The following is a 230686-nucleotide window of genomic DNA, read 5'->3' as shown; positions in this document are numbered from 1 at the left end:
GATCTGGACCATCTTGGATACGGTATCGGCCAGGCGCGGCGCGGGTGGCTCACGCGACAGGACGTGCTCAACACGCGCACGCTCACGCAACTGCGGCCGCTGCTGGCACGCACGATGGGTGCTAGTGGTGCTAGTGGTGCGAGTGGCACAAGCATCGCGTCGAAGCGCGGCCGCCCGACGCGCGCGTGACGGCGCACGTGCGCGCCGTCACGCATGCCGAAGTCAGGCCAGCACGTCTTCCGCCGGTACGTACGGCAGCCCGAGCGCCAGCGCGACGGCCTCGTACGTAATGTGGCCGTCGCACACGTTCAGGCCCGCGCGCAGATGCGGGTCGTCGGCCATCGCGCGTTTCCAGCCCTTGTCGGCGAGCGCGAGCGCATGGCCGAGCGTCGCGTTGTTCAACGCGAACGTCGATGTGCGCGCGACCGCGCCAGGCATGTTCGCGACGCAGTAATGCACGACGCCGTCGACGACGAAGGTCGGCTGCGCATGCGTCGTTGCATGCGAGGTCTCGAAGCAGCCGCCCTGGTCGATCGCGACGTCGACGACGACGGCGCCCGTGCGCATCGTCGCGATCATGTCGCGCGTGACGAGCCGCGGCGCCGACGCGCCCGGCACGAGCACCGCGCCGATCACGACGTCGGCGTCGCGCACGGCTTCGTCGATCGTATGCGCGTTCGAGCAGACGGTCGCGATCCGGTTCGCGAAGACCAGATCGAGCTGGCGCAACCGGCCCACGTTCGTGTCGAGCACGGTGACGCGCGCGCCGAGGCCGACCGCCATCTGCAGCGCACCGGTGCCCACCACGCCCGCGCCGAGCACCACGACGTGCGCGGCCGGCACGCCGGGCACGCCGGCCATCAGCACCCCGCGGCCGCCGCGCGGGCTTTCGAGGTGCGTCGCCGCGACCTGGATCGACATTCGCCCCGCGACCTCGCTCATCGGCGCGAGCAGCGGCAGTCCGCCGCCCGGGCCCGTCACGGTTTCGTACGCGATGCAGACCGCGCCGGACTTCACGAGCGCGGCCGCCTGCTCGGGATCGGGCGCGAGATGCAGATACGTATAAAGAATCTGTCCGCGCCGCAGCATCGCGCACTCGGCCGCCTGCGGCTCCTTGACCTTGATGATCATGTCGGCGCGCGCGAAGAGGTCGCGCGCGTCGTCGCACAGTGCGGCGCCGGCGGCCGTGTAGTCGTCGTCGAGCAGACCGATTGCCGTGCCCGCGCCGCGCTGCACGAGCACGCGATGGCCGTGTCGCGTGAGCTCACGTGCGCCGGCCGGCGTGAGGCCGACGCGGTATTCGTGATTCTTGATCTCCTTCGGCACACCGATGAGCATGAGTTGTCTCCATGGGTATTTGTCATGGTTGTCGTGCCCGGGCGCGCCGCGATCGTCCGATCGTGCGTGCCGGCGAACGGCACGTGTGCGACGGTTGCGCATGCACGGTTCGCGTGCCGTACTGGAATAAGAGGGTAGCGGTGCCCGGAGGGAAGTCAAGCGGCGGCCCGATGCGACGGCGCGCGCACTGCACCGCAACACGCGGCATGGCGTATTGCGACCGGACGTCGCACTGCATGCGGCACGCGGTTTGGGTATCGTCTCGTGTGGCGCGAAGCGGGGCCGCGCGCCGGATTCCTTCCGGCTGGATCACGACACGACGACACGATGAGACAAGGAAGCTTACCGACATGACGGGCGCGTATTTCAGCGTGCCGACGCTTTGTGCGATCGCACTCGTTCACGTCTATTGGGCGTTCGGCGGACGGCTCGGCAAGCATGCGGCCATTCCGGAACAGGACGGCGTACCGTTGCTGCGGCCGACCGTGCCCGGCACGCTCGCCGTCGCGGCGGCGTTGCTGGCCGGCGCGAGCGCGGTGGCGTCGCGCGCGGGCTGGCTGTGGCAGAACCTGTATCCCGGCGCGATCACGTTCGCGATCGTTGCGCTCGCACTGATCTTCGCGGTGCGCGCCGTCGGCGATTTCCGCTACGTCGGCTTCTTCAAGCGGGTTCGCGGGTCGCGTTTCGCGCGCATGGACAGCCTCTGTTACTCGCCGCTGTGTTTGGCACTTTCGTTGTCGATCGCGTCGATGCTGTGGCCGTGGTGAGCACTGCGGCGAGCGGGACGGCCGTTTCGCCGCGAGCCAAGCGGTAACGCGCGTCGCGGGCGCCGCATCGGAAAGCACCGAGCGGCGCGAGCACGGCAACCCTGAAAAACGACGGGCGCCGGTCGGGCGACGTCGCGCGTGCGTCCGGCCCTGCGATCGACGCCGCGGCAGCGCCACGGCTCTTGCGTATTCCGGAAAACGATTTCCTCATTATTGCGATTTTCGATGTAATGAATTGCACCGAACCCTTTGGAAATGGAACCGGTTCCATCTATAATTCGCGGCATTTGTCGCCGGGCCCGAATTGAGGGTCGTGCACGTTGCGCTTGCCGTCGGCCGGCGCGGCGTCTAAGTTGAATAGGCCATGGCGATGAGGGGCAGATGCGGGCGGCAAGCCCGTATTTGTCCGACGATAAGACCCGCGAAGAGGTCGACCCCGCGCGGCTGCCGGAACCGGCGCGCCGCGCGGCTGCATGACGGGCGCCACCGCGCAGTGCGCGGCCGGCGCCTGCATCGAGCTTGCTCGCAACATCGCAAGAAAGGACGGCCGGCCGCGCGCGGCATGGCTGCCGTGTCGGGCATGCCGCATCCGGAATGCGGTTCCCGAATCACGCTCCCCAACGATCAACATCCGACCATGTCCACGCCACCCGACAAACCCAACTCGCGTCGCCGCTTCCTGCGCACGTCGGTCGCGCTCGTGCCGATCGCGTCGGTCGCCGGTTGCGACCTGCGCTCGTCGTCGTCCTCGACCGCGGCCGGCAATGCCTCCACTGCGTCGGCCGGCGCCGAACGCGCGCCGTACAAGCCGACCTTCTTCGATGCGAAGGAGTGGGCGTTCGTCCAGGCCGCCGTCGACCGGCTGATCCCGGCCGATGCCGAAGGCCCCGGCGCGCTCGAATCGGGCGTGCCCGAATTCATCGACCGCCAGATGGAAACCCCGTATGCGCACGGCGCGACGTGGTACATGCAGGGGCCGTTCCAGCAGGGCGTGCCCGAGCTCGGCTACCAGCTCAAGCTCGTGCCGCGCGACATCTACCGGCTCGGCATCGCGGCGGTCAATCGCTATTGCGAAAAGGCCCACGGCAAGGCGTTCGCCGACCTCGACTCGCCGACCCGCGACACCGTGCTCGGCGAACTGGAAAAAGGCGGCGCGCAGATCGACGACGTGCCGTCCGCGGTGTTCTTCGGCCTGTTGCTGCAGAACACGCGCGAAGGCTACTTCTGCGATCCGGTGCACGGCGGCAATCACGACATGGCCGCGTGGAAGATGATCGGTTTTCCGGGCGCGCGCGCCGACTTCATGGATTTCGTCAATCAGAACGGCAAGCCTTATCCGTACGGCCCCGTCTCGATCAACGGGGAGCGCACCTGATGGCCGCAGAAAAGAAGCCGCACGTCGATGCGGTGATCGTCGGCTTCGGCTGGACCGGCGCGATTCTCGCGAAGGAACTGACCGAAGCGGGCCTGAACGTCGTCGCGCTCGAGCGGGGCGAGTATCGCGACACCTATCCGGACGGCGCGTATCCGAACACGATCGACGAGCTGACCTACAACGTCCGCAAGAAGCTGTTCCTCGACCTGTCGAAGACCACCGTGTCGATCCGCCACGGCGTGCAGGACACCGCGCTGCCGTACCGGCAGCTCGCCGCGTTCCTGCCGGGCGAGGGCGTCGGCGGCGCGGGGCTGCACTGGTCGGGCGTGCATTTCCGGATCACGCCCGAAGAATTGCGCCTGCGCAGCCACTACGAAGAGCGCTACGGCAAGAAGTTCATCCCCGAAGGGATGACGATCCAGGACACGGGCGTCACCTACGACGAACTCGAGCCGTATTTCGACTTCGCCGAGAAGGTGTTCGGCACGTCGGGGCAGGCGTACAAGGTCGGCGGCAAGGTGGTCGGCGACGGCAACGTGTTCGAGGCAAACCGCAGCGACAACTTCCCGCTGCCCGCGCAGCTCAATACGTATTCGGCGCAGCGCTTCTCCGACGCCGCGAAGTCGCTCGGGCTGCATCCGTACCGGCTGCCGTCGGCGAACACGTCGGGTCCGTACACGAACCCGTACGGCGTGCAGATGGGGCCGTGCAACTTCTGCGGCTACTGCAGCGGCTACGCGTGCTACATGTACTCGAAGGCATCGCCGAACCTGAACATCCTCCCGGCGCTGAAGCAGGTGCCGAACTTCGAGCTGCGCTCGAAGTGCCACGTGCTGCGCGTGGACCTCGACGACACGAAGAAGCGCGCGACGGGCGTCACCTACGTCGACCCGACCGGCCGTGAAGTGCACCAGCCGGCCGATCTCGTGATCGTCGCCGCGTTCCAGTATCACAACGTGCACCTGCTGCTGCTGTCGGGCATCGGCAAGCCGTACGACCCGATCTCGGGCGAAGGCGTGGTGGGCCGCAATTTCGCGTACCAGAACCTGTCGACGATCAAGGCGTTCTTCGACAAGGACACCTACACGAACCCGTTCATCGGCGCGGGCGGCAACGGCGTCGCGGTGGACGACTTCAACGCGGACAACTTCGACCACGGCCCGCTCGGCTTCGTCGGCGGCTCGCCGCTGTGGGTGAACCAGGCCGGCGTGAAGCCGATCAGCGGCATCGCGACGCCGCCCGGCACACCGCAATGGGGCTCGGCGTGGAAGAAGGCCGTGAAGGACAACTACGCGCACACGATCTCGATGGACGCGCACGGCACCAACATGTCGTATCGCGACGTGTACCTCGACCTCGATCCGACCTATCGCGATTCGTACGGCCAGCCGCTGCTGCGGATGACGTTCGACTGGAAGGACAACGACATCAGGATGGCGCAATACGTGACCGGACAGATGAAGAAGATCGCGGAGGCGATGGGGCCGAAGGCGATCGGCGTGTCGACGCGCGAGTTCGGCAAGCACTTCGATTCGCGCGCGTACCAGACGACCCACCTGGTCGGCGGCGCGATCATGGGCACCGACCCGAAGACGAGCGTGCTGAACCGCTACCTGCAGTGCTGGGACGTGCACAACGTGTTCGTGATGGGCGCGTCGGCGCTGCCGCAGGGCATCGGCTACAACCCGACCGGGATCATCGCGGCGCTGGCCTACTGGTCGGCACGTGCGATCCGCGAGCAATACCTGAAAAATCCCGCCCCGCTGGTGACCGTATGAAGAGGACAGTGAACCACCACAACGCCGCGCGCCGGATTTCCCCGCTGCGGCGCGCACTGGCGATCGGCACGGCATGGGCGGCGTTCGGTCTCGCGGGCGGCGCCGCGTTCGCGCAGCCGGCATCCGCGCCCGCCGCGGCTTCGGGCCCGGCCGCCGCACCGGTCGCGCAGTCTGCCGACGCCAACCTCGTCAAGCGCGGCGAATATCTGGCCCGCGCGGGCGACTGCATCGCGTGCCACACCGCGAGCGGCGGCAAGCCGTTCGCGGGCGGGCTGAAGTTCGACACGCCGATCGGCGGCATCTACTCGACGAACATCACGCCGGACCCGAAGACGGGCCTCGGCGGCTGGACGTATGAGGACTTCACCCGCGCGGTGCGCGAGGGCGTGCGCAAGAACGGCGACACGATGTACCCGGCGATGCCGTACCCGTCCTATGCGCGCCTGACCGACGACGACATGAAGGCGCTGTACGCGTACTTCATGCACGGCGTCGCGCCGGTCGAGCACGAGAACCGCGCGGTCGACATCGTGTGGCCGCTGTCGATGCGCTGGCCGCTGACGTTCTGGCGCAAGATGTTCGCGCCGGCGCCGAAGCCGTTCGATGCGGCGCCGTACACCGATCCGGTGGTCGCGCGCGGCGCGTATCTCGTGCAGGGGCTCGGCCATTGCGGCGCGTGCCACACGCCGCGCGCGGCGACGATGCAGGAACGCGCGCTGACCGACGCGGGCGGCCTCGACTTCCTGGCCGGCGGCGCGGCGATCGACGGCTGGGTGCCGACGAGCCTGCGCGGCGAGCCGCGCACCGGGCTCGGCACGTGGAACGAAACGGAGATCGTGCAGTTCCTGAAGACCGGCCGCACGCTGCGCACGGCCGCGTTCGGCGGGATGACGGACGTGGTCGGCCACAGCATGCAGCACATGAGCGACGGCGACCTGACCGCGATCGCGCGCTACCTGAAGACGCTGCCGCCGCGCGTGCAGGGCGAGCAGCCGCACGTGTACGACGCGGCCGCGGCGAAGGCGCTGCAGACCGGCGACGCTAGCAAGCCGGGCGCCGCCGTCTATCGCGACAACTGCATGGCGTGCCACCGCAGCGACGGCCACGGCTACACGCGCGTGTTCCCGGCGCTCGCCGGCAACCCGGTCGTGCAGGGCGACGATCCGACGTCGCTCATCCACGTCGTGCTGGAAGGCAGCGCGCTGCAGGGCACCCATACGGCGCCGTCGACCTTCACGATGCCGCCGTTCGGCTGGCGCCTGTCGGACCAGGAAGTCGCGGACGTGTCGAACTTCGTGCGCACGAGCTGGGGCAATACGGGCGCGCCGATCACCGCCGCGCAGGTCGCGAAGGTGCGCAAGGGCACGCCGTCGACGCGGCCCGAGCCGCCGCCGGGCGCGCGGTTCCCGCAGGCGTCGCGCTGATGCACGCGGCGGGGCATCCGGCCCCGCCCGATCGATCCGCCTCGCGGCGCCCACCGGCCCGCGGGGCGTGTTCCGCCCGCCCGGGGTTGTACCCCGCAATGGCGTGCCGACGCGTGAATTTTTCGGCGTGGCGCGCCAATTTTTCGCCTCATCCCTTATCCTTCCATTCCTGAACCTTACTAAATCGTTACAAGAACTCGGGAGGGGGGATGCCTCATGACATCAGCCTGATTGCGTTGCTCGCGGCCGGTTTCGGTCTCGCGATGATCTTCGGTTACCTCGCGTCGCTGCTGAAAATGCCGCCGCTCGTCGGCTATCTGCTCGCCGGGATCGTGATCGGCCCCGGCACGCCCGGTTTCGTCGGCGACCTGTCGCTCGCGCAGCAGCTCGCGGAAGTCGGCGTGATGCTGCTGATGTTCGGCGTCGGCCTCCATTTTTCGCTCGGCGACCTGCTTGCGGTGAGGAAGATCGCGCTGCCGGGGGCCGTCGTCCAGATTACCGTCGCGACGCTGCTTGGCGGCGGGCTCGCGCTCACCTGGGGCTGGAGCCTCGGCGCGGCGCTCGTGTTCGGGCTCGCGCTGTCGGTCGCGAGCACGGTCGTGCTGTTGCGGGCGCTCGAGGGGCGCGGGCTCGTCGAGACGGTCAACGGACGCATCGCGGTCGGCTGGCTCGTCGTCGAGGATCTCGTGATGGTGCTCGTGCTCGTGCTGCTGCCGCCCGTCGCGGGGCTGCTCGGCGGCACGCCGCCCGGCGATGCGCACGCGGCCGGCGGCAGCGTGTGGGGCACGCTCGGCGTCACGATGCTGAAGGTCGCCGCGTTCATCGCGCTGATGCTCGTGGTCGGCAAGCGCGTGTTCCCGCGCATCCTGTGGCTCGTCGCCCGTACCGGTTCGCGCGAACTGTTCACGCTGTGCATGATCGCCGCGGCGGTCGGCATCGCGTTCGGCGCGGCAAAGCTGTTCGACGTGTCGTTCGCGCTCGGCGCGTTCTTCGCCGGGATGATGATGCGCGAGTCGGAGTTCAGCCGGCGTGCGGCCGACGAGACGCTGCCGCTGCGCGACGCGTTCTCGGTGCTGTTCTTCATTTCGGTCGGGATGCTGTTCGACCCGAAGGTGCTGCTCGCCGAGCCGCTGCATGTGATCGAGGTCGCGGCGATCGTGCTGATCGGCAAGACGCTCGCGGCGGTCGCGCTCGTGATCGCGTTCCGCTATCCGCTGAACACCGCGCTGACGGTCGGCGCCGGCCTCGCCCAGATCGGCGAGTTCTCGTTCATCCTCGCGGGGCTCGGCCGTGCGCTCGGGCTGTTGTCGGCCGAGGGGCAAAGCCTGATTCTCGCGGTCGCGCTGATCTCGATCGCGATGAACACGCTGCTGTTCGCGATGATCGATCCGGCGCTCGTATGGATCCGCAAGCATTCGGCGTTCGCGCGCAAGCTCGAGGCACGCGACGATCCGCTCGCCGCGCTGCCGATGTCGACGCCGCAGACGCACCTGACCGGCCAGGTCGTGATCGTCGGCTACGGCAAAGTCGGCACGCGGATCGCGCATGCGCTGGACGAGCGCGGGATCGCCTATGTCGTCGTCGAGCAGAATCGCGAGCTCGTCGAGAAGCTGCGCGCGGACGGCGTCGCGGCCGTGTCGGGCGACGCGATCGAGCCGATCGTGCTCGTGCAGGCGCATATCGCGCGCGCCGGGATGCTGGTCGTCACGCTGCCGGACGTATTCGACGTGCGGCAGATCGTCGAGATCTCGCGCACGCTCAATCCGGCGCTGGAGGTCGTGCTGTGCACGAACAGCAGCGACGAGGCCGACCTGCTGTCGAGCGAGGGCATCGGCATCGTGTTCATGGGGGAGAGCGAACTCGCGCGCGGGATGACCGAGCACGTGCTCGGCAGGATGGCGAAGCCGGTGGCGGCCGCGCATTGATGGTTAGCGGCCGGGATCGCTCGGATCGACAGGATCGCCGCGACTGCGCGGATCGCCGGGATTACAGGATTGCGCCGGCCTTTCGGAACGGCGCGTGCGGCGGGTTCTACGTAGCGAACGGCCGATCTCGATCGGTCAGGCGACCTGTTCGCCGCCGCGCCACGCCCCGGCGACTCCACCAGCACCCAGGCGGCTTCAGCCCGCCGCCTTCGTCTGTACGGCGGTGCCGGCTTGCGCGGCCGTTTTCACAGGTGCCGACGCCTGTTGCCCGGCTGCCGTCTTCGGTTGCACGGCGGCCTTCGGCGCCGCGACCGTCTTTTGCGGCACGGCAGCCTTGAGCGGCGCATTCGGCGTCGGCTCGACCGGCGCGTCCGGCGGCACGCCGAGCAGCTGCAGCGAGCCGCTCGTGACCGACGAGAACACCGGGCCGGCCACCGTGCCGCCGTAATAACCCTTGCCGCGCGGCTCGTCGATCATCACCGCGACGATCAGGCGGGGGTTGCTCATCGGCGCCATCCCCGCGAACAGGGCGCGGTACTTGCCCTTCGCATAGGTTGCGCCGACCTGCTTGCGCGCCGTGCCCGTCTTGCCTCCGATCCGGTAGCCGTCGACGCGCGCGCGGCGCCCCGTGCCGCCTTCGCCGACGGCCGACTCGAGCATCGAACGGATCGCCGCCGCGGTCTGCGGCGACGTCACGCGATGGCCGCGATGGGCCTCGATCGTCTGCGGGTCTGAACCGTTCCTCAGCAGCGACACCGGGTGCAGCGTGCCGTCGCCCGCATAGGCGGTGTAGGTCTGCGCGATCTGCAGCAGCGACATCGACAGCCCGTAGCCGTATGCCATCGTCGCCTGCTCGATCGGCCGCCAGCGCTTGTAGCCGCGCAGGCGGCCCGATGCGACGCCCGGGAACGTCAGTTCCGGCGCGCGGCCGATCCCGTATTCCTGGTACTTGTTCCAGATCGTTTCGGCGGGCAGGTTCAGCGCAAGCTTCGCGAGCGCGACGTTGCTCGACTTCTGCAGTGCCTGCGAGACGGTCAGCGAGCCGTGGTTCGACGTGTCGTGGATCACGGCCGGGCCGATCTTGTAGGTGCCCGGCGACGTGTTGATGATCGTGTTCGGCGTGACCTTGCGCTCGTCGATCGACAGCGCGACGACGAGCGGCTTGATCGTCGAGCCAGGCTCGAACGTGTCGATCACCGCGCGGTTGCGCAACTGCTGGCCCGTGAGGCGTGCACGGTCGTTCGGGTCGAAGGTCGGATAGTTCGCGAGCGCGAGGATTTCGCCGTTCTGCGCGTCGAGCACGACGACGCTGCCGGCCACCGCGTTGTTCTCGAGCACCGCGGCCTTGAGCTGGCTGAACGCGAGTTGCTGGATCCGCCGGTCGATCGTCAGTTCGATCGTCGCGCCGTGCTGCGCGGGCACGAGCGGGCGCGTGTCGGACACGATGCGGCCGAGCCGGTCGCGGATCACCTCGCGCTGCCCGGACGTACCCGACAGCCGCCCGTTCGCCGCGAGTTCGACGCCTTCCTGGCCCTTGTCCTCGACGTTGGTGAAGCCGACCACGTGCGCGGCCGATTCGCCCTCCGGATAGAAGCGCTTCGAATCGGCAACCTGCGTGATGCCGTCGATTTCGAGCTTGCCGAGCCGGCTTGCGGTCTCGGCGTCGATCTGCCGCTTGAGCAGCACGAACGTACGGTCGTTGCGCAGGCGGCGCTTCACCTCCGCGAGCGGCATGTCGAGCAGCTTCGCGATCTGCGGATAGTCGATTTCGGCGACCTGTTTCGGGTTCGCCCAGATTTCATAGGTCGACAGGCTGACCGCGAGCATCGCGCCGTTGCGGTCGACGATGCGCCCGCGCATCGCGTCGAGCTCGATCGTGCGCTGGTAGCGCTTCTGGCCTTCCCCGACATAGAAATCCTGGTTCGCGACCTGCACCCAGAACGCGCGTCCGATCAGCGCGGCGAAACCGAGGGACACCATGATCACGACCAGCTTCGAGCGCCACATCGGCAGGCGCGACGCGAGCATCGGGTGCTTGGTCGCGGCGGCGTACGGATCGGCGGGGTGGGTCTTCTTTTTCACGCGCATGCAAGGGCCGGGTCGGGCCGCCGGATGGCGGCAAGTCAGTCGGAATAATGCGATTGTAATAAATGAGTAAACGTCGTGTGGGGAAACTGTGCTTCGGCCCCGTAAAAGATGCGCATCGGCGGCCGGGCTTCGGGCGGAAAAGGCGGGATGAAGGCGGGAACGGCGGCGCGGGCATTGCCCGATGTCGCCGACGAATCGGAATGGCGCGGCGGGTCGTGACCGCGGATGCGAACCCGGCCCCGATTATTTTCGGGACGGAAAAATAAAAACGCCTCGAAGAGAGGCGCCGTTATTTCTGAATATCGAAATGAATATCACGGAAATCGGAATAAACCCGAAAACCGCAGAGGATTGCCGTCAAAAATACCTATCGCGCGACGGAAATGAATTCATGGTATTCCGGCTCCGCCGTGGAGCGATCGACCGCCTGCAGGCGCCACGCGCCGTCGGGGTGCTCGCCGGCGAGCACCGCGGGACCTTGTTCGCGCTGCATCGCGCTGAACGACAGGCCCTTCAACTGGCACACGGCATTCCCACTGTCGGCGGCGCAGAGGGCCATCGCGCCTTCCACGTCCCGAACCTTGCCCCAGGCCGGTAGATCGATGCCCTGGTGTGCCTCGCGCGACCACAGCCGCTCGTCGGTATCGACCCACAACACCGCGTACGAGTGCCGGGTTGCCGATTCGCTGCCATTAATCCGGATAGTGAGGCGCATTGGAACGTCTCCTGGAAAGTAGAAAATGACACATTCGACCGATTTGGTTTGGATAGTCTAGATAGACTGCAGTGAAACGCAAGCGATAATCCTCAATAAATCCGCATTGTGTCTATTGGTGTCTCGGATGAAAGGACGTCTGACGATACGCGCGGATTCCGGCCCCGCGCGCAATCGCAGACGACACCGCGATCTGCGCGCCGCGGCCTCGCTCCGGGTCTGCCGGGGATATGCGATGACTAGGCCGGGGCGCGTCGATGTGTCGCGCCGAAGCGCTGGCCCGCAGCACGCTGGCGAACCCTCCGTCGAAAGCTGCCCGACCGGGCGTTTCACCGAGTTGACGACCCGGCCGGCACGACACACCCCGACATTCGTGCACAAATCCACACACTTTCACGAAACTTTCAGGACAGACTTGCGGACGATCCGGCCCCACACTTGGATTTTCCCGATCCTGCGCCGCGGACGCCCGTCCGTGGCGGGCCGCCGCCTCGTGTCAGAGACGCGATCGACGCGATCGCGGGCCGCAGCCGGTCGGGACTGCCGGGGCGAGCGTCGGCCCCGGCCCGGCCGACCGCCGTGCGCAGCTCCGCGATCCGGGGCTGCCGCGCCGTCCGGCCGATTCTTCGAAGGAGACTATCGTGCTGATCTGGAAAACCGCGTTGTCGCTCAACTGGCGCACGAGCCTCGTGTCGCCGGCCAGCGCACCGGTCGCGGCGGCCAACGTCGGGCGGCTGGTGCTCACCGGCGCCACCGGCTTCATCGGCAGTACCGTGCTGACGGCGCTCGTCAACGCAGGCTTGCTCGAGCGCATCGTGTGTGTCGTGCGCGCCGGGAATCGCGGCCACGCGGTCGCGCGTTTGCGTGAAGCGGCGCTGCGCGCGGGGCTCGCGCCGTACTGGGCATCGCGTCTCGGCGACGCGAACGTGGTCGTCGGTACACTCGGCGACGTGTGGCAGGGCGCCGACGCGCCGCGTCTCGCCGGCGCGACGCACGTGATTCACTGCGCGGGCCACGCGTCGCCGGCCGACGGTACGCATCTGCGGGCTGACCTCGCCGATTCGCTGCGCTTTGCCGAGCGGTTCGCGCACGCACCGCAACTGCAGCGTTTCGTGTACGTCGGCACCGCTTATGCGCATGCGGGCCGCGGCGGGATCGTTTACGAGGAAATGGCGGGTGCGGCGGCGAGCGACGCGGCGCAGGGCAGCGACGGGCTGCACGGCGCGGTGCTCGCGGCCGGCTACCTGCAGGCGAAGGCGGAAACGGAGCAGCGCCTGCGCGCGCTCGGGCTGCCGCTCGTCGTCGTGCGTCCGTCGCACGTCGTCGGTCACACGGTGCTCGGCACGCGGCCCGCGCCGAACTCGTTCTGGATGTTCCGCGTCGCTCACGCGGCGCGCCGCTTCACGGCACGGCCGATGACGCGCATCGACATCGTGTCGGTCGACGACGTCGCACGCGCGACGATGCTGCTGGCCGTGAAGCCGACGCTGATGCACGACGTGTACCACGTGTCGGCCGGCGACGAGGCGCCGCAGGTCGCGCAGATCGTGCGTGCGATGGACGAGGCGGCCGGCATGACGGGCGCGCCGCGTTACGCCGCGTGTGCGCCGGCCGACCTGCCGTTCGTGGTGCGCGACGTGCTCGGGCGGTCCGATCCGGCGCTCGAGCGCGTGATCGGCCGGGCGTTGCAGCGTGGCGCGGAGTTCGCGACGGTCGATCGCGTGTTCGACAACCGCCGCGTGCGCGACGAAATCGATTTCGAGCCGCTGCCGTTCATCGATTACGTCGAGGAATGCATGCGCACGTCCCGCGGCGTCGCGGTGACCGAACTGATGCGCGGGGCGCTGCACTGACGGCCCGCGCGATCCGCGGCTTGCCGGTTCCCGGGTTCGGGTTCGCCCGCCGCCGCTCGCCGCGGTCCGGCCGCGGCGGGCCCTACGACGCGTTGCCGAGTTCGATCAGCCGGTCGAGCGCGCGGTAGATGTCGTCCAGGCCGTCCTGGCCGAAACGCGCTTCGAGCTGGCGATACTGCTCGTCGATGCGCGGGCCGATTTCGGTCACCAGCTTCCTGCTTTGCGGCGTCAGGCTCACCAGCAGCCGGCGCTGATCTTCCTGCGCGCGCGTGCGCGTAATCAGGCCGTCGCGCTCCATCCGTTCCAGCACGCCGGTGAGGCTCGGGCTGAGGATGCAGCAGCGGCGCGCGATCTGTCCCGCTTCGAGCGCATTCGCCGGCTCGCCGTCGAGCACGCGGATGATCCTCCATTGCTGTTCGGTCAGCGCGAATTCCTTGAGAATGGGGCGGAACAGGCCCATCAGCGTTTCGCGGGCCTCGAGCAGCAGCATGGCCAGGTTGCGATGGTCGAGCGTACGGTTCATCGGGGGTGGGGAATGGACGGGGACGCATCAATCTTAACAGCCGACGGTGCTGAATTTCATGTATCAGGGTAATCGCGGTTGCCAGCGTCCGATTGTTTACTTAAGATGTTAACTATTGACGATGCGCCGCGACGCGCGGCAGGGGAATGACGCATGGAGCTGTCTTGCAGGACCGCCGCGGCGCCGCCGCTGCCGGTCGCCATCGGTACCGTCTACGGTGCGCTGCTCAACGAGCGCGCCGCACTCGACGCGCTCGGCGATGCCGTGCACGCACCGCCTTACGGTCGTCCGCCGCAGGCGCCGATCCTTTACATCAAACCGGCCAACACGCATGCGGCCGATGGCGCGGCCGTCGTGGTGCCCGCGGGCGTCGACGCGCTGGAGATCGGCGCGTCGCTGGCCGTCGTGTTCTCGCGGCGCGCGACGCGCGTGCCGGCCGCGCAGGCGCTCGATTACGTGCACGGCTTCACGCTCGCGAGCGACGTGTCGGTCCCGCATCCCGATTACTACCGTCCGGCCGTGCGCTTCAAGTGTCGCGACGGCTTCTGCCCGCTGGGCCCGGCGATCGTGCCGGCGGCCGCGCTCGGCGATGTCGACGCGATCGGCCTGACCGTGCGGATCGACGGCGACGCCGTGGTGTCCGCGTCGACCGCCACGCTGATCCGCCCGGTGCGGGAACTGATCGCCGACGTGACGGCGTTCATGTCGTTCGACGCGGGCGACGTGCTGCTGCTCGGCGTCGCGGGTCGCGCACCGCGTGCCCGCGCGGGCAGCACGATCGAGATTACCGCCGCCGGCATCGGCACGTTGCGGCATACGCTGATTGCGGAGGAAGCACGATGAAGACGGCGCGCGTGATCTACAACGGCGCACTGCATGCGGCCGAACCGGCCGGCGACGGCGCGATCCGCCTCGACACGGGCCGCGTGGTCGCCGAGGACGTGGTGACGTGGCTGCCGCCCGTCGCGCCGCGCACGACGTTCGCGCTCGGCCTCAACTACGCGGACCACGCGAAGGAACTCGCGTTCAAGGCGCCGAGCGAGCCGCTGATCTTCCTGAAGGGGCCGAACACGTTCATCGGCCACCGCTCGCGCACCGTGCGCCCGGCGGACGCGACGCACATGCACTACGAGTGCGAACTGGCCGTCGTGATCAGCCGCCCGGCGCGCAACGTGAGCCGCGCGCAGGCGCTCGACCACGTCGCGGGCTACACGGTCGCGAACGACTACGCGATCCGCGATTACCTCGAAAACTACTACCGCCCGAACCTGCGCGTGAAGAACCGCGATACCTGCACGCCGCTCGGGCCGTGGTTCGTCAGCCGCGACGAGATCGGCGACGCGGGCGACCTGACGCTGCGCACGACGGTGAACGGCCGGGAGACGCAGCGCGGCAGCACGCGCGACATGATCTTCGACGTGCCCGCGCTGATCGAGCACATCAGCAGCTTCATGACGCTCTCGCCGGGCGACCTGATCCTGACCGGCACGCCGGAAGGGCTGGCCGACACGAAGCCCGGCGACGAGGTGGTGACCGAAATCGAAGGAATCGGCCGGCTCGTGAACACGATCGTCGGCGAAGCAGACTACTATCGCGCCGGCTGAGCCCGTCGCCCAAGGAGAGCACATGACCATCAAGCACTGGATCGGCGGCCGTGAGGTCGAGAGCCGCGAGACCTTCACGACGCTGAATCCGGCGACGGGCGACGCGATCACCGACGTCGCGTCGGCCGGCGAGGCCGAAGTCGACGCGGCCGTGCGCGCGGCGAAGGACGCATTCCCGAAGTGGGCGAACACGCCCGCGAAGGAGCGCGCGAAGCTGATGCGCAAGCTTGGCGAGCTGATCGAGAAGAACGTGCCGATGCTCGCCGCGCTCGAGACGCAGGACACCGGCCTGCCGATCGCGCAGACGAGCAAGCAGCTGATTCCGCGCGCGTCCGAGAACTTCAATTTCTTCGCGGAAGTGTGCGTGCAGATGAACGGCCGCACCTATCCGGTCGACGACCAGATGCTGAACTACACGCTGTACCAGCCGGTCGGCGTGTGCGCGCTGGTGTCGCCGTGGAACGTGCCGTTCATGACCGCGACGTGGAAGACGGCGCCGTGTCTCGCGCTCGGCAACACGGCCGTGCTGAAGATGTCGGAGCTGTCGCCGCTGACGGCCGACCAGCTCGGCCGGCTCGCGCTCGAAGCCGGCATTCCGCCAGGCGTGCTGAACGTCGTGCAGGGATACGGCGCGACGGCCGGCGACGCGCTGGTGCGCCATCCGGACGTGCGCGCGGTGTCGTTCACGGGCGGCACGGTCACGGGCAAGCGGATCATGGAGCGCGCGGGCCTGAAGAAATACTCGATGGAGCTCGGCGGCAAGTCGCCCGTGCTGATTTTCGACGATGCCGATTTCGACCGCGCGCTCGACGCGTCGCTGTTCACGATCTTCTCGATCAACGGCGAGCGCTGTACCGCGGGCTCGCGGATCTTCGTGCAGCGCACGATCTACGACCGCTTCGTGCAGGAATTCGCGCGCCGTGCGAACAACCTGGTGGTCGGCGATCCGTCCGATCAGGCGACGCAACTCGGCGCGATGATCACGCGCCAGCACTGGGAGAAGGTGACCGGCTATATCCGGATCGGCGAGCAGGAAGGCGCGCGCGTGGTGGCAGGCGGCGCGGACAAGCCGGCCGGCCTCGCCGACCATCTGCGCAACGGCAATTTCGTGCGCCCGACCGTGTTCGCCGACGTCGACAACCGGATGCGCATCGCGCAGGAAGAGATCTTCGGGCCGGTCGCGTGCCTGATTCCGTTCGAGAACGAGGAGGAAGGGCTGCGGCTTGCGAACGACACGTCCTACGGGCTCGCGTCGTACATCTGGACGCAGGACGTCGGCAAGGTGCATCGCCTCGCGCGCGGCATCGAGGCCGGGATGGTGTTCGTGAACAGCCAGAACGTGCGCGACCTGCGCCAGCCGTTCGGCGGCGTGAAGGAGTCGGGCACCGGGCGCGAAGGCGGCGAGTACAGCTTCGAGGTGTTCGCGGAGATCAAGAACGTGTGCATCTCGATGGGTTCGCATCACATTCCCCGCTGGGGCGTGTGACGGGCGCGGGTCGTGGCGCCGCCAGCAAGAACGAACGATACGGAGACTTGAACGATGGGCAAACTGTCCCTCGCCGCGAAGATCACGCACGTGCCGTCGATGTACCTGTCGGAGTTGCCCGGCAGGCATCACGGCTGCCGCGAAGCGGCGATCCGCGGCCACCAGCTGATCGGCGAGCGCTGCCGCGCGCTCGGCGTCGATACGATCGTCGTGTCGGACGTGCACTGGCTCGTCAACGCCGGCTATCACGTGAACTGCAATGCGCGGTTCGCGGGTACGTATACCAGCAACGAGCTGCCGCACTTCATCCGCGACATGCAGTACGCGTATCCGGGCAACCCCGAACTCGGCCGCCTGATCGCGGAGACGGCCAGCGCACGCGGCATCGCGACGCGCGCACACGAGATCGACAGCCTCGAACTCGAATACGGCACGCTCGTGCCGATGCGCTACATGAACGCCGACCAGCACTTCAAGGTCGTGTCGATCGCGGGCTGGTGCATGTGGCATACGCTCGACGAAAGCCGGCGCTTCGGCGAGGCGCTGCTCGAGGCGATCGAAAAGAGCGATTCGAACGTCGCGTTCCTCGCGAGCGGCTCGCTGTCGCATCGCTTCAACGACAACGGCAGCCCGGAGGAATCGATTCACGAGATCAGCCGCGAGTTCTTCCGGCAGGTCGACCTGCGCGTAGTCGAGCTGTGGAAGCAGGGCGATTTCAAGACCTTCTGCGCGATGCTGCCCGAGTACAACACGCATTGTCACGGCGAAGGCGGCATGCACGACACGGCGATGCTGCTCGGCCTGCTCGGCTGGGATCGTTACGACAAGCCCGTCGAGATCGTCACCGACTATTTCGCGAGCTCGGGCACCGGGCAGATCAACGCGATCTTCCCGCTCGCCTGAGCGCCGCATCAACTATCCGGAGCGTTGCCATGCCACACATCGTCGTCGAATACACCGCGAACATCCGCGACGACGCGCGCATTCCCGCGCTGCTGCGCACGATCAACGCGACGCTGATCGCGCAGGGCGGCGTGTTTCCGACCGGCGGCATCCGCTCGCGCGCGATCGAGCTGCAGGATTACTGCGTCGCCGACGGCACGGAGGACGACGCGTTCGTCCACGTGACGCTGAAGATCGGCTCGGGCCGCAGCGACGAGACCAAGCAGGCCGCGTGCGACGCGCTGTTCGATGCGATCAAGGCGCATTTCGCGGAGCTGTATGCGAAGCGCTATCTCGCGCTGTCGATGGAGCTGACCGAGTTCAGCGAAAGCGGCTCGTACAAGCACAACAACATTCACGCCCGCTACAAGCGGGCCGGCTGAACCCCATTCCCGATCCGACCATGCTCGAACCCGCCATCATCGACCAGCTCGCGCAGCGTCTGCACGACGCCGAGCGCGAGCGCAAGCAGATCCGCCAGATCTCGCTCGACCATCCCGACATCACGATCGACGACGCGTATGCGATCCAGCGCGCGTGGGTCGCCCTCAAGCTCGCGGAAGGCCGCACGCTCAAGGGGCACAAGATCGGCCTCACGTCGAAGGCGATGCAGAACACGTCGCAGATCGACGAGCCCGATTACGGCGCGCTGCTCGACGACATGTTCTTCGACGACGGCGGCACGATCCCGGCCGGGCGCTTCATCGTGCCGCGCGTCGAGGTCGAACTCGCGTTCGTGCTCGGCAAGCGGCTCACCGGCCCGAACTGCACGATCTTCGACGTGTACGACGCGGTCGATTACGTGGTGCCCGCGCTCGAGATCATCGACGCGCGCAGCCAGTCGATCGACCCCGATACGAAGCGGCCGCGCAAGGTGTTCGACACGATCGCCGACAACGCGGCGAACGCGGGCGTCGTGATCGGCGGGCGGCCGGTGCGGCCGCAGGACGTCGACCTGCGCTGGGTCGCGGCGATCATGTCGCGCAACGGCGTGGTCGAGGAAACGGGCGTCGCGGCCGGCGTGCTGAACCATCCGGCCAATGGCGTCGCTTGGCTGGCGAATCGGCTGTCGCGCTTCGACGTCGCGCTGGAGCCGGGGCAGGTCGTGCTCGGCGGCTCGTTCACGCGGCCGTGCGCGGCGCGCTCGGGCGACACGTTCAGCGTCGACTACGGCCCGCTCGGGACGATCCAGTGCTATTTCGCGTGAGGTGAGCGAGCGATGCAGATTCCGTCGAATGTCTTCAAGGCCGCGCTCGCGCGTGGCGACGCGCAGGTCGGGTTGTGGCTCGGCCTCGCGAATCCGTACAGCGCCGAAGTCGTCGCGGGCGCCGGGTTCGACTGGCTGCTGATCGACGGCGAACATGCGCCGAACACGGTGCCGACGATCCTCGCGCAGTTGCAGGCGATCGCGCCGTATCCGTCGCAGCCGGTCGTACGCGTGCCGTGGAACGATCCGGTGATCGTCAAGCAGGTGCTCGATCTCGGCGCGCAGACGCTGCTCGTGCCGATGGTGCAGAGCGCCGACGAAGCGCGCGCGGCGGTGGCCGCGACGCGTTATCCGCCGCACGGGATCCGCGGCGTCGGCAGTGCGCTCGCGCGCGCGTCGCGGTGGAACCGCGGCGGCGACTATCTGCATCGCGCGAACGACGAAATGGCCGTGCTCGTGCAGGTCGAGACGCGTGCCGGGCTCGACGCGATCGATGCGATTGCGCGGGTGGAGGGCGTCGATGGCGTGTTCATCGGGCCGGCCGATCTGGCGGCCGATCTCGGGCACCTCGGCAATCCGGGGCATCCGGACGTGCAGGCGGCGATCGACGGCGCGATCCGGGCGATCAAGGCGGCAGGCAAGGCGCCGGGCATTCTCAGCGCGGATGAGGCGGCGGCGCGGCGGTATCTGGAAGCGGGGGCGTTGTTCGTTGCGGTGGGGGTCGATACGACGCTGCTGGCGCGGAGTGCGGAGCGGTTGGCGGCGCTGTTCAAGGGGGGCTGTGGGGAGGTGGTGAAGAAGGGGGATGGGACGTATTGAGCGGAGCGGACGGGATAAGGAATCTGCTGGGCAACCGGGCAGACCCGGCCGCTGCGCAACTCGACCGGACAGCTGCCCGGTTGGATCGGGCGATGATTTGAATCGTACGGGATACGGGAATCGGTTTGCGTCATCGCCGCGCATCGCGCCGACCTTATCGTCCCGCTTCCATATACCTTCCGGGCGTCGTCCCCGTCGCCCGCCGGAACATGTCGATGAACGCGCTCACGTTGTCGTATCCGAGATCGAGCGCGATCGTCGTGACCGGCACGCCGTCGGCGATTGTCTCCAGCGCCCGCAGCAGCCGTGCCTGCTGACGCCACTGCGCGAACGTCAGCCCTGTCTCGGCGACGAAGCGGCGGCTCATCGTCCGGGCACCGATGCCGGCCCATGCTGCCCATTCCTCCAGTCGCCGGTTGTTCGCGAGGTTCGTGGCGAGCGCATCGGTGATCTTCATGAGCCGCGGATCCTGCGGCCGCACCAGCCCCAGTGCTTCGACCTCCGACGACGCGATCTCGTCGAGGATCACGTCGGCAATGCGCGCCTGCGCGGCATCGAGTTCCGCATCGCCCCAGCTTGCCGCGCGCTGCACGGCTTCGCGAAGCAGCGGCGTGGTGCGGATCGCGCGCGGCGCGTCAGGCAACCCCGCGCACCGCGCTTCGGCGACGAACGCCGACCATCCGGAAATCGGCCCGAACGAGCGCAGCGAATGCCGGCAATGCGGCGGAATCCAGATCGCATGAATCGCCGGTACGACCCAATCCTGATCGTCGAGGCCGATCGACACCACGCCGCTCAGTGCGCCGACGAGCTGGCCGCGCGCGTGCGCATGCGGCGGCGTGATGCGCGGGTCGCGCTGCGACAGCACGGCGGCGACGACGAACGGGCCGTCGTCGGACGTGACGAATCGGGCGGGCAGGAGTGGATCGGTCATGGCCGGATTTCAGTATCGAATGACTGTTATACCGGAGATCGGCCGGCTGCGCACGCCTAAACTGCGTCCATCGATGACAACCGGAGTACGACGCGATGCGAGCCGAACAGATGCTTCCCGACCATGCCGACCGGATCGAGGCCGGCGGAACGACGATCCGCAAGGGCACCGTCGGCGCGTTCCTGGTCAATGCGCGCGTGCTGACCGATCCGGATGCGGCGCCCGCCGAGCGCGCCCGTGCCGAAGCCGACGCGCTCGACGCATTGCCCGCGCTGCGTGCGCTCGGCCTGTTCGACGTGCTGGAAGTGCGCGATCCAGCACTGCGCGCGTGGCTCGACGCACGCTGATACACGACGGAACCGTCGATCGAGATCCATCAATCAAGGAGTCGGCATGAAAGCAGCAGTCGTGACGGGCGCCGGCGAGCGCCCCGTTCATATGGAGTTCGAAGCGCCGCATGCGATACCCGGCCACCGTCTGATCGACGTGACGGCGTCCGCGTTGAGCCGTCTTGCGCAGGCGCGCGCGGCGGGCACGCACTATTCGTCCGGCGGCGGCTATCCGTTCGTCGTCGGCGTCGACGGCGTGGGGCGCGGCGACGACGGCCGGCGCGTCTATTTCTTCGGCGCGCCCGCGCCGTTCGGTGCGATGGCCGAATGCACGATCGTGCCCGACGCGCAGTGCGTGCCGCTGCCGGATGGGCTCGACGATGTCACGGCCGCGGCGATCGCGATCCCCGGCATGTCGTCGTGGGCGGCGCTGACCGAGCGTGCGCGGCTGGTCGCGGGCGAAACGGTGCTTGTCAACGGCGCGACGGGCGCCTCGGGCGGGCTCGCGGTGCGGATCGCGAGGCATCTGGGCGCCGCGAAGGTGATCGCGACGGGCCGCAACGCGGCCGCGCTGGACGCGTTGCTGAACGCCGGCGCGGACGCCGTCGTGTCGCTGCAGCAGGACGACGCGCATTTGGCCCGCGCGCTCGAACCGCATTTCCGCGCGGGTGTGGACGTCGTGCTCGACTATCTTTGGGGGGCGAGCGCGCTCGCACTGCTGATTTCCGCCGCGAAGGCGACACCCTACGGCCGTCGGTTGCGCTTCGTGCAGATCGGCTCGATCGGCGGCGCGGACGTGCTGCTGCCGGGCGCCGTATTGCGTGCCACAGCGATCGAACTGCTGGGCAGCGGTATTGGCAGCGTGTCGCTGCCGGGGTTGCTGGCTTCGGTGCGCGGCGTATTCGACGCGGCAGGCCCGGCGGGGCTGACGCTCGAAACGCGTACGGTGCCGCTGTCGGCGGTCAGCGAGCACTGGGGCGATGCGAACAGTCGGGTGCGCCCGGTATTCACGATGCGCGGCGATTGACCGGCCGCAGGCCGTGGACATGACGCGATCGGTGCGCGCACCGGCGGCAGACTGGCATCCACCGTCGCGTCGAGCCGTTAGACGATTGCGAACGCGCGGTGCGAAGCAGGGCGGTGGTGTGTACCGACAACGGGCGGCGCGACATGAAAGTCACCCGCCGCCCGCGTCGTCACACTCAGAACCGCTGCTGAATCCCCGCGGTCACGCCGACCTGCGTGGTGCCATATCCGGCGAAATCGCGCGACACGCCGACCTTCTGGTCGTGCTTCGCGATCGCGAACGCGCCGGCCGCATACAGCACCGTGCGCTTCGACAGCGCGTATTGCGCCCGAACCGATACCAGCGTCGGGTCGGCATCCGTGCCGCCCTTGATGTTCTGGTGATAGACGGCCGCGATCAGCGAGAACGTCGGCGTGAACTGGTACGACCCGCCGAGCCAGTACATATCGCTCAGCTGGTTCGCCGCCGCGGTGCGAAACGTGCGCTTGTAGTTGCGATAGCCGGCCATCGTCTTCAGGTTGCCGAAGTCGTAGCTCAGGCCCGCGTGAATCCCCTGGATGTAGTTGACGGTATCGGCCGGCGTGACGCTGTCGGCCGCACCGTTCTGCCGGTCGAACGTGAGCACCGCCGCGAACGGGCCGGTGTCGTAGCCGAGCGCGAAGTCGTATTTCGAGCTGGTCTTCACGCTGCCCGGCACGTTGCCGAAGCCATACAGCGCGCCGAACTTGAAGCCGCTGAATTCACCGTCGTAACGCACTGCATTCGACGAGCGCGTGAACATGCCGTCCTTGCGCCCGCCGGTCGCCATCGACGACGACGCCCACGAATAGTTTTGCGAGTAACCCATCGGGTCGAACGGCATCATGTAGTCGTACGTGACGGTGAAGTTGCGGCCAAGCGTCAGCTCGCCCCATTTGCCTTTCAGGCCCACCGTCGCACGGCGCGCGAAGATCGAGTCGGGGCCGTCGTCGGACGCGCCATTCGCGAGATCGATGCCGCTTTCGAGGCGAAACACGGCCTTCAACCCGCCGCCGAGATCCTCGACGCCGCGCAAGCCCCAGCGCGACGTGTTCTTGTTGCCCGACTTCAGCTTGAACGAATTGCCGCCATCCGGTGCCGCATGGTTCGTGTATTCGATGCCGGCGTCCATGATCCCGTAGATCGTGACCGACGACTGCGCGTGCGCGGCCGGCGCGGCGAGACAGGCTGCCGCGGCCGAACCGGTGAGGACTACTGTTCGAATAGAACGTTCTGCGCGTGACTTCATTTTGACGGTGTCTCCTTGGTTGTTGTGGGTTGGTCGAAACGGAAAACGCGTACTCGGTGCGCCATCGGCGGACGCCATGAGGCGTCCGCCGATTCGAGTCGCAAAAGCATGTTGAATGCACGCGCGGCGGCACATGAGCCGCCGCGAAGCGGGTCAGCCGGCTTTCGCGAACGCCCAGCAGTCGTTGGTTGGGAATTCGATCCAGTGCTTGCCGGCCGCGCGCGGCACGTGGCCGAACGCGCGCAGGCGCATCTCGCCGCAATGGAACAGGTATTCCCAGCGGTCGCCGAGATACATCGACGTGACGAGGTCGGCCTGCAGCCGGTTCGCGCCCGGGCCGTCGGCGACCTGCACGCGTTCGAGGCGGATCACGGCCTGCGCGTCCTGGCCCGGCGCGAACGTGTCGCGGGCGAGCGCCTGCAGCTCCCAGCCGTCGCCGGCGAGCGTCACGCGTTCGCCGTCGACGGCCGAGACGCGCGCATCGATGCGGTTGTTGCTGCCCATGAATTCGGCCGTGTACAGCGAGCGCGGCGCGCCGTACAGCTCGGCCGGCGTGCCTTCCTGTTCGATGCGGCCGTTGCGCAGCAGCAGGATGCGGTCGGACATCGCCATCGCTTCGGTCTGGTCGTGCGTCACGCAGAGCGCCGACAGCCCGAGCGACACGATCAGCTCGCGCAGCCACGCACGCGCTTCCTCGCGCAGCTTCGCGTCGAGGTTCGACAGCGGCTCGTCGAGCAGGATCACCGGCGGGTTGTAGACGAGCGCACGCGCGATCGCGACACGCTGCTGCTGGCCGCCCGACAGCTGATGCGGAAAGCGCTCGGCGAGGTGGCCGAGGCCGAGCTGGTCGAGCGCGGTCTGCACGCGGCGCTTCTGTTCGGCCGGCGCCACGCGGCGCAGCTTGAGCCCGTAGCCGACGTTGTCGGCGACGGTGCGGTGCGGCCACAGCGCGTAGGACTGGAACACGAGGCCGAGCGAACGCTGTTCGACCGGCAGGTCGACGTGCCGCGCGCCGTCGAAGAACACGCGGTCGTCGAGCTGGATGCGCCCGTCGGACGGCTGTTCGAGGCCGGCCACCGCGCGCAGCAGCGTGGTCTTGCCGCTGCCCGACGCGCCGAGCAGGCACACGACTTCGCCGGCCTTCAGTTCGAACGACACGCCCTTGAGGATCGGGTTGGCGCCGTAGCTGAGATGCAGGTCGTCGACGATGAGCTTATCCATGAAGTTTCACTCCGAAGCGCAGGGCCACGCCGAGACCGGCGCCGACCATCGCGATGTTGATGACAGAGAGCGCGGCAACCTGGTCGACGGCACCGGTCGCCCACAGCGACACGAGCAGCGCGCCGATCACTTCGGTGCCGGGCGACAGCAGATAGACGGCGGTCGAGTATTCGCGCTCGAAGATCATGAAGATCAGCAGCCACGCGGCGAGCAGGCCGAAGCGCACGAGCGGCAGCGTCACGTCGAGCGACACGCGGCTGCGCGTCGCGCCGACGCTGCGGCCGGCTTCCTCGAGTTCCGGGCCGACCTGCAGCAGCGCGCTCTGGATGAGCCGCATCCCGTATGCGAGCCACACGACCGTGTATGCGATCCAGATGCTCCACATCGAGTTCTTCAGCTCGCGCAGGCCCGGGACGAACAGGAAGATCCACAGGAACGCGAGACCGGCGAGCAGGCCCGGCACCGCGCGCGGCAGCAGCACGAGGTAGTCGAGCAGTTTCGTCGCCCAGTCGTTGCGGCGATGGCCGGCGAAGGCGACGAGCGAGTAGAAGCCGATCGCGAGCGCACCGCCGATCACGCCGATGCCGAGCGTGTTGACGATCGCGCGCACGAGGTTGTCCTGCTCGAACAGCTCGATGAAGTTCTGCAGCGTCAGCGCTTCGGCGAGCGCGACGCCTTCGCCCCAGTTGGTCACGAACGCGCGCAGCACGATGCCCGAGATCGGCACGATCACCGTCAGCATCAGCCACAGCGCGACGATCGCGAGCGCGACCCAGCGCCATACGCCGAGCGGCAGCACCGTCGCACGGCCGGCCTTGCCCTTCACCGTGACGAAGCGGTTCGCGCTCTTCAGCAGGCGGCGCTGCAGCAGCACGAGCGGGAACGTGATCGCGACGATGCACACCGCGACCGCGGCCATCAGGTGATACGACGGCACGCCGAGCTTGTTGGTCAGCTTGTACAGGTAGGTCGCGAGCACGAGGTGGCCTTCAGGATCGCCGAGCACGAGCGGCAGCCCGAACACCTCGAAGCCGAGGAAGAACACGAGCACGCCGGCGAACAGCAGCGCGGGCATCGTCATCGGCAGGCTCACGTCGAGCGCGACGCGGAACGGCCGCGCCCCCGTCACGCGCGCCGCTTCCTCGACGTCCGAGCCGAGGTTGCGCAGCGCGGCCGACGAGTACAGGTACACGTGCGGCACGTGCGTGAGGCCGACGATCATCGTGATCGCGAAGATCGAGTACACGTTCCAGGGTACGTTCTGCACCCCGAACAGTTCCTTGAACCACACGGAATAGAAGCCGACCGGGCCGGCCGCGACCACGTAGCCGAACGCGAGCACCATCGGCGACACGAACACGGGCGTAAGCAGCAGCGGCTCGAGCCAGCGGCGGCCGGGCAGGTCGGTGCGCACCATCAGGAACGCGAGGATGCCGCCGAGCGGGATCGAGATGAACAGCATCCCGCCGGCGATGATGAACGAGTTCTTCACGGCCGACCAGAAGTCCGGGTCGGTGAAGATGAAGCGGAAGCCTTCGACGCCGAGCGTCTTGTTCGCGTCGAAGAACGGCGCGGACAGCAGGCTCTGGAACAGGATGAAGCCGAGCGGCAGCGCGACCGCGACGGTGAGCGCCGCGACGACGATCCAGCGCAGCATGCCGGCGAGCGGCTGCAGGTTGCTGACCTGCAGCGCGGGAATCGCGCCACCCTGGCCGGTGGTGGGCGGAACGGCCGGCGCCGCTCCGCGTGTGCTGGTTGAAAGCATGAGTTTGCCCCTGCGGCCATCCGGATGGCCGCCTCTAGGAAGTCGGTAAGGGGAAGGGGCCGCCCGCGCGGCGTGCGGCGTGCGGCGGGCGGCCGTCGGTCGGCCGAGGCCGATCAGTGGATCAGCTCTTGATCGCCTGCTGCCATTGCTTGAGGAACGCGAGCCGCTTCGACTGGTCCAGATAGACGAGCAGGCCGGTGCCGATCGGGATCGGCTTCAGCGAATCGCCGAGTTCCTTCGTGAGGCTCGCGGCCGACGTTTCGCCGGTCACGTCCGTGCGAATCGCGTACAGGTTCGCCTGGTTCGCGATCAGCGTCTGGCCGCGCTTCGACAGCAGGTAGTCGACCCACAGCTTCGCGGCGTTCGGGTTCTTCGCCTTCTTCGAGATCGTGGCCAGGCGGCTCACGACTTGTGTGTAGTCCTTCGGGAATACGTAGCCGATCGACTTGTCCTTCTTCGCTTTTGCGTACGCATACGAGCCGATGATGTTGTAGCCGATCAGGTTCTCGCCCGACGAGATGCGCTCCATCATCGCGCCGGTGCTCGACTGCAGCTTCGGACCGGTCGCGCCGATCGCCTTCACGAGCTCCCACGTGACCTTCTCGTTCAGGTGCGCGTCCTGCGTCAGCGCGTTGAAGCCGACGCCGGATTTCTCGACGTCGTACGTCGTCAGCTTGCCTTTGAACTTGTCGGGTTGCGACGTGAGCAGCTTGATCAGGTCGGTGCGCGTTTTCGGCACCTCGTTCTCGGGAATCAGCCGCTTGTTGTAGACGATCGCGAGCGGCTCGAACGTCGTGCCGTACGCCTGCTTCTGGTATTGCGCCCATTGCGGCACGTTCGCGCTTTCCGGCGAATCGTACGACGTCATCAGGCCGTCGTTGACGAGCTTGACCTGCAGGTCCATCGCCGAGCTCCACAGCACGTCGGCGCTGGTGCTGCTCGCGGCGTTCTCGCTGATGTAGCGGTTGTACAGCTCGGTGCTGTTCATGTCGTTGTACTCGACCTTCACGCCATACAGGCTTTCGAAGTCCTTGATCAGCGGGCGCACGAGGCCCGTGTCGGTCGTCGAGTAGACGATCAGCTTGCCTTCCTTCTTCGCGGCGTCGACGACACCTTGGTAGTTACCCGGATACCCGGCCGGGACCTGCGCGGTGGCGGCGCCGGCGGCGGTGCCCAGGACGATCGCCAGCGCGGCGGCGAGCTGCTTCGGTGCAAACGGCATGTCTTCCTCCAGTTACGCGTGTGTGTTGTTCGAGTGACGCGGATGTTAATTGCGAGGCACTTTCAGCCTGCTTTCATTTCGGTTCACAATAGTGTCCTTTGTGTCATGGATTTCCCGAGGTCCCCATGCGTGTGCTGCTCGTCGAAGACAACCCGAACCTTGCGCAGTCGTTGAACGACGCGCTGAGTGCCGCGCGCTTCGCGGTCGATCACATGGCGGACGGGGAGGCGGCGGATCACGTGCTGCGCACGCAGGACTACGCGCTGGTGATACTCGATCTCGGGCTGCCGAAGCTCGACGGGCTCGAGGTGCTGCGGCGGCTGCGCGCGCGCCGCAATCCGGTGCCGGTGCTGATCCTCACCGCTCACGGCTCGGTCGAGGACCGCGTGAAGGGGCTCGATCTCGGCGCCGACGATTACCTCGCGAAGCCGTTCGAGCTGACCGAGCTGGAGGCGCGCGCCCGCGCGCTGATCCGGCGCAGCCTCGGCCACGAGCATTCGCGGGTCGAGTGCGGGCCGCTTTCGTATGACAGTATCGACCGCAGCTTCCACCTCGCCGGCGAACCGCTGCCGCTCACGCCGCGCGAGCGCTCGGTGCTGGAGGTGCTGATCCTGCGCAACGGCCGCGCGATCAACAAGGAGACGCTGTCGGAGAAGATCTTCGGGCTCGACGAGTCGGTCAACGCGGATGCGATCGAGATCTACGTGTACCGGCTGCGCAAGAAACTGGAGAACACCGGTGTCGCGATCGTCACGCTGCGCGGCCTCGGATACTTGCTCGAAGCGAAGGCGGCCGGATGAATCACCGCCGGGCTTGCCTTCTTTGCATGGGGCCGCGGTACGCGCCAAAGCGCTGCGCGGGATCGGCACGTTCGCTGCTTGCCGCGGGCGCGCCAGCCATCCGCGGCCGGCCTGGCAAAGCCGGCCGGCTGCACGGGCGCGGAGCGAGGCCGCACGCGTTTTCCGCCACGCTGGTCGGTGCAGCCCGGCGGGAAGCATGGTGACACGCCCGAACCTGCGCGCACAGGTCGCGCTGTGGCTGCTGCTGCCGCTGCTCGGACTGCTCGCGCTCGACTCGTGGCTCACGTACCAGCGCGCGATGAGCGCCGCGCACGTCGCGTTCGACCGCACGCTGTCGTCGTCGCTGAAGTCGATCCGCGAAGGCGTGCGGTTCAACGAGGGCGAGATCGAGGTCGACCTGCCGTATCTCGCGCTCGAGATGTTCGAGTCGGGCGACGGCGGCAAGATCTATTACCTGATCCGCGAGGACAACGGCCGCACGATCACCGGCTATCCGGACCTGCCGCTGCCGCAGGGCGACGGCACGCTGTTCGTCACGCGCTACTACAACGTCGTCTATCGCGGCGAGCAGTTGCGCATGGCCGCGCTGCGCGTGCCGGTGCACGACGTGCCGACCGCGCAGACGCGCGTCGTGTGGGTGATGGTCGGCGAGACGATCGAGGCGCGCCAGGCGCTCGCGCGCGAGATCCTGATGGGCTCGCTGCTGCAGGAGGGGCTGCTCGTCGTGCTCGCGCTCGGGATCGTGTGGCTCGGCGTCGGGCGCGGGCTGCGGCCGCTGAACCGGCTGTCGGCGACGGTCGCCGCGCGCAGCGACGGCGATCCGACGCCGCTCGATACCGGCGGCATGCCGAGCGAACTCGCGCCGCTCGTCGAGTCGATCAACCAGTACATCGGCCGCACGCAGCGGATGCAGGTCGCGCGGCGGCGTTTCTTCGCGGACGCGGCCCATCAGCTGAAGACCCCGCTCGCGGCGGTGCAGGCCGGCGTCGAGCTGGCGTTGCGGCCGGACGAGCAGCCGCGCGTGAACGTGCATCTGCGGCGCGTGAACGGCGCGGTGCGGCAGGCCGTGAAGATCGTCCAGCAGCTGCTGTCGCTGTCGCGGCTCGATTCGGACAGCGGCCAGGCGGTCGCGCACCAGCCGGTCGCGCTGCACCGGCTCGCGCGCAGCGTGACGCTCGACTGGTCGCCGGTCGCGCGCGCGCGCGACATCGATCTCGGCTTCGAGCACGAGGCGGATGTCGACGTGCTCGGCCAACCGGACCTGCTCGGCGAATTGATCGGCAACCTGATCGACAACGCGATTCGTTATTCGGGCGACCGCGCGGTGATCACGGTGCGCGTGTCGCGCGATGGCGACCATGCGCGGCTCGACGTGATCGACAACGGGCCGGGCATTCCGGCCGGCGAACGCGACGCGGTGTTCGAGCGTTTCCATCGCGGCAGCAAGACGCAGACGGTCGAAGGCACGGGGCTCGGGCTGTCGATCGTGCGCGAGATCGCGCGCGTGCATCAGGGCAGCGTGACGCTGGCCGATGCGGCGGGAGGCGGGTTGATCGTGACGGTGATGTTGCCGACGGTGCCGGCGGCGGCGCAGTAGAAGGGCTGGTTCGCTTGGTCGCGGAGAATCGCGGCGAATGTGAGCGAATGGCGGCGAGCGGCATCTCCGAGGGGGGGAGGGAGGTGGGCGCGCCGGCAACGTCGCGGCGGATGTCTTCGACGCATCGCCCTCGGCGGCGATGCATACGACGCGCCGTCCGCCGCCCCGCTCAGTCGCTCAATCGCCGAATCCGATCTCCGCCTCGAGCGATTGCCCGACCTCCAGCCAGGCTCCCGCGCCTTCGACCACGATCGCATTGATGCCGAAGGTCAGCGCGTCGTCGTAGTTCGGATTCGCGCGATACGTCTGCATCGTGTCGGTCGGCTCGTGCGGCCACGCCGGGTTCGGCGCGCCGGTCACCTGGTCGATCGTCGGCATCGGGCAACGCGTGCACAGCTTCACGAGGCGCAGCCGCACGGGTGTGTCGCCTTCGGCGTCGAGATGCTCGACGAAATCCTCTTCGTACGCATCGAGATCCGACACGACGATGTTCGGGCGGAAGCGGTTCATCGGAATCGCCGGCGCGCCTTTCGCGACGAGCTTCGCGTTCAGGTCGTCGAGCGACGACTGGCCGATCACGAGCAGCGGATAGCCGTCCGCGAACTGCGTGTGCGTGTCGATGTCGCCGGTCCATTTGCGGTTGCAGCCGCGGCGCGCATCCGCGCCGAAGCGCGCGAGCTTCAGCGGCGTGCCGAGGAATTCGGTGAGCCATGCGGCTGTCGCGGCGCCCGTGTCGATCGCGTCGACGGTGTCGCGCCAGACGGTCGCGGCCATCTTCGGCGTGGCCGGCGTCGCGTCGCCGTCGAGCGGCGTGCGGATCTCGGGCATGCCCGGCGCGTTCAGCACGAGCGCGTCGTGCTCGAGCGCGGTGCGGATCAGCGCGAGGCGCGGGTGCGTGCGCTGCGTGATCATCATCCCGTCCGGGGTGGTGATCAGCCAGTGGCGATCGTACGCGAGGCCCGTTTCGAGCAGTTGCGCGCGCGACAGCGCGATGCCGGCACAGGATTTGATCGGGTAGACGAAGAGTTCGGAGATGGCTGGCATGACGCTGGCTGACATGGGCAGGATGGTCGAATCGCGATTGTGCCAGATCGTGCGAAAGCCGTTTGGGCGGTTGCCGGCCGCCGCACGGCCGCGACCGGTTACGCCAGCGGAAAGCCGAGGTCGAAGGTCGTGCGCACGTCGAGCGGCTGGCGCAGCAGCCCGGCCTTCAGGTAGAAGTCGGCAGTGCGCTGCTGCCCGGCGATCACCGTCGCGTCGATCGGCTGCCAGCGCGTGTTGCGGCGCTCGAACTGCAGCTTCGCGGCCGCCGGCGGGATGCCGATGATGCGCGCGAGTGCCGCGGAATACGCGTCGACGTGCCGGTACGACCAGACCTGCGCGCGCACCACCCGTTGCAGGAAGTCGTGCAGTACCTCTCGCTTCGACGCGATCGCCGCGTCGGTCGCCGCGATGTAGCTGAAGCCCGACCACAGGCCGCGGCCGTTGACGAGCACGCGCGCGCGGCCGCTCGTTTCCGCGAGGGCCGTATAGGGTTCCCACGTCGCCCACGCATCGATCGAACCGGTTGCGAGCGCAAGCATCGTGTCGGCCGGCGGCAAGAAGCGGAACGAGACGGCGTCGGACGGCAGGCCGGCCGCGTCGAGCGCCTTCAACGTGACGAAATGGCCGATCGAGCCGCGCGTGGTGCCGATGCGCTTGCCTTTCAGGTCTGCGGCGTCCTTCAGCGTCGCGTCGGGCCGCACGAGCACGGCGGTGCCGTACGGGTCGGACCGGTTCGCGCCGATCACCTTGATGCGGGCGCCCGAGGCGAGCGCGAAGATCACCGGCGCGTCGCCGATCGGCCCGCAGTCGACGGCCGCCGCGTTCAGCGCTTCGGCCAGGGGGGCGGCGGCCGGGAATTCGGTCCATGCGATGTCGTACGCGAGGCCGTTCAGTTCGCCGGCCGCTTCGAGCAGCGCGCGCAGGCCGCCTTTCTGGTCGCCGGCACGGAGCAGCGGCCGCGTGTCCGATTGCGCATGCAGCGTGGCCGGCGCGGCGGCGAGGGTGGCGGCGGCGAGGGCGCTCGCTTGCGCGAGGAAGTGGCGTCGGGTCGGATTCATCGTGAAGTTCGGTTCGTCGGGAAAACGGTTCAGGGATTCAATGCGGGAGCCCGGCCTGCACGTCGCGTACGGGTTCAGCGTCCACGCGCAGCAGCAGCGCGGTCAGCGGATCGACGTTCGCGGCGTCGGCCGGCGCTCGCGCCGCGGCATCCGAGCGGCACAGCAAGTCGTCGGCCGACCAGCCCGCGCTGCCCGGCAACGCGCGCGCCCGCAGCCAGCCGCGCCGGTCGGCAAGCAGTTGCGTGCCGCCGAACGCAGCGGGCGGCACGCCGGCAATCGTCGCGAACGCTTGCCATGCATCGGGCGTCGATGCGACGCAGTTCGCGCGCGTGCCGACCGGCGGTGGCGGCGTGGACGGATCGCCGGCGGCGACGAGCAGCGTCTGCCAGCGCGGGTCTTCCCGAGGCGGCGTGCCGCCCGGCGCGAGCGCGACGATGCGCACACGCTGGCCTTCGCGCCAGCGCTCGAGCGGTTGCGGCGCGGCGCTGCCGCAGCGCACGTCGAGCGCCGGCAGCGGAACGGGCACGGGCCACGCCCCTTCCGCCTGCGCGCCGCTGCCGGCCGACAGCGCTTTCAGGTAATCGAGCACGGCCCAGGTGTCGGCCGGGCCGAGCGTCGCGGCAAAGCCCGGCATCGACGCCGCGCCGCGCGCGTCGCGCGTACCGTGGCGCATGCGCCAATACAGTTCGCCGTCGAGCCGGCGGGCAAGCAGTGCGCCCGCGAAGGTCGGCGGCCAATGCGCGAGGCTCGCCGCGAGCGGGCCTTCGCCGCGGCCGTCCGCGCCGTGACAGGCTGCGCAATGCTGCGCATACAGATGCGCGCCGCGCATCAGGTTCACGACGGAAAACGCGGCGGGACTGCGCTGGAAACTCGTGGGCACCGCCGGCGCGAGCCACAGCGACGCCGGCGGCCACGGCGCGAACCACGCGACGGCCAGCGCAGCGATCGCCGCTGCCGCCCGCCATTTGCGCGACACGAGTGCGATGCAGCCGAGCGCCGCGGCGAGCGTGGTCATCGCGACGGCGAATGCAAGCTGTCGCGTGAGCCCCGCGTCGATGCGCAGCGTTTCGAGCGCGATGCGGTGTGCCCAGGGCCACGCGGCCTGTCCGTCGGCATCGCCGGTCAGGCCGATCGCATGCAGCACCCGGGCCAACGCGATCTGTGCGCGATACAGCAGTTGCAGGAACAGGAGTGCCCAGTCGGCGAACGGCGGCGCGTTCATCGGCGCGGCCCTTGCCGCGCACCGGCCATCCTGCGAAAGGCACTGCGCATCTACCAGCTCGCATCGAGTCCGAGATGCCGCAGCGCTTCGTGACGCAGTTCGGCGAGACGCGGGTCGCCGCGATGGCGCGGATACGGCAGGTCGACACGCAGTTCCGCGACGATGCGTGCGGGCCGCGGCCCGAACACGATCACGCGCTGCGCGAGAAACAGCGCTTCCTCGACATCGTGCGTGACGAGCAGCGCGGAGAACCCGTCGCGTTGCCACAGCGCGGTCAACTCGGCCTGCATCGTCAGCCGCGTCAATGAATCGAGCTTGCCGAGCGGTTCGTCGAGGATCAGCAGGCGTGGATCGTTGACGAGCGCGCGGGCGAGCGCGACACGCTGCGCCATCCCGCCCGACAGCTGATGCGGAAACACGTTCGAGAATTCCTGCAACCCGACGCGCGCGAGCGCATCGTCGACGCGATGCTGCGACGTGCGGGCCACGCCGCGCGCCTCGAGGCCGAGCGCGACGTTCGCGCGCACGCGGCGCCACGGGTAGAGCGTCGGATCCTGGAACACGACGATGCGCGACGGATCGGGCCGCTCGATCGGCGTGCCGTCCTGCGCGATCGTGCCTTGCCGTGCGGCGTCGAGGCCCGCGACGAGCCGCAGCAGCGTCGATTTTCCGCAGCCGCTCGGGCCGAGCAGCGCGACGAATTCGCCGGCCGCGACCGACAGCGTGACGTCGTCGAGCACCGGCAGCGGGCCGCCGGGGCCGTCGAACGCATGGCTCACGCGGCGGATGTCGATGCGCGCGCCGCGCGGCGCCGTGGCGTCGAGCGCGGCGGGCGGCGTGGCAACGGACGATTCGAGAACGGCGGCGCTTACCATTTGACGGTTCCTTTCTGCCACGCGAGCACACGGTCGCGCACCGCGAACAGCAGCGCGATCAGCCCGGAAAACAGCAGCGCCATCACGATCAGCGCCGCATACATGTTCACGTACGATGCCCAGCCCTGCGCCCAGCTCAGGTACCAGCCGAGCCCCGACTTGACGCCCATCATCTCGGCGACGACCAGCACCGTGAACGACGCGCTCAGCCCCATGAAGATGCCGACGAACACGTGCGGCAGCGCGGCCGGAATCGCGACGCGCAACACGAGGAAGCGCGCGTTCGCGCCGAGCGTGCGCGCGACGTCGTAGTACTGCCGGTTCACGCTCGCGACGCCCGACCACGTCAGCACCGCGACCGGGAAGCCGGTCGACAGCGCGATCAGGAACGCGGCGGCCGAATAGCTCGTCGGGAAGAAGTAGAACGTGAGCGGCAGCAGCGCGGTGGCCGGCACGGGGCCGAGCACGCGCAGCACCGGATGCACCCAGTAGCCGATGCGGCGCGACCAGCCGATCGATACGCCGACCGCGAACCCGACCGCGACGCCGTACGCAAACCCGAGGGAAAGCAGCTTCAGCGTGTTGCCGGCGCTGCCGGCAAGGCGCGGCCAGTCGTCGGCGTAGACCTCGATCAGCGCCTGCGGCGGCGCGAAGAACGGCGTCGGCAGCCAGCCGGTCTTGGCCGTGACGACTTCCCACACGGCGAGCACGAGCGGCAGCGCCACGAGCCACGGGCCGGCCGGGTGCACGCGGGCGAGCCGCGCGCGCGTGGCCGGCACGCGATGGCCGAGCGTCGCGGCGGCCAGCAGCAGCGCGCCGATCGCCCACGCGGCGATGCCGAACGTGTCGGTGTACGCCCAGTCGGTGAAACCGACGACGCGGTTCGGCCACACGTAGGTCACCGCGCCGAGCGCGGCCCACGCGAGCGCCGCGACGACGCCGGTCGGCCAGGTGCGTGCCCGGCGGGCTTCGGCCGCGAGCGTCGCGTCGCAGGCCGTGCACGCGGGACGGGTCGTGGCAGTCGCAGGCGGCGTCACGGGGGCGGCATTGCCCGAGGTGGACGCGGTGCGTGCGGCGGACGCGTGTTCGATCGTCGACATCGCGTCACCCCAGCACGTTCGCATAGACCTGCTGCGCGAAGCGCTGCGGGTCGGTGCTCTTCTTCAGCACGCTGATGCGGCGGAAATCGTCCGCGTAGAACGCGATTTCCTGCTGCAGGTCGACGTTGGTCGGATGGTGCGTGTAGGTCAGCGTCGCGTACAGCTTGCGCAGGTCGTCGGGGTTGATCTTCGGCGAATACTTCGCGAATGCCTTCGCGGCTTCGTTCGGGTTGTCGTGCGTGTACTCGGTGGCCTGCACGATCGAGCGCGCGAGTGCGGCGGCCGCCGGCCGGTCGTTGCGCACGAGGTCGCCGCGCGCGCCGATCACACAGCACACCTTGCGCGCATATTCGCCGGACAGGTTCGTCGCGAGTTCGGTGTACGCGCCGTTGCTGCGCTTCTCGAGCAGATAGAGGTTCGGGTCGCCGTCGGCGATGGCCTGGATCTCGCCCTTGTCGACCGCGACGCCGAGCAGGTCGGCCGGATACTGCCGCCACGTGATGTCGCGTTCGGGATCGATGCCGTTCTTCGCGAGCAGGATCGAGAAGAAATGCTTGCCGGGCGCCGCGAGATCGCTGACGCCGACCGTCTTGCCCTTCAGCGCCTGCAGGGTCGTCACGCCCGCCGTCTTCGACCCGAGCAGCCGCACGCAGCCGCCGTGCGAGCTGCCGATGATCTTCACGTCGAAGCCGGCTTCGAGCGGCTTCAGCCAGCGGTGGATCATCCCGACCGCGGCATCGGCCTTGCCGGTCGCTATCGATTCGAGCAGCTGGTCGGTCGATCCGCTGTAGTTGATCAGTTCGACCTTCAGCCCGTTCTTCTCGAAGAAGCCGTTCTCCTGCGCGACGACGATCGGCGTCAGGCAGAACGCGTTCTGGTTCCACGCGAACGTGAGCTTCTTCAGCGGCGGCGCCGACCAGGCCTTGCGGCCGAGCGTGATCGCCGGTGCGGCGAGCGCGGCGGCCCCGGCCGCGCGCAGCAGCCGGCGGCGCTTGTCGTCATGGGCGCCGGTCGGCGCGGGTGCGGTGGTTTTGGTCATGGTGTGGTCTCCGGTTCCGGTCGTGCGGCGGGCGCTCAGTCGAGCAGGTCGGGTTCGTCGGCGACGACGCGCGCGAACAGGCTGTCGAACGCGTGCAATGCGCCGTCGGGGCCGCCGATCTGGCCGTGCGTGTGTCGCGCGGTCGCATGATCGATCGGTTGCGGCGTGCCGGCCGCTTCGGCCAGCAGCTGCGTGTGCGCGGCGTTGTCGAGCGCGATGTACCACCACGCGGCGGCCTCGACCGTCGGGCCGGCCGTCAGGATGCCGTGGTTCTTCAGGATCACGCCCTTGTGCGTGGTGCCGTCGGGCTTCGCGAGCGCATCCGCGATCCGCGCGCCTTCGCTCGTATCGACGACCATCCCGGTGAAGTCGTCGAACAGCGCGTGGTCCTCGTAGAACACGCACGCGTCCTGCGTCAGCGGGTCGAGCGGGCGGCCGAGCGTCGACCACGCCTTGCCGTAGGTCGAATGCGTATGCGCGGCCGCGACGAGGTGCGGATGCGCGTCGTGAATCGCCGCATGGATCGCGAACGCGGCCTTGTTCAGCGGCCGGTTGCCGATCGCGGTTTCGCCGCGCGAATTGACGAGCAGCAGGTCCGACACCTTGATCTGCGAGAAATGCACGCCGAGCGGATTCACCCAGAAGTGGTCGGGCAGTTCCGGGTCGCGCGCGGTGATGTGGCCGGCGAGGCCCGACGCGAAGCCGAAGCGCGCGAACAGGCGGAACGCGGCCGCCAGCCGCTCCTGCCGGTGGCGGCGCTCGGCGGCGACGTCGAAGCGCGGCGCGGGCGGATCGAACCAGAAATGCTGGCGCGGCGTGTCGGCGAGGACGAGGCCCGACGCGGTGCGCACGGGCGAGGACGAAGACAGGACGGCGGACATGGTCGGCATCTCCCCGTGCGTCAGGCCGCGCGGCGCGCCGCGTCGCGTGCCGCGACGGCGCTGCGCACGCGCGGAATCAGTTCGCGGCCGTAGTCGATCGCGTCTTCGAGCGGATCGAAGCCGCGAATCAGGAACGTCGTCACGCCGAGGTCGTAGTAGTCGAGCAGCGCGTCGGCGACCTGTTCGGGCGTGCCGACCAGCGCGGTCGAATTCGAGCGCGCGCCGGTGAGCTTCGCGATCTCGGTCCACAGCCGCTTGTCGACGCGCGCGCCGCGTTCGGCCGCGGCGAGCAGGCGCCGCGCGCCTTCGCTCTGCTGCGGGCCGCCGGTGGCGAGGCCGGCCGCTTCGCGCAGCCGGCGGGTTTCGTCGAGGATCCGGTGTGCGCGCGCCCACGCTTCGTCTTCGGTCGCCGCGAGGATCGGCCGGAACGACACGGAGAAGCGCACCTGCCGGCCGTGCTTCGCGGCTTCGGCACGCACGCGCGTCGTCAGGTCGCGCACCTGGTCGAGCGATTCGCCCCACAGCGCATAGACGTCCGCGTGCTTGCCGGCGACTTCCAGCGCCGCTTCCGAGGCGCCGCCGAAGTAGATCGGCACGTGCGGCTTCTGAAACGGCTTCACTTCCGAAAAACCCTGCGTGAAGCGGTAGTGCGCGCCGTCGTGATCGAACGGCTGCGTGTCGGTCCAGATGCGGCGCAGGATGCCGAGGTATTCGTCGGTGCGCGCGTAGCGTGCGTCGTGGTCGAGGAAATCGCCGTCGCGCTGCTGCTCGCTGTCCGAGCCGCCGGAGATGAAGTGCACGGCGAGCCGGCCGCGGCTGAACTGGTCGAGCGTCGCGATCTGCCGCGCGGCGAGCGTCGGCGCGGTGAAGCCGGGGCGATGCGCGAGCATGAAGTGGATGCGTTCGGTCGCCGCGGCGGCGAACGCGATCGTCAGCGTCGCCGAGGGGCCGGTCGAGTGGTGCGGGACGAGGATCCGGTCGAAGCCGGCCGTTTCGTGGGCGCGGGCGAAGTCGCGCACGTAGTCGGGGTCGACGACGGGGCCGGCAGGCGGATGGATTTCCGACTGCTTCTGGCTCTGGATCATGCCGATGAATTCGACGCTCATCTGGGTCTCCGATGCAAGGACGGCCCGGCGCGGCCAGCGATGGCCGGCCGGGCGGGAATGGAGCGCAGATTACCGCCGGGATCATGCGGAACGGAAATAATCAATCCCGAATTGAATATCAGATTTGCATGGTTTGGGCGCGTGTGCGTTGCGCATACGCTATGGGCTCACGATCGGGCCGAACGGGGCGCCGGCTGCGTGTCGAGCGGGGCTTGCGCGCCGGATCCACACGACGGGAGCCGGATCGGCATCGGGTTCGGAAGCAGCGGCTCGGGTCGAAGGCAGAGGTGTGCGGCGGATGCGTGCGCGAGCGCCCCGGATCCACGCCACGCGCCCCCGGCGAATCCAGCGCCGATCGCCGCCGTCTCCACGAGCCACCGCCGCCATTCGCCGAGCGATCTTCGCCACGACGTTTTATCCCGTTACCCAGTCACCGAGGGAATCCGTACCGATGTCCGCCAGCCTTGCCGCTTCCTCGCCGCTATCGCCGCAGTCGTCCCAGTCGTCGCTGCGCCACCTGCCTGCCGACGATGCGCGCGTTACCGCGCTGCTCGCGCGTCTCGCGCCCGAACTCGCGGCTGACGCCGCCCGCAACGACGTCGACGGCCGTTTCCCGCACGAGAATTTCGCGCGGCTGCATCGCGCCGGGCTGATCGCGCAGGTCGTGCCGCGCGAGCACGGCGGCGCGGGCGCGACGCTCGCGCAGGCGAGCCGGATCGTGGCCGCGGTCGCGCGCGCCGATCCGGCGACCGCACTGGTGCTGACGATGACCTATCTGCAGCATCGCGCGCTCGGCCGCGCGGACAACCGCTGGCCCGCGCGCCTGCGGCGTGCGGTGTTCGACAGCGCGGTTGCCGACGGCGCGCTGATCAACGCGCTGCGCGTCGAGCCGGCGCTCGGTTCGCCGTCGCGCGGCGGCCTGCCCGAAACGATCGCGCGTCGCGACGGCGACGGCTGGCGGCTGTCCGGCCACAAGCTGTACAGCACCGGCATTCCGGCGCTGCGCTGGCTGGCCGTGTGGGCCCGCACGGACGAACCCGAGCCGCGCGTCGGCGTGTTCCTCGTGCGGCGCGAGCGCGACACGGAAGTCGATGCGCGCATCCGCGTGATCGAAAGCTGGAATCACCTGGGCCTGCGCGCATCGGGCAGTCACGAGGTGGTGTTCGACGACGTGCGGCTGCCCGCGGATCATGCGGTGGACGTGCGTGCGCCCGATGCGTGGGCCGTGTCGGCCGCGAGTCATGCGGATGTCGATGCGCAGGCCGACCAGCAGGCCTGGATGGTCGCGCTGCTCGGCAGCCTCTACGACGCGGTCGCCCGCGCGTCGCGCGACTGGCTGCTCGATTTCGCGACGACGCGCGCGCCGAGCGGGCTCGGTGCGCCGCTCGCGACGCTGCCGCGCGTGCAGGAGGCCGTCGGCGAGATCGAAGGGTGGCTGCATGCGAACCGCGTGCTGCTCGACGAGCACATCGCGCGCACCGATGCGGGCGACCCGCCGACGGTGACGACGAGCGGCCTCGTCAAGCGGACCGTGACGGAACAGGCGATCCGCACGGTCGAGCATGCGTTGAAGCTGTCGGGCAATCACGGGCTGAGCCGCCACAATCCGCTCGAACGCCACTATCGCGACGTGCTGTGCAGCCGCGTGCATACGCCGCAGGACGATGCGATCGCGGTGGCCGCCGGACGGGCCGTGCTCGACGCGGCGGCCCGACGCGCTGCCACGAACGCGGAAGCGGGCGGAACGTCACGCGACGCGCCGGCATCCGGTCGCGACAGCGATGCGTGAGCGGGGCGGCGGGATGGTGGGCGCAAAGGCCAACGCAAAGGCCAACGCAAAGGCCAACGCAAAGGCCAACGCAAACGCAAACGCAACGCCGCCGCGCAGGCGCCGTCGCGCGTGGTCAAGCAGCTTCGTCGTGCCCGGCCGCATCCGCCGGCAGCGCGAACGCGGTGCGCGCATGCGCGGCCACGGCCAGGAGCGGCGCCTTGAAGCGCGCGGCGTCCTGCCGGTGCAGCAGCCACAGATCGATCTGCGGCTTGAAATCGGCGAGCGGGACGATGTCGACCGCGTCGCGCAGCGGGCTGCCTTCGACGAGCGGCAGCGGCATCAGCCCGATCCCGAAGCCGTTCGCGACGCTCTGCAATTGCAGGTCGCGGCCGTAGGCGTCGAGCGTGACCGGCATCGGCAGCCCCTGCGCGTCGAGCGCGCGGCGCAGCCCCGCACGAAAGCCGCAGCCGTCGGGATTGAGCACCCAGCCGCGCGCATGGCAGTCGGCGAGCCGGTAGCTGCGGCGCGGCCAGTCGCCCTTGCGGCCGACCGCGACGAGCCGCGTGGCCAGCAGCCGCTGGCCTTCGACCTGCGGCGGCAGCACCATCTCGCGGGCCAGAAACACCAGCGCGGCGTCGAGTTCGCGGTGCGCGACGCGTTCGACGAGCATGCCGCCCCACGCGGTCGTGACCTGCGTGGCGAGCGCCGGCCATTGCGCGGCGAGCTGCGCGATCAGGCCGGGCAGCATCAGCTCGCCGAGCCCTTGCGTGAGGCCGACGCGGAATTCGCCGGCGGGCGGCCGCTGGCCGGCCGTCAGTTCGCGCAGCGCGTCGACTTCGCGCAGGATCGCGCGGCACTGCTCGAACACCTGCAGGCCGATGTCGGTCGGGCGCGGCGGCTTCGTGTTGCGGTCGAGCAGCGTGACGCCGAGCGCCTCCTCGAGGTTCTGCACGCGCCGCGTGATCGCGGGCTGCGTCATGCCGAGCTCGGCCGCGGCCTGGCTCAGCGTCTGGCCGCGAACGACCGCTGCAAAAGCATCGATATCGCTAATTTTCATGTTTGTTCTGCATGGTATTTCGGGTGCATCATGACGATCCATCATATTCGGCATCATATTCGAGGAGGCAGCCGATGAGTACGCTTTCGTTGCAGCAGACGCCGCTGCGTCCGTTCGTCGACGGGCTGGGCGCGCTGCTCGCGTCCGGCGCGAACGAGGCGCGCATCCTCGACGAGGGCGGCGCGCTGCTGGCCGCGCTCGTCGCGCACGACGACTGGCTGCCCGACGCGTTCGCGCAGCCCGATCCCGAGCGTTACCGCCAGTACCTGCTGCATCTCGATCCCGACGCGCGGTTTTCCGTCGTCAGCTTCGTGTGGGGGCCCGGCCAGACGACGCCGATCCACAACCACACGGTGTGGGGACTGATCGGGATGCTGCGCGGCGGCGAGTTTTCGCAACCGTACCGGTTCGACGCGGCCGGCAGGCCGGTGCCGGCGGGCGACGCGGTACGGCTGCAGCCGGGCGACGTCGAGGCCGTGTCGCCGCGCATCGGCGACGTCCATCGCGTGACCAACGCGTTCGACGACCAGGTGTCGATCAGCATCCACGTGTACGGCGCGAACATCGGCCAGGTCGAACGTGCGGTGTTCCTGGACGACGGCACCGTGAAGCCGTTCGTGTCCGGCTATTCGAACGCGTGACCGGACGCGTGACGCCGCAAGTCGCGGGCGCCCCGTTGCGACGGCCTGCCCGCGGGCATCGAGCTGCATCCGTTTTCCGTGTGCTTTCTTCACCGACTCCAACAGAATCCGACAGAGACATCGTGACGCAATCCGTTGATTCCACTTTCCGTTTCCCCGTCGCGTCGTACCAGGACGTACGCGCGCGCCTGCTGGCCCGCGACGAAATCGCGCTGATCGACGTGCGCGAGGAAGATCCCTACGCGCAGGGCCACCCGCTGTGGGCCGCCAACTTTCCGCTGTCGAAGCTCGAACTCGACGCATGGACGCGCATTCCGCGCCGCGACACGCCGATCGTCGTGTTCGGCGAAGCCGGCGGCGAGGATCTCGCGCCGCGCGCGGCCAAGAAACTCGCGCAGCTCGGCTATACCGACGTGCGGCTGCTCGACGGCGGCCTCGCGGGCTGGCTCGCCGCGGGCGGCGAACTGTTCATCGACGTGAACGTGCCGAGCAAGTCGTTCGGCGAATGGGTCGAGGCCGAGCGCCATACGCCGTCGCTGTCCGCGCAGGAGGTGCAGGCGCTGATCGATGAAAAGGCCGACGTCGTGATCGTCGACGCGCGCCGCTTCGACGAATACCAGACGATGAACATCCCGACGTCGACGAGCGTGCCGGGCGCGGAACTCGTGCTGCGCGTGCGCGCGCTCGCGCCGAATCCGGCAACGCAGGTGGTGGTGAACTGCGCGGGCCGCACGCGCAGCATCATCGGCACGCAGTCGCTCGTCAACGCGGGGTTGCCGAACCCGGTCGCGGCACTGCGCAACGGCACGATCGGCTGGACGCTCGCCGGCCAGACGCTCGAGCACGGCGCCGCCCGACGCTTTCCGGACGAGATCGCACCCGCGCAGCGTGAGGAAGCACGCCGCGCCGCGCGCGCGGTGGCCGAGCGCGCGGGCGTGCCGCGCATCGCGCTCGCGGAGCTCGCCGCGCTCGACGAACCGGGCCGCACGCTGTACCGCTTCGACGTGCGCACGCCGGAAGAATACGAGGCCGGCCATCTGCCGGGCTTCCTGGGCACGCCGGGCGGCCAGCTCGTGCAGGAGACCGACCATCACGCGGCCGTGCGCGGCGCGCGGATCGTGCTCGCCGACGACGACGGCGTGCGCGCGGACATGACCGCGTCGTGGCTCGCGCAGATGGGCTGGGACGTGCGGGTGCTCGAGCCGGCCGGCACGGCGGCGTTCACCGAGCGCGGCCAGCCGCCGCGCGACGTGCCCGCGACGCCGCAGGTGAGCGAGGTGTCGCCCGCGACGCTCGCGGGCTGGCTGAAGGAGGCGGCCGCGGGCGAGCTCGCGATCGTCGACGTGACGGCCAGCGCGAACTACGTGAAGCGCCATATCCCCGGCGCGTGGTTCGTCGTGCGCGCGCAATTGCGCGACGCGCTCGCCGCGATTCCGCCGGCGCGGCGCTATGTGTTCACGTGCGGATCGAGCCTGCTCGCGCGGTTCGCGGCGGACGACGCGCGCGCCTTGCTGCCGGCTTCCGCGGCGATCTCGGTGCTGACCGGCGGCACGGCCGCATGGATCGACGCGGGGTTGCCGCTCGAGCACGGCGAGACACGCCTCGCGTCGCCGCGCGTCGATCGCTACCGGCGCCCGTACGAAGGCACCGACAACGCGGCCGCCGCGATGCAGGCGTATCTCGACTGGGAATACGGGCTGGTCGACCAGCTGAAGCGGGACGGCACGCACCACTTCCGCGTGATCTGACCACGGCGCGGCAACCGGCGTGCGGCATGCGATGCGCCGCGCCCGGTTGCCGCATGTTCAGCGGCTCATCGTATGCGGCACGTTCAGCGCGCTCAACGCTTGAACGTATCGACGGCCGTGCGGCCGACGGCCGGATCGTCGGTGAAGAAGCCGTCGATGCCCGCGCGCAGGTAAGCCTGGATCTCGCGCACCGAGCCCGCGGTGTTGCGCGTGGCCGGTGTACCGCCGTCCTTCAGCGACGCGGGCAGGAAGTTGTTCTCCGGACGGAACGTATACGGATGCACGACGAGGCCGGCTGCGTGCGCGTCACGCACGTACGACGTCGGCTGCTGCAGCGTGCCGTCCGCGGCCACCGCGATGATCGACGTCTTGTACGGGCCGACGCCGTTCGCATAGGACGCGATCTCGCGCATCCCGTCGCGCGTCGACAGGTCGCCGTAGGTGCGCTTGTCGTTCGCCTTCACGAAGTCGTACGGACGCTGGCCGGCTTCGTCCATCAACTGCACGAGCTTCCAGTTCGGCTGGCTCGACTTGATCCGGTTGCGGATCGCCTTCAGGTTCGCGACCTCGAACGACTGGATGTAGACGGTCGCCGTGCGCGCCGTGTACGGATCCTTCTGCAGCGCGTCGACGAGACGGTCCTCGAGCGGCAGGCCGATCGACTGGAAGTAGGTCGGGTGCTTGGTTTCCGGATACAGGTGGATCGTGCGGCCGGTCTGCGCGGACATCTGTTTCGCGAGCGCGACGATCTCGTCGAAGGTCGGAATCTCGAACTGGTCGTTGTACGCGGTGTTCGCCGGGCGCACCTGCGGAATGCGCTCGCGGGCACGCAGCGTCTTGAGCTCGGCGAGCGTGAAGTCCTCGGTGAACCAGCCGGTCAGCTGCGTGCCGTCGATCGTCCTGGTCGCCTTGCGGCTCGCGAACTGCGGCAGCGTCGACACGTTCGTCGTGCCGGAGATCTCGTTCTCGTGGCGCGCGACGAGCACGCCGTCGCGGGTCGCGACGAGGTCGGGCTCGATCACGTCCGCGCCGTCCTCGATCGCCTTGCGGTACGACGCGAGCGTGTGCTCGGGGCGCAGCGCGCTCGCGCCGCGATGGCCGACCACCTGGACCTTCGCGGAGATCGGCCGAGTGGAATCGGACGCCGAGACATCATCGCCGCCGCAGGCGGCAAGCAGGACGGCGGCGGCACAGGCGAACGGGATGCAGCGCAGGGCGGTCGGGCGCGGGAAGAGCATGTCGATGAACCTTCGGAACGGAAGTCGGTGAAAGGGCAAGCGGTCCGGCGATGCGAGGCCGCGTGAGCGAACGGGACGCGATCGTCGCACCGGATAATTACATATGTATTACTTTCGCCTTTCTGTTTTGTTGTCGCGTCAGGCGCGAGAATTGCGGGAACACGTCGCGGTCGAGACGGTGCGATCCGCCCGTCGCCGCCAGCCGGCGCCGAGATCGTCGCGCCGACGCGGTTCGGCGGTCACGCGCCCACTTCGTCGGACGGATCGCGAGCGTGGTCGCCGGATGCACTAAACTTGCGGGACTTTTGCATCGCCGCGCCGGGCCGACACCCGCCCGCGCACGGCGATGCGGCGACTCGCGGGCCGGCGCGGGCGCCCGGCGCCCGCGTGCGTCCGGGGCCCGCGCCGGCCGATTTTTACCGACCCATGACGACGCATACCGATCCCGCCTACCTGCTCGGCGACCTGCTGAAGAACGTTTCCCGCTCCTTCTACCTGACGCTGCGCGTGCTGCCCGACGGCATGCGCGACCCGGTCGGCCTGGCCTACCTGCTCGCGCGCGCGGCCGACACGATCGCCGACACGGCGCTGGTCGCGCCCGATCGCCGCGCGGCGCTGCTGACCGACCTGCGGAACGAAGTCGAGCGGCTCGGCGACGGCGCGGCGCTGTCGCGCTCGCTCGAGGACGTGACGCGGATGCAGACGGATTCGCACGAACACGTGCTGCTCGGCTCGATGCAGCCGATGCTCGCGCTACTGCGCGCGCAGCCGGATGCGGACTGCGCATCGATCCGCAAGGTCGTCGCGACGCTGACGTCGGGGATGGAATTCGACCTGCGCACGTTCCCCGACGAACAGTCGGGCCGCGTCGCGTCGCTGCCGAACCGTGCCGAGCTCGATCGCTACACGTACCTGGTCGCCGGCTGCGTCGGCGAATTCTGGACCGACATGACCGGCGCGCACACGCGCGCCGCGCGCGGCTGGGACGTGCCGGACATGCGCGAGAAGGGCATCCGTTTCGGCAAGGCGCTGCAGATGACCAACATCCTGCGCGACTGCGCGAAGGATCTGCGGATCGGCCGCTGCTATCTGCCGGAGGACGTGCTGGCCGCATACGGCGTCGGCGTCGCCGACCTGATGACACCCGATGCGTCGGCGCGCGCGCGCGGCGTGCTGGTCGACCTGCTGCGCGTGACGCTCGACCAGTATCGCGACGCGTGCCGCTACACGCTCGCGATTCCGCGCCGCTTCGTGCGGCTGCGGCTCGCGTGCCTGTGGCCGATCATGATCGGCCTCGAAACGCTCGAACTGCTGGCCGGCCACGATGCGTGGCTCGATCCGGCGACGCCGGCGAAGGTGCCGCGCAAGCGGATCTACCGGATCATGGCGTCGTCGCTCGCGCTCGTCGGTTCGAACGCCGCGATCCGTGCGCGGATCACCGCGCTCGTCGACGCGGTGAACGCGCGGATCGCGCAGCCGTCCGCGCGCTGAATCGCGCTGAACGATGCCGGCGCGTGGCGCGACCTGCATCGGCATCGCCCCTCGGCCCGCGTTCGCCGGGCCGCTCACGTCTCCCGTCCGATTGTCCGCGCGCGGACTGAAACGTTTTCACGATTTCGCTTCCCGAAACGTGGGTGTCATGAATGTCAGCGATCCTGCGCGGCGGCGTGAATCGCGGCGTCAGCCGCGCTCGCGCATTCGTAAGAAGGTTGTTGGCCGAGGGCGTCTGACGACATTGGACGGTCGCGATGCACCAGTAAAAATGTAAAGCTAGGGTTTTCACCGGGAAATGTCGGAAAGGCCCGCTGCGTAAGCGTTTTCAGGTGTTATGTAACCGTTTGGTGAACCCCCGCGTTGCGTCGATCATACGATGACCGACCGCACATGTTGGGAAACGATTGGTAATCCGTCAGAATCGCACCGGCATGTACTCGCACATGTGTCAGTCATAAAACCACACCAGAAAAGAAATCATTCTTTGAGGACGGAGAATCAATGAAAAAGCGCGTCGCTTTCGCCATGACGGCAGCGGGTCTCGCAGCCGCTACCGCAGCCCACGCCCAGAGCAGCGTGACCCTGTACGGTATCGTCGATAACGCTATCGCCTGGCAGAACAACTCGTCGGCCACCAGCGCGGTTTCGGGCGGTCACTCGAAGGTGCAGATGGCCACCGGCATCTGGGCAGGCAGCCGCTTCGGCCTGAAGGGCAGCGAAGACCTCGGCGGCGGCACGAAGGCGATTTTCCAGTTGGAAGCCGGCTTCAACGCGAACAACGGCTCGTCGCAATGGACGAACGGCATCTTCACGCGTCAGGCGTGGGTTGGTCTGACCAACGCGACGTACGGTACGCTGACGGCCGGCCGCCAGTACACCGCGTACTACACGCTGCTGTCGCCGTATAGCCCGACGACCTGGCTGACCGGTTACTACGGCGCGCACCCGGGCGATATCGACTCGCTCGACACCAGCTACCGCGCGAACAACTCGCTCGTCTACATGTCGCCGAAGTTCTACGGCTTCACGGTCGGCGGTTCGTACTCGCTCGGCGGCGTGGCAGGCAGCTTCAACCGCGGCTCGACCTGGAGCGCGGCGGTCCAGTACCTGAACGGCCCGGCAGGCATCGCGGTTGGCTATCAGCGCATCAACAACGCGACGCTCGGCGGCGGCGTGTGGGGCGCGAACTCGACCGCGCAAAACGGTCTGGATTCGAGCGGCAACGGTGCGGAGCAGGCCGTGTCGTCGATCAACGGCGGCTACAAGACGGCACAGTCGCAGCAACGTGTCGCCGTGACGGCCGGTTACCAGTTCACGCCGGCGTGGGACATCTCGGTGTCGTACTCGAACGTCCAGTACATCCCGGGCAACCTGTCGGCATTCCACAATACGGCGATCTTCAACACGGCGGGCGCAGTGCTGCACTGGAAGGCAGCGCCGCAGTGGGACTTCGCGGCAGGCTACTCGTACACGCGTGCGACCCAGTCGAACGGCATCTCGAGCTCGGCCAAGTACCATCAGGTCACGCTGTCGCAGTACTACAGCCTGTCGAAGCGCACGGGCCTGTACGCGGTTGAAGCGTATCAGCACGCTACCGGCAACACGATCAGCGGCCTGACCGGCGGCATCGTCAATGCAACGACGTCGATCGGCGACGGCGTGGGTGCAGGTTCGAAGCAGAACCAGATCGCGGCCGGCGTCGGCCTGATCCACCGCTTCTGATGCCGCGCGGCGCGCGAGCGCCGCTTACGGCTTGCGGTACGAAAACCGGCCTTCGGGCCGGTTTTTCCATTTGCGGCACGTGTTGTGCGTATTGCGGGTTCGGTCATGGATGGTCGTCGAATGGAAGCGCGCGGCGACGGCTGTCGAGCCCGACAAGTGTGTCGCTCATGCGGTGCATGACGTGCAGGCCTGCAATGCCCGGTCGGCGCCGACGCCGTCGTGTCGATCACCGCGCCGCATCGTCCATCCAGTTCCCCGCCAGCGCCTGGAACAGCGCCGCCGTGTCGGCCAGCCGGTCGGCCTGCGCGCGCGTGCGGTCGAGCGCGGTCTGCAATGCCTGCCGCTGGGCGTCGAGCAGCGCGAACGCGCTGATCCCGCCCGCCGCGTAACGGTCGCCGGCGATCGCGTTGCCTGCCGCCGCTTCCCGTGCGGCCGTGTCCCGCGCTTGCAGCGCCGTCGCATCGTGTTCGACCGCGCGCATCGCGTCGGCGACCTGCTGGAGCGCCAGCAGCACGGTTTCCCGATAGCTCGCGAACGCGGCGTCGTACGCGGCTTCGGCCGCGCGCTTCCTCGCGCGCAGCTCGCCGCCATGAAAGAGCGGCTGCGTCAGGCCGAGGCCGACATTCCACACATTGAGCCCGCTCACGATATCCGCGATGCGCGTGCGCTCCGAACCGATCCCCGCCGAAATCGAAAAACGCGGATACAGGTTCGCGGTCGCCACGCCGACGTTCGCGCTCGCCTGATGCAACACGGCCTCCGCCGCGCGGATATCGGGGCGTTCGCGCGCGAGCGTCGACGGCAGCGCGACCGGCAGCGTGCGCGGCAGCGTGAGCGCGTCGAGCGCGAGGTCGGGCAGCTCGGCACCGGACGGCGGTGCGCCCAGCAGGATCGCGAGTCGGTGGCCGGCCTGCGCGTAGCGGGCCGCGAGCGGCGGCAGCGAAGCCTGCGTCTGCGCGAGCAGCGTGCGCTGCGCATGCACGTCGGCCTGCGATACGCCGCCCGCCGCGAAGCGTGCGTCGACGATCCGCAACTGCCGGGCTTGCGCGTCGACGAGCTGCCGCGTGAGCGCGATCTGCTGCGCGAGCGACGCGCGCAGGATCGCAGTCGCGACGACGTTGCCCGCGAGCGTCAGGCGTGCGGCGTCGAGCAGGTACGCCTGATAGTCGACCTGGGCGCGCAACGCCTCGAGCGCGCGCCGGTTGCCGCCGAACACGTCGAGCGCGTACGACACGCTCACCGACGCGTCGTACAGCGTAAACGGCCCGGGATTCGGCACGTTGGCGGGCAGCCCGAATGCAGTAATGTCGACCTTCTCGCGCGTGGCGGACAGGTTCGCATCGACGCGCGGCAGCATCGTCGCGCCGGCTTCGGCCGCGTGGTTCTGTCGCGCTTCGTCGAGCCGCGCGCGGGCCTCGGCGAGCGTCGGGCTATTGTGCCACGCGGTATCGACGAGCCGGTTCAGCGGTGCCGAGCCGAACGCGGTCCACCACTGTTGCGGCGTGTGCGCGGCCGATGCGAACGTCTGCGCGTCGCCGGCCGGGCCGCCGGCGGCGGCCGTCGTGACCGGCGGGTCATCGCGCGTGTATTGCCGTGTGGCCGGCGCGTCGGGCGTGCGGAAATCCGGCCCGACCGTGCAACCGGCGACGAGCAGCGCAACGGCTGCCCATGCGCTGCGGCGGGCGGCGGGACGGGCGCGACGCGAAGCCGTTTTCATCGTGCGGCCCCTAGTCGAGCGTGCGCCGGTAGAAGCGCAGCGCGACGCCCATCACGACGAGCGTAAACAGCGCGACGGGCCACACGGACGGCCACAGGTCGGCCCAGCCGTTGCCTTTCAGCAGGATGCCGCGCACCAGGCGGTTGAAGTAGGTGAGCGGCAGCAGGTTGCCGATGAACTGCGCCCACTTCGGCATCCCGGCGAACGGAAACATGAAGCCCGACAGCAGGATGTTCGGCAGGAAGTAGAACACCGCGAGCTGCATCGCCTGCAACTGGTTCTGCGCGAGCGACGACAGCGTGATGCCGACCGTCAGGTTCGCGGCGATGAAGAGCAGCGCGGACAGGTAGATCGCGACCATGCCGCCGACGAACGGCACGTGGAACACGTAGCGCGCGGCCAGGAGGATGATCGACACCTGGATCAGCCCGATGAACACGTACGGGACGATCTTGCCCGTCATCACCTCCAGCGGCCGCACGGGCGTCGCCAGCAGGTTCTCCATCGTGCCGCGCTCGCGTTCGCGCGTGATCGCGAGGCCCGTCATCATCACCATCGTCATCGTCAGGATCACGCCCATCAGGCCCGGCACGACGTTGTACTGCGTGATGCCTTCCGGGTTGTACAGGCGGTGCAGCACGATGTCGAACGCGGCCGGGCGGCCGTTCAGGTGCGCGAGCGGGCCCGTCAGGTCCTTGTCGGCGACGGGTTGCACGAGGCCCGGCAGCGCGCCGAGCGCCGATGCGGTCGCGACGGGGTCGGTCGCGTCCGCCTCGACGAGCAGCGACGGGCGCTCGCCGCGCAGCAGCCGCTTCGAGAAGTCGGCCGGCACGCTCAGCACGAACTGCACGTCGCCGCGCGCGAGCGCATGCCGGCCGGCCGCTTCGTCGGGCAGCGTCGCGACGATGTCGAAATACGCGGAATTGCGCATCGCGGCGATGAAGCTGCGCGCGAACGGGCTCGAGTCGGCGACGATCACCGCGGTCGGCAGGTGCTTCGGATCGGTGTTGATCGCGAAGCCGAACAGCGCGAGCTGGATGATCGGCACGCCGACGATCATCGCGAACGTCACGCGGTCGCGGCGCAGCTGCAGGAATTCCTTCAGCACGATGCTCCACCAGCGCGCGACCGAGAACGCGTCGCGCAGGCCCGTCCACGTGCTCATGTCGCCGCTCCGCCGGGCGGCCCGGATGCGCGGCCCATCATGTAGATGAAGACGTCTTCGAGCCCGGTGTCGATCGGCGAGACCTGCAGCTGCGCGTGACCGTTCTCCTGCGCGCCGGGCTGCGCCGCGACCTGCGCGAGCGTCGCGTCGAGCAGCGCTCGATCGCGGCCGCTCACGTGCAGCGTCGAGCCGAACACGACCGTCTGGTCGACGCCCGGCATCGTGCGCAGGCGCGCGGACAGTTCCGCCAGGTGCCCGCCGGTGACCGTGCGCGTCGACAGGTGCTGCGACGCGACGATTTCCGCGGCCGTGCCCTGCGCGAGCAGTTCGCCGGACGCGATGTACGCGAGCTTGTGACAGCGCTCGGCCTCGTCCATGTAGTGCGTGCTGACGAGTACCGAGATGCCTTGCGCGGCCAGCCGGTGCAGCTCTTCCCAGAAGTCGCGGCGCGCGGCCGGATCGACGCCGGCGGTCGGTTCGTCGAGCAGCAGCAGCTCCGGCTCGTGCAGCATGCATGCGGCGAGCGCGAGGCGCTGTTTCCAGCCGCCCGACAACGCGCCCGTGAGCTGGTCCGCGCGGCTCGCGAGACCGAGCCCGTCGAGCGCGCGCGCGACAGCCGCCTGGCGATCGGGCATCCCGTACACGCGTGCGACGAAATCGAGGTTCTCGCGGATCGACAGGTCTTCCCAGTACGAGAAGCGCTGCGTCATGTAGCCGACGCGGCGCTTGATCTGCGCGCTGTCGCGCACGATGTCGTAGCCGAGACAGGTGCCGCTGCCCGAGTCGGGCGTGAGCAGGCCGCACATCATGCGGATCGACGTCGTCTTGCCGCTGCCGTTCGGCCCGAGAAAACCGAAGATCTCCCCGCGCGCGACGCGCAGCGAGACGTCCTTCACGACGTGCTTGTCGCCGAAGCGCTTGTTCAGGCGGTCGACGTCGATCGCATACGGGGCGGGCGGTGCGTTCATCGCATCCTCACGGCGACGGGCTGGCCCGGGTGCAGCTTCGGCGCGTCGGCGACGGCGGGGCGCGCCTCGACCATGAATACGAGTTTGGTCCGGCTCTCGTTGCTGTAGATCACGGGCGGCGTGTACTCGGCCGCGCGCGACACGTAGGTGACGCGCGCGGGGACGTCGGCCGGGCAGCCGTCGCAGCGGATCGCGACCGTGCGCCCCGGCGCGATCGACGCGACGGCGGCCTCCGGCACGAAGAACCGCACTTTCAGGTTCTGCGGCGGCAGCATCTGCACGACCGGATTGCCGGCCTGCACCCATTCGCCGACGCGGTACAGCGTGTCGTACACGCGCCCGGCGGCGGGCGCGGCGACGCGCTTCTGGTCGAGTTTCCATTGCGCTTCGGTGACGGCCGCCTGCGCGGCATCGACCTGCGCGGCCTGGGCCGCCACCTGCTGCGCGCGGCCCGGCAGGCGCGCGACGTCGACCTGGTTCTGCAACTCGCGCACCTGTGCGGCGGTGGTTTGCGCGGACGTGCGCGAATCGTCGAGCTGCTGCTTCGACAGGCCGCCGGCCGCGTACTGGCGTTCGTCGCGCGCGAATTGCGCGGCGGCCCGCGCGGCCTGTGCCGCGGCCTGCGCGAGCTGGGCCCGCGTGACCGCGACTTCCTGCGGGCGCTTGCCGGTCTGCAGGTCGGCAAGCTGCGCGCGCGCGGCCTCGAGCTGGTGTTGCGCCTGCCGCAGCGCGGCCGTTTCGTTGACGGCTTCGAGCGAGAACACCGGCGCGCCGGCCGCGACGGCCTGGCCGCGTTCGACCGACAGCTGCGTCAGCGTGCCCGCCTGCGACGACGACAGGTATACGAACTCGCCTTCGACATAGCCCTGAAAGGTCGCGACGTCGTTCGCCGGCCGTCCGCAACCGGCGAGCAACGCGACGGCGGCGGCCAGCGCGAACTGCAGCGGGCGGGCCGCGTTCACGACGGCCTCCGTCGCGAATGCGCGTCGGGATCCGGCGCCGCGGCGGGCGGTTGCATGCCGGAACCGAGCAGCGCGCGGACGTGGCGCTGCAGCACGTCGCGATCGATCGGCGGCAGGCCGCGCGCGCTCTGCCACAGCTTCGCGGTGGCGAGCGGCAGCATCACCAGCGCGATGATCGAATGGAACAGGAATGCGGGTTCGAGCGCGGGGTTCAGCGTGCCGGCCTGCTGCGCGGCGCGGATGCGCTCGGCAAACCGCCCGACATGCTCGAGCGGAATGCGCCGGATCATCCGCTCGCGCAGCAGCCCGCCCTCGTGGACGATCTCGCGCAGCCAGATCGACGGCAGCCAGGGCATGTGATGCGTGACGTCGAAGAAGCGGTCGACGAGCTCGGCGACGAGCGCGAACGGATCGTTTTCGATGTGCGGCGCGGTCGGCCGCCACACGAACGCGATGACCTGCGCGAGCCGCTCCTCGACGATCGCGTCGAGCAGCTGCTCGCGATTCGTGAAGTAGTAGTGAACCATCGCCGACGTGACGCCGGCGGCCGCAGCGATCTGCGCGACCGTCGTCGCGGCGATGCCGCGCTCGGCGAACAGCTGCATCGCGACGTCGAGCATGTGGTCGCGCAGGTCGAAGTCGTCCACCGACGGGCGGCGCCCGCGCGGCCTGGAGACGGTGGATTTCGCGTTCATGAAATCGACGCTAATTGATGAGTTAGTTAATTTCAAGGCAGGGTTTTCGCCCGCGTTGATCGCGATCAGGCGAGTGGCGAATGGCGGGGCGGACGGGCGGGGCTGAGGGTAGGGAACGGGCGTGCGCCGGCGGTGAAGTGTAGGGAGCGGCTAATGGGGAAGACGCGGGAACTCGCGGGGAACTGGCGGGTGATCGACGGGGGAAATGGCGGGTGAAACGTTGATCGAAACGTGGGTGAAACGGCCGGCGAAACAGCGGGCGAAACGGCCGAGCCCGACACCTGCGAGGAAGTCGCGCGGCACGGGGCGGGACGCCGGCCGTGCAGCACGGCGGCGCGCCCGACGCGGCACGGCCTCCTAAATCACTGATCGATCGGCGACTTCAGCGGCACATGCTCGCCCGTCAGCCCGAACACGACAATTTGCGCGGGCTCGGTCGCGCTCGCGTTGCGCGACATCTGGTGGCGCGAACCGGGCGGCTCGTACCAGCCTTCGCCGGTGCGATAGCGGCGCACCGGGCCGTCGTTCACCTGCGACAGCACTTCGCCTTTCGACACGACCGCGAACACCGAGCCGAGGTGCTTGTGCGCTTCGGATGCCTGACCGGGCGCATAGTCGACGGTCGCGACGACGGCGAGCTTGCCGGGCGCTTCGGGCACGGCCTGTTGCATGATCGCGTGCACGCTGTCGCCGGTATCGTGCGCGCGGGCGGCGGCCGGCAACGCGGCGCCGAGCGCGAGCGACGTGCACAGCATCGCGCGGCGGAGCGTGGGGCTGGAGCGCATCATCGTCGTCTCCCCTTACTCGGGCATCTTGCGGAACGCGATCGCGAAGCGGTTCCACGTGTTGATCGTCGCGATCAGCATCGACAGCTCGAACAACTCCGTGTCGCTGAAATGGGGCTTCACGGCTTCCCACACGGCATCGGGCACGTGGTTGTCGGCGACCAGCGTCAGCGCTTCGGTCCATTCGAGCGCCGCACGTTCGCGCTCGGTGAAGAACGGCGTTTCGCGCCAGACGACGACCGTCGCCAGGCGGCGATCGGTTTCGCCGCCGTTGCGTGCGTCGGTGGTGTGCATGTCGACGCAGAACGCACAGCCGTTGATCTGCGACGCGCGCAGCCGGACGAGTTCGGCGAGCGGCTTCTCGATCGAGCTTTTCGCGAGGAATTCCTCGGCGTTGCGCATCACCTTGATGGCGTTCGGGCTGGCGGTATAGAAGTTCAGACGCGGTTGCATGGCAGGTCCTGTTCGGTTGGATGCGCCCGGTGGCGCGACAGGACCCACTTTAAGCGTGCCACTGGCCTGCTTGAATGGCCAATTCCTGGAAAATTCAGGTAACCAGTGGCGGGCCGCCGACACGGCCTGAATCCAGCAGCGCGGCCAGCTTCGCGAGCGCGGTGTCGATGCGCAGCGCGTCGATCCCGCCATAGCCGAACAGCAGCCCCGCGCGGGCCGCCGAGCCGACGTGGAACGCGGTGATCCCGTACAGGCCGATGTCGTGCTCACGCGCCGCGCGGACCAGCGCGGCTTCGTCGAGCCCCGGTTTCAGGTGGGCGGCGAGGTGGATGCCGGCGGTCGGCACGATCGTGTCGAACCACGGCGCGAGGCCGCCGCGCAGATGCGCGAGCAGCATCTTGCGGCGCGCGTCGTAGTGTTTCTGCACGCGCCGCAGGTGCCGCGCGAAATCGCCTTCGAGCATGAAGCGCGCGAGCGCCGCCTGCGTCAGCGTGCAGGTGTGCCAGTCGACGATCTGCTTCGCCTTGGCGAGCGCGCCGCGCAGCGCGCGCGGCGGAATCGCGTAGCCGATCCGCAGTTCAGGAAAGATCGTCTTCGAGAAGGTGCCGACGTACGCGACCAGACCCGTGCGGTCGAGGCTCTTCAGCGATTCCACCGGCCGGCCTTCGAAGCGGAACTCGCCGTCGTAGTCGTCCTCGATGATCACCGCGCGGCGGCGCTGCGCCCATTCGAGCAGCGCGACGCGCCGCTCCAGCGTCATCGGCATCCCGAGCGGGAACTGGTGCGACGGTGTCACGTAGACGAGGCGCGCGTCGTCGGGCAGCCGCCCGGTGACGAGGCCGTGCGCATCGACCGGCACGCCGATCACCGTCGCGCCGAGCGACGCGAACGCCGCGCGCGCCGGCGGATAACCGGGATTCTCGACCGCGACGACGTCGCCGGGCCGCACGACCACGCGTGCGATCAGGTCGAGCGCCTGTTGCGCGCCTTGCGTGACGAGCACGTCGTCCCAGCCGCACGCGACCGCGCGGCTGAACGCGACGTAGCGCGCGATCGCGCCGCGCAGCTGTGGATCGCCGGCCGGCGCATGGTACTGGCCGGGGCCGCGCGCCTGCTGGCGCAGCGCGTGATGCAGGCAGCGACGCCATGCGTCGAACGGAAACAGTGCCTTGTCGGTCACGCCGCCGCGGAAGTCGAACGCGGGCGTGTCCTGCGGGGTGGGCATCGCGAGCGCGTCGGGCAACTCGTCCCACAGCGCGCGTGCGTCGACGGCATGGACGGGCGGCGCGTCCTCGACGAGCGACGGCGTCGCGGCCGCCGCCGCGTGCGGAACCCGCGCCAGGCCGCCGGCGACGAACGTGCCGTCGCCCGCGCGCGTGTTCAGGTAACCCTCGGCGACGAGACGTTCGAACGCGTCGAGCGTCGTCTTGCGCGACACGCCGAGCTGCTTCGCGAGATCGCGCGTCGACGGCAGCCGGGCGCCGCCTTCGAGCCGCCCGTCGACGATCGCGGTGCGCAACTGCCGGAAGATCTGCCCGGTCAGGTCGTGACGGCCTTCGATGCGGATCGCGATGTCCATCGCAGTGGTTACCTCGAATGCGGAAATATGACGTCGATCAGCATACCGGAAGTTCATGGCCGGATCGGCGTTCGCGCATGCGCGGGCGGCATCGTTCGGCCAGGGCACGCGCGTGGCGTCGAGGGGGCAGGGAAAGGCGGCACATGGCACGCAACGCGCGCCGGATGCGGCAAATGGCACGGCGCGCTGCGGCGCCCCGGCCGGCTCGGCATCCGCCCGCTGCCGGCAGTGCCATTCGATTGCGTCGGCGCCCGCCGCTGCCTTACGATCCACCAGACCCCCGACCGGAGTGCGCTCATGCTGTCCGAAGACGAACTCGCGCTGCTCGATGCGATCCGCGCCACCGGCAGCCTGTCGCGGGCGGCCGCACGGCTCGGCAAGGCGCCGTCGACCGTGTCGCACGCCGCGCGGCAGCTCGAAACGCGCTTCGACGCGCTGCTGTTCGACCGCCGCGGCTACCGGCTGCAGCTCACGCCGGCCGGCCAGCTGCTGACCGACGAGGCATCGCGCCTCGCGCTGGACGTCGCGCGGCTCACGCAGCGCGTGCGGCAGGTCGCGAGCGGCTGGGAGGACCGGCTGTGGATCGTCAGCGACGAGGTGCTGGAATTCGATACGCTGCTGCCGGTCGTCCGCGCATTCGATGCGCTCGATTCGGGCGTGTCGCTGCGTTTCACGCACGAAGTGCTCGGCGGCACCTGGGAAGCGCTGCGCGACGGTCGCGCGGATCTGGTCGTCGGCGCGACCAACGAGCCGCCGGCGATTCCGGGCTTCAAGTGGTTCGAACTCGGTGCGATGGAGTGGGTGTTCGCCGTCGCGCCGCGCCATCCGCTGGCGTCGGCGGGCGTGCGGCTGACCCGGGACGCGATCGGCGCGCATCGCGCGGTCGTCGTCGCCGACTCGTCGCGGCAGGCCGTCGGCCGCGCGTACGGGCTGCTCGGCGGACAGGCGGTGCTCGCGGTGCCGTCGATGCGCGCGAAGATCCTCGCGCAGCGCGACGGGCTCGGCGTCGGCTGGGTGCCGCGCCGGCGGGTCGCGTCGCTGCTGGCGCGCGGCGAGCTGATCGAAAAGGAAACGGCCGATCCGCGCGAGCCGAACGTGCTGTACGTCGCGTGGCGCGGCGACCGCGACGGCCGCGCGCTGCAATGGTGGCTGGAGCAACTGCGCGAACCGCGGCTCGCGCAGCGCCTGCTCGACGGGATCGACGTGTCGGGCTGAGCGCGCCGGGCCGGCATGCGCCGGACGGCCGGGGCGAACACGTTCGAAGATTTCGCACGTGTCTGCCGCGCCGGTCGTACGGCAAGGCCGGGCGCCGCGCGCATCCTGTGTTCACGGTCAACTCATCGGTTCAAGGAGAACATCATGCAACGCTTCGAAGGAAAAACGGTCCTCGTCACGGGCGGCAACAGCGGCATCGGCCTGGCGGCCGCACGGGCATTCGCGGCCGAAGGCGCGCGGGTCATCATCACCGGCCGCGACGAGCAGACGCTTGCCGCCGCGCGCGAGTCGCTCGGCGACGGCGCGCTCGCGATCCGCAACGAGGCCGGCAGCGTCGCGTCGGCGCGAGCGCTCGCGGACGCGATCGCGGCCGCCGGTGCGCGCCTCGACGCCGTGTTCATCAACGCGGGCGTCGCCAAACTCGCACCGTTCGCGGATATCGACGAGGCGTTGTGGGATCTCGTGTTCGACACGAACGTGAAGGGCGCGTATTTCCAGATCCAGGCGCTCGTCCCGCTGCTGAACCGCGGTGCGTCGATCGTGATCAACGGCTCGATCAACGCGCACATCGGGATGCCGGGTTCGTCCGTGTATGCGGCGAGCAAGGCGGCCGTCAATTCGTTCGCGAAGACGCTGTCGACGGAACTGCTGCCGCACGGCGTGCGGGTGAACGTGGTGAGTCCCGGGCCGGTCCAGACGCCGCTGTACGGCAAGCTCGGCCTCGATGCGGCGACGCTCGACGAGACGGCCGACAAGATCAGGGGGCTCGTCCCGATCGGCCGGTTCGGCACGCCGGACGAGATCGCGTCGACGGTGCTGCACCTGAGCGCGCCCGAGTCGGCGTTCATCGTCGGCGCGGAAATCATCGCGTCGGGCGGGATGGGCTTGCTTTGAGCGTGGAACCGGCGGGGCTGCACGGCCTGACGCGAGGTCAGGCTGTGCAGCCCCGCCGTGCAACCGCATCGCTAGCGCGATGCACAGGCGTCACGGACGTCGCCGGCCTGATCGCGTCCGTGGAGCTGCGTGACCGTCAACCCCGAGAACGTCGCGCTCCCGTGCTCGGCGAACACGGCGACGCGGTCCGCATCGGGCGGCGGGAAGATCAGGTCCGTCAGCGCGACGCGGCCGCCGTTCGCGAACACCTCGACCGAACCGCGATCGACGACGATTTCGAGCCGCAGCTGCCCGTGCTCGAGTGGCAGATCGACGATGTGCTCGCGGCTGAACGTGCCCGCGAAATCCGTGGCGCCGGAGCGCGAGCGGTCGAGCGTCAGCGTGCGCTTCGCCGTGTCGTACACGATCCGGGTGCCGATCGAGCCATCCGCGGAGCCCCGCACGATCAAACCCGCGCGGGCCGCGCGCCGCGGCGCGATCGTCACCGTGATGCGCTGGACGGTGCCGCGCGTGGTGTCCGACAGCGCGCGCGTGGCGGACTCGACGCTCAGGTTGCCTTCATGCACGGCGGGCCGCCCGTCGGCCCACGCGTCGAACGCGGCTGCCGGCGTCACGATGAGCGTCGGTTCACCGCCGATCGTCTTCAGCGCGAGTTCGCGCGGCACCGTCGTCGCGCCGCGCCAGGGCGCCGTCGGCGCTTTCGCCGCGTAGTCCCAGTTGCTCATCCATGCAATCGCGACAGGGCGCGCGCCCGGCGCGCCGGAGAACGTGCCGGCCGCATAGAAGTCGGCGCCGTGATCGACCCAGCGGAATCGTGCGGGATCGGAACCGGCCGGTGCGACCCGGTCGGGGACGAACGTGCGGCCGTCGAAGTCGCCGACGAAATACATCGCGCCGGAACCGCCGGCGATCGACCACGGGTTGACGTTGACGATCATGACCCACTTGATGTGCCGCGGATCGTCGTCGACGGGCAGCGGCACGAGGTCGGGCATTTCCCACAACGCGCCCGCATGCGGCACGTCCGGCAGCGTGAAATCGCTCAGGAACGACCAGTGAATCAGGTCGTCGGAACGGTAGAGCTTCACGACCTGCGCATCGGCGACGACGGTCGTCATCAGCCAGTAGCGTCCCGGCGCGTACCACGACACCTTCGGGTCGCGGAACTGCTTCGATTCCGGATCGAGCGTGAGCACCGGATTGCGCGCGTAGGGCCGCCAGGTCGCGCCGTGGTCGAGGCTGTACGCGAGCGACTGCGCCTGCGTGCCGGCTGCGTGACCCGAGCCGTCCTTGTAGACGCTCGTGTAAAGCGCAACCAGCGGTGTCTCGCCCGCCGCGCCGAGGCCGGACGTATTGTGCGTGTCGGCGACGATCGAGCCGGAGAAGATTTCCTCCGTCGCGCTCGCGCGCATCGCGACCGGCTGCTCGCGCCAGTGGACGAGGTCGGTGCTGGTCGCGTGGCCCCACGACATGTTGCCCCAGTCGTGGCCGAGCGGGTTGTATTGGTAGAACAGGTGATAGCGGCCGTTCTCGTACACGAGGCCGTTCGGATCGTTCATCCAGTTGCGTTGCGGCGTGTAATGCACGGCCGGTCGCCATTGTGGCGTGGCGTTCCCGGGCGGCGTGCCGCAGGGCGCGGCGGTGGCGTGCGTGCAGGCCGCGCTTGCCGCACACGCGAACAGCAGCCGGGCGATCCAGCGGGAAAAGCGAAAAGACGTCGATTTCATGCGGGGTTCCGTGCTTCGGCGCGCGAAGCGGGAAAGGAACGCGCACGCCGCTTGCGACGGCGGCATGCGCGATTTCTGCGAAGGAGGGAGGCGGCGCGCACGCGACACGCATGACGTGCGCCGCCTCGACGCGGGCGGTGCCCGCCGCGTTCGTAGCGAGCCCTTTACGGACTCGTCACGGGCGGGTGCCCGCGTCGCCGTCAGTGACCGGCGCCCGTCGCCGGCAGGTTCGCCGGGATGTCGCCGTAACCGCCGAGGCCGCCACGTCCGTACGTGCGGTCGACCGCCGTCGACGTGCCGTTGATGTTGACCTTCACCGTCGGCGCGAGCGTGCCGCCGCGACGCGGGCCGATCGCATCGATGAACGACTCGACGAGCCCGCCCGGCATCACGAAGTGCGAATACGACTGGAATTCGCGCGGGTTCTGGTTCGGGTCCTGCGAATACGGCGCGCCGGCCGGTGCGGAGAAGTCGGTCGGGTTGCCGAGCACGAGCCCGCTGCCGCCGTTCAGCGGCAGGAAGTCGCTGCGGATGCCGTTGCCGACGAAGCCGTAGACGCCGTCCGGCCCGTCGACGCCCGCGGCCATCGTCGTGCGGTGGCTGATCGTGAACAGGTAGTACTTGCCGTCCTTCAGATAGATCTGCGGGCGCTCGGTCTGGTCGTCGACGCAGTTCGCCGACAGGATCGGCGGCAGGAACTTCCATTCGGTCAGTTGCGGGTTCGTCGCGACCGCCAGGCCGACGTTGGCCTTTTGATACACTGCGCCCGAGTTCATCACGGCGTTGAGGTCTTCGCGGTACGGATCGTTCGGCGCGTAGCCGAGGTCGGCCTCGGTGCAGGTCCGGGCGCCGCGCTGGCCGCCCGTGTTGCCTTCGAACACCATGTAGGTCTTGCCCGGATGCGCGGGGTCGGTGAACACGAACGGATCGCGGAACGAGAAGTAGGTGTTCTGCTGGCCGGTCTGGTAGTAGTTGCCGTCCGGCTGCAGCAGCGCCTTGTGATCGTCGAAGCCGCTGAACCACACGTGCTTGTCGTCGGCATGGATATGACCGTCGGCGCGCGTGATGATCGCCTGCGGCGGCGTGATGTCGGCGCCGCCGGGCGCCGAGCGGTTGAACGACGTCGCGGTGTAGTACAGGCTGACGTTGTCGCCCTGCGTGAGGCGCGCGGAGCCCGACCATTCGGCGTTGTTGGTCATCGGCGACGTGCCGAACACCTTGACGCTCGCCCCGTCCGGGAACAGGTGGCCGCCCCAGGTCCAGCCGCCGTTCGCGGGCCGCTGCGACGCGGGAATGCCGGCGCGGCGGTAGAAGAAGCCGATGCGCGCGTGGACGTGACGATCGTCGAACGTGTAGCCGGCATGCGGGTCGGCCGTGAGCGAGAAGATCACCTCCCAGCCCTTGTAGCTGAGCTGGTTCGCGCGCAGGTCGGCGAGCGGCCAGGTATCCCAGACCCACACGTTCGAGTTGATCAGCGGGAAATCCTGCGGGATGTCCGGCATCGTCAGCGCCTGCGGCAGCGAGTTCTTGTCGGCGCCGGCCGTGTGCGACTGCGCGACGATCTGGCGGATGTCCGCGCGGGTCCAGCGCATCGTGAAGTTGCCTTCGGGGTCATAGGCCTGCTGCGTATGCGGCGTGGGCGCGGGGGCGCCGGTGCTCTGCGCATGGGCGACGCCCGACGCGGACGCGAAGGCGGCCAGTGCCGCGCCAGCGAACAGCAAACGTTTGGCCGCGGTCGCGCGGCAAAAAGGAAAGTAAGTCATGTAGGCGTAGTTTCCGTTGACGGTGAGAAGGAACTGCTGACGGGATATCGATATCCAAACCGGTTTGGATGCTAATTCAAACCGGTTTGGACGTCAAAAGATAAATATTTGACGGTAATAACTACCATTCGGCAATAATTGCTGCGCGAGCGGCGCGGCCGAATGGCATGCACAACGCGAGGAGCGACGTGAAGGTGAATCTGAAGGCACTGTCGGATGCGCTCGGGCTGTCGCGCACGACGGTCAGTCGGGCGCTGAACGGCTATGACGACGTGAGCGAGGCGACCCGCGAGCGCGTGATGAAGGCCGCGCGCGACCTTGGCTATGTCGCGGATCCGACCGCGCGCCGGCTGGCGACGGGGCGCTCGGATGCGATCGGCATCGTGTACCCGTTCGGCGCGGGAGATCTCGGCGATCCGCGCTTCGGCGAGGTCGTCGCGGGCATCACCGAACGGCTCGCCGAGCGCAATCTCGACTTCATCATCGCGGCCGCGCGGCCGAACGCCGAACTGGACACGTATCGCCGGCTCGTCGACGGGAAGCTCGTCGACGGGCTGATCGTCGCGCGCACGCTGGTCGACGATCCGCGCCTCGCGTACCTGCGTTCGCAAGCGTTTCCGTACGTCGCGTACGGCCGCACGCAAGCCGCCGAGCCCTACGCGTGGTTCGATTTCGACAACGAGGCGGGCGCGCGCGATGCGGTGCGGCGCCTGATCGGCTTCGGTCATCGCCGTATCGCGATGATCAGTGCGCCGCTGTCGCTCAATTTCGCGATGCAGCGTCGCGCCGGGTATCTTGCGGCGCTGCGCGAGGCCGGTATCGCGCCCGATCCGGCACTGCTCGTCGAGTGTCCGTTTACGCGCGAGGGCGGGCAGCAGGGCGTGCAGGCGCTGCTCACCCGGGCCGAACGACCGACCGCGCTGCTGGTCGACAACAACATCGTGGGCGGCGGCGCGTTCCGGGCGCTGATCGACGGCGGCTTGCAGCTTGGGCGGGACATGTCGCTGATCGTCTACGACGGCGTGCCGCCGGACGTCGCGCATCCGCATCGCGTGACGGCGGTGGTGCAGCCGACCGGACATGCGACCGGGCGTGCGCTCGCGGACCTGATGCTGGCGTTGCTCACGGACGGCGTTCGCGGCCATCGGCTCGAGACGCCGGTGATCGACGCCGGCGATACGGACGGGCCGCTGCACGGGTAGCCGACGCGGCGCGAACCGGGGAGCGGGGCGCGCTCCGCAACGGACGTTGCGGCACGCGCTCCGTCGCAAAAGCCATGACGGCGGCAGGGCCGAATGCCGGGTTTCTAGACGACCGGTCTAATTCGACGCTATCATCCAGCCTCATGAATGCGACGTCGCGAAAATGCCATATCGCGCTGCGATGCTGGGCGCGCAGGTGATGCCGTCGCTTTTTTCGAGCCATTTCTAGACGACTGGTCTATTAGGCCTGGCAATATTTTTGGTACGGAGCCGGCACGTTGACGCGCGCCAGCGGCCTAACCCGCAGGCGCGCCGTCGCCGCCGCCGCGACGCGGCCCCGTTCCCCCATTTCTAAGGAGTGTCCGATCATGAAGATTCTGGTTGTCCTGACCTCGCACGACACGCTCGGCGACACCGGCAAGAAGACCGGCTTCTGGCTCGAGGAACTGGCCGCGCCGTATTACACGTTCAAGGATGCGGGCGTCGAGTTGACGCTCGCGTCGCCGCAGGGCGGCCAGCCGCCGCTCGATCCGAAAAGCAGCGATCCGTCCGCGCAGACCGACGCGACGCGCCGCTTCGACGCGGATCCGGCGGCCAAGGCCGAACTCGCCGCCACGCGCAAGCTGGCCGAGGTGTCGGTCGACGATTACGACGCGGTGTTCTATCCGGGCGGGCATGGCCCGCTGTGGGATCTCGCCGAGGACCTGCATTCGATCGGCCTGATCGAGCGCGCGCTGGCGGCCGGCAAGCCGGTCGCGGCCGTGTGCCACGCGCCGGGCGTGCTGCGCCACGTGAAGGACCCGAAGACCGGCGAGTCGGTCGTGCGCGGCAAGCGTGTGACGGGCTTCACCAACAGCGAGGAAGCGGCCGTCGAGCTGACGGAAGTGGTGCCGTTCCTCGTCGAGGACATGCTGAAGACCAACGGTGCGCAGTTCGAGCGCAGCGCCGACTGGGCGCCGCATGTCGTCACCGACGGGCTGCTGATCACGGGGCAGAACCCCGCGTCGTCGGAGCCGGCAGCCGAGGCGCTGCTCGCGAAGCTCGGCCGTCAGTAAGCCGAGCCCGGCGCCGGCATGACCGGCGCCGGATGGTTTCCGTCGTCGGGCGCGACCGTCCCGGCGACGGCTCGCATCGTTCCGCCGTGCGCACCGCGCGGCGGCTCAGCCGGTCGTTTCGCAGAACCAAGCAAAGGAGTGATGGATGTCTGCCCTGTTCGAACCGTTCAAACTCAAGGATGTCACGCTGCGCAACCGCATCGCGGTGCCGCCGATGTGCCAGTATGTCGCCGAAGACGGCGTCGTCAACGACTGGCATCACGTGCATCTGGCCGGTATCGCGCGCGGCGGCGCGGGCCTCGTGATCGCGGAGGCGACGGCCGTGTCGCCGGAAGGCCGCATCACGCCGGGCTGTGCCGGGCTGTGGACCGATGCGCAGGCCGCGGCGTTTGCGCCGTCGGTCGCGGCGATCAAGGCGGCCGGCGCGGTGCCCGGCATCCAGATCGCGCATGCGGGCCGCAAGGCGAGCGCGAACCGTCCGTGGGAAGGCGACGACCACATCGCCGACGGCGATCCGCGCGGCTGGCAGACCATCGCACCGTCGGCGGTGCCGTTCGGCGCGCACCTGCCGAAGACGCCGCGCGCGATGACGCACGACGACATCGCCCGCGTGCAGGCCGACTTCGTCGCGTCGGCGAAGCGCGCCCGCGACCTCGGCTTCGAATGGCTCGAACTGCACTTCGCGCACGGCTACCTCGGCCAGAGCTTCTTCTCCGTGCATTCGAACCAGCGCGACGACGAGTACGGCGGTTCGGCGGAAAACCGCGGCCGTTTCCTCGTCGACACGCTGAAGGCCGTCCGCCAGGTCTGGCCGGAGCACCTGCCGCTGACCGCGCGTCTCGGCGTGATCGAATACGACGGGCGCGATGAAGCAACGCTCGCCGAATCGATCGCGCTCACGCAGCGGATGAAGCAGGAAGGCCTCGACATGCTGAGCGTGTCGGTCGGTTTCTCGACGCCCGACGCGCGCATTCCGTGGGGCCCGGCGTTCCTCGCGCCGATCGCGGAACGCGTGCGCCGCGAGGCCGGCTTGCCGGTGTCGTCCGCCTGGGGGATCGATACGCCGCAACTGGCCGAGCGCGTCGTCGCCGAGCAGCAGCTCGATCTCGTGATGGTCGGCCGCGCGCATCTTGCCGATCCGCACTGGCCGTACTACGCGGCCAGGCAGCTCGGGGTCGAGCGGCCGTCGTGGACGCTGCCCGCGCCGTACGCGCACTGGCTCGAACGCTACCGCGTCGCCGACAAGGCGGCCTGAGCACGCGTTGCACCGCGCGGCGGTGCGGCGTTCGCGGCACGCATTTGACGATGCTTGGCAGTGCGTGCGCATGCCGTTGCGGCGTCGATGGATAGAATGGCGGTTCGTACAGGCTCGCGGCCTGCACGACCGCCATTTTTTCATTTCGACCGAGGTGCCATGCGCGCACATGTCTCGCCTTCCCAGGATTCCGCCACGCGGCCGCGTGCCCAGCAGATCGCCCGCGCCGTGCTGTATGCGGCGCTGCTGGTGCTCGCGCTGTGGGTGATCCGCGATTTCCTGCCCGCCATCGCGTGGGCCTGCGTGATCGCGATCGCGTTGTGGCCGCTGCTGAAACGCTTCGAATCCCACCGCTGGTTTCGCGACCGGCCGACCCTGATCGCGACCGTGATTACCGCCGGCGTGTCGCTGCTGGTCGTGCTGCCGGTCGCGATCGCGCTCGCGCAGGCGATCTCGCAGGCGCACGACCTGCGCCTCTGGCTGCATTCGATCCAGGACAACGGCATTCCGCTTCCGGACGTCGTCGGCCGGTTGCCGTACGGTGCCGCGCAGGTCACCGAGTGGTGGCAGGCCAATCTCGGTCATCCGCTGCACGCGGGCAGCGCGATGCATGGCGCGAGCGGCGAGAAGTTCATCGCGTTCGGCCGGCAGTTCGGCACGAAGCTCGCGCATGCGCTGTTCGAGTTCGGCTTCATGCTGGTCACGCTGTTCGTGATCATGCGGGCCGGCCACAAGCTGTCGGGCGCGTTACTACAGGGTGCGCGGCGCGCGTTCGGCCGCGGAGGCGCGGACCTGATCGAACGGATGGTCTCGGCCGTGTACGGCACGGTGACCGGGCTGGTCGTCGTCGGGCTGGGCGAGGGCGCCATTCTCGGCGTCGCGTATGCGCTCGCCGGGGTTCCGCATGCGGCGCTGCTCGGCCTCGTCACGGCCGTCGCCGCGATGCTGCCGTTCTGCGCGCCGATCGTGTTCTGCGGCGCGGCGCTCTGGCTGTTCGTGCAGGGCGTGACCGCGTGGGCCGTCGTGGTGCTGGTGCTCGGCTTCGTGGTCGTGTTCGTCGCCGAGCATTTCGTGCGGCCGGTGCTGATCGGCAGCTCGACCCGCCTGCCGTTCCTGCTCGTGTTGTTCGGCATCCTCGGCGGGGCCGAGACGTTCGGCCTGATCGGGCTGTTCGTCGGCCCCGCGCTGATGACGGTGCTGACGATGCTGTGGGCGGAATGGGTTGCTTGACGACGCCGCCCGTCGCGCCGCTCCGACGCATCGACGTCAGAAGGCGGGCGCGCGAACGCGCCCGGCACGGCCACGATTCGTGACGATCGGGCACGCGCCGGACTGCGTCGGGCAGCGCATCGGACACAAGTCTCTACATTTCTTTTCGATCCGGACCCAAAGGTCGAGTAGCATGGGGCTTTCGATCACGCCGGCATGGCGCAGCAGATTTCACCAAGCATGCGATTGATTCCGATGTCCCGCCCCGCAGCGACGCTGTCCCTGGCCGCCAGCTGCCTGATGCTGCACGGTTGCGCGTGGTTCGACTCGTGGCTGCCGTTCTCGTATTCGCGCACGCCGCTGGCGAGGGCCGCGTCGCGGCACGGCGCGACGCGCGCCGACGTCGTCCGCGCCGGCGGCAACCCGCGCAGCGTGTGGATGGTCCGCAACGGCAGCGGCGTCTGCTACAACTACTTCATCGAGCACGACAACGATCACCGGGCTTTCTTCGTCGTGTTCGACAAGGCCGGTGCGGTCACGCAACACGGCTTCGATACCTGCATGGACGCCGATCGCAAGGGCACGCTTCAATCGGACAAGGCCGCCTCGCGCTAGTGCGGCCGCCATGCGCCGCGCGAGCGTGTCACGCCGTCGTCACGCTATCGTGTCGACCACGCCGCCATCGACGCGCAATGCCGCGCCCGTCGTCGCCGAGGCCTGCGGCGAGCACACGTACACAACGAGATTCGCGACTTCCTCCGTCGTCGCCGGCCGCTGGATGATCGAGCTCGCGCGCTCGCTGCGCACGAAATCGACCGCGACGTCGTCGATGCTGCGGCCCGTGGCGTCGGCCGTTTCCTTCAGCAGCGCCCGCACGCCTTCCGACATCGTCGGCCCCGGCAGGACCGAATTGACCGTCACGCGCGTCCCGGCCGCGAGTTTCGCGAGGCCGCGCGCGATCGCGAGCTGCGCGGTTTTCGTGAACCCGTAGTGAATCATGTCGACCGGGATGTTCAGCCCGGACTCCGACGAAATGAACACGATGCGGCCCGTGTTCCGCGCGAGCATCCCCTTCAGGTAGTGCCGCGCGAGACGCACGCCCGACATCACGTTCATCTGGAAGTAGTGGGCCCATTCGTCGTCGTCGATGTCGAAGAACGCCTTCAGCCCGTAGATGCCCGCGTTGTTGACGAGGATGTCGGCCTCCGGCGTGTGCTGCGTGATGCGCGCGACGCCGGCGGCGTCGGACAGGTCGGCCGCGACGCCGTCGAGGTCCGCGCCGGGTACGGCGCTGCGCAGCTGCGCGAGCGCGGCGTCGACCGACTTGTCGCTGCGTCCGTTGACGACGACGCGCGCGCCCGCCTGCGCAAGCCCTTCGGCGATCGCCAGCCCGATGCCGGCGGTGGAAGCGGTGACGACCGCGGTCTTGCCTGTCAGATCGATGTGCATGAGTGTACCGGTTGGAAGAGGGAACGGAACCCGCCGGGCGTGCCGCGGCGGCCGAATTCAAAGCTTAGGCGATCCGCACGCGAAGTGTCGGGTCGCGGTTGCGTCGCGTCGCGCAGTCTTGTACGGTGTGCGTTCGCCGTCCAATCCGGGAGCCTGTCGCGTGAGCCGTTCCGCCAACCCCCTCGCCATACCGTCGCCGTTCTGGCGCGACGCCGCGCTGCCGTTCATCGAGGCGCGCACCGTCGACGACGGTCGGACGATCTGCTACGCGAAGCACACGCACGACACGTTTTCGCTCGGCGCGATCGTCGGCGGCACGAGCACCTACCTGAACGGCGCGACGAAGGAGCACGTCGGGCGCGGCGTGCTCGTGATCATCGATCCGGAGCAGGTGCATGCGTGCAATCCGTACGGCCCCGACGCATGGGCGTACCGGATGGTTTACGTGGACGTTCCGTGGCTCACCCGCCTGCAGCATTCGCTCGGGCGCGACCCGAACCGCGATTTTCACGGCTTTTCGCCGAAATTGACGGAACGGCGCGACCTGTTCGCACGGTTCGGCGGCTTTTACCGCACGCTCGTGGCGCCCGGCGTCGATCCGCTCGGCAAGGAGAGCGCGGCGGTCGAGTTCTTCACACGGCTGCACGGCGCGCTCGATCGCGAACTGCCCGACGCCGCCCGGCGCGGGGCCGACAACGCGAAGCTCGCGCGCGCGGCCGACTACATCGCCGCGCATTGCCGTCAGGCCGTCTCGCTCGATGCGATCTGCGCGGCCGCCGACTTGTCGCCGTCCTACCTGATCCGCGCGTTCAACGCCCGCTACGGGATGACGCCGCATGCGTTCCTGATCGACCGCCGCGTGCAGTACGGGCGGGCCGAGTTGCGCCGCGGCCGGCCGATCGCCGACGTCGCGCTCGATGCGGGCTTCGCGGACCAGGCGCATTTCCAGCGCGCATTCCGGCGCATCGCGGCCGCCACGCCGGGGCAGTATCGAAGCGCCGCGAGCTGACCGGCGAACCGTGCGGCGGTGCCGGCGCCGCGACCACACACCGAAACAACGGCACTAAACGTCGAGCAGATAAAGCGCGCTGCCCGCGAGCAGCAACGCCATCGCGCGGTTGAACAGCCGCATCCGCCGCGCATTCGCGAGCCGGTGCCGCAGCGACGCACCCGCATACGCCCAGCACGCGATCGACGCAAAGCAGATCACCAGATACAACGCCGCGAATTGCCATACCTGCGCGGGCTCGCCGTCGGCCGCATATGCGCCCATCGCAGCCACGCACGCGAGCCATGCCTTAGGATTCAGCCATTGCATCGCCGCGCCGGCCGCCGCCGACGGGCCGGCGACGTTCGGCGCAGCCGGATCGTCCGGATCGGCCGACAGCCGGCCGTCGTCGAGCGCGAGCCGCAGCGCGAGGTAAAGCAGGAACGCGATCCCCGACCACTGGGTGACGGTGGTCAGCATCGGCCAGCGCGCGATCACCGCGTGCAGCCCGAGGCCGATCAGCAGGAACAGCGCGACGAAGCCGAGCGTCGCGCCGGCCGCATAGCGCAGGCTCGCGCCAAGGCCGTGGCGTGCGCCCGCGCTGAGCGCGACGATGTTGACGGGACCGGGCGTGATCGACGACGCCAGCGCGAACGCGGCCATCGAAACCAGCATGCTCATTGATTGCCTCCATGCGAATGTCAAAGTCGCATCGAGACTAAAGAAGCCGTGCAGGTCCGTATTGAAGAAAACTGCCCTCGGCGGCGCGGCTGCCGTCAATGCATCGCGCGCGGCGCGTGCGCCGGCCGCAGCGCGTGCGGGTCGCCGGCGTCGGCCGCGCGCAGCGGGCCGCTGCCTCCCGGTTGCGTCGACACCGAGAAGCCGAACGTATTGACGCCGCCCGCGCATGCGACGAACACGCTGCCGCCGTGCATCTCCGCGACGGCCTTGACGATCGACAGCCCGAGCCCGTGATTCTCCTTGCTGTTCGCGCGCGCTTCCTCGAGCCGGTAGAAGCGCTCGAACACGTGCGCGCGCTGCACCGGGTCGATCGGCTCGCCGGGGTTGGCGACCGACACGTCGACGAGCGTATCGCGCGGCGTGATCGTCACGTTCAGCGTCGCGCCAGGCGCCGAATGCTGGATCGCGTTGATCAGCAGGTTGGTCATCGCGCGGCGGAACAGCGACGGGTCGACGGCCGCGCGCGCATCGCCGTGCAGTTCGGCGCGCAACTGCGCTTCGTCGAGCGGAATCTCGAGGAAGTCGAGCATGCGGCGCACTTCGTCGGCGAGCGACACGTGCTTCAGGTCGGTCGCGCGTTCGCCGCGATCGCTGCGCGACAGGAACAGCATGTCGTTGATGATCACGCGCAACCGTTCGAATTCCTCGAGGTTCGACTGCAGCGTCTGGCGCATCCGGTCGACCGAGCGGTCGCGGCTCGTCAGCGCGACCTGGGTCTGTCCGATCAGGATGCTGATCGGCGTGCGCAGCTCGTGCGCGACGTCCGCATTGAATGCCTCGAGCCGCGCGTAGGTCTGCTGGATGCGTTCGAGCGCGCCGTTGAACGACGCGGCGAGATCGCGCAGCTCGGTCGGCAGCGCGTCGGTGTGCAGCCGCTGGCGGCGGTCGGTGGCGCCGATGGCCGCGGCGTCCTGCGACATCCGTTCGAGCGGCGCGAGCCCGAAGCGTGCGACCGCGCGGCTCAGCAGCAGCGTGATGACGGTGGCGATCGCGATCAGCGCAGCGAGTGTCCACGCGAAACGACGCAGCATGCGCTGCGTGCGCTCGCACGACGACGCGACGATCAGCTTCAGGTCGGGGCGCTCGCCGCTGCCTGCGATCGGGACGGTCTTCGTCATCACGTCGTAGCTGCTGTGGTTCAGCGCGTACTGCTGGAACGCGCCGAACGGTTCGCCGACGGGCACGCCGTCGACCGGACGGCCGAAGCGGAAGTCGGCGTCGGGGCTGTCGACCTGGTAGCGCGTCGAACCGTCGGGCGGTTCGAGGTCGGCGAGCTTTTCCTGCATCAGGCGGCCGCGCGCGGCCGTGGTCGCGTGCGACACGATCATCTGCGCGACCTTCGCGCGCGTGTCGATCGTCGCACGCAGTTCGGCGAGCAGCTGGCGCTCCATCATCACGAACAGCCCGCAGCCGACCAGCGTGAACACGAGCAGCGACACGATGCCGAACATCGCCGACAGGCGCAGGGTGATCGAGCGTTTCATGCGTGCCGCTCCGCGTCGCCGTCCTCGCGCGCCTCGAGCACGTAGCCCATGCCGCGGATCGTATGCAGCAGCTTCTCCGCGAACGGGCCGTCGAGTTTCGCGCGCAGGCGCTTGATCGCCGTCTCGACGACGTTCGCGTTGCTGTCGAAGTTCACGTCCCACACGAGTTCGGCGATCGTCGTTTTCGACAGCACCTCGCCGCTGCGCCGCGCGAGCACGCCGAGCAGCTGGAATTCCTGCGCGGTCAGGTCGAGGCGTGTGCCGTCGCGGGTCGCGCGCCGGCCGATCAGGTCGACGCGCAGGTCGCCGATCGAGATCAGCGTCGATTCCTGCACGCGCGCGCGGCGCGTCAGCGCGCGCAGCCGCTCGATCAGCTCGAGGAACGAGAAGGGCTTGGTCAGGTAGTCGTCGGCGCCGCCGCGCAAGCCCCGCACGCGATCGTCGACGCGGTCGCGCGCGGTCAGCATGATCACGGGCGTCTGCTTCTGCGCGCGCAACGCGCGCAGCACGCCGAAGCCGTCGAGCTTCGGCAGCATCACGTCGAGCACGACCACGTCGTAGTCGAATTCGACGGCCTTCCACGCGCCGTCTTCGCCGTCGAGCGCGGTGTCGACGACCCAGCCTTCCTCGCTCAGGCCGCTCTTCAGGTATTCGACGACTTTCGGTTCGTCTTCGACGATCAGGACTTTCATGGGTGGGTCCGCGTAACCGGGTTAGGGAGTGACGCTCGTGGCGGGTTGCGGGCCGGCCGCCGCGACGTCGGTCGGCGTGGCGCCGTCCCAGCCGCCGCCGAGCGCCTTCGCAAGAAACACCACGAGCGCCGCGCGCTGGCCCTGGATCTGCACGGCCTGGCGCTCGCTCGTCAGCAACTGCTGCTGGGCCGTCAGCACGTCGATGAACGGCGTCAGGCCGCCCGCATAGCGGTCCTGCGCGAGCGACACGAGCTTGCGCGCGTCGTCGACGGCCGCCGACGCCTGCTGCGCGGCCTCGGCCAGCACCGACAGGCCCGTCACCGCATTCTGCACCTCCTGGAACGCGGTGAGCACGGTCTGCCGGTAATTGGCCTGCGCGGCGACGTAGCCCGCCTGCGCGAAATCGACGCCGGCCTTCAGCTTGCCGCCTTCGAACAGCGGCTGGCTGACCGACGCGCCGATCGACCACAGCAGCGCCGGCACGGTGAACAGGCCGGAGAAGCGCGTCGCGTCCCAGCCGAGGTCCGGCGACAGCGCGATGCGCGGGAAATACGCGGCGCGCGCGACGCCGATCTGCGCGTTCGCCGCGGCCATCGCGCGCTCGGCCGATGCGACGTCGGGCCGGCGCTGCAGCAGGTCGCTCGGCATCCCGGTCGGCAGCGCGGGCGCGTTGATCGGCGCCACGCGCGGCGGCAGCGAGAACGCGGGGGCCGGCGTGCCGACCAGCGTCGCGATCGCCGTCTCGACCTGAGCGCGCTGCTGGATCAGCAACTGCGCCTGCGTGCGCGTCGCGTCGAGTTGCGCGCGCTGCTGCAGCAGGTCGAGGCCGGACACCGCGCCGAGGTCGTGGCGCGCGCTCACGTAGTCGAGCGCCTTTTGCTGCAGGTCGATCGAACGCCTGACGACGTCGATCTCGGTGTCGAGTTCGCGCAGCGCGAAGTAGCTCGATGCGAGATCGGCGCTCAGCACCAGGCGCGCGTTCGCGAAATCGTCGCGCGCCTGCTCGGAGCTGGCCTGCGCGGATTCGACGCTGCGCCGCACGCGGCCGAACAGGTCGAGTTCGTAGCTGACGCTCGCGGCGACCTGGATGTCGTTCTGCACGGTCGACATGCTCTTCGTCGCGTAGTTGGTCTGCGGCCGGTCGGCGGAGATCTTGAAGCGCTGGCCGCTCGCGTTCAGGCCGACGGCCGGATACTGCGCGGACGCGACCGATGCGAGCGTCGCCTTCGCCTGGTCGTAGCGCGCGGCGACGGCCTTCAGGTTCTGGTTGTCGCGCAGCGCGTCGGTTTCGAGCGCGTCGAGCTGCGCGTCGCCGAACGCGGTCCACCACGCCGGGTCGAGCGGCGCACGGGCCGGCGCGGCCGGGTGCCAGTAAGCATCGGCCGGGTCGAGCCGCCACGTGGCGGGCGTCTCGACGGCGGGGCGCCGGTAGTCGGGGCCGACCGTACAGCCGGCGAGCGTCGCGGCCGCGACGACGGCCACGACCGCTGCGGGGGGCAGGCAGGCGCGCAGCGCGCTCACGACTGCGCTCCCGCGGCCGCGGAGGCCGGCTTCACGACCGGCGGCGCCTGCACGATCACGGTGTCGCCGTTCGCGAGCGCATCGCTCGGGTTCGCGACGAGGCGGTCGTGCGGCGTGAGCGGGCCGTCGACTTCGAGCGTCTGCCCGATCGTGCGCGCGACCGTCACCGCCTTCAGGCGCACCTGGCCGTTCGCGTCGACGGTCGCGACCGTCGGCCCTTCGGCGCGGAACAGCAGCGTGTTGGCCGGAATCTGCAGGCGGCCGACCGGCGTCATCGGCAGGGTCGCCTGCACGTATGCGCCGGGCAGCAGCCGCCCGTCCGGGTTCGGCAGCGTGATCTCGATCTGCAGCGAGCGCGTCGCGACGTCGATCGCCTGGGACGTGCGCGTGATGGTGCCGTCGAAGGTCTGGCCGGGCAGTTCTGCCTGCGCGACGCTCACGCGCTGGCCGACCTTCACCTGCTGCGCATAAGCCTGCGGCACCTGCACGTACAGGCGCAGCCGGTCGGCCTGCACGACCGTGAACAGCGCGCGGCCCGCGTTGCCGGAATTGACGAGGTCGCCGACGTCGACGTTGCGCTGCGTGACGATCCCGTCGATCGGCGCGACGATGCGCTGGAAGCCTTTCAGCTCGGTGAGCCGGCGCATGTTCGCATCGGCCGCCGCGAGGTTCGCGGTGCCCTGGTTGAACGCGCCTTGCCGGTCGTCGAGTTCCTGCTGTGACACCGCATCGCGCTGGCGCAGCTGCTGCGCGCGGTCGAACGACGTCTTCGCGAGCGCGAGCGCGGCTTGCGCCTGCTGGCGCTGCGCGGTGGCCTGCGCGAGTTCCTGGTTCAGCTCGGGCGTGTCGAGTTCGGCGAGCAGCTGCCCCTGCTTCACGTGCGCGCCGATGTCGGCCTGCCAGCGCAGCACGTAGCCGCTCGCACGTGCGTAGATCGGCGCTTCGACGAAGCCGCGCAGGGTGCCGGGCAGCGCCAGCTTGCCGCCGGTGGCCGCATCGACCGGATGCACGACGTTCACGTACTGGCGCGTGTTCTGCTCGGCCACCGCGTCGAGGTGATTCCGGTTCAGCACGTTGACGACGATCGTGCGCGCGGCGCCCGCGGCCAGCAGCACGCCGATCACGATCAGGACGATCCGCCCGCGCCGCGACACCGACGTGCGCGTCGGCAGGTGCATGCCGTGTTCGTCCACCTGGATGCCGACGGAGCTGTGATGTTTCTCTTCCATGAATTGACCGGGTCGATAGGCTAGAAAGTCAGTGTCCGGCCGGGCGCGCGCGCCGGCGGGCCAGCCGCGCATGCACGCCGCCGAACACGAGTGGCACGAACAGCAGCGTCGAAACGGTGGCGAACAGCAGGCCGCCGATCACCGCGCGGCCGAGCGGCGCGTTCTGCTCGGCGCCTTCGCCGAGACCGAGCGCCATCGGCACCATCCCGATGATCATCGCGAGCGCCGTCATCAGCACCGGGCGGATTCGCGTCGCGCCGGCCTCCAGTGCGGCCGTGAGCGGCGGCGCGCCGGCCGCGAGGCGCTGGCGCGCGAACGACACGACCAGGATGCTGTTGGCGGTCGCGACGCCCACCGTCATGATCGCGCCCGTCAGCGCGGGCACGCTCAGGTGCGTGCCGGTGATGAACAGCATCCACGCGATGCCGGCGAGCGCGGCCGGCATCGCGCTGATGATGATCAGCGGATCGAGCCACGACTGGAAATTCACGACGATCAGCAGGTAGACGAGCACGATCGCCATCGCGACGCCCGCGCCGAGGCCGAGGTACGACGTGCGCATCGTCTCGACCTGGCCGCGCACCGACAGGTCGGTGCCGCGCGGCAGCGTCGCGCGCGCGTCGGACACGATGCGGTCGATCGCGCCCGCGACCGAGCCGAGGTCGCGGCCCTCGACGCTCACGTACAGGTCGATCGCCGGGCGGATGTTGTAGTGCGTGATCACCGCCGGGTTCGCGACGGGATGGATCTGCACGAGGTTGCCGAGCAATTGCAGCGGCATGCCGGTGCGCCCGCTCGCGGAAATCGGCGTGCCGAGCAGGTCGTCGATCGACGCGATGCTGTATTGCGGGGTCTGGATCTGCAGCGGGTACTGGACGCCCGAGCGCGGATTGATCCAGAACGACGGGGTCGTCTGGGAGCTGCCGGACAGCGAGATCAGCATGTTCTGCGCGACGTTCTGCGCGGAGAGGCTGAGCTGCTGCATGCGCGTACGGTCCATGTCGGCCACCAGGGTCGGTTCGTCGTTGCGCTGCAGTACGTGCACGTCGACGGTGCCGGGGATTTGCCTGATCTTCTTCATCAGGCTGCTCGCGATAGCCATGTTACTCGCGAGATCGTTGCCGAGCACCTGCACGTCGATCGCGGCGGGCTGACCGAAGTTGAGGATCTGCGTGATGATGTCCGACGGCTGGAAGAAGAACTCGACGCCCGGGAAGCGCTGCGGCAGCAGCGTGCGCAGCGTCTGCACGTAGTGCGCGGTCGCGCGGTGGCCAGGCTTCAGCGCGATCATCAGTTCGCCGTCGAGCGTGCCGATCGTGCCGGCATTGCTGTACGACAGGTTGATGCCGCTCACCGGCAGCCCGAGGTTGTCGACGATCGCGCCGAGTTCGTCCGCCGGCACGGTTTCGCGGATCACGCGCTCGACCTGGTCGGCAAGGCGCGCGGTCTCCTCGATCCGGTAGCCGGTCGGCGCGCGCATGTGCAGCCGCAGGTTGCCGGAATCGGCGTTCGGGAAGAAGTCGCGGCCGAGCACGAACACGAGGCCGGTCGACAGCACGCAGAAGCCGAGGAAGCACGTCGCGTAGAAGCGGCGGCGCACCAGCAGCATGCTGAGCAGCACGATGTACCACGCGCGCAGCCGCTCGAACGCGGCGTTGAACGCGTGATGGAGGCGCGCGAACCGCGACGTCGCATGATCGGGGCCGCTCGTGGCCTGCTGCGGGCGGAACAGCAGCATCGCCAGCGTCGGCACGAGCGTGCGCGACAGCACGTACGACGCGAGCATCGCGAACACCACGGCTTCGGCGAGCGGCACGAACAGGAAGCGCGCGACGCCCGTCAGGAAGAACATCGGCACGAACACGATGCAGATGCACAGCGTCGACACGAACGCGGGCACCGCGATCTCGCCCGCGCCTTCGAGGATCGCGTCGTGCAGGTTGGTACCGAGATGCAGGTGCCGCTCGATGTTCTCGATCGTGACGGTCGCGTCGTCGACCAGGATCCCGACCGCGAGCGCGAGCCCGCCGAGCGTCATGATGTTGATCGTCTCGCCGAGCGCGGAGAGTGCGATCAGCGACGTGAAGATCGACAGCGGAATCGAGATCGCGATGATCAGCGTGCTGCGCCAGTTGCCGAGGAACAGCAGGATCATCATCGCGGTCAGCACGGCGGCGATCAGCGCCTCGTGGATCACGCCCTGCACGGCGGCGTTGACGAACACCGACTGGTCGAACAGCGGCGTGATCGTGAGTCCTTCGGGCAGCGTCGGGATCACCTTCGGCAGCAGTGCCTTCAGGTCCGACACGACCTTCAGCGTCGACGCGTCGCCGGTCTTCAGGATCGACATCAGCACGCCGCGCTGGCCGTTCTGCCGCACGACGTTGGTTTGCGGCGCGAAGCCGTCGCGCACCGACGCGACCTCGCGCAGGTAGGTCGTCGCGCCGTTGACGGTCTGGACCGGTAGGCCGTTGATGTCCGCGACCGTGTCGGCCGACGCGTTCGTGTCGATCCGGTATTCGGTCTGGCCCATCTTCGCGGTGCCGGTCGGCAGCACGAGGTTCTGCGCGTTGACCGCGTTGACGATGTCGGCGGGCGTGAGGCCCTTCGCGAGCAGCGCCTGCGGATCGAGGTCGATCGCGACCACGCGCGTGCGGCCGCCGTACGGAAACGGGATCTGCGCGCCCGGGATCGTGATCAGTTGCGGCCGCAGGAAGTTGAGCGCGATGTCGGCGAGCGACTGTTCGCTGAGCGTCTTGCTCGACAGCCCGAGCTGGATCACCGGGATGCTCGACGCCGAATAGGTGATCACGAGCGGCGGCGTCGCGCCCTGCGGCATCTGCCGCACGATCGCCTGCGCGGACGAGACCGTCTGCGCGATCGCGGTCTGCACGTTCGCGCCGGGCTGCAGGAACACCTTCACGACCGCGATGCCCGGCAGCGACGTCGACTCGATGTGCTGGATGTTGTTGACGGTCGTCGTGAGGATCCGTTCATGGACGGCCGTGATGCGGTTGGTCATCTCCTTCGCGGAGAAGCCGGTGTAATTCCAGATCACGCTGATGACGGGAATGTTGACCGCCGGCAGGACGTCGACAGGCGTGCGCATCAGCGCGAGCGGGGTGGCCAGCACGATCATGATGGCCATCACGATGAACGTGTAGGGGCGCCTGAGCGCGAGATTGACGATCCACATGGAGGCGGCGGGACAGGCGGTGCTCAGGCGGCGGTGAGGGGAACCCGAATGATAGGCGTCGGGGCTGAACGAGTCACTGACACGAAACTGGCGGATTTGTCAGGTTCGGCGCGCGGCGACCGTGGCGACTTCAGGCCGATTGATCGGATGAAAACGCGCGCGGACGCCGATGCCCGAAAAAGGCCGCCGCACCGCACGCGCATGCCGCAGCAGCGACGCTTCCGTTCATCGGGCGTCGCTCAGATCTGTTCCATCCCGACCCGCGCGAGCGCGGCCAGGTCGACGACTTCGATCTGGTTGTACGCGAGCCGCAGCACGCCGAGCTTCTCGAGTTGCTGCAACGCCTGGTTGATCCGCTGCCGCGACACGCCGACGAGCATTCCCAGTTCCTCCTGCGAGATCGCGAGCGACGGGCCGGTGTCCGGATACAGCGCGGGGTTGAACAGCTGCGCGAGCGCCTGCGCGACGCGCGCGTCGACATCGAGCAGCCGGCTGTTCTGGATCGACGCGATGAACTCGCCCATCCGGTTGTTCAACTGGTGGATCACGAAGCGCGTGAACGGCAGGCTCGTGTCGAGCAGCGCATGGAACGTGTCGACCGGGACGAACAGCACGATCGAGCGCTGGACGGCGACGACTTCGTACTTGCGCAGCTCGCGCTTGATCACGCTGCCTTCGCCGAACCAGCCGCCCGACGGCACGCCGGAAAACGTGCAGCCGCGCCCCGACGCGTTGAAGATCGCGAGCTTCAGCAACCCGCGATGCACGCCGATCCAGTATTCGGACGGTGCGAGCCGCTGCGCGATCACGTCGCCGGCCTCGTGCTGCTCGGCGCGCGACTGCGCGAGCACGAGCGCCTGGTGTTCCGGCGCCAGCGCGCGGAACCACGCGCACTGGCCGAACAGCACGGACAGGGCGGGCAACGGGCCCGGTTCGAGCGGCGTGTCGGCCGGCGGGCTGGCCGGCGGGCTGACAGCGGCGGCGGCCGCGTCGGGCGGCGCAACGAGGTGGTCGTGCATGGATGCGGGTTTGCGAGGATAGGGATAACGCGCAGCGCTCATGAGGCACTCTGTCGTTTCGATGACAGACGGCTCACAATAGCGCCCGTTAGGCTGTCGGCAATTGAACCACATCAAGACCGGTCGGGGTGCATGCACACTTGCCGGATACGAGGCCGACGCACGCGCCGGTCGACAGAAAACGGGAGACAGGATCATGACGCAGATGTTCGAGGCCGGACTCGGCCGCCGCGATGCCAACTACGTGCCGCTCACGCCGATCGACTTTCTGGTCCGTGCGGCCGAAGTCTACGGCGCGCGCCTCGCGATCGTGCACGGCGACGTGCGGCGCACGTGGGGCGAGACCTACACGCGGGCGAAGCAGCTCGCGAGCGCGCTCGCGCGGGCCGGCGTCGCGCGCGGCGAGACGGTGGCCGCGCTGCTGCCGAACATCCCGGCGATGGTCGAGGCGCACTTCGGCGTGCCGATGGCCGGCGCCGTGCTCAACACGATCAACACGCGGCTCGACATTTCATCGGTGCTGTTCATGCTGCGTCACGGCGAGGCGAAGGTGCTGATCGTCGACACCGAATACGCGGAGCTCGCGCATCGCGCGGCGCTCGAAGTGCCGGGCCTGAAGATCGTCAGCGTTGCCGATGCGATGCCGGCCGACCCCGCGCGCTTCGCGGGCGCGACCGACTACGAGGCGTTCGTCGCGGGCGGCGACCCCGACTACGCATGGACGCCGCCCGCCGACGAGTGGGAGGCGATCGCGCTGAACTACACGTCCGGCACGACGGGCGACCCGAAGGGCGTCGTGTATCACCATCGCGGCGCGTATCTCGCGGCGATCAGCAACATCCTCGAATGGGACATGCCGAAGCACGCGGTGTATCTGTGGACGCTGCCGATGTTCCACTGCAACGGCTGGTGCTTCCCGTGGGCCGTCGCGGCGCGCGCGGGCGTGAACGTGTGCCTGCGCAAGTTCGACGCGAAGACGGTGTTCGACCTGATCCGCCGCGAGCGCATCACGCATTACTGCGGCGCGCCGATCGTACAGAGCGCGATCGCGAATGCGCCGGCCGAGTTGCGCGCCGGCATCGATCACACGGTGCACGCGATGGTCGCCGGTGCCGCGCCCGCGCCGGCCGTGATCGCGAAGATGAAGGAGATCGGCTTCGACCTGCTGCACGTGTACGGATTGACCGAGGTCTATGGCCCGGCGACCGTCTGCGCGAAGCAGGCGCACTGGGACGAGCTGCCCGACGACGAGCGCGCGCGGCTCAATGCGCGGCAGGGCGTGCGCTATCACCTGGAAGCGGGCGCGACGGTGCTCGATCCGGACACGATGACGCCGGTGCCGGCCGACGGCGAGACGCTCGGCGAGATCATGTTCCGCGGCAACATCTGCATGAAGGGCTACCTGAAGAACCCGCACGCGACGGAGGAAGCGTTCCACGGCGGCTGGTTCCATACGGGCGATCTCGGCGTGCTGACGCCGGACGGCTACATCCGCATCAAGGATCGCCGCAAGGACATCATCATTTCGGGCGGCGAGAACATCTCGAGCATCGAGGTCGAGGATGCGCTGTACCGGCATCCGGCCGTCGCGGTCGCGGCGGTGGTCGCAATGCCCGACCCGAAGTGGGGCGAGGTGCCGTGCGCGTTCGTCGAGCTGCGCGAAGGCGCGAGCGCGACCGAGGCGGAGATCGTCGCCCACTGCCGGCAGTTGCTCGCGGGTTTCAAGGTGCCGAAGGTCGTGCGCTTCGGCGAGCTGCCGAAGACGTCGACCGGCAAGATCCAGAAATTCCAGCTGCGCAACGCGGTCGGATCGGACAAGGCGATCGACCTGGCGGGAGACAAGAAGTAACGTCGACGGGGCGTCGTGCGGGCGGACGCCTTGATACGTGAATGCGTCAAGGCGTCAAGGCGTCAAGGCGTCAAGGCGTCAAGGCGTCAAGGCACGACGAGCCACGCGATCGCCAGATACCGCCCGACCTTCGCGATCGTCACGATCGCGACGAAGGTCGGCAGCGGCTCGCGCAGCACGCCGGCGATCATCGTCAGCGGGTCGCCGATCACCGGCGCCCAGCTCAGCAGCAGCGACCAGCGGCCATAGCGCCGATACCAGCCCTCGGCGCGCGCGAGCGCGGCCGGTTTCACCGGAAACCAGCGGCGGTCGCGGAAGTGCTCGATGCCGCGGCCGAGTGTCCAGTTGATCCCCGCGCCCGCGACGTTGCCGACGCTCGCCACCAGCACCAGCGCCCACACCGGTTCGCGCCCGGCGAGCAGCAGGCCGGCAAGCACGGCTTCGGACTGGAGCGGCAACAGGGTCGCGGCGACCATCGACACGGCGAACAGGCCGCCGTAAGTGAGCAGTTCGGACATCGCGCGATTGTACTGGTCGTACCGGCCGCGCGTCGGCCGGCGTGGGGTGGCGCGCGCCGCAGCGCGCGACGTCACGCGCTCAGGCGGCCACTCAGTTCCATCCGACCATGATCGCGCCCATCCCGACCAGCAGCCCGCCCGTCACGCGATTCATCGCGCGCATCCGCGCCGGCCGCTGCAGCGCACGGCTCAGCCGGTGCGAGAACAGCGCCATCGACGCGACGCCGCCGGCGAACAGCAGCGCGAAGCTCGCCGCGAGCAGCAGGAATTGCGCGTTCAGGCTCCAGTCGGGATCCGGGACGATGAACTGCGGAAAGAACGACGGAAAGAACAGCAGCGTCTTCGGGTTCAGGCCGGAGGTGGCGACGCCGCGCCAGAACAGCGCGCGTCCGGTGGCGGTGTCGTCGGGTGCCGTGTTGCCGGCGTCCGTCGACGCGGCGGGCGCGGTGACCGGCGCCCGGCCGAGCCATTGCTTGCAGCCGAGCCATACGAGGTAGGCGGCGCCGGCCCAGCGCAGCACGGTCAGCGCGTGCTCGTCGAGGTGAACCAGCGAATTCAGGCACAGCGCTGTAAGCGCGAGCTGCAGCAGCACGGCGAGCGTGCCGCCCCAGACGCACGGCAGCGCGCGGCGCCAGCCGGCGCGCAATGCCTGGTTCATCGTGAGGAGGTTGACGGGGCCGGGGGCGTAGATGAGGACGGCGGACGCAGCGAGGAACGACAGATAAAGCCTGAACGACATGACGGGAGTGCGGAAACGGAGGATCAGGCGCCGGCCCGTGCGACCGGGTAGGCGCGCGGGGGGCGGGACGTTGCATGCCTGCGTGTCCTGCGCCGCAACTCGTGATTGCGGCCAGGCGTCCCGGTGCGAAGGGGTTGTCGCGGGGAGCGTGCCGGACACCAGGCATGGAGAAAATGTATCAAGCGGGCCGGTTAAAAGGCTTCCTGTTTTCCAGTAAAACGCACCCGAAACCGGAAGCCTGTTCGGATAGAATGCGGATTTTCAGTAGAAGATTCTTCCTGTCATGGCTACCCGCGAACGCACGCCGAAAACCCTCGACAACCAGGACCGCAAGATCCTCGGTGCACTGCAAAAAAATGCGCGCCTGTCGAACGCCGAACTGGCCGAACAGATCGGCATGTCGACCACCGCCTGCTGGAACCGCACGCGGCAGCTCGAACTCGACGGTTACATCGACGGCTACGTCGCGCTGGTCAACCAGCGCATGCTCGGCTACGCGGACATCGTGATCCTCGAAGTCACCCTCGATCGCCACGAGGACGATGCGCTCGCGCGTTTCGGCGCCGAACTCGCGGCACTGCCCGAAGTGCTCGAGGCCTACCTCGTATCGGGCGAATACGACTACTGGATCAAGGTCGCGGTGGACGGCACGGCCGGCTACGAACGCTTCTTGCGCGAGAAGCTGTACAGGATTTCGAGCATTCGCCACAGCCGCTCGATGTTCGCGCTGCGGTGCATGAAAGACGTGCCGTCGATTCAGGTGTGAAGACGGGGGCGACGCGCCGCGCGGCGTCGTGACGACGCGGTTCGCGGCGGTGCTGGAGAAGGGTGGGAAGCGGGCTGTCGCGCCCGTTGCGCGCGGCCCGGAGCCGGATACCGGCAGGCCGTGCCCGCGCGGCGGGAAAACGGATGAATCTTCCGTGACGGCCAGGCCCGGCGCGTGGCGCGCAGCGGGCATGCATCGGCTACGCAGCGGCCGGACATTCCGGGAAGCTGCGATCAACACCGTGCCGACAAGTTCGTCGGGACCGGCATCCGCGTATCGACATCGCTGCGACCGTGCTCACAGCGCGTGAGCACCATGCCATCGAGGGTATTCGCCCTTTTTTTGCGACTTCCGTCCGGCGCCTCGTGCCGGACGCGGCGGCCTTTCGGCGCGCGTCCCCGCAAGGCGCATCAGACGGATGGAGATGGCGCGTGGCCGGCTGGCGGCCGGTCGCCGCGCTCAGCGCGGCAGGCGTGCGTGCGCTTCAGCGATGACTGCGCAGTTCTCGAGGTGCAGTGCCCATGCTTCTGCAAGCAGCTCGCCGACACGTGCGAGCCAGCCAGAGGATTGGGTGGAACGATCGGAGACATTAGACGTTTGCATGACGAAGCCCCATGTAGGTGGCGAGTTAGGGATAACCCTAATCATAAAGAAACGTCACCGTCTTGTGAAATGCGATTTCGTTATATGAGAATTACTGACAATTTATGTTGCTGCCGCGCAACATGAGCTGCGCCACCTTCTGCGTGGCGGGCAGGCGTGACGAGACCGCGGCGAGCGCGGCCTCGCATTGACGGGCGAAAACGGAAAGCGGGGCGACGAGAACGGGCGCGGCAGCGGGGCGGCGATTACCCGCCGATCCCCCCGAAGCGCCACGACAGGCGGCGCGCCGCGGCGAGCAGCGTATGCGCGAGTTCGCTGTGCGGCCCGCGCGGGAAGCCGCGCGACGAGCCGATGATCGCAATCACGAGCCGGATGCTGCCGGTGTGATCGAACACGGGCGCGGCGATCGTCCCGATGCCCGGCACCGGCGCATCGAATGCGAAATCGAGTTCGTCCGCGCGGATCGTCGCGAGCCGCGCGCGGAACGCGTCGTCGACCTGCGTCGCGCGGCCTGCGAGGCGCACCGGCTCGTCGGCCAGCAGGCCGGCCAGCACGTCGTCGGACATGCCGGCCGCGAAAATCCGCCCGATCGCCGTATTCACGAGCGACATCACCGTGCCGACCTGAAGGCTCACGTGCTGCGGCCGCGCCGATTCCTCGAGACGGATCACGGTCGGCCCGAGCGGCCCGAGCGTCGCCGCGGCCACGCTCAGGTCGGTCGCGGCCGCCAGCGCGACGATTTCGGCTTCCGCATCGCGCGTCGGCGACACGCGCTGCATCGCGATCAGGCCGAGCGCCTGCGCGAGCGGCCCGCCGCCGAAGCAGCCCGCGTCGTCGCGGCTCAGCAGGCCGATCTTCTGCAGGCTCACGAGGTGCGGAAACGCCTTCGCGGCCGGCATGCCGGCGGCTGCCGCGAGATCGCGCAACGGCAGCGCACGGCCTGCCGAGACGAGCGCGAGCAGCAGCTCGCCCGTGCTGTCGAGCGCGTTGATGCCGCGCTGCGCCTTCGTGTCGTCGGCGAGCGCGGGCGGCATGCGCTGCGTGGCCGGCGGCATGCCCGGCGCGACCGGCGGTGCGTCGCGTCCCGCGTCGAGCGCCGCGGTGGCTTGCCGTGCCGCATCGCGCAGCGCCATCGCGATCGGGCCGTCCCAGCCGACGTCGATCGAGCCGCTCGAACCGATCACCGTCAACGCGAGTTGCAGGCGGCCGTCCGCGTCCAGCACCGGCACGCACATCGCGCTGACGCCGGGGCTCGGCCGATCCACGCCGCGCTCGATCCCGCGCGCGCGGATCGCGTCGAGTTCGGCCTGCCACGCGCGGGCGTCGGACGGGGGCTGGTCGCCTTCCGCGCCGGCGAGCGTGGCGCCGGCGCCGGCCTGGCTGGCCGCCATCGCGTCGAGCTGGGCGGGGTCGCCGAACGCGCGGAACACCCGGCCGGTCGCCGTCGTGTCGAGCGACATGACGGATCCGACGTGCAGGTTCACGTGCAGCGGATAGCCGCCGTGCTCGATGCGCACGATCGTGGGCCCGAGCGCGCCCGGCACCGACAGCGCGACGCTCAGGCCGACCGCTTCCGCGAGCCGCGCCGCGTGCGGCAGCGCCGCGCGATAGGCCGGCTGGCGCTCGATCGACATCAGCCCGAGCCGCAGCGACAGCGGCCCCGGCTCGTAGTTGCCGGTGAGCGCGTCGCGCTTCACGAGCGCGAGCCGCGTCAGGCTGACGAGATAGGTGTGCGCCTGCGCGGTCGACAGGTCGGCCGCGGCCGCCAGCTCCGACAGCCCGAGCGGCTTGCGCCGGCGCGCGAGCGCGTCGAGCAGCCGGCCGCCGACCTCGACGCTCTGGATCCCGCGCTGCGCCTTGGGCGGCGCGTCGTCTGCGCTGACTTCGTGGTTCTGCACGCGATGATTCTTCCGTTGACGAAACCCCGCATGGTATCCGACGCCATTTGACGCGCCAGCCCGCAGGTTTACCCGAATTAGACAATAGCAAGCTAATTTGTCATTGACAAATAATCGGCGCGAGAAGATGATCCGCTCATTTCCCTCAACACATGGCTCGCAGCCACGGAACGCAACATGGCCAAAGCATTCGCCTCCCAAGCCGATCTGGAAGAGAAGAAAGTCACCTGGACGCAGCTGTCCGAGAACGCGTACGCCTATACCGCCGAAGGCGACCCGAACTCGGGCGTGATCATCGGCGACGACAGCGTGCTGATCGTCGACACGACCGCGACGCCCGCGATGGCGCAGGACCTGATCGCGAAGATCCGCAGCGTGACCGACAAGCCGATCAAGCACGTCGTGCTGTCGCATTACCACGCGGTGCGCGTGCTCGGCGCGTCCGCGTATTTCGACGAAGGCGCGCAGCACGTGATCGCGAGCCGCGGCACCTACGAAATGATCGTCGAGCGCGGCGAGGCCGACATGAAGTCGGAGATCGAGCGGTTCCCGCGGCTGTTCGCGGGCGTCGAGACGGTGCCGGGCCTGACCTGGCCGACGCTCGTGTTCGAGCGCGAGATCACGCTGTTCCTCGGCAAGCTCGAGGTGAAGATCATGCACGTCGGCTCGGGCCACACGAAGGGCGACACGATCGTCTGGCTGCCGTCGCAGAAGGTGCTGTTCTCGGGCGACCTGGTCGAGTACGACGCGGCCTGCTATTGCGGCGACGCGCAGCTCGAACAGTGGCCGGCCACGCTCGAGGCGCTGCGCGCGCTCGGCGCGGAAAAGCTCGTGCCGGGCCGCGGCCCCGCGCTGCTGAATCCGGCCGAAGTGAACAAGGGCCTCGACTACACGAAGGACTTCGTGACGACGCTGCTCGCGCAGGGCCGCAAGGCCGTCGAGCGCAAGCTCGACCTGAAGGCGTCGATGGCGCTCACGCGCGAAGCGATGGATCCGAAGTTCGGCCACGTGTTCATCTACGAGCACTGTCTGCCGTTCGACGTGTCGCGCGCGTACGACGAGGCGAGCGGCATCACGCATCCGCGCATCTGGACCGCGCAGCGCGACAAGGAAATGTGGGACGCGCTGCAGGACTGAGCGGGTCACCGCGGCGGGGCGTCCGGGCGGGCGCCGCGCCGCGTTCCTGACGGCGCCTGAGCGGCGGCCGCATCGCGCGGCGGTTCAGGGAGCCGACTTCCGTTCTCACAAGAAAGCCGGGCGCATGTACGCCCGCGGAGACTGCTGCGCGCCCGAATCGCGCGGCCCGTTTGGAGAGAGACATGCCCCAATCGCTTCCCGCCGAAGCGACGATCGCGCACGCGAGTGCCGCGGCGTCGGCTTCCGCCTGTGAATCCGCGCCGGCGTCCGCTGCCGGCGACGCGCTGCTGTTCCGCAAGATCGCGTGGCGGATCGTGCCGTTCCTGTTCCTCTGCTACGTCGTGTCGTTCCTCGACCGCATCAACATCGGCTTCGCGCAACTGCAGATGAAGCACGACCTCGGCTTCAGCGATGCGATGTACGGCCTCGGCGCCGCGGTGTTCTACGTCGGCTACGTGTTCTGCGAGGTGCCGAGCAACCTGCTGCTCGCGCGCTTCGGCGCGCGCCGCACGTTCACGCGGATCATGCTGCTGTGGGGCATCGCGTCGACCGCGATGATGTTCGTGTCGCAGCCGTCGCATTTCTACGTGCTGCGCTTCCTGCTCGGCGTGTTCGAGGCCGGCTTCTTTCCCGGCATCGTGCTGTACCTGACCTACTGGTTCCCGGCGAACCGCCGCGCGGCGGCGATCTCGGTGTTCTTCGCGGGTGTCGCGGTGGCGGGGGTGCTCGGCGGCCTGATGTCGGGCTGGATCATGCGCGACATGAGCGGCGTGCTCGGGCTGCACGGCTGGCAATGGATGTTCGCGATCGAAGGCGCGCCGGCGATCGTGCTCGCATGCTTCGCGTTCACGTACCTGGTCGACCGGCCGCAGGACGCAGCGTGGCTCACGTCCGACGAAAAGGCGCGCGTCGCCGCGCTGTGCAGCGATGGCGGTGCGCATGGCGCGCACAGTGCGCACGACAAACGCAGCCTGGTCGCGGCGCTCGCGAACCCGCGCGTCTACCTGTTCGCGTTCATCTACTTCTCGCTGACCTGCGCATCGCTGACGCTCAACTTCTGGATGCCGCTGATGATCCGCGATTTCGGCGTGACCGACGTCGTGTCGGTGAGCCTCTACACGGTCGTGCCGAACGCGGTCGGCGCGGTCGGGCTGATCCTGATCGCCCGCCATTCCGACCGCACCGGCGAGCGCCGCAAGCACTTCGCGTGCTGCACGATCGGCGGCGGCCTGGCACTCGCGGCGCTGACGCTGCACCTGCACAGCTTCGCGGCGATGCTCGCGTGCCTGTCGATCGCGGCGACGCTGATCTTCGCCGCGCTGCCGATCTTCTGGGCCGTGCCGACCCGCTATTTGTCGGGCAACGCGGCCGCGGCCGGGATCGCGCTGATCAGCAGCATCGGGATCACGAGCGGCATCGTCAGCCCGTGGGTGATCGGGCTGATCCGCACGCGCACCGGCAGCATGGATCTCGCCGTGTACATGCTGGCCGCGCTGCTCGCGCTGAGCGGCGCCGCGCTGATGCTCGGCGTGAAGGGCGAACCCGCACGCCGCGCCTGAATCGCGGCCGGGCGCTGCCGGCGGGCGGCGGCGACCGGCGCTGCATTTCCTGTCCGCACCGTATCCGCATCCATCGAGGAGACGATCGATGTCAGCCCCCCTTCAAGCGGACGCCGCGCAGGCGGTTGCGTCCGGTTCCCGTGCGCCGGCGTCGGACCACGACGCGCTGTACCGCCGTATCGGCGCGCGGATCGTGCCGTTCCTGTTCATCTGCTACATCGTGTCGATCCTCGACCGCAGCAACATCGGCTTCGCGCAGCTGCAGATGCGGCAGGATCTCGGCCTGACCGATGCGATGTACAGCCTCGGCGCGGTGCTGTTCTTCGTCGGCTACGTGCTGTTCGAGGTGCCGAGCAACGCGCTGCTGCGCCGCTTCGGCGCGCGCCGCACGTTCGCGCGGATCATGGTCCTGTGGGGCGCGGTGTCGGTTGCGATGATCACGGTCGACAGCGCGAAGCACTTCTACGTGCTGCGCTTCCTGCTCGGGCTGTTCGAGGCCGGCTTCTTCCCGGGCGTCGTGTTCTACCTGACCTACTGGTATCCGGCGCGCCGGCGCGCGTCGGTGCTGTCGATCTTCTATGCGGGCGTCGCGGTGGCCGGGATGGTCGGCGGGCTGCTGTCGGGCTGGCTGATGCGCGCGATGTCGGGCGTGCTCGGGCTGCACGGCTGGCAGTGGATGTTCGCGATCGAGGGCGCGCCCGCGATCCTGCTCGGCGTGATCGCGTGGTTCTGGCTGTGCGACCGCCCCGAACAGGCGCGCTGGCTGTCCGACGACGACCGCCAGCGGCTCGCGGCCGACCTGGCCGCCGACCGGGCGGAGGCGCCCGCGCATGCGGCGTCGTCGCTGCGGCAGGTGCTCGCCGCGCCGCGCACCTGGCTGTTCGCATTCATCTATTTTTCGCTGACGACGGCGCTGTTGATGCTGCTGTTCTGGATGCCGCTGATGATTCGCGAATTCGGCATTCACGACGTCGTGCACATCAGCCTGCTGTCGATCGTGCCGAACGCGATCGGCGCGGCCGGCCTGATCGCGATCGCACGGCGCTCCGACCGCAAGCGCGAGCGTCGTCGGCACTTCGCCGCGTGCGCATTCGGCGGTGCGGTGGCGCTCGCGTTGCTGACGCTGCACTTGCCGAGCATCGTCGCGATGATGGCGCTGCTGTCGATCGCGGCGATGCTGATCTTCGCCGCGCACCCGGTGTTCTGGGCCGTGCCGTCCGCGTATTTCTCGGGCGCCGGCGCGGCGGGCGGGATCGCGCTGATCAGCAGTATCGGCGTATCGAGCGGGATGATCACGCCGTGGATCGTCGGGGTGATCCGCACCCGTACCGGCAGCATGGATGCGGCGATGCTGATGATCGCGGGATTGCTGGCCGCGTGCGCGGTCGCGATGCTGCTCGGTGTGCGGGCGACCTCGCGCGACGCGGCGCCCGTGGCGCGTTGATCGCGTGATGCGTCGACGCGGCGCGCGTACGACGGGGTGGGCGGCCAGGACGGGCGCGAGCCCGTTGTCGGCGGGAACGCGCGCTAGGCCCGATACACCTCGATCCGGTTGCGGCCGCGCTCCTTCGCGACATACAGCGCCTTGTCGGCCCGCGACAGCGCCTGGTACGCGCCGAAGTCGGACGTCCGCATCGCGTCGATGCCGATGCTGACGGTCAGCACGAGCGGCTGATCCTCGTGCACGAGCCGCGAATCGGCCACGCGCTGCTGCACGCGCAGCGCGAGCGCGCACGCCGCGTCGATCCCGGTGTGCGGCAGCACGATCGCGAATTCCTCGCCGCCGATGCGCCCGACGATGCCGTCCGTCCCGATCTCCGCGAGCAGCAGCCGCGCGAAATGCCGGAGCGCGCGATCGCCGAGCGGATGGCCCCAGCGGTCGTTCAGCGCCTTGAAGTGATCGAGGTCGAGCATCAGCACCGCGGCGTCCTGGCCGGTCGCGCGCACGCCGCGCAACGCGGCTTCGCTATGCCGCATGAACGCGTGGCGGTTGGACAGCTGGGTCAGGTGATCGGTCGTCGCCATCCGGTGCAGTTCGGTCTCGATGTGCTTGCGCTCGGTCGCATCCGTGATGAAGCCGTGCCAGACCGTGCCGCCGTCCGGCGTGCGTTGCGGGCGCGCGTCGCCTTCGCGCCAGCGCATTCCCTGGTCCGGCAGCAGCACGCGGTATTCGAGCCGCCACGGCGCCAGGCGCTCCGCCGACACCCGCAGCGACTGACGGTAGGCAACCAGGTCGGCAGGATGAATCCGGGTTTCGACCGCATCCGCGTCGCGGGCGATCTGCTCGGGCGTCAATTCGTAGATGTCGCGTGCGCCCGCGCTCGCGTACGAAAAGAACCGGCGGCCGTCGGCGGTCTGCCGCAGCTGGAACACGAGGCCCGGCACCTGGTCGGTCAGGCTCGTCACGAGCGTGACGGAGTCGCTCAACCGGCCGGCGAGTTCGCGCAGCGCGGTGATGTCCGTGGTCGTGCCGACCATGCGCAGCGCGCGCCCGTGGCTGTCGCGGGCGATGACCTTGCCGCGGCTGCAGATCCATTTGTACGTGCCGTTCTTGCAGCGGATGCGGTGCTCGACCGCATAGCTGTCGGTCCGGCTTTCGAAGTGCGCGAGCATCGCGGCTTTCACGCCGGCGACGTCGTCCGGGTGCAGCCGTTCGTATGCATCCTCGATCCGGCTCGTCAGTTCATCGGGCGCATATCCGAGCAGCGCCTTCCAGGCTGCCGAGTAATGGATCTCGCCGGTTTCGACGTTGCGATCCCACACGCCGGTGCCGCTTTCGTTCAGCGCCAGCGTGGTCAGCGCGCTGTGTTCCTCGACGACGCCGAGCCGTTCGCGCAGCGCGGCTTGCGCGTTCGCGCGGCCGATCGCGCGTTCCGCCAGTGTCGCCAGGTCGTGCAGGAAAGCGCGCTGCGCGGCGTCGAGCGTCAGGCCGGTGCTGCCGGCGACGCATAGCGCGCCCAGCGCGGTGCCGTCGGGCGCGAGCAGCTCGCAGGCTGCGACGACGTGCGGCGCGTCATTCGGGAGGTCGCCCGCGGCGGGCGTGATGAAGCGTCGGCCGGCCGCCGGAGCGGGCTCGGCACGCGACGGGAAACGCATGGCAGGAAGCGTGGCGGGCAGCGTGCCGTCGGACGCCGCCACGCGCTGCGCGCCGGCTTCCGCGGACGCGATGAACGCACCGGCCGTGCCGAAATGCGCGCGGGCGAGACGGCACACGGTGTCGAGTTCGGGCAGCGGCGCAAGCGCCGGTCGATCGTCGGCGGGAGCGCGACAGGAGCCGGGCGTGTCGCCGGTCCCGGTGGTGAACATACGGAACCGCATGGTCGAAATCCGCGACGGTCGATTGCGCCGATGATCGGACGAATGCCGGAGGGCGCTGCTTCGGAGGCTGAGATCGTAGAGCTTATCGTCGCGAGGAATGCGTGGCAAGCAAGGGCGAAACCGGGTGGGTGGGCGGCGAGTTCGGGGCGTGGAGAAGCGTTGCAGAGAAGCGTTGCAGAGAAGCGTTGCAGAGAAGCGTTGCAGAGAAGCAGCGCAGAGAAGCAGCGCAGAGAAGCAGCGCAGAGAAGGGCCGCTTCAGGTCCTGAATGAATGCGCGGGCAAACCGGCAAGCGCCGGCTTCGCAGTCCGATCGTGCGGAAGCCGGCGCCTTTCGGCAGATCAATGCGTGCGCAGGATTGCGCTGCGCGACGTCACGCGACGGGAATCGGGTTGTCGACAACGAAGCGGTTGAACTCGTCGACGAACGCGTGCTCGTTCGGCCCGGCATTGTCGCGCAACGGCTTCGCCGCTTCGACGACGACTTCGGTGGCGGCGGTCTCGAGCAGCGCCAGCGTCTCGGCGACGAACGCATCGACCGGCATCGCGCGCGGATCGCCGCTCTTGTGCACGAGATCGGTGTCGACCCACGGTGGCGCGATTTCCAGCACGCGCACGCTCGTGTCGCGCAGCATGAAACGCTGCGACAGCGTGTACGAATGGATCGCGGCCTTCGTCGCCGAATACAGCGCGGCCGACGCGAGCGGCACGTACGCGAGCACCGAGCTGTTGTTGATGATCGTCGCGTCCGGCTGCCGCTTCAGGTGTTCGACGAACGCCGCGCTGACGCGCACGGGGCCGAGCAGGTTCGTCTCGACGAGGCGCACGGCCTGTTCGTCGTCGAGCGGCCCGGCCGCATCGTCGAACGGCATGATGCCCGCGTTGTTGATCACGACGTTCAGCGCGGGGTAGCGGTCGATCAACCGCGCCGCGACCGCGCGGATCTGCGCGGCATCGCCGACGTCGAGCTCGATCGTGTCGATGTTCGGATACTGCCGCGCGATCTCGTCGAGCAGCTTCGTGCGCCGGCCGGCGACGACGACCTTGTTGCCCAGCTCGTCGAGCGCGATCGCCAGCGCACGGCCGATCCCGGACGTGCCGCCGGTGATGAGGATGGTATTGCCGTCGAGTTTCATGACGATGCGCCTCAGCGGGCGGCCGCATAGCGCGGCGCCGGCGAATCGGTCGACAGATGCGGCGCCATCGTGCGGCGCGCGGCCTCGAACGCATCCCATTCGTCGGCCGCGTGCAGCGACGGAATCGTCACGAGCTCGCGGCGGTCGAAGCCGACCAGCGCCGCGTCGACCAGGTCGGACGCCGGCATCACGATCTCCTTCGGCAGGTGTTCGATCGGCAGGCCGCCGGTCCGCCAGAAGTCGGTGGCCGTCGCGCCGGGCAGCACGGCCTGCACCTGCACGCCGTGGTCCGCGAGCTCGTGATGCAGCGACTGGCTGAACGCGAGCACGAATGCCTTGCTGCCGCCATAGACGCCATTGAGCGTTTCCGGCGACAGCGCGACGATCGACGAGATGTTGATCACGGCACCGCGGCCGCGCGCGACGAAGCCGGGCACGGCTGCATAGGTCAGGCGCGTGAGCGCGGTCACGTTCAGGTCGAGCAGCCGCGTCATCGCGTCGACGTCGCTGTCGAGCAGCGGCGTGTGCGTGCCGACGCCCGCGTTGTTGACGAGCAGCGTGATGCTCGCGTCCTGCTTCAGCTTCGCTTCGACGGCGGCGAGCGCCGCGCGGTCGTTGAGGTCGGCGCCGACGATCTCGACGCTGCGCTGCGTTTCGTTCGTGATGCGCTCGGCGAGCGCGGCCAGCCGGTCGCGGTTGCGCGCGACGAGGATCAGGTCGTAGCCGCGGCGCGCGAGGCGGTCCGCATAGATCGCGCCGATGCCGGACGATGCGCCGGTGATGACGGCGGTACCGCGATGTGCTTCAGTCATGATGTCGCTCCGTGTCGAGGAAAGGGTGAGTGCGTGAAGGCATTCTGGCCTCGAATCGCCGCGACACAAATGACGTAGATGGGTATGATTCAGGACATCGGGTGTCGATCGTGCCGCCCGCCACCGGAGACACGCATGCACCGCATCGGCTTTCTGATCAGCGACGGCTTCCAGATCATGGCGCTCGCCACGCAGTCGGTGTTCGAGTACGCGAACCTGGCCGCGGGCGAACCGTTCTACGTGATGGACAACTATTCCGTCGAGGGCGGCGACGTGCGCTCGTCGCTCGGGTTGTCGGTCGCGACGCGCGCGCTCAGCGGCCGGGTCGACGTCGATACGTGGATCGTCGCGGGCGTCAACGATCCGCTCGCATCGCCAGCGCCGGCCGGCGTCGTCGCGTTCCTGCGGCGCGCGAACGCGCGCGCGCGGCGGGTCGCCGGCATCTGCACGGGCGCGTTCGTGCTCGCCGAGGCCGGGCTGCTCGCGCAGCGCCGCGCGACGACGCACTGGGCGTACGGCCGCGAGATGCAGAAGCACTTTCCGGACATTCGTGTCGAGGAGGACCGGATCTACATCGTCGACGGCCCGATCTGGACGTCGGCCGGGATGACGGCCGGCCTCGACCTGACGCTCGCGATGGTGGAGAAGGATCTCGGCGCGGACGCCGCGCGCTCGGTCGCGCGCAAGCTCGTGATGCACCAGCGCCGCTCGGGCGGGCAGTCGCAGCATTCCGAAATGCTGGAGCTCGCGCCGAAATCGGACCGGATCCAGAACGCGCTGAACTATGCGCGGCAGAACCTCGGCCGCGCGCTGACCGTCGAGGAGCTGGCTGACGCCGTCCACCTGAGTCCGCGCCAGTTCAGCCGAGTGTTCACGCTGGAAACCGGGCAGTCGCCGGCGAAGGCGATCGAGCGGCTGCGTCTCGAGGCCGCGCGGCTGATGATCGAGCAGAGCCGGCACTCGCTCGACGTGATCGCGAAGGAGAACGGTTTTCGCGACCGGCGCCACCTGCGCGACGCGTTCGTGCGCGGTTTCGGCGTGCCGCCGCAGGCGGTGCGGCGCGACGCGCGGGCAGACGAGCGCGAAACGGCCTGACGTTCGCGGGCGTGAGCCGCCAGCGCGGGTCGGGAAAATCGCGCAGAATCTCCCGCATTCCTCGCGAGGAGACACCATGCACGCCGCCCCGTTCAACATTGCGATTCCCGATCGCGCGCTCGATGACCTGCGTCGGCGCCTGCGCGACATGCGCGCACCGCTGCTGACGCCCGCCGACCCGTGGCAGCAGGGTGTGGATGGCGCGTGGCTGCGCGAACTGGTTGCGTACTGGGCCGAGCGCTTCGACTGGCGTGCGGCGGAGCGCGCGCTGAACAGGCTGCCGCAGTTCGTCGCGGACGCAGGCGGGCAACGCGTGCATTTCATCCATCGGCGCGGGGCGGGGCCGAAGCCGTATCCGCTCGTCATCACGCACGGCTGGCCGGGCTCCGTATTCGAGTTCGACGCGCTGATCGATCGCCTGTGCGATCCGGCCGCGTTCGGCGGCGATCCGCACGACGCGTTCGACGTCGTCGCGCCGTCGCTTCCGGGCTTCGCGTTCTCGCCCGCGCCCGCGGCGCCCGGCATGTCGGCATTTCACGTCGCCGACAGTTGGGCGGCGTTGATGTCCGGGCTCGGATATCGCCGCTTCGGCGCGCAAGGCGGCGATCTCGGCGCAGGCGTGTCGATTGCGCTCGGCGCGCGACATCCCGGCGTGGTGGACGGCATTCATCTGAACTACCTGCCCGGCAGCTACGAGCCTCCGGCCGACGCGGCTTCGCCGCTCACCGAGGACGAACGGGCCTTCGTGACGCAGCGCGGAGAGTGGGCCGCGCTGGAGGGCGGATACGCGCATGTGCACATGACGAAGCCGCAGACGCTGGCCGTCGCGCTCAACGACTCGCCGGCCGGGCTGGCCGCGTGGATCGCCGAGAAATTCCGCGCGTGGAGCGATTGCGACGGCGACGTCGCGCGGCGGTTTTCGCACGACACGCTGCTGACCGGCATCTCGCTCTACTGGTTTACCGGCAGCATCGGCTCGGCAATGCAGATGTATTGGGAAAACCGGCTGCAGCCGATGCGCTTCGCGGCCGGGGAACGCGTGGCGGTGCCCGTCGCGTTCGCGCGCTTTCCGAAGGAAATCAGCCGCCCGCCGCGCAGCTGGCTCGAACGGGTGTTCGACGTCGTGCAGTGGGCCGACATGCCGAGCGGCGGGCATTTTGCCGCGATGGAAGAACCGGACCTGCTGGCCGGCGATATTCGCCGATTTTTCCGGCGTTTTCGGTAAGGCGCCGGGAGGCGGCGTCGCTGGCGAAGTGCGCCGGCGGCCATTCGCGCGCTGGCGAGTGCCGGCACCGTGCGGATCGTGACGCGACGATCCCGCCCGTCTTATCGCATGACTTACCGCGTTACAAACGGCGCCGCATCGTGCGGCGCAGTACGCGCATGCTTGCGCTGGCGCAGCAGCGCGACGCGGCAATTCTCGCGCGCGGTCTCGCGGCCGTCGTCGTCGAGCAGCACCAGGTCGCCGCGCATCACGTTGAGCGTGATCACGTCGTCGCCGGGCGCGCCGAGCGTTTCCGGCGTGTGCACCGACCCCGCCGGTTCGAGCACCGTCGAGCCGGCCTGCGCGATCCACGTGTACTCGCGGTAGCGCCACGCACCCTGCAGCGTATGGACGAACACCTCGCCGTCGTGGCGATGGCGCGGCAGCGTGCCGCCGGCCGGCATCTTCAGCAGCGCGGTCAGCGTGTCTTCCGCCGCATTGATATGCAGATACTTGATCGCGAGCCCCGGCAGGTCGGCGCTCATCGGCAGCCACGGCAGCGCGTCGCCGGGCAGGCACGAAATCGGCGGCAGGTCGGTGGAGAGCGGGGCGGACGGCTGCGTCATGGCGGAGGGAGAGCGGAAACGGGGAAGTGCGCATTATCGCAGAGCGCGAGCGGGCGGCAGCCACGGCCGCGGCCCGACGCCAGCGCGGGCGAAGCCTGAGCCGGGCTACGCGGCGGCGCTGTCGTCGCCCGGCTGCGGCGCCGCATGCGCGGCTTCCAGGCACGACTGGAACAGCAGCGCCGCCCGCGACGGCCGCGGCGAGCGCCGCAGCAGGCTCACGAACCGGCACCGGTAGTTGAAGCGGTGCGGCGCGATCGGCTGCATCAGCCCCTTGTTTTCGAAGCTCTCCGCGTAATGGTCGGGCAGGAAGCCGAGATAGCGGCCGGACAGGATCAGCGTCGCGATCGATTCCTGGTCCGACGCCGTCGCGCTGCGCGTGAGCTTCGCGCGATGGCTCAGTTCCATGTTCGGCGAATGGAAGCCGAGCCCGGCGAACGCATGATTGCGGATCGTCGTCCACGTGAGCTTGCCGTGCGGCGCGTCGAACAGCGGGTGCTGGCGGCCGCAGTACAGCAGCATCCGCTCGTCGAACAGTTCCGAATACACGAGGCTGCCCGAGCTGCGGTGCGCGGGGATGATGCCGACCTGATAACTGCCGTCGATGATCCCGCGCTCGACCTCGTTGATCGACGCGACGTGCAGGTTCAGCGCGACGTCGGGCGCCTCGTCCGCGAACTGGCGGATCGCGTCGCCGAGCCGCGCCTGCGGGTTGGTGGCGGTCTTGTCGAATACGGCGACGTGCAGTTCTCCGCCCATCTTGTCATGAATGCCGTCGATCCTGCTGCGAAATGCCTCCATCGACGCGAGCAGGCGCAGGGTTTCCTCGTACACCGTCTGCCCCTCGGCGGTCAGCGTGAAGCCGGCGCGGCCGCGTCGGCACAGCACGAGGCCGAGGCGCGTTTCCAGATCCTTCACGTGCCGGCTGATCGTCGAGATGCCGATATTCAGCTCGAGTTCGGCCGCCGCCATCCCGCCGCACTGCACGACGCCCTTGAAGACCCGCAGCAGCCGCAGATCCATGTCGCTGAGCTGCCCGAGCAGCGCGCGGCTCTTCGGTTTCTTTGCTTGCATAGATGAGCAAGTGAACATTGATATTGCGATATAGAAGAGACTAATTGTCGTCCCGACAATGCGCAACATCAACACAAGAAGGAGGGGCGCGCCGCGCCGACCGACATGACCGATACGACCATCGCCAAGCAGCAGGAAGAGACGAACCTCCGCACCGACGCCGCGTGGCTCGACGCCCACTGGATGCCGTTCACGGCGAACCGCCAGTTCAAGTCCGATCCGCGCATGATCGTGTCGGCGAAGGACGCGTATTACACGGATGGCGAAGGCCGCAAGATCTTCGACGGCCTGTCGGGCCTGTGGTGCACGGGCCTCGGTCACGGCCGCACGGAAATCACGGAAGCCGTGAGCCGCCAGGTCGCGCAGCTCGACTACGCGCCGGCGTTCCAGTTCGGTCATCCGAAGTCGTTCGAGCTCGCGAACAAGATCAAGGACCTGACGCCGGCCGGCCTCGACTACGTGTTCTTCACCGGCTCGGGCTCGGAAGCGGCCGACACGTCGCTGAAAATGGCCCGCGCGTACTGGCGCGCCAAGGGCAAGGGCACGAAGACGCGCCTGATCGGCCGCGAGAAGGGCTATCACGGCGTGAACTTCGGCGGCATCTCGGTCGGCGGGATCGGCGCGAACCGCAAGCTGTTCGGCCAGGGCATCGACGCCGATTTCCTGCCGCACACGCAGCTCGCGGAAAACCGGTTCTCGCGCGGGATGCCGGAAAACGGCGCCGACCTGGCCGACCGCCTGCTCGACCTGATCACGCTGCACGACGCGTCGAACATCGCGGCCGTGATCGTCGAGCCGTTCTCCGGCTCGGCTGGCGTGGTGATCCCGCCGAAGGGCTATCTGAAGCGCCTGCGCGACATCTGTACCGCGCACGACATCCTGCTGATCTTCGACGAAGTCATCACGGGCTTCGGCCGTGCCGGCGCGATGACGGGCGCCGACGCGTTCGGCGTGGTGCCGGACATCATGAATTTCGCGAAACAGGTGACGAACGGCGTGCAGCCGCTCGGCGGCGTGATCGCGACGAAGGAAATCTACGACACGTTCATGGCCGCGGGCGGCCCCGAGTACATGCTCGAGTTCCCGCACGGCTACACGTATTCGGCGCACCCGGTCGCGTGCGCGGCCGGCGTCGCGGCGCTCGACCTGCTCGTGAAGGAAGACGCGGTGGCCCGCGTGCGCGATCTCGCGCCGCATTTCGAGGCGGCCGTGCACGGGCTGAAGGGCCAGCGCCATATCACCGACATCCGCAACTACGGGCTGGCGGCCGGCCTGACGATCGCGGCGCTGCCGGGCGAGCCGGCACGGCGCCCGTACGAGATCGCGATGCGCTGCTGGGCGAAGGGCTTCTACGTGCGTTACGGCGGCGACACGATCCAGCTCGCGCCGCCGTTCATCGCCGAGAAGCGCGAGATCGACAACCTCGTGAACGCGCTGTCCGACGCGCTGAACGAAGTGGACTGAGCCGCGGCCCGTTTTCCGCGACAACCGAATTCACGAAAGAGCCTGAACGATGAAACACGACAGCAATGTGACCTCCACCCTCGGCCACCTGATCGACGGCAAGCGCGTCGACGGCGGCAGCCGCGTCCAGCCGGTGTTCGACCCGGCCACCGGCGAATCGCACAAGAGCGTCGCGCTCGCCGACAAGCTGACCGTCGAAGCCGCGATCGCGTCCGCGCAGGCCGCGTTCCCGGCATGGCGCAATACGCCGCCGCTGAAGCGCGCCCGCGTGATGAGCCGCTTCAAGACGCTGCTCGAGGAGCATGCGGACGAACTGTGCGCGCTGATTACCGCCGAGCACGGCAAGGTGCTCGCCGACGCGATGGGCGAACTGCAGCGCGGGATCGAGAACGTCGAATACGCGTCCTACGTGCCCGAGCTGCTGAAGGGCGAGCACAGCAAGAACGTCGGCCCCGCGATCGATTCGTGGAGCGAATTCCAGGCGCTCGGCGTGGCCGCCGGCATCACGCCGTTCAACTTCCCGGTGATGGTGCCGCTGTGGATGTGGCCGATGGCCGTCGCGTGCGGCAACACGTTCGTGCTGAAGCCGTCCGAGCGCACGCCGTCGTCGACGCTGCGCATGGCCGAGCTCGCGCTCGAGGCCGGCCTGCCGCCGGGCGTGCTGAACGTCGTGAACGGCGACAAGGAAGCCGTCGACACGCTCCTGACCGACCCGCGCGTGAAGGCGGTGAGCTTCGTCGGCTCGACGCCGATCGCCGAATACATCTACTCGACCGGCTGCGCGCACGGCAAGCGCGTGCAGGCGCTCGGCGGCGCGAAGAACTTCGCGGTCGTGATGCCCGACGCCGACATCGGCAACGCGGTGAACGCGCTGATGGGCGCCGCGTACGGCTCGTGCGGCGAGCGCTGCATGGCGATTCCGCTGGTGGTCGCGATCGGCGAGGAAACGGGTGACAAGGTGGTCGAAGGCCTGCGGGCCGAGATCGCGAAGATGAAGGTCGGCCCGGGCAACGGGGCCGGCGTCGACATGGGGCCGCTCGTCACGCAGCAGCATTTCGAGAAGGTGACGGGCTTCGTCGAGGCGGGCGTGGCGGCCGGCGCGACGCTCGTCGTCGACGGCCGCAGCGTGAAGGTCGACGGCCACGACGGCGGCTACTACCTGGGCCCGTGCCTGTTCGACAACGTGAAGCCCGGCATGCCGATCTATCAGCACGAGATCTTCGGGCCGGTGCTCGGCGTGATCCGCCTGAAGTCGCTCGACGAGGCGATGGCGCTGATCGACGCGCACGAATACGGCAACGGCACGTGCCTGTTCACGCGTGACGGCGAAGCGGCGCGCTACTTCAGCGACAACATCCAGATCGGCATGGTCGGCATCAACGTGCCGCTGCCGGTGCCGGTCGCGTACCACTCGTTCGGCGGCTGGAAGCGCTCGCTGTTCGGTGATCTCCACGCGTACGGCCCGGATGCGGTGCGGTTCTATACGAAGCGCAAGACGATCACGCAGCGCTGGCCGTCGGCCGGCGTGCGCGAAGGGACGGTGTTCAGCTTCCCGTCGAACCGCTGACGCGCTGACGCGCGATCCGGCCGCAACGCGACGCGCGCCGCTCGGCGTGTGTCGCCACGCGGCCCGCGCAAGGACCCACGAGCCCGCCCCGGTCGACGATCGGGGCGGGCCTTTTTACATGTACGGCGGTCGTGCCGACGCTGAAGACGGGGAAAGAACGCTTACGGCGCGACCACGTGCCACATGTTCTTGAAGTTGTCGCCGTTGCGGTCGCCCTGTTTCATGTCCTTCGCGAAGAAGTACAGCGGCTTGCCCTTGTAGGCCCATTGCGGGCTGCCGTCGTCGCGCTTGACGATCGTATAGGGGCCGACCGGAACGTCGGTCGCGCTGGCCTTGTACGGCGGCCAGAAGGACTCGCATTGGCCCTTGCATGCGCTGGTGCCGGCGTTGGGCTTGTCCTGGTCGAAGGTGTAGACGGTCATTCCGTTCGCGGCGACGAGCGCGCCGTTTTCGACCTTGGTGATCGAGCCTTGAGCCGAGGCCGAAACGGACGCCATGGCGAGCAGGGCGGAGCTGACGAGCAGCACGGCTTTCATGATTACCTCCTTGTAGTCCGGTGGGCGGCGCGCTCGCGCGCACGGCCGGGCGTGCGCGCGAGCGCGGGGAATGGTGCCGGAACGCGGCGCCGTGGCCGCCGGTGCGAGCGACGCGAAGTCGAATGACGGCGGAACGGACCCGCTTCATTCACCATAGGCGGTTTTTCGCGGGGCTGCGAGAAGAACCGGGGGCGCATCGGCGGCGCGTAGGCGTCGCGCAACGTCGCGGCGGTCGTGCGCGCGCAGCGGTATTTGATATCCGTCCCCGCAGCAGCGCGAAGCGGCACCGCATGTGCTGCCTCGTTGCGTTCGGCAACGGTGCCACGCCGTCAGCGAAACACCGGCGCCGACGCGAGCGCCGTCAGCACGGCCGGCATCGCGAGCGCGGCGGCGATCGTCTGGAACGCGGTGATGCCGGCCATCAGCGGCGCGTCGCCGCCGAGCTGGCGCGCCATGATGTACGACGAGGACGAAGTCGGCAGTGCCTGGAACAGCAGCGCGATGGTCAGCGCGGCATCGCCGAGCCCGAACAGGCGGCCGGCTGCGAGCGTGGCGAGCGGCATCGCCATGAACTTGAACGCCGACGCGATGCACATCGGCTGCATCCATCCGCGCGCCGCGTCGAACTTCAGTGCCGCGCCCACGCACAGCAGGCCGAGCGGCATCGATGCGGCGCCGAGCGCGCGCACGGCCGGTTCGACGGCGGCCGGAAACGCGAGGCCGGCGGCCTGCATCGCGATCCCCAGCGCGCACCCGACGACGAGCGGATTCGACAGGATCTGCCGCACGAGCGCCCGCGCGCCGAGCCGCGTGTCGCCGTAGCGCGCGAACACCAGCACGCACATCAGGTTCACGGTCGGCACGATCGCCGCGACGCACACGGCCGCGAGCGCGATGCCGTGCGCGCCGAACAGTCCGGCGGCGAGGGAGGTGCCGACATAGTTGTTGAAGCGCACCGCGCCCTGGAACACCGACGTGAACCCGGCGCCGTCGACCTGCACGAACCGGCGGACCAGCAGAAGCAGCGCCGCGACGAGCACGGTCGAGCCGACCAGCGCCGCCGCGAGCGGCAAGACGGGCAGCGCTTGCAGCCGCGCATTCGCGAGACCGTGCGCGAACAGCGCGGGCAGCAGCACGTAATAGCAAAGCCGCTCGGCGTGCGGCCAGAACGCATCGGCGATGAAGCCCGTGCGCCGCAGGCCGTGGCCGAGCGCGACCAGCAGCGCGACCGGCGAGAGCGCGAGCACGATCGGGCCGATCATCGACGCGCCTTCAGGCGATGCGGGCCGAACGGCCGGCGGGCGGCGCGGCGGAACGAAGCGGGAATCCATCCGGCGGGCAACATGGCGGCACGCAATCGAAAGAGTGACGATGCCGCCAAGTTAACACGCGCAAGCAGCAGGAATAATGGTGAATTATCGGGTGTTCAATGAGAAATTCTCATCGATGATGCGCTGACTTCGGCGGCCAGCGCACGTGCGAAACGCTCGGCCGGACGCGACTGGTGTTCGAGCAGCACGACCGCGCGGCCCATCTGCGGCTGGCCGAACGGCAAGCGCGTGACGGGCGGCAGCCGCGCGAGCGTCGCGTCGGGGAGCGCGACGATCGCCGCGCCGAGCCCGCGCGCCACCATCCGCGCGATCGTCTCCGCGCTGTCGAGCACCATTTCCTCGCGCACGCGCACGCCGATGCGGCGCAGCTCGGCGGCGATCATCCGGCCGGCCCACGCCTGCGCGTCGAAGCGGATGAACGGCAGCGCCTCGAGCAGCGTGCCCGCGTCGCGCTCCGCGTAGTGCGGCGGCGCGAGCAGCCAGAAGCGGTCTTCGTACAGCGTGGTCCACGTCAGTTCCGCCGGATGCGGGCGCACCGGGCGCGTCGTGATCGCCGCGTCGAGTTCGCCGGCCGCGACGCGGTTCGCCAGTTCGGCCGACATGCCGGCCGATACGTGCACGCGCAACGACGGGTGCGCATCGCGCAGCGCGAGCAGTGCATCGGGCAGCGGGCCGGACAGCGCGGTATGGATCGCGCCGATCCGCAGGCGGCCGACGAGCTTCTTCTCGTCGCTGAGCGCATCGGGAATCCGGTCGACCATCGCGAGCACCTGCTCGGCCTGCGCGACGAGGATCTTGCCGGCTTCGGTGAGTACCGGCTGGCGGCGCGAACGGTCGAACAGCCGGACGTCGTATTCGCTTTCGAGCGTCTTGACCTGCAGGCTCACGGCGGACTGCGTGAGCCCGATCGCTTCGCCGGCGCGCGCGAAGGTGCGGTATCGGGCGATCGCGACCAGGGTTCTGAATGCGCGTAGTGACATGGGCTCGATGAGAGGGGCGGCCGGGACCGGCACGCGGATTGCTCGATGATGCCGGAGGCGGTGCAGGGGCGACGTGCCGATTGCGCCGCCGACGCCGCCGACGGCCGCCGAAGCGGATGGGTGCGGCCGGCACGCTGCCGGACATCATGCCCGCGCGTGCGGAAACGGGCAACCGCGGCAGCGGCGGCATCGGCTGCCCGCGGCAGAATGCGGCAGAACGCGCGGTGCGTCGCATGCGGACCGGCCGGTGCGGGTTTTCGCGAATGGTATCGCGCCGGGCGCGCGCGCTCATCTGTGAACGCAGGATGGGCCGCGCTCGCGCCTGCCGCCCGCCTGCGTTTCATCGATACCTCGGGGCGACGCGTGCCGTCGCGTCGCCCCGGCTCTTTGCGGAGGTAATGACGATGCCAGAGGACCCCGGTGAGGTTGCGCGCGCCAGCTATCGCGCGTATGTCGACAAGGACCGCGATGCGATCGAAGCGCTGATCGCGCCGGACTTCCATTTCACGAGCCCGCTCGACAACCGGCTCGATCGCGACGCGTATCTCGCGCGCTGCTGGCCCAACAGCGCGATGCTCGCCGGTTTCGAGTTCGTCGACGTCGCCGTGCACGGCGAATACGTGTTCGTCGTGTACGAAGCCGCGACGACCGCCGGCAGGCGGTTCCGGAATGCGGAGCGGTTGCGGGTCCGCGACGGCCGGATCGTCGAGGCCGAGGTGTATTTCGGCTGGTACGTGCCGCATCAGGCGCCCGATGGCGGGTTCATCGAATCGGGCGGTTGACGCGCGACGTGCAGCGGCAGGTCACACCCAGAGCCGGTACATCCAGAACGATTCGTCCTCGGCGAAGCGCCGCACGAACTCGGTTGGCGAGAAGCCCGTGATGCGCCGCGTCGCGCGGCTCAGGTGCGCCTGATCGGCGAACCCTTCGTCCAGCGCGAGCGCGGCCCAGTCGACCGGTTGTCCGGCGTCCTGCCGGTCGCGCGCGGCGAAGAACACGCCTTCGGTGCGCACCAGCATTTGCCAGTCGCGCAACGAGCGCCCGCTGTACGCCTTGATGCGCCGTTCCACCTGGCGCGGGCTGTGGGTGTGCCGCCATTCGCGCGCGATCGACGCGAGCCGCCCGACCCAGCTGCGCCCGGCATCGCGCAGCGACGACAGCGGCGACACGCTGCCGCGCAGCGCATGCCAGCGCGGCGCGAGGTGTCGGTCGAGCGCGGCCAGCGCGTCGTCGTCGTGCTCGGCATCGGCGAGCGCATCCAGCAGCGGCCGCCAGCTGTCGTCGAGGCATGCATGTGCGTCGACGAAGGTGTCGTGGATCGCCGGCAGCGCGACGCCGAACAGCGCGCGCGCAGCATCGGCATGCAGGCAGACGATGCCGCCTTGTCCGCCCGTCGGCGCCCAGCTCGCGACCGGCATCGACTGGCTGCCCGACAGCGTCGCCGATGCGCCGAACGGCCGCCATACGGGGCCGTCGTCCGTGCACCGGACGAGCCCGACGTCGAAGCCGCGATACCACGACAGGCAGACGATCGGCGACGCGGGGAAATGCGTGAGCCGCTGCGCGTCGCTCAACGCGAAGCCGCGCGTGTCGCGGCAGACGATCGCGGCGACCGCGCCTCGCAGCGCGGCCGGCGGCGGATACAGCCGCGTGGGCGGCGACCGGCCGTCGCACCGCACGCGCGGCGCACGCGCGTGCGGATCGGGACACGGTGACGGATTCGGAGACGGACCGGAGGGCATGACGCCGGAGTATAGGGACCGGCGCCGCACGTGTCGATGTCGTTTGCGTTCAAGACCGGCAGCGTGTCGATCCGGACAATCCGGAGCATGAACCCACGATCCTCTTCCCGATGCCCGTTTCATGCGGACGCCGCTGATGCGTCTCCCGTGCTTCACCCGCCCGGCGTATGGCCGCCGGGGCCGCGAGCCGGCCTGACGGGTTGGCCGCTGCTGCGCGCGATGTCGCGCGACCTGACCGGCGCGCTCGCAGGCTGGCAGCGTGCGCATGGCGACGTCGTGCACCTGCGCATGTGGCCCGAACATGCGGTGGTCGTGACCGATCCCGCGCTCGTGCGCGAGCTGCTGGTCACGCATCACGATGCGTTCGTGCGCTGGGAACGCGGCATCCGCGTGTTCTCGCGGGTTCACGGGCACAGCGTGCTGGTCGCCGAGGGCGACGCATGGCGCGACAAGCGGCACGCGCTGCAGGCGAACTTCGCGCCGAAACCGGTGCAGGCGTTCGTGCCGTCGATCGCCGCGACAGCCGGTCGTGCGCTCGCGCAGTGGCCCGCGTACGACGCACACTGGCCGGTCGAGAGCGCGCTGACGTCGCTGGCGATGGACGTGATCATGCGCACGATGTTCTCGGATTCGATCGGCGCACACGCGCGCGTTGCCGAAGAGGCCGTGCGCACGGTGGGCGCGGCGGCGAACGCGGAGTTCTACCAGCCGGCCAGCGCGCCGGACTGGATGCCGTGGAAGCGCGGCAAGGCGCGGGCGCTGGCGGTGCTGAACGGACTGATCGACCGGCAACTGCATGCGCGTCTCGACATGCCGGAGCACGGCTGGCCGGACGACCTGCTGTCGCGCCTGTTGCGGCTGCACCGTGCCGACGGGTACGCATGGCCGCTGCGGGCCGTGCACGACGAGTGCATGACGGCATTCCTGGCCGGCCACGAGACGGCCGCGGCCACGCTGACCTGGTGGGTGTGGAACATGGCCGCGAATCCGGCCGCGCAGGCCGCCGCGCGCGACGAGGTCGTGCGCGTGCTGGGCGGCCGTGCGCCGACCGCCGACACGCGCCCCGCATTGCGATACCTGACGCAGACGCTCGAGGAAACGATGCGCCTGTATCCGGCGGCACCGATCCTGATCAGCCGTCGCGCATTGCGGCCGGTCGCGCTGGGCGCATGGCAGTTTCCGGCGCGGACGCTGTTCATGCTGCCGATTCAGCTGATGCATCACGATGCACGATGGTTTCCGGAGCCGCGGGCCTTCCGGCCCGAGCGCTTCGCCGACGACGCACCGGCGATTCCGCGCGGCGCATACATGCCGTTCGGCACGGGGCCGCGCGTGTGCCTCGGGCAGCATCTGGCGATGACGGAGATGACGGTGGTGGCGGCGATGATCCTGCAGCGCCATGAATTGTCCGTGCCGCCCGGCATGGCGGCGCCGCGCGCGGCGCTGAACGTGACGTTGCGGCCCGAGCGCGCCCTGCACGTGGCGATCGCGCCGACCGGGCTGGCGGCGGACGTCGCATTGTCGTAACGCGGCGAAGTGTCGCGTTTACCCCGCCGCATCCTCCCCAAGCGCCTGGATGAACCGCGAAAACAGCTCCGGCTGCGACGAGATCCCGAGTTTCGCGTAAAGATGCCGCCGATGCACCTTCACCGTTTCCGGTGAAATCGCCAGCCGCTCGGCGATCGCCTTCGACGAATTGCCGCGCAGCACCATTCGCGCGATCGACATCTCGCGATCGGTCAGCACGCCCGCGCCGAAGCGCGCGAGCGCCTGCTCGACGCGCGCGCCGAGATCGTCGTCGGGTGTCACGCGCGCGGCATCGCCCACCAGCCGCCAGTGCTGCCGGATCGTCGCGAGCACCCACGGCATCGCGGCCGTCAGCTTGCCGAGCGGTTCGACGTCGAAGCGCGCGGCCGCGCCGAGCGACAACGACAGCAGCAGGTCGGGGTTCGGCCGCAGCAGGATCTGGATTTCATCGTCGCCGACCGCGTGGCGGAAGTAGTTCAGGAAATACTCGCTCTGCCGGAACAGGTCGGGCGCGACCTCCTCGAGCCGGTAGCAGCCGTCGGCGAGCCCGTCGTGCGCGGCCTGCAGGAACGGATCGAGCAGATACAACCCGTTGAGGTAAAGCGGCACCGGCGACGCACTGTCGGTGCCGCCCGTGTCGTATTCGTCGAGGACGAGCGGCACGCCGTCGCGGCCGATCGCGGTCGCGAGCGCGTTGTCGAACGGCACCATTTCGTTGAGCAGCAGCACCAGGAAACGCCAGAAGCGCGGCTGGCCGAGATGATCGATCGCGCGGCCGAGCGCCTGGTGCATCGCGATTTCGGAGAAGAGTCGATCCATATCACCACCGAAGGGTGTAACACGAAGGGGGAATAGCGGTCCTGAAATTGGCTTCCTAGACTGCCACGCAATCAATCGGGCCCGAGTATGGGTGTTCAAAAAAGCGCAGGACAGAAGCAACAGGAGAACGAAATGGCGATGATGTCGGAATCGACGGGCACGCTGCAAGCGACGCCTGCCACGGAAGGCGCGCCGCGCGCGTTGTCGCAGACGCTCAGCGTGCGCGACGCGGTGATGATCACCGTGTCGGGCGTGACGCCCGCCAGCTCGATCTTCGTGATCGCGCCGTTCGCGATCCAGCAGGCCGGCAGCGGCGCGGTGCTGTCGTTCCTGCTCGGCGGCGTGCTCGCGCTCGCGTTCGCGCTCTGCTACGCGGAGCTCAGCGCCGCGCACCGCAGCGCGGGCGGCGAATACGTGATGGCCAAACGCGTGTTCGGCACGCTGCCCGGCTATCTGACCTTCATCACGGTGCTGTCCGTCAGCGTGTTCATTCCCGCGGTGCTCGCAAGCGGTGCCGCGCCCTACCTGAACAACGCGCTCGGCACGCACTTCAGCAACCAGTCGGTCGCGTTGACGATCGTGTTGCTCAGCTACGTGCTCGGCATGCTGAACATCAAGACGAACGCATGGATCACCGGCGCGTTTCTCGTCGTCGAGATCGGCGTGCTGATGCTGATTGCGGGGCTCGGCTTCGGCTCGCCGCATCGCGGCGCGGACGCACTGTTCGCGCCGGTCGTCGCGAGCGGCAATGCGCTGGTGCCGGCCACGCTCGCGGCGATCGTGCCCGCGATCGGCACGGCGATCTTCTGCTACAACGGCTTCGGCTCCGCCGCCTATCTCGCGGAAGACCTGCGCGGCGGCAACCGCAACGTCGCGAAAGCGGTGATCTATTCGCTGCTGGTGATCCTCGTCGTCGAACTGATTCCGCTCACCGCGATCGTGCTCGGCGCGCCGTCGCTGACGGAACTGACGAAGAGCGCCGACCCGATCGGCTATGTCGTGCGCTCGCTGAGCAACCCGGCGGTGTCGCGCGCGGTCAGCGGCGGGATCTTCCTGTCGGTATTCAACGCGATCATCGCGATCGTGATCACGATGGGGCGCCTGCTGTACAGCAGCGGCCGCCATGCGCTCTGGTCGCGCACCTGCAACCGCGCGTTCTCGACGATCCATCCGCGCTTCGAATCGCCGTGGCTCGCGACGCTCGCGCTCGCCGTGCCGTCGTCGGGGCTGGTGTTCGTGTCGAGTCTCGACGAGCTGACCGCGTTCACGGTCGACCTGCTGTTGCTGATCTACCTGGTCATCGGGCTGGCCGCGCTCGCGAGCCGGCTCGTGCGCCGCGACGTCGAGCATCATTACCGGATGCCGCTGTGGCCCGTGACGCCGCTCGTCGCGGTCGCGGGTGCCGCATACACGCTCTACACGACGCTGGCGACGGCGACCAAGCCGACCGACCTGATCATCATCGGCGCTCTGCTGGTGGCCGCGCTCGCGATGTATGCGGTCTGGGCCCGCCACAGCGATGCGTTCCGCTCGCTCTGAACCACCCGACACACACTGAACCATTGAAAGACTGGAGGAATTGCATCATGCGCACGAGGGATCTCGGCATCCGCATCGGACTCGGCACGCCGGGCCGCTTCAACGCGATCACGGACGTACCGGGCGTGCGGGTTGGACATTGCACGCTGAACGTCGAGAACGGCGATGCATCGATCCGCACCGGCGTGACCGTGATCGAGCCGCGCGCGGGTGCCGCGCACGATTCGCCGTGCTTCGCGGGCGTCCATGTGCTGAACGGCAACGGCGACGCGACCGGGCTCGAATGGATCCGCGAAGCCGGCCTGCTGACGACGCCGATCGCCTATACGAACACGCACAGCGTCGGCGCGGTGCGCGATGCGCTGGTCGCGAACGAACGCGAGGCGGCGGCCGGCCGCGTGTACTGGTGCATGCCGGTCGTGATGGAAACCTACGACGGCCTGCTCAACGACATCTGGGGGCAGCACGTGCGCGCCGAGCACGTGCTGCGCGCGCTGGCCGCCGCACAGTCGGGGCCGGTCGCCGAAGGCGGCGTCGGCGGCGGCACCGGCATGATCTGCCACGAGTTCAAGGGCGGCATCGGCACCGCGTCGCGGGTGGTGACGGCCGACGCGGGCGGCTGGACCGTCGGCGCGCTCGTGCAGGCGAACTACGGCGTGCGCGAGATGCTGCGCGTGGCCGGTTATCCGGTCGGCGACGTGCTGCGGCACGTGCCTTCGCCGTTTCGCGCGCCCGACGGGCAGGGCGAGGCCGGGATGGGTTCGATCGTCGTCACGATCGCGACCGACGCGCCGCTGCTGCCGCATCAATGCACGCGCCTCGCGCAGCGTGCGAGCGTCGGGCTGGCACGCGTCGGCGGCGGCACCGAGGATTCGAGCGGCGACATCTTCCTTGCGTTCGCAACGGGGAACGACGGCTTGCCCGCCGCGAACTACGGCAGCAAGGGCGCGCCGACGACGGCCGTGAAGATGGTGAACAACGACCACATCTCCGCACTGTTCGTCGCCGCGGCGGAAGCAGTGGAGGAAGCGATCGTGAATGCGCTGGTCGCGGGGAGCGACGTCGAGTCGCGCGGCGCGCGGGTCGAAGGGCTGGGGCAGGCGCGCTTGCTGGATGCGTTGCGCGAAGTGGGGTGGCGGCCGGTGCGCGGCGCCTGAAACGGCATGCGCCGCTTCAATCGAAGCGGCGTGGCGGGCAGTGTCGTTGCGGCGATCGGCCGGCTCGTCGTGCACGCGCGCAGGCGATACGTGCGATACGTGCGATGTGCGCGCGGCGGGCCCGGCCGTGACGACGCGGCGTCATGCTCAGCTGCCGAAGTAGACGTTGCAGAAGCTGACGGGGCCGACGCATGCGTTCGGGTCTTCCTGCTTCGATTGCGCACGATCGACGCGGCCCGAGGCCTGGACGGCTTCGGCGCGGTTCGCCGGTTGTTGCGCGACGTCGGCCGGCGCGCTCTGCGCGTGCGCGACGGCGGCGGTGAGCGACAGGGCAACGAGGGCGAGGTGCAGCGGCTTCATTTCGGTTTCTCCTGGGTCAGTGCCAGTCTCGCTGGCAGTGAGGAAACTATAGGCTCGCCCTGCCTGGAAATTAATCACCGCGGGTGCAGAGCTTATTTCCAATCGGAACAAGGGTGACGTTGCGTACGCATCGATCTCCCGCCGACCCTCGTCGGCGCTCAATGACGATGGCGGTTGAACGGCGCATCCTTGTCCAGCAGCGCGCTGCGAATGAAGTGCAGGCAGCCGACGATGCGCTGCATGCGGTGGCGTTCATCGGGCACCGCGTACCATGCGTGCAGCGTGTGCTGCGCGGCGCGAATCGACAGGTTCACCGATTTGAGCGTGCGCGCATGATGGCCCGGCGTCGGATCGTCGAAGAAGCGCGGCAGCTCGTGCAGCACCGCGTCGACCGAGGCGGTCCAGCGCAGCGTCTGCGGCGGTTTCGATTCGCAGAACCCGTGCAGCTCGTCGCGCAGGTCGATCACCGCGTGGCCGACTTCGAGCGTCGAGAGCATCCAGCGCAGTGCGTCGCGATGTTGTCGCGTGCGCTTGACGAGCAGCGTGCGCAGCTGCGCCATCAGGTCGTGCGTGCTCGACTGGAAGCGCGCGGCGAGCCCGTCGCGCGCGCCTTCGCACGCGAACGTGACCTGGCGGCGCAGGTCGTGCGCGATCCGCGACGTGAGCCACGGCATGTGGGTCGGAAACACCACGGCGAACACGATCGAGCAAGCGAGCATCGCGACGACGACGGCGAAGCCGTTGTTGATCAGCACCTCGGGCGTATACGCGATCGCGTTGTCGGGGCCCGCGAGCAGGCAGAAGAACACCGCGAAGCCGATCCCGTAGCCCGACAGGCCCGGGCGCATCGCGAGAAACGCGCCGAGGCCGAGCACCGGCGCGAGTGCCGCGCACAGCAGCGGAAAACCGTCGATGTTCGGATAGACGTAGCAGAGGAACACGTAGCCGACGGCCGTCGCGAACGCCGCGCCGACGCCCATCTGTGCGACGAACTTCGGTGCGCGCGGCGACGTCGAGCTCAGCGCGCACGCGATCGCGGTGGCGATCACGGCGAGCGAGCCGCTCGGCCATTCGGACGCGAGCCAGAACGCGCTCATCGCGCCGACGGCGACGAGCGTGCGCAGGAACGCGAAGCCGACGAAGAACGAATTGGTCTTCACCGCGTAGTGCGTGACCGAGCGTTCGAACGCGTGATCGTCGCGATCGAGCGATGCGTTGGTGTCGGCGTAGCCGAGATACTCGCCGATGAAGCGATACATCAGCTCGATCGCGGTGTCGAAGTCGAGCAGGCCGCCGGCCGCGTGATCCTCGATCGCGCGACGCGAGGCGCGCGCGGCCTTCGGCAACGCGGCGTGAAAGCGGCGCAGTTCGAGCAGTGCGCCGGTGGTCGACGTGACGCCGCGCTGCCGCTCGTCGCGCAATGCGGTGATCCGCTGCGCGAGCGCATCGATGTGCGGCGCGAGTGCGTCGAGCACCGCGTCCGACCGGTTCGCGCGCAGGCGTTTGACGAGCTGGTGCAGCGCATGCAGGCGCGTGCACGCATTCATGAACTCGCTGTTGAGCCGCGCGAGCCGGCGGCTGCGCGCGCGAATGTGCGGATCCTCGAACGACGCGAACGCGCGGTTGGCCTCGAACCCGACGATCTCGTCGACGAAATCGGCGAAGCGCCGCTCGAAGTCGCCGCGCGCGAGGTCGCCCGACAGCGCGCCGGCCGCGAATGCCGCGAACTTCACATGACGCGCGCTCAGCGAGCGCATCAGCGCTTTCGCGGAACTGAGCGGCAGGATCAGCGCGCTGACCGCGCCGGAGCATGCGATGCCGAGCGCGACTTCCGCGGCGCGCGTGAGCGCGGACTGGAACAGCGTCTGCGGCGTCATTACCGCGGGCAGGCCGATCAGCGCGGCGGTGTAGCCGGCGAGCACGAACCCGTACCAGCGGAAATGGCGGTTGCGCACCGCGAGCGCGATGCAGCCGCCGACCCACAGCGTGATGCCGGCCATGTAGAGCTCCGGCTGCTGCGCGAACAGCCCGCCGAGCGCGAGCGCGGCGACGAGGCCGGCCGCCGTGCCGAGCATGCGGTAGAAGCTCTTCGCGAACACCATCCCCGACAGCGGCTGCATCAGCACGAACACGGTCGTCATCGCCGTGCGCGGCTGCGACATCTCGAGCCGCATCGCGATCCCCATCGCGAGCAGCGCGGCGAGCACGGTCTTGGCGAGGTGCAGCCAGATCAGCCCGTCGGTCGCGGCCCAGTCGCGCGCGGCGCCGCCGAGCGGATCGAGCCAGGTTCTCCATCGGGCCGGTTCGATGGAAGGTCGCTCGATCGCAGGTTGTGGCTTCATGAAAAAAAGCGGGGCGCGTGCGGTGCCGCGGCGCGTCCGGACGGGTCCGTTCGACTGGTGAGGCGCCGATTGTAGGAGTGCGGCGCGCGGGCATTAACGCAGCTACGGGGAAACGATAGTTGCAGGCCGCGTAACAATCTGTCGCATCCGCTGGAGGAAAATAGCGGCTCCGCTACAGGTGGCTCACAGGAATGGATACCCTACAAAACATGCGGGTGTTTACGCGCGTCGTCGAGACGGGCAGTTTCACCGCGGCCGCGCAATCGCTGAATTCGACGACGGGCGCGATGTCGCGCGCGGTGTCGGAACTCGAGGCGCGCCTGCGCACCCGTCTGATGAATCGCTCGACGCGCCGCCTCGCGCTGACGTCGGCCGGCGAAAGCTATCTGCGGCGCTGCCGCCAGATTCTTGCCGACGTCGATCGCGCCGAGGAGGAGGCGAGTTGCGCGCACGAACGGCCGGCCGGCGTGCTGCGCATGCACAGCTTCGCGAGCGTCGGCCATCACTATGTGATGCCCGCGCTCACGCGCTACCACACGCAATATCCGGACGTGTCGATCGAGCTGTCGCTGTCGCAGCGCATGCCCGACCTGTTCGACGGCACGAGCGACATGGCGGTCGTGACCGCATCGTCGCTGCCCGACTCGGAGCTCGTGTCGCACCTGCTCGGCTCGACCTTCAGCATCCTGTGCGCGTCGCCCGAGTACGTGAAGCGCCACGGCGCGCCGGCCCGCCCGCAGGATCTCGGCGCGCACGCGTGCCTGACACTTTGCACGCCGGCGTTCCCGACCCACGAATGGGTGCTTGAAGGCGCCGACGGCATCGAGCAGATCCATGTCACCGGGCCGGTGCAGACCAATACGGCCGAGTCGCTTGCGCTCGCGATCCGCGACGGTATCGGGATCGGCATGCTGCCGCTGTATGCGGCGATCGACGCGCTGCAGGACGGTACGCTCGTGCGCGTGCTGCCCGGGCACATCCTGCAGAAGATGAACGTGTATGCGCTGTATCCGTCGCGCCGCTTCATCGACGCGAAGGTGCGCACCTGGGTCGAGATGCTGCGTGCGCAGGTGCCGGGGATGATCGCCCGCGACGTCGAGATGCTGAACGCGATCGACCGCGAGCCGCAGGCTGCCTGATCAGGCAGCCCGAGCGCGAATCCAGGACGAGATGGCCGCGTGCCGGACGGCACGCTGTCCGGCCGCATCCATCGTGACGGACCGGTTCGCGCGATTTCCGCCGTGCCCGCGGGACGCATGTCACGCGGGTGCGGCGTTGCTGCGTGTCTTTACAGCGCGGGCTTTGCCGCCACGCCCGATTCCGTTGCGCCCGCACCGGCCGGGCCATATGCGCGTTGCGCGGCCTTGTGCTCGGCGAGCCGTTTTGCTGCCAGGCGTTCCTGCGCGGCCATGATGTCGTCCGGATAATTGCCGGCGTCGCCGAGCGACGGGTTGTAGCCGACCGATTCGAGGTCGTAGAGCTCCTGCAGCACCTGTGCGCGCGTGACGGGCGCCTTGGCGGACTGAGCGAACGACAGGGCCGGTGCGGCAAGCAGGACGGCAGCGGCGGCGGTAACGACGAGCGATTTCACGATGTTCTCCAGTAGACGGGGTGTGAGGCCGGTCCGGTGATCGGCGCGCGATCCGAACCGTCGATGCCAGTCTATGCAGCACACGCGCGCACAAAAACCCCGATTCCGGGCAGGCAGCTCTCCAGATGGAACAACATTGGTGCAGGTCGCCCACAGCGCGCGAACCCGTCCGCCAGGACAGGGTCCTGGCGGACGGGCGACGGGCGCTCACGCGGCGCGGAACTCAGAACCGCGTGCGCATGCCGATCGTGCCGACGATCTGGTTCGCGGTGCTCGAGGCGCCGCCCGACGTGTTGATGAAGGCCTGGTAGCCGCGGCCCGACGCGTGCTGGTACATCGCTTCCGCGTACAGGTCGGTGCGGCGCGACAGCTTGTACACGGCCTGCAGGTCGACCTGATGCCACTTCGGATCGGTGCCGTGCTTGCTGTCCGGGTTCGACACGCTGGCGTCCGTGTACACGTAGGCCGCGCCGAGACTGACGGCCGGCGTCACCGCATAGCGCACGTTCACGTCGTAGTTGTTGAACGCGACCTGGCCGGTGGAACCGAACGAGCCCGAGTTGTCGTACTGCGAGCGCGTATAGACGAAGCCGACCGTCGCCGGACCGAACACGTAGCTGACACCGCCGCCGTACGAGCGCATGCGGTCCGCGCCCACCGACCAGCCGCCCTGGCTCACGCTCTTCGCTTCGGCCACGTCGGTCGCGCCCGGGCTTGCGCTCGTCGAGCCCTTCGTGCCGTTCATCTGCAGGTACGCGCCGGCCAGCTTCAGCGGGCCGTTCGTGTAGCTTGCCGCGACGCTGTACGCGCGGTTGCCGGCGAAGTTCGTCGAGTTGGAGAAGCCGTACAGCGCGCCGACCTTGAAGCCCGCGATCGTGTCGCTCGTGTACTTCACCGCGTTGTTGATGCGCACCGAGTGGTTCAGGTTGTCGTTGTCGAACGGATGCGCGAAGCCGGTATCGCCGAAGTCGCCGGCCGTCGCGGACAGCGGCGCGACGAAGTCGACCATCGTGTCGTACTGGCGGCCGAGCGTCAGCGTGCCGTAGCCGCTGCTGGTCAGGCCGACATACGCGTGGCGGCCGAACAGCTTGCCGTCCTGCCCGAGCGCGCCGTTGTTCACGTTGAAGCCGTTCTCCAGGACGAACAGCGCCTTCAGGCCGCCGCCGAGATCTTCCGTGCCGCGCAGGCCGAAGCGGCTGCCGTTGACCGTGCCGGAGGTCATGCGCCACAGCGATGCGCCGCCGGCGTTGTTGGTGTAAGCGATGCCGGCGTCGATCAGGCCGTACAGTGTGACCGAGCTCTGGGCGTGCGCGAGCGGGGCGAAGAGTGCGGCGGCGGATGCGGCGGCAATCAGGGTTTTGTTCGTTTTGTGCATGTAACAGCTCCTGCGTGTGGGACGGGTGACCAAAGTTCGGCGCAAGTGTAGGGGCGGGGTCGCGCGATTCCGGCCGCAGGCGCGCGAGTACACCGTTGCGAGTTGCGCAAGAGTGCGTCACACGGCGTTCACAAATCGGTCCGGAGGCCGGACGGCGTGCGTTTTCGCCGACGGCGCGACGCGAGCGGTCGGGCGGCCGCGCATGCCGTGTCGCGCATTGACAACACGCGCGTCGCCGGCGCGGGAGTTGATCGCCGCGCCGCGCGCGTGGAGAATGGGCAGACCATTGCCGAGATCCGGAGCCCCCGATGACCACGCCGCGCCGTCCTTCCTTGAGTGCCGCGCTGTGCTACCGCGACCCGAAAGCCGCGCTCGCGTGGCTCGAACGCGCATTCGGCTTCGAGCGCGCGCTGGTCGTCACCACGCCGGAAGGCGACATCGCGCACGCCGAAATGAGATTCGGCGACGGGCTCGTCATGATCGGCGGCGCGTGGGCCGACTTCATCGCGTCGCCGCAGGACACGGGCAACCGGAACACGCAGCACGTCCACGTGCATCTTCCCGACGACGCCGACATCGACGCGCACTGCGAACGCGCACGTGCGGCCGGCGCGGAGATCCTGCAGGCGCCGGCCGACCAGTTCTACGGCGATCGCATGTATCGCGCGCGCGATCCCGGCCGGCATGTGTGGACGTTCGGCAAGCACGTGCGCGACGTGACGAACGACGAGATGAGCGCGGCGACCGGCCTGACGATCGAGGATTTCAAATAAGCGCGGCACGCATCGCAGGAGCCGGTTTTTCCCCACCACGCGGCGCGCTGACGCCGCATGACGCCTGGACCCACCATGAACCTCTTCAATGCACGCCTGCGCGGCCGCGACGGGCTGTTCACGATCGGCATCGACGGCGACCGGATCGCGCGGATCGACGCGCAGGCCGCGCCGGTCACATCGGTCGGCGCCGGCGATGTCGATGCGGGCGGCCGTCTCGCAATTCCGCCGCTCGTCGAACCGCATATCCATCTCGATGCGGTGCTCACGGCCGGCGAGCCGGCCTGGAACATGAGCGGCACGCTGTTCGAGGGCATCGAGCGCTGGTCCGAGCGCAAGGCGACGATCACGCACGAGGACACGAAGGCGCGCGCGCATGCGGCGATCGGCATGTTGCGCGATCACGGCATCCAGCACGTGCGCACCCATGTCGACGTCACCGATCCGACGCTGGCCGCGCTGAAGGCGATGCTCGAAGTGAAGGACGAGGCGCGCGGGCTGATCGACCTGCAGATCGTCGCGTTTCCGCAGGAAGGCATCGAGTCGTTCGACGGCGGCCGCGCGCTGATGACGCAGGCGATCGAACTCGGCGCGGACGTTGTCGGCGGGATCCCGCATTTCGAGAACACGCGCGAGCAGGGCGTCAGCTCGATCCGCTTCCTGATGGAGCTGGCCGAGCGCACCGGCTGCCTTGTCGACGTGCACTGCGACGAGACCGACGATCCGCATTCGCGCTTTCTGGAAGTCCTCGCGGAAGAGGCGCGCGTGCGCGGCATGGGCGCGCGCGTGACCGCGAGCCACACGACCGCGATGGGCTCGTACGACAACGCGTATTGCTCGAAGCTGTTCCGGCTGCTGAAGCGCGCGGGCCTGAACTTCGTGTCGTGCCCGACCGAGAGCATTCATCTGCAGGGGCGCTTCGACACGTTTCCGAAGCGGCGCGGGCTCACGCGTGTCGCGGAACTCGATCGCGCGGGCCTGAACGTGTGCTTCGGACAGGATTCGATCAAGGATCCGTGGTATCCGCTCGGCAACGGCAACATCCTGCGCGTGCTCGACGCCGGCCTGCACATCTGCCACATGATGGGCTACCAGGACCTGCAGCGCTGCCTCGACTTCGTGACCGATCACAGCGCGACGACGATGCATCTCGGCGACGGCTACGGGATCGCGGTCGGGCGGCCGGCGAACCTGGTCGTGCTCGATGCCGACAGCGACTATGAAGCCGTGCGCCGGCAGGTGAAGGCCACGCTGTCGGTGCGCCACGGGAAGGTGATCATGCGGCGCGAGCCGGAGCGCGTCACGTATCCGGAGTGACGCGAATGCGGCGACGGCGGCGCACGGCGGCACGCCCCCGTCGGGAACTGCCGTCTTTCTTGTATGCGCTGAATGCATGAGTTGATCAGAAAAATACGTTTGTCTCATGAGAGATCGACGCCTACGATGCGGTCCTGACGGCGGCGTGCATGGTGCGCGCCGTCTTGTCGATCATCGTCCGCCGACCTCATGCGCCTCGATCTTCCGTCTGCTCCCGTGTCTTCCTCGCCGTCCGCCAGTCCGTTCGCGCGGATGGCTGCCGTCACGATCCTGACCGGCGTCGGCGCGGGTGTCGGTGGGATGCTGCTCGCGCTGCTGCTGCACGCGATCCAGCACGTCGCGTACGACTACAGCCTCGCGCACGTGGTCGGCATCGAGAGCTTCCTTACCGGCGTGAGCCAGGCCGACCCGCTGCGCCGGCTCGCGGTGCTCGTCGTCTGCGGGCTGGTCGCGGGCGGCGGCTGGTGGGCGCTGTACCGCTACGGCCGGCCGCTCGTCAGCATCCGCCGTGCCGTGCGTGCCGCCGATCCGCGGATGCCGTTCGTCAGCACGACGGTGCACGCGCTGCTGCAGATCGTCACCGTTGCGCTCGGTTCGCCGCTCGGCCGCGAAGTCGCGCCGCGCGAGATCGGCTCGCTGCTGGCCGGGCAGTTCGCGCACCGCGCGGGGTTGACGCCCGCCGACTGCCGGCTGATGGTCGCGTGCGGCGCGGGTGCCGGGCTCGCGGCCGTCTACAACGTGCCGCTCGGCGGTGCGGTGTTCGTGCTCGAAGTGCTGCTCGGCACGTTCGAACTGCGCGCGCTGGTGGTGGCCGTCGTCACCTCGGCGATCGCGGCGGCCGTCGCATGGATCGGCCTCGGCAACGAACATCAGTACACGGTGCCTGCGTTCGTGCTGAGTACGCCGCTCGTCGCGTGGTCGATCGTCTGCGGGCCGCTGTTCGGTTTCGCCGCGTACGGCTTCGTGCGGCTCACGAGCCGCGCACGGGCCGACGCGCCGAAGGGCCGGCTGCTGCCGGTGCTCGCGCTGGTCAACTTCGCGGTGATCGGCGTGCTCGCGATGCGCTTTCCGCAACTGCTCGGCAACGGCAAGGGGCCGGCTTCGATGGGCTTCGACGGCACGCTGACGATCGGGCTCGCGGCGACGCTGCTCGTTCTGAAGGTGGCGATCGAGGCGGGCAGCCTGCGCGCGGGGGCGGAGGGCGGGCTGCTGACGCCCGGTCTCGCGAACGGCGCGCTGCTCGGCGTCGTGCTCGGCGGGATGTGGAGCCTCGTGTGGCCGGGCGCGTCGATCGGCGGATGCGCGCTGGTCGGCGCGACCGCGTTCCTCGCCGCGTCGATGCAGATGCCGATCACGGCCGTCGTGCTGCTGCTCGAATTCACGCGCGCGAATCACGACAGCCTGGTGCCGATGCTGCTGGCCGTGGCGGGCTCGCTGGTTGCGTACCGGTTCGCGCAGTGCGTGGTGGAGGGACGGCTCGGGGCGGCCGCGGCCGTCGCCACGCCGGTGACGGCGACCCGGTAGCCCTCCTCGGCACAGGCTGCGGCGCGCGGGCTGCGCCGCTGAAGTGCATCGATCTATATCACGGCAAGGAACTGGACGCCGCCGCGAAGCAGCACGTATTACGCCCGAACAGCACCTATCGGATCGAGCATTCGCCGAAGCCGCAGTAGCGATAAGACGCCGTTGCGCAATGCAACGGCGCGCCCGATGCCGTTTCGCCGACGCTATTCAAGCGTCCGGATCGAATTGCTGATTCCGCGCGCGCAGTCGATCACCGCCGGCGCGAGCTTGCGGCGCGCATCGTCGAACGTCCAGCGGCTCGTCGGCGCGACCACGTGCACGGCCGCGACCGGCTGCCCCTGGCTGCCGAGCACGGGCGCGGCAATCGACATGTCCCCGATGAACAATTCTTCCTGGTTGGTCGCGTAGCCTTCGCGCCGTGCACCGTCGAGCAATGCGACGAGTTCGTCGAGCGCCGTGACCGTACGCGGCGTATGCGGCGTACGCACCATGCCGTCGAGCCGCACACGCGCTTCCTGCGGCGGCAACGCGCTCAGGAATGCACGGCCGCTGCCGGTGCAGTACATCGGGATACGGCTGCCGATCGGCATGTGGATCGGCACGAACTTCGTCGATACGAAACGCGCGACGTAGACCATTTCGTCGTCGTCCGGCTCGGTGAGATTGGTGGTCTCGCCGGTCAGGTTCGTGAGCTCGGACAGGAACGGATTCGCGACGTCGATCAACGTATCGGCCGCGAGATAGTTGAAGCCGATCCGCATCACGTGCGGCGTGAGCTGGAAACGCCGCGTGACCGGATGCTTGCGGATGTAACCGAGCTGCTCGAGCGTATAGACCATCCGCTGCGCGGAGCTTTTCGTGATCCCTGCCGCGTCGGCCACTTCCGCCAGCGTCATCGTGCGCCGCTTCGCGCTGAACGCGCGCAGCACGTTGAGCCCTTTTTCCAGCGACTGATTGAACAGCAGATCGTTTGATTGATCGGGTGACGTTTCCATGGCGAGGGGCGTGATCGATTCGATATCGCATCCTATCGTATCGAATATCGATACGCAAAAATCTTTTTGCGATATTTTTGATTCGTTTTAAGATCGGGTCATCGTCGCAGTGTCGATCAGCGGCCGGCCGACGCACCGGGTTAATCGAGAAGGAGACGTCATGGTTTCGTTCATCAAGCGGTTCGGCGCACTGGCCGCCGGTTTCGCCACCTGTATCGCACTCTCGACGGCTTCGGCGAGCGCCGTTGCGGCCGAGCCCACGCTGAAGATCGGCGCGACGGCCACCGGCGTGCCGTTCACGTTTCTCGACGTCAAGAGCAATTCGATCCAGGGGATGATGGTCGATGCGATCACCGCGGCCGGGAAGTCGGCCGGGTTTCGCGTCGACGTGCAGCAGACCGTGTTTTCGGCGCTGATCCCGTCGCTCACCACGCAGAAGATCGACATCATCTCGGCCGCGATGCTGAAGACGCCTGCGCGCCAGCAGGTCGTCGATTTCTCCGACACCGTCTACTCGTTCGGCGAAGGCCTGATCGTGAAGGCCGACGATCCGGGCCGCTATACGTCGATGGACGATCTCAACGGGCAGGTGGTCGGCGCGCAGGTCGGCACCGCGTTCGTCGATGCGCTCAACAAGAAGGGCATCTTCAAGGAAGTCCGGACCTATGATTCGATCGCCGACATCATGCGCGACGTCGCACTCGGGCGCATCAAGGCCGGCTTCGCCGACCAGCCGATCGTCGCTTACCAGATCGAGCACGGCGTCAATCGCCAGGTGCGGCTCGTGCCGGAATACCAGAGCGTGGTGAAGGGGCAGGTCTGCTTCATCGTGCGCAAAGGCGACAACGCGACGCTCGAACAGCTCAACGGCGCGATCCGCAAGATGAAGAGCGACGGCACGCTGCAGCAGATCCTGCAGAAGTGGCACATGAGCTGAGCACCGGCGCCCGATTCCCGTCCGGCATCGCCCGCGCGTCGCGGGCATCCACCGCGGCGCGCCGTTCGGGCGTCGCATAGGAGACCTCATGTTTTTTCAGAACGCGATCGATTTCCTGCCGATCCTGCTGAAGGGCGCGGTGATCACCGTCGAGATCACGGCATGCGCGTTCGTGCTCAGCTCGGTGCTCGGACTGATCCTCGCGCTGATGAAAGTGTCGCGCAACCGGGCGGTGTCGACGGCCGGCAGCACGATCGTCAACGTGATCCGCGGGCTGCCGATCATCGTGCAACTGTTCTACATGTACTTCGTGCTGCCCGATCTCGGCGTGCAACTGTCGGCGTTCCAGGCCGGCGTGCTCGGCCTCGGCATCGCGTATTCGGCGTACCAGGCCGAGAACTTCCGCGCCGGCATCGAGGCAATCGATCGCGGCCAGATCGAAGCCGCGCACGCAATCGGCATGCGCGGCCCGATGATCATGCGGCGCGTGGTGCTGCCGCAGGCGTTCCGCATCGCGCTGCCGCCGTACGGCAATACGCTCGTGATGCTGCTGAAGGATTCATCGGTCGCGTCGACGATCACGGTCGCGGAAATCACGCGTGCCGGCCAGCTGATCGCGTCGTCGACGTTCCAGAACATGAGCGTCTACACGCTCGTCGCGCTGCTGTATCTCGCGCTCGGCCTGCCGCTGATGTTCGGCGTGAACCGGCTCGGCAAGCGGCTCGCACTGAGGAGGGGCGCATGATCAGGATCGAATCGATACACAAGCGGTTTCAGCAACACGCGGTGCTGAAGGGCGTGAGCCTCGACGTGCAGCAGGGTGAAGTCGTGTGCCTGATCGGGCCGTCCGGTTCCGGCAAGTCGACCGTGCTGCGCTGTATCAACGGTTTCGAGACCTACGACGAAGGGGCGATCACGATCGACGGCGTGAAGGTCGACGCACATTCGAAGCGCATCCACGAGCTCCGGATGCGCGTCGGCATGGTGTTCCAGCGCTTCAACCTGTTCGCGCACCGCACGGCGCTCGAGAACGTGATGGAAGGGCCGGTGCACGTGCGTCGCAGGCCGGCCGAGCAAGCGCGCGAGCAGGCCCGCGCGCTGCTCGACAAGGTCGGGCTCGCGCACCGGATGAATGCGTATCCGTCGGAGCTGTCGGGCGGCCAGCAGCAGCGCGTCGCGATCGCACGCGCGCTCGCGATGGAGCCGCAGGCGATCCTGTTCGACGAACCGACGTCGGCGCTCGACCCCGAACTCGTCGGCGAAGTGCTCGGCGTGATGCGGGGGCTCGCCCGCGACGGAATGACGATGGTGGTCGTCACGCACGAGATGGCGTTCGCACGCGAGGTGGCCGATCGCGTGTGCTTCCTGCACGACGGCACCATCTGCGAAAGCGGGCCGGCGCGCGCCGTGCTGACGCAGCCGACGCATCCCCGCACGCAGGAATTCCTGCGCCGCCTGCTGGCGTCGGACGGCGCCGACAACCCGGATCGAACATGAGTGCAACGAACGCGGCACCCGGATGGCCCGACTCGCCGTGGCCGGATTCGCTATGGGCGGCGACCGCCGCGCCGGCACCCGATACGCCCGCGCTCGACGCGTCCGTATCGTGCGACGTGGCGATCGTCGGCGCCGGTTTCACCGGCCTGTCGACCGCACTTCACCTGGCCGAGCGCGGCGTGAACGTTCGCGTGATCGACGGCGCGCAGCCGGGCTGGGGCGCGTCGGGCCGCAACGGCGGGCAGGTGATTCCCGGGCTGAAATACGACCCGGACGAACTGGTGCGCCGGTTCGGCGATGCGGCCGGCGAGCAGCTTGCCGGCATCGTCGGCGGCGCGGCCGACACCGTGTTCGACCTGATCGCGCGGCACGCGATCGACTGCGATGCGCGTCGCCACGGCTGGATCCAGCCGGCGCCGACCGCCGCGATGCTCGACACGGTCGCGCGCCGGGCGCAGCAATGGGCCGCGCGCGGTGCGCCGGTCGAGGTGCTCGGCCGCGACGACGTCGCGCGGCGGCTCGGCACGCATGCGTATGCGGGCGGCTGGATCGATCGCCGCGCGGGCAGCGTGCAGCCGCTCAGCTATACGCGCGGCCTGGTGCGCGCCGCGCAGGCGAGCGGGGCCGTCGTGCACGGCTCGACCCGCGCCGTCGGGCTGACACGCGTCGACGGCCGCTGGCGGATCGCGACGTCGGGCGGCGCGACGCTGTCCGCCCAGCGCGTCGTGATCGCGACCAACGGCTATACGGACGGGCTGTGGCCCGGCTTGCGCCAGTCGGTGATCGCCGCGAACAGTTTCATCGTCGCGACGGAACCGCTCGCGCCGGAGCTTGGTCGCGACATCCTCTCCGGCGGCGAGGTCGCATCGGATGCGCGGCGTCTGCTGCTGTACTTCCGCCGTGACGCCGCCGGGCGCCTGCTGATGGGCGGCCGCGGCCCGTTCGCCGAACCGCGTGCGCCGGGTGACTGGCGCCATCTCGAGCGCGCGACGACGCTGCTGTATCCGCAACTGAAGGGCGTCCGGTTCGAATACCGCTGGGCGGGGCGCGTCGCGATCACCGCGGATTTCCTGCCGCACGTGCACGAGCCCGCGCCGGGCGTGACGATCGCGCTCGGCTACAACGGTCGCGGTATCGCAATGGCGACGACGCTCGGCAAACATCTGGCCGCGCATCTGTCGGGCGATGCGCAACTGCCGCTGCCGTTCCGGGTCACGCAGATCCGGCCGATTCCATTGCACGGGCTGCAGCGCTTCTATATCGCGGCCGGGGTCGCGTGGTATCGGCTGCTCGACAGCCTGTCCTGACGCCGGTGCGAGGGCGGGTCGCCATCCATCGTCCGATCGGGCAGAATCGGCCTGCCGCCTTTCCACCGACGGACGCCGCATGACCGATCCGACCGAACCTCCCGCCCGCCGCGCTTACGCGAGCTTCGCGCAACGCTACGCGGACATCGCGCCGACCAAGGCGCACAACGCACTCTACGAGCGTCCGACAACGATGGCACTGCTCGGCGACGTCGACGGCCTGACGGTGCTCGACGCCGGCTGCGGGCCCGGCATCTGCAGCGCGCACCTCGCGCGCCACGGCGCGACCGTCCACGCATTCGACATCACGCCCGAGATGGTCGCGCTCGCGCAAACGCGCTGCGCAGGCCTCACGGTCGACGTCGTGGAGGGCGACCTGGAGGCGCCGCTCGCATGGCTGCCCGACGCGTCGGTCGACAAGGTGCTGTGCTCGCTCGCGCTCGACTACGTGCGCGACCTCGCCCCGACGCTGCGTGAATTCAGACGCGTCGCACGGCTCGGCGGGACGCTCGTGTTCTCGATGGCGCACCCGATGCGCGACTGGATGGACGAGCGTACACGCGGGGACGCCACGTACTTCGATACGAGCCGTTTCGGCTTCCACTGGTCGGGTTTCGGCGAACCGAAGCCCTATGTCGAAGCGTGGCGCCGGCCGCTTGCCGACATCCTGAACGCGCTCGCCGACGCCGGCTGGCGGCTCGACCGGTTCGTCGAACCGACGCCGCTGCCCGAGATGAAGGCCGTGTCGGAGCGGCTCCATGCGGAGCTGTCGCTGGCGCCGGCGTTCCTCTGCATTCGCGCGCAGCGCTGACCAAAAGCGGCGGCGGGCCAGCCGTCAGCGTGCCGGCTCGTCGGTCAGCGTGCCGAGAAACGCTTCGATATCCTTGATGTCCTGCTCGGTCATCGCGGGCTGGTCGCCGGGCTTGCGGTCGAACGGCGCATCCGTCACGTCGACGTTCGCGCGGTACCTCGCCGGGATGTCGTCGTACACGTCGACCTTGCCGTCCGCGCCGCGCAGATAGAACTTCTGCGGCGAGATGCTGCGCTCGTTGTAGAACGCCATCACCTGGTCGAGCGTATGGAACACGCCGTTGTGGAAGAACACATGGCGCGTCGCCGCGTTGCGCAGCGTCGGCGTGAGGAACATCGCGCAGTACTGCGTCTGGTCCTTCAGGTCCGCGCGGAACGGCCCGCACACGCCGAGATCGTAGAACGCCGGGTTGCGGTTCTGCGCGAGCGCCTTGTTGCGCGGCGCGCCGAGCGCCTCGTACTGGTAGTCGGTAAACATCGGCGGCAAGCCGTCCTTGCCGGGCTTCGACAGGTGGCAGCCGGCGCAATTCGCCTTGTCCGGATCGTTGAAGAGCTTCAGCCCGCGCAACTCTGCCTGCGTGAGGCGCGCGCGGCCTTCGAGCCAGCGATCGTACTTGCTGTTGTACGGATGGAACGACGGATCCTCGACCTGATAGCGCGCGATCGCGAACGTCGCCTCCGACACCGCGAGCTGCGGCGTGGAGAACACACGCGGCCCGAACAGCTGCTCGAACTGCGCGCGATGCGGCGACTGCGCGAGCTTGCGCGCGACATCGTCGATGCTCGCATTGGCCATCTCGACCGGATTCAGCAGCGGCCCGAACGCCTGCTGCTGCAACGTATCGGCGCGGCCGTCCCAGAACATCCCGCCCTGCGGCACCAACTGCGGCGCGGCCGACGTGCCGGCCACCTTCTGCGCCTTGACGACGCCGGCCGCGGATGCCGCCTGCTGCGCGACGCTCGGCGCGGCGTCGTTTTCGCCGGCATCGGGGCCGATGCTGAAGTTGGGCTGGCGATACAGGTACATCAGCGACGGCGGCGGGCGGTAGCCCTGCTGCGTCATCGCGAGGCCGCCCGGCTGCACGTCGAGCCCGTTCGGCGGGCCGTATGCATGATCGGGGCTGTGGCACGACGCGCACGACTGCTTTCCGGAGGCCGACAGCGACGGATCGGCGAACAGTGCGCGCCCGAGTTGCGCGACCGCCGACAGCGGCTGCGCGGCCGGGCGCTGCAGCACGACCGGATGCGGATTCGCACCCGTCCAGCCGGCGACGACGTCGCCGATCGCCGCCGGCGTACGGGCCGGAAACGCGATCGCGAACGCGCCGTAACCGAGCACGGCCATGCCGAGCGCGAACGCCGCGCGGCGCAGCACGCGGGCAGGGGAACGCGGCGCTGCGGCGCCGGCGGCGTCGGGAGAGGGAAACGCGGGACGGGCTGTCATGCTGTCGGTCGAAAATCGGGCACCGTGTGAAAGCGGCGCGTCAAATGGAAACGGCCGGCGCACGACGCGCCGGCCTACTACTTTGCTTCTGCCGGTTACGCGATGCCGGTCAGATCGACGGCGCCGCGCTCAGCACGGTGCCTTGCGCCGGATCGAGATACAGCGGCGTCGTGTTCGGCTTCGACGAGAAGTCGAACAGCCCGCGCAGGTCGCCGGCCGTCGCATCGAACGAACCGCCGCCGATGCGCTGGCCGCCGAGCCAGTTGTCCTCGATGAAGCGCACGACGGACGCCTGGTCGATCAACGTGTGGTCGACGTAGTTCTGCTTCGCGTACGGCGAGATCACGACCAGCGGGATGCGCACACCCGGGCCGCAGCGGCCGTTCACCGTGCCGCCGTTCACGCCGGTGGTGCCGCCCGAGCCGCACTTGCCGTTGCCGTTCACCTGGTCGACCGCGTCGGACGACGCACGGGTCGGTGCCGTGTACGCGTGGTCGTACCAGCCGTCCGAGTCGTCATAGGTGACGATCACGGCCGTGTTCTGCCAGTCCGGCTGCTGCTGCAGGAAGTTGACGACCTTCGTCACGAACGCCTGCTCGTCGAGCGGATCCGAGTAGCCGGCGTGCGCATCCTGCGCGGCCGGCGCCTTCAGGAAGCTGACCGACGGGAAGTTGCCGGCCTTCACGGCCGCGAAGAAGTCGTCGGTGTCGTACTGGTGGTTCGCCGGTTCGGCCGTCTTGCCGTCGGCTTCGAAGCTCGAGCCGATCGCCGCGACCGCGCTCGGGCGCGTGTGCTGCGGGTTCGCGGTCGACGCGTAGTACTGGAACCAGTTGTGGTGCGGGATGTAGTCGGTCGTCGCGGCGTTCACGGCGGTGGCGACCGTGCTGCGGCTGCAGCCGGTCGTGCCGTTGCTGTTGGTCGTCGACAGGTTGAAGCCGCCCATGAAGCCGCCCCACGTGATCTTCGCGCCGTTCAGCAGGTCGCCGATGTTCTTGCCGCTCATCATCGCCTGGTCGGTCGTGCTCGAGCACACGTCGAAGCCCGGGTCGACGTCGTTGATCATCGTGAAGCCGCCCTGGCCGTCGTTGATGTAGTACGAGGTGGCGGCGAGCGTCGACGGCTGCTTCGACGTCTTGACGATCTGCATCCCGTTGGTCTGGCCCGACACGACGTTCAGCGCGCCCGGCGTCGACGGGCCGTAGACCGTCGTGTACGCGTTGTCGCTCATCGCGAAGCGCTGCGCGTAGTTCCACAGCGCGGTCACGGTGTTGCCGTCGAAGTAGCCCATCACCTGGCCCTTCGTGCCGAATGCGCCGGCGCCGCCGGACGAACCCTTGCCGGTGTATTTCGGGAACAGGTCGGCGAGGCCGTTGTCCTCGGCCTGCTGCTCGGCCGTGTACGCGTGGTTCTGGTCGGCGGTCGCGGCCTGCGTGCGGTCGAGGCGGAACGGGTTCGCGGCGTCGGTGCCGTTGGCCGTGTTCGTGAAGTTCGGGTTCGCGGTGAGCAGCGTGCCCGTCAGCCCGTTGATCGCCGGCGTGCCGGGCTTCGCGTTGAAGGCCGGTTCGCCGGACGGGTTCGACGCGTTCGGGTAGGTACCGAAGTAGTGGTCGAACGACACGTTTTCGCCGTAGATCACGACGACGTGCTTGATCGGCGTGGCGGTCTGCAGCGCGTCCTGCGACGACACGGCGGGCGTCGACGTGGGATCGTCGCTGCCGCCGCAGGCGAACAGCGCAAGCGCCGCGGCTGCGCAGGCGGTGACGAGCAAGGCTTGACGGAACATCGGGAAACTCCAGGTAGGCTTTCGACGGTGAAGATCGACCCCGTCGCCGTGTCGGTCCGGCGCGGAACGCGATAAAGCACCGGCATTGAAGCAGTTCGGTATGAAGATATGGGGGCGGACCGGTTTCGCGACGGTTGCGCCGCGGTATCGATTCCATTACGGCGCGACGCGGCGCGAAAGAAAGCGGAAAGGGGCCACGCGGATGCAACCTGGGCGACACATTGGGCGGCGGGCACGGTCACGGTCGTGCATGCCGCGCGGGGCGGGCGGCAGCGCGCGGCGGGCCGGTTCGCGGGGTGCCGGGCCGCGTTCTTTTTTTGACAATCGTGTGACGCATTCATACGATGGTTGGCCCGCGGCGACGATTTCGCGTTGCCGGCCGTCAGCGAGTACTCAACGTGCCGATTCCCGTTCTGTTTGCCGTCCTGTGCGCCGCCTTCCTGCATGCGTCGTGGAATGCGCTCGTGCGCAGCAGCGGCGACCGGTTGCGCTCGGCCACGGTGCTGCAGATCGCGATCGGGCTGTTCGCGCTGCTGTTCCTGCCGGCCGCCGCGCCGATCACGCCCGCGAGCTGGGCCTGCGTCGTCGCATCGGCGGTGCTCCACGTCGTCTATACGCTGCTGCTGGTGCGCGCTTACGAGCACGGCGACCTGAGCGTCGCGTATCCGGTCGCACGCGGCACCGCGCCGCTGCTCGTCACGCTGGGCGCGGCGGCGTTCGCGGGCGAGCGCCTGAACGCGGGTGCGCAAGGCGGGCTCGTGCTGATCTGCGCCGGCATCATGACGATCGGGCTGGAGCGCGGACGCGGCGCGCGGCACCGGATGACGCAGGTGCTGCCGACTGCGTTCGCCACCGGCGTATCGATCGCCGCGTACAGCGTGGTCGACGGGATCGGCGTGCGGGAAAGCGGCAGCACGGTCGGCTATACGGCGTGGATGTTCGTGCTGACCGGCTTGCTGATGGCCGCGTACTACCGGCTGCGGGCGGGGCCGCTGCGGCTCGCGCAGGATGTCGGTGAAACGGCGAAGGCCGCATGCGGCGGCGTGTGCGCGGCGCTCGCATACGGGATCGTGATCTGGGCGATGGAGCGTGCGCCGATGGGGCCGGTATCGGCGCTGCGCGAAACGAGCGTGGTGTTCGCGGCGCTGATCGCGCGCGTCTATCTCGGCGAGCGGCTGACGCCGCGTCGCGCCGGCGGGTGTCTGGTGATTGCGTGCGGGGCGTTGCTGATCAGCGCGTTCGAGGCGGTGCGCTGAGCGCGGCTGCCGAACCGGGCATCGCCCCGCCGGTCGCGTGGCGCCGCATCAGCCTTCCACCGGCATCGCACTCGTGCACTTGATCTCGTCGAGGCACACGCTCGAATGCACGCCGCTCACGCCGGGAATCCGCATCAGCGTTTCGAGCAGGAACGTGGACAGCCCCTTCAGGTCGCGCGCGACGACCTTCAGCACGTAGTCGATATCGCCCGTCACCGAGAAACACTCCTGGATCTGCGCGAGATCCGACACGAGTTTCTGGAACTTCGACAGGTCGCGGATATGCCCGCGCTCCATCGTCACGTGCACGAACGCGGTGACGCCGAACCCGAGCGTGTCGGGGCACAGACGGGTTTCGTAACGGCGGATCGCGCCGATCTCCTCCAGCCGGCGGTGGCGTCGCAGCGTCTGCGCGGGCGACAGGCCGACGGCCTTCGCCAGGTCGAGGTTCGACGCACGGCCGTTCTCCTGCAGCACCGACAGCAAATGGCGATCGATGCGATCGAGAACCGGTTCAGGCATTTTTGTTTCCTCATCTGTCTCCCGGGCGCAATCTTATCTCATAATGTAGGGTTTGCATGAGCCGGTTACGCAACCCGATTTCGCTGTCGCGACGCTAAACTGACGCCGGATTTTCGTGTGCGCCTGCAGCAAGGCGGCGAGAGCGACGGTCGGTGGCCGGTCTGGTGGGCCTGCCGACAGGAATCGGGGGTCGCCACGCGAAGATTGCAGTCCCCAACCCGGCGGCTCCACGAACGGCCGCCGGCACAGCAAAACAGCGCCCGGCACACCGAGGCGCGCCGCACCGCTTCCGGCGGAGGCGGGCAAAATGGAGAAGACATGGTTTCTGGAAACGAGAAGGACGGCCTGAAGCGGGGGCTGAAGAACCGGCACATCCAGCTGATCGCGCTCGGTGGCGCGCTCGGCACGGGGTTGTTCCTCGGCATCGCGCAGACGATCAAGATGGCCGGCCCGTCCGTGCTGCTCGGCTACGCGGTGGCCGGCGTCGTCGCGTTCTTCATCATGCGCCAGCTCGGCGAGATGGTGGTCGACGAGCCGGTCGCCGGCTCGTTCAGCTATTTCGCCGACAAGTACGTCGGCCACTTCACCGGCTTCCTGTCCGGCTGGAACTACTGGGTGCTGTACATCCTCGTCAGCATGGCCGAGCTGTCGGCCGTCGGGATCTACGTGCAGTACTGGTGGCCCGGCGTGCCGACCTGGGTGTCGGCGCTGGTGTTCTTCGTCGCGATCAACCTGCTGAACCTGGCGAGCGTGAAGTCGTACGGCGAGACGGAATTCTGGTTCTCGATCATCAAGGTCGCCGCGATCGTCGGGATGATCGGCTTCGGCGGCTGGCTGCTCGCGAGCGGCCATGCGGGGCCGGAAGCGAGCGTCGCGAACCTGTGGCAGCACGGCGGCTTCTTCCCGAACGGCGTGTCGGGGCTCGTGATGTCGATGGCGGCGATCATGTTCTCGTTCGGCGGACTGGAGCTGATCGGCATCACCGCGGCCGAGGCCGACGATCCGAAGCACAGCATTCCGCGCGCGACCAACCAGGTGATCTACCGGATCCTGATTTTCTACATCGGCGCGCTCGCCGTGCTGCTGTCGCTGTATCCGTGGGAGAAGGTCGTCACCGGCGGCAGCCCGTTCGTGCTGATCTTCCACGCGCTGAGCAGCAACCTGGTCGCGAACGTGCTGAACGTGGTCGTGCTGACGGCCGCGCTGTCGGTCTACAACAGCGGCGTGTACAGCAACAGCCGGATGCTGTTCGGCCTCGCGAAGCAGGGCAACGCGCCGAAGGTGCTGTGCTCGGTGAACAAGCGCGGCATTCCGCTCGCCGCGCTCGGCGCGTCGGCGCTCGCCACCGGCGCGTGCGTGCTGGTCAACTACTTCATGCCGGGCAAGGCGTTCGAGGTGCTGATGGGCCTCGTCGTGTCGGCGCTGATCATCAACTGGGCGATGATCACGCTGATCCACCTGAAGTTCCGCCAGGCCAAGCGCATCGCCGGAGAGCAGACTTCGTTCCGCAGTCTGGGCTATCCTTTCACGAATTACCTGTGCCTGGCGTTCATGGCCGGCATTCTCGTCGTGATGTACCTGACGCCGGATCTCCGCCTGTCGGTGTACCTGATTCCCGTATGGCTCGCGGTGCTCGCGGTCGGGTATCGCTTCCGTCAGAAGAATGCGGACTATGTGATGCGCGATGGCGCGTCCGCGCGCTGACACGGGCATCCCGACCATTCTTCCAAACGAGACCGACATAGCCATGTTCGAACACATCGACGCGTACCCGGGCGATCCGATCCTGACGCTCAACGAGAACTTCCAGAAAGATCCGCGCGATCAGAAGGTCAACCTGAGCATCGGCATCTATTTCGATGCCGAAGGCCGGATTCCCGTGATGGGGGCCGTGCGCGAAGCCGAAACCGCGCTGCAGCGCGACCTCGGCCCGAAGCCTTACCTGCCGATGGTCGGCCTCGCCGCGTATCGCGACGCCGTGCAGGCGCTGGTGTTCGGCGCCGATCATCCGGCGCGCGCGGCCGGCCGCATCGCGACCGTGCAGACGCTGGGCGGCTCGGGCGCGCTGAAAGTGGGCGCCGATTTCCTGAAGCGCTACTTCCCGGACGCGCAGGTGTGGCTCAGCGACCCGAGCTGGGAAAACCACCGCTTCATCTTCGAGCGCGCGGGCTTCACGGTGAACACGTACCCGTACTACGACGAAGCGACGGGCGGCCTGAAGTTCGACGCGATGCTCGCGGCGATCGACGCGCTGCCGGCGCGCAGCATCGTATTGCTGCACGCGTGCTGCCATAACCCGACCGGCGTCGATCTCGACGAAGGCCAGTGGGAGAAGCTGATCGACGTGATCGAGGCGCGCGGGCTGCTGCCGTTCGTCGACATGGCGTACCAGGGCTTCGGCGCGGGCCTCGACGCGGACGCGTTCGCCGTGCGCGAACTGGCCCGCCGCGGCGTGCCGGCGCTCGTCGCGAACTCGTTCTCGAAGAACTTCTCGCTGTACGGCGAGCGCGTCGGCGGCCTGAGCGTCGTCTGCGACGATGCGGCCGCGGCCGAGCGCGTGCTGGGCCAGCTGGCCGGCGCGGTGCGCTCGAACTACAGCAACCCGCAAACCTACGGCGCGAAGGTCGTGGCGACCGTGCTGAACACGCCCGCGCTGCGCAAGCAGTGGGAAGAGGAACTCGCCGCGATGTGCCGCCGGATCGCGCGGATGCGCCAGTCGATCCACGACGGCCTGCGCGACTACGTCAGCGGCGAAGCCCTCACGCGCTACGTGAAGCAGCGCGGGATGTTCACGTACACGGGCCTGACCGAATCGCAGGTCGACGCGCTGCGCGAAGTGCACGGCGTGTACATCCTGCGTTCGGGCCGCATGTGCGTCGCGGGGCTGAACGATTCGAACGTCGGCATCGTCGCGGATGCGATCGGCAAGGTGCTGAAGAGCGGCGTCTGACCGGCGCGCCCCCGGGCGCCCGATCGCATCGCATGAACCGGCTGTCTCCCCCGCGGAGGCAGCCGGTTTTTTCTTGCGCGGCGGCGGCGCGGCGGTACGATGGCGGATCGAACGCAAGACGAAGGAGCGGCATGGCAATTCGAATCGTACGGCTCGGCACGCCGCGCGCGGCGGGCGAGGGCCTGAGGATCGGCACGGTGCGGCGGCCGCCGCGCGGGGTACCCAAGGCGGAATTCGCATCGCGCAACTACTATGATGTGTGGCTGCCGACGCTGTCGCCGAGCCCCGAGCTGGTCGCGCAGGCGCAGGCGGCCGAAACCGATGCCGAATGGCGTGCGTTCACGCGCCACTTCCGCGCGGAAATGGCGCACGGCGACGCACCGAAGGTGCTGGACCTGCTCGCCGCGCTGTCGGCGACGAGCGCGTTCTCGATCGGCTGCTACTGCGAGGACGAGCGCCGCTGCCATCGCAGCGTGCTGCGCGAACTGCTGGCGGAGCGCGGCGCGGCGATCGACGCGGAAGCGGGCTGAGCGCCCGTCGGGCGTCGCTTCGTGCGGCGCAGCGAACCGGTTGACGTGGGTCAAGCGTGCGGTGCCGCGGGCCGCTATGCTCATGTCATGAATTGCCCCGACGATGAAGGCGGACAGATGCAGATTGCCTTTCCACCCGAACCGCCCGAATATTGCGCGCGCGATCTGGTCGTCGCGTTTTCGGCGCTGGTCGACGGCCGCTGCGTGCAGTGCGCGATCACGGCCGAAGCACTGGAAGACCATTTCGGTGCGCCGTCGCTGCTGGAGCGGGATTTGCTGCACGCGTTCGATGCGCACCGGTCGGCGATCGAGGCGAAGGCACGACAAATGCTCGACGAAATCGGCGGCCGGCCGGTGTTGCTGCACAGCGGTCACTTCCGGATGGACGGCTGATTCCGCAGGAGGAGGCATGACACTGCAAGGCACGATTCATGAACGCGACTGGTCGGTCGAGATCGAGACGCGACAGTGCGAATCCGGCGAGTTCCGCTGCCGCGTGTCGGTCGAGCACGGCGCGGGCCCGGCGCGCTTTCACCACACGTTCGAGCACAGTCATGCGTATCCCACGGAGCACGAGGCCGCGATCGAAGGGTTGCGGGCCGGGATGACGTGGATCGAAATGAAGGCGTCGCAGACGTTCAGCATGTGAACCGCCTCGCGCCGGCGCGGCGCGGAGGCGATGCTGCCGCGGCAGTGATCGCCGCGTCCGTCATCGCGCCGCGCGACATGCGTGCGGGCGGATTCCACGGCGGCGGGACAGGGAAACATGGGGCAGGCAATCCGGTCGACGAGCGGCGACCGCGTCAGGAGGAACGACATGGGCGTGGGCATGCAGATCGTCTGCGTCGGATTCGCGGGTTCCGCCGCGCTCGAAGGCGAAGCGGGGGCGCAGCTGGTGCGGCTCGAACGATTCCGCGCGCGGTTCGACGAATGCCTGCTGGCGATCGAGTCGCGCACGACCGGCGACGGCGGCCGGACCTACGACGTACGCCTCGAACTGCTCATGCATGATCGCGCGCCGACGGTGCTGCCGGGCAGCAGCGGCGACGACGTGAACGAGACGATACAGCGCGTGTTCGCGCAAGCCGAACAGGCGCTGTCCGCCTGGCAGGCCGGCGAACCCGAGGCGGTCGCGCTGCATGCGGCCACGACGGGCGCGGCCGCGCAATGACGCCGGCCGCGCGTCGGGCGTCAGACCTGCGCGAGCGCCTGCGCGTCGAGGATCCGCACGCGCTTGCCGCGCGTTTCGACGAGCGAATCCCGATGGAACCGCGAGAACATCCGGCTGACGGTCTCGAGCTTCATGCCGAGATAGCAGCCGATTTCCTCGCGCGTCATCCGCAGGTTGAACTCCGATGCCGAATAGCCGCGCGCCTCGAATCGCGCCGACAGGTTCAGCAGGAACTGCGCGACGCGCTGCTCGGCCGACATCGTGCCGAGCAGCAGCATCTGGCTCGATTCACGGACGATCTCGCTGCTCAGCATCTGGTAGAGGAAATGCTGCATCGGCTTCATCTCGCGGCACGCCGCCTCGAGCGCGCCGAACGGGATGATGCACACGACGCTGTCCTCGAGCGCGATCGCGTCGCAGCAGTGCTGGCCGCTGCCGATGCCGTCCATGCCGAGCGTTTCACCGGCGATCTGGAAGCCGGTCACGTGCTCGCGGCCGTCGCGATGCATCATCACCGTCTTGAACGAGCCCGCACGGACTGCATAGATGCTGTGGAACGGGTCGTCGATGCGGAACAGCGCGTCGCCCTGGCGAACCTGCCGGGTCGAGCAGATGATCGCGTCGAGGCGGCCGTACTCGTCCGCAGTCAGGTCGGGCGGCAGGCACATCGAGCGCATCGCGCAGCCCGAGCAGCGCGCGGCCGGGGTTTTGACGGCGTCGGTGCGCGCGACCGCACGAAGCGGAGTCGTTGGACGAGGCGCGACGGGCGGGGCGGTGGCGCAGGCAGTGGCGGTAGACATGAGTCACTCCGGCTCGATCAGGGGTGGTGCGCGCGAGCGTGCACCAGGGATTCGATGACGCGGCATGCGGCGTCGAATTCGGCGGTCTTGTCGAAGAAATAATCGGCGCCGGCCGCCGCGCATGCCTCTCTGAATGCCGCCGCCGAGTGGTTCGTCAGCACGATCGTGACGACGCGCGGCGTGGCCTTCGACAGCATCCCGATCAGATCGAGACCGCTGCCGTCCGCGAGCCGCAGGTCGACGATCACGACGTCCGCGTGGCTGCTGCGGATGTGCATCCACGCGTCCTGGCCGTCTTCCGCTTCGCCGACGACCGCGACGCCGCGGATCGCGCCGACGAGCAGCGCGATCCGTTGCCGGACGGCGATGGCGTGATCGACGAGAAACACCCTGAGCGCGACGGCGGGTGACAGGCTGGCATTCATGCCGGCAGTATCGTGTTGCGCCGCCAAAAATGAAATCGGCTGAACTGGAAGTTTGTGTAGGCCGCTTCGACGTGTTGTAGGGCAATTCCTACAACGCGTACGGGAAGGCGGCGGCGACGCCCGAGCCGCGCTGGCTGGCGTGCGTGGTGCGGTCGGCGGGTTGCCGGTCGCCGCCGCCGTCGAGTCAGCCGTGCCGGCGCGCGGCCAGCGCGTCGCGTGCCGTGCGGCACGCGGCCAGATCCCATGCGGCGCAGCCGACGGTCTTGAACAGCAGCGGGCCGCCGCGCGCGAAGGCGCCGCGCAGCACGTCGGCGAGCGACGCGACCTGCTGCCAGTCGACCTGCGCGACGATCAGGTCGCCGGCCTCGTGGCGCGCGCCGGCCGGATCGTCGACGACGAGCCGGCTGTGGCGCACGGTATCGGCGTCGATCTCGGCGGCATCCGCGGTGAACGCGCCGACCCCGACCACGAGGCGGCCTTCGCGTGCTGCTTCGCGATAGACGGGGGTGCGGCTCGTCGTCAGCGTGACGACGACATCGATCGCATCGGGAATCGCGTCGCCGTCGAGCGGCGCGAGCTGCGGCACCTGCGCGCGGTGCGCGGCGCAGAACGCGGCCGCGCTGTCGGCGCGCGAGCCGCGCACGTGCAGGCGCGCGTCCGGAAAGATCGCCGCGAGCGCTTCCGCGTGATTGGCCGCCTGCTTGCCGGTGCCGATCAGCAGGATGTCACGCGGCGCGGCGCCGTGCAGCGCCTGGATGCCCAGCGCGGTAACGGCCGCCGTGCGGCGCCCGGTGACCGTCGGGCCGTCGAGCACGAAGCGCAGCTCGCCGGTCGTCGCATCGTATGCGCTCACCTGCCCGAGGATCGTCGGCAGCCCGCGCGCGCCGTTGCCGGGGCACACGTTCACGAGCTTGTGGCTCGCGAGGTCGCGCGCGCTCGACGGCATCGACAGCATCACGCCGCCGGCCTGCAGCGGCACGACCAGGCGTTCGGGACTGACGATCTCGCCCGCCGCGTATTCGGCGACGGTGTGCCTGAGCGTCGCGAGCAGCGCGGGGTAGTCGAGCAGCGCGGCCGTTTCGGCGGCGTCGAAAGAGGGAATCCGGGAGAGGGCGGTCATCGTGTCGGTCGGTTGGGGCGGTGGGCGTGGGAGACGGGCGCATCGCGCGCTCGCCACGGAGGCGGCCGGCTGTCGCGGTGGCAGGCGGTCTGGATCAAATCTATACCAGTTTCCGGCCACCCGGCAAGCCGGAAAAGCCAGCGGACGACCGATTTTGGTTCTAATATCCGTCCAGATGGGCGTCGCGCGCACCGGCGCCGGTACCGCTCCGGTATAGTGCGACGCATTCCCGATCCCCCACCCGACCGGGCAGGAGCCCCAGATGATGTCCGCACGTCCCGAATCGCTCGAAGCCGGTTTCCGGCCGCTGCAGATCTACGAACAGGTCGCCGAAAGGATTCGCGACGAGATTCGCGCGGGGCGCTACGCGGCCGATTCCAGGCTGCCGTCGGAGCGCGAGCTCGCGGCGCTGTTCCAGGTTGGCCGGCCGGCCGTGCGCGAGGCGCTGGGCGCGTTGCAGAACGAAGGGCTCGTGTTCACGAAGCGCAATTCGGGCACCTACGTCGTGCCGGCGCCGCTCGACGTACTCGCGCAGCGCGGCGACCCGGAAGGCGCGCCCGATGCCGACTTCAGCCCGACGTCGACGCTCGACGTGCGGCTCATCCTCGAGCCCGCGATCGCGCGCCTCGCGGCCGCGCACGGTCGCGCCGATCCCGTCGCCGAAGGCTATCTCGCACAGATGGAAACCGTCTCCGACATCGACGATCCGCAGCAGCGCGCGCTGTGGAACGAGAGCGACCGGCTGTTCCACCGGCAGCTCGCGCTGATGACCGGCGACGCGCTGATCGTGAAGATCGCGGACGAAGTCGCGAAGACGATGGACCAGCCGCTGTGGAAGCGGCTGAAGGACGACGGCATCTACGACGCGGGCCGCATCCGGCTCTACGTGTCCGAGCACCGGCTGATCTACGAGGCGATCGTGTCCGGCGACGCCGATGCGGCCGCGTTCTATGTCGAGCAGCACATTCTTCGCGTGCGTCGCGACATCACGCCGAAGTAATGCGCGCCACCTCGCTCTGGTCTAAAAAATGACCAGAATCGCAAAAAACTTTTTGAAATTGCTTGCATGGTGACCACATGTGTCCTACATTGGTTTCACACAAAACCAATCAGGAGACACCATGCGACACTTCGTTACCGCGCTCTCGGTGGCCGTTGCCGCCGGCGCGCTGAGCGCCGCGCACGCGCAGGAAGTCGTGATGATCGGCCATTCCGCGCCGCTCACCGGCCCGCAGGCCGCGAACGGCAAGGATAATGAAAACGGCGCGCGCCTCGCCGTCGACGAGCTCAACAAGGCGGGCGTGAAGGTGGCCGGCAAGACGGTCACGTTCAAGCTGGTGTCGGACGACGACCAGGCCGACCCGAAAGCGGGCGTGCAGGTCGCGCAGAACCTGGTCGACAAGGGCGTGGTCGCGGTGCTCGGGCCATACAACTCGGGCGTCGCCATCCCGGCATCGCGTGTGTACAGCAACGCAGGCGTCCCGATGCTGCCGGTCGCATCGAACCCGGCACTCACGCGGCAGGGCTTCAAGAACATCTTCCGCATCGGCGCGAGCGACGAACAGCTCGGCGGCACGATGGCGACCTTCGCCGCGAAGACGCTGAACGCGAAAACCGCCGCGGTCATCGACGATCGCACCGCGTACGGGCAGGGCGTCGCCGAGCAGTTCATGAACGTCGCGAAGGCGAACGGGATCAGGATCGTCGACCAGGAGTACACGAACTCGTCGGCCACCGATTTCCTCGGCATTCTCACCAAGATCAAGGCCAGCAATCCCGACGTGATCTTCCTCGGCGGCTATGCGGCGCAGGGCGCGCCGATGGCGAAGCAGATGAAGCAGCGCGGCTTGCGCGCGAAGCTGCTCGGCGGCGACGGCATCTGCTCGGCCGACATGGGCAAGGTCGCGGGCGAGGCCGCGTCGATCGTCTATTGCGCGCAGGGCGGCGTCGCGCTCGAGAAGACGCCGGCCGGCCGCGAATTCCTGAAGAAGTACCACGACACCTATCACACGGATACGCAGGTCTACGGCGTCAACTACTACGACGGCATGAAGCTGCTCGCCGACGCGATGGTCAAGGCCGGCACGACCACCGACAAGGCGAAGCTGATCGCGCAGCTGGCGAAGTCGAACTATGCGGGCGTCGCGGGCACCTATTCGTTCGACGAACACGGCGACCTGAAGGGCGCGCCGACCAGCGTCTACGTGATCCGCAACGGGCTGCCCGAACCGTACGCGAAGTAAAACCGTTACCGGAACGACGGCGCCGGTGCGCCGTCGTTCGTCTTCACGCATTCGATCTTCATGAAAATTTCCCGATCCCTTTCCACCGTCGAAGTTCATACCGGCGGCGAAGCGTTCCGCATCGTCACGAGCGGGTTGCCGCGCCTGCCCGGCGACACGATCGTCCAGCGCCGCGCATGGCTCAAGGAGAACGCGGACGAGATCCGCCGCGCGCTCATGTTCGAGCCGCGCGGCCACGCCGACATGTACGGCGGCTACCTGACCGAGCCGGTGTCGCCGAACGCGGATTTCGGCGTGATCTTCGTGCACAACGAAGGCTACAGCGACCATTGCGGGCACGGCGTGATCGCGCTGTCGACCGCCGCAGTCGAGCTCGGCTGGGTGCAGCGCACGGTACCGGAGACGCGCGTCGGCATCGACGCGCCATGCGGCTTCATCGAGGCGTTCGTGAAATGGGACGGCGAGCACGCGGGGCCGGTGCGCTTCGTCAACGTGCCGTCGTTCATCTGGCAGCGCGACGTGTCGGTCGACACGCCGTCGTTCGGCACCGTGACCGGCGACATCGCGTATGGCGGCGCGTTCTATTTCTACGTCGACGGCGCGCCGTTCGACCTGCCGGTGCGCGAGGCGGCCGTGGAGAAGCTGATCCGCTTCGGCGCCGAAGTGAAAGCCGCCGCGAACGCGAAATATCCGGTCGTGCATCCGGAGATTCCGGAGATCAACCATATCTACGGCACGATCATCGCGAACGCGCCGCGCCATCCGGGCTCGACGCAGGCAAATTGCTGCGTGTTCGCGGATCGCGAGGTCGACCGCTCGCCGACCGGCTCCGGCACCGGCGGCCGCGTCGCGCAGTTGTACCTGCGCGGCCGGCTCGCGGCCGGCGACACGCTCGTCAACGAGTCGATCGTCGGCACCGTGTTCAAGGGGCGCGTGCTGCGCGAGACGACGGTCGGCGACATCCCGGCCGTGATCCCGGAAGTGGAGGGCAGCGCGCACATCTGCGGATTCGCGAACTGGATCGTCGACGAGCGCGATCCGCTGACCTACGGTTTTCTCGTGCGCTGAGCAGCGGCGCACGGCACCGTTGTACCAGGCTTGGCGCGCGGCCCCGTTGCGGGGCGCGCGCCTTTTTTTGTTGTAAAAACGCACGCCCGGACGCCGTTCGCGCAGGCCCGGGACGGCCGCCGGCCGGTGGGCCGCGCGAGTTTTGGTACGATGCAGCCTTTCCAGCAGATCCCCCACCCGCGTGAATCGCCGAAACGTGTCGTCAGTGCGTGACCTCAGTGCCAAATGGGTCGCGCGCGCCCAACCCGTCGCGGCCGCTGCCGCCGTGCTCGTCAAGCGTGTCCTGGCCAGCGCCTGGCACCATCTCCGTCATCCGACGCGCCGCGGCGTGCTGCGCGCGGCCGCCGCCGTGCCCGCGCTGTTCCTGCTGTACGTGCTGGTGCTGATTCCGTTCACGCCGGGCATCGGCGACATCCGCAAGGCGCGCGTCGACCAGCCGGCGCAGGTGCTGTCCGCCGACGGCAAGGTGCTGGCGGAATTCAAGCCGTCGAACCGCGAATGGGTGTCGCTCAAGCAGATCTCGCCGCACATGGTCGATGCGCTGATCGCCACCGAGGACCATCGTTTCTACGAGCATCACGGTCTCGATTGGAAGCGCACGGCGTCGGCCGCGCTCCATACGTTCTCGGGCAGCCGCCAGGGCGGCTCGACGATCACGCAACAGCTCGCGCGCAACCTGTATCCGGACGAGATCGGCCGCGCGCCGACGCTCACGCGCAAGGTGAAGGAGGCGATCACCGCGCTGAAGATCGAGGCCGTCTACAGCAAGGACCAGATCCTCGAGACCTACCTGAACACGGTGCCGTTCCTGTACAACGCGTACGGCGTCGAGATGGCCGCGCGCACCTATTTCGACAAGTCGGCCGACGAGCTCGACGTGCTCGACAGCGCGACGCTCGTCGGGATGCTGAAGGGCAACAGCTACTACAACCCGGTGCTGAATCCCGAGCGCGCGCTGCAGCGGCGCAACACGGTGCTCGGCCAGATGGTGAAGTACGGCAAGCTGTCGCCGGCGCAGTTCGCGCAGTTGCAGCGCCGGCCGCTGCGCATCGACTTCGAGCGCCAGAAGGAGCCGCCGGGGCCCGCGCCGCACTTCGCGCAGCAACTGCGCAAATGGCTGATCGGCTGGGCCGACCGCAACGACTACAACATCTATTCGGACGGGCTGATCGTGCGTACCACGATCGATTCGCGTCTGCAGCAGATGGCGACCCAGGCGCTGACGCTACAGGCGAACCAGCTGCAGGGCATCGCGAACAATGCGTGGAGCGGCCGCGACGGCTGCGGCACCGACAACGAGGTGTTCCGCACCTTCATGCGCGAGTCGCCCGAATACAAGGCCGCGCAGGACGCCGGCAAGAACGATGCGGCCGCGATGAAGCAGCTCGCCGCCGACCGCGGCTTCATGCGCGCGCTGTGCAAGGCGAAGACCGACGTGCAGGCCGGCTTCGTCGCGATCGATCCGCGCGACGGGCAGATTCGCGCGTGGGTCGGCAGCCGCGACTTCACGAACGAGCCGTTCGATCACGTCGCGCAGGCGCGGCGTCAGCCGGGCTCGACCTTCAAGCCGTTCGTCTATGGCGTCGCGTTCGCGAACGGGATGAAGCCGGACGACACCTTCATCGACCAGGCGGTCGAGATTCCGCTGAAGGGCGGCGAGATCTGGCGGCCGAGCGACGACGCGCCGCCGACGGGCAAGCCGATGACGCTGCGCGACGCGGTCGCGCTGTCGCGCAACCGGATCACCGCGCAGGTGATGGAGAAGGTCGGTCCGGCGGCCGTGGCGCGGTTCGCGCGCGACATGGGCGTGCGCGAAAGCCCGCTCGAGCGCGTGCCGTCGCTTGCGCTCGGCACGAGCCCCGTGACGCTGAAGGAGATGGTCGCGTCGTACGCGACAATCGCGAACGGTGGGCTGTACGTCGAGCCGCAAATGGTGACGCGCATCGAGAACCGCCGGGGCGAGGTGCTCGCCGAATACGCGCCGGCGCCGCCCGAGCGCGCGCTCGACGCCGAAACCGACAAGACGCTGCTCGACGTGATGCGCGGCGTCGTGACGCGCGGCACCGGCAGCAGCATCCGTACGCGCTTCGGCATTCGCGGCGACGTGGCCGGCAAGACCGGCACCACGCAGGACAACGCGGACGGCTGGTTCATCCTGATGCAGCCCGGGCTGGTGGCCGGCGCGTGGGTCGGTTTCGACGACGGCCGCGTGACGCTGCGCAGCGACTACTGGGGGCAAGGCGCGCACAGCGCGCTGCCGATCGTCGGCGACTTCTTCCAGCGCGCGCAGCGCGCCCGGATCGTCGACACGAAGCTGAAATTCGACACCGAACCGTCGCCCGGCTGGTTCGCTTCGGTGCGTGAACGGGTGACGGACCTGGTCGACGGCTGGTTCGGGCCCGAGCCGAAGCAGGCGGCGGCGCCCGTCAGGACGCAGCGTATCGAGCGCGAGCCGGAGGCGGATGCAGCCGCGGCGTCGGCCGCATCCGGCGCGTCGGCGCCCGAGGCGGCATCCGGCGGCATCGTCGAGGAATGGGTGCCCGCGTCCGAGGTGGCGGCGTCGGCCGCTGCGTTGTCGGCGTCGCAACCGCCGGTCGCGCAGCCGCCGGCGGCGGGCGGCAACGCGACGAGCCCGGGTAACATCGGTGGCGGCCTCGGCTCCGCCCCGGCCGTCGCGCCTTCCGCTACGCCGGCGCCGACACCGGCTTCACCCGACGCGACCAGCGGTTCGGAGTAACGAGCCGTTCAGATTCCGCGCGAGGCTGCCGTAATAGCGTTGTCACGACAGCTCGCGCGGTCGCTCCGCGCCTTTCCGATGCGGCTCATCACCGATCACGTCGCGCTCGCGCGCGATGACATCTCCGCCGGCGTCCCGCTCGGCTTCGATCTCTACGATGCCGGCGGCGCCGCGCTGCTGCCCGCCGGCACGACGCTGCACGATCCCGCGCAGCATGACTTCCTGTTCGATCACTTCCGGCCCGTGCGCCGGCGCGATGACGCCGAGCCTGCCGCGCCGGCGCACGACACCGTGCCGGCGGCCACGCGCATGGGGCTGTCGGCCGGCGCCGCGATCGGCATCCGGCGGCGGGTCGGCGCGACCCGCGTGCTGCAGCGCTGCCGGTTGATCGGGGTCGGCGCATCGGGCGCGCTGTTCGTCGAGCCGCAGCCGGCGGTCGTGCTCGAGTTTGCCCGCGGCGACGACGTCGAGGCGGTCGCGATCGGCCGGTCGGCCGTGTCGCGCTTCGGTGCGACGGTCGAAGCGGTGCAGGCGACGGGCGCCGCGCCGTTCATGGTGCTGTCGCCGCCGGGCTTCGTCGACCGGTTGCGCACGCGCGCGGAGCCGCGCGTGCCGGTACGGATCGCGGCCCGCTGCACCGGCGGGCCGGCGCAGGCCGACGGCATCGGGATCGTGCGCGATCTCAGCCTGAACGGACTGTCGATCGCGCTCGACCGGCCGCTCGCGGCGGCCGGCGAGCCGTTGCGCGTGCAGTTGCCGTATGCGGACGAGGACCGTGTCGCGCTGCTGACGCTCGACGGGACGGTGCGTGCGGTGCATGCCGATCCGGCCGGGTCGGGCTGGACGCTTCACCACGCGGCGTTCGACGAAGTCGCTGCCGCCGACCGGATGCGCCTCAAGGCGCTGCTGTTCGACCTGTCGTCGGGGGCGGTGGAGGCGGAGCAGGTCCGCTGATGTGTCGAACGGAGAAGCGGGGCAAACGTGGCAACCGCTGGGCGGTCGTCCACGGCCCGGTGAATCGATCCGCACCGCGCGAGCCGGGCGAGAGCGCGCAGAGCCTATTGGCTGCGGCTGCGGCCATAATCATCTGATGATTCGATCGAATGCGCGGCAATTGTACGGTTTCGGTCAACAGTGAATTTGCGATTTAAGTATTTACCCTGATAGCCGTGCCGCCTAGACTTTCACTCATGCGCAACGACTACCCAGTCCGAAGCGCCTGACAAGACAAATCTGGAGGTAACGCATCATGAAATCGCTGATCAAGGCAGTTGCACTGGCCGCTCTGGTGGCCGCACCGGTCGTCTCGTTCGCTCAATCGAACCAGCAGCCGCTGACGCGCGCGCAAGTGCGTGCCGAACTGGCCCAGCTGGAAAAGGCCGGCTACAACCCGAACGACTGGATCAACTATCCGGAAAACATCCAGGCCGCACAGGCGAAGATCGCGGCAGCCCAGAACACCGGTGCGCAGGCTGATGCAACGGGCTACGGCGCGAACCCGGCGGCGACGTCGCAGTCGGGCCAGCGCGTGACCGTGCCGGCCGCAGCTGATCGTTCGTCGGTGTACTTCGGTCACTGAGCAAGCCGTTCACCGCGCGGCCTCCGGGCCGCCGGCAAAGCCGTATCGAAAAGCCCGCACTCATGTCGAGCGCGGGCTTTTTTGCGTGCGCGGCCAAGCGTGGCGCCGGCTGACAATCCGCCGCGCGTGCGCTAGCATCCCGGTCGGCATCGCCACGCTACCGTAGCCGCAGCCGCGGCGAATGGGGTAGCGCCGGCCGGCCTGCGACGCCGCGCGCCGAGGCGCGGCGGCAAGCCCTGCATCACGTTCCACGACTTCAACGAAAACAAACAGGAGCATCCATGCGTGTCTTGACCGGTCTGCTGTGCGCGCTGGCGCTGACGGCGAACCTTGCCCACGCACAGGCGAATTGTGCGGACGCGACGGATCAGGCGGCGATGACGGCATGTGCCGATCGCGCGTACAAGAAATCCGACGCGGAGCTGAACCGCACCTACCAGGCTGTCACCGCGCGCCTGCGCGATGCGAAGCCGCTCGCAGAGAAACTCGTGAACGCGCAGCGCGCGTGGATCGCCTACCGCGATGCCGAATGCAACTTCTCCAGCGCGAATGCCGAAGGCGGCAGCGCCTATCCGATGGTCGTGTCGACGTGCCTCGACGATCTGACCAAGACCCGCACCGAGACGCTGAAGGGCTATCTGTCCTGCGAGGAAGGCGATCTCGCGTGCCCGGTGCCGGCGAAGTAACGGCTGCGCGACGTCCGGCCAGCTTCTAGCGCACATCACTCGGCCGGCATGGTTCGCCGGCCCGTTCGCCTAGACGTCGTCCGTTTCGTCGAGCAGCTTGTGCCGCAGCGCGTAGCGGACCAGCGCCGCTTCGTGCGGCATCTGCATCTTTTCCAGGATCCGGGTCTTGTAGGTGCTGACCGTCTTTGCGCTGACGCACAGCGCCTGTGCGATCTCGGTCAGCGTCTGCCCGGCGGCGATGCGGCGGAACACGTCGAACTCGCGATCGGACAGCCGCTGGTGCGGCAGCGTCTCGGCCGGCTCGTTCAGGCTCTGCGCGAACTGTTCGGCCATCGCGAGGCTCACGTAGACGCCGCCCGACGCCACCTTGGTCACCGCGCCGACCAGTTCGGCGCTCGCGCTTTCCTTGGTCAGATAGCCCGACGCACCGGCGCGGAACGCACGCACCGCGTATTGCTGTTCCGCGTGCATGGTCAGCACGAGCACGCGCAGCGCGGGCTTCTCGTCCTTGATCTGCTTGATCAGTTCGACGCCGTTGCGGCCCGGCATCGACAGGTCGAGCACCAGCACCTGCGCAGGCGTCGACCGAATGAGCGCGATCGTCGACGCTCCGTCGCATGCTTCGCCGGCCACTTCGAATCCGGTGGCGTTCTGGAGGATGTGCCGCAGACCGTCGCGCACGAGCGTATGGTCGTCGGCGATGAGCACCTTGATCATGTGAGGGTGGTTTCCTGTTGAACGGAACCGAGCGGGAATGCGACGGTGATCGAGAAGCCGCGCGCGAGCGCGGTGTCGATCGTCACGCTGCCGCCCAGCATGTGTGCGCGTTCGCGAATGCCGATCAGGCCGAACGATTTGTCCTCGTGGGCGGTGCCGACCGGTGCCGCGCCGCGGCCGTTGTCCGCGACGCGCAGCACGCAGAAGCCTTCCTCGATGTCGAGGCGCAGCGCGACGCGCGTCGCGTCCGCATGGCGCGCGACGTTCGTCAGCGCTTCCTGGACGATCCGGAACAGCGTGGTCGCCCCCGCGCTGGTGAACGTGAGGCCGCCCGTTTCGATGTGGCGCTCGACGTCGATGCCGTAGCGGTTCGTGAAGTCGTTCGCGAGCCACTCGATCGCCGGCACGAGGCCGAGATCGTCGAGCATCACGGGGCGCAGGTCGGCCGCGATGCGCCGCACCGACGCGACGGTCGCGTCGATCAGCCGGCGCATGCCCTGCAGGTGCGACAGCACGCCGACTTCGGGTTGCGCATGCTCTGGCGTGCGCAGTTGCTGCTCGATGACCGACAGGTCCATCTTCAGCGCGGTGAGTTGCTGGCCGAGGTCGTCGTGCAGTTCGCGCGCGATGCGGGTTTTTTCCTCCTCGCGCACGTTCTGCAGGTTCGCCGAGAGTTCGCGCAGCTCCTGGCGCGACTGCTTCAGCGCATTCTCGGCGCGCTGCCGCTCGGTGATGTCGCGCAGCATCACCGTATAGAGCTTGCCCGACGCATCGCGGATCTGCGAGATCGACGCCTCGATCGGGAACTCCTCGCCGTTGCCGCGCAGCCCGAACAGCACGCGCTGGCGGCCCATCTGCCGCTCGGACACGCCCGTCACGCCGAACTGGTCGACGTGCTTCGCATGCGCGGCACGAAACCGCTCGGGGATGAAGCGCGACAGCGGCGCGCCGATCGCCTCCATCGCCGACACGCCGAAGACCTGTTCGGCCATCGGGTTGAAGATCACCACCGTCTGCTTCTCGTCGATCGTGATGATCGCTTCCATCGACGAACGGATGATGCCCATCATCCGCGCCTCGTTCAGGATGCCGCGGCTGCTGGCGCCCGTATCGGCGTGGCCGGCGCGGCCGCGCAGCAGCGCATGGACGAGCGCCGCGAACGCGAACGACGCAATCAGCCCCGCGGCGAGCACCGTGCCGGCCGCGCGCTGCGCGCCGGTCGCGCTCGGGCGGCCGTCCGCGGAATAGGCGAGCTTCAGCACGGTTCCGCCGAAATTCAGCTGGTCGGTGCGCCGCATCAGGTCGGGTGACGCGGAGGCTTCGTCGGTCGTGGTCTCGGCGCTCGCGATCGGGTGAGGATCGTCGCCCGCGCTCATCCGCAGGTCGAGCCCGCGTTCCGCGTCGAGCGCGCGCTCGACCAGGCGATTCGGGCTCACTTCCGCGAACAGCACGCCGTCGGCGCCGGCGTCATGGGCGACGGCCGTGCGCGACGAAGCCGTCGCGGGGACGAACAGCGTGAGGGTGCGCGCATCGCGGGACGTATCGTTGTCGGCCGGATGGATGCCGAGCGCGATATCGCCGGTCCGCAGCGCGTGCGCCAGCGGAGCCTGGTCCGGCGCGCCGAAGCGCACGCCGGCCGAGCTCGATGCCGGCGCAACGAGCGTGGCCACCGCGAGCGGGCCGGCTGGTATCGGCGCGTGGCCGGCGAGGGCGCTGCGCGCCGCGGTCGACAGCGGCGCATAGCCGAGCTGCCGGATCGGCGAACGCCCGCTGTCGAGATCGAGCGTGTCGGCATACCGGCGCCATTGCTCGGGGGTGATCTGCGGCGCAAGCGCGAATGCGCCGCGCGCGCTTTCGAGCACGGCGACGCTGCCTTGCAGCTCGTGGCGCAGCATCGCCGTCACGTGCGTCGTGCGGCGTTCGAAGCGCGTATGGACGGCGCCTTGCCACTGCTCGCGCACGAGCAGCGCGACGCCGAGCGACAGCGCCGCGCCGGCGAACAGCGTAACGACGCCAGCCGCGAGCGGCTGGCGTAACATGATCTGGAAACGCGCGGGCCCTCGGGCGTCACGCGACGGGGTTCCACTGGCGGTGGTCATTCGATGGCCATTCTGGTGTCGGGGCCGCCCGTGGCACGCGGGCAGCGCGGCAAAACCGGGAAAAACCGGGAAAAACTCGCACCGGCCGCGTGCGACGTCTATTTTCAAGATGAAATTGTGCGCGTTTTACGCGTTTTTTGTAATAGGGTCAGCTAAAAATGAGATAGCCGGGCGGTGTAGCGGGCGTCCCGGCCGCATTTGACGCGCGTCAACGGGCGCGTCGGCACGTGGGGCAGACTGTTCGGCAGGCGAGCCGGCATCGGGCCGGCTTGCGGTGACGGGGACGCCGTATGCGCGATGCGCGACGGGTGCCCGGTCGGAGGGTGGACCATGTACAAGCGGATTTTCGTCGGGCTCGATGGCAGCCCGAGTGCGCGTCTCGCGCTGAACGAGGCAATCCGGATCGCGGCGGCATCCGGCGGCGAGGTCACGTGCGCGTATGTCGTCGAGCACCGGCCGCAGCTTGTCGACGTCGATGCGGGATTTGCGGCCGAACGCGATGGCGACGCGGCGGCAACCGCTGCGGCGACGCCCGTGCTCGACGACGCGAAAGCGGCGCTCGCGCAGCGGCAAGTGGCGGGCACCGTACGCGCGATCGACGCGTACGGCGAGGATGTTGCCGCAGTGCTGATGCGCACGGCGGCCGAGGTCGGCGCGGATCTGATCGTGATGGGGACGAGCGGGCGCCACGGCCTGCGCCGACTGCTGCTCGGCAGTGTCGCGGAATCGCTGCTGCGCGCGGCCGACCGGCCCGTGCTGCTTGTGCGGCACGACGAGCCGGCCGCGGCGGCGACCGCGTGACGGGGCGGTACGGCACCGACGCGTGAGCGGCGGCGGGCAGGGGCTGCCGCGCGGGCGCCGGCGTGATGTGGGTTCGATGGTTCGTCCGTTGCATCGATCGCCATGCCGCGCATACGCTGCGCCGCAACGGCGGTGTCACGTCGCGCCGGTTGCATCGTGGCCTGCACCTCTGGCAGCATCGACCGGCGTTCGCTTCATCGTCGCGCGCCGCGTTGCGCGCGCGACCCGGTCGCCGCGTGCATGGCCGCGGCGATCGACGCAGCAGCACGCGACGCCGGTCAATCGCATCATCGATCGGATGGGCCGCGCGTTGCGTGTCCGGTTCACTCCTTCATCGACGTCATCCGCCATGCCGATCTCCGCCGCCGACCTGATTCAACAGTTCGATCTGCAACCGCACCCCGAGGGCGGCTATTTCCGCGAAACCTACCGCGCGGCCGATACGGTCGTGCGTGCGGCCGACGGCGCGTCGCGTGCGGCGTCGACCGCGATCTACTACCTGTTGTGCGACGGCGCGTATTCGTCGTGGCACCGGATCCGTTCCGACGAGGTCTGGCATTTCTACGCGGGCGATCCGCTCGAAGTATGGGTGCTCGACGAGCGCGACGGCCTGACGATCCACCGGCTCGGCAACCCGCTCACGCACCCGGGCACCGTATTCCAGGCGGTCGTGCCGGCCGGGCGCTGGTTCGGCGCGCGCTGCGCGTCGCCGGAGCACGTCGCGCTCGTCGGCTGCACGGTCGCGCCGGGGTTCGAGTTTGCGGAATTCGAACTCGCGGACGCGACGGCGCTGGCCGCCGCATTCCCCGAGTATGCGGAATACGTCGCGGGGCTCGCGCAGCGCTCCGACGCGTGAGCGCGCCGGCGGCCATGCCGGCCGCCCCGAACCGCCTTCGACGGCAGCCGTTCCGCGCGGCCGCGGCCAAACCCGTTTAGAATGCACGGTGGTGCAGGATCGGCCGCGGACGTGCCGCGGCGATCGCTGCTTGCCGTATCGACGGCCGCCCCCGTCGCACGGTCCGCATGTCTTCCAGGAGCGCCGCCGTGTGGCACTTTCCCATCGCGATTCCCTCGTCGCTCGGCCCGTGGGCCGTGTTCGCGAGCGTACTGATCACGCAGCTCGGCGTGCCGGTGCCGGCCGTGCCGATGCTGATCCTCGGCGGTACGATGGCGGCGATGGGGCAGGCGTCCTGGGCGAGCATGTTCGTGGCGGCGATCGGCGCGGCGATGCTCGCCGATTCGCTGTGGTTCTTCATGGGCCGCACGCGCGGCCGGCGCTTGCTGAACGGGCTCGTGCGATTCTCGCTGTCGCTCGACACGACGCTGCGCTTCGCGCGTAATGTATTTGAAAGATACGGCGCGCCGCTGCTCGTCCTCTCCAAATTCCTCCCTGGCCTCGGCCTCGTGTCGGCGCCGCTGCTCGGCACGACCGCGATCGGCGTCGGCGTGTTCCTGTTCTGGGATCTGGCCGGCGCGTCGCTGTGGGCCGCGTTCTGGCTCGTCGGCGGCGCGGCCGTGCACGACCAGATCGTCCAGTTCGTGCTGTGGGTGCGCGCGAGCGGCGGCACGATCCTCGACGCGTTCCTCGCGATCTTCATCACGTTCCTGCTGTACCGCTGGGTGCGCCGCGTGCAGTTCCGCCGCTACCTCGCGCAAGTGCGCATCTCCCCGCCGCAACTCGTCGAGATGATGACGTCGAACGAGCCGCCGCTGATCTTCGATGCGCGGCCGCGCGCGATTCGCGAACGCGAGCCGTACCGGATTGCCGGTGCGGTGCCGGTCGATCTCGATTCGCCGGACCTGCTGGATCCGGAGCTGCTGAAGCGGCCGATCGTCGTGTATTGCGTGTGCCCGAACGAGGCGACCGCGAAGCGCCTGATCGCGAAGATGCAGCGCAAGAAGATGCTGCACAACATCAAGGCGCTGAAGGGCGGCCTCGACGCGTGGGAGAAGCACGGCTATCCGGTCGAGCCGCTGCCGGCCGATCTCGATTCATCGAGGTATTTCGTGCGGCCGGAACATGCGGCGCTCGCAGGCGAATATACGGTGCGCGCGACGTTGTCGAAGTGAGTCGTGCGCGGGATTCCGTTCATGACGGAAAGTGTCCGAAGCGTGCACCCAATTCGTGTGTGGTCCCGAACAGCCCAAGCGGATCAGTCCCTTTGCCAACACGTCGTGAAGGTGGAATAAATCTGCAGGGGCATACGCGGGATGCGCGTCGATCAGCCGGCCTTTCTGGGTTCTTTCTTTTTGTCGCGGCTCGCAGACCAGATGCTGCTCTTTCTGGTGCCGCTCGTCGTCTTTCAGGTCACACGGAAAGCGACGTGGTCCGGGCTCGCCTTTTTCGTCGAGGCGTTCCCGCGATTCATCGCCTTTCCGGTCTGTGGCGCACTGAGCGACCGTGTGTCACCGATCCGCGTGCTGCGAGCGAGCCAGACCAGCCGGGCCGTCGCTTGCGTGATCGGCATCGCCGGCTATGTCGCCTGGAGCGGAATCGGATGGCTGATCGCATTGTCCGCCGTATGCGGCGCACTCACGAGCCAAGGTCTCGTCGCTCGTGAGGTGTTGCTGCCGCAGATCTTTCCGCAGCAGCGCTTCGAAAAAGTGTTGTCCTATACGCAGCTCGCCGATCAGCTGGGCGTCGTGCTTGGACCGATCGTCGCGGCGGCGCTGCTTGGGTATCGCGACTGGGAGTGGGCTGTCGCTTCCGCGGCGCTGCTGTTTGTCTCGGCGGATTTGCTGGCATTCGTCTGGCAACGGACCAGCACGGCACGCGTTGCGCCTCCGGAACGCTCGGTGGGGCCGTGGTATGCACCGTTCGGTGTGGCGCTGAAGCATGTCGTCACGCTGCCGGGGCTGTTGCGGCTGATCCTGCTCGCAGCGGCGGAAAACCTCGTGATCGGGACGACACTTGCGACGTCGGCTGCGATGGTCACCGGTGCGTTTCGGCAGTCCGGCGGTTTCTATGCCGGACTGCAGGTCACGGGTGCCGTCGCGACAGTCGCGATCCTGCTGTTCGTCGCGCGTATCGAGGTAGAGCGCGAGCGGCTCGGCATCGTCGCATTCGTCGCGATCGCGGCTGGCGGTCTCGCGATGGGCATGGCCGGCTCGATTGCGATGTACGTCGCCGGTTTCCTTTTGGTCATCGGTTTCGACAAGATGTTCAACGTGTACATACGCAGCGCCCGGCAGGCCATCATTCCCCCTCGGGACTATGGCAAGACGACGGGCGTCATCGTCCTGCTGAATAACGCGACGCAGCCGCTTGCCGGGCTGCTTGTGGGGCTCTTCTCCGGTCACGGGCGCGTTGCGCTCGTCGTGACGCTGACCTCGATCGGCATGGCAATACTCGGTGGCGCGGTCATTGCCGTTGGCGCCGGCCGGCCGCGAGCGACTGCGCGCGTTTCGGACTGACGCGGCGGTACCGCAAGGAATACGGCGCTGGCGACGCGAAACCGGTGTTCGGCGTGGTGCGAGATGAAGTCGCTGCATTCCCGGACGTGATCGTGACCGGGGCGGGGCAGGCGCTCGAACCCGGATGCGGGGCGATCGTAATCTCGCTGCATCGACCGGATCGAGCCTGACGGGTATCGACAGGGTCGACAGTCCGGCCGTTATCGAAGTAAATCGTGCGCGGGATGCCGCGCACGTGCCGATTTCGCCTCCGATCTCACGCTTCCCGTTTCCGGGAAAATCGGCTGGCGCGAAACATCCGATTATTCTTATAATCCCGCCTGCATATTGCGTGCGCTTGATTGCGCACATTCGACGCGCGTTCGTTCGCGCCGAAAGCGATTGATCCCATTGCCGCCCGCCACGCGCACAGCCGTGTCGCGCGGGCCGCACGGGCGTATTCCGTGAAAGGCCAGATCCGTTTTTCCGGATTGTTCCGGAAAATACCGATAATCAACGGTAATTCCAATCGGAGTGACGCAGTATCCGCAGCGTTTTTCATCCGGAAAACGGCGGCGGGGATTTTTCGTTTTCGGTTTGCCGGTATCGGCATGAACGGTCGCGCATTGACATCGACAATGACGGCGGCCCGTTCGCGGCTGCCAGGAGACGGACTTGAAACAACCAGAAGACCAGCTGCACCGCGGGCTGGAAGAGCGGCACATCAACCTGATGGCGCTCGGCGCGACGATCGGCGTCGGCCTGTTCCTCGGCTCGGCCGCCGCGATCCGCACGGCCGGCCCGGCCATCCTGCTGACCTACCTGCTGGGCGGCATCGCGATTTTCCTGATCATGCGCGCGCTCGGTGAAATGGCGATCACCAATCCGGTCGCCGGCGCCTTCAGCCGCTATGCGCGCGACTACCTCGGCCCGCTCGCGGGCTACCTGACCGGCTGGACCTACTGGTTCGTGTGGATCGTCACCTGCATGGCGGAAATCACCGCGGTGGGCGTCTACATGCACATGTGGTTCCCCGGCGTGCCGAACTGGATCTGGGCGCTCGCGGCGCTCACGGCGATGGGCGCGGTGAACTTCATCGCGGTCAAGCTGTACGGCGAATTCGAGTTCTGGTTCGCGCTGATCAAGATCGTCACGATCGTGCTGATGATCGTCGGCGGCGGCCTCATGATCGCGTTCGGCATCGGTAACGGCGGCGTCGCGACGGGCATCTCGAACCTGTGGGCCCACGGCGGCTTCATGCCGAACGGCATCGACGGCGTGATCGGCGCGCTGCCGATCGTGATGTTCGCGTATCTCGGCGTCGAGATGCTCGGCCTCACGGCCGGCGAGGCGCGCAATCCGGAGAAGTCGCTGACGAAGGCGGTGAACTCGGTGTTCTGGCGCGTGCTGATCTTCTACATCGGCGCGCTGTTCGTGATCATGTCGCTCTATCCGTGGGACCAGATCGGCACGCAGGGCAGCCCGTTCGTGATGACGTTCTCGCGGCTCGGGATCCCGGCCGCCGCCGGCATCATCAACTTCGTCGTGTTGACCGCGGCGCTGTCGTCGTGCAACAGCGGCCTGTTCAGCACGGCGCGGATGCTCTACAACCTCGCGCAGCAGGGCCAGGCGCCGGCCATGCTCGGCCGCGTGAATCGCAACGGCGTGCCGGTGTACGGCGTAGCCGTGTCGGTCGCGCTGCTGCTGATCGGCGTGCTGCTCAACTATCTCGCGCCGCAGCACGTGTTCACGTGGCTGACGTCGGTGTCGACGTTCGGTGCGATCTGGACGTGGTGCGTGATCCTGATCGCGCAGGTGCGCTTTCGCCGCACGCTGTCGGCCGACAGGATCGCGCGCCTGCCGATCCGCGTGCCGTTCTATCCGCTCGGCTCGTTCGTCGCACTCGGGTTTCTCGCGCTGGTCGTCGTGCTGATGGCGTTCTCGCCGGATACGCGCGTCGCGCTCGTGATCGGCCCGGTCTGGATCGTGCTGCTCGGCATCGCATACGCGGTGTTCCATGCGAACCGGGCGAGCGCGCCCGCGTCGACGAAGTCGTAAGCCAAGCGGCCGAAAGTCGCCGCGCCGCGCGCCGCACAGGCGTGCGCGGCGCATCGCGGCCCGCACGGGTATTGATCGCGATCATGCACGTGCGGGCCGGACGACATATGCTGTCTGAATCGCTTGTCCGCGCTTCGCATGGCCGTCCGCCGATCCGCGCGACCGCGTCGGCCGTCCGTCCGCCGTTCGTCGTTCGCCGCTGCCCGCGCGAAGCTCCGGTCGTCGTTCGCGACGACGCGTCCGCAAGGAGGCCTTCGCCATGCAGTCCACCCCGACCATCCCGCCGCTCGCGCGGATCTCGCTGGCCGTCGATCTGACGCCGGAGTCGCTGTCCGCCGCGCGCTACACTCGCACGCTGCTGCGTCCCGGCATGCAGGTGCGCATCGTCTGCGCGATCGACAATCCGCGTCTCGTGCTGCCGGACATCCCGCGCGTCGACGCGCTGCTGACCTCCGCGCGCGAGGAGATGACGCGTGAAGCGCAGGCGACGCTCGAACGCATCGCGGCACTGTTCGCCGGCAGCGGCGTGGGGATCGAGCGGATGATCATCGATACGTCGCTCACGGGCGGCACGGTGGCCGATGCACTCGCGAACGACACGGCGGCATGGCACGCCGACGTGCTCGTGGTCGGCGCCAATCCGCACCATGGGCTGCTGCGGCTCGTCGAGGGGGCGGTGTCCGACACGCTGGCCGCGCGCGCACGCTGCGCGCTGCTGATCGTGCCCGCCGACTATGCGCGGCCGTCGGACGGGCCGCTGCAGCGCCTGATGTTCGCCGTTGACGGCAGCGAGCCGTCGCTGCACGCGGTGCGCGTCGGGCTCGGCTTCGCGGTGCCCACGACGCTGCTGTACGCGCTCTATGTCGTCGATCGCGCGGTTCGTCTGACGGATCTCGTGCCGGTGCGCGCGCTCGAAGATGCGTATCGCGCGGAGGGCGAGGATGCGCTGGCGCGCATCGGGCCGCTGTTCCATGCAATGGGGAATCCGACCAAGCGCGGCATCGTCGAGACCCGTCCGACCAGCGACGACGTCGCCCATGCGCTGATGCGCGACGCGGTGCACTGGCATGCTGAACTGCTGGTGGTCGGCACGCACGGCCGGCGCGGCATCGCGGCCTGGCTGATCGGCAGCGTGGCGCGCCGGGTCGCGCATCTCGCTCAGGTGCCGGTGCTGCTCGTGCGCGAGGCCGCGTGAGGATTGCGCTGCGACGAATGCGAAGCGGGCTTTCATTGACCTGCATCAGAAACGTCGCGCATTTTGCATGAGATAGTCACACGACGTGCGTGTGCATGCGGCGGATGGTCCGTCGTCCGTGCCCGACGCCGCGATTCGACACGTCGGTCCGGAACCGCGCGAACCGGCGCCTGTCCGACGCCGTTGCGATTCAGCCGATTTCCGGAGCCGTGCCGCGCAGCGCATCGCGCATCGGCCGATCACGAACTCTCTGGCACGAGGGTAGGCAGCCGGCGGCTGCCTTGGATAACGGACGGGGTGCATTGCACCCCGTCCGCTTTCCTGGCCCCGTGCTGACTCTTTTCCTCGCAGGTATTGTTTTCGTCGATGTCGCCGTGTGGAACGGCGCGTGATGCCACGCGATCGCGCGATCGCGGAGTCGGTCTGGATCGCGGCATGCGCTGCGTGCCCGGCGCGGTGCCGCGGCCTTCACGCGGCCGCGTGCGGCGTCGGCTGCGTAAAGGCGCTGCGTTCAGGCCCCGCGTCCAGGCCTTTACGCGGAGCGAGGCGCTCGCAGGTCGCGCGGGCGGTGCGCGTCGCGGCATACGCGTGCACCGCGACGCACGCCATGCAGTCGGCCTCGTCCGCCCGGCGTGCGATCGCGCAGCCGCGGCCAGCCGGGGCGCGTCTTGCGGCGCGGCCTCACGACGACCGTTGCGCCGGCACCGGCCCGCGCGCGGAGAGCCGCGGCGAACCGCTGCAGCGCGAGCACCGATCCCGCGACGCTCTGGTACTTTTCGCGGCCGATCTGCCCGTCGAGCGTGATGAGCAAGCCCGATTCGCGCGCGAGTGCGAGCAACGCGTCGAGATCTTCGGGCGGCCGGATTGCTGCCGGCACGGCGGTCGCGGCCAGCATGCGCGTGCGCCGCTGTCCGTCCCGCGCCGGGAAGTTGCGATGAATCATGATGGGTCTCCCTGCGCCCGACCCCGCGTGCCGGCTCGAGGGCCGGCTGAGCGATGACCGGGTATGAACGCATCGTTCATGACATCAGTATCCGCCGCGGAGACCGCGCTGCCAATCGGTGCGTGCTGAAGTCGCTGTCAGACGTTGCGTGCGAGGTATCGGAATCCGCTGACACGTCGGACCGGCGAGCGGCCGCTGCGGCGCGAGGCGGGCAGGCGGGCAGGCGCGATGTGCGGCGCCCCCGATGTGCGGCGCCCCGATCCGGTGCATTCGAACAGACGAATCGCGGCCGTCGCGCGTCGCTTGACGCAGGACTTTCGCGGGTCTAAGGTCCCACACTGCATCGGCATCGCGCGACGGTTCATCGTCCGAGCGATCGCGCGGTGCCGCACCTCGGGGTGGCGTGGCAATCCTTCCAGTCGTTCGCGGGCCCTGGGCGCCGCGAATCCTGCGCGCGAGCCGGTCCGGCGACGGATCGGCGCGGCGGCACGCAAGGTGCCGTTGATCGCGCGCAACCACGCTTCGGCGCATCGTACGCCGGGCGGCTGTCCAGCCTTTAATCTTCCGATAGCGTCATGTTTTCCTTTCGTTCCTCGACCGTCAGGAGCCCGTCGATGTCACAGGACAATTTGCTTGATGCCTTGAAGGCCGTCGCCGCAGAGCGCGCGATCGGCGCCGATCAGTTGCGCACGATGCTCGACGATGAAGTGCGAGCGTTGTCGTCCGATGCCCGCGTGCACGATTACATCCACGTGTTCGCGATCCGCCACCTGCGCGAACGGATGCGCAGGCAGGACGAACTCGAGCGCGACACGCCGGCCAGTACGCCGCGCGACGAGCCGGATACGCGTACCGGCCGCCGTCTGTAAGGGACGATCGGCGCGACCGGCGCCGCGGTGCCTCATGACAGCGGAAGGCCCCTGAGCGCCGCGCGCGCCTCCGGCACCGCTGCACGCCTGCATACCGACAACGCGCCTGCCTGCCGGTCGCGCCTTTCTTCATATATTTGACCGAATCGACACAACGGCCTCAAGTAAGCGGCGCGGATGCCGTTTACCCGGTGAATTCGTCCACCGGGCGTTCGCGCTCCCTTACCGAGTCGTTGCCATGTTCTCGTCCATCCGCACCCGCATCCTTGCCGCGTGCGTCGCCATCGTCGTGTTCGCGCTCGTCGCCACCACGCTGATCAATTACTTCATCGCACGCGCGTACAACAACGACGCGATAGACCGCAACCTGACCTCCGTCGCGAGCGGCCACGTGGTCGGCATCGGCGACTGGGTCGCGACGAAAAGCCGGATGATCGCGTCGTTGCAGGACGCCGCGCTGTCGCCCGATCCGCTGCCGGTGTTCAAGCAGATGGCCGCGGCGGGCGGCTTCACGAACGTCTACGCGGGCTATGCCGACAAGGTGTTCCATTTCTCCGACCCGACCGGCATCCCGCCCGACTACGACCCGACCGGCCGTCCGTGGTACAAGCAGGCCGCCCAGGCCGGCAAGCCGGTCGTCACGCCGCCGTACGTCGATGCGGGCACCGGCAACCTGGTCGTCACGTTCGCGGTGCCGATCCTGCGCGACGGTGCGCTGAAGGGCGTCGTCGCCGCCGACGTCGCGATGGACAGCGTGATCGCGAACGTGAAGTCGATCCACCCGACGCCCGCGAGTTTCGGGATGTTGATCGACAGCAGCGGCCACGTCGTCGCGCATCCTGACGCGAAGCTCACGCTGAAGCCGGTCGCCGACGTGTCGCCCGACCTCGGCGGCATCGGCGCCGCGACGCTGGCGGCGTCGAGCGCGCCGGTCGAAGTGCACGTCGGCGGCGACGCGAAGCTGGTGCGCGCGCAAGCCGTGCCGGGCACCGACTGGTACGCGCTGGTCCTGCTCGACAAATCGGAAGCGACGGCCGGGATGCGCTCGCTGCTGACCGCGTCGCTGATCACGCTGGTGGTGATCGTCGGCGTCGCGTCGCTGATCGTCGGCGCGATCACGACGACCGCGTTCCGCCGCCTGTCTCAGGTGCGTCAGGCGATGGCGTCGATCGGCTCGGGCACGGGCGACCTGACGCAGCGCCTGCCGGCCGACGGCCGCGACGAGGTGGCCGATATCGCGCGCTCGTTCAACAGCTTCGTCGACAAGCTGAACGACGTGATGCGACAGATCCGCGACGCGAGCGAATCGGTGCGCACGGCCGCGAACGAAATCGCCGCGGGCAACCAGGACCTGTCGTCGCGCACCGAATCGGCGGCGGCGAGCCTCGAGGAAACGGCCGCGTCGATGGAAGAAATCACCGCGACGGTCGGCCAGTCGGCGGCCGCTGCCGGCCAGGCCGATGAACGCGCGGCCGCGGCGTCGCGGATCGCGTCGCACGGCGGCGTGGTCGTATCGGACGTCGTGTCGACGATGGAGAAGATCGAGGAAGCGTCGGGCCGGATCGGCGACATCATCGGCGTGATCGACGGGATCGCGTTCCAGACCAACATCCTCGCGCTGAACGCGGCCGTCGAAGCGGCGCGTGCCGGCGAGCAGGGCCGCGGTTTCGCGGTCGTCGCGCAGGAAGTGCGCAGTCTCGCGCAACGCAGCGCGCAGGCCGCGCGCGAGGTGAAGGTGCTGGTCGAATCGACGGTGGCGAGCGTGTCGGCCGGGTCGGGGCAGGTGCGCCAGGCCGGCGAGACGATGCGCGAGATCGTGTCGAACGTCGCCAACGTGACGACGATCATCTCCGAGATCACGCACGCGGCGAACGAGCAGACGCGCGGCATCCAGGAAGTGAACCGCGCGGTCACCCAGCTCGACGAAATGGTGCAGCAGAACGCGGCACTCGTCGAACAGTCGACCGCGGCCGCGACCGCGCTGCAGACGCAGGCGAACGCGCTCGCGACGACGGTCGGGCAGTTCAAGGTCGCATGACCTGCGCCGGTTGACGCAGGGCGCGCCGCGGCGCGCGGCGGCGCTCAGGGGCGGCCGTCGTCGCGCATCAGCGCGAGCCGGTTGTAGAGCGTCTTCAGGCTGATGCCGAGCGCTTTCGCGGCTTGCGGCTTGTTGCCGTCGAAGTGCTGCAGCGTCGCCGCGATGAAACGTTGCTGCGCATGGTGCAGCGTCGCGCCGAGTGGCAGCGCCATCGCGTCGTCCGACGTGTGGTCGGGCGGCGCTGCCGGCCTCGGCAACGCGACGTCGATGCCGTCGTCCGCGAGGATGTACGCGCGCTCGATCGTGTTGTGCAGCTCGCGCACGTTGCCCGGCCACGAATAGGCGCGCAGCGCGGCGATCGCCGCGTCGGTCAGCCGCTTGTGCGAGCGGTGCCGCGCGTTGAGCGCATCGACGAACTCATGCGCGATCGCCTCGACGTCGCCGCTGCGCTGGCGCAGCGGCGGCACATACAGCGCGAACGCGGCGAGACGGTAGAACAGGTCCTCGCGCAGCCGGCCGTCGCGCACGGCATCGGCCGGATTGTGGCGGGTCGCCGACAGGATGCGCACGTCGAGCGGAATCGAATCGGTGCCGCCGACCCGAATGATCGTGTTCGATTCGAGCGCCCGCAGCAGCTTCACCTGCAGCGCCGCGGGCATCTCCGCGATCTCGTCGAGCAGCAGCGTGCCGCCGCACGCGGCTTCGAAAAACCCCTCCCGTTGCGCGATCGCGCCGGTGAAGCTGCCTTTTTCGTGACCGAACAATTGCGCTTCGGCGATGTCCGCCGGAATCGCGCCGCAGTTGACGGGCACGAACGGCCCGTCGCGTCGCCCGCTGAGGTCGTGCAGCCGGCGCGCGACGATATCCTTGCCGACCCCGCTTTCGCCGGCAATCATCACGCTGGCGCGGGTCGGAGCGATTTTCTCGATACGGCCGAGCAGCGTGCGCATCGCCGCGGAGCGGCCGGACAGCCGGCGCGCGTCGGCGCCTTGCTTCGGACGGTTTGCGGATTCAGCCATAAGCGTCGGCGGCCCGTTTTGAAAATCGGCACCGCACGTTCCCTTCATTGCAATATCTATCATCGACAGCGAAACCGCACGGAAGGTGCCGCGATTTAGAAATTTACAATGTCCGGTGCGGGGATCGAAGAAATACGCGATCACGGGGGCACGATGCCGACAGGCGGCAGCCGACACCGCGTGTCGATGCTTTTTTGCAGCCGACCGATGAAAAATCGCAAGTCGGCAGCGCCCGCGTTCCGCGCAAATGCGGCAGGGCGGCCGAGCGACGCGGCGCGGCGGCACGCGCAGCGCGCCGCGCCGCGAAGCCGCCGCGCGGCCGTGCCGCGGGTACGCGCGTTGCGCCGGCCCTTGGGCTCGCCCCCGAGCGCTCGACGGCACATGCCGGCCGCCGAGGCGGGAGCCGTCGAGCGACGGTCGCCGGGGCGATGCAGGGACACGATGAGGATCCTTACCCGTGAACTGTTCCGGCAGGGCGCATGGGTCGTGCTGGCCGTCGGGGTGGCGTCCGCGCTGCAGGCGTGGGCGATGCACGTCGTCGGCGTACATGCACCGTTTGCACAGCTGCCTTTCTACGCCGGTGTTGCGGCTGCGGCCTGGCTGACGTCGTTCGGCGGCGGCCTGGCCGCGATCGCCGCGAGCGCGGTCGTGATCGGCGCGTTGGGCTGGCGCGAGGTGACGCTGCCCGCGCTGCTCGCGCAGGCCGGCGCCTTCGTCGCGATCGGTTTCGTCGAATGCGTGCTCGTGATGGTCGTCAAGCCGCTGCTCGCAAACGATCGGCTGCACGGGGCCGAGGATGCGGAGGAAAACGACGCACGCATGCCGCGTCGCGAACCGGCACCCGCGGCGCGCTCGCTCGACGACATCCTGCTGCGCCGCGTGGTCGATGCGTCGCCCGACGCGATCGTCGGCGTCGATGCGGTCCGGCGGATCACGAGCTGGAACCCGGCCGCGCGGCGCCTGTTCGGCATCGATGCCGCGGCGGTGATCGGCCACGACGTCACGACGCTGATCGCGCCGCGCTGGCTGCGGTTGCATCCGGTTCCCACGACGTTCGCGAACGCGCGCCCGCCTGCAGGCCCGCTCGACATTCTGTGCCTGCGCCACGACGGCGGCCGCTTTCGCGCGACCTTCGTGGCGGCGCCGATCGTCGACGCGCAAGGCAACTGCACCGGCATGTCGATGACGCTGCGCGAAGCGCGCGAACGCCGCCGAAGCGAGCGGCGCAACCTGCGTTCGTTACGCGGTGCGCGCGACGCGCGCGTGCAGGCCGACGAGTCGAACCGGCTGAAGGATGAACTGCTCGCCACCGTATCGCATGAACTGCGCACGCCGCTGAACGTGATCTACGGCTGGGTCGAGGTGATGCGCAGCGCCGACGGCCAGAGCTTCGCTCACCAGGCGATCGATGCGATCGACCGCAGTGCACGCTCGCTGTCGCGGATGGTCGGCGACCTGCTCGACGCCTCGTCGCTCGCAACGGGGCGGATGCGGCTCGAGCGCGCGCCCGTCGATCTCGTGCGCGTCGTGCGGGAGGCGGTGCGCGAACTCGGCGCGACGGCGGAGGCGAACGGTCTCGAACTGTCGATCGCGTGCGAGATGTCCAACTGCGTGATCTCCGCGGACGGCGAGCGGGTGCGCCAGATGCTGTCGAACCTGCTGTCGAACGCGATCAAGTTCACGCCGCCGGGCGGCAGCATCAAGGTGTCCCTGACCCGGGCCGGCGCGCGCGTGCGGCTGTCGGTCGCCGATACCGGCCAAGGCATTTCGGCGGAACGCCTGCCGCATCTGTTCGATACGTTCAACCGGCCGGAAGGCGCGTCGGCCTCGCCCAAGCGTGGGCTCGGACTCGGCCTGTCGATCGTGCGCAACATCGCACGGCTCCACGGCGGCGAGGTGACGGCTGCGAGCGATGGCGCCGGGTGCGGCACGACCGTGACCGTGATGCTGCCGGTGGACTGGGGCGCCGACATGCCGAACGGCCAGCCGTTACGGCCGAGCGGTGCGTCGACGGCGGTCGCGCTCGACGGCCGGCGCGTGCTGGTGGTCGATGACGATGCGACGTCGCGCGCGAGCCTCGCGGCGGCGCTCGAAACGCTCGGTGCGCAGGTGTCGACCGCGCAATCGGGGCGCGACGCGCTCGACGTGGTCGCGCGGCAGCACCCGAGCGTCGTGCTGTCGGATCTCGCGATGCCGGACGGCGACGGCTTCTGGCTGCTCGACCACATCCGCCATTTGCCGAACGGCAGCGGGCGCCTGCCCGTCGTCGCGGTGACCGCGCATGCGGGTGCGGCGGACCGGAACCGCGTGATGGCCGCCGGCTTCGACGCGTATCTGTGCAAGCCGGTCGACATGCCGACGCTGGCCAGCGTCATCGTCGACGTGTCGAGCGCCGAGCGGCATCGCTGACGCGCGGCGGCCTCCGCATCCCGCGCCAGGCGGCACGATGAAGGGATCGAACCTTGCCCGGCGCATCGGCTCCCGGCGGCAGGCCGAGTCGACGGGCGGCGTACCCGACGAGCGGCGACGCGCGACGGCGATTCGGGTCGTGCAAGACATCGACGGTGCGCGCGCGGTGTGTGCGATAGGCTGCGGATCCGCGGGAGGTCACGTGACACGACGTTCGCTGAGCACACGCTGGCGACCGGCGCATTGTGGATCGAGCGTGTCGAGGGTGCATGGAGCAAAGGCGCGTTGACCGATTTCCCGCGTCTGCGCATCGTCCCGCATGACGGGCCGGTTGCCGCGTTCGGCAGGGCCGATCCGTCGACCGATACGGAGGTCCGGATGAAAACGAGCGACAGGAATCTCCGCCGAGCCACCGCGGTTGCCGCCATCGTGTGCCTGCTGGGATCGGGTGCGCTCGCGGTATTGCGCGTGCCGGCGTTCGCGCCGGCGCATGCGCAGGCGCCGCCGGCATCGTCCGTTCAGGTCGCGCCGGGCGTCGTCAGTCCCGGCCCGACCGCCGACGAGGCGGACATGACGCGGCGGCCGAGCGGCATCGACGCCGAATTCATCGACAAGGCGGGCATCGTCGGCAAGACGGAGCTGCAGGCGAGCCAACTCGCGCTCGACCGGTCGTCGAATCCGCGCGTGAAGGCCTTCGCGCGCCGGATGATCGACGATCACGTTCGCATGACCGCGGAATTGCGCCGGCTCGGCGCGCAAAAGGGCTTGCCCGTGCAGACGCGGATGCTGGTCGATCCGGCGGTGAATGCGTTGCGAAGCAAGAGTGGCCATGCGTTCGACAAGGGGTACATCGAGCTGGCGGGAACGAACGCGCACGACGCGGCGATCCGGCTCTACTCAGCCGAGGCGCGCGACGGCCACGACCCGCAGCTTCGCGCGTTCGCGGTCAATGCGCTGCCGACGCTGAAGGCGCACCTGAGCGCCGCGCGCGCACTCGAGCGTGCGATCGCGGCCGCGCACTGATCCGCACGGCGATCCGCGCGCCCCGGCGCGTCCGTCAGTGCGGCCGCGTGTCGCTTTCCGGGCCCTCCGGCGACGCCTCGAAGGGCGGCGCATCGAGTACCGTTTCGCCTTCCTCGATCAGCCAGTACGGCGATGCGCCGTAGTACGCGTGCAGCCCCTCGGCCCAGGCGGGATCGGCCATCGTCGGCCAGCGGTCTTTCTCGAAGCCGGGCGCGTCGCGCACGCGCTCGGTCGAAACGGGCAGCACGAAGCAGCGGCGCCCGGCGTCGAGCGTCAGCACGTTCCACGGCACCGCGAGCAGCTTGTCGCCGATCCCGAGCAACCCGCCCGACGACACGACCGCATACGCGATCCGGCCCGAGCGGATATCGAGCATGATGTTCGTGATCTTGCCGATGTCGTCGCCGTCCAGCGTCAGCACGCGATCGTCTTCCAGCGTGCTGGCGGCCATCACGTCCGGCCCCGGCCCGCCGGCCGAACGGCCGCGGTCGCCGACGATGCGCGCCTGCGTGCGCGACGGTCTGTCCGTTGTCATCGCTGTTCTCCTGGTCGAAGCGGCGCGGCGCACACGGCGCGCGGGCCGGGTGAGGTGCCGCGGTCAGCGGCGGCGCGGCAGGGACACGTCCTCGAGCGTGTTCGCCAGCTCGTCGCGCGCCGGGCCGCCCGCGCGTGTCGCGATGTCGCCCAGCGACACGATGCCGACGATCTGGTGATTGGCGTCGAGCACCGGCATCCGGTGCAACTGCACGTCGGCCATCCGCTGCTGGACGTCGCCGACGCCGTCATCTTCCACGCACCACTGCACCGGCGCGGATGCGACCACCTTCACCGGGGTATCGGACGAATGCCCGTGCGACAGCGCTCGCACTGCGAGGTCGCGGTCCGTCACGATCGCGACGAGCCCGGTGTCATCGCAGACCGGCAGCACGCCGATGTCGAAGCGCTGCATCAATTCGGCCGCATGGCGAATCGTGTCGGTCGGCGCGACGCAGACCACGTCGCGCGACATGATTTCATTGACGCGATACATGAACGCCTCCTTCGTGAACGAGACGACATGGAAGCAGAACGCGTGCCGCCTTCAATCGGCACAGGCCGGGCCTGGGCGGCCGGGCCACGGAGAAATTTGCCAGCCGGCTTGTACATCTTCCACGGCGGCAGCCGCGGCCGGGCCGCGAGCGACGCTCAGTGGCCGACGCCCGTCATCACGACGATTGCGAGGACCAGCGCACTCTCGATCGCGGCGAGCGCCGCGACGCCTGCGGCGCCGCTGACTTCGTGCCATGCACGTTCAATGCGTTTCATCACTTCACTCCGGTTGGGCCGGCCGGGCGACGCTACGCTGCCGCGCATCGCGGGCCGGGGTGCCGCCGTCAGCCGTGATCGCGGGGCGGTGGCGGGGCGTCGGGCGCGCGACGTTCGCGTTCGCCGGACGGCCTGGCGGGGTCGATGCGGGTCGCACCGCCGACGGCGGGCGGATCGCTGGCCGGGAACGTCTCCTCGAGCCCTTCGTCGATGCGCTCTTCCGTCTTGTCGTCAGACGGCTTGCGCGACGTGGCCAGGGAGAGCGGGCTGGCAGCCGGTGACACGGCGTCTAGGCTACCGGGGGCGGATGCGGTCATGATCGAACCTCCTTATGGGTACGAGGGGTGCAAGCACCGTACCCGCGCAGCGCGGGCGGCATGACGCTTGCAGCCGTCGAGCCGGCCGGGCGGGCTGAGACGTGGCCGGCCCGCCGCCGGCGTGGACGAGAGGACATCGTGATGAATGAACCCAGGGAAAGAATACGTTACGACGCGAACGTGTGCGGCGGCGATTTCAGTCAGGTGCGCGAGTGTTTCGACACATGGAAGCGCGAATCGCGGATCCACCGGCCCGAGCGGCGCATGTTCGACGGGAAGGACGAGGTTCGCGAGCTGAACCCTACCGTCTACGCGGGGCCGGAAAGCGCACGGCGGGCGCTCGCCGCGCGACGCGCGCCGTCCGATCGATTCGCACTCGCGGCGCGCCTCGCCGCCGAAGGGCGCACGCTGTGGCTGGTGATGGCGGCCTACGATGCATGACCGGTGCGCGGCTGCCCACCGGGCAGGCACGCCGCTTGCGCGCGCTCGCCGCACCCATCGACACGCGCGAGCCGCCGCGCAGGAGCGACATGAGTACACGATCCATGCTGCACCGTCCGGAGCCGACGCCCGACTTCGATCCCGATCCGGCGCTGCCCGAGCACGACGATCCGTTCGATCCGCCCGTGCTCCCGGGCCTGCCGCAAGGCGATCCGCCGTCGCAGCCGCCGCCGATGCGGATGCCGGGCGAGGGCAGCGAACCGCGGCCGGCCGCGCGATCACAGAAAGGAGGACCATCATGGACATTCACGTGCAATCGCCCGACAAGCGCGCGATCGCCCAGGTGCTGGGCCGCTATTTCGAGTCGCGTTCGTTGCGTTACCACATCGAGGAGTTGCCGGGCGGCGTGCTGCATATCGGCTTTCGCGCGAGCGGGCGCCCGGTCGCCGTCACCGTGTCGTTCGACGACACCGCCTACGACACCTACACGCACTGGGACGCGAGCCAGAAGCAGCTCGCGCTCGGGCGTCTCGCGGACGGCTTCTCGCGCATGATGGCGAAGCGCAGCCCGGCCGCGCTCGCCGGCGACTATCACGTCGAGCGTTTCTGATTCCGCAACCCAGCGCCGGTTCATGCCGGAATACGGCAAAGTGCCCGCGTTCAACGGGCGCTTTGCGGCTTCGCGCGCGCCAGCGTAGGATGTTCACAATTCAGCGCACGCTACGTTCGCGCCGTCGGCTGCTCGCCGTTGCAGCCGGCCAGGCTGCGACGCGCTTTCCCTCAGGTTCGTTTCGTGCAACCGACGGAGACCGCCTTGATGACAGTTGCCCGCCCGTTGTTGTCGCCCGGCACCCGCCGGTTCGTGTCCGGCCTGTCGGCCTGCGCCGCGCTCGCGGCGGCCGGTGCCCGCGACGCGTCGGCCCAGACGCCGTCGCCGCTCGGCGAATGGCAATACTCGGCGGGCGTCCCGCTGCAGAAACTGTTCAGTCCGACCGTCCCCACCTGGCAGGTCAGCGTCGGCGCGGCGATGACGCTGCAGCCGCGCTACGCGGGTTCCGATCGCTATCGCGTGATGGGCGGCCCGAATCTCGACGTGCGCTATCGCGACCTGTTCTTCCTGTCGACGGGCGACGGGCTCGGCGCGAACGTGTTGCGCGGGCCCAACTGGCGTGTGAGCCTGTCGGTCGGCTATGACCTCGGGCGCCGCTCGGCCGACGACCTCGACCACCTGAACGGGCTCGACAACATCAACGCGGCGCCGGTGATGAAGCTCGCGGCCGACTACGTGATCTCGAAGGATTTTCCGCTCGTGCTGCGCGCGGATGTGCGGCGCAGCATCGGCGGCTCGAACGGCTGGGTCGGCGATTTCTCCGCGTACATGCCGATGCCGGGCAGCAACGAACACTTCTTCTGGTTCGCCGGGCCGACCGTGTCGTTCGCCGATTCGCGCTACATGAACAGCTGGTTCGGCGTGCCCGCGGGGGCGTCCGCGCGCTCGGGGCTGCCGGCCTATTCGTCGGGCGCGGGGATGAAGTCGTTCGGCGCGGGCGTGACGATGGTGTGGTTCGTCAACAAGCACTGGTTCGTGACGATGGACGGCGCGATCGAACAGCTCGTCGGTCGCGCACGGCGCAGCCCGATCACGCAGCAGTCGACGAACGGCGTGTTCGACATGTCGGTGAATTACCAGTTCTGACCGCGATCGGCGACGGCCGGGCGGCCGCGTCGTGGTGCGCGGCATGCGGCATCTTTCGTCACATTTGATATGATTCCGACCTGTACAAACGTACAGTGATCGATCCCCGTGACGCCTGCATCGCCGACGCCCCCGGCGTTTTACTACCTGACCAATTTCGAACGCGCGCTGGCCTGGCTCGGCGAGCGTTACGACGACCTGCTCGATGCGAGCGAACATGCGTTTCTCGCACATTTCGCGCAACTGCCGAAAGCGTCGCGTGCGTTGCTCGTGCGGATGCTGATGCGCAGCGGCACCGACTTCCGCGCGAGCAAGCTCGCGTACGACGAAATCGGCAGCACGCTCGACGCGGCCGCGCCGCTTGTCGAGCTCGGCTGGGTCGATCCGGCCCCCGCGCTCACGCTCGACGAGTTGTTCGTGCTGTCGACCAAGGCCGACCTGCTGAAGATGTTCCCGTTGCTCGCCGCGCACGCGGGCGAGCGCAAGCCCGAGTGGCTCGAGCGGTTGCGGCCCGCGCACGACGTGGCGCAACCGCTCGACGCATGGTGCGCGCAGGCCGACGATCGCGTGCTGCGCGTGACGGTCGGCGCGCTGTGCGACCGCCTGCGGCTGATGTTCTTCGGCAATCTTCATCAGGACTGGAGCGAATTCGTGCTCGCCGATCTCGGCGTGTTCCAGTACGAAAGCGTGCCGTTCGCGCCGTCGTCGCGCGCGTTCCAGCAGCGCGACGACGTCGACGCGTATCTCGCGCTGCAGACCTGCCGAGAAGCACTCGACGCATGGCCCGACGACCAGCCGTTCGACGATCTGCTGCAGGCGATCGACGCGGTCGGCTGCGCGCAGCCGTGGCTCGCGACGCGCCGCGCGAAGCTGCTGTTCACGCTCGGGCAGACCTGCGAGCGCCGCGCCGACTGGGCTGCCGCGCTCGACGCGTATGCGCGCAGCGCGTGGCCCGGCAGCCGGCACCGGCGCATTCGCGTGCTCGAACGTTGCGGCCGCGACACCGATGCGCTCGCGCTGGCGCTCGATGCGCGCGGCGGCTTCGAAAGCGACGAGGAGCGCCAGCGCGTCGAGCGGATGCTGCCGCGCCTGCAGCGCCGTCTCGGGCAGCGGGTCGAACGCGCGGGCAGCACGCCCGACGTGCCGCGCGAGACGCTCGTGCTGATGCGCCCTGAAGCGTTCGTCAGCGTCGAATACGCGGTGCGCGACCATCTTGCGCAGCCCGATGCGCCGGTTCACTACGTCGAGAACACGCTGATCAATTCGCTGTTCGGCCTGCTGTGCTGGGAGCCCGTGTTCGCGGCCGTGCCCGGCGCGTTCTTTCACCCGTTCCAGCGCGGCCCGGCCGACCTGCACGCGCCCGATTTCGCCGTGCGCCGCACGGACGCGTTCGCCGCCTGTTTCGCGCAACTCGACTCGGGCGCGTACCGCGACACGATCCGCCGGCACTTCGCGACGAAGACGGGGCTGCAATCGCCGTTCGTGTTCTGGGGCGTGCTGACCGGCGAACTGCTCGACGAGGCGCTGGCCTGCCTGCCGCCCGAGCACCTGCGGCTGTGGTTCACGCGCCTGCTCGCGGATATCCGCGGCAACCGCTCGGGGCTGCCCGATCTCGTCCGTTTCTGGCCCGGCGAGCGGCGCTATGAATTGATCGAGGTGAAGGGCCCCGGCGACCGCTTGCAGGACAACCAGACGCGCTGGCTCGCGTACTGCCTCGCGCACGGCATGCCGGTGCGTGTCGTCGATGTCGAATGGGCCGGAGCCGGTGTCGAGCAGGCCGAAGCGGCGGGATTGTCCGCATGAGCTACGTCGTCGCGGTGCGGGCGATGTGCGAATTCACCGCGCGGCGCGGCGATCTCGACCTGCGCTTCACGCCCGCGCCGACCGCGCTCGAAGGCATTGCCGGTCATGGCGCCGTCACGTCGAAGCGCGGCGCGCGCTACGAAACCGAGATCGCGCTGACCGGCACGTGGGGCACGCTCACCGTGCGCGGGCGCGCGGACGGCTACGATCCGGTCGCGAACCGGCTCGAGGAGATCAAGACCTACCGCGGCAGCCTCGACGCGATGCCGGCCAATCATCGCGCGCTGCACTGGGCGCAGGCGAAGGTCTATGCGCACCTGATGTGCGACGCACGCGGACTCGCGGAAATCGACGTCGCGCTCGTGTATTTCGACATCGTGTCGGAGCGCGAGACCGTGCTGACCGAGACGCTCGGCGCAAGCGCGCTCGCCGCGTTCTTCGCCGAGCAGTGCGCGTGCTTCGTCGGCTGGGCCGAGCGCGAGACCGCGCACCGCTCGGCCCGCGATGCGGCGCTGCGTGCGCTGACGTTTCCGCACGGCCGATTCCGCAGCGGCCAGCGCGAGCTGGCCGTGTCCGTCTATCGCGCGGCGCGCGACGAGCGCTGCCTGATGGCGCAGGCGCCGACCGGCATCGGCAAGACGCTCGGCACGGTGTTTCCGCTGCTGAAGGCGTGCGGCGAGGGCGAGCTCGATCACGTGTTCTTCCTGACCGCGAAGACGCCCGGTCGCGCGCTCGCGCTGGAAGCGGCGACCACGCTCGGCGCCGGCACGCCGGCGCTGCCGCTGCGCGTGCTGGAGCTCGTCGCGCGCGACAAGGCGTGCGAGCATCCCGACCGCGCGTGTCACGGCGAATCGTGCCCGCTTGCGCAAGGCTTCTACGACCGGCTGCCGGCGGCGCGCGACGCGGCGATCGGCGCGGGGCTGCTCGATCGCGATACCGTGCGCGAGGCGGCGCTCGCGCACGACGTCTGTCCGTACTATCTCGCGCAGGAGCTGGCGCGCTGGTCGGACATGGTAATCGGCGACTACAACTACTACTACGACGGCAGCGCGATGCTGCATACGCTCGCGCAGCAGAACCAGTGGCGCGTCGGCGTGCTCGTCGACGAGGCGCACAACCTGCTCGATCGCGCCCGCAAGATGTACAGCGCATCGCTCGACCCGTTCGCGTTCGCGGCCGCGCGCGAGGCGGCGCCCGCGGCACTGCGCAAGGCGTTCGACCGGCTCGCGCGCGCGTGGGGCACGCTCAATCGCGCACAGGCCGCGCGCTATGCGGCATACCCCGAGATTCCGGGGCCTATCGTGTCGGCCGTGCAGAACCTCGTCGCGGCAATCGGCGAACACCTGACCGATGCGCCGCGCGCGAACGGCGACGCGCTGCTGCGCTTTCATTTCGAGGCGATCCAGTTCGGCGTGCTCGCCGATGCGTTCGACGGCGCGTCGATCTTCGACGCGACGCTGCACGGCGAGCCGCTGCCGCGCCAGCCCGGGCTCGACGGTGTCGCACCGGCCGGGCGCCGGCGCCGCATCCAGTCGACGCTGTGCGTGCGCAACGTGATTCCGGCCGGCTTTCTCGCGCCGCGTTACGACGCCGCGCGCGCGACCGTGCTGTTTTCCGGCACGTTGAGCCCGTTTCATTTCTATCGCGACACGCTCGGGTTGCCGGCCGACACCGGCTGGCTCGACGTCGACGGGCCGTTCCGCGCCGAGCAACTGACCGTGCGCGTCGCGAGCCACGTATCGACGCGCTGGCGCGACCGCGACCGTTCGCTCGAACCGATCGTGGACCTGATCGCCGCGCAGTATGCGACACGGCCCGGCAACTACCTCGGTTTCCTCAGCAGCTTCGACTATCTCGGGCGCGTCGTCGCGCTGATGCAGACGCGTCATCCGGACGTGCCCGTGTGGGCCCAGGCGCCCGGCATGGCCGAAAGCGAGCGCGACGCGTTTCTCGCGCGCTTCGACGCGGGCGGGCGCGGGGTCGGCTTCGCGGTGCTGGGCGGTGCGTTCTCGGAAGGCGTGGATCTCGTCGGCGAGCGGCTGATCGGCGCGTTCATCGCGACGCTCGGGCTGCCGCAGGTCAACGATGTCAACGAACAGATGCGGCGCGCGATGGAGGCGCGCTTCGGCAACGGGTACGACTACATGTATCTGTACCCGGGCCTGCAGAAGGTCGTGCAGGCGGCCGGGCGCGTGATCCGCACCGAACACGACGAGGGCGTCGTGCATCTGATCGACGATCGTTACCGGCGGCGGGAGGTGCGCGATCTGTTGCCGCGGTGGTGGCGGATCGGGTGACGGGCGTGACGGATGTCGTGCGCGCGGCTCGCGTGAATCCCTAAAGCACGTTGAGCATCGCGAGCGCGGTTTCCTGCAGATGCGGCAGCACGCGCCGCACGGCCGCGTCGGTCGTCTCCGCGCCGATCGGCATGTTCGTGCTCAGCGCGGCGACGACTTCGCCGTGACGGTTCTTCAGCGGCACCGCGATGCCGCGCACGCCGACCTGCAATTGCTGCTCGATCACCGCGAAGCCCGCGTCGCGCGCGTGGTCGACCTGTTCGAGCAGGCGTGCCTTGTTGGTGATCGTGTGCGGCGTGAACGGCGCGAGTTCGGTGTCGTCGAGCCACGTGCGGACGGCCTCGCGATCCGGTTGATGCGCGAGCAGCACGACGCCCGGCGACGTCAGCGGGGCGGGCACGCGCGCGCCGAGCACGAAGCCGGTCGTCATCACGCGCGACACGCCGTTGCGGGCGATGAACACGAGTTCCCAGCCGTCGAGCACGCTCACGTACGCCGATTCGTTCAGCGACGCGCTCAGTTGCTGCAGATAGGGCTGGACCGTGCGCGGCAGGCGCGCCGAATCGAAGTACGACCAGCCGACCCGCAGCACGCGAGGCGTGAGGCCGTACAGCTTGCCGTCGGTGTACACGTAGCCGAGCGATTCGAGCGTCAGCAGGTAGCGCCGCGCGGCTGTGCGCGTGAGGCCGGTGCGGGCGGCGGCCTGGGTCGGCGTCATCCGCGCGTGCTGGCTGTCGAATGCCTCGAGGATCATCAGGCCCTTTTCGAGGCCGGCAATCCAGTCGCGTCGGTCGAGGTCGGGCTTTTTCATGGTCGGGGGCGCGTCGTGCGCGGTGTTCGTGCGGGAGTGGGCGATTATCGCGCGGCGCGGCGGACAATGCGACATGCGGCCAGCCGGCGCTATCCGTTCGGCCTTGCAGCCCGTGCATCGTGGCAACGGCCTCGATCGAGGGCTGCGAGTACCTGTACACCGAAGATATGCATGACGGCTTGCGGGTGGAGGGTGATCCAGTATTGCGGAATCCGTTTGTCTGAGCGCCGGCGGTTTCGGGCACGCGCTCGTCCGGCGTTCTGGTCGCGACGGGCGGTCAGGCAGCGCGAGGTTCTCGGGCTCACGTCTGTTCGTGACAAAGCGCGGCAATCCGCCATCGGGTGTCGCTCACGCACCACAGCTCCAGAAAATCGAAGCGAGAATCCATCGTTCCGTCGTGCCAGACGAATCCAGTTCCGGATATCGTCGCCCATTGCGCGTGCTCGGCGATCTGTATCGCGTCATCCCGGTATGCAACACGACGTGTGACCGTCGCCCGTTCGGCCGACAGGGCGCGCATTCGAGCGAGAAACTGCGCTTTCGGACGAAAGCGATTTTCGTGCTGGATAAAGAAGTGCGGGCTTGCCACGAAATCGAGTTGCTCGACGTCGGCGTGGCGATACGCATCGATCCAGACTTCGCGCATCTGCATCAGTGGGAATCGAGGTTCCATGTCGCTTGCATTCCGGTTGAAGTGCGAGTTGCCGTGTGTGCGGCTATTCGCTTGGGCAGGAACGCAGCCTATGGCTTCGACAGGTGTTTGGGCAATCGGACAGGTCTGAATCTGGCGTTCGGCGAGCGATGCAATGCATTGGCGCCGGCGACATCCAGCTCATGCGCTCGAGCAATCCCGGCCGAGGGGCCGTGACCGTAATGGTGTGATCGATGCTGCCACGTCGACGCGAACGACGTCGATGCCGGGACGGGAAGTGAGGCGGGGGCGTGGCCGATACGCACCCGACGGCGGCCGATGGCTGAAGAGGGGGCAGCGGCGCGTCGGCGCCGCCGGTCGAATGCAAAAAGCGGCGGATGCGGCGCGCCTGTTACGCCCGCCGCATCCCGATTGCCATTACTCGCTGCTCGTCCACTCGACGTTCGCACCGACCGAACGCAGGTTTTCGACGAAATGCGGGTGCGCGCGGCGGATCGGCAGCGCGTTCATGATTTCCGAGCGGCCTTCGATGCTCGCGGCCACCATCAGCAGCGCGATCGCGACACGGATGATGTACGGGCTCTCGACGCGCGCCGGCGTCAGTTGCAGGCCGCCGAACGTGATCAGCCGGTGCGGATCGGACAGCAGCACGTGCGCGCCGAATTTCGACAGTTCGCCGGACCAGCCGAGCGCGCCGTCGTAGACCTTGTTCCAGAACATCGCGCTGCCTTCCGCACGCACGCCGAGCGCGATGAAGATCGGCAGCAGGTCGACCGGCAGGTACGGCCACGGCGCGGCTTCGACCTTGGTCAGGATGTTCTGCGTGAACGGCCGGCGCACGCGCAGCGGGCCGTCGCGTTCCGCACGGGACCAGCCGTCGCGGTGCGTGACGGTCACGCCGAACTTCGCGAACGTGCGGTCGATCAGCGGGAAATGCTCCGGCGACGAGTTGCGCACCGTGATGTCGCCGCCGGTGATCGCGCCCAGCGCGAGGAACGTCGCGATTTCGTGGAAATCCTCGGCGAAGCGGAATTCGCCGCCGCCGAGCTTGCCGCCGCCCGTCACGCACAGGCGCGACGTGCCGATGCCTTCGATCGCGACGCCGATCATCGCGAGGAACTGGCAGAACTCCTGCACGTGCGGCTCGGACGCCGCATTCATCAGCGTGGAGGTGCCGCCGGCGGCCGTCGCGCACAGCGCGAAGTTTTCGGTGGTCGTCACCGATGCGTAGTCGAGCCAGTGATCGTTGGCCGTCAGCGGGCCGTCGGCACGGACGATCAGCGAATCGGGCGTGCGCTGGATGTGCGCGCCGAAGCGCTCGAACACTTCGACGTGCGGATCGATTTCGCGCACGCCGAGCGTGCAGCCCTTCACGTCGTTCTCGAGGCGCGCGACGCCGAAGCGTGCGAGCAGCGGCGGAATCAGCATGATCGACGAGCGCATCGCCTCGGGCAGGCGGTGAACGGCCGGGTCGAACGTCGTGTTGCGATGGTGGAGTTCGAGAATGCCGGTCGTGAAGTCGACCGACACGTCGCTGCCGAGCGTGCGGAAGATGTCGAGGATCTTGCGCACGTCGGTGATGTCCGGCACGCCGACGAGGCGCAGCGGCTGATCGGTCAACAGGGTGGCGCACAGGATCGGCAGGACGGCGTTCTTGTTCGCGGACGGCTTGATGTCCCCGCGCAGCGGAGTGCCGCCGTGGACGATGAGATTCGACATGATATGGGGGCGTATCTGTGACTGACGTAGGCCCATATGATGCCATTGGTCGGCGGGTGACGTGGAATGTTCAGAGGGCAAAAAGGGCTTCTGCGCGCGGGATTGACCGTGTTTGACGTTGGGCGAGGGCCGGGCCCGTCCGGCTCGCCGGGGATAGTAGCCGGCGCGTATTGCGGCCGGCCCTCCGGTCATATCCTCACTCCGCCGCCCGCATCCGCGCGGCGACCACCAGCGAGATCAGGCAACCCACCGCGAGATAGCCGGCGACCAGGTGCCATGAACCGCCGGCCAGGCTGACCAGCGCCACCGCGATGAACGGCGTGAACCCGCCGCCGACGACGCTCGCGAACTGATATCCGACGCCCGCGCCGCTGTAGCGGTATTCCGCACCGAACAACTCGGTGAAGAGCGGCTGCTGGACGCTCACGATCATGTCGTGCGCGGCATTGGCCAGCAGGATCGAGAAGACCACGATCCACGCGATCGAGCGCGATTCCAGCGCGACGAAGAACGGCACCGCCGACGCGAGGCCGATCAGCGCGCCGATCAGGTAGATGCGGCGCAGGCCGAAGCGGTCCGCCAGCCATGCGAAGCACGGGATCGTCACGCAGCTGACCGCGCCGACCAGCAGGCCGATGTTCAGGAACAGGTCGCGCGACATGCCGAGGTTCGACGTCGAATAGCTGAGCGCGAACGCGGTGACGATATACATCGTGAACAGTTCGGCGAGCCGCAGCGCGACGATCAGCAGGAACGCCTTCGGATGGCGCGTCAGCGCCTCCAGCACCGGCAGGCGCAGCTTGCGATTGCCGTGCTCGACCTTCTCGACGAATTCCTGCGACTCGTCCATGCTCTTGCGGACCCACAGCCCGATCAGCACCAGCACGATGCTGAATACGAACGGCAGGCGCCAGCCCCACGACTTGAACGCGGCCTCGCCGAGCGTATGGCTCAGGATCGACACGATCCCCGTGGCCAGCACGAGCCCGACGCCGTAGCCGACCTGCACGCCGCTGCTGTAGAACGCCTTTTTCTGCTTCGGTGCGCTCTCGACGGCCATCAGCGCCGCGCCGCCCCATTCGCCACCGACCGCGAAGCCCTGGATCGCACGCATCAGCACCAGCAGCACGGGCGCCCACCAGCCGATCGTCGCGAAGCTCGGCAGCAGGCCGATCGCGACGGTCGACAGCCCCATCAGCATCACGGTCAGCACGAGCATCCGCTTGCGGCCGAGCCGGTCGCCGTAATGGCCGAACACGACGCCGCCGAGCGGCCGGAACAGGAAGCCGACGCCGAAGGTCGCGAACGCCGCGAGCGTGCCCATGGTCGGGCTGACCTTCGGAAAGAATTCGGAATTGAAGACGAGTGCGGCGACGATCCCGTACAGCAGGAAGTCGTACCAGTCGACGACGGCACCGACGAAGCTGCCGATCGCGGCCTTGCGGGCCTGGCTGCGCGCGCGTGCGCCGGCGGCGGCGTCGAGGGTGTCGAAGGTTGGGGTCATGGCGAAGTCTCCTGGCATGGCGCATCGTGGAATCGTGGCGGCGCCGCGTCCGATGCTGCATTGAAGTCGATGGGTGGACGGAGAATAGGGCGCGCGCCGCGCGACGGCAATTGGCCGATCGGACAAAATGCGCGATTATCGCTCTTTTATGTGCGATTATCGAACGAATCCCGGGTTTGCACTAGGCGAGGCATTCGTATCCCGTTCGGCCAGGGTGTGCCGGCGTGAACGATCTGGTTAAAATCGGGACCATCAAAACCTTGCCCGAATCGGGCGGACACCCGGCCACCCCATCGGCCGGGGATGCCGCACGCGCGGGCGTCATCCCCATCGACCGCATACCCCCGGAGACTGTAATGCCCGGCAATTCCCACCCCCTGTCCAGCGATACGCCGCCCGTTGCCGATCCGGCCGCCAATCCGCTCGGGATGGCCGGACTCGAATTCGTCGAGTTCGCGGCGCCGGTGCCGGACGCGCTCGCGCAACGCTTCGAGCAGCTCGGATTCAAGGCGATCGCGCGCCATGTCAGCAAGAACGTCACGCTGTACCGGCAAGGGCAGATGCAGTTCCTGATCAACGCCGAGCCCGATTCGTTCGCTGCGCGCTATGCAGAGGAATACGGGATGGGCGTGTGCGCGATCGGGCTGCGGGTGGCCAGCGCACGGCGCGCGTTCGAGCGTGCGATCGAGCTCGGCGCGTGGGCGTTCGAGGGCGAGCGGATCGGGGTCGGCGAGCTGAAGATTCCGGCGATCCAGGGGATCGGCGATTCGCACCTTTATTTCGTCGATCGCTGGCGTGGGCGGGACGGCCAGCGCGGCGGCGTCGGCGACATCTCGATCTTCGACATCGATTTCCGGCCGATCGACATCGCGACCGCGCATACCGATCTCGATTGCGCGGGCACGGGCCTGCAGCAGGTCGACCATTTCACGCAGACGGTCGGCGCGGGGCGCATGCGCGAGTGGCTCGACTTCTATCACGACCTGCTGCACTTCCGCGAAATCCATGAAATCGACGCGCACTGGCATGTGTCGGAAGAGTCGCGCGTGATGGTGTCGCCGTGCGGCGCGGTGCGGATTCCGGTCTACGAGGAAGGCACGCGCCGCACCGAGCTGATGCACGCGTATTTGCCGGACCATCCGGGCGAAGGCGTCCAGCACGTTGCGCTGGCGACCGACGACATCCTGGCGAGCGTCGATGCGCTGCGCGCGAACGGCGTCGAATTCATCGAACCGCCGGCGCGCTATTACGACGAAGTCGATGCGCGGCTGCCGGGGCACGGCGTCGATCTCGACGCGCTGCGCCGCCGCGCGGTGCTGGTCGACGGCGAAATCGGCAGCGACGGCGTGCCGCGCCTGTTCTTCCAGACCTTCGTCAAGCGCCGGCCCGGCGAGATCTTCTTCGAGATCGTGCAGCGGCAGGGGCACCACGGATTCGGGGAAGGGAACCTCGCAGCGCTGGCCCGCGCCCGCGACGCCGGGTGAGCGGCAGAGGGCGTCGTCGCGGTAGTGGCCACGGCTGCGAGTGCGACTGAGAAATCAGCGACCGCGTAACGTCACCCGCCCGCGGCCGGCACACGGTTCGGCGCCGGATCGTTCGGCGCCTTGAGCGCGCATGCGGTACCGCCCGGCGTGTACATCGACACGACGCAGCGATTGCATGACGTGCAGCCCGATTGCGCGATGCGGCCGTCGCGCAGTTCGTTCACGAAACCCGGCTCGAACACGAGCGCGCGGGCGAGCGCCACCGCGTCGAATCCTTCGCGCATCGCCAGCGCGACGTTCTCGCGCGAGCGCACGCCGCCGAGATAGGCGAGCGGCATCCGGACGGCCGCTCGCACCTGCCGCGAATGCTCGAGGAAATACATCTCCCGAAACGCGCCCATCTTCGGCTCGGTGAGCCTCTGCAGCGCCATCGCGGTGCGCACGATCGCGTTGTCGGCGTTCGCGCGCGCCTCGCCGGGCAGCGGGCTGCCGAACAGCTGCCACACCGACTCGACGTTCATCCCGCCGCTCAGCACCAGCAAGTGCGCGCCCTCGGCCTCGAGCCGCCGTGCGATCTCGGATGCGTCGTCGGGCGTTCCGCCGCCACGCACCCCTTCGGTCACGCCGATCTTGCAGACCACGGCGAGATCGCGGCCGACCGCATCGAGCACGCGGCGCAGCACCTCGACGGGGAACGTCGCGCGACGCGCCGCATCGCCGCCGTATGCGTCGCGGCGGCGGTTGTACAGCGGCGACAGGAACTGGCTCAGCAGATAACCGTGACCCATATGGATCTCGACCGCGTCGAAGCCCGCGTCGCGCGCGTGGCGCGCCGCGCGTGCGAATTCGTCGGCGATGACGGTCATCTGGTCGCGCGTCATCGCCTGCTTCAGGAAGCGGCCGCTCATCACGCCGACCTTGTTGAACCCGCCCGACGCACTCAACGGACGTTTCGTCGACAGCGACGGCAGGAACGTGAAGCAGCCGCCGTGGGTGATCTGCGCGGACGCCGCCGCGCCGTGGCGATGCACCGCGTCGGTCAGCGCGCGGAATTGCCGGACCGTGGGCGCATCGAGCCGCGCCTGGTCGACGAACGTGCGGCCGTCGTCGCTGACCGCGCAGTACGCGACCGTCGTCAGCGCGGCGCCGCCCGCGGCGATGCGTTCATGAAACCCGACGAGCGCACGCGACGGCACGCCGTTCGGCGTCATCCCTTCGTTGGTCGCGGATTTGATCAAGCGGTTGCGCAGCGTCAGCGGGCCGATCTGCAGCGGGCTGAATGCAGTATCGAGGGCGGCAGGTTCCATGTCGGGCGTGCGTCGGAATGGGGATGGCGACCATTGTGCGGAGCCGACGCCGGATCGCATCGTCCACGTGGATGATCCGCCGCCCGCCGCCCGGGCGCCCGCACCGCCTAGTCGGCCGCGCCCAGCTTGCGCGCCTGGCGGCGCATCCCGTCGAAGATCGCATCGGCCACGTCTGACGGGAAATCCGCCGGAATGCGCGACGCGACGCCGGCGATTACCGGTTCGGTGCGTGCCGCCACATCGGCCATGGCCGCGCGTACGACGTCTTCGGTCAGACCGACACGCGCGCCTTGCGCGATCCAGTGACGCGGCTGGATGTCGCCGATCACGTAATGGCGATTCTTCCCGCACACGGCCATCGCGAGCCGGGCGCGCCGCGGCGGCAGTTGGTTGCGGCGCGTGCCGATGATCGGATGCGCCGACAGCACGTCGTACAGCGGCGTGCTGCGATACGTGTTGCCGGGCAGGTGCGCGATGCTGAAATTCTTCGCGTGGCCGTCGATGGCCGCGAGCACCCAGAACACGAGCTGCGTGACGAAGAAGTTCGTCCGGTCCCGCGCGGCCTCGGCGGAATTCGCGAGGATGCCCATGATCGTCGCGATGCCGGGGCCGCCGTCGGATTCGTATTTGGCGCCCGACGGCGTGCCGGTCGCCTGGCACATGTCCTCCTGCGGCAGCCGCAGGATCCAGGTGCCGTCGCGGGACGGACGGCGGTCGAAACGCTCGACGATCAGCGCCTTCTGGTCGTCGAACCGGCCGATGTCGCACGCGGCGACCGGCAGGCCGTACGCGGCGACGATCTTCGAACACAGCCATTCGTTCTCGACCGACGTGCGCATGTCGGCCTGCATGTTCCCGACGCGCCCCAGCGGCAGCTTGAAGATATGCGTGGTCGGCGTGCTGCCCGCCGGCAGCAGCCAGCGATCGCCGTCGCGCAATAACGCGGTTTTTTCCTGCGCGCCGGCGATCGACAGGCGCAGCTCGCCGTCCGGCTCCGCGTGGCCGGGCAGCGGCGCGGCGGTCGCGTGGCGCAGCACGTCGGCCACGGCCGTATCGTCGAGCGCGGTGCCGTCGATCGATTCGAGGTCGACCGGTGCTTCGTCCGGGGGCAACAACTGCAGCGCCCCGACGCAATCGCGGCCGATCGACGCGAGCAGTTCGAACGGCGCCGTCGACCCGAGCCGGTAGCGCTGCGCGATGCGGCGGCGGATCGGCTGGCTGTCCGGCAGCAGGTTGTCGAAGTAGTCGGCGACGATCGCGCCCTGGTGCGGCTGATTGCCCGGCGTGAACGGCAGCGACAGCGACAGCGGACGGCCTTGCGGATCGTCGACCCACGCCGGCAGGTAGACGAGGCGCTCGACGCCGCGCCGGACTTCCCAGTAGCCGACCGGGATGCCGTTCATCCACAGGTCGAGGCGGTCGTGGCGGGGGCGGCGGGCCATCGTCACCAGTCCTCCCGCGTGGTGCCCCGAGGCTTGCCGGGCGTGGCGGCGGCGGGCCGTTTCCGCGTGGCGGCGGATGGGGCCTTCGCAGCGGCCGGCGGGCGAGCCGGCAGCTCGGACGAACCGGGCGAACCGGACGAGCGACCGCGCGCGGCCGGCGTGCGCTTGGGCGCCGGCGCGGTGCCAGCTGGCGCCGCTGCGTCGTCCGGCGTGCCCGGCTCGAGCGCCAGGCGAACGCCGAGCACGTTCAGCACCTTGAAAAGACGTTCGATACTGACCGCGGACGGATTGGCTTCGAGCTGCGCGTACGACTGTTGCGTCACGCCGAGGCGGGCAGCGAGCTGCGCCTGCGTGAACCCCGCCGACTTCCGGAAGCCGACGAGGATCGGGCGCAACTGGCTCAAGGTCTGGACAGGGAATGCCATGGGCTCTCCGCGCAATGACAGGCGATCGTTTGTAATCGAAAAATACAGTCTATGGTATGTATCGTCAAAATACAAACCTGAGACTGTATTTCATAAAAACAAACGATAGCCTGTCAAGCGGAAACCCGTGGGGCGGCGCCAGGACGCGCGGCACGCGCCTGTCAGCCTGTCGCCCGTCAGCCCGTCAGCCCGGCATCATCACGCCGCCCGCAGCGGGCTCGCATCGGCGGCGCGCGCGCTTTCCGGATCGTCGTCGCCGAGCGGGATGAACGCCATGATTTCCAGGTCGTGCCCCGACAGCGCCGGCAGCCGGAACGGACTCGACAGCACGTTCAGCCGCCGCACGCCGAGCTCACGCAGGATCTGCGAGCCGATTCCCGTCACGCGGCCGTCACGGCGTGCGTGGCCGGCCGGCGTTCGCATCGCGTCGCCGCGCATGTCGCAGTCGAGCAGCACCGCGACGCCGCAACCGGCCGCATCGATCCGCTGCAGCGCCGCGTGCAGCGGCCACGAATGCGCGGACGGTTCCGCGTCGAGCAGGTCGAGCAGCGAATGGCATTCGTGCACGCGCGTCAGCACGGGTGTCGACGGATCGGGCTCGCCGCGCACCAGCGCAAGATGCGGCGCACCGTGCACGGTGTCGCGATACTCGATCGCGCGGAACCGGCCCCACGGCGTATGCAGCGGCCGTTCGCCGACACGTTCGACGAGCGACTCGTGCTCGCGGCGGTAATGGATCAGGTCCGCGATCGTGCCGATCTTCAGCCCGTGATGCGCGGCGAACGTCCGCAGCTCGGGCAGCCGCGCCATCGTGCCGTCGTCGTTCATCACCTCGCAGATTACCGACGCGGGCGTGAGCCCGGCGAGCGCCGCGAGATCGCAGCCGGCCTCCGTGTGTCCCGCGCGCACCAGCACGCCGCCCGGGCGCGCGGCGATCGGAAACACGTGGCCGGGCTGCACGAGATCGTCGGGACGCGCGCCCGCGCGCACCGCCGCGCGGATCGTTCGCGCGCGATCGGCTGCCGAAATGCCGGTCGTCACGCCTTCGGCCGCCTCGATGCTGACGGTGAACGCGGTACCGAATGGCGTGCCGTTGCGATCGGCCATCGGCGGCAGACGCAGTTGCTCGCAGCGCTCCGCGGTCAGCGTCAGGCAGATCAGCCCGCGCCCGAAGCGCGCCATGAAGTTGATCGCGTCGGGCGTCACGTGATCGGCCGCGATCACGAGGTCGCCTTCGTTTTCGCGGTCCTCCTCGTCGACGAGCAGGACCATCCGTCCCGCACGCAGCTCGTCGACGATTTCCCGCGTACCGGCGAGCGTCATTGCGCCTCCGTCGCGTCGAAGGCGCGGCGCAGCGCGTCGGCGCCGAAGGTCAGCACGCGATCGGCCGCGTCGATTGCGCCGAGCATGCTCGCGAAGCCGTGCAGCTGCCCCGGCCAACGCACGAGCGAGACCGGCGTGCCGGCCTGCGCGAGGCGCAGTGCGTACGCTTCGGCCTCGTCGCGCAACGGATCGAATTCCGCGCTGACGATGGTGGCCGGCGCCGCGCCCGACAGGTCCGCCACGGCGAGCGGGCTCGCGAGCGGCGATGCGCGGTCGGCGCCGTCGTCGAAATACTGGCGCTTGAACCAGCGCATCGCGTCCGCCGTCAGGAAATAGCCTTCGCCGAGCGATTCGTACGACGGATGCTCGTTCGCGCAATCGACGACCGGATACAGCAGCAACTGGTGCGCGATCGCGATGCCCGAGCCGCGCAACTGCAGCGCGGCGACCGCGGCCAGGTTGCCGCCCGCGCTGTCGCCGGCCACGGCGATCGCCCCGGCGCGCGCGCCGAGATCGCGCGCACCGGCGGCGGCCCAGCGCACCGCGTCGCAAGCGTCCTGCGCGGCTGCCGGGAAGCGCGCTTCGGGCGCGAGCCGGTAATCGACCGACAGCACGAGCGTGCGCGCCCGCCTGGCAAGACTGCGGCACAGGTTCGCGTGCGAATCGATCCCGCACGCGACGAAGCCGCCACCGTGGAAAAACACGGTCAGCGGCAACGGCCCGTTGGCATCGGGCCGATACAGTCGTGCGGATAACTGACGACCCGGCGCCGGGATCTGCCAGTCCTCTTCGGCGGCAATCGCGTCGCCGGGCGCGAACGCGCTGCCTCCGGCGAGGCTCGCACGGTACGCGGGCACGGTCAGTCGATCGAAATCGATCGGGGGCACTTGGGCGAGCGCGGCGAGCAGCGCCTGCGCCTGAGGGTCGAGCGGCATTGGAACTCCTGTCTGAATCGGATGCGGTCTGAATCAGGTAAACCCGCATCGCGGTTTTCCCTGAGCCCGCGCCGGACGCTTGCCGGCACGGCCTGACGGGCATTCCAGCGCAGCGGGCAGGGCGCCACATCATCCGATTGGACGATGGTTCGCACGTCCGGATGGCCAAAGCTCACCATTCAGTGAATGTCCCGATGACGCCGGAATTAAGACACGTCTTAATCATGGCGGCGCGGATGAATCGCACCGAACACAAGTTGCATGGAGGATGGAGCGTGCTGATGGAGACGAGATGGGCCCCGCAAGAGAGCCAGTCAACGAGCGAGGAGGCCGACATCGGCGTCGCTGATTTCAGCGAGCTGATGGCGCGCATCTACCAGGGGCCGATGGAAACGCCGCCGTGGGCCGGCGCGCTCGAGATGGTTCGCCGGCTGCTGCAGGCCAGCTACGTGACGCTGATCCTGCGCGCGGCCGCGAGCGACCGTCGCGCGCCGCTGTCCGTGCATGCATCGGAGTTCGGCCCGGTCGTGCCGGGGGACGGCGAGGCGTCGTACAACAATTACTACTATTCGCTTGACCCGTTCGTCGGCCTGCCGGCCGATCGCGTGGTCACGGTCGACGACGTGTTCGGCGATACGGGCTGGCTGTCGAGCGAACTGTACAAGCAGTTCCTGAAGCCGCAGGACGTGCGCTACATCCTCGGCGCGGACCTGCGCACGCCTTCGGGCGTCGAGTGCCGGTTCCGCGTGTGCCGCAATCATGCGTCGAAGCAGTTCTCCGCGCGCGACAAGGCGATCTGCGCGCTGCTGCTGCCGCACCTGAAGCGGGCGGTCGAACTGCATTCGCGGCTCGACACGGCCGAGGTCGAGCGGTCGATCTATGCCAACGCGATCAACCGGATGCAGATCGGCACGATCACGCTCGACGAGAACGGCACGATCATCGACATGAACGGCGTCGCCGACGAGATCCTGAAGCAGAACAACGGTCTGACGATTGCGCGCGGCACGATCGAGGCGACCGATGCGCAGGAGAACCGCACGCTCAAGCGGCTGATCCGCCACGCGGTGATGGGGCATCACGGCACGGCCGCGGCGATCGTCGAGGCGATGCCGATCACGCGCGGCTTCGACAAGCCGCGCCTCGGGCTGCTGGTGCGCACCGTGCTGCTGTCCGACTGGTCGGAGGACAACAAGCGCCGGCCGGCCGTCACGCTGTTCCTGCGCGACCCCGACCGCAAGCCGCAAGGCGCGCAGGAAATCATCCGCAAGCTGTTCGACCTGACACCCGCCGAGACGTCGCTCGCGCTGCTGCTGACGAACGGGCTGACGCTCGAGGAGGCGGCGGAGGAATCGGGGATCAGCAAGAACACGGCGCGCACGCACCTGCGCGCGATCTTCTCGAAGACGGGCGTGACGCGCCAGGCGACACTCGTGCGAATCCTGCTCGGGAGCGTGGTGCCGCTGGGATAAGTAGAGGCCGATGTCGATCCGTCGGAGTCGGCCGCATTCCTCTGGCGAGCCAGCGACAACGGTCGACGGGGCACGTGACGCTCGGCGATGGAGGCATCATGCAAAAGAGGCTCGCCCGTACATCCGGTTGCCGCTTTCTCGTTTGCCTTTTCAAAGGCCGCGGAGCCGGCCTTCGACATGCGTGCGGGTCTTGCCGCCGACCCAGATTTGACCAGCCTCGTCGCGGGTCAAATGAATGCGGCCATGGCGGCCGAGGCGTGTCCCTTGGGCGGCGACATAGTCGTCGTCAACCACACCTGTCGCGAACAGCCACTGCGCCATTGAAGCATTGAGGCTTCCCGTGACCGGGTCTTCGACGACGGTGCCCAGATGGTCGCTGAAGAAGGCGCGAACCTCGAAGGCCGCGTTGCCGCCTGTTGCATGAGGGCCGATAACGCCGACATCGATCCGGCCGGGCCAACCGCGGAGCGGATTGAGGGCGAGCACCGTTTCCGCCGATACCAGCCTGATGCCCAGCCATCCGGGACCGTTGTCGATCCAGGCGGCATCAAGGACATCGCCGGATTCGATCCCCAGCAGTCGCCGGGCCTGGTCCAATTCATCCTGTGTCGGCGCGCCGGAGCGGATCAGCGGCGGGGCGGCGAAGGAAAGCCGCTCGTGATTGCGTCGGATCGGAACCAGCCCGGCTCCGCATTCCTGGACGATTTCCGCTTCGCTCTTCGGCACGCGGCCCGTCGAGAGCCACGCATGACAGCTGCCGAGCGTCGGGTGCCCGGCAAAAGGCATCTCCCTGTCCAGCGTGAAGATCCTGACCCGGTAGTCCGCCTCAGGATGCGTGGGTGGCAAGAGAAAAGCGGTCTCGGACAGGTTGAACCACCGCGTCAGCCGCTGCATGTCATCCGTTGCCAGGGCATCGGCACCGATGACGACCGCCAGCGGATTGCCCGAAAGCGGCCCGGCGCCGAAGACATCGATCATATGGATCGCAAAGGTCATGACATCGCTCTTTCAATTCAGGTCAGTTCGCGATGGCGCCGACAAGCCGGGATATCAACGTTGCCAGGCAAGCAGATTGACTCCCGCAACGGCGAACACCGCGGATAGCGTGCCTTCGATCCAGCGCCGGAGACGGGTATACAGGGCGATCATCCGAGCGGTCGAGAAGAGGACCGCATAACCACCGAACACGATGACGCCGAGGAACGCGCAACCACCGATGATCGCCGGCAAGGTGCCGCCGGGGGCGTGCTCCTGAAGCCCAAGGGACATGATTGCCATCCAGGCCAGAACCGCCTTCGGGTTCCCGATATGCATGAGAATGCCCTGGCGGTAGAGCCGCCGATAGCGAGGTGTCGAGCGTCCTGGTTCCATCTTCGCGAAGCCGGAGCCCGGTTTCAGCGCCGATCTGCCCGTGCGGAACGCCAGGTAGAGCAGATAGACACCCCCAACCATCTTGATGACGAAAAGCGCCTCGGCATAGGCTGCCAGCACGGCGGAAACGCCGGTCGCCGCCAGGATCGCCCAGAAGAGTGAGCCCGTGATGACGCCGGCAGCCAGAACGAGGGCCGGCAGACGGCCGTCGCGCATCGCTGTTCCCATGATCGCCATGTTGCTCGGTCCGGGGCTGGCGGTGGCGATCAGATAGGTGCCGTAGGCGAGTGCGATCTGACTGGCGATCATTCGAGTTTCTCCAAAGATGCGGGGCGTCTCCAGCGTTACGGCTGGAGGTCTCCGCGATGAACGATATGGACCTTGTTCCCGTCGGGGTCGCGCAGATACGCGCCGAAGTAGCCGTCACCGTAGTGGGGGCGTAACCCGGGTGCACCGTCGTCCGTCCCGCCGTGCTCGAGACCGTTCGCGTAGGCCGTGTTCACGGCTTCTTGCGAGGGGGCCAGAAAGGCGACCATGCTGCCGTTGCCGATGGTCGCCGGCTCACCGTCGTACGGGATGTAGACATAGAAGCGCGGCAGCGGCGATTGACCGGTTACCCAGCAAAGCGCCGGAGGCCCGCCATCGGACGTGACGACGCGACGCTTCAGTCCGAGCGGAGCGAGCAGCGCGTCATAGAAACGGCCTGCCCGCCCAAGATCACGCGCCCCAACAGTTACATGGCTCAACATTCGACTCTCCACACGCCTGTCATGGCGATCAGGCGCCTCCAGAAATGCATGACCTCATCCCATCACATCGCGCATGTTACGCTTGTTGCTTTCATAAATAGTGTCACGTGACACTAATATTTGGGCGGCGAACATGCTTCTGCAATCCCCTTGGTCACCACGACTTGCCGACATCGACGCGAATACCGCCGAGCGGTTGGTCCTCGCCCTGGCCGACGACATCATCGAGGGGCGGCTGACGGGAGGCGACCGTCTGCCCGCTCACCGCGATCTCGCGTTGAAACTGGGGATTGGCCTTGGCACGGTGACGAAAGCCTATGCCTCGCTTGAACGGCGAGGCCTGACGCGCAGCATCAAGGGCCGAGGAACTTTCGTGGCGATCCGCCAGGCGCATCACGATCGCCAGATCGACCTTTCGTCCAATGTGCCGCCAGCCATGCTCGACGCGCGCTTGCTGGCGCGAACGTTGACGGGGATCGCACGCAAGATCGATGCGGACCATCTCAATCTCTATGCCCCGCCCGCCGGACATATGGAGCACCGACGTGTGCTGGCTCGCTGGCTCGAAACGCTGGGCCTGATGGTGGAACCGACGCATCTGGTGCTAACGAGCGGCGCCCGTCAGGCGCTATCGTTGGCCTTCGATCTTGCCTGTGGCTCGCAGGGGCTGCTTCTGACCGAGCGGATCACCTATCCTGGCGCGATCGCGCTGGCTCGGCGTAGCGGATATCGGATGCAGGGCGTCGAGACCGACGCGCAGGGGATGGCGCCGGGGGCACTGGCGGACGCACTCGACGGCATCGCGTCGACCGGCAGCAAGGCGGTCTATCTCACGCCGACGCTGCACAACCCGACCACCGCAACGATGGGCACGGAACGAAGGCAGGCCATCGTGGATATTTGCCGCCGGGCGGGCGCGTGGATCATCGAGGACGGCGTCTATGCGTCGGCAGAGCCGGCTTCGCCACCGCTTGCGGCGTTGGCGCCCGAGATCACCTTGCATGTGAACGGGCTGTCCAAATCGCTCGGCCCCGGTTTGCAGATCGGCGTGCTCGCGCTGCCGGCCGGACTCAACGACGCAGCGGAAGACGCGCTGCGGGACCTGCCAATGGCGCCGTCGGCGCTCTCTTGCGCAGTGGTTGAGGAGTGGCTGGCCACCGACGTCATCTCCTCGATCCAGCGGGACCTCCACCACGAGGCGCGGCGTCGATCCAATCTGGCCATCTCTCTGCTCGGCGCGAGCGAAGTGGTCTCGCATCCCGGCGCCTACAACGCGTGGCTGCCGATGGAGCGTGACGCTGCCAATCGTGTCGCATCCGTCGCAGCAGCGATGCGTATCAAGGTGACCCCTCCGGAATCCATGATGGTGAACCCGGAGGATCGGGCGAGCGGAATTCGACTTTGCCTCGGCGGCCCGTCGTTCGACGATCTGACAGAAGCACTGACCCTTCTGGCAGGGCTGATGAAGCAGCGCGCGTGACGCCACCGGGCGAGCACCGTACTAGCCGTTTGGTCGCAGGGTTTTGTATCTCTCCCCACTAACGGTAATTGGCGGCTCTTTGGTCCGGCGATTACCCAATCGTGCAAACGATCTGCTTCGATTCCACACGCCACACGCCTCGCTCATTTCAACATTATAGAAATAATGTCAAACAACAGGGGCGTGAAAATTGGATATTTAACGGTTTACGTTATATTATTAACGAAACTATCGACTCAAACCGTCATGTCCGACCTCGTTGCCGACGAATCCAGCCTGATCGCCGAAATCGACCGCCTGAGAGCCGATTTCCCGAAGACCCGTGAGCTCTATCGCGAGGTCTGCGCGTTGATGTTCTTCCGTTTCGGCGTCACGCCCACCGCGAACCGCCTTTACCAGCTCGTGCGCAAGGGCAGCATGAGCACGCCGACGGCGGTGCTCGGCGAGTTCTGGGCCGAGTTGCGGGAAAAGAGCCGGGTGCGCATCGAGCATCCGGATTTGCCGGCCGATCTGCAGGCGGCAGCGGGCGAGCTCGTCGCCGCGTTGTGGCGCCGCTCGAGTACCGATGCCGCCGCAGCGCTCGATGCACTGCGCGCCGAAGTCGAAGCCGAGCGGGCCGCGGCGAAAGCGGAGGTCGCGGCATTGCAAACCGACCTGTCCCGCACCGAAACCGCGCTGGAGCACCGCACGAGCGCGTTGCTGGCGGCCCAGGTGCGCATCCAGGAACTCGAGCAGGCGAGGGCGGCCGACGAAGCATCGCGCCGCGCGCTGCAAGCGGAAATCGAGCGGCTGAAGTCCGACAACGCGGACGCCGATCGCGCGCTGGCGCAGGCGCGCGCCGATTTCACGTCGCAACTCGACCGGCTGCGCGACGACGCGGGCCGGGCCGAGGAGCGCTTGCGTGCAGCGGAGAAGCGAGCGCTTCAGGAGATCGACCGCGAACGGCTCGCGGCCGCACGCGTTCAGAAGGAATTCGACGCGGCCACGGCTCGTGCCGAACAGCGCGATACGCAGCACCGCAAGGAGCTCGCGGCACTGCAGGCGCAACTGGCCGACACGCAACACCGCTGCGGCATGCTCGAAGGCCAGCTCGACGGGGCCCGCGCGGCCAATGCCGCGTACGTCGGCGAACTCGACGCATTGCGGGCCGAACGCGCGTCACGCGCCCCCGCGCGCCGGGCGCCGGGTCGACCGGCGGGCGGCGCCCTGCGTGCGGCGAAACCGGTCGCGAGGAAGCGCGCCCCCAAACCCGCGTGACTTGGGGCGCCACGGTGCGGCGACGGCGTGTCCGCGACGCGGTGCGATTCGGGAAAGTGCCGCTCAACTTGCCGGCTCGACGTTACTAGACGACCGGTCTAATCGTTGCTAAGATACGCCATCATGAATGCATCTTCGGGCGCGGAAGTCCGCCAGCACATCCTGAATATCGCGAAGCCGATCATGCTCCACAAGGGGTTTTCGGCGGTCGGTCTGAACGAGATTCTCGCCGCGGCGGGCATCCCGAAGGGCTCGTTCTACCATTACTTCGGCTCGAAGGAGGCGTTCGGCGAGGCGCTGCTCGAATCGTATTTCGAAGGCTATCTCGAGCACCTCGACAACCTGCTCAAGCACCCGGCCGGCACGGGCGCGCAGCGCCTGATGACGTACTGGGGCAACTGGCTGCGCACCCAGTGCGCGGACGATCCGGAAGGCAAGTGCCTCGCGGTGAAGCTCGGTGCGGAAGTGTCCGATTTGTCGGAGGCGATGCGCGCGGTCCTGCGGCGCGGCACCGGCCAGATCATCGAGCGGCTCGCGGGCGGCATCGAGGCCGGGTTGGCCGACGGTTCGCTGGGCGGCGTCGACGATCCGGCGCATACGGCCGCAATCCTTTACGAGCTGTGGCTGGGCGCGACGCTGCTGGAGAAGATTCACCGCGACCGCAAACCGCTCGAACGCGCGATGCTCGAAACACGGCGGATGCTGAACCTGCCGTCCTTCGAGCCTGACGGAGTGCAGTCGTAATGTGGGCGCGCGCAGGCGCGCCTTGTTTTTTGCGTGAGCGCTAGACGACTGGTCTACTTACGCTGAAGTCACATTGTTTTACCCGCGAGGCGGCGGCCCGGCCGCCGGCTGATTCGCCGGCAACGCCGCAGCCTCGCGCACCACGGTTGTCCAACGTTGATCCGATCGTGCCCGTGCACGTCCCTTCCTGTTGACGGAGGTTCCCATGCCGCAAGGCAAGGCAGCAAACCGCAGAATCATTCTGAATGCGCGCCCGGTCGGCGCGCCCACCTCGAACGACTTTCGTCTCGAAACCGGCGACGTACCGGTGCCCGGTGCCGGCCAGGTGCTGCTGCGCACGATCTGGCTGTCGCTCGACCCGTACATGCGCGGCCGGATGAGCGACGCGCCGTCGTATGCGCCGCCGGTCGAGCTCGGCGACGTGATGGTCGGCGGCACGGTCAGCCGTGTCGTGGCGTCCAACCTGCCCGCGTATCGCGAAGGCGACCTGGTCGTCGCGCGTGGCGGCTGGCAGGACTATTCGCTGTCGGACGGCAGCGGTCTCATTCCGCTCGGCCGCGACTTCGCGCATCCGTCGCATGCACTCGGCGTGCTCGGCATGCCGGGGTTCACCGCGTACACCGGGCTGCTGAAGATCGGCGAGCCGAAGGCCGGCGAAACCGTGGTCGTCGCCGCCGCGAGCGGGGCGGTCGGTGCGGTGGTCGGCCAGATCGCGAAGCTGAAGGGCTGCCGCGTGATCGGCGTCGCGGGCGGCGCCGACAAGGTCGCGTACGTGAAGGGCACGCTTGGCTTCGACGATTGCGTCGACCACCGCGATCCGCAATTCGCCGCCCGGCTGAAGGAAGCCTGTCCGAAGGGCATCGACGTCTATTTCGAGAACGTCGGCGGCGCCGTGTTCGATGCGGTGTGGCCGCTGCTCAACGAGCATGCGCGCGTGCCGGTGTGCGGACTGATCGCCCATTACAACGACACCGCGTTGCCGGCCGGCCCCGATCGCCTGCCGCTGCTGATGGGGACGATCCTGCGCAAGCGCATCCGGATGCAGGGCTTCATCATTTTCGATCATTACGCGACGGGCTACGCGCAGTTCCTGACGGAGATGAGCGAGTGGCTCGCGCAGGGCAAGGTGAAGGCGCTCGAGGATGTCATCCCCGATCTCGCCGATGCGCCGAACGCGCTGATCGGCTTGCTCGCCGGCAAGAATTTCGGCAAGGTCGTCGTGCGCGTGGGTCCGGACGAACTGGCCTGACACCGGCGCAAGACGACACACGACGATTGCACGCTGGCGTCGCGAGACGCCGGCTTGTGGCATGCTCGATTCCGTTTCGAAAGGAGTGACAAAGATGGCGCTTCACGTGATTGCTTCCCTGTTCCTGAAACCCGAACACGCGCAGGCCGCCGAGGCCGAATTGCGCAGCATGGTCGCCAAGACGCGCGTCGAGCCGGGCAACCGGCGCTACGACCTGTTCCGCGAGCAGGACGGTTCGCCGAACCTGCACCTGTACGAGATCTACGACGACCAGGCCGCGTTCGACGCGCACCTCGCCAGCCCGCATTTCACGGAATTTCGCGTGAAGTCGGCCGACTGGTTCGCGGCGCCGCCCGTCATCAAGGTGCTGTCGGGCATCGACGTGGCCGAGTAACGACGCGGTACCCCCGTCACGGCCCGTTCTCGCCCGGGACCGTGCGGCAGCCGTCACGCATGACGCAGCGGCGATGACAACGACAACGCGGCGCAGCGCATCGCGCGCCGCTTCCCCAATACACCGCCCCGGAGGCTGAATGGTCACCCTCAACATCAACGGCGAGAACCGCACGGTCGACGCCCCCGACGACATGCCCCTGCTGTGGGTCCTGCGCGACGTCGTCGGCCTGACCGGCACGAAATTCGGCTGCGGGATCGCGCAATGCGGCGCGTGCACCGTGCATCTCGACGGTGTCGCCGCACGCGCGTGCGTGCTGCCGGTCGCGGCCGTCGCGGGCCGCAGGATCACGACGATCGAAGCCGTCGGCGCGACGCCGGCCGGGCAGAAGGTCCAGCAGGCATGGCGCGAGCTCGACGTCGTCCAGTGCGGCTACTGCCAGTCCGGGCAGGTGATGGCGGCCACCGCGCTGATCGCATCGAACCCGAACCCGAGCGACGCCGACATCGACGCGGCGATGGCCGGCAACATCTGCCGCTGCGGTACCTACAACCGGATTCGCGCGGCGGTCAAACACGCCGCGAAGGGGGCATGAGATGAAACAGTCACCACGCTCACTTTGTTCGCTGCCCCGCGAGGGGGCGGTCAGCCTCGTTGAGGCGGCTCTGCGGAGGCTGACATGTCGCGAGGACTGATCGAAGCAGGTCGGGCCGGCGCGGGCGTGTCGCGCCGTTCGTTTCTCAAGGCGGGCATGTCGCTCGGCGCGGCGGCGGGCGGCGGCCTGCTGCTCGGCTTCAGCATGCCGGCGGCGGGCGATGATGCACGCCGCTCGGTGATCGGCGGCGATGCGGACGAAAGCGCGCGCGCCGGCGTATTCGCGCCGAACGCGTTCGTGCAGATCGACCGCGCCGGCAAGGTCACGCTGGTGATGCCGAAGGTCGAAATGGGCCAGGGCGTCTACACGGCGCTGCCGATGCTGATCGCCGAGGAACTCGAGGTGCCGCTGTCGAACGTCACGCTCGACCATGCGCCCCCGAACGAGAAGCTGTTCCTCGATCCGCTGCTCGGCGGCCAGCTGACCGGCGGCTCGACGTCGGTGCGCTACGCGTGGGAACCGCTGCGCCGCGCGGGCGCGACCGCGCGCACGCTGCTGGTTTCGGCGGCGGCGAAGCAATGGAACGTGGATCCGGCCACCTGCCGGGCGGCGAACGGCGAAGTGCAGCACACGGCGAGCGGCCGGCGCGCATCGTACGGCCAGCTCGCGGACGCCGCGTCGAAGCTGCCGGTGCCGAAGGACGTCGCACTGAAGCAGCCGGCCGATTTCAAGCTGATCGGCAAGCCGGTGAAGCGGCTCGACTCGCCGGAGAAGGTCGACGGCACCGCGCAGTTCGGGCTCGACGTGCGCGTGCCCGGCATGCTGTATGCGGTGATCGTGAACAGCCCCGTGTTCGGCGGCACGGTCGCGAGCGTCGACGACACGGCCGCGAAGAAGATCCCCGGCGTGCGCCAGGTGGTGCGCGCGGACAACGCGGTCGCGGTGGTCGGCGATCACACGTGGGCCGCGAAGCGCGGCGCGTCGGCGCTCGTCGTGAAGTGGAACGAAGGCGCGGGCGCGAAGGTGTCGACGAAGGACATCGTCGCCGATCTCGCGCAGGCCGCCGCGAATGGCAAGGGTGCGGTCGCGCGCAAGGACGGCGACGTCGGCCGCGCGTTCGCGAACGCGAAGACGCGCATCGATGCCGTCTACGAACAGCCGCTCCTTGCGCACGCAACGATGGAGCCGGTGAACTGCACGGTGCACGTGCGCGGCGACGGCTGCGAGATCTGGGTCGGCACGCAGGTGCCGACGCGGGCGGTCGACACCGTGCAGAAGCTCACGGGTTTCGCGCCCGACCGGATCGTGGTGCACAACCACCTGCTCGGCGGCGGTTTCGGCCGACGGCTCGAAACGGACATGATCGGCCAGGCCGTGAAGATCGCGAAGCAGGTCAACGCGCCGGTGAAGGTCGTGTGGACGCGCGAGGAAGACATCCAGCACGACATGTATCGCCCGTACTACTACGACCGGATCTCGGCCGGCCTCGACGCGAACGGCAAGCCGGTCGCATGGCAGCACCGGATCGTCGGTTCGTCGATCCTCGCGCGCTTCGCACCGCCGGCCTTCAAGGACGGCGTCGATCCCGATGCGGTCGAGGTTGCCAACGACCTGCCGTACGACCTGCCGAACCAGTTGATCGACTACGTGCGCCAGGAACCGCGCCACGTGCCGACCGCGTTCTGGCGCGGCGTCGGGCCGACCCGCAGCACGTTCGTCGTCGAGAGCTTCATCGACGAACTCGCGACGCAGGCCAAGACCGATCCCGTCCAGTACCGCCGCGCGCTGCTCGACAAGACGCCGCGTGCGCGCAACGTGCTCGACGTCGCGACGAAGGCGGCCGGCTGGGGCACGCCGCTGCCGAAGGGGCAAGGGCGCGGCGTATCGGTGATGCACGCGTTCGGCAGCTTCTTCTCGATCGTCATCGACGTCGCGGTGGAAGGCGGCGAAGTGCAGGTCAAGCGTGCCGTGTGCGCGGTCGACTGCGGGATGGCCGTGAATCCGAGCACGATCGAGGCGCAGGTGCAGGGCGGCATCATCTTCGGGATCACGGGCGCGCTGTATGGCGAGATCACGATCGAGGACGGCCGCGTCGTGCAGAGCAACTTCACCGACTACCGGGTGATGCGCATCAACGAGACGCCGCCGATCGAGGTTCATCTCGTCAAAAGCGCCGAGGCGCCGGGCGGAATCGGCGAGCCGGGCACCGCGGCGACCGCGGCTGCCGTGTCGAACGCGATCTTCGCGGCGACCGGCACGCGGCTGCGCAAGCTGCCGGTCGGCAACCAGCTGAAGACGGCTTGAGGGGAGGGCACGAACCATGCGAAACCTCACCTCGAATCGTCCGAACCGCCTGAATCGCGCCGCTCGCACGTTCGGCACGTCGTTGATCGCGCTGTCCGCACTGATGGCCGGCACGGCGGCGCACGCCGCGCAAGCGGCGGCCGCCGACAGCGCGCTGGTCGCACGCGGCGCGTATCTCGCGAAGGCCGGCGATTGCGTCGCGTGCCACACCGCGCCGCGCGGCACGCCGTTCGCCGGCGGCCTGAAGATGGTCACGCCGATGGGCGCGATTTACACGACCAACATCACGCCCGACCCGGACACGGGCATCGGCGGCTATACGGAAGCCGATTTTGCGAACGCGTTGCGCAAGGGCGTCGCGAAGGACGGCCACAACCTGTATCCGGCGATGCCGTATCCGTCGTACGCGAAGCTGAAGGACGACGACGTGAAGGCGCTGTACGCGTACTTCATGCACGGCGTCGAGCCGGTGAAGCGGGCGAACCGGGCGTCCGACATCCCGTGGCCGCTCAACATGCGCTGGCCGCTCGCGTTGTGGAACATGGTGTTCCTCGATACGACGCCATATGCCGACAAGCCGGCCAAGGACGCGATGTGGAACCGCGGCGCGTATCTCGTGCAGGGGCTCGGGCACTGCGGATCGTGTCATACGCCGCGCGGTGTAGGCTTCCAGGAGAAGGCGCTGGACGAGGGCGGTTCGGCGTTCCTGTCGGGCGCGCCGATCGACAACTGGTTCGCGTCGAACCTGACCGGCGAGCACAATACCGGGCTGGGCCGCTGGAGCGATGCGGATATCGCGCAATTCCTGAAGACCGGCGCGAACCGGCATGCGACCGCGTTCGGCTCGATGGTCAGCGTGATCAACCACAGCACGCAGGAACTGACCGACGACGATCTGGCGGCGATGTCCCGCTACCTGAAATCGCTGCCGGCAGCGGGCGGCACGGGCGCGCCGCCTTACCGTTATGAGCCGAAGGCGACGCAGGTCGTGCTGGGCCGGCCGGCGAACGATCCGGGCGCAAAGGTGTATAACGCTTACTGCCTGCATTGTCATGGCGCGGACGGCCGCGGCTACGCGCCGCTGCTCGCGCCGCTCGCCGGCAACCCGAACGTGCTCGAGGCCGATGCCGCGTCGCTGATCAACGTGACGTTGAACGGCAGCGAGTCGCTCGTGATCGGTGGCGTGCCGTCCGCGTACCCGATGCCGGCGTTCGCGAACCAGCTGAACGACCAGCAGATCGCCGACGTGCTGACGTTCATGCGCGCCGGCTGGAACAACGGCGCGCCGGCCGTGCAGGCGGCGGAGGTCGCGAAACTCCGCAAGGCGACGGCGGCCGCGCGCTGAGCGCGGAGCGCCGAGCGCGGCCGACCGCGGCGGACGACGACGGGCATGCGTGCCGCACGCCGGTCGTCGCACATTGCCGGGTGCAGGGCGCCCGGTGGCGCAGCTCTTTCTGTCAACCGGCGTGCGGCCGTTCGCGGCCGCGCGCGTTTTATCGACGTAAAACTGGGGTGTCTGGATGGCTAACGTGACTTATACGGATACGCAACTGCTGATCGACGGCGAGTGGGTCGACGCCGCGAGCGGCAAGACGATCGACGTCGTGAACCCGGCGACGGGCAAGGCGATCGGCAAGGTGGCCCACGCGGGCATCGCCGATCTCGACCGCGCGCTGGCCGCGGCACAGCGCGGTTTCGAAGCATGGCGCAAGGTGCCCGCGCACGAGCGCGCGGCGACGATGCGCAAGGCGGCCGCGCTGGTGCGCGAGCGCGCCGACACGATCGCGCAGCTGATGACGCAGGAGCAGGGCAAGCCGCTGACGGAAGCGCGTGTGGAAGTGCTGTCGGCCGCCGACATCATCGAATGGTTCGCGGACGAAGGCCGCCGCGTGTATGGCCGGATCGTGCCGCCGCGCAATCTCGGCGCGCAGCAGACCGTCGTGAAGGAGCCGGTCGGACCGGTCGCGGCGTTCACGCCGTGGAATTTCCCGGTCAACCAGGTCGTGCGCAAGCTGAGCGCCGCGCTGGCGACCGGCTGTTCGTTCCTCGTGAAGGCGCCGGAAGAAACCCCGGCATCGCCGGCCGCGCTGCTGCGCGCGTTCGTCGACGCGGGCGTGCCGGCCGGTGTGATCGGTCTCGTGTACGGCGATCCGGCGGAAATCTCGTCGTACCTGATTCCGCATCCGGTGATCCGCAAGGTGACGTTCACGGGCTCGACGCCGGTCGGCAAGCAGCTCGCGGCGCTCGCGGGCCAGCACATGAAGCGCGCGACGATGGAACTGGGCGGCCACGCGCCGGTGATCGTCGCCGAGGACGCGGACGTCGCGCTGGCGGTGAAGGCCGCCGGTGGCGCGAAGTTCCGCAACGCGGGCCAGGTGTGCATCTCGCCGACGCGTTTCCTCGTGCACAACAGCATCCGCGACGAATTCACGCGTGCGCTGGTCGCGCATGCGCAGGGGCTGAAGGTCGGCAACGGCCTCGAGGAAGGCACGACGCTCGGCGCGCTGGCGAACCCGCGCCGGCTGACCGCGATGGCGTCGGTCGTCGAGAACGCGCGCAAGGTCGGCGCGAGCATCGAGACGGGCGGCGAACGGATCGGCTCGGAAGGCAACTTCTTCGCGCCGACCGTGATCGCGAACGTGCCGCTCGAAGCGGACGTGTTCAACAACGAGCCGTTCGGCCCGGTTGCGGCGATCCGCGGTTTCGACAAGCTCGAGGATGCGATCGCCGAAGCCAATCGCCTGCCGTTCGGGCTGGCCGGCTATGCGTTCACGCGTTTGTTCGCGAACGTGCACCTGCTGACGCAGCGCCTCGAAGTCGGGATGCTGTGGATCAACCAGCCGGCGACGCCGTGGCCGGAAATGCCGTTCGGCGGCGTGAAGGATTCGGGCTACGGGTCGGAAGGCGGACCGGAAGCGCTGGAGCCGTATCTCGTCACGAAGTCGGTGACGGTGATGGCGGTCTGACGACCGGGTGGTCGCGTGCGTGCCACCGTTTCCGCGGTGCGCACGCGGCATGGCGTTGCCGAGAGCCGGGTGTTCTGCCCGGCCTTGTTTTTTCTGATTCGTTCACCGTCGGTCACCGCGGCGTCCAGTCTCGCCCGGATCACGAGCACTCCATCGCCACGGCGTTTGTCGATTGACTGAGCCTGATCTCGCCCAGGTAGGCGCTGTCGCCCAATCTGCACTCGCGCCAGGCATTGCCGCGGGCATGCCGGATTTGGACTCTGTAGAGGCCGCTGCCCCTGGCCAGGCCGTCGAACCGGAAATCGCCGAAGCCGTCCGAGACGGTTTCGGCCACCTGCCGATTACCTGCATATAAGACGACGACCGCATCCGTGACACACTCGATCACGTCTCCTGCCTGGGCACTGACACTTCCGCCGACGAAGCACGTTTCCCACCGCTCGAGGCCGCTATACCACACGCGGGGCTTCGTGCTCAGGTTGGGTCGCAATACCTTGAGTCCCTCGCGCCTGGCCTTCTCGGCCATCGCCGTGTCATCGAGCTTGACCGTCTCGAAGACATCGGTGGGGCACGACTGCTGACAACGCGGGCGGGACCAACCCTGGTCGAGCAAATGCGCATCGAAGATCCAGATCTGGGGCAGTTGCAGCTCTTCGTTCCAGACGATCGCCTTGTAAGGGCACGCCTTGACGATGTCCTTTCGGCCTCGCGCCTTGTCCGGATCGATGATGACGATGCCGTCGGCGCGCTTGCGAATGGCGCTGCCGCCCACACGCATGCAGGGCGCGTCGTCGCAGTGGTTGCACATGACCGGCAGATAAGTGGTCTCGATCATGTGCGAAGCACCCTGTACACGACGCAGGATGCGGATGGGGCTCTCGGCGCTGGCCGCGGCGGGTGCCGCGTAGCCGGGGAAATCATTGCCGACGTGCTCGTCCCGCGCGGCGATCACGCAGTTCTGGCAGTTCTCGCAACGGCCGACGTTGATGATCAGGTTCCACTTGCTCATTTGAAATTCCTCACGCTGCGCGACCGAGCATGAATGCCTCGGCACCGCGCCATTTCTCGACCTGCACCAGGCAGGAATTCGGGCTCATGCTGCTGGTGCCGGCGGTCTGAGGCCGGTCGGGGGTCAGCATGTTCATGCAGCCGCCGATCTCGACTTGCTCGCCATCGATTTCGATCAGCTGAAATTCAGCGCTTGCCTCGTAGGATTTCACGACTCCAGCGTTCACCAGGGGCGAGACATCGGCCGCACAGATCACGGCGCCGCGGTCGTTGTGTACTTTGACGAGATCGCGATGGGCGATGCATCGAACAGCGGCGTCTGCCGGGTTGAGCCTCAGCAGCCAGAACCGGTGCCCCGCGATCAGCGCGCGATGATCGTCGATGCCGTTCACGGCAGAATTCTTTCCGTCACCGTGGGTATGAAAGCTGTAGCGGCTGTGGGTGGCGATCAGTTGCAGCGGGTAGCGCCCCGCCAGGTCCGAGCGCAACCCCTCCCAGGAGGGGAGATATCGGTTGAGCGGGGGGCGCTCCGGATTGTCCGAGGTGTGCCGCTTCAGCAACTCGGGCACGAACTCCAGCTTGCCGCTCGGCGTCTGCAGGCCCTTGCCGAACCGTTCCGAGAACTGTGACGGCAGCGGATGAGGTTCCGGCAGGTCCTTCTTCCTGTCTTCCGCAAACCAGCGCATATCCACGGGATGGCGCAGTTCGGGCTTTTCGGGCGGCACGACGAAATAGCCTTTGCGGCAAAATTCGCGCCACGAAATGTGATCGGGCAGATCCGACGAGTCGAAGACGCGCTTGACCCAGTCGAGATCCCCGCAGCCTTCGGTGAAAATGCCACCCAGGCCCAACCGGGTCAGGATGGCAGTGAAAATGTCGTAGTCGGAGCGGGACTCGCCCAAGGGTTCGATGCACTTGTGCTGCAGCGTCAGCATGCGATGGTTGACCGTGCCATACCCGTGGTGGGCGTAGCCGCCCGAATTCGCCCATTCTCCGATGTCCCAACGCTCCAGCGAAGTGCACGCGGGCAGGATGATGTCGGCGAACTGGGCTTCGCCCTCCATCCAGATCGACTGATTGACGACGAACTCGATGCTCGAGTGCCGGTAGGCCTGCGTCCAGCGTCCGGAATTCGTCACGGTACTGAACGCGGATCCGCCGTAGCGATAGATCATGTGGATCGGCGAATAGCCGGGCATCGGGTAGGTGAATGGCGCAAACTGGGCTTCCTGGGACATGCCGTCCCAGAGATAACCGGTGGCGTGACCGTTGAGGATCGCATCGGGCATCTGCTGTCGCGGCACCATTTGCTTGACGGGATTCATGGTCAGGATATGCGGCATGCGCTGGTAGTTGTCCACCGCATTGGCGGTCCACGCCAGGTCGCCTGAAATGCCGCCGTCCGCGTAGCCGGGGAAGTAGAACTGGAGATCGTGCGGGACGCCGATTTCGAGGCATCCGAAATTCACCCCGGGCTTGCCCCAGCCCTGCATGGACATCATCATGATCATGCAGCGCGCCCATTGCGCGCCGGTCGCCCCGCGGCCCGCGCCACCGAATCCCGCGCCGGTCATCCCGACGGCGAGATGCACCTTCTTCTTCCCCCACAGGCGCGCAAGCGCACGGGCGTCCTTGGCCGGCACGCCGGTCTCGCTCTCCTGCCACTCGGGCGTCTTGGGGGTACCGTCGGTTTCGCCCAGCAGGTAGGCTTTCCAATCGTCGAAACCGGTCGTGCGCGTCGCGACGTAATCCTTGTCGTACAGGCCCTCCACCGTCCAGACGTACATGATGGCGGTCGCCAGCGCGGCATCGGTTTGCGGCCGGATCGGGATCCAGCGGCCGCCCAGCAGCTGTGCGGTGGGATTGCAGTGCGGGTCGATGTGAACGAACTCGATGCCGAGTTCCTTGGCCCACAGGCGGCGCGGGGTTCCCTCGAATCCTGCGTAGGCTCCGTTGGTACTTTCGGGGTCGCAGGACCAGAAGACGATCATTTCGGCTTCCTTGAGACCGTCCTCGAGGCCCCCGTAGCCGGAGGGCACGCCGACGCGCATCGAGTTGCCGAAATGATGCATGGCGCCCCAGTACCAGCCTTCCCAGCTGTCCGGATTCGCGGCGACCCGGGTGAAGCCGATCAGGTTGGCGAAGCGCGTCAGCGCGCTGAGGTAGTAGCCGACGTTGCCCCACTGGTGGTGGGACGACATCGGGAACGTGATGGAACCGGGGCCGTGAACACGCTTCTGCCGGTTGATCTCCCTGGCGACGATGTCCAGGGCCTCGTCCCAGCTGATACGCACATAGCCGGACTTGCCCCGGTTCTGCGGATTGCGCTCGCCGTCCGGGTCGAAGTCGACCCGTTTCATCGGGTGAAGGATGCGCTTGTCGGAGTAGACCAGCGACTTGAGGGTCAACGCGTGGGGCGCGACCAGTCCGCGCCGTGGCGGGCTGAAGCGGCGTCCACGTGCCTCGATCACCCAGCTTGACGCATCCGTATCGTCCAGCTCGATGGGCGTCACGCGGACGATGCGGCCATCCTTGACGTAGACGAACAGGGGGCCGCCATTGGTACAGGTGGTGTAGCGTCGGGTGCCGTCGCGCATGGGCGTGCCCATCGTCAGGCCGACCGTGCGCATCATGCTCAGGGTTTGCATGAGCCAAACCAGCAGTTCGTCCTCGCCCTCGGTGACCACCTTGAAGTTCTTGGCGGCGTGGACGATCTCGCCCTGGTCCGGGTTCGGGGAAAGGAACTTCAGGGCGGTGGCGACGTCCTTGAAGGCCATGCGCACATCGGGCCGCGCATGCTTGCCGGCGCGCGACCGAATGCGGCCATTCCTGAACTCGATGGCGCGACCGATGCTTTGATCCATGAGCCCGATCCACGCGACGAGATTGCGCTCCTTGAGGCGATCGCGGTAGGCGGGGAAGCGGCGCGCCGTCAGGTCCAGAACCTTGGGCAATGCAAAAAGAATGGTCTTGAGAGCCTGTCGTTTCATCGTTCGATCCAAAGTGTTGCTTCCATGCGGGGGGCTGGCATCGGGACGCACCCGCTAGAACGTGTAAGCGACGTTCAGGAAAACGTTGACGGGATTGAGTCGGAGCGTCGATGTGGAAACGATCTGCGTGCCGGTCGCGGTCTGTCCGTATAACGTGAGGTGGGTCTTCACCGGCATGTAGCCGACGGAAGCACCGACCGACCAGTGTTTGGTCATCGCGTAACTCGCGCCGAGCTCGAACACCGGGTTCCACGATGAACTGAGTGTCGCGCGCGCCGAGCCGCCCGGCCCGAAGCTGTCGGTGACGAACTGGCGATTGGTCGCCCGAACCTGGGTGAACCACGTGTAGTTGACGCCAAGTCCTACGTACGGACGGAATTTCGATTCGGCTGAAAACAGGTGATATCGAAGTTCGACGGCGGGCGGCATCGGCCTTGTCGTGCCGAGGGTTCCGTACTTCTGCAACGTCCCGTCACCGACAAGATTGACTGTCAGTGGCAGTCCGAACAGCATGGCGACACCAATGTTGTCGGTGACGTAGTACTCGGTGGTGATGCCCATCGTATCCGTCGAGCTGGCATGCGCCCCGGTACCACCCATTTGCTGATTCACCGTTACGCCGCCGACACTTTGCACGGTCAGGGGCGTCGCGTCGCCCTGGGGCGCGACGTGCAGCCATCCAACCGACGTAGTGATGCTTCCGGCCGTCTGCGCATCTGCGTTGTCGGCAAGTGCAGCCGTGCAGATGCAAACCATTGCACCTGCGAAACTCGTCGTTCGCCTCAATTTCATTTTGCGTCTCCTCTGTCTCGGTCCGATTGAATAACTACAGTTGCTTTGGATACCTTATTGATAGTGACAAGCCGCTCTCGGAATTTGTGTTGTCGCGGCTAGTCACGCGCCACCGTCACCGCAGATCTGTTGCTGCCGGACCGGACGACCGAAGGGGTTCCGCTGCGAACGAGATCGAAAACGCAAACGGAAAACGCCCCAGCACGAAGCGCGCGGCAGTCTCGAGCCCGGGATTGCTCAGCTCGACCGAGACCGACATTCCGCCGGAATCACTGGTCGAGACGTCGACTGATGCGCCGGGCGCTCCGCCCTGGTCCAATGCCGCGCGGAGTGCGTCACTCGTCTCGCGGCGCTTGAGTTCGGGTTTGAATATCTTGCCGACGCCGGTGAGCGGGATCGCCTCGACGATTCGGACGTGCTTCGGCAGGGCGGCGCGTTCAGCGATCTCCTGCTGCATGAACACTTCCAGATCGTGTTCGCTAGCCGTCATGCCCGGCTTGAGCTGAACATACGCGACCGGCAACTCGCCGGCATAGGCATCGGGGCGCCCGATCGCCGCTGCGATCTGGACTGCCGGGTGTCGATGCAGCGGTTCCTCGATCGTCGCCGGGTCGATATTGTGTCCGCCGCGGATGATCAACTCCTTCTTGCGGCCGGTCAGCCAGAAGTAACCGTCGATGTCGCAGCGGCCGAGGTCGCCCGTGTTGAGCCAGCGCTTGCCGTCGCCGAGATCGAGCCACAGGGCCTCGTTCTGGTCGGGACGCGTGTAGCCGGTGAACACGTTCGGCCCGGAGATGACGAGCAACCCCTCTTCGTTGGCTGCGCAGTCGCGCAGATACCGTCCCGCATCGTCCACGACGACCGCCTTCATCGCCTGGAAGGGGATGCGAAGCCCGATTGATCCCAGCCGACGCTCGCCGTTCGGCGGGTTGACGCTGCTCACGCACGTTCCTTCGGTCAGGCCGTAACCTTCGAGAATCCGGATGCCCGTTTTTTCCTGGAAGGACCTGAAGACGCCGACCGGCATCGGCGCGGCACCGCACAGGCCGTATTCGAGCGAGTCGATGACATGATCCTCGGAGGGAATGTCGAGCAGCGAAGCATAAAGCGTCGGGACGCCACTGAAGAAATTGATGTGGTGATGTTCGACGATTTCCCAGAAGCGTTTGACGACGCCGTCGCCCCGGTAACCCTGCGGTGTGCCGAGCACGACATGGGCACCGCGCGAGAATGGCAGGAGGCCGGTCACCATCGCGGCGTTGACGTGAAAGAGCGGCAAGCCGCAAAAAGTCGTTTTGCCGGGGCCGATACTGTCGCCGAAGAACCGGCCGGCGCTCCAGGCATTCGCCACTTCGTTGCCGTGACTGCGCATCGCGATTTTCGGCAACCCGGTGGTTCCACCGGTACAGAAGTAAGAGGACATGTCGCCGGGTCGAATGCGGCGCGCACTGTCGAGCGCCGTACCGGATTCCTGCGCGATTGCCGTACCGAAGTCGTGGATCTGGATGTGCGCAGGCACGGCGCTGCGCAAACCGCCAGCGCCGTACAACTGCGCACACGCGTCGTGCTGGAGCGTGCGTGCCGCCGACTGCGCCATGCCCCGCACGCGATCGGCCAGGTTGACCAGCACGAGATGCCGCAGCGGCTCGACCTCATGAAGGATGTCCGCGACCTTTTGCCAGAGATCGGTCCCGGGAAATGGCGCGAGCGTCACGAGCACGCTGGCGCCGGCGGCTTTGAGCAGCTGACCGATCGCTTCGCCTTCAAGCAGCGGATTGATCGCGCATACGATGCCGGTTGCCTGTCCGCCCCAGATCACGAAATGCGTTTCGGGCAGATTGGGCAGCACATAAGCGATCACCGACTGCGAATTCACACCGAGGCGCGCGAACATGTTGGCCGTGCGCGTGATGTCACGGACCAGCTCGCGATAGGTCCAGCACTCGGCGTCGCGGTGCGCGTCGGCGGTCATGAAAAAGGAGAGGGCGGGGGCGGACGGATCGATGGCCGCACCGGCGCAGATCATCTCGTACGTGCTGGCCGGAAGGTCCGGCGGAAGGCCCGGCGCTTCGATCGCCAGCACGTCGTCTTGGGTCGCGATGCCGTTCATGCTGCTTCGTCCACGATCTCGTTACGTTGCACGCCCAGGTCGATCGTTCCGTCGCGGCTCGCGATCCGGGCTTCGACGATGTCTCCGGCCTTCAGATACTGCGCTCGCCCCGCCTGCACCTTCATGAACATCTTCCATTTGACGGATTCGGGGAAAAGCGCGACGGCCCGCTGCTTGAGCGGCGACGGGATGCTGAGTGCGCAGCCGGCCGGCGTGCCGGTCGCGAGCAGGTCGCCGGCGTGAAGGTCGTGCACGCCCGACAACTCGGTCAACGTTTCCGCCGGACCGTAGACGAGGTTCGATGTCGAGTCCTGCTGGCGCACCGCGCCGTTGACGGTCAACGTCAGGTCGAGCGTCTTCAGCTTCGGGAAGTCATGCCGCTCGAGCAGGCACAGATAGGGGCCGACCGGGCCGAACGTCCGGAAGCTCTTGCCCTTGTAGAACTGCATCTGCGGGATCTGGACATCGCGCGCGGAATAGTCGTTGACGATCACGGTGCCGGCGACATAGTCGTGCAGGTTCGCGTCCGTGATCTGCTGATGAGACGTGATGTCGCGTTTGAGGATGAGGCCGAGCTCGATTTCGTAGTCGAGAAACCGGACGTGCCGGGGTTTCACGACTCGTGAGTCGGCGGCGACGATGCAACTCGTCGCCTTCGTGAAGATCATGTTGAATTTTTTCGCGTCCGGATCCATGCCGGATTCGATCATGTGCCGACGGTAATTCGCCCCCTGGCAAACGAACTGCTGGTTGGCGGTCACCGGTGGCAGCCACTCCACGTCCGACTCCGGAATCGTCGGTCCGTCGAGCGAGACGAGTCGTTCAACCGGATTCGCCGCGAGAAAGCTCGCGGTTGTCTCGAAGTCGCCGGGAATCGGCGTGACGGCGCCGTTGGCGACCACGCCCCATTGGGCGCGGCCATGATGCCGGAAGTGCAGGACATGCAGTGACATGAATGATCTCTCGTGAGTCGAATGGGCGGTTGGGGATCAGGCGAACAGCTTCGCCAGGGTCAGCAGCTTGCCGACCGTCAGATCGGGACTGCGGCGCAGGTTGCGGAACAGCGCCGCAAGGCTCGACGGCGTGAGCCGGGGCTTCGTGAAGCTGCGCGGCATCGTCGGGCCCCACTGCGCCATCGCTTCGCGGCTGACCGCGTGCACGCCCGTCGGCTCGTCGGCCGTGAACAGATCGCCGTCGCAATAGTGTTCGTGCTTGTCGCCCCACGGGTCCTGCCAATAGTCGAAGATCTGGCTGCCGAGAATGTGTCGGCCGATGCCCCACGCGTGTGCCCATCCGTTGTCGTGCAGCATGCGCTGGCCCATGCCGACGGCATCGGCGTCGACCAGTTCGTACGCGCTATGGCTATAAGTAGGCACGAACCCCTGGGCGAGCGCGAGCGTATGGTGGTCGGCCGGCCGGTCGCCGAGATCGAGCCGCATGAAGGCAACCGCGGGTGAGCCGTCCGGCAGCACCTGGACATCGCTGGGGATGAACCCGAAATGTCGCGTGTACCACGCGCAGGTTTCCTGGTAGTCGGCGAGTTCGAGCACGACGTGTCCGAGCCGAATGACTTCAGGCGCGCTCGCCGGCGGCCGCTGCGTTTCGTTGATCCGCAACGGCGTGTCGACCGAGTTGAATGAAAGCGCGGCACGGTGCGGCAACGTGTCGGCCCGGGTCTGGCCGGCAATCGCGTCGACCCTAAAACCCGACGGATCGGCGAGCCGCACCCGGAGGCCGCCGCCTGGCCAATCCGATGCCTCGATCTCCGACGCGCCAGGGATTTTGGCGAGCGCCTCGAGATCGGCACGACTGTCGACCTGCAATCCGAAGCCTACGAAGCGGGCCTTCGGCGCGTGGCGAACGACATAACAGAAGTGTGCGCTGCCGGTTCCGCGCAGCAGCAATTGCGTGTCATCCCGCAGCACCGTTCGGAGACCGAAATCGTTGAGAAAGTGCTCTGCTTCGTCGAGATCGGGGCGATCGAAGATCAGATAGGCGAGCGCCGATGCCTTCGTTGTGGGGTGCGGGTGGCGAGCCGGTTGTGTGGTGGTCAGTTTCATGGCGGATGACAATCAGGCAGGTCGAATGACAATCGCGAAGGCGGGCGCCGTCGCATCGAGGGGCTTGCCGCGCAACGGCGGGCATGCAATCTCACCGTCGCAGGACATCACTGGCCGGACCATGAATGTCGCGAGGTCGCTCGTCGATTTCGCATGGGAGCGGCGCGCCTCGCCGCCGGTGCCGTGACTGGCCGAAAAATGGCCCGATGCGGCGCCGACCGGCGTGAATCCTGCGATCAATACGCCGAGCATCGAAGGCAGCCCGCACTTCGGCGACGCGTGCGAGCTGTTGTGAATGGACGCGCTGGCGCCCGTGTGCATGTGTGTCTCCACCGTATCTCCATTCGTCGTTCGATCGGTTCTCGAGGCCGTGTTCTGCCGTCCTTGATGACATTAAAATCATAGATGATGACTTTGTCAATGTAGACATTTGAATCTATACTTGGGCACGAACAAGGATCGAAAACGTCATGACGAATACACCGAGCCGCCGGACACCAAAGCGCTCCGCTCCGGAAGCATCCAGTCCCGCGGTCGCCGAAGAGCGCGAGCCGCGTGGCGCGCGCCGCAAGCGGGAGACCCGTGCCCGCCTGCTGGATGCCGCGCTCAGGCTGATGGCCGAGAAGGGCATGGAAGGCGTTGCCATCAACGAAATCACCGAGGCCGCCGACGTCGGCTTCGGCTCGTTCTACAACCACTTCGAATCGAAGGAGGCGATCTACGCGACCCTCGTGGAATCGGTATTCGAGGAGTTCGCGGATTCGCTCGATCGCCTGGCCAGCGGCTTGTCCGACCCGGCGGAGATCATTTCCGTCTCGGTGCGACATACGCTGATGCGCGCGCGGCGCGAGCCGGTGTGGGGACACTTCCTGATACGCGAGGGCTTTTCGGCGCGCGTCCTGACGCTTGGCCTGGGTCAACGCCTGCTGCGGGACATGGAGCGCGGTATCGCCGAGAAACGCTTCGTGGTCGCCGACCCATTCGTCGGCTTCCTTTCGGTTGGCGGTACGGTGCTGACCGCGATTGCCGCCGAACTCAACTTCGTCGCTCCGGGCGCACCGGCTGCCGGTGTCCTGAAGGAACTCGGATTCAACGGAGAGCATTTTCCGGAACGCACGGCGGCGACGCTGCTGCATACGCTGGGGCTCAAGCGTGCGGAAGCCGAGAAGATCGCAAGCCGGCCGCTGCCCGTTGTGGATGCGGCCGAGACGGCGCAGTGACGTAATGGGGTGACGCAGGCGGCGGCCAAGCCACCCCGAGCGCTCGTGCGGTACCCGTCAGCTGACGGGGGGCGATGCGACGCCTGCGCTGTTCAGCCGGCGCTTGTCGAAGTGGAATAGCGCGCGGCGATGTCGTGGGCATCATTTCGGACGCAACCCACGCGGGCGTCGCATGAAAGACCTGCTTCGCGCCTATCCCGCGAATACCGACGACTACCTCACACGCAGTTTCTTGCAGTGCCGGACGGTGACTACCGACGAGCGTATCGCTGTCTTTTGAGCGTTTTCCCGGATCTCGCCGTGGCAAGTCGGCGTTTGCCGGTCGTGCGCCTGGCGCGCGCTCCATCTCGCATCAAGCAGGACCTGCGAACCTGGCGACGATTGGCATCGCCGAATCGAGATGGCAACACGCTATACAGGGAAGGTCCTCGTCGTGCCGGACACAATGCACGTCGATCGCGCTCGACCGGCGCGTTACCAGGACTGAAGGCGTACCGCGAAACTCGTCGCCGACGGCTGAGGCCCGGCGATCGTCATCGAGCATGACGCTTCGTGCCGGACCGGGCATTCCCGAAACGGTCAGATCGCGGGCTGCGCCTGGGCCTGCATCCGTGCATGTCCGCGTTCGAGCAGTGATGCAACGGGCGTTTCAATCGGCGGCAATGCCGTTTCGACCAACTTTTCCGCCTCGAGGTGCCCGACGCCCAGTGCGCGCAGAATTGCTGCGACCACGGGCTCCGGAACGACGTTTTGCGGGCCTTCGTTGGTGATTCTGAGGATCGTCGCGAGTGAGGTTCCGGCGATCACGTCGAGTGCGGTTCCGACGCCGACATCGCTGAAACGTCCCAGCGCCAGCCCCTGTTCGATGTGGGGTGGCAGGAACACGTAAATCAGGCTGCTCGGCCCCGCCGAATGCAGGCCGGCCGCGCAAATGAAGCGCGCCAGCAGCGGATACGCGCGCGCGGCGTGCAGGAACATGCGCACACCGCACGCGATGCGCAGCGCCGGATCCCCATAGCCGTGGACTTCCGTTTCGATCAGGCGCAGCAACTCGTCGTTCAGCTCCTGCGTCACTGCCGCGAGCAGATCCTCGTTGGTGCGGAAGTACTTGTAGAACGTGCCCTGTGATACGTCCGCGGCCGCAATGACGTCCTGGATGACGCTTGCGCCGACGCCTTTTTCCGCGAACACCAGCATCGCACTTTCGATCAGCCGGGCACGCATGCGCTCGCGACGCTCTGCCGCCACACGGGTCCGATGGTCAACGGTCGTTTCATTCATGGCGGAATTATAAGGCGACGCAGCAGGCGCTCCGAGATGCTAGGTGAAAACGAGAATATTGTCATGATGACAACTATCTCATTATTAACACCAAGCAAGTTCGATCAACCGTCTGGAGCGACCACGCCGTGAATGCCCCGTCCATGACTCACGCAATGATTCAACGTACCGTTCGGGTCGGTGCGCGGACCATTTCCTTTACCGAAGCAGGCGAGGGGCCGGTGGTGCTCATGCTCCACGGCGGCGGCCCCGGCGCTTCCGGCATGTCCAATTACGCCCGCAATGTCGGCGCGCTCGCATGCGTCCACCGGGTCGTCGTGCCCGACATGCCGGGCTACGGCAAATCGACGAAGGGGCTGGATCGCGGCGATCCGTTCGGCGACCTGGCGGCGAGCATGCTCGGCATGCTCGATGCGTTGCGCATCGAGCGCGCGCACGTCCTCGGCAACTCGCTCGGCGGGGCATGTGCGTTACGCATGGCGATCGAGCGTCCGGCCGCGGTGGGACGCCTCGTGCTGATGGGGCCCGGCGGCGTGGACACGACGCGCGCATTGCCCACGCCCGGCCTCAAACGTCTGCTGAACTATTACAAGGGCGAAGGCCCGACACTGCAAAAGCTCGCGGCGTTCATCCGGGGCGACCTCGTCTACGACGGCAGCCTGGTATCCGATGCGACGCTCCAGGAGCGCTTTCAGTCCAGCATCGATCCGGAGGTCGTCGCCAGCCCGCCGTTGCTCGGGCCCAAAGGCATTCCGAATTTCAGGAATCTCGATTTCACGCGCGATCCGCGCCTGGCCGCCGTACAGAATCCGACGCTCGTGCTATGGGGAACGGAGGACAAGGTCAATCGACCAAGCGGCGCACGCTCGCTGCAGCGGCGCATGCCGAACTGCGACGTGCACCTGTTCAGCAAGACCGGCCACTGGGTGCAGTGGGAGCGCGCCGACGAATTCAACGCGATGGTCGTGGCGTTTCTGGCCGAGGACCGCGTTGACGCGCGCGTCGTCCGCCGCGTCTGATCCGGAGCGCGTCGCCATGCCTACCATCGCCAGTTCGCCGGCCGCGCCCGACAGCTTGTTCGGTCGCGTGCATCTCGGCTATTTGCTGATCCAGTCCGTCCGCCTGGACGCATGGAGCACGTTCGTCACCGAGGGGCTCGGGCTGCATGCGGATCGTCCGCTACGCACGGTGCTCGCGTGTCGGATCGATGCGCACCAGCGCCGATTGATTATTCATGAGGGGCAAGCGGAAGACGTCGCCGCGATCGGCTGGCAACTGGCCGATGACGCGGCGTTGCAGCTCGTGCTCGCGCGGCTGTCCGTACTCGGCATCGATGTCCGGGAGGGCAGCGCGAACGAAGCCGCGCTGCGAGGCGTGCAGCGATTCTGGCACTTCACCGGACCGAAGCGGCTGCGCACGGAGCTGTTCACCGATGCGGTGCTGAGCGATTCGCCGTTGCAGATGAAGGCGAGCGGATTCGTGACCGGCGCATCCGGCCTGGGGCACGTCGCGATCACGACGCGTCGGCCGGAAGCGATGCAGGCGTTCTGGAAGAAGGTGTTCGACGCACGCTTGTCGGACGAGATCGAGGACAAGATCGACGGCCTGAATCTCGACTTCGCGTTTCTTCGACTGAACGAGCGCCACCATTCGCTTGCAACCGCGTCGACGCGCGGCATCCGTATGAATCCGCTGCGCACGCAGATCCACCACCTGAATCTTCAGTGCGTATCGCTGGACGACGTGACTCAGGCCTACTTGCGATGCCGGTCGATGGGATACCCGATCGCCAATGCGATCGGCCAGCATCCGAACGACCGCGAGCTGTCGTTCTACGTTCGGACACCGTCGGGCTTCGAGATCGAACTGGGCTGGAACCCGATCGTGGTGGACGAGCGCGCGTGGCGCACGACGACCTACCAGGGGATCAGCCTGTGGGGCCATCGCCCGGAGAACCTGACCTTGCGCGGCCGGCTGGGCCGTGCCCGGCGCGCGTTCGCATCGCTGCTGCATCCGGAATTCATCATCCAGGGAGACCAACCATGAACGCAGTGCATCAGGACGATGCGTGCGATGTCGCGATCGTGGGGCTCGGACCGACCGGCCTCGTGCTTGCGCACCTGCTCGGCCAGGCTGGCCATCGCGTCGTGGTGCTCGAGCGCGAGCCGGTGTTTTACGGCAATGCCCGCGCTGTTTATACCGACGACGAATGCATGCGGATCTTCCAGCATCTGGCGGTAGCCGACGAATTGCAGGCACGGATGATGATGGAAACGCCGGTGCAGCTCGTGCGCCCCGACGGCACGCCGATCACGCAATACATGCCGCGCAAGCGGCCGCTCGGCTGGCCGATCATCAATTTCTTCTACCAGCCGTATCTCGAAACGACGCTGTCGGACACGCTGTCGCGCTATCCGAACGTCACGATCCGGCGCGGGCGCGAAGTCGTCGATTTCTCGCAGGACGCCGACGGCGTCGGCATCGTGCACCAGGCCACGCGTGAAGCGCGCTTCAGCGATGCGACGGATGCGCGCACGAGCATGAACAACGATCCCGACGTGCGGTCGTTGCGGGCGCGGTACATGGTCGGCGCGGACGGCGGGCGCAGCATCGTTCGCACGCGGCTCGGCATCGACATGGCCGGCAAGAGCTTTCCCGAGCCGTGGCTCGTCGTGGACATCGAGCGCAAGCCGGGTACCGACGCGCTGCGTCACCTGCCGTACTTCAATTTCGTCGTCGACCCGAAGCTGCCGGTCGTGAGCTGCGTTCAGCCCGACAAGTTCCACCGCTTCGAATTCATGCTGATGCCAGGTGAAACGAAAGAGAACATGGAACGGCCGGAGACGGTGCGCGCGTACCTGTCCCGGTTCGTCGATCCGGACCAGTTCGTCGTCAAGCGCAAGCTCGTCTATACGTTCAACGCGCTGATCGCGGCCAAATGGCGGGTCGGCCGCGTGCTGCTCGCGGGCGACGCGGCACACATGACGCCGCAGTTCATGGGGCAGGGGGCCAGTTCCGGTGTGCGCGATGCGTACAACCTCGGATGGAAGCTCGACCTCGTGCTGCGCGGCGCCGCCGGCGACGCACTGCTGGACACCTATCAGTCAGAGCGCCACGCGCACGCCAAGGCGATGATCGACGTGTCCGTGCTGCTCAAGAACGTCGTGTCCGTGCGCAATCCGCTGGGCACGCTCGTGCGCGACACCTCGCTCGCGGTCATCCGGATGATCCCTCCGCTCAAGCGCTGGTTCCAGGAGGGGGGCTTCAAGCCGGCGCCGGTCTATAAAAAGAACGCGTACGTCGGCTTGCCGCGGCGGCGCCGCAACGGCCCGGAGGGCGCGCTCGCCCCGCAACCCGACGTGCGCCGGTTCGACGGCGCGAGGCAACGGATGGACGACGTGCTCGGGCGCGGGTTTTCGCTCGTCGGCCTGAACGTCGATCCCGCACGGTATCTGGACGATGCGTCCGCCGAAGCGCTGCAGGCATTGTCGGTGCGGTACGTCACGCTCTATCCGTACGGCGGCCGCCCTCAAGGGCTCGAGGGCGTCGAACGCGACAACCGCCACGGCGGCACGACCGAGGTCGAGGACATCGACGGCAACATGATCGCGTGGTTCGCGAAGGCCGGGTTTCGCGACAAGGCCGTGGCGATTCTGCGGCCGGACCGGTTCGTATTCGCCGTCGTGCCCGTGACCGAACTCGATCGCACCGTGGCGCGCCTGCGCGACCAGCTCGGTGTGCCGAATACCCCCAGCGGCACCCGTGCAGCCACGCCGGCCGAGGCATCGTCGCTCGCCAGGGCCGCCTGAATTCCGACTCTCTCGTTCCATCAATCATGTCTCCATTGCCCGATCACTCCCGTATTCACGCCGCCGCCGACGCGTTGCGCAATGCGCGCGCGACGCGCATCCCGATCGAACCGATTGCCGAGCGGTTCGGCATTGCCGGGGGCGCTGCCGCGTATGCGGTGGCCGAAACGAACACGGCGGCGCGGATCGCTGCCGGCGCGCGCATCGTCGGCAGGAAAATCGGCTTGACGTCGCGCGCGGTGCAGCGGCAACTCGGTGTCGATCAGCCCGACTTCGGCGTGCTGTTCGACGACATGGCGCATCTCGACGGCGACGATGTGCCGATGAATCGTCTGCTGCAACCGAAGATCGAGGCCGAGATCGCATTCGTCGTCGGGCGCGATCTCGACGACGACGCGCCGAGCTATGGCCGCGTACTGTCATCGCTGGCCTATGCGCTGCCGGCGCTCGAGATCGTCGACAGCGCAATCGCCGACTGGCGGATCACGCTCGAGGACACCGTCGCCGACAATGCGTCGTGCGGCGCATACGTGCTCGGTCATCAGCCGGTGGCACTCGGCCGGCTTTCGCTCGGCGAACTGGGAATGACGATGACGAAACAGGATGCAGTGGTATCGACAGGCGTCGGCGCCGCCTGTCTCGGCCATCCGTTGCGCGCGGTTTACTGGCTCGCCTGCACGATCGCGCGTCACGGACAGAGGCTGCGCGAGGGCGACGTGATCCTGTCCGGAGCGCTCGGCCCGATGGTGGCGGTGGCGAGCGGGGACGTCATCCGCGCGCAGATCGGCGCGCTCGGCAGCGTGCATTGCCGCCTGGGCGAAGGAGCGTCGCGATGAGCAGGAAACTCAAGGTCGGTATCGTCGGCAGCGGCAACATCGGCACGGATCTGATGATCAAGATCCTGCGGCACGGCGAACACGTCGAGATGGGCGCGATGGTCGGCATCGACGCGGCGTCGGACGGGCTGCGGCGTGCGGCCCGGATGGGTGTCGCCACGACGCACGAAGGCGTCGAAGGGCTTGCGCGGATGCCGGGCTTCGGCGACATCGACATCGTGTTCGACGCGACGTCGGCGTCGGCCCACGCGCACAACGATGCGTTCCTGCGTGCGCTCAAGCCCGGCCTCCGCATGGTCGACCTGACGCCGGCGGCGATCGGCCCGTACTGCGTACCGGTGGTGAACGGCGAGCGCCATCTGGATGCGCCCAACGTCAACATGGTGACGTGCGGAGGACAGGCGACGATCCCGATGATCGCGGCGGTGTCGCAGGTCGCCAACGTTCACTACGGCGAGATCGTCGCATCGATCTCGAGCAGGAGCGCAGGGCCGGGTACCCGCGCCAATATCGACGAATTCACCGAAACGACGGCGCGCGCGATCGAAACGGTCGGTGGCGCCGCGAGAGGCAAGGCCATCATCGTACTCAATCCGGCCGAGCCGCCGCTCATGATGCGCGATACGGTGTACGCCCTCAGCGATTTCGCCGACGAAGCGCGCATCGAAGCCTCCGTCGCGCGAATGGTGGAAGCGGTGCAGTCGTACGTGCCGGGCTATCGCCTGAAACAGCGAGTGCAGTTCGATCGCATCGAATCCGATCGGCCGATCCGCATTCCGGGCGTCGGCGAATGCATGTCGGGCCTCAAGACTTCGATCTTCCTCGAAGTCGAGGGGGCCGCCCACTACCTGCCTGCCTACGCCGGCAACCTCGACATCATGACGAGCGCAGCCATGGCGATGGCCGAACGGGTCGCCGCCCGCATGCTGCGCGACGCAACGTGAGTTTCCCGACCATGGACAAGAAGATTTACATCTCCGACGTGACATTGCGCGACGGCAGCCACGCGATTCGCCACCAGTACAGCATCGCGCAGGCGCGGAAAATCGCCATGGCGCTCGACGCTGCGCGGGTCGATTCGATCGAGGTCGCGCATGGCGACGGCCTGCAGGGCGGCAGCTTCAACTACGGTTTCGGCGCACATACGGATGTCGAATGGATCGAAGCGGTCGCCGGTGCCGTCACCCACGCGAAGGTCGCCACGCTCCTGCTGCCCGGTATCGGCACCGTGCACGATCTGCGCGCCGCGTACGACGCGGGCGCGCGCATCGTGCGGGTCGCCACGCATTGCACGGAAGCCGACATTTCCCGCCAACACATCGAATCCGCGCGTGAGCTCGGCATGGAGGCCGTGGGCTTCCTGATGATGAGTCACATGCACACGCCCGTCGGGCTCGCCGAGCAGGCGAAGCAGATGGAAAGCTATGGCGCGACGTGCTGCTACGTCGTGGATTCCGGCGGCGCGATGAACATGAACGACGTGCGCGATCGCGTCCGCGCGTTCAAGGACGTGCTGAAACCGGAAACGGAGGTGGGCATTCACGCGCATCACAACCTGAGTCTCGGTGTGGCGAACTCGATCGTCGCCGTCGAGGAGGGCTGCGATCGCGTCGACGCGAGCCTGGCGGGGATGGGGGCCGGGGCGGGGAACGCGCCGCTCGAGGTATTCATCGCGGCGGCCGAGCGCCTTGGTTGGCGTCACGGTACGGATCTGTACCGGCTGATGGATGCGGCGGACGAAATCGTTCGGCCGCTGCAGGATCGCCCGGTGCGCGTCGACCGCGAAACGCTCGCGCTCGGTTATGCCGGGGTGTACTCCAGCTTCCTGCGCCATGCCGAACTGGCCGCCCGAAAGTATGGCCTCGGCACGGTCGATATCCTCGTCGAGCTGGGGCGACGCGGCATGGTGGGTGGGCAGGAAGACATGATCGTCGATGTTGCGCTGGATCTGTCGAACGCACGGGCCGCATCCGGGCATGCGACCTAGCGACCGACTCGTTTTGCGCGAAGACGCGCCTGAATAATATTTTGTCATCCATATCAATGTTTCGCGCCGGAGCAGATCGTGCACCGAATCGACGTCCATCATCATTTCGTTCCGCCGGCCTATCGCGACGCAATGTCCAGGCATGGCATACAGAAGGTCGCCGGCGCGGCGTTGCCGGAATGGCATGCGCAAGCGTCGCTCGACGTGATGAACGTGAACGGGATTCAGGCGGCACTGCTGTCGATCTCGGCGCCGGGCGTGTATTTCGGCGACGTCGAAGAGGCACGCACGCTCGCTCGTCAATGTAACGAATATTCGGCGCAGCTCTGCGATGCGCATCCCGGCCGCTTCGGTTCGTTCGCGGTTCTGCCGATGCCGTTTACCGAACTGGCCTGCGCGGAAGCCGTTCATGCGCTCGACGTGCTGAAGGCGGACGGCGTCGTGCTGCTCGGCAGTACGGAAGGAAAGTTTCTCGGCGCGCCGGAATTCGACGAACTGATGGCCGAACTCGATCGCAGGCAGGCCGTCGTGTTCGTGCATCCGAACCTGCATCGGACAAGCGAGGCGCTCGGGCTGGGTGCGCCGGGATTCCTGATCGAATTCCTGTGCGATACGACGCGCGCGGCGGTCAATCTGCTGCTGACGGGGACGCTGGCGCGTTACCCGAACATTCGCTGGATTCTCGCGCATGCGGGCGGATTCCTGCCTTACGTCGCGTGGCGCGTGTCGCTGGCCAACCTGATGCCGGAATACCTTGCTGCGGTACCGGACGGCGTGCTCACGACCATTCGTCGATTCCACTTCGACACGGCATTGTCGCCAGCCGCGTATCCGCAGGCCGCATTGCGCGAACTGGTCGAGCCGACGCAGATCCTCTTCGGCAGCGATTTCCCGTTCGCGCCGGCACCGGTCACCGCCATGCAGCGCGACACGCTCGAACGGTCACCTGTTTGGGATACCGACGCGCGCGCCGGCATCGAGCGCGGCAACGCATTGCGCCTGTTCCCGCGTTTTGCCGGCGGCGCGGAGCGTGTCGCCGGTACGCCCTCGCCCGAGGACGGCCCGCTGGCGTCGCTCAGGCGTGCGGCTGCCGGCGCGGGCGTCCGGTTGATCGACCGGCTCAGAGACCGCTGAATCCCGTTTCGTCCGGAACCCTGGACGCGCATGCCGGGCGGATGACCTCCGTCCGGCGGCGACGCATGCCGCCGTTCCCCGGCGGCGCCATCCTGCACATCACAACAATCGGAGACACCATGAAGCATACGAGCGCGGCAATTCTTCTGTCGATCGCGGCGATGTCGTGCGCCCGCGCGCAATCGGCCGGTCAGTGGGTCATGAACGCCGGATGGCTGCACATGGCGCCGCAGGATTCGAGCGAGCCGCTGACGGTCAACGCGCTCGGGCGCTCGGGCACCGTACCGGGCAGCGGCGCGAGCGTGGCCGATACCGATACGTTCGCGCTGACGGCGACCTATTTCGTCACGGATCACGTCGCAGTCGAGACGATCCTGGGCATTCCGCCGAAATTGCATCTGAGCGGCACGGGCTCCCTGTCGTCGCTCGGCGAACTGGGGACGGCTCGCGCATGGAGCCCGGCGATTCTCGCGCAATATCATTTCGGCGAACCGTCGGCCCGGTTTCGGCCATACGTCGGCGCGGGCCTCACCTATGTATGGTTCAGGGACGTACAGCTGAGCGACAAGGTCGCGAGCGGCGCATTCCTGTATTCGCCGACGCTCGGCAATCGCCTGGAGGGCCCCACGTCGGTGGCGCTGAGCCATTCCTTTGCGCCGATCGTCAACGCCGGGCTCACGTACAACATCGATCCGCACTGGTCGGTCGGCGTGTCGGTCGCCTACGTGTGGCTGTCGACGAAAGCCGACCTGAGCACGCGATCCGCGGTCGGAACCGTGACCAGTTCGACGCGGATCAAGATCGATCCGATCACGACATTCGTATCGGTAGGGTATCGGTTCTGAGCGGGATCAAGCGGCCGGCGCCCATTCGACAGCCAGCCTGTGTGGAAGGCCGGCGTCCGCCATTGTCCGGATAGTCGTTCGGGACGGTCGGATTGATGGACCGGGCGGCCGCCCGAACGGCGCGCATCACGGTGTCTTGCGTCGGCTCGTCGTAACGTGCGTACTACGCACCGGCACGCATCAGCGCAACGCCGAGCACTGCCGCCCATTCGGCCGACGATGGCATGCGCTCCGAGGTGTCCGCCGCACCGCTCGCCGCAGCCGGCGGCGCCGGCTCGGCGTGCAGCCGGTCGACGATCTGCCGGATCCCGGCATCGCGCAGCGCGTACAGGTGCACCTCGACCCACAGCGGGAAACATTCCCAGCCGGCGGCGATGTCCGCGGAGCCAGCGGTGCGGGAGCCTCGGTGCTCATGCGTTGCCGGCCGCATTTTCGCCAGTAATTTCGGGCGGTCGCGACGCAGGATCTCGATCAACAGCTCGCGCTTGTGCCCGAAGTTCGCATAGAACGCGCCGCGCGTGTAACCCGCGCGCTCGACGATATGTTCGACAGTCGTGTCGGCGAAGCCCTTCGCGATGAAGCATTCGCGAGCGGCGGCGACGAGCCGCTCGCGAGTGTCGAGCCGGCGTTGCATGCGGGTCAGGCGGGCGGGTTTCATCCTGTGCTGTCCGTGCGGTGGAAATGGCTGAAGCGGAGCAATATCGCGCCGCGGGAAATGTCGCGTCGTCACGGCGCCGATTCAATCGTCGAGCGCGTCCGGCGCGCCGCGATCGACAGCGGGGCGTGCGATCGGGCGCCCGGGTGCGCCCGCGCGGCAATCTGCCGGCGGCGCGGCGTGCGCGGCCGCCGCGCGAATGCCCGCGGCGATCCCGAGCGCGAGCGCATCGAGCGCGCGACGCTGCGCGTCGACGAGTGCTTCGTAGCCCGTCGACGCACCGGACCGAACGATGCTGCGGCACGTCAGTGCCGGCTGTCCGGACCCGGAACTCACACTCCATGTCGCATCGAGCAGCACGTGCGATGCCGGCCAGGATTCGATTCGCTGGACGTCCACCGCGACCCGGTAGACGGGCGCGCCGTCCGGGTGGGCGACGCGATGAACATCGATCGTGCCGAGCCGGGACGCGACGCGCGTCGACAGTCCGCCGCGCATCTCGTCGCCGAGCGGCGCGGCCCAGCGCTCCTGCTCCAGGATGTCGGTCCGATCGGGGCCGCGTTGCACGACGAGCCGGTTGCCGTCCGCAGGCGCCGCGACGTGCACGGCCTGGATGTCGATCAGCCAGGCGGGATGCGCGGCGGTGGCCTCAACACCCGCATCGTCTGTCACCGCGAGGGTATGGAAATGCACCGGCGGCGACGCGCACGCGCTCAGCACCGCGAGTGCGACGCACGTCGCGATGCGCGCCGGCATACGGAGACGACCAAACGAACGCGCTTTCATTGGCGGTCCCCCTTCTTGCCGAACAGCAGCGATTCGGGATGACGTTCCAGATAGTCCGCAAGCGCATTCAACGACTGCAGCGTTTGCGTGAGCGACTGCATCGCCTCATGAACGTCCGACTGCATCGGCGAATTCTGCCCCAACGTCGACTCTGCCGCGCTGAACGTGCGTTGCGCGGCGGCCAGCGTGTCGCGCGCCTGCGGCACGACCTGCTCATCGAGGTGACCGAACAACTGGTTCGCATGCGCGAGCGCGCCGTTCAGATTGTTGCCGATCCGGTCGAACGGCACCTGATCGAGCTTGCGCGCGATGTCGGCGATCTGCACCTGCAGTTCGTCGAGCGTGTTGGGCACGGTCGGCAGTTCCACCGGCGTGCGGCGCGCGTCGACGCTCGCGTGCGGCGCCTTCGGGAACATGTCGAGCGCCACATAGAGCTGACCGGTCAGCAGGCTGCCGGTACGCAACTGCCCGCGCAGCCCCTGGAGCACCAGGTGTTGGAGCAGTTCGTGGCCGCCGGCCGTATCGGGCGCGGGCAGCGCCGTATCGCTGTGTCGGCTCAGTCGCGACGGATACAGCGCCATCGCGACCTTCATGCTGAAGTTGCGCGTGTGTTCGTTGTACTCGATCCCGATGTTCGTGACCTGACCGAGTACGATGCCCCGCAGATCGACTGGCGCGCCGACCGACAGCCCGCGCAGCGACTGGTCGAAGCGCATGACGACCATCAGCGGCGTGCCGTCGGGGTCGCGCATCGCGTCGGCTTCGTCGGGGGCGAGCCGGAACGGCGTGTTGTCGGCTGCCTGCGGCGCGTCCGCTTGTCCAGGCGGCGACTGAAACGCGAGACCGCCGACGATCACGGTCGCCAGCGACTGCGTGTTGAGTTTCAGGCCGCTCGAATCGAGCCGAAGATCCACGCCGCTCGCGTGCCACCAGCGCGTATTGACGCCGACGTACTTGTCGTAGGGCGCCTTCACGAACGCCTGAACGTCGACGCCCGTACCGTCCTTGTCGAGCGAGAATCCCACGACCTGACCGACCTGCACATGCCGGTAGAACACCGGCGAGCCGATGTCGACCGAGCCCAGCGAGTCGCCGTGCAGCAGAAAGCGTCGGCCCTGCTGGTCCGCGGTGACGGCGGGCGGCGTCTCGAGACCGGTGAAATCGGTCTGCTTCTGCGACGAGCGGCCAAGATCCGCGCCGATGAATGCGCCGGAGAGCAGCGTGCCGAGGCCGGAAATGCCGGTGGCACCGACGCGCGGTCGAACGACCCAGAAGCGCGTGTCGCGGTTCGCGAAGCGCGCGGCCTCGTGCGTCAGCTGAATGCCGACGACCACGCGCTTGAAGTCGGGCGTGAGCGTGATGGTCTGGACGGTGCCGATGTCGACGTCCTTGTAGCGGACCTTGGTCTTGCCGGCTTCGAGGCCCTCGGCGTTGGCGAACGTGACCGTGATCGTCGGACCGTTGGCGGTGACGGTCCGGATCACGAGCGACAGCCCGATCAGCGCGCACACGAGCGGCACGATCCAGACGAGAGACGGGATCCAGCGGCTGCGCGGCCGGATCTCGGGTGGCGAAAAATCGAAAGAAGACATCGTTTTGGAATTCGAAATAAAGCGGGCGCTTGCGCCGGTTCAAGGTTTGTGATGGGCGGCGGCGGGGCGGGGCGCGCCGTCCCAGATGAGCCGCGGATCGAACTGCATCGACGCGCACATGGTCAGCACGACCACGGCGCCGAACGCGAGCGCGCCGGGGCCGGGCGTGATGTCGGCGAACGAGCCGAAATGCACGAGCGCGATCGTGAGCGCCACGACGAATACGTCGAGCATCGACCAGCGGCCCACGCGCTCGACCAGCCGATGCAGCCGGGCTCGTTCGAGCGGCCGCCATTGCACGCCGCGATGGACGGCGATCGCCTGGAATGCGAGGGCCGCAAGCTTGAGCATCGGCACGAGCACACTCGCGATGAACACGATGACGGCGAGTGCCCAGTCGCCGGACGTCCAGAAGTACGCGACACCGCCGAGGATCGTGTCGTCCTCGGCCCGGCCGAGCGAGGTCGCGTGCATGACGGGCAACAGGTTCGCCGGGATATAGAGCAACGCAGCGGCAGCGACGAGCGCGCCCGTGCGCGCGATGCTGTGCGGACGGCGCGCGTGCAGCGGCGATCCGCAGCGCGTGCAGCGCTCGCCGCATGTGTGTGCCGGCTGCACGCGCGCGCAGAGGTGACAGGCGATCCATCCCGCGGCGCGGGCCGTCATGCCCGCCGATCCGCTGCTTTCCGCGGCCCGGGGCGCCGCATGTCGCGTCGTGTCGCGGCGGGGCGGTTTCGCACGCTCGGCATCGCCTGGCCGCAGTGCGACGAGTTCGTCGTGCGCTTCCCACAGTCGGGCCGGTTCGATCGTCGACAGCACGCAGAGCATCACGGTAAGCCCGGCGAACGCGAATAGCGCGGGCCCGGCAAGCACGTGTGCGAGGCTCGTCAGTTTGACGATCGTGATGAGCACGCCGAGCATCAGCACCTCGACCATGCTCCACGGCCGCAATCGGTGAATGCCGCGCAGCACTTGCGCGAAGTGGCGCGGTACGCGGCCCGCGCGCAACGGCGCGAGCAGGTACAGCCATGCGGCGAGCTCCAGTATCGGAAACAGCATCGTCGTGCAGAACACGAGCGCGGCCACCAGCGGCTGACCGTTCGACCATAGCGCGCGAACCGCGTCACCGAGCGTCGCATGCGACGCGATGCCGGCCGCATCGAGCGCGACGATCGGAAAGGCCTGCGCGACGCAACACGTCACCAGCGCGGCGACCGTCAATGCGCACAGCCGGTCGAGCGAGCGGCGGCCGTGCGCCGCACCGCTCACGCGCGCGTGGCATCTCGGGCAGTGCGCCGTCAGCGCGCGCAGGCGCGGCGGACGCTGAATCAGCAGGTCGCATTCGTGGCAAGCGACCAGGTTGTCGGATTTCATCGGGAATCAACCATGCGGGTAATGAAGGCCCGGCGCCGCGCGATGCACGGTACGCCGGGCATCGGGCTTCGAGACTGCGGACCGGTGCGGCCCGAAGGCGCGCAGCCGGTCCATCGACGCAAGCAGCGGCTATTGCCGGGCCGCGACCGTCGTGCCGGTGGCGGGCGGCAGTTCGCCCATTGCCTGCAGCAGCGCCGCGGTATCGGTCATCCGGCGGCTCGCGGCACGCACCGCATCGAGTTCCGCGTTCAGATAGAGCTGTTCGCTCGACCGTTGCGCGGACATCGGAACGGCACCCAATGTGCGGCGTTGCGCCGTTTCGTGGAAAGCCTCGCCTGCCGCGCGCGCCGCGAGTTCGTTCGCGGCCAGTCCTTGCGCGTCGTTGTCCAGCGCGGCGAGCGAATCGGCGACGTCGCCGAATGCGGACAGCACCGCCGCCTTGTACTGCAGCACCGCGGCGTCGTACGCATCGCGTGACGCCCGCCGGTGAGCCAGCAGCGCACCGCCGTGGAAGATCGGCTGCGACAGCCCGGCGCCGACGGCCCACAGCCCGCCCGCGCCCGACAACAGCGCTGGCCAGCTGAAGCCGCCGCGCCCCATCGTCGCGGTGAGCGACAGGCTCGGGAACAACTGGGCGGTCGCCTCGCCGACGTCCGCCGATGCCGCCTTCACGGCTGCCGCGGCCGCGCGGATGTCCGGCCGTGCCTTCAGCAGGTCGGACGGCACGACCACGGGCACGTGTTCCGGCAGCGACAGTCCAGTGTAGGAGGGGACCGGCGGCGGCGCGTCGGGCGTGCGGCCCAGCAGGATCGCGAGCGCGTGAACCGCGCTCGCACGCTGCTGGCGCAGCGGCGGCAGCGTCGCGGCGAGCGACGCCGCGCTCTGCGTCGACGCCAGCGCCTGCACGTGGGACACCGCGCCGAGCGCGTAACGCTGCTGGTCTTCGAGCGCGGATGCCTCGGCAACGGCGACCAGGCGCTCCGTCAGCAGGATCTGGCGGTCGAGCGTCGCGGCGCGGATGGCGGTGCCGACGATGTTGGCCGCCAGCGCACGCCTTGCCGCTTCGAGCTCGCAACCGCGCACGTCGACGCGCGCGGCGCTCGCCTCGTTCGCATATCGCGTGGCGCCGAACAGGTCGAAGGTGTAATGCGCCTGCAGTTGCCCGACGAAGACGTTGTAGCGCAGGCTTTGCGCGCCCGCGCCGGAGATGTCGGGCGTGCGCGTGCGGGCCACCTGCGCGTTCGCGTCGATCGACGGCAGCGTCGACGCCCCGATCTGCGCGCGCAGCTCCTCCTGCGCGGCGGCGAGCGTCTTTTCCGCCGCGGCCAGAGTCGGGTTCGCGCGCAGGCCTTCGTCGACCAGCGCGTCGAGCGCGCTGGACCGGTACAGGCGCCACCATTGCGGGACGGGCGCGGCGCCGACGTCGAACTGCTGCGCGACGCCTGCCGCTTCGGCGGTGCGCGGCGCCTGAGGCGTCGCGCCGTAGTGCGCCGGCGACGGCATCGCGGGCGGCGTGCTGCTCGGGGCCATTGCACAGCCGCTCAGGCAGAGCGCCGCGCTCGCGGCGAGCACCGACGTGGTAAGGGGAAATTTCATCAGCATGTCTCCGAGGACGCGACGTCCATTGCGTGCGACTCGCGTTCGTCGCTGCGCACCTTGAAGCAGGTCGCATAGAGGGCCGGCAGGAAGAAGATAGTCAGCACCGTCGCGATCGTGATGCCGCCCATCAGCGCGGTGGCCATCGGGCCGAAGAAGCCGGAACGCAACAGCGGAATCAGCGCGAGCACGGCGGCCGCGGCGGTCAGCATGATCGGCCGGAAGCGGCGCACGGTCGCGCCCACGATCGCGGTGAAGCGTGGCTGCCCGGCCGCGATGTCCTGGTCGATCTGGTCGACCAGGATCACCGAGTTGCGCATGATGATCCCGAACATCGCGATCACGCCGAGCAGCGCGACGAAGCCGAACGGCTTGCCGAACAGCAGCAGCGCCGCGACCACGCCGATCAGGCCGAGCGGGGCCGTCAGCACGACGATGAAGGTGCGCGAGAAGCGCTTGAGCTGGATCATCAGCAGCGTCAGCACCGCGATGATCATGAGCGGCATCTGCGCGTTGATCGACGTCTGGCCCTTCATGCTCTCCTCGGCTGCACCACCGATCTCGATCCGGTAACCGGTCGGCAGCGTGGCGCGCAGCGTCGCCAGGGTGCCGTCGATGGCGCGCGTCACGCCGATGCTTGGCGCTTCGCCACGAACGTCGGCCTGCACCGTGACGGTCGGCTGGCGGTCGCGTTCCCAGATCACGCCGTATTCGAGCGTGTCGCGCACGTGGCCGATCGTGCCGAGCGGCACCGGGCCGTGCGGCGTCGGGATCGCCAGGCCGGCGAGCTGCGACGGGTCGATCCGTTCGCGCTTCGGCGCACGCAGGTCGACGTCGATCAGCTTGTCGCGTTCGCGATACTGCGTGACCGTATAGCCGGACAGCGTCATCGCGAGGAAACTCGACACGTCTTCCGACGTCACGCCGAGCTGGCGTGCCTTCAGTTGATCGATTTCGAACGACACCGATCGCTCCGCCGGCTCGTCCCAGTCGAACTGCACGTTGCGCGTGCGGGCATCGGCGCGCATCTTGTCCGCCACTTTTTCGGCAATGCCGCGAACGGTCGCGATGTCGTCGCCGCTCACGCGGAACTTGATCGGAAAGCCGACGGGCGGCCCGTTCTCGAGGCGTGCGACGCGCGTGCGCACGGTCGGGAAACGGCTTGCCAGCGTCGACTCGAGCCAATGCGACAAGCGGTCGCGCGATTCGACGTCCTTGGCCGTGATCACGAACTGCGCGAAGTTCGGCTGCTGGAGCTGCTGGTCGAGCGGCAGGTAGAAGCGCGGCGCACCGGTGCCGACGAAATCGACGACGTGATCGATTTCAGGCCGACCGTCGAGCACCTTCTCGAGCCGCGTGGCCTCACGCAGTGTCGCGTCGAACGAAGCGCCTTCCGGCAGGCGCAGGTCGATCAGCAGTTCGGGGCGCTCCGAGTTCGGGAAAAATTGCTGTGGCACGCGCGTGAATGCCGCCATCGCGATCGCGAACAGCACGGCCGTTACGCCCAGCACCACCCAGCGGCGCTCGATGCACGCCGAGATCCATCCGGACAGCCGCCGGTAAAAGCCCGTTTCATAAACGTCCTGCCCATGTGCATGAGCGTCGTGATGCTGCTGCTCGGGAAGCATGTGGTAGCCGAGCAGCGGCACCAGCACGACGGCCGCGAACCACGACACGATCAGCGAGATCGCGGACACCTCGAAGATCGACCGCGTGTATTCGCCGGTGCTCGATTTCGCGAGCGCGATCGGCAGGAAGCCGGATACCGTGACGAGCGTGCCGGTCAGCATCGGGAACGCCGTGCTCGTGTAGGCGAAGGCCGCCGCGCGCGCGCGGCTCCAACCCTGCTCGAGCTTCACCGCCATCATTTCGACGGCGATGATCGCATCGTCCACCAGCAGCCCCAGCGCGAGCACCAGCGTGCCGAGCGACACCTTGTCGAGGCCGATGCCGAACACGTGCATGCACAGTGCCGTCACGGCGAGCACGATCGGAATCGTGATGACGACGACCATGCCGGTGCGCAGGCCCAGCGACACGAGGCTGACGACGAGCACGATCGCGACGGCTTCGCCGACCGCTTCGACGAAATCGTCCACCGAGTGCTTGACGGCATGCGGCATGCTCGACACCGCGGCCAGCTTCAGTCCGGCCGGCAAGCCGGCCCGGAGCTCGGCTGCCTTCGCGTCGAGCGCCTTGCCGAGGTCGATCACGTCACCGCCTTTTTGCATCGTGACGCCGATGCCGAGCACCGCGTGACCGTTCGTACGCATCTGCGTGACGGGCGGATCGTCGTAGCCGCGCGTGACCTTCGCGACGTCGCCGAGCCGGAACGTCCGGCCGTTCACCGTGATCAGCATGTCGGCGAGCGCCTGCGTGTCCTTGAACGCACCGCTCGGCCGCACGAACACGCGGTCGTCCGATGTCGTGATCGTGCCGACCGGTGCGACGGCGTTTTGCGCGTCGATGGCCTGCGCGAGCTGCTGCGGCGTGATCGCGAGCCGCGTCAGTTGCGCGTTCGAGATCTCGACGAATACGTGCTGGGCGGGGTCGCCGAAGTAGTCGACTTTCGCGACACCCGGCACGCGCAACAGCACGGTGCGCAGCTTGTCCGCGTAATCGTGCAGTTGCGCGGGCGAGTAGCCGTCGCCTTCGAGCGCATAGATGTTGGTATAGACGTCGCCGAATTCGTCGTTGAAGAACGGGCCGACAGTGCCCTTCGGCAGCGTCGCCCGGATGTCGCCGACCTTCTTGCGCACCTGATACCAGGTTTCCGGCACCTGGTCGACCGGCGCCGAATCCTTCATCGCAAAGAAGATCATCGACTCGCCGGGGCGCGAATAGCTCTTGATGTTGTCGACGTAAGGCGCGGCCTGGAGCTGGCGGCCGATCCGGTCCGTGACCTGTTCCTGCACTTCGCGCGCCGTGGCGCCCGGCCAATAGGTCTGGATCACCATGGTTCGGAACGTGAACGGCGGATCCTCCGATTGCGCGAGGCGCGTATAGCCGATCATGCCGAAGATCGTCGCGAGGCCGATCAGGAAGATCACCAGTTGCTGATGCTTCAGCGCCCATGCCGACAGATTGAAACCGCCGTCGTCGCGCGACGCGGCACCGCTTTGTGCGCCGAGCGCACCGTCCGTCGAGGACCGGTGTTCTGGACCGTTCATGATGCGAAGTCCTCCGCATGCAGCGGCGGCACCACGCGCACGTGCTGGCCGGTACTCACAGTATGGACGCCTTGCATCACGACACGCTCGTTTTCCGCGAGGCCGGACGTGACCGTGACCGTATGCTCGTCGTAGCGTCCGACCGTTACCGGGCGCAGTTCCAGCGTGTCGCTGCCTTTGCGAATGACCCAGACCGCCGGCGCTTCGCCGCGATGGAAGAGTGCGGTGGCCGGCAGCGTGATCGCGTGGTCCGCGGTGGTGTCGGCGGCGCCGTCGAACGAGATGCTGGCGGTCATCCCGGAGCGGACGTCCGGCCCCGGCGCGACCAGCGTCAGCTTCACGCGCCAGGTGCGGCTTTGCGGATCAGCGGCCGCCGCGACTTCGCGCACGCTTGCGTCGAGCACCTTGCCCGGCAGTGCCGTCAGGCTGACGTGCGCGGTGCGGCCGACCGCGAGATCGCGCAGATCGCGCTCGGCGACGTCGCAGACGATGTCAAGGTCGCCGCTCCAGTCCAGATGAAACACCGCCTGGCCGGGCTCGACGTTCTGCCCGGTATCGGCATCCTCCGACGTGATGACGCCGTCGTGATCCGCGACCAGCGTCGCGTAGCGCAGGTGATCGCCCGCGAGCGCCATTTGCGCGAGCGCGGAATCGCGTTGCGCGACCGCCGATGCATACGCGTCCTGCGTTGTCTCGAGCTGCGCGGGCGCGATCAGGTTGGCCTGAGCCTGCGCGCGGTCGCGATCCAGTTGCTGCTTCGCATAGGCGAGGCGATGCTCGGCGGCATCGAGCTGCGCGCGCGCGTTCAGCAACGTGTTGTGCAGATCGGCCGGATCGAGCATCGCGAGGGTCTGGCCGGCCTTGACGGTGTCGCCGATTCGCACGCGCCGCTCGACGATCTTGCCGCCGACCCGGAACGACAGCGGCGTCGAATATCGCGCCTGAACCTGCGCGGGCAGCACGCGCTGCACGGCGCCATTGTCCGCATGAACCGGCAGCGCGACCACCGGTTGCAGTTCGGGCACCGGGGCCTCGTGCGAGTGGCAAGCCGCGAGAAGAATCGCACAGCAGGCGAATGCGATCGGGGCGCGCCGAAGCGGTGGCGCGATGCGTGTCAGAAACGGGCGCGTTGAAGTCCGCGCGTCAAGTCCGGGTGATTTCACGATGTTTCCAAGACAAGTGAGGGTCAAACTAAAAATGATTCGGCGACCACGGCAGGTCACCCCGGTTTATGCAGGCGCGCGCGGGCGTCTCCGCCGACGGTGCGCATGACGATCAATCAGTACTCCGATGTTCGAGGTGCAGATCGTTCCGATTGCCGACATGACACGGCTTGCGCACGACGATCGCCGCCGAGTGTGCCGACGGGGCCGCCTGCGCGTCACCGACGCTCGCTGGCGTGGGTCCGGAACAGTGTCCGGACAGGAACCGGTTCTGCTATTTTCGAGATTAGACTCATAACTGATAATATTGTCAAGTATGAGTGAGTCATCTAGAATTGCGTCATGCAGAAAATTCTTATGGAAAGGGAAGGTGCGCTCGTGGACGACAAACCGGTCCGGCCGCGTCGCCCGAATGCGTCAGTGGCCGAAGCGGAACAGCGTCAACCGCGCGGCGCCCGGCGCAAGGAGGCGACACGTATGCGCTTGCTGCGGGCGGCGTTCGGCCTGATGGCGGAAAAGGGCAGGGACAACGTCGCGATCAGTGAGATCACCGAGGCGGCGGATGTGGGGTTCGGCTCGTTTTACTACCACTTCGAATCGAAGGACGGCATCTTCGCCGCGCTGACCGAGTGGGTGTTCGACGATTTCGCGGACGGGCTCGAGCGTCTTGCGAGCGGTTTGTCGGATCCGGCCGAGGTCGTGTCGGTTTGCGTGCGTCACACGCTGATGCGCGCGCGCCGCGAGCGGCTCTGGGGGCGGTTCCTGATGCGGGAGGGCTTTTCCGCGCGTGCGCTCGACCACGGGCTGGGCCGGCACTTGCGGCGGGACAGCGAGCGCGGAATCGCGGCACGCCGCTTCGTCGTCGGCGATCCGTTCATGAGCGTGCTCGCGATGACGGGGACGATCCTGGCGGCGATCGCGGCGGAGTGCTACGCGGCCGACACGGCTGAGGGCGAAGCGAGGAAGCCGGCGGGAGACGAAGGCCGGCTCCCCGAGCGGGCCGCGGCGATGGTGTTGCAGACGCTAGGCCTGACGCGCGCCGAAGCAAAGGACGTGGCGAACCGACCATTGCCGCCCGGCGACTTCATCGCTGCGGAGAGCTGTTGACGGTTGGTTGCCGTCGACGCGGGGCTGGCCGAAATAGTGAGGCTTTGACACAACGATCCTTGAGGAGTCGCGCTTGCACGACAGCGAATGGTGCGGATGCGTCGGTCCTGAATCACGGTAAACGAATTGTGCATCCAATCGCACGGAAATCCCGCATCGGGAAGCGGCCGCATGCCTTGGCCTCGAGGGGCAATCGACAGGCAACCCGGCGTAGGCCGTCTACGGGTAGGCACAAAGAGAGAAGACGTGCGGAAGTGAGCACGAGAGGCTGCGGCTTCGGACTCCGCCCGCCGCGTCCGACAGCGGCGAGCGCCGATTAGGCGAAACCGCACGAGGCAGTAGCTATGGTGTCCCCCATGGGTTACAATCCATTCATGTTCAAAGTCCTGACCACCCCCCAATTTGATAGCTGGCACGACGGGCTTCGCGATCCCGTCGGCAGCGCGGCAATCAGTCTGCGCATCGAGCGGGCGAAGCTCGGCAACCTTGCCAGTGGCGCGCAGTCGGTGACGGTGTCAACGAAATGAAGATCGACGTCGGGCCGGGATACCGGGCCTACTTCGTGCGGCGCGGAAAAATCATCGTCGTGGTGTTGTGTGGCGGGGACAAGTCGACGCAAAAAAAGGACATCAAGACGGCGAAGCAAATCGCCGGTGAACTGGAGGATTGAAGATGAAAATCAGCGAACTGGCCGAATTCGACGGCTCGAAGTACCTGAAGGACGAGGAAACGATTCGTCACTACCTGGCGCAAGCGTTCGAAGATGGCGATCCGCGCCTGATCCAGGCCGCGCTCGGGAACGTCGCGAAAGCTCGCGGCATGACCGCGCTGGCGCGCGAGTCCGGCGTAAAGCGCGAAGCACTCTATCGTGCGCTGTCGGATGGTGGGAACGCGGAGTTTGCAACGATCATGAAGGTTGTCGGCGCGTTGGGATTGCATCTGACCGTTGCGCCGGCACAGTCGGCGGCCGAAGCGACGCCGGAGCCAGCTCCGACACGAACGCGCGCCCGCCCGCGCGCCCGCACTGCGGCGCATGCGTAGCGTCACCGGGGCCGACCGCGAATGTCGCGCCGGTCCACTGTGGTCTATGCAGCCGGCTGGGCCGGCGGAATGGCGTATGGATCGAAGCTCACGACTTCTTCGTCGAGCCAGTCGTTCAATCACCGCGCGAGGGCGGCGGTGAATGGGCGGTCGTGCTTCGCGCGCGAATCGCGTCGACGACGTTCCTGCCACGCACGTAGTGCACGAGGTTGCGCTGGCTCGAAAAGTAATGCGACGCGTGCACGCCGAGCCAAGCGAGCATTTCGTCGGGCGTCAGTTTTTGCCGAATCGGAGCATCGGTTTGGTCAGCCCTCGTAGTTGACATAACGTGAATTAGCGCAAAATTTGAATGTAGTAGCTTTTTAGAAATGTCGTGTTCTGGCTACTTAGAAATGTCGTGTTTTGACCTCGGTATGCTGGCCGGTTC

General features: G+C 68.3%; 201 protein-coding genes and 1 pseudogene (1 of these 202 cut by a window edge). 105 read left to right on the top strand and 97 right to left on the bottom strand.

Annotation, left to right across the window (positions count from 1 at the left end; translation table 11 throughout):
• Positions 1-189 carry the 3' end of a DNA polymerase/3'-5' exonuclease PolX gene (gene polX, locus DIE02_RS04805; RefSeq protein ID WP_124484958.1) on the top strand. It extends 1605 nt beyond the left edge of the window, so only the last 189 of its 1794 coding nucleotides appear in the window; its start codon lies beyond the left edge, outside the window; its stop codon occupies positions 187-189.
• 33 nt (positions 190-222) lie between these two features.
• Here the strand turns inward: polX and ald are convergent, their stop codons facing one another.
• On the bottom strand, positions 223-1338 hold the full coding sequence (gene ald, locus DIE02_RS04800) for an alanine dehydrogenase (protein WP_124484957.1): 1116 nt from the start codon (positions 1336-1338) through the stop codon (positions 223-225).
• A 350-nt stretch (positions 1339-1688) separates the two neighbouring features.
• On the opposite strand from ald, the gene DIE02_RS04795 reads away from it, so the two are divergent.
• From DIE02_RS04795 to DIE02_RS04770, 5 genes are all read left to right on the top strand, one after another.
• Positions 1689-2105, top strand: coding sequence for a DUF3995 domain-containing protein (locus tag DIE02_RS04795; RefSeq protein ID WP_124484956.1), 417 nt, complete (start codon positions 1689-1691; stop codon positions 2103-2105).
• A 637-nt stretch (positions 2106-2742) separates the two neighbouring features.
• On the top strand, positions 2743-3480 hold the full coding sequence (locus tag DIE02_RS04785) for a gluconate 2-dehydrogenase subunit 3 family protein (protein WP_124484955.1): 738 nt from the start codon (positions 2743-2745) through the stop codon (positions 3478-3480).
• Positions 3480-5258, top strand: a complete 1779-nt coding sequence (locus DIE02_RS04780) for a GMC family oxidoreductase (protein WP_124484954.1) — start codon at positions 3480-3482, stop codon at positions 5256-5258. Before DIE02_RS04785 ends, DIE02_RS04780 begins: the two co-directional genes overlap by 1 nt.
• Positions 5255-6682: a cytochrome c gene (locus DIE02_RS04775; protein ID WP_124484953.1), complete on the top strand. Its 1428-nt coding sequence runs from the start codon at positions 5255-5257 to the stop codon at positions 6680-6682. The genes DIE02_RS04780 and DIE02_RS04775 overlap by 4 nt, the downstream gene beginning before the upstream one ends.
• A gap of 209 nt (positions 6683-6891) precedes the next feature.
• Positions 6892-8607: a cation:proton antiporter gene (locus tag DIE02_RS04770; protein WP_124484952.1), complete on the top strand. Its 1716-nt coding sequence runs from the start codon at positions 6892-6894 to the stop codon at positions 8605-8607.
• A gap of 195 nt (positions 8608-8802) precedes the next feature.
• Here DIE02_RS04770 and DIE02_RS04765 read toward each other — a convergent pair whose 3' ends face one another.
• Both DIE02_RS04765 and DIE02_RS04760 read right to left on the bottom strand, forming a co-directional pair.
• On the bottom strand, positions 8803-10695 hold the full coding sequence (locus tag DIE02_RS04765) for a penicillin-binding protein 2 (RefSeq protein WP_124484951.1): 1893 nt from the start codon (positions 10693-10695) through the stop codon (positions 8803-8805).
• Positions 10696-11062: 367 nt separating this feature from the next.
• Positions 11063-11410 (bottom strand): DUF3564 family protein, encoded by a 348-nt coding sequence (locus DIE02_RS04760; RefSeq protein WP_044842963.1) that lies wholly within the window; start codon positions 11408-11410, stop codon positions 11063-11065.
• A 641-nt stretch (positions 11411-12051) separates the two neighbouring features.
• On the opposite strand from DIE02_RS04760, the gene DIE02_RS04755 reads away from it, so the two are divergent.
• Positions 12052-13263, top strand: a complete 1212-nt coding sequence (locus tag DIE02_RS04755; RefSeq protein WP_124484950.1) for an SDR family oxidoreductase — start codon at positions 12052-12054, stop codon at positions 13261-13263.
• Positions 13264-13345: 82 nt separating this feature from the next.
• On the opposite strand, the gene hpaR is transcribed toward DIE02_RS04755, so the two are convergent.
• A complete protein-coding gene (gene hpaR / locus DIE02_RS04750; RefSeq protein WP_044842965.1) occupies positions 13346-13786 on the bottom strand; it encodes a homoprotocatechuate degradation operon regulator HpaR in 441 nt (146 codons plus the stop codon).
• 153 nt (positions 13787-13939) lie between these two features.
• Here hpaR and DIE02_RS04745 point away from each other — a divergent pair, with 153 nt between their 5' ends.
• Genes DIE02_RS04745 through hpaI form a run of 7 tightly spaced genes read left to right on the top strand, consistent with a single transcriptional unit; the run spans position 13940 to position 19844 of the window.
• Positions 13940-14629 carry a fumarylacetoacetate hydrolase family protein gene (locus tag DIE02_RS04745; RefSeq protein ID WP_124484949.1) on the top strand — a complete coding sequence of 230 codons (690 nt, stop codon included), beginning with the start codon at positions 13940-13942 and terminating at the stop codon, positions 14627-14629.
• Complete coding sequence (locus tag DIE02_RS04740) at positions 14626-15390, top strand: fumarylacetoacetate hydrolase family protein (RefSeq protein WP_124484948.1); 765 nt, start codon at positions 14626-14628, stop codon at positions 15388-15390. The genes DIE02_RS04745 and DIE02_RS04740 overlap by 4 nt, the downstream gene beginning before the upstream one ends.
• Positions 15391-15412: 22 nt before the next feature.
• Positions 15413-16876, top strand: a complete 1464-nt coding sequence (gene hpaE, locus DIE02_RS04735; RefSeq protein WP_124484947.1) for a 5-carboxymethyl-2-hydroxymuconate semialdehyde dehydrogenase — start codon at positions 15413-15415, stop codon at positions 16874-16876.
• Positions 16877-16930: 54 nt separating this feature from the next.
• Positions 16931-17779 carry a 3,4-dihydroxyphenylacetate 2,3-dioxygenase gene (gene hpaD / locus DIE02_RS04730; RefSeq protein ID WP_124484946.1) on the top strand — a complete coding sequence of 283 codons (849 nt, stop codon included), beginning with the start codon at positions 16931-16933 and terminating at the stop codon, positions 17777-17779.
• A gap of 29 nt (positions 17780-17808) precedes the next feature.
• Positions 17809-18201, top strand: a complete 393-nt coding sequence (locus DIE02_RS04725) for a 5-carboxymethyl-2-hydroxymuconate Delta-isomerase (protein WP_044842970.1) — start codon at positions 17809-17811, stop codon at positions 18199-18201.
• Between the two features lie 20 nt (positions 18202-18221).
• Positions 18222-19025 (top strand): 2-oxo-hept-4-ene-1,7-dioate hydratase, encoded by an 804-nt coding sequence (hpaH, locus tag DIE02_RS04720; RefSeq protein ID WP_124484945.1) that lies wholly within the window; start codon positions 18222-18224, stop codon positions 19023-19025.
• A 12-nt stretch (positions 19026-19037) separates the two neighbouring features.
• Complete coding sequence (gene hpaI, locus DIE02_RS04715; protein ID WP_124484944.1) at positions 19038-19844, top strand: 4-hydroxy-2-oxoheptanedioate aldolase; 807 nt, start codon at positions 19038-19040, stop codon at positions 19842-19844.
• Positions 19845-19998: 154 nt separating this feature from the next.
• On the opposite strand, the gene DIE02_RS04710 is transcribed toward hpaI, so the two are convergent.
• Positions 19999-20778: a helix-turn-helix domain-containing protein gene (locus DIE02_RS04710; RefSeq protein ID WP_124484943.1), complete on the bottom strand. Its 780-nt coding sequence runs from the start codon at positions 20776-20778 to the stop codon at positions 19999-20001.
• A 95-nt stretch (positions 20779-20873) separates the two neighbouring features.
• On the opposite strand from DIE02_RS04710, the gene DIE02_RS04705 reads away from it, so the two are divergent.
• Together DIE02_RS04705 and DIE02_RS04700 are read left to right on the top strand one after the other, a co-directional pair.
• Entirely contained in the window at positions 20874-21125 is a 252-nt protein-coding gene (locus DIE02_RS04705; protein WP_044842974.1) for a hypothetical protein, read from the top strand.
• A gap of 46 nt (positions 21126-21171) precedes the next feature.
• Positions 21172-22134, top strand: a complete 963-nt coding sequence (locus tag DIE02_RS04700; protein WP_124484942.1) for a zinc-binding alcohol dehydrogenase family protein — start codon at positions 21172-21174, stop codon at positions 22132-22134.
• A gap of 175 nt (positions 22135-22309) precedes the next feature.
• Here the strand turns inward: DIE02_RS04700 and DIE02_RS04695 are convergent, their stop codons facing one another.
• The 4 genes from DIE02_RS04695 to DIE02_RS04680 all read right to left on the bottom strand — a co-directional run bounded on the left by DIE02_RS04695 (position 22310) and on the right by DIE02_RS04680 (position 27609).
• A complete protein-coding gene (locus DIE02_RS04695) occupies positions 22310-23401 on the bottom strand; it encodes a porin (protein WP_124484941.1) in 1092 nt (363 codons plus the stop codon).
• A gap of 153 nt (positions 23402-23554) precedes the next feature.
• Positions 23555-24622: an ABC transporter ATP-binding protein gene (locus DIE02_RS04690; RefSeq protein ID WP_124484940.1), complete on the bottom strand. Its 1068-nt coding sequence runs from the start codon at positions 24620-24622 to the stop codon at positions 23555-23557.
• On the bottom strand, positions 24615-26387 hold the full coding sequence (locus DIE02_RS04685; protein ID WP_124484939.1) for an iron ABC transporter permease: 1773 nt from the start codon (positions 26385-26387) through the stop codon (positions 24615-24617). The genes DIE02_RS04690 and DIE02_RS04685 overlap by 8 nt, the downstream gene beginning before the upstream one ends.
• Before the next feature lie 121 nt (positions 26388-26508).
• Entirely contained in the window at positions 26509-27609 is a 1101-nt protein-coding gene (locus DIE02_RS04680) for an ABC transporter substrate-binding protein (protein WP_044842979.1), read from the bottom strand.
• Between the two features lie 125 nt (positions 27610-27734).
• On the opposite strand from DIE02_RS04680, the gene DIE02_RS04675 reads away from it, so the two are divergent.
• On the top strand, positions 27735-28409 hold the full coding sequence (locus tag DIE02_RS04675) for a response regulator (RefSeq protein WP_044842980.1): 675 nt from the start codon (positions 27735-27737) through the stop codon (positions 28407-28409).
• Between the two features lie 196 nt (positions 28410-28605).
• Positions 28606-30006, top strand: coding sequence for a sensor histidine kinase (locus tag DIE02_RS04670; RefSeq protein ID WP_124484938.1), 1401 nt, complete (start codon positions 28606-28608; stop codon positions 30004-30006).
• A 177-nt stretch (positions 30007-30183) separates the two neighbouring features.
• Here DIE02_RS04670 and DIE02_RS04665 read toward each other — a convergent pair whose 3' ends face one another.
• From DIE02_RS04665 to DIE02_RS04630, 8 genes are all read right to left on the bottom strand, one after another.
• Positions 30184-31050, bottom strand: a complete 867-nt coding sequence (locus DIE02_RS04665; protein WP_124485076.1) for an MOSC domain-containing protein — start codon at positions 31048-31050, stop codon at positions 30184-30186.
• 98 nt (positions 31051-31148) lie between these two features.
• Positions 31149-32108: an ABC transporter substrate-binding protein gene (locus tag DIE02_RS04660; protein ID WP_124484937.1), complete on the bottom strand. Its 960-nt coding sequence runs from the start codon at positions 32106-32108 to the stop codon at positions 31149-31151.
• 37 nt (positions 32109-32145) lie between these two features.
• On the bottom strand, positions 32146-33330 hold the full coding sequence (locus tag DIE02_RS04655; protein ID WP_124484936.1) for a cytochrome c: 1185 nt from the start codon (positions 33328-33330) through the stop codon (positions 32146-32148).
• 50 nt (positions 33331-33380) lie between these two features.
• Positions 33381-34205, bottom strand: coding sequence for an ABC transporter ATP-binding protein (locus DIE02_RS04650; RefSeq protein ID WP_124484935.1), 825 nt, complete (start codon positions 34203-34205; stop codon positions 33381-33383).
• Positions 34199-35305: an ABC transporter permease gene (locus DIE02_RS04645; RefSeq protein ID WP_124484934.1), complete on the bottom strand. Its 1107-nt coding sequence runs from the start codon at positions 35303-35305 to the stop codon at positions 34199-34201. The genes DIE02_RS04650 and DIE02_RS04645 overlap by 7 nt, the downstream gene beginning before the upstream one ends.
• A 4-nt stretch (positions 35306-35309) precedes the next feature.
• On the bottom strand, positions 35310-36344 hold the full coding sequence (locus tag DIE02_RS04640; protein WP_044842987.1) for an ABC transporter substrate-binding protein: 1035 nt from the start codon (positions 36342-36344) through the stop codon (positions 35310-35312).
• A gap of 35 nt (positions 36345-36379) precedes the next feature.
• Positions 36380-37225, bottom strand: a complete 846-nt coding sequence (locus DIE02_RS04635; RefSeq protein WP_124484933.1) for a class II aldolase/adducin family protein — start codon at positions 37223-37225, stop codon at positions 36380-36382.
• A 20-nt stretch (positions 37226-37245) separates the two neighbouring features.
• Positions 37246-38331 carry an LLM class flavin-dependent oxidoreductase gene (locus DIE02_RS04630; protein WP_044842988.1) on the bottom strand — a complete coding sequence of 362 codons (1086 nt, stop codon included), beginning with the start codon at positions 38329-38331 and terminating at the stop codon, positions 37246-37248.
• Positions 38332-38782: 451 nt separating this feature from the next.
• Between DIE02_RS04630 and DIE02_RS04625 the strand changes: the two genes are divergently transcribed.
• Complete coding sequence (locus tag DIE02_RS04625) at positions 38783-40120, top strand: acyl-CoA dehydrogenase family protein (protein ID WP_124484932.1); 1338 nt, start codon at positions 38783-38785, stop codon at positions 40118-40120.
• A 115-nt stretch (positions 40121-40235) separates the two neighbouring features.
• On the opposite strand, the gene DIE02_RS04620 is transcribed toward DIE02_RS04625, so the two are convergent.
• The gene (locus DIE02_RS04620) at positions 40236-41159 is read right to left on the bottom strand and encodes a LysR family transcriptional regulator (protein WP_124484931.1); all 924 of its coding nucleotides are present in this window, start codon (positions 41157-41159) and stop codon (positions 40236-40238) included.
• Positions 41160-41233: 74 nt separating this feature from the next.
• On the opposite strand from DIE02_RS04620, the gene DIE02_RS04615 reads away from it, so the two are divergent.
• Positions 41234-41800 carry a cysteine dioxygenase gene (locus tag DIE02_RS04615; protein ID WP_044842991.1) on the top strand — a complete coding sequence of 189 codons (567 nt, stop codon included), beginning with the start codon at positions 41234-41236 and terminating at the stop codon, positions 41798-41800.
• Positions 41801-41922: 122 nt separating this feature from the next.
• On the top strand, positions 41923-43548 hold the full coding sequence (locus tag DIE02_RS04610) for a rhodanese-related sulfurtransferase (RefSeq protein ID WP_124484930.1): 1626 nt from the start codon (positions 41923-41925) through the stop codon (positions 43546-43548).
• A gap of 92 nt (positions 43549-43640) precedes the next feature.
• Here DIE02_RS04610 and DIE02_RS04605 read toward each other — a convergent pair whose 3' ends face one another.
• Positions 43641-44786, bottom strand: a complete 1146-nt coding sequence (locus DIE02_RS04605; protein WP_124484929.1) for a glycerophosphodiester phosphodiesterase — start codon at positions 44784-44786, stop codon at positions 43641-43643.
• A 426-nt stretch (positions 44787-45212) separates the two neighbouring features.
• On the opposite strand from DIE02_RS04605, the gene DIE02_RS04600 reads away from it, so the two are divergent.
• Together DIE02_RS04600 and DIE02_RS04595 are read left to right on the top strand one after the other, a co-directional pair.
• Positions 45213-46277, top strand: coding sequence for a phytoene/squalene synthase family protein (locus DIE02_RS04600; protein ID WP_124484928.1), 1065 nt, complete (start codon positions 45213-45215; stop codon positions 46275-46277).
• Between the two features lie 504 nt (positions 46278-46781).
• Entirely contained in the window at positions 46782-48002 is a 1221-nt protein-coding gene (locus DIE02_RS04595) for a porin (RefSeq protein WP_044842995.1), read from the top strand.
• 226 nt (positions 48003-48228) lie between these two features.
• Here the strand turns inward: DIE02_RS04595 and DIE02_RS04590 are convergent, their stop codons facing one another.
• The 8 genes from DIE02_RS04590 to DIE02_RS04555 all read right to left on the bottom strand — a co-directional run bounded on the left by DIE02_RS04590 (position 48229) and on the right by DIE02_RS04555 (position 56326).
• Positions 48229-49719, bottom strand: a complete 1491-nt coding sequence (locus tag DIE02_RS04590) for an efflux transporter outer membrane subunit (protein ID WP_124484927.1) — start codon at positions 49717-49719, stop codon at positions 48229-48231.
• Between the two features lie 10 nt (positions 49720-49729).
• Positions 49730-50884: an ABC transporter permease gene (locus DIE02_RS04585; RefSeq protein WP_124484926.1), complete on the bottom strand. Its 1155-nt coding sequence runs from the start codon at positions 50882-50884 to the stop codon at positions 49730-49732.
• Complete coding sequence (locus DIE02_RS04580) at positions 50881-51852, bottom strand: ABC transporter ATP-binding protein (protein WP_124484925.1); 972 nt, start codon at positions 51850-51852, stop codon at positions 50881-50883. Before DIE02_RS04580 ends, DIE02_RS04585 begins: the two co-directional genes overlap by 4 nt.
• The gene (locus DIE02_RS04575) at positions 51849-52814 is read right to left on the bottom strand and encodes an HlyD family secretion protein (RefSeq protein ID WP_124484924.1); all 966 of its coding nucleotides are present in this window, start codon (positions 52812-52814) and stop codon (positions 51849-51851) included. The genes DIE02_RS04580 and DIE02_RS04575 overlap by 4 nt, the downstream gene beginning before the upstream one ends.
• Positions 52811-53509, bottom strand: a complete 699-nt coding sequence (locus tag DIE02_RS04570) for a TetR/AcrR family transcriptional regulator (protein WP_124484923.1) — start codon at positions 53507-53509, stop codon at positions 52811-52813. The genes DIE02_RS04575 and DIE02_RS04570 overlap by 4 nt, the downstream gene beginning before the upstream one ends.
• 362 nt (positions 53510-53871) lie before the next feature.
• Positions 53872-54297, bottom strand: a complete 426-nt coding sequence (locus tag DIE02_RS04565) for a cupin domain-containing protein (protein ID WP_124484922.1) — start codon at positions 54295-54297, stop codon at positions 53872-53874.
• A gap of 12 nt (positions 54298-54309) precedes the next feature.
• Positions 54310-54747 (bottom strand): carboxymuconolactone decarboxylase family protein, encoded by a 438-nt coding sequence (locus tag DIE02_RS04560; protein WP_044843002.1) that lies wholly within the window; start codon positions 54745-54747, stop codon positions 54310-54312.
• A 94-nt stretch (positions 54748-54841) separates the two neighbouring features.
• Entirely contained in the window at positions 54842-56326 is a 1485-nt protein-coding gene (locus tag DIE02_RS04555; RefSeq protein ID WP_124484921.1) for a PLP-dependent aminotransferase family protein, read from the bottom strand.
• 297 nt (positions 56327-56623) lie between these two features.
• Here DIE02_RS04555 and DIE02_RS04550 point away from each other — a divergent pair, with 297 nt between their 5' ends.
• Positions 56624-57541, top strand: coding sequence for a LysR family transcriptional regulator (locus DIE02_RS04550; protein ID WP_124484920.1), 918 nt, complete (start codon positions 56624-56626; stop codon positions 57539-57541).
• A gap of 144 nt (positions 57542-57685) precedes the next feature.
• The gene (locus tag DIE02_RS04545; protein ID WP_124484919.1) at positions 57686-58435 is read left to right on the top strand and encodes an SDR family oxidoreductase; all 750 of its coding nucleotides are present in this window, start codon (positions 57686-57688) and stop codon (positions 58433-58435) included.
• 71 nt (positions 58436-58506) lie between these two features.
• Here DIE02_RS04545 and DIE02_RS04540 read toward each other — a convergent pair whose 3' ends face one another.
• Complete coding sequence (locus tag DIE02_RS04540) at positions 58507-60162, bottom strand: glycoside hydrolase family 32 protein (protein ID WP_124484918.1); 1656 nt, start codon at positions 60160-60162, stop codon at positions 58507-58509.
• 200 nt (positions 60163-60362) lie between these two features.
• Positions 60363-61925, bottom strand: coding sequence for a glycoside hydrolase family 68 protein (locus DIE02_RS04535; RefSeq protein ID WP_124484917.1), 1563 nt, complete (start codon positions 61923-61925; stop codon positions 60363-60365).
• Positions 61926-62092: 167 nt separating this feature from the next.
• On the opposite strand from DIE02_RS04535, the gene DIE02_RS04530 reads away from it, so the two are divergent.
• From DIE02_RS04530 to DIE02_RS04510, 5 genes are all read left to right on the top strand, one after another.
• A complete protein-coding gene (locus tag DIE02_RS04530) occupies positions 62093-63127 on the top strand; it encodes a substrate-binding domain-containing protein (RefSeq protein WP_124484916.1) in 1035 nt (344 codons plus the stop codon).
• 368 nt (positions 63128-63495) lie between these two features.
• Positions 63496-64182, top strand: a complete 687-nt coding sequence (locus DIE02_RS04525; protein WP_044843008.1) for a type 1 glutamine amidotransferase domain-containing protein — start codon at positions 63496-63498, stop codon at positions 64180-64182.
• Between the two features lie 145 nt (positions 64183-64327).
• Positions 64328-65437, top strand: a complete 1110-nt coding sequence (locus DIE02_RS04520; protein ID WP_044843009.1) for an NADH:flavin oxidoreductase/NADH oxidase — start codon at positions 64328-64330, stop codon at positions 65435-65437.
• Between the two features lie 159 nt (positions 65438-65596).
• On the top strand, positions 65597-66667 hold the full coding sequence (locus DIE02_RS04515; protein ID WP_124484915.1) for an AI-2E family transporter: 1071 nt from the start codon (positions 65597-65599) through the stop codon (positions 66665-66667).
• 219 nt (positions 66668-66886) lie between these two features.
• Complete coding sequence (locus DIE02_RS04510; protein ID WP_044843011.1) at positions 66887-67261, top strand: hypothetical protein; 375 nt, start codon at positions 66887-66889, stop codon at positions 67259-67261.
• 39 nt (positions 67262-67300) lie between these two features.
• Here DIE02_RS04510 and DIE02_RS04505 read toward each other — a convergent pair whose 3' ends face one another.
• Positions 67301-68095, bottom strand: a complete 795-nt coding sequence (locus tag DIE02_RS04505; RefSeq protein ID WP_124484914.1) for an SDR family NAD(P)-dependent oxidoreductase — start codon at positions 68093-68095, stop codon at positions 67301-67303.
• Positions 68096-68255: 160 nt separating this feature from the next.
• Here DIE02_RS04505 and DIE02_RS04500 point away from each other — a divergent pair, with 160 nt between their 5' ends.
• The gene (locus tag DIE02_RS04500; RefSeq protein WP_124484913.1) at positions 68256-69104 is read left to right on the top strand and encodes an AraC family transcriptional regulator; all 849 of its coding nucleotides are present in this window, start codon (positions 68256-68258) and stop codon (positions 69102-69104) included.
• Positions 69105-69158: 54 nt separating this feature from the next.
• Here DIE02_RS04500 and DIE02_RS04495 read toward each other — a convergent pair whose 3' ends face one another.
• From DIE02_RS04495 to DIE02_RS04465, 7 genes are all read right to left on the bottom strand, one after another.
• Complete coding sequence (locus DIE02_RS04495; RefSeq protein ID WP_124484912.1) at positions 69159-69764, bottom strand: LysE family translocator; 606 nt, start codon at positions 69762-69764, stop codon at positions 69159-69161.
• Between the two features lie 95 nt (positions 69765-69859).
• Positions 69860-71308 carry a heavy metal sensor histidine kinase gene (locus tag DIE02_RS04490; protein ID WP_124484911.1) on the bottom strand — a complete coding sequence of 483 codons (1449 nt, stop codon included), beginning with the start codon at positions 71306-71308 and terminating at the stop codon, positions 69860-69862.
• The gene (locus tag DIE02_RS04485; protein WP_044843022.1) at positions 71305-72000 is read right to left on the bottom strand and encodes a heavy metal response regulator transcription factor; all 696 of its coding nucleotides are present in this window, start codon (positions 71998-72000) and stop codon (positions 71305-71307) included. The genes DIE02_RS04490 and DIE02_RS04485 overlap by 4 nt, the downstream gene beginning before the upstream one ends.
• A 21-nt stretch (positions 72001-72021) precedes the next feature.
• Entirely contained in the window at positions 72022-73512 is a 1491-nt protein-coding gene (locus tag DIE02_RS04480) for an efflux transporter outer membrane subunit (protein WP_124485075.1), read from the bottom strand.
• Between the two features lie 5 nt (positions 73513-73517).
• Positions 73518-74750, bottom strand: a complete 1233-nt coding sequence (locus DIE02_RS04475; protein WP_124484910.1) for an efflux RND transporter periplasmic adaptor subunit — start codon at positions 74748-74750, stop codon at positions 73518-73520.
• Positions 74751-74778: 28 nt separating this feature from the next.
• A complete protein-coding gene (locus DIE02_RS04470; protein ID WP_124484909.1) occupies positions 74779-77946 on the bottom strand; it encodes an efflux RND transporter permease subunit in 3168 nt (1055 codons plus the stop codon).
• A gap of 239 nt (positions 77947-78185) precedes the next feature.
• A complete protein-coding gene (locus DIE02_RS04465; RefSeq protein ID WP_124484908.1) occupies positions 78186-78965 on the bottom strand; it encodes a Crp/Fnr family transcriptional regulator in 780 nt (259 codons plus the stop codon).
• Positions 78966-79161: 196 nt separating this feature from the next.
• Here DIE02_RS04465 and DIE02_RS04460 point away from each other — a divergent pair, with 196 nt between their 5' ends.
• A complete protein-coding gene (locus tag DIE02_RS04460; RefSeq protein WP_124484907.1) occupies positions 79162-80814 on the top strand; it encodes an acyl-CoA synthetase in 1653 nt (550 codons plus the stop codon).
• An 86-nt stretch (positions 80815-80900) separates the two neighbouring features.
• On the opposite strand, the gene DIE02_RS04455 is transcribed toward DIE02_RS04460, so the two are convergent.
• Positions 80901-81332 carry a YqaA family protein gene (locus DIE02_RS04455; RefSeq protein ID WP_124484906.1) on the bottom strand — a complete coding sequence of 144 codons (432 nt, stop codon included), beginning with the start codon at positions 81330-81332 and terminating at the stop codon, positions 80901-80903.
• A 91-nt stretch (positions 81333-81423) separates the two neighbouring features.
• Positions 81424-82071 (bottom strand): LysE family translocator, encoded by a 648-nt coding sequence (locus DIE02_RS04450; RefSeq protein WP_124484905.1) that lies wholly within the window; start codon positions 82069-82071, stop codon positions 81424-81426.
• 283 nt (positions 82072-82354) lie between these two features.
• Between DIE02_RS04450 and DIE02_RS04445 the strand changes: the two genes are divergently transcribed.
• Positions 82355-82837 carry an Lrp/AsnC family transcriptional regulator gene (locus DIE02_RS04445; protein ID WP_006755380.1) on the top strand — a complete coding sequence of 161 codons (483 nt, stop codon included), beginning with the start codon at positions 82355-82357 and terminating at the stop codon, positions 82835-82837.
• A gap of 848 nt (positions 82838-83685) precedes the next feature.
• Here DIE02_RS04445 and DIE02_RS04435 read toward each other — a convergent pair.
• Positions 83686-85338, bottom strand: coding sequence for an IclR family transcriptional regulator (locus tag DIE02_RS04435; RefSeq protein WP_124484903.1), 1653 nt, complete (start codon positions 85336-85338; stop codon positions 83686-83688).
• 177 nt (positions 85339-85515) lie between these two features.
• Between DIE02_RS04435 and DIE02_RS04430 the strand changes: the two genes are divergently transcribed.
• The 3 genes from DIE02_RS04430 to DIE02_RS04420 all read left to right on the top strand — a co-directional run bounded on the left by DIE02_RS04430 (position 85516) and on the right by DIE02_RS04420 (position 89478).
• Positions 85516-86475 (top strand): MBL fold metallo-hydrolase, encoded by a 960-nt coding sequence (locus tag DIE02_RS04430; protein ID WP_044843030.1) that lies wholly within the window; start codon positions 85516-85518, stop codon positions 86473-86475.
• A gap of 182 nt (positions 86476-86657) precedes the next feature.
• A complete protein-coding gene (locus DIE02_RS04425) occupies positions 86658-88034 on the top strand; it encodes an MFS transporter (protein WP_124484902.1) in 1377 nt (458 codons plus the stop codon).
• Between the two features lie 88 nt (positions 88035-88122).
• On the top strand, positions 88123-89478 hold the full coding sequence (locus tag DIE02_RS04420) for an MFS transporter (protein ID WP_124484901.1): 1356 nt from the start codon (positions 88123-88125) through the stop codon (positions 89476-89478).
• An 83-nt stretch (positions 89479-89561) separates the two neighbouring features.
• Here the strand turns inward: DIE02_RS04420 and DIE02_RS04415 are convergent, their stop codons facing one another.
• From DIE02_RS04415 to DIE02_RS04405, 3 genes are all read right to left on the bottom strand, one after another.
• Entirely contained in the window at positions 89562-91352 is a 1791-nt protein-coding gene (locus DIE02_RS04415) for a sensor domain-containing diguanylate cyclase (RefSeq protein ID WP_124484900.1), read from the bottom strand.
• Positions 91353-91723: 371 nt separating this feature from the next.
• Entirely contained in the window at positions 91724-92485 is a 762-nt protein-coding gene (locus DIE02_RS04410) for an SDR family oxidoreductase (RefSeq protein ID WP_124484899.1), read from the bottom strand.
• 11 nt (positions 92486-92496) lie between these two features.
• Positions 92497-93297: an SDR family oxidoreductase gene (locus tag DIE02_RS04405; protein WP_124484898.1), complete on the bottom strand. Its 801-nt coding sequence runs from the start codon at positions 93295-93297 to the stop codon at positions 92497-92499.
• A gap of 135 nt (positions 93298-93432) precedes the next feature.
• Between DIE02_RS04405 and DIE02_RS04400 the strand changes: the two genes are divergently transcribed.
• Positions 93433-94392: a GlxA family transcriptional regulator gene (locus tag DIE02_RS04400; protein WP_124484897.1), complete on the top strand. Its 960-nt coding sequence runs from the start codon at positions 93433-93435 to the stop codon at positions 94390-94392.
• A 76-nt stretch (positions 94393-94468) separates the two neighbouring features.
• A complete protein-coding gene (locus DIE02_RS04395; RefSeq protein WP_124484896.1) occupies positions 94469-95617 on the top strand; it encodes an epoxide hydrolase family protein in 1149 nt (382 codons plus the stop codon).
• Between the two features lie 113 nt (positions 95618-95730).
• Here DIE02_RS04395 and DIE02_RS04390 read toward each other — a convergent pair whose 3' ends face one another.
• Both DIE02_RS04390 and DIE02_RS04385 read right to left on the bottom strand, forming a co-directional pair.
• A complete protein-coding gene (locus DIE02_RS04390; protein WP_124484895.1) occupies positions 95731-96222 on the bottom strand; it encodes a 2,4'-dihydroxyacetophenone dioxygenase family protein in 492 nt (163 codons plus the stop codon).
• Between the two features lie 105 nt (positions 96223-96327).
• Positions 96328-97293: a LysR family transcriptional regulator gene (locus DIE02_RS04385; protein WP_260426169.1), complete on the bottom strand. Its 966-nt coding sequence runs from the start codon at positions 97291-97293 to the stop codon at positions 96328-96330.
• Positions 97294-97398: 105 nt separating this feature from the next.
• Here DIE02_RS04385 and DIE02_RS04380 point away from each other — a divergent pair, with 105 nt between their 5' ends.
• Complete coding sequence (locus DIE02_RS04380) at positions 97399-98757, top strand: aspartate aminotransferase family protein (protein ID WP_044843038.1); 1359 nt, start codon at positions 97399-97401, stop codon at positions 98755-98757.
• A gap of 49 nt (positions 98758-98806) precedes the next feature.
• Positions 98807-100324 (top strand): CoA-acylating methylmalonate-semialdehyde dehydrogenase, encoded by a 1518-nt coding sequence (locus DIE02_RS04375; RefSeq protein WP_044843039.1) that lies wholly within the window; start codon positions 98807-98809, stop codon positions 100322-100324.
• 161 nt (positions 100325-100485) lie between these two features.
• Here DIE02_RS04375 and DIE02_RS04370 read toward each other — a convergent pair whose 3' ends face one another.
• The 3 genes from DIE02_RS04370 to DIE02_RS04360 form a co-directional block, all read right to left on the bottom strand.
• The gene (locus DIE02_RS04370) at positions 100486-100860 is read right to left on the bottom strand and encodes a hypothetical protein (protein WP_044843040.1); all 375 of its coding nucleotides are present in this window, start codon (positions 100858-100860) and stop codon (positions 100486-100488) included.
• A gap of 329 nt (positions 100861-101189) precedes the next feature.
• The gene (locus DIE02_RS04365; protein ID WP_124484893.1) at positions 101190-102122 is read right to left on the bottom strand and encodes an AEC family transporter; all 933 of its coding nucleotides are present in this window, start codon (positions 102120-102122) and stop codon (positions 101190-101192) included.
• A 164-nt stretch (positions 102123-102286) separates the two neighbouring features.
• Positions 102287-103171: a LysR substrate-binding domain-containing protein gene (locus tag DIE02_RS04360; protein ID WP_124484892.1), complete on the bottom strand. Its 885-nt coding sequence runs from the start codon at positions 103169-103171 to the stop codon at positions 102287-102289.
• Positions 103172-103575: 404 nt separating this feature from the next.
• Between DIE02_RS04360 and DIE02_RS04355 the strand changes: the two genes are divergently transcribed.
• Complete coding sequence (locus tag DIE02_RS04355) at positions 103576-103953, top strand: nuclear transport factor 2 family protein (RefSeq protein ID WP_044843042.1); 378 nt, start codon at positions 103576-103578, stop codon at positions 103951-103953.
• A 21-nt stretch (positions 103954-103974) separates the two neighbouring features.
• Here the strand turns inward: DIE02_RS04355 and DIE02_RS04350 are convergent, their stop codons facing one another.
• Positions 103975-104913, bottom strand: a complete 939-nt coding sequence (locus DIE02_RS04350) for an AraC family transcriptional regulator (protein ID WP_124484891.1) — start codon at positions 104911-104913, stop codon at positions 103975-103977.
• 219 nt (positions 104914-105132) lie between these two features.
• Between DIE02_RS04350 and DIE02_RS04345 the strand changes: the two genes are divergently transcribed.
• Positions 105133-106440: a cytochrome P450 gene (locus DIE02_RS04345; protein ID WP_409362216.1), complete on the top strand. Its 1308-nt coding sequence runs from the start codon at positions 105133-105135 to the stop codon at positions 106438-106440.
• An 18-nt stretch (positions 106441-106458) separates the two neighbouring features.
• Here DIE02_RS04345 and DIE02_RS04340 read toward each other — a convergent pair whose 3' ends face one another.
• Positions 106459-107259: a helix-turn-helix transcriptional regulator gene (locus DIE02_RS04340; RefSeq protein WP_044843044.1), complete on the bottom strand. Its 801-nt coding sequence runs from the start codon at positions 107257-107259 to the stop codon at positions 106459-106461.
• Positions 107260-107391: 132 nt separating this feature from the next.
• On the opposite strand from DIE02_RS04340, the gene DIE02_RS04335 reads away from it, so the two are divergent.
• Entirely contained in the window at positions 107392-108798 is a 1407-nt protein-coding gene (locus DIE02_RS04335) for an APC family permease (protein ID WP_124484889.1), read from the top strand.
• A gap of 47 nt (positions 108799-108845) precedes the next feature.
• Complete coding sequence (locus DIE02_RS04330) at positions 108846-109955, top strand: P1 family peptidase (RefSeq protein WP_124484888.1); 1110 nt, start codon at positions 108846-108848, stop codon at positions 109953-109955.
• A gap of 147 nt (positions 109956-110102) precedes the next feature.
• Here the strand turns inward: DIE02_RS04330 and DIE02_RS04325 are convergent, their stop codons facing one another.
• Both DIE02_RS04325 and DIE02_RS04320 read right to left on the bottom strand, forming a co-directional pair.
• On the bottom strand, positions 110103-110315 hold the full coding sequence (locus DIE02_RS04325; protein ID WP_044843047.1) for a hypothetical protein: 213 nt from the start codon (positions 110313-110315) through the stop codon (positions 110103-110105).
• A 158-nt stretch (positions 110316-110473) separates the two neighbouring features.
• The gene (locus DIE02_RS04320) at positions 110474-112657 is read right to left on the bottom strand and encodes an FUSC family protein (RefSeq protein WP_124484887.1); all 2184 of its coding nucleotides are present in this window, start codon (positions 112655-112657) and stop codon (positions 110474-110476) included.
• A gap of 191 nt (positions 112658-112848) precedes the next feature.
• Here DIE02_RS04320 and DIE02_RS04315 point away from each other — a divergent pair, with 191 nt between their 5' ends.
• Positions 112849-113796: a LysR family transcriptional regulator gene (locus DIE02_RS04315; protein WP_124484886.1), complete on the top strand. Its 948-nt coding sequence runs from the start codon at positions 112849-112851 to the stop codon at positions 113794-113796.
• A 149-nt stretch (positions 113797-113945) separates the two neighbouring features.
• On the opposite strand, the gene DIE02_RS04310 is transcribed toward DIE02_RS04315, so the two are convergent.
• Positions 113946-114248 carry a DUF4148 domain-containing protein gene (locus tag DIE02_RS04310; protein ID WP_124484885.1) on the bottom strand — a complete coding sequence of 101 codons (303 nt, stop codon included), beginning with the start codon at positions 114246-114248 and terminating at the stop codon, positions 113946-113948.
• 223 nt (positions 114249-114471) lie between these two features.
• Complete coding sequence (locus DIE02_RS04305) at positions 114472-115623, bottom strand: porin (protein ID WP_044843051.1); 1152 nt, start codon at positions 115621-115623, stop codon at positions 114472-114474.
• A 308-nt stretch (positions 115624-115931) separates the two neighbouring features.
• On the opposite strand from DIE02_RS04305, the gene DIE02_RS04300 reads away from it, so the two are divergent.
• The 3 genes from DIE02_RS04300 (at position 115932) to DIE02_RS04290 (ending at position 119237) form a co-directional block, all read left to right on the top strand.
• Positions 115932-116396 carry a VOC family protein gene (locus DIE02_RS04300; protein WP_124484884.1) on the top strand — a complete coding sequence of 155 codons (465 nt, stop codon included), beginning with the start codon at positions 115932-115934 and terminating at the stop codon, positions 116394-116396.
• Positions 116397-116471: 75 nt separating this feature from the next.
• Complete coding sequence (gene codA, locus DIE02_RS04295; RefSeq protein ID WP_124484883.1) at positions 116472-117713, top strand: cytosine deaminase; 1242 nt, start codon at positions 116472-116474, stop codon at positions 117711-117713.
• Positions 117714-117902: 189 nt separating this feature from the next.
• Entirely contained in the window at positions 117903-119237 is a 1335-nt protein-coding gene (locus DIE02_RS04290; RefSeq protein ID WP_124484882.1) for a chloride channel protein, read from the top strand.
• A 203-nt stretch (positions 119238-119440) separates the two neighbouring features.
• On the opposite strand, the gene DIE02_RS04280 is transcribed toward DIE02_RS04290, so the two are convergent.
• Positions 119441-120232 carry an IclR family transcriptional regulator gene (locus tag DIE02_RS04280; RefSeq protein ID WP_059700324.1) on the bottom strand — a complete coding sequence of 264 codons (792 nt, stop codon included), beginning with the start codon at positions 120230-120232 and terminating at the stop codon, positions 119441-119443.
• A 160-nt stretch (positions 120233-120392) separates the two neighbouring features.
• Between DIE02_RS04280 and DIE02_RS04275 the strand changes: the two genes are divergently transcribed.
• The 5 genes from DIE02_RS04275 to DIE02_RS04255 all read left to right on the top strand — a co-directional run bounded on the left by DIE02_RS04275 (position 120393) and on the right by DIE02_RS04255 (position 124784).
• A complete protein-coding gene (locus DIE02_RS04275) occupies positions 120393-121169 on the top strand; it encodes an ABC transporter substrate-binding protein (RefSeq protein WP_124484880.1) in 777 nt (258 codons plus the stop codon).
• Positions 121170-121257: 88 nt separating this feature from the next.
• Positions 121258-121914, top strand: a complete 657-nt coding sequence (locus DIE02_RS04270) for an amino acid ABC transporter permease (protein WP_059690035.1) — start codon at positions 121258-121260, stop codon at positions 121912-121914.
• Positions 121911-122666 (top strand): amino acid ABC transporter ATP-binding protein, encoded by a 756-nt coding sequence (locus DIE02_RS04265; RefSeq protein WP_124484879.1) that lies wholly within the window; start codon positions 121911-121913, stop codon positions 122664-122666. Before DIE02_RS04270 ends, DIE02_RS04265 begins: the two co-directional genes overlap by 4 nt.
• Positions 122663-123973: an FAD-binding oxidoreductase gene (locus tag DIE02_RS04260; RefSeq protein WP_124484878.1), complete on the top strand. Its 1311-nt coding sequence runs from the start codon at positions 122663-122665 to the stop codon at positions 123971-123973. The genes DIE02_RS04265 and DIE02_RS04260 overlap by 4 nt, the downstream gene beginning before the upstream one ends.
• A gap of 79 nt (positions 123974-124052) precedes the next feature.
• Positions 124053-124784 (top strand): class I SAM-dependent methyltransferase, encoded by a 732-nt coding sequence (locus DIE02_RS04255; RefSeq protein ID WP_124484877.1) that lies wholly within the window; start codon positions 124053-124055, stop codon positions 124782-124784.
• A gap of 24 nt (positions 124785-124808) precedes the next feature.
• Here DIE02_RS04255 and DIE02_RS04250 read toward each other — a convergent pair whose 3' ends face one another.
• Both DIE02_RS04250 and DIE02_RS04245 read right to left on the bottom strand, forming a co-directional pair.
• A complete protein-coding gene (locus DIE02_RS04250) occupies positions 124809-126227 on the bottom strand; it encodes a cytochrome-c peroxidase (RefSeq protein ID WP_124484876.1) in 1419 nt (472 codons plus the stop codon).
• Positions 126228-126336: 109 nt separating this feature from the next.
• Complete coding sequence (locus DIE02_RS04245) at positions 126337-128010, bottom strand: phospholipase C (protein ID WP_124484875.1); 1674 nt, start codon at positions 128008-128010, stop codon at positions 126337-126339.
• Positions 128011-128354: 344 nt separating this feature from the next.
• Here DIE02_RS04245 and DIE02_RS04235 point away from each other — a divergent pair, with 344 nt between their 5' ends.
• Positions 128355-129266: an EamA family transporter gene (locus tag DIE02_RS04235; protein WP_124484874.1), complete on the top strand. Its 912-nt coding sequence runs from the start codon at positions 128355-128357 to the stop codon at positions 129264-129266.
• A gap of 48 nt (positions 129267-129314) precedes the next feature.
• Here DIE02_RS04235 and DIE02_RS04230 read toward each other — a convergent pair whose 3' ends face one another.
• Positions 129315-129788 (bottom strand): Lrp/AsnC family transcriptional regulator, encoded by a 474-nt coding sequence (locus tag DIE02_RS04230; protein ID WP_044843065.1) that lies wholly within the window; start codon positions 129786-129788, stop codon positions 129315-129317.
• 318 nt (positions 129789-130106) lie between these two features.
• Between DIE02_RS04230 and DIE02_RS04225 the strand changes: the two genes are divergently transcribed.
• The 6 genes from DIE02_RS04225 to DIE02_RS04200 all read left to right on the top strand — a co-directional run bounded on the left by DIE02_RS04225 (position 130107) and on the right by DIE02_RS04200 (position 134439).
• A complete protein-coding gene (locus DIE02_RS04225) occupies positions 130107-131492 on the top strand; it encodes an amino acid permease (protein ID WP_124484873.1) in 1386 nt (461 codons plus the stop codon).
• Between the two features lie 43 nt (positions 131493-131535).
• Positions 131536-132738, top strand: a complete 1203-nt coding sequence (locus tag DIE02_RS04220) for an amino acid aminotransferase (RefSeq protein ID WP_124484872.1) — start codon at positions 131536-131538, stop codon at positions 132736-132738.
• Positions 132739-132869: 131 nt separating this feature from the next.
• Complete coding sequence (locus DIE02_RS04215; protein WP_124484871.1) at positions 132870-133268, top strand: DUF488 domain-containing protein; 399 nt, start codon at positions 132870-132872, stop codon at positions 133266-133268.
• 117 nt (positions 133269-133385) lie between these two features.
• Complete coding sequence (locus tag DIE02_RS04210) at positions 133386-133661, top strand: DUF1488 domain-containing protein (RefSeq protein ID WP_124485074.1); 276 nt, start codon at positions 133386-133388, stop codon at positions 133659-133661.
• 16 nt (positions 133662-133677) lie between these two features.
• Positions 133678-133917, top strand: a complete 240-nt coding sequence (locus tag DIE02_RS04205; protein WP_124484870.1) for a UDP-glucose 4-epimerase — start codon at positions 133678-133680, stop codon at positions 133915-133917.
• A 168-nt stretch (positions 133918-134085) separates the two neighbouring features.
• Entirely contained in the window at positions 134086-134439 is a 354-nt protein-coding gene (locus DIE02_RS04200; RefSeq protein ID WP_124485073.1) for a metal ABC transporter ATPase, read from the top strand.
• Between the two features lie 20 nt (positions 134440-134459).
• Here DIE02_RS04200 and DIE02_RS04195 read toward each other — a convergent pair whose 3' ends face one another.
• From DIE02_RS04195 to lhpI, 3 genes are all read right to left on the bottom strand, one after another.
• A complete protein-coding gene (locus DIE02_RS04195) occupies positions 134460-135239 on the bottom strand; it encodes a helix-turn-helix domain-containing protein (protein ID WP_044843072.1) in 780 nt (259 codons plus the stop codon).
• A 17-nt stretch (positions 135240-135256) separates the two neighbouring features.
• Positions 135257-135664 carry a response regulator transcription factor gene (locus tag DIE02_RS04190; RefSeq protein ID WP_124484869.1) on the bottom strand — a complete coding sequence of 136 codons (408 nt, stop codon included), beginning with the start codon at positions 135662-135664 and terminating at the stop codon, positions 135257-135259.
• 184 nt (positions 135665-135848) lie between these two features.
• The gene (gene lhpI, locus DIE02_RS04185; RefSeq protein WP_124484868.1) at positions 135849-136784 is read right to left on the bottom strand and encodes a bifunctional Delta(1)-pyrroline-2-carboxylate/Delta(1)-piperideine-2-carboxylate reductase; all 936 of its coding nucleotides are present in this window, start codon (positions 136782-136784) and stop codon (positions 135849-135851) included.
• A gap of 262 nt (positions 136785-137046) precedes the next feature.
• On the opposite strand from lhpI, the gene DIE02_RS04180 reads away from it, so the two are divergent.
• The 7 genes from DIE02_RS04180 to DIE02_RS04150 all read left to right on the top strand — a co-directional run bounded on the left by DIE02_RS04180 (position 137047) and on the right by DIE02_RS04150 (position 145097).
• On the top strand, positions 137047-137784 hold the full coding sequence (locus DIE02_RS04180; RefSeq protein ID WP_124484867.1) for a FadR/GntR family transcriptional regulator: 738 nt from the start codon (positions 137047-137049) through the stop codon (positions 137782-137784).
• Positions 137785-137905: 121 nt separating this feature from the next.
• Positions 137906-139027, top strand: a complete 1122-nt coding sequence (locus tag DIE02_RS04175; protein ID WP_124484866.1) for a branched-chain amino acid ABC transporter substrate-binding protein — start codon at positions 137906-137908, stop codon at positions 139025-139027.
• 60 nt (positions 139028-139087) lie between these two features.
• Positions 139088-140095 carry a trans-3-hydroxy-L-proline dehydratase gene (gene lhpH / locus DIE02_RS04170; RefSeq protein WP_124484865.1) on the top strand — a complete coding sequence of 336 codons (1008 nt, stop codon included), beginning with the start codon at positions 139088-139090 and terminating at the stop codon, positions 140093-140095.
• Positions 140096-140291: 196 nt separating this feature from the next.
• Positions 140292-142832 (top strand): penicillin-binding protein 1A, encoded by a 2541-nt coding sequence (locus DIE02_RS04165; RefSeq protein WP_185702573.1) that lies wholly within the window; start codon positions 140292-140294, stop codon positions 142830-142832.
• A 78-nt stretch (positions 142833-142910) separates the two neighbouring features.
• On the top strand, positions 142911-143786 hold the full coding sequence (locus DIE02_RS04160) for a PilZ domain-containing protein (protein WP_124484863.1): 876 nt from the start codon (positions 142911-142913) through the stop codon (positions 143784-143786).
• A 295-nt stretch (positions 143787-144081) separates the two neighbouring features.
• Entirely contained in the window at positions 144082-144411 is a 330-nt protein-coding gene (locus DIE02_RS04155; RefSeq protein ID WP_124484862.1) for a DUF4148 domain-containing protein, read from the top strand.
• Positions 144412-144692: 281 nt separating this feature from the next.
• The gene (locus DIE02_RS04150; RefSeq protein ID WP_124484861.1) at positions 144693-145097 is read left to right on the top strand and encodes a lysozyme inhibitor LprI family protein; all 405 of its coding nucleotides are present in this window, start codon (positions 144693-144695) and stop codon (positions 145095-145097) included.
• A 69-nt stretch (positions 145098-145166) separates the two neighbouring features.
• Here the strand turns inward: DIE02_RS04150 and DIE02_RS04145 are convergent, their stop codons facing one another.
• The gene (locus DIE02_RS04145) at positions 145167-145814 is read right to left on the bottom strand and encodes a response regulator transcription factor (protein ID WP_124484860.1); all 648 of its coding nucleotides are present in this window, start codon (positions 145812-145814) and stop codon (positions 145167-145169) included.
• Entirely contained in the window at positions 145811-147853 is a 2043-nt protein-coding gene (locus DIE02_RS04140; RefSeq protein WP_124484859.1) for a PAS domain S-box protein, read from the bottom strand. The genes DIE02_RS04145 and DIE02_RS04140 overlap by 4 nt, the downstream gene beginning before the upstream one ends.
• A gap of 390 nt (positions 147854-148243) precedes the next feature.
• Between DIE02_RS04140 and DIE02_RS04135 the strand changes: the two genes are divergently transcribed.
• Complete coding sequence (locus DIE02_RS04135; RefSeq protein ID WP_124484858.1) at positions 148244-148714, top strand: universal stress protein; 471 nt, start codon at positions 148244-148246, stop codon at positions 148712-148714.
• A gap of 135 nt (positions 148715-148849) precedes the next feature.
• Here the strand turns inward: DIE02_RS04135 and DIE02_RS04130 are convergent, their stop codons facing one another.
• Positions 148850-149065: a hypothetical protein gene (locus DIE02_RS04130; RefSeq protein WP_124484857.1), complete on the bottom strand. Its 216-nt coding sequence runs from the start codon at positions 149063-149065 to the stop codon at positions 148850-148852.
• Between DIE02_RS04130 and DIE02_RS04125 the strand changes: the two genes are divergently transcribed.
• From DIE02_RS04125 to DIE02_RS04100, 5 genes are all read left to right on the top strand, one after another.
• Positions 149064-149570: a cupin domain-containing protein gene (locus DIE02_RS04125; protein ID WP_124484856.1), complete on the top strand. Its 507-nt coding sequence runs from the start codon at positions 149064-149066 to the stop codon at positions 149568-149570. The genes DIE02_RS04130 and DIE02_RS04125 overlap by 2 nt on opposite strands.
• 188 nt (positions 149571-149758) lie before the next feature.
• Positions 149759-150784 carry a DedA family protein/thiosulfate sulfurtransferase GlpE gene (locus DIE02_RS04120; RefSeq protein WP_124484855.1) on the top strand — a complete coding sequence of 342 codons (1026 nt, stop codon included), beginning with the start codon at positions 149759-149761 and terminating at the stop codon, positions 150782-150784.
• 141 nt (positions 150785-150925) lie between these two features.
• A complete protein-coding gene (locus DIE02_RS04115) occupies positions 150926-152128 on the top strand; it encodes an MFS transporter (RefSeq protein WP_124484854.1) in 1203 nt (400 codons plus the stop codon).
• Positions 152129-152782: 654 nt separating this feature from the next.
• Positions 152783-154165 carry an amino acid permease gene (locus DIE02_RS04105; protein ID WP_124484853.1) on the top strand — a complete coding sequence of 461 codons (1383 nt, stop codon included), beginning with the start codon at positions 152783-152785 and terminating at the stop codon, positions 154163-154165.
• 259 nt (positions 154166-154424) lie between these two features.
• Positions 154425-155360: a universal stress protein gene (locus DIE02_RS04100; RefSeq protein WP_124484852.1), complete on the top strand. Its 936-nt coding sequence runs from the start codon at positions 154425-154427 to the stop codon at positions 155358-155360.
• 532 nt (positions 155361-155892) lie between these two features.
• Here DIE02_RS04100 and DIE02_RS35410 read toward each other — a convergent pair.
• Positions 155893-156303: a hypothetical protein gene (locus DIE02_RS35410; RefSeq protein WP_185500291.1), complete on the bottom strand. Its 411-nt coding sequence runs from the start codon at positions 156301-156303 to the stop codon at positions 155893-155895.
• Positions 156304-156917: 614 nt separating this feature from the next.
• Between DIE02_RS35410 and DIE02_RS04095 the strand changes: the two genes are divergently transcribed.
• On the top strand, positions 156918-157172 hold the full coding sequence (locus DIE02_RS04095) for a DUF3562 domain-containing protein (protein WP_124484851.1): 255 nt from the start codon (positions 156918-156920) through the stop codon (positions 157170-157172).
• A 238-nt stretch (positions 157173-157410) separates the two neighbouring features.
• Positions 157411-159210, top strand: coding sequence for a methyl-accepting chemotaxis protein (locus DIE02_RS04090; RefSeq protein ID WP_124484850.1), 1800 nt, complete (start codon positions 157411-157413; stop codon positions 159208-159210).
• Between the two features lie 44 nt (positions 159211-159254).
• Here DIE02_RS04090 and DIE02_RS04085 read toward each other — a convergent pair whose 3' ends face one another.
• Positions 159255-160292: a sigma-54-dependent Fis family transcriptional regulator gene (locus DIE02_RS04085; protein WP_124485072.1), complete on the bottom strand. Its 1038-nt coding sequence runs from the start codon at positions 160290-160292 to the stop codon at positions 159255-159257.
• 378 nt (positions 160293-160670) lie between these two features.
• Here DIE02_RS04085 and DIE02_RS04080 point away from each other — a divergent pair, with 378 nt between their 5' ends.
• Both DIE02_RS04080 and DIE02_RS04075 read left to right on the top strand, forming a co-directional pair.
• Entirely contained in the window at positions 160671-162638 is a 1968-nt protein-coding gene (locus tag DIE02_RS04080) for an ATP-binding protein (protein ID WP_124484849.1), read from the top strand.
• Positions 162639-163016: 378 nt separating this feature from the next.
• On the top strand, positions 163017-163661 hold the full coding sequence (locus tag DIE02_RS04075; RefSeq protein WP_124484848.1) for a DUF4142 domain-containing protein: 645 nt from the start codon (positions 163017-163019) through the stop codon (positions 163659-163661).
• 34 nt (positions 163662-163695) lie between these two features.
• Here the strand turns inward: DIE02_RS04075 and DIE02_RS04070 are convergent, their stop codons facing one another.
• The 3 genes from DIE02_RS04070 to DIE02_RS04060 form a co-directional block, all read right to left on the bottom strand.
• Positions 163696-164196, bottom strand: coding sequence for a PRC-barrel domain-containing protein (locus tag DIE02_RS04070; protein ID WP_124484847.1), 501 nt, complete (start codon positions 164194-164196; stop codon positions 163696-163698).
• Positions 164197-164259: 63 nt separating this feature from the next.
• A complete protein-coding gene (locus DIE02_RS04065) occupies positions 164260-164691 on the bottom strand; it encodes a CBS domain-containing protein (RefSeq protein ID WP_044843097.1) in 432 nt (143 codons plus the stop codon).
• 343 nt (positions 164692-165034) lie between these two features.
• Positions 165035-165283, bottom strand: coding sequence for a hypothetical protein (locus DIE02_RS04060; RefSeq protein ID WP_124484846.1), 249 nt, complete (start codon positions 165281-165283; stop codon positions 165035-165037).
• 141 nt (positions 165284-165424) lie between these two features.
• Here DIE02_RS04060 and DIE02_RS04055 point away from each other — a divergent pair, with 141 nt between their 5' ends.
• The 5 genes from DIE02_RS04055 to DIE02_RS04035 all read left to right on the top strand — a co-directional run bounded on the left by DIE02_RS04055 (position 165425) and on the right by DIE02_RS04035 (position 171520).
• Positions 165425-165724, top strand: coding sequence for a hypothetical protein (locus tag DIE02_RS04055; RefSeq protein WP_124484845.1), 300 nt, complete (start codon positions 165425-165427; stop codon positions 165722-165724).
• Between the two features lie 298 nt (positions 165725-166022).
• Positions 166023-166334 carry a hypothetical protein gene (locus DIE02_RS04050; RefSeq protein WP_044843100.1) on the top strand — a complete coding sequence of 104 codons (312 nt, stop codon included), beginning with the start codon at positions 166023-166025 and terminating at the stop codon, positions 166332-166334.
• A 207-nt stretch (positions 166335-166541) separates the two neighbouring features.
• Positions 166542-167420: a MipA/OmpV family protein gene (locus tag DIE02_RS04045; protein WP_124484844.1), complete on the top strand. Its 879-nt coding sequence runs from the start codon at positions 166542-166544 to the stop codon at positions 167418-167420.
• A 108-nt stretch (positions 167421-167528) separates the two neighbouring features.
• Positions 167529-169223 (top strand): VRR-NUC domain-containing protein, encoded by a 1695-nt coding sequence (locus DIE02_RS04040; RefSeq protein WP_124484843.1) that lies wholly within the window; start codon positions 167529-167531, stop codon positions 169221-169223.
• A complete protein-coding gene (locus tag DIE02_RS04035; protein WP_124484842.1) occupies positions 169220-171520 on the top strand; it encodes an ATP-dependent DNA helicase in 2301 nt (766 codons plus the stop codon). The genes DIE02_RS04040 and DIE02_RS04035 overlap by 4 nt, the downstream gene beginning before the upstream one ends.
• A 40-nt stretch (positions 171521-171560) precedes the next feature.
• On the opposite strand, the gene DIE02_RS04030 is transcribed toward DIE02_RS04035, so the two are convergent.
• The 4 genes from DIE02_RS04030 to shiA form a co-directional block, all read right to left on the bottom strand.
• Positions 171561-172331, bottom strand: a complete 771-nt coding sequence (locus DIE02_RS04030) for an IclR family transcriptional regulator C-terminal domain-containing protein (protein WP_124484841.1) — start codon at positions 172329-172331, stop codon at positions 171561-171563.
• Between the two features lie 301 nt (positions 172332-172632).
• A complete protein-coding gene (locus DIE02_RS04020; RefSeq protein ID WP_124484840.1) occupies positions 172633-173004 on the bottom strand; it encodes a DUF4440 domain-containing protein in 372 nt (123 codons plus the stop codon).
• 396 nt (positions 173005-173400) lie between these two features.
• The gene (locus DIE02_RS04015; protein ID WP_044843107.1) at positions 173401-174702 is read right to left on the bottom strand and encodes a UDP-N-acetylglucosamine 1-carboxyvinyltransferase; all 1302 of its coding nucleotides are present in this window, start codon (positions 174700-174702) and stop codon (positions 173401-173403) included.
• A gap of 196 nt (positions 174703-174898) precedes the next feature.
• Positions 174899-176206 carry a shikimate transporter gene (shiA, locus tag DIE02_RS04010; protein ID WP_124484839.1) on the bottom strand — a complete coding sequence of 436 codons (1308 nt, stop codon included), beginning with the start codon at positions 176204-176206 and terminating at the stop codon, positions 174899-174901.
• 356 nt (positions 176207-176562) lie between these two features.
• On the opposite strand from shiA, the gene DIE02_RS04000 reads away from it, so the two are divergent.
• On the top strand, positions 176563-177690 hold the full coding sequence (locus DIE02_RS04000) for a 4-hydroxyphenylpyruvate dioxygenase family protein (RefSeq protein WP_044843109.1): 1128 nt from the start codon (positions 176563-176565) through the stop codon (positions 177688-177690).
• Between the two features lie 71 nt (positions 177691-177761).
• Here DIE02_RS04000 and DIE02_RS03995 read toward each other — a convergent pair whose 3' ends face one another.
• From DIE02_RS03995 to DIE02_RS03975, 5 genes are all read right to left on the bottom strand, one after another.
• Positions 177762-178997 (bottom strand): NADH:flavin oxidoreductase, encoded by a 1236-nt coding sequence (locus DIE02_RS03995; RefSeq protein ID WP_124484838.1) that lies wholly within the window; start codon positions 178995-178997, stop codon positions 177762-177764.
• Between the two features lie 107 nt (positions 178998-179104).
• Positions 179105-180439: a type II toxin-antitoxin system HipA family toxin gene (locus DIE02_RS03990; protein ID WP_124484837.1), complete on the bottom strand. Its 1335-nt coding sequence runs from the start codon at positions 180437-180439 to the stop codon at positions 179105-179107.
• A 2-nt stretch (positions 180440-180441) separates the two neighbouring features.
• Positions 180442-180864, bottom strand: coding sequence for a helix-turn-helix transcriptional regulator (locus DIE02_RS03985; protein ID WP_124484836.1), 423 nt, complete (start codon positions 180862-180864; stop codon positions 180442-180444).
• Between the two features lie 198 nt (positions 180865-181062).
• Positions 181063-182187 carry a bifunctional 3,4-dihydroxy-2-butanone-4-phosphate synthase/GTP cyclohydrolase II gene (gene ribBA / locus DIE02_RS03980; protein ID WP_124484835.1) on the bottom strand — a complete coding sequence of 375 codons (1125 nt, stop codon included), beginning with the start codon at positions 182185-182187 and terminating at the stop codon, positions 181063-181065.
• Positions 182184-183122, bottom strand: a complete 939-nt coding sequence (locus tag DIE02_RS03975; protein ID WP_124484834.1) for an alpha/beta hydrolase — start codon at positions 183120-183122, stop codon at positions 182184-182186. The genes ribBA and DIE02_RS03975 overlap by 4 nt, the downstream gene beginning before the upstream one ends.
• 281 nt (positions 183123-183403) lie before the next feature.
• Here DIE02_RS03975 and DIE02_RS03970 point away from each other — a divergent pair, with 281 nt between their 5' ends.
• Positions 183404-184594: a helix-turn-helix transcriptional regulator gene (locus DIE02_RS03970; RefSeq protein WP_044843154.1), complete on the top strand. Its 1191-nt coding sequence runs from the start codon at positions 183404-183406 to the stop codon at positions 184592-184594.
• 150 nt (positions 184595-184744) lie between these two features.
• Here the strand turns inward: DIE02_RS03970 and DIE02_RS03965 are convergent, their stop codons facing one another.
• From DIE02_RS03965 to DIE02_RS03955, 3 genes are read right to left on the bottom strand one after another with little or no spacing between them, the layout of a single operon-like run.
• Positions 184745-185590 (bottom strand): PhzF family phenazine biosynthesis protein, encoded by an 846-nt coding sequence (locus DIE02_RS03965; protein ID WP_124484833.1) that lies wholly within the window; start codon positions 185588-185590, stop codon positions 184745-184747.
• A 54-nt stretch (positions 185591-185644) separates the two neighbouring features.
• On the bottom strand, positions 185645-186274 hold the full coding sequence (locus DIE02_RS03960) for a LysE family translocator (protein WP_124484832.1): 630 nt from the start codon (positions 186272-186274) through the stop codon (positions 185645-185647).
• Between the two features lie 35 nt (positions 186275-186309).
• Positions 186310-186714: a VOC family protein gene (locus tag DIE02_RS03955; protein WP_124484831.1), complete on the bottom strand. Its 405-nt coding sequence runs from the start codon at positions 186712-186714 to the stop codon at positions 186310-186312.
• Between the two features lie 133 nt (positions 186715-186847).
• On the opposite strand from DIE02_RS03955, the gene DIE02_RS03950 reads away from it, so the two are divergent.
• The 9 genes from DIE02_RS03950 to DIE02_RS03910 all read left to right on the top strand — a co-directional run bounded on the left by DIE02_RS03950 (position 186848) and on the right by DIE02_RS03910 (position 197703).
• A complete protein-coding gene (locus tag DIE02_RS03950) occupies positions 186848-188194 on the top strand; it encodes a PLP-dependent aminotransferase family protein (protein ID WP_124484830.1) in 1347 nt (448 codons plus the stop codon).
• Positions 188195-188440: 246 nt separating this feature from the next.
• A complete protein-coding gene (locus DIE02_RS03945) occupies positions 188441-189451 on the top strand; it encodes a DNA-binding protein (protein WP_124485071.1) in 1011 nt (336 codons plus the stop codon).
• A gap of 123 nt (positions 189452-189574) precedes the next feature.
• Positions 189575-190195 (top strand): TetR/AcrR family transcriptional regulator, encoded by a 621-nt coding sequence (locus DIE02_RS03940; protein WP_044843116.1) that lies wholly within the window; start codon positions 189575-189577, stop codon positions 190193-190195.
• A gap of 205 nt (positions 190196-190400) precedes the next feature.
• Positions 190401-191444: an NADP-dependent oxidoreductase gene (locus tag DIE02_RS03935; protein WP_124484829.1), complete on the top strand. Its 1044-nt coding sequence runs from the start codon at positions 190401-190403 to the stop codon at positions 191442-191444.
• A 94-nt stretch (positions 191445-191538) separates the two neighbouring features.
• Entirely contained in the window at positions 191539-191838 is a 300-nt protein-coding gene (locus DIE02_RS03930) for a putative quinol monooxygenase (RefSeq protein ID WP_044843118.1), read from the top strand.
• A gap of 139 nt (positions 191839-191977) precedes the next feature.
• Positions 191978-192433 carry a (2Fe-2S)-binding protein gene (locus DIE02_RS03925; protein WP_124484828.1) on the top strand — a complete coding sequence of 152 codons (456 nt, stop codon included), beginning with the start codon at positions 191978-191980 and terminating at the stop codon, positions 192431-192433.
• 84 nt (positions 192434-192517) lie between these two features.
• Positions 192518-194737: a xanthine dehydrogenase family protein molybdopterin-binding subunit gene (locus DIE02_RS03920; protein WP_124484827.1), complete on the top strand. Its 2220-nt coding sequence runs from the start codon at positions 192518-192520 to the stop codon at positions 194735-194737.
• A 16-nt stretch (positions 194738-194753) separates the two neighbouring features.
• The gene (locus tag DIE02_RS03915) at positions 194754-196082 is read left to right on the top strand and encodes a cytochrome c (RefSeq protein ID WP_185702567.1); all 1329 of its coding nucleotides are present in this window, start codon (positions 194754-194756) and stop codon (positions 196080-196082) included.
• A 175-nt stretch (positions 196083-196257) separates the two neighbouring features.
• Complete coding sequence (locus tag DIE02_RS03910) at positions 196258-197703, top strand: NAD-dependent succinate-semialdehyde dehydrogenase (protein ID WP_124484826.1); 1446 nt, start codon at positions 196258-196260, stop codon at positions 197701-197703.
• A 139-nt stretch (positions 197704-197842) separates the two neighbouring features.
• Here the strand turns inward: DIE02_RS03910 and DIE02_RS03905 are convergent, their stop codons facing one another.
• The 7 genes from DIE02_RS03905 to DIE02_RS03875 all read right to left on the bottom strand — a co-directional run bounded on the left by DIE02_RS03905 (position 197843) and on the right by DIE02_RS03875 (position 206984).
• Positions 197843-198712, bottom strand: coding sequence for a 4Fe-4S dicluster domain-containing protein (locus DIE02_RS03905; protein WP_124484825.1), 870 nt, complete (start codon positions 198710-198712; stop codon positions 197843-197845).
• A 10-nt stretch (positions 198713-198722) separates the two neighbouring features.
• The gene (locus DIE02_RS03900; protein ID WP_124484824.1) at positions 198723-201701 is read right to left on the bottom strand and encodes a molybdopterin-dependent oxidoreductase; all 2979 of its coding nucleotides are present in this window, start codon (positions 201699-201701) and stop codon (positions 198723-198725) included.
• Between the two features lie 54 nt (positions 201702-201755).
• A complete protein-coding gene (locus tag DIE02_RS03895; RefSeq protein ID WP_124484823.1) occupies positions 201756-202493 on the bottom strand; it encodes an OmpW family protein in 738 nt (245 codons plus the stop codon).
• Between the two features lie 115 nt (positions 202494-202608).
• Entirely contained in the window at positions 202609-204603 is a 1995-nt protein-coding gene (locus DIE02_RS03890; protein ID WP_124484822.1) for an acyl-CoA synthetase, read from the bottom strand.
• Complete coding sequence (locus DIE02_RS03885; RefSeq protein ID WP_124484821.1) at positions 204600-205556, bottom strand: fumarylacetoacetate hydrolase family protein; 957 nt, start codon at positions 205554-205556, stop codon at positions 204600-204602. Before DIE02_RS03885 ends, DIE02_RS03890 begins: the two co-directional genes overlap by 4 nt.
• Before the next feature lie 36 nt (positions 205557-205592).
• Positions 205593-206663: a VOC family protein gene (locus DIE02_RS03880; RefSeq protein WP_124484820.1), complete on the bottom strand. Its 1071-nt coding sequence runs from the start codon at positions 206661-206663 to the stop codon at positions 205593-205595.
• A 12-nt stretch (positions 206664-206675) separates the two neighbouring features.
• Complete coding sequence (locus DIE02_RS03875) at positions 206676-206984, bottom strand: hypothetical protein (protein ID WP_124484819.1); 309 nt, start codon at positions 206982-206984, stop codon at positions 206676-206678.
• A 149-nt stretch (positions 206985-207133) separates the two neighbouring features.
• Here DIE02_RS03875 and DIE02_RS03870 point away from each other — a divergent pair, with 149 nt between their 5' ends.
• A complete protein-coding gene (locus tag DIE02_RS03870) occupies positions 207134-207883 on the top strand; it encodes a TetR/AcrR family transcriptional regulator (protein ID WP_124484818.1) in 750 nt (249 codons plus the stop codon).
• A 213-nt stretch (positions 207884-208096) separates the two neighbouring features.
• On the opposite strand, the gene DIE02_RS36395 is transcribed toward DIE02_RS03870, so the two are convergent.
• Entirely contained in the window at positions 208097-208285 is a 189-nt protein-coding gene (locus tag DIE02_RS36395) for an ABC-type transport auxiliary lipoprotein family protein (protein ID WP_124485069.1), read from the bottom strand.
• Positions 208286-208462: 177 nt separating this feature from the next.
• Positions 208463-209164 (bottom strand): TetR/AcrR family transcriptional regulator, encoded by a 702-nt coding sequence (locus DIE02_RS03860; protein ID WP_124484817.1) that lies wholly within the window; start codon positions 209162-209164, stop codon positions 208463-208465.
• A 155-nt stretch (positions 209165-209319) separates the two neighbouring features.
• On the opposite strand from DIE02_RS03860, the gene DIE02_RS03855 reads away from it, so the two are divergent.
• The 8 genes from DIE02_RS03855 to DIE02_RS03820 all read left to right on the top strand — a co-directional run bounded on the left by DIE02_RS03855 (position 209320) and on the right by DIE02_RS03820 (position 217775).
• Entirely contained in the window at positions 209320-210183 is an 864-nt protein-coding gene (locus tag DIE02_RS03855; protein ID WP_124484816.1) for an alpha/beta fold hydrolase, read from the top strand.
• Between the two features lie 16 nt (positions 210184-210199).
• Positions 210200-211210: a VOC family protein gene (locus DIE02_RS03850; protein WP_124484815.1), complete on the top strand. Its 1011-nt coding sequence runs from the start codon at positions 210200-210202 to the stop codon at positions 211208-211210.
• Complete coding sequence (locus DIE02_RS03845; protein ID WP_124484814.1) at positions 211207-212973, top strand: bifunctional 3-(3-hydroxy-phenyl)propionate/3-hydroxycinnamic acid hydroxylase; 1767 nt, start codon at positions 211207-211209, stop codon at positions 212971-212973. The genes DIE02_RS03850 and DIE02_RS03845 overlap by 4 nt, the downstream gene beginning before the upstream one ends.
• A 26-nt stretch (positions 212974-212999) precedes the next feature.
• The gene (locus tag DIE02_RS03840; RefSeq protein WP_124485068.1) at positions 213000-213809 is read left to right on the top strand and encodes a 2-keto-4-pentenoate hydratase; all 810 of its coding nucleotides are present in this window, start codon (positions 213000-213002) and stop codon (positions 213807-213809) included.
• On the top strand, positions 213806-214753 hold the full coding sequence (locus DIE02_RS03835; protein ID WP_124484813.1) for an acetaldehyde dehydrogenase (acetylating): 948 nt from the start codon (positions 213806-213808) through the stop codon (positions 214751-214753). The genes DIE02_RS03840 and DIE02_RS03835 overlap by 4 nt, the downstream gene beginning before the upstream one ends.
• Before the next feature lie 11 nt (positions 214754-214764).
• Positions 214765-215796: a 4-hydroxy-2-oxovalerate aldolase gene (dmpG, locus tag DIE02_RS03830; protein ID WP_124485067.1), complete on the top strand. Its 1032-nt coding sequence runs from the start codon at positions 214765-214767 to the stop codon at positions 215794-215796.
• Between the two features lie 78 nt (positions 215797-215874).
• A complete protein-coding gene (locus DIE02_RS03825; protein ID WP_124484812.1) occupies positions 215875-216930 on the top strand; it encodes an amidohydrolase family protein in 1056 nt (351 codons plus the stop codon).
• A 119-nt stretch (positions 216931-217049) separates the two neighbouring features.
• Positions 217050-217775 (top strand): OmpW family protein, encoded by a 726-nt coding sequence (locus DIE02_RS03820; RefSeq protein WP_124484811.1) that lies wholly within the window; start codon positions 217050-217052, stop codon positions 217773-217775.
• Between the two features lie 163 nt (positions 217776-217938).
• Here the strand turns inward: DIE02_RS03820 and DIE02_RS03815 are convergent, their stop codons facing one another.
• From DIE02_RS03815 to DIE02_RS03785, 7 genes are all read right to left on the bottom strand, one after another.
• Positions 217939-218505, bottom strand: coding sequence for a TetR/AcrR family transcriptional regulator (locus DIE02_RS03815; RefSeq protein ID WP_260427229.1), 567 nt, complete (start codon positions 218503-218505; stop codon positions 217939-217941).
• 9 nt (positions 218506-218514) lie between these two features.
• The gene (locus tag DIE02_RS03810) at positions 218515-219186 is read right to left on the bottom strand and encodes a membrane integrity-associated transporter subunit PqiC (RefSeq protein ID WP_260426168.1); all 672 of its coding nucleotides are present in this window, start codon (positions 219184-219186) and stop codon (positions 218515-218517) included.
• Positions 219187-219212: 26 nt separating this feature from the next.
• Positions 219213-220808, bottom strand: coding sequence for an intermembrane transport protein PqiB (locus DIE02_RS03805; protein WP_124484808.1), 1596 nt, complete (start codon positions 220806-220808; stop codon positions 219213-219215).
• Positions 220809-220847: 39 nt separating this feature from the next.
• Entirely contained in the window at positions 220848-222182 is a 1335-nt protein-coding gene (locus DIE02_RS03800; protein ID WP_124484807.1) for a paraquat-inducible protein A, read from the bottom strand.
• A 129-nt stretch (positions 222183-222311) separates the two neighbouring features.
• Entirely contained in the window at positions 222312-223778 is a 1467-nt protein-coding gene (locus DIE02_RS03795; protein WP_185702566.1) for an efflux transporter outer membrane subunit, read from the bottom strand.
• Entirely contained in the window at positions 223778-226948 is a 3171-nt protein-coding gene (locus DIE02_RS03790) for an efflux RND transporter permease subunit (RefSeq protein ID WP_124484805.1), read from the bottom strand. Before DIE02_RS03790 ends, DIE02_RS03795 begins: the two co-directional genes overlap by 1 nt.
• Positions 226945-228111 carry an efflux RND transporter periplasmic adaptor subunit gene (locus DIE02_RS03785; protein WP_124484804.1) on the bottom strand — a complete coding sequence of 389 codons (1167 nt, stop codon included), beginning with the start codon at positions 228109-228111 and terminating at the stop codon, positions 226945-226947. The genes DIE02_RS03790 and DIE02_RS03785 overlap by 4 nt, the downstream gene beginning before the upstream one ends.
• Before the next feature lie 342 nt (positions 228112-228453).
• On the opposite strand from DIE02_RS03785, the gene DIE02_RS03780 reads away from it, so the two are divergent.
• The 3 genes and pseudogenes from DIE02_RS03780 to DIE02_RS03770 all read left to right on the top strand — a co-directional run bounded on the left by DIE02_RS03780 (position 228454) and on the right by DIE02_RS03770 (position 230259).
• The gene (locus tag DIE02_RS03780; RefSeq protein ID WP_409362214.1) at positions 228454-229218 is read left to right on the top strand and encodes a TetR/AcrR family transcriptional regulator; all 765 of its coding nucleotides are present in this window, start codon (positions 228454-228456) and stop codon (positions 229216-229218) included.
• Positions 229219-229592: 374 nt separating this feature from the next.
• Positions 229593-229888, top strand: a pseudogene (locus DIE02_RS03775) (type II toxin-antitoxin system RelE/ParE family toxin).
• Positions 229889-229890: 2 nt separating this feature from the next.
• Positions 229891-230259 (top strand): addiction module antidote protein, encoded by a 369-nt coding sequence (locus tag DIE02_RS03770; protein ID WP_124484803.1) that lies wholly within the window; start codon positions 229891-229893, stop codon positions 230257-230259.
• Positions 230260-230686 lie beyond the last annotated feature (427 nt).

Origin of the sequence: Burkholderia sp. Bp8991 (assembly GCF_003853795.1) — a bacterium.
Classification (GTDB): Bacteria; Pseudomonadota; Gammaproteobacteria; order Burkholderiales; family Burkholderiaceae; genus Burkholderia.
The sequence above is the reverse complement of the archived record's forward strand: the minus strand, read 5'-3'. Positions and strand labels throughout refer to the sequence as shown.

Bases quoted from the DNA above. Each gene is read 5' to 3' on its own strand.
- DIE02_RS04695 (WP_124484941.1), bottom strand. From the start codon at position 23,401: ATGAAGTCACGCGCAGAACGTTCTATTCGAACAGTAGTCCTCACCGGT.
- DIE02_RS04355 (WP_044843042.1), top strand. From the start codon at position 103,576: ATGCCAGAGGACCCCGGTGAGGTTGCGCGCGCCAGCTATCGCGCGTAT.
- DIE02_RS04660 (WP_124484937.1), bottom strand. From the start codon at position 32,108: ATGAATCCGACCCGACGCCACTTCCTCGCGCAAGCGAGCGCCCTCGCC.
- DIE02_RS04505 (WP_124484914.1), bottom strand. From the start codon at position 68,095: ATGCACATCGATCTGACAGGCAAGACCGCGGTCGTCACCGCTTCCACC.
- DIE02_RS04450 (WP_124484905.1), bottom strand. From the start codon at position 82,071: ATGTCGTTCAGGCTTTATCTGTCGTTCCTCGCTGCGTCCGCCGTCCTC.
- DIE02_RS03875 (WP_124484819.1), bottom strand. From the start codon at position 206,984: ATGCACACGGGCGCCAGCGCGTCCATTCACAACAGCTCGCACGCGTCG.
- DIE02_RS04300 (WP_124484884.1), top strand. From the start codon at position 115,932: ATGACCACGCCGCGCCGTCCTTCCTTGAGTGCCGCGCTGTGCTACCGC.
- DIE02_RS03965 (WP_124484833.1), bottom strand. From the start codon at position 185,590: ATGACCTTTGCGATCCATATGATCGATGTCTTCGGCGCCGGGCCGCTT.
- DIE02_RS04775 (WP_124484953.1), top strand. From the start codon at position 5,255: ATGAAGAGGACAGTGAACCACCACAACGCCGCGCGCCGGATTTCCCCG.
- DIE02_RS04655 (WP_124484936.1), bottom strand. From the start codon at position 33,330: ATGAACGCGCCGCCGTTCGCCGACTGGGCACTCCTGTTCCTGCAACTG.
- DIE02_RS04260 (WP_124484878.1), top strand. From the start codon at position 122,663: ATGAGTGCAACGAACGCGGCACCCGGATGGCCCGACTCGCCGTGGCCG.
- DIE02_RS04100 (WP_124484852.1), top strand. From the start codon at position 154,425: ATGCAGTCCACCCCGACCATCCCGCCGCTCGCGCGGATCTCGCTGGCC.
- DIE02_RS03935 (WP_124484829.1), top strand. From the start codon at position 190,401: ATGCCGCAAGGCAAGGCAGCAAACCGCAGAATCATTCTGAATGCGCGC.
- DIE02_RS04055 (WP_124484845.1), top strand. From the start codon at position 165,425: ATGAATGAACCCAGGGAAAGAATACGTTACGACGCGAACGTGTGCGGC.
- DIE02_RS04160 (WP_124484863.1), top strand. From the start codon at position 142,911: ATGCGGCTCATCACCGATCACGTCGCGCTCGCGCGCGATGACATCTCC.
- DIE02_RS03790 (WP_124484805.1), bottom strand. From the start codon at position 226,948: ATGAACGGTCCAGAACACCGGTCCTCGACGGACGGTGCGCTCGGCGCA.
- DIE02_RS04210 (WP_124485074.1), top strand. From the start codon at position 133,386: ATGCAGATTGCCTTTCCACCCGAACCGCCCGAATATTGCGCGCGCGAT.
- DIE02_RS04235 (WP_124484874.1), top strand. From the start codon at position 128,355: ATGGTTGGCCCGCGGCGACGATTTCGCGTTGCCGGCCGTCAGCGAGTA.
- ribBA (WP_124484835.1), bottom strand. From the start codon at position 182,187: ATGACGCTCGCCGGTACGCGGGAAATCGTCGACGAGCTGCGTGCGGGA.
- DIE02_RS04780 (WP_124484954.1), top strand. From the start codon at position 3,480: ATGGCCGCAGAAAAGAAGCCGCACGTCGATGCGGTGATCGTCGGCTTC.
- DIE02_RS03920 (WP_124484827.1), top strand. From the start codon at position 192,518: ATGTCGCGAGGACTGATCGAAGCAGGTCGGGCCGGCGCGGGCGTGTCG.
- DIE02_RS04745 (WP_124484949.1), top strand. From the start codon at position 13,940: ATGGAGCTGTCTTGCAGGACCGCCGCGGCGCCGCCGCTGCCGGTCGCC.
- DIE02_RS04605 (WP_124484929.1), bottom strand. From the start codon at position 44,786: ATGCTCTTCCCGCGCCCGACCGCCCTGCGCTGCATCCCGTTCGCCTGT.
- DIE02_RS03890 (WP_124484822.1), bottom strand. From the start codon at position 204,603: ATGAACGGCATCGCGACCCAAGACGACGTGCTGGCGATCGAAGCGCCG.
- shiA (WP_124484839.1), bottom strand. From the start codon at position 176,206: ATGACCCCAACCTTCGACACCCTCGACGCCGCCGCCGGCGCACGCGCG.
- DIE02_RS04030 (WP_124484841.1), bottom strand. From the start codon at position 172,331: ATGAAAAAGCCCGACCTCGACCGACGCGACTGGATTGCCGGCCTCGAA.
- DIE02_RS04250 (WP_124484876.1), bottom strand. From the start codon at position 126,227: ATGACAGCCCGTCCCGCGTTTCCCTCTCCCGACGCCGCCGGCGCCGCA.
- DIE02_RS04075 (WP_124484848.1), top strand. From the start codon at position 163,017: ATGAAAACGAGCGACAGGAATCTCCGCCGAGCCACCGCGGTTGCCGCC.
- DIE02_RS04335 (WP_124484889.1), top strand. From the start codon at position 107,392: ATGGCGATGATGTCGGAATCGACGGGCACGCTGCAAGCGACGCCTGCC.
- dmpG (WP_124485067.1), top strand. From the start codon at position 214,765: ATGGACAAGAAGATTTACATCTCCGACGTGACATTGCGCGACGGCAGC.
- DIE02_RS04795 (WP_124484956.1), top strand. From the start codon at position 1,689: ATGACGGGCGCGTATTTCAGCGTGCCGACGCTTTGTGCGATCGCACTC.
- DIE02_RS04015 (WP_044843107.1), bottom strand. From the start codon at position 174,702: ATGTCGAATCTCATCGTCCACGGCGGCACTCCGCTGCGCGGGGACATC.
- DIE02_RS04585 (WP_124484926.1), bottom strand. From the start codon at position 50,884: ATGAGCACGTGGACGGGCCTGCGCGACGCGTTCTCGGTCGCGCGCTGG.
- DIE02_RS04365 (WP_124484893.1), bottom strand. From the start codon at position 102,122: ATGATCGGCCCGATCGTGCTCGCGCTCTCGCCGGTCGCGCTGCTGGTC.
- DIE02_RS04190 (WP_124484869.1), bottom strand. From the start codon at position 135,664: ATGAATGCCAGCCTGTCACCCGCCGTCGCGCTCAGGGTGTTTCTCGTC.
- DIE02_RS04395 (WP_124484896.1), top strand. From the start codon at position 94,469: ATGCACGCCGCCCCGTTCAACATTGCGATTCCCGATCGCGCGCTCGAT.
- DIE02_RS04510 (WP_044843011.1), top strand. From the start codon at position 66,887: ATGCGATTGATTCCGATGTCCCGCCCCGCAGCGACGCTGTCCCTGGCC.
- DIE02_RS03955 (WP_124484831.1), bottom strand. From the start codon at position 186,714: ATGTTGAGCCATGTAACTGTTGGGGCGCGTGATCTTGGGCGGGCAGGC.
- DIE02_RS04475 (WP_124484910.1), bottom strand. From the start codon at position 74,750: ATGGAAGAGAAACATCACAGCTCCGTCGGCATCCAGGTGGACGAACAC.
- DIE02_RS04220 (WP_124484872.1), top strand. From the start codon at position 131,536: ATGTTCGAACACATCGACGCGTACCCGGGCGATCCGATCCTGACGCTC.
- hpaH (WP_124484945.1), top strand. From the start codon at position 18,222: ATGCTCGAACCCGCCATCATCGACCAGCTCGCGCAGCGTCTGCACGAC.
- DIE02_RS04540 (WP_124484918.1), bottom strand. From the start codon at position 60,162: ATGAAATCGACGTCTTTTCGCTTTTCCCGCTGGATCGCCCGGCTGCTG.
- DIE02_RS04600 (WP_124484928.1), top strand. From the start codon at position 45,213: ATGACGACGCATACCGATCCCGCCTACCTGCTCGGCGACCTGCTGAAG.
- DIE02_RS04525 (WP_044843008.1), top strand. From the start codon at position 63,496: ATGAAGATTCTGGTTGTCCTGACCTCGCACGACACGCTCGGCGACACC.
- DIE02_RS04145 (WP_124484860.1), bottom strand. From the start codon at position 145,814: ATGATCAAGGTGCTCATCGCCGACGACCATACGCTCGTGCGCGACGGT.
- DIE02_RS04595 (WP_044842995.1), top strand. From the start codon at position 46,782: ATGAAAAAGCGCGTCGCTTTCGCCATGACGGCAGCGGGTCTCGCAGCC.
- DIE02_RS04470 (WP_124484909.1), bottom strand. From the start codon at position 77,946: ATGTGGATCGTCAATCTCGCGCTCAGGCGCCCCTACACGTTCATCGTG.
- DIE02_RS04090 (WP_124484850.1), top strand. From the start codon at position 157,411: ATGTTCTCGTCCATCCGCACCCGCATCCTTGCCGCGTGCGTCGCCATC.
- DIE02_RS04370 (WP_044843040.1), bottom strand. From the start codon at position 100,860: ATGAAAGCCGTGCTGCTCGTCAGCTCCGCCCTGCTCGCCATGGCGTCC.
- DIE02_RS04650 (WP_124484935.1), bottom strand. From the start codon at position 34,205: ATGGTAAGCGCCGCCGTTCTCGAATCGTCCGTTGCCACGCCGCCCGCC.
- DIE02_RS04315 (WP_124484886.1), top strand. From the start codon at position 112,849: ATGGATACCCTACAAAACATGCGGGTGTTTACGCGCGTCGTCGAGACG.
- DIE02_RS04485 (WP_044843022.1), bottom strand. From the start codon at position 72,000: ATGAAAGTCCTGATCGTCGAAGACGAACCGAAAGTCGTCGAATACCTG.
- DIE02_RS03820 (WP_124484811.1), top strand. From the start codon at position 217,050: ATGAAGCATACGAGCGCGGCAATTCTTCTGTCGATCGCGGCGATGTCG.
- DIE02_RS04625 (WP_124484932.1), top strand. From the start codon at position 38,783: ATGTCCGCCAGCCTTGCCGCTTCCTCGCCGCTATCGCCGCAGTCGTCC.
- DIE02_RS03835 (WP_124484813.1), top strand. From the start codon at position 213,806: ATGAGCAGGAAACTCAAGGTCGGTATCGTCGGCAGCGGCAACATCGGC.
- DIE02_RS04380 (WP_044843038.1), top strand. From the start codon at position 97,399: ATGACCGATACGACCATCGCCAAGCAGCAGGAAGAGACGAACCTCCGC.
- DIE02_RS03840 (WP_124485068.1), top strand. From the start codon at position 213,000: ATGTCTCCATTGCCCGATCACTCCCGTATTCACGCCGCCGCCGACGCG.
- DIE02_RS04490 (WP_124484911.1), bottom strand. From the start codon at position 71,308: ATGAAACGCTCGATCACCCTGCGCCTGTCGGCGATGTTCGGCATCGTG.
- DIE02_RS04570 (WP_124484923.1), bottom strand. From the start codon at position 53,509: ATGAACGCGAAATCCACCGTCTCCAGGCCGCGCGGGCGCCGCCCGTCG.
- DIE02_RS04180 (WP_124484867.1), top strand. From the start codon at position 137,047: ATGATGTCCGCACGTCCCGAATCGCTCGAAGCCGGTTTCCGGCCGCTG.
- DIE02_RS04515 (WP_124484915.1), top strand. From the start codon at position 65,597: ATGCGCGCACATGTCTCGCCTTCCCAGGATTCCGCCACGCGGCCGCGT.
- DIE02_RS04640 (WP_044842987.1), bottom strand. From the start codon at position 36,344: ATGACCAAAACCACCGCACCCGCGCCGACCGGCGCCCATGACGACAAG.
- DIE02_RS04740 (WP_124484948.1), top strand. From the start codon at position 14,626: ATGAAGACGGCGCGCGTGATCTACAACGGCGCACTGCATGCGGCCGAA.
- DIE02_RS04700 (WP_124484942.1), top strand. From the start codon at position 21,172: ATGAAAGCAGCAGTCGTGACGGGCGCCGGCGAGCGCCCCGTTCATATG.
- hpaR (WP_044842965.1), bottom strand. From the start codon at position 13,786: ATGAACCGTACGCTCGACCATCGCAACCTGGCCATGCTGCTGCTCGAG.
- DIE02_RS04765 (WP_124484951.1), bottom strand. From the start codon at position 10,695: ATGCGCGTGAAAAAGAAGACCCACCCCGCCGATCCGTACGCCGCCGCG.
- DIE02_RS04670 (WP_124484938.1), top strand. From the start codon at position 28,606: ATGGTGACACGCCCGAACCTGCGCGCACAGGTCGCGCTGTGGCTGCTG.
- DIE02_RS04680 (WP_044842979.1), bottom strand. From the start codon at position 27,609: ATGCCGTTTGCACCGAAGCAGCTCGCCGCCGCGCTGGCGATCGTCCTG.
- DIE02_RS04690 (WP_124484940.1), bottom strand. From the start codon at position 24,622: ATGGATAAGCTCATCGTCGACGACCTGCATCTCAGCTACGGCGCCAAC.
- DIE02_RS04115 (WP_124484854.1), top strand. From the start codon at position 150,926: ATGCGCGTCGATCAGCCGGCCTTTCTGGGTTCTTTCTTTTTGTCGCGG.
- DIE02_RS04535 (WP_124484917.1), bottom strand. From the start codon at position 61,925: ATGACTTACTTTCCTTTTTGCCGCGCGACCGCGGCCAAACGTTTGCTG.
- DIE02_RS04430 (WP_044843030.1), top strand. From the start codon at position 85,516: ATGGCCAAAGCATTCGCCTCCCAAGCCGATCTGGAAGAGAAGAAAGTC.
- DIE02_RS04560 (WP_044843002.1), bottom strand. From the start codon at position 54,747: ATGCAACCGCGTCTGAACTTCTATACCGCCAGCCCGAACGCCATCAAG.
- DIE02_RS04635 (WP_124484933.1), bottom strand. From the start codon at position 37,225: ATGTCCGCCGTCCTGTCTTCGTCCTCGCCCGTGCGCACCGCGTCGGGC.
- DIE02_RS04710 (WP_124484943.1), bottom strand. From the start codon at position 20,778: ATGACCGATCCACTCCTGCCCGCCCGATTCGTCACGTCCGACGACGGC.
- DIE02_RS03860 (WP_124484817.1), bottom strand. From the start codon at position 209,164: ATGAATGAAACGACCGTTGACCATCGGACCCGTGTGGCGGCAGAGCGT.
- DIE02_RS04125 (WP_124484856.1), top strand. From the start codon at position 149,064: ATGCCGATCTCCGCCGCCGACCTGATTCAACAGTTCGATCTGCAACCG.
- lhpH (WP_124484865.1), top strand. From the start codon at position 139,088: ATGAAAATTTCCCGATCCCTTTCCACCGTCGAAGTTCATACCGGCGGC.
- DIE02_RS04420 (WP_124484901.1), top strand. From the start codon at position 88,123: ATGTCAGCCCCCCTTCAAGCGGACGCCGCGCAGGCGGTTGCGTCCGGT.
- DIE02_RS04150 (WP_124484861.1), top strand. From the start codon at position 144,693: ATGCGTGTCTTGACCGGTCTGCTGTGCGCGCTGGCGCTGACGGCGAAC.
- DIE02_RS03805 (WP_124484808.1), bottom strand. From the start codon at position 220,808: ATGTCTTCTTTCGATTTTTCGCCACCCGAGATCCGGCCGCGCAGCCGC.
- DIE02_RS04410 (WP_124484899.1), bottom strand. From the start codon at position 92,485: ATGAAACTCGACGGCAATACCATCCTCATCACCGGCGGCACGTCCGGG.
- DIE02_RS03970 (WP_044843154.1), top strand. From the start codon at position 183,404: ATGGAGACGAGATGGGCCCCGCAAGAGAGCCAGTCAACGAGCGAGGAG.
- DIE02_RS04270 (WP_059690035.1), top strand. From the start codon at position 121,258: ATGTTTTTTCAGAACGCGATCGATTTCCTGCCGATCCTGCTGAAGGGC.
- DIE02_RS04140 (WP_124484859.1), bottom strand. From the start codon at position 147,853: ATGTTACGCCAGCCGCTCGCGGCTGGCGTCGTTACGCTGTTCGCCGGC.
- DIE02_RS04665 (WP_124485076.1), bottom strand. From the start codon at position 31,050: ATGCCAGCCATCTCCGAACTCTTCGTCTACCCGATCAAATCCTGTGCC.
- DIE02_RS03905 (WP_124484825.1), bottom strand. From the start codon at position 198,712: ATGAGCAAGTGGAACCTGATCATCAACGTCGGCCGTTGCGAGAACTGC.
- DIE02_RS04550 (WP_124484920.1), top strand. From the start codon at position 56,624: ATGCTGTCCGAAGACGAACTCGCGCTGCTCGATGCGATCCGCGCCACC.
- DIE02_RS04095 (WP_124484851.1), top strand. From the start codon at position 156,918: ATGTCACAGGACAATTTGCTTGATGCCTTGAAGGCCGTCGCCGCAGAG.
- DIE02_RS04225 (WP_124484873.1), top strand. From the start codon at position 130,107: ATGGTTTCTGGAAACGAGAAGGACGGCCTGAAGCGGGGGCTGAAGAAC.
- DIE02_RS03900 (WP_124484824.1), bottom strand. From the start codon at position 201,701: ATGAAACGACAGGCTCTCAAGACCATTCTTTTTGCATTGCCCAAGGTT.
- DIE02_RS04135 (WP_124484858.1), top strand. From the start codon at position 148,244: ATGTACAAGCGGATTTTCGTCGGGCTCGATGGCAGCCCGAGTGCGCGT.
- DIE02_RS04320 (WP_124484887.1), bottom strand. From the start codon at position 112,657: ATGAAGCCACAACCTGCGATCGAGCGACCTTCCATCGAACCGGCCCGA.
- DIE02_RS04590 (WP_124484927.1), bottom strand. From the start codon at position 49,719: ATGAAAACGGCTTCGCGTCGCGCCCGTCCCGCCGCCCGCCGCAGCGCA.
- DIE02_RS04685 (WP_124484939.1), bottom strand. From the start codon at position 26,387: ATGCTTTCAACCAGCACACGCGGAGCGGCGCCGGCCGTTCCGCCCACC.
- DIE02_RS04265 (WP_124484879.1), top strand. From the start codon at position 121,911: ATGATCAGGATCGAATCGATACACAAGCGGTTTCAGCAACACGCGGTG.
- DIE02_RS03960 (WP_124484832.1), bottom strand. From the start codon at position 186,274: ATGATCGCCAGTCAGATCGCACTCGCCTACGGCACCTATCTGATCGCC.
- DIE02_RS03855 (WP_124484816.1), top strand. From the start codon at position 209,320: ATGATTCAACGTACCGTTCGGGTCGGTGCGCGGACCATTTCCTTTACC.
- DIE02_RS04000 (WP_044843109.1), top strand. From the start codon at position 176,563: ATGCCCGGCAATTCCCACCCCCTGTCCAGCGATACGCCGCCCGTTGCC.
- DIE02_RS03870 (WP_124484818.1), top strand. From the start codon at position 207,134: ATGACGAATACACCGAGCCGCCGGACACCAAAGCGCTCCGCTCCGGAA.
- DIE02_RS03975 (WP_124484834.1), bottom strand. From the start codon at position 183,122: ATGCCGCTCGACCCTCAGGCGCAGGCGCTGCTCGCCGCGCTCGCCCAA.
- hpaD (WP_124484946.1), top strand. From the start codon at position 16,931: ATGGGCAAACTGTCCCTCGCCGCGAAGATCACGCACGTGCCGTCGATG.
- ald (WP_124484957.1), bottom strand. From the start codon at position 1,338: ATGCTCATCGGTGTGCCGAAGGAGATCAAGAATCACGAATACCGCGTC.
- DIE02_RS04455 (WP_124484906.1), bottom strand. From the start codon at position 81,332: ATGTCCGAACTGCTCACTTACGGCGGCCTGTTCGCCGTGTCGATGGTC.
- DIE02_RS04405 (WP_124484898.1), bottom strand. From the start codon at position 93,297: ATGACTGAAGCACATCGCGGTACCGCCGTCATCACCGGCGCATCGTCC.
- DIE02_RS04050 (WP_044843100.1), top strand. From the start codon at position 166,023: ATGGACATTCACGTGCAATCGCCCGACAAGCGCGCGATCGCCCAGGTG.
- DIE02_RS04085 (WP_124485072.1), bottom strand. From the start codon at position 160,292: ATGATAGATATTGCAATGAAGGGAACGTGCGGTGCCGATTTTCAAAAC.
- DIE02_RS03800 (WP_124484807.1), bottom strand. From the start codon at position 222,182: ATGAAATCCGACAACCTGGTCGCTTGCCACGAATGCGACCTGCTGATT.
- hpaI (WP_124484944.1), top strand. From the start codon at position 19,038: ATGCAGATTCCGTCGAATGTCTTCAAGGCCGCGCTCGCGCGTGGCGAC.
- DIE02_RS03995 (WP_124484838.1), bottom strand. From the start codon at position 178,997: ATGGAACCTGCCGCCCTCGATACTGCATTCAGCCCGCTGCAGATCGGC.
- DIE02_RS04035 (WP_124484842.1), top strand. From the start codon at position 169,220: ATGAGCTACGTCGTCGCGGTGCGGGCGATGTGCGAATTCACCGCGCGG.
- DIE02_RS04580 (WP_124484925.1), bottom strand. From the start codon at position 51,852: ATGAACGCACCGCCCGCCCCGTATGCGATCGACGTCGACCGCCTGAAC.
- DIE02_RS04425 (WP_124484902.1), top strand. From the start codon at position 86,658: ATGCCCCAATCGCTTCCCGCCGAAGCGACGATCGCGCACGCGAGTGCC.
- DIE02_RS04070 (WP_124484847.1), bottom strand. From the start codon at position 164,196: ATGACAACGGACAGACCGTCGCGCACGCAGGCGCGCATCGTCGGCGAC.
- DIE02_RS03990 (WP_124484837.1), bottom strand. From the start codon at position 180,439: ATGGCCCGCCGCCCCCGCCACGACCGCCTCGACCTGTGGATGAACGGC.
- codA (WP_124484883.1), top strand. From the start codon at position 116,472: ATGAACCTCTTCAATGCACGCCTGCGCGGCCGCGACGGGCTGTTCACG.
- DIE02_RS04375 (WP_044843039.1), top strand. From the start codon at position 98,807: ATGAAACACGACAGCAATGTGACCTCCACCCTCGGCCACCTGATCGAC.
- DIE02_RS04155 (WP_124484862.1), top strand. From the start codon at position 144,082: ATGAAATCGCTGATCAAGGCAGTTGCACTGGCCGCTCTGGTGGCCGCA.
- DIE02_RS04280 (WP_059700324.1), bottom strand. From the start codon at position 120,232: ATGGAAACGTCACCCGATCAATCAAACGATCTGCTGTTCAATCAGTCG.
- DIE02_RS04045 (WP_124484844.1), top strand. From the start codon at position 166,542: ATGACAGTTGCCCGCCCGTTGTTGTCGCCCGGCACCCGCCGGTTCGTG.
- DIE02_RS03895 (WP_124484823.1), bottom strand. From the start codon at position 202,493: ATGAAATTGAGGCGAACGACGAGTTTCGCAGGTGCAATGGTTTGCATC.
- DIE02_RS04675 (WP_044842980.1), top strand. From the start codon at position 27,735: ATGCGTGTGCTGCTCGTCGAAGACAACCCGAACCTTGCGCAGTCGTTG.
- DIE02_RS04020 (WP_124484840.1), bottom strand. From the start codon at position 173,004: ATGGAACCTCGATTCCCACTGATGCAGATGCGCGAAGTCTGGATCGAT.
- DIE02_RS03940 (WP_044843116.1), top strand. From the start codon at position 189,575: ATGAATGCATCTTCGGGCGCGGAAGTCCGCCAGCACATCCTGAATATC.
- DIE02_RS04390 (WP_124484895.1), bottom strand. From the start codon at position 96,222: ATGACGCAGCCGTCCGCCCCGCTCTCCACCGACCTGCCGCCGATTTCG.
- DIE02_RS03910 (WP_124484826.1), top strand. From the start codon at position 196,258: ATGGCTAACGTGACTTATACGGATACGCAACTGCTGATCGACGGCGAG.
- DIE02_RS03885 (WP_124484821.1), bottom strand. From the start codon at position 205,556: ATGTCACTGCATGTCCTGCACTTCCGGCATCATGGCCGCGCCCAATGG.
- DIE02_RS03850 (WP_124484815.1), top strand. From the start codon at position 210,200: ATGCCTACCATCGCCAGTTCGCCGGCCGCGCCCGACAGCTTGTTCGGT.
- DIE02_RS03915 (WP_185702567.1), top strand. From the start codon at position 194,754: ATGCGAAACCTCACCTCGAATCGTCCGAACCGCCTGAATCGCGCCGCT.
- DIE02_RS03880 (WP_124484820.1), bottom strand. From the start codon at position 206,663: ATGAAACTGACCACCACACAACCGGCTCGCCACCCGCACCCCACAACG.
- DIE02_RS04205 (WP_124484870.1), top strand. From the start codon at position 133,678: ATGACACTGCAAGGCACGATTCATGAACGCGACTGGTCGGTCGAGATC.
- DIE02_RS03925 (WP_124484828.1), top strand. From the start codon at position 191,978: ATGGTCACCCTCAACATCAACGGCGAGAACCGCACGGTCGACGCCCCC.
- DIE02_RS04060 (WP_124484846.1), bottom strand. From the start codon at position 165,283: ATGACCGCATCCGCCCCCGGTAGCCTAGACGCCGTGTCACCGGCTGCC.
- DIE02_RS03795 (WP_185702566.1), bottom strand. From the start codon at position 223,778: ATGAAATTTCCCCTTACCACGTCGGTGCTCGCCGCGAGCGCGGCGCTC.
- DIE02_RS04545 (WP_124484919.1), top strand. From the start codon at position 57,686: ATGCAACGCTTCGAAGGAAAAACGGTCCTCGTCACGGGCGGCAACAGC.
- DIE02_RS04445 (WP_006755380.1), top strand. From the start codon at position 82,355: ATGGCTACCCGCGAACGCACGCCGAAAACCCTCGACAACCAGGACCGC.
- DIE02_RS04175 (WP_124484866.1), top strand. From the start codon at position 137,906: ATGCGACACTTCGTTACCGCGCTCTCGGTGGCCGTTGCCGCCGGCGCG.
- DIE02_RS04330 (WP_124484888.1), top strand. From the start codon at position 108,846: ATGCGCACGAGGGATCTCGGCATCCGCATCGGACTCGGCACGCCGGGC.
- DIE02_RS03845 (WP_124484814.1), top strand. From the start codon at position 211,207: ATGAACGCAGTGCATCAGGACGATGCGTGCGATGTCGCGATCGTGGGG.
- DIE02_RS04705 (WP_044842974.1), top strand. From the start codon at position 20,874: ATGCGAGCCGAACAGATGCTTCCCGACCATGCCGACCGGATCGAGGCC.
- DIE02_RS04215 (WP_124484871.1), top strand. From the start codon at position 132,870: ATGGCAATTCGAATCGTACGGCTCGGCACGCCGCGCGCGGCGGGCGAG.
- DIE02_RS04275 (WP_124484880.1), top strand. From the start codon at position 120,393: ATGGTTTCGTTCATCAAGCGGTTCGGCGCACTGGCCGCCGGTTTCGCC.
- DIE02_RS03770 (WP_124484803.1), top strand. From the start codon at position 229,891: ATGAAAATCAGCGAACTGGCCGAATTCGACGGCTCGAAGTACCTGAAG.
- DIE02_RS04325 (WP_044843047.1), bottom strand. From the start codon at position 110,315: ATGAAGCCGCTGCACCTCGCCCTCGTTGCCCTGTCGCTCACCGCCGCC.
- DIE02_RS04230 (WP_044843065.1), bottom strand. From the start codon at position 129,788: ATGCCTGAACCGGTTCTCGATCGCATCGATCGCCATTTGCTGTCGGTG.
- DIE02_RS04770 (WP_124484952.1), top strand. From the start codon at position 6,892: ATGCCTCATGACATCAGCCTGATTGCGTTGCTCGCGGCCGGTTTCGGT.
- DIE02_RS03810 (WP_260426168.1), bottom strand. From the start codon at position 219,186: ATGCCGGCGCGCATCGCGACGTGCGTCGCACTCGCGGTGCTGAGCGCG.
- DIE02_RS03945 (WP_124485071.1), top strand. From the start codon at position 188,441: ATGTCCGACCTCGTTGCCGACGAATCCAGCCTGATCGCCGAAATCGAC.
- DIE02_RS04615 (WP_044842991.1), top strand. From the start codon at position 41,234: ATGAGTACGCTTTCGTTGCAGCAGACGCCGCTGCGTCCGTTCGTCGAC.
- DIE02_RS04460 (WP_124484907.1), top strand. From the start codon at position 79,162: ATGACGCAGATGTTCGAGGCCGGACTCGGCCGCCGCGATGCCAACTAC.
- DIE02_RS04645 (WP_124484934.1), bottom strand. From the start codon at position 35,305: ATGTCGACGATCGAACACGCGTCCGCCGCACGCACCGCGTCCACCTCG.
- DIE02_RS04350 (WP_124484891.1), bottom strand. From the start codon at position 104,913: ATGCCCTCCGGTCCGTCTCCGAATCCGTCACCGTGTCCCGATCCGCAC.
- DIE02_RS04200 (WP_124485073.1), top strand. From the start codon at position 134,086: ATGGGCGTGGGCATGCAGATCGTCTGCGTCGGATTCGCGGGTTCCGCC.
- DIE02_RS04340 (WP_044843044.1), bottom strand. From the start codon at position 107,259: ATGGATCGACTCTTCTCCGAAATCGCGATGCACCAGGCGCTCGGCCGC.
- DIE02_RS04360 (WP_124484892.1), bottom strand. From the start codon at position 103,171: ATGTCACTACGCGCATTCAGAACCCTGGTCGCGATCGCCCGATACCGC.
- DIE02_RS04195 (WP_044843072.1), bottom strand. From the start codon at position 135,239: ATGTCTACCGCCACTGCCTGCGCCACCGCCCCGCCCGTCGCGCCTCGT.
- DIE02_RS04630 (WP_044842988.1), bottom strand. From the start codon at position 38,331: ATGAGCGTCGAATTCATCGGCATGATCCAGAGCCAGAAGCAGTCGGAA.
- DIE02_RS04290 (WP_124484882.1), top strand. From the start codon at position 117,903: ATGCGCCTCGATCTTCCGTCTGCTCCCGTGTCTTCCTCGCCGTCCGCC.
- DIE02_RS03930 (WP_044843118.1), top strand. From the start codon at position 191,539: ATGGCGCTTCACGTGATTGCTTCCCTGTTCCTGAAACCCGAACACGCG.
- DIE02_RS04130 (WP_124484857.1), bottom strand. From the start codon at position 149,065: ATGGCGGATGACGTCGATGAAGGAGTGAACCGGACACGCAACGCGCGG.
- DIE02_RS04345 (WP_409362216.1), top strand. From the start codon at position 105,133: ATGTCGCGCGACCTGACCGGCGCGCTCGCAGGCTGGCAGCGTGCGCAT.
- DIE02_RS03985 (WP_124484836.1), bottom strand. From the start codon at position 180,864: ATGGCATTCCCTGTCCAGACCTTGAGCCAGTTGCGCCCGATCCTCGTC.
- DIE02_RS04245 (WP_124484875.1), bottom strand. From the start codon at position 128,010: ATGTTCCGTCAAGCCTTGCTCGTCACCGCCTGCGCAGCCGCGGCGCTT.
- DIE02_RS04465 (WP_124484908.1), bottom strand. From the start codon at position 78,965: ATGCACGACCACCTCGTTGCGCCGCCCGACGCGGCCGCCGCCGCTGTC.
- DIE02_RS04530 (WP_124484916.1), top strand. From the start codon at position 62,093: ATGCACAACGCGAGGAGCGACGTGAAGGTGAATCTGAAGGCACTGTCG.
- DIE02_RS04065 (WP_044843097.1), bottom strand. From the start codon at position 164,691: ATGTATCGCGTCAATGAAATCATGTCGCGCGACGTGGTCTGCGTCGCG.
- DIE02_RS04760 (WP_044842963.1), bottom strand. From the start codon at position 11,410: ATGCGCCTCACTATCCGGATTAATGGCAGCGAATCGGCAACCCGGCAC.
- DIE02_RS04520 (WP_044843009.1), top strand. From the start codon at position 64,328: ATGTCTGCCCTGTTCGAACCGTTCAAACTCAAGGATGTCACGCTGCGC.
- DIE02_RS04555 (WP_124484921.1), bottom strand. From the start codon at position 56,326: ATGGACATCGCGATCCGCATCGAAGGCCGTCACGACCTGACCGGGCAG.
- DIE02_RS04080 (WP_124484849.1), top strand. From the start codon at position 160,671: ATGAGGATCCTTACCCGTGAACTGTTCCGGCAGGGCGCATGGGTCGTG.
- DIE02_RS04620 (WP_124484931.1), bottom strand. From the start codon at position 41,159: ATGAAAATTAGCGATATCGATGCTTTTGCAGCGGTCGTTCGCGGCCAG.
- DIE02_RS04495 (WP_124484912.1), bottom strand. From the start codon at position 69,764: ATGAGCATGCTGGTTTCGATGGCCGCGTTCGCGCTGGCGTCGTCGATC.
- DIE02_RS04305 (WP_044843051.1), bottom strand. From the start codon at position 115,623: ATGCACAAAACGAACAAAACCCTGATTGCCGCCGCATCCGCCGCCGCA.
- DIE02_RS04400 (WP_124484897.1), top strand. From the start codon at position 93,433: ATGCACCGCATCGGCTTTCTGATCAGCGACGGCTTCCAGATCATGGCG.
- DIE02_RS04785 (WP_124484955.1), top strand. From the start codon at position 2,743: ATGTCCACGCCACCCGACAAACCCAACTCGCGTCGCCGCTTCCTGCGC.
- lhpI (WP_124484868.1), bottom strand. From the start codon at position 136,784: ATGACCGCCCTCTCCCGGATTCCCTCTTTCGACGCCGCCGAAACGGCC.
- DIE02_RS04415 (WP_124484900.1), bottom strand. From the start codon at position 91,352: ATGCGGTTCCGTATGTTCACCACCGGGACCGGCGACACGCCCGGCTCC.
- DIE02_RS03950 (WP_124484830.1), top strand. From the start codon at position 186,848: ATGCTTCTGCAATCCCCTTGGTCACCACGACTTGCCGACATCGACGCG.
- DIE02_RS03780 (WP_409362214.1), top strand. From the start codon at position 228,454: ATGCAGAAAATTCTTATGGAAAGGGAAGGTGCGCTCGTGGACGACAAA.
- DIE02_RS04565 (WP_124484922.1), bottom strand. From the start codon at position 54,297: ATGATGCGCTCCAGCCCCACGCTCCGCCGCGCGATGCTGTGCACGTCG.
- DIE02_RS35410 (WP_185500291.1), bottom strand. From the start codon at position 156,303: ATGATTCATCGCAACTTCCCGGCGCGGGACGGACAGCGGCGCACGCGC.
- DIE02_RS04255 (WP_124484877.1), top strand. From the start codon at position 124,053: ATGACCGATCCGACCGAACCTCCCGCCCGCCGCGCTTACGCGAGCTTC.
- DIE02_RS04725 (WP_044842970.1), top strand. From the start codon at position 17,809: ATGCCACACATCGTCGTCGAATACACCGCGAACATCCGCGACGACGCG.
- DIE02_RS04385 (WP_260426169.1), bottom strand. From the start codon at position 97,293: ATGCAAGCAAAGAAACCGAAGAGCCGCGCGCTGCTCGGGCAGCTCAGC.
- hpaE (WP_124484947.1), top strand. From the start codon at position 15,413: ATGACCATCAAGCACTGGATCGGCGGCCGTGAGGTCGAGAGCCGCGAG.